Annotated in this window: 191 protein-coding genes, 14 tRNA genes and 3 pseudogenes (2 of these 208 running past the window's edge); 89 read left to right on the forward strand and 119 right to left on the reverse strand. The window is 71.2% G+C overall.

Going from position 1 to position 230,686, the window contains the following annotated elements:
• Window positions 1-192 carry the beginning of a hypothetical protein gene (locus POL72_RS08435; protein ID WP_272094521.1) on the reverse strand. The gene continues 504 nt to the left of window position 1, outside the view, so only the first 192 of its 696 coding nucleotides appear in the window; it begins with the start codon at window positions 190-192; its stop codon lies beyond the left edge, outside the window.
• A gap of 105 nt (window positions 193-297) precedes the next feature.
• A complete protein-coding gene (locus POL72_RS08440) occupies window positions 298-621 on the reverse strand; it encodes a 4Fe-4S dicluster domain-containing protein (RefSeq protein WP_272094522.1) in 324 nt (107 codons plus the stop codon).
• Window positions 622-800: 179 nt separating this feature from the next.
• On the opposite strand from POL72_RS08440, the gene POL72_RS08445 reads away from it, so the two are divergent.
• The 3 genes from POL72_RS08445 to POL72_RS08455 all read left to right on the forward strand — a co-directional run bounded on the left by POL72_RS08445 (window position 801) and on the right by POL72_RS08455 (window position 5,595).
• Window positions 801-2,168 (forward strand): sigma-54 interaction domain-containing protein, encoded by a 1,368-nt coding sequence (locus POL72_RS08445; RefSeq protein ID WP_272094523.1) that lies wholly within the window; start codon window positions 801-803, stop codon window positions 2,166-2,168.
• An 834-nt stretch (window positions 2,169-3,002) separates the two neighbouring features.
• Window positions 3,003-4,199 carry a glycoside hydrolase family 11 protein gene (locus POL72_RS08450; RefSeq protein WP_272094524.1) on the forward strand — a complete coding sequence of 399 codons (1,197 nt, stop codon included), beginning with the start codon at window positions 3,003-3,005 and terminating at the stop codon, window positions 4,197-4,199.
• Between the two features lie 643 nt (window positions 4,200-4,842).
• Window positions 4,843-5,595, forward strand: a complete 753-nt coding sequence (locus POL72_RS08455) for a hypothetical protein (protein WP_272094525.1) — start codon at window positions 4,843-4,845, stop codon at window positions 5,593-5,595.
• A gap of 561 nt (window positions 5,596-6,156) precedes the next feature.
• Here POL72_RS08455 and POL72_RS08460 read toward each other — a convergent pair.
• Complete coding sequence (locus POL72_RS08460; protein WP_272094526.1) at window positions 6,157-6,660, reverse strand: hypothetical protein; 504 nt, start codon at window positions 6,658-6,660, stop codon at window positions 6,157-6,159.
• Between POL72_RS08460 and POL72_RS08465 the strand changes: the two genes are divergently transcribed.
• The 4 genes from POL72_RS08465 (at window position 6,659) to lysA (ending at window position 10,762) form a co-directional block, all read left to right on the forward strand.
• Window positions 6,659-7,201: a hypothetical protein gene (locus tag POL72_RS08465; protein ID WP_272094527.1), complete on the forward strand. Its 543-nt coding sequence runs from the start codon at window positions 6,659-6,661 to the stop codon at window positions 7,199-7,201. The genes POL72_RS08460 and POL72_RS08465 overlap by 2 nt on opposite strands.
• Before the next feature lie 281 nt (window positions 7,202-7,482).
• Complete coding sequence (locus tag POL72_RS08470) at window positions 7,483-7,704, forward strand: hypothetical protein (RefSeq protein ID WP_272094528.1); 222 nt, start codon at window positions 7,483-7,485, stop codon at window positions 7,702-7,704.
• A 7-nt stretch (window positions 7,705-7,711) separates the two neighbouring features.
• On the forward strand, window positions 7,712-9,268 hold the full coding sequence (locus POL72_RS08475; protein ID WP_272094529.1) for a phospholipase D-like domain-containing protein: 1,557 nt from the start codon (window positions 7,712-7,714) through the stop codon (window positions 9,266-9,268).
• Window positions 9,269-9,454: 186 nt separating this feature from the next.
• Complete coding sequence (gene lysA / locus POL72_RS08480) at window positions 9,455-10,762, forward strand: diaminopimelate decarboxylase (protein WP_272094530.1); 1,308 nt, start codon at window positions 9,455-9,457, stop codon at window positions 10,760-10,762.
• Window positions 10,763-10,771: 9 nt separating this feature from the next.
• On the opposite strand, the gene POL72_RS08485 is transcribed toward lysA, so the two are convergent.
• The 6 genes from POL72_RS08485 to POL72_RS08510 form a co-directional block, all read right to left on the reverse strand.
• Window positions 10,772-12,130 (reverse strand): LLM class flavin-dependent oxidoreductase, encoded by a 1,359-nt coding sequence (locus POL72_RS08485; RefSeq protein WP_272094531.1) that lies wholly within the window; start codon window positions 12,128-12,130, stop codon window positions 10,772-10,774.
• A 276-nt stretch (window positions 12,131-12,406) separates the two neighbouring features.
• A complete protein-coding gene (locus POL72_RS08490) occupies window positions 12,407-15,160 on the reverse strand; it encodes a beta-propeller fold lactonase family protein (protein ID WP_272094532.1) in 2,754 nt (917 codons plus the stop codon).
• A gap of 236 nt (window positions 15,161-15,396) precedes the next feature.
• Complete coding sequence (locus POL72_RS08495; RefSeq protein WP_272094533.1) at window positions 15,397-16,968, reverse strand: response regulator; 1,572 nt, start codon at window positions 16,966-16,968, stop codon at window positions 15,397-15,399.
• A gap of 88 nt (window positions 16,969-17,056) precedes the next feature.
• Window positions 17,057-19,924, reverse strand: a complete 2,868-nt coding sequence (locus POL72_RS08500; RefSeq protein ID WP_272094534.1) for a hybrid sensor histidine kinase/response regulator — start codon at window positions 19,922-19,924, stop codon at window positions 17,057-17,059.
• A gap of 218 nt (window positions 19,925-20,142) precedes the next feature.
• Window positions 20,143-21,201: an ABC transporter permease gene (locus tag POL72_RS08505; RefSeq protein ID WP_272094535.1), complete on the reverse strand. Its 1,059-nt coding sequence runs from the start codon at window positions 21,199-21,201 to the stop codon at window positions 20,143-20,145.
• The gene (locus tag POL72_RS08510; RefSeq protein ID WP_272094536.1) at window positions 21,201-22,136 is read right to left on the reverse strand and encodes an ABC transporter ATP-binding protein; all 936 of its coding nucleotides are present in this window, start codon (window positions 22,134-22,136) and stop codon (window positions 21,201-21,203) included. The genes POL72_RS08505 and POL72_RS08510 overlap by 1 nt, the downstream gene beginning before the upstream one ends.
• 359 nt (window positions 22,137-22,495) lie before the next feature.
• Between POL72_RS08510 and POL72_RS08515 the strand changes: the two genes are divergently transcribed.
• From POL72_RS08515 to POL72_RS08525, 3 genes are read left to right on the forward strand one after another with little or no spacing between them, the layout of a single operon-like run.
• Window positions 22,496-24,136: a serine/threonine-protein kinase gene (locus tag POL72_RS08515; protein ID WP_272094537.1), complete on the forward strand. Its 1,641-nt coding sequence runs from the start codon at window positions 22,496-22,498 to the stop codon at window positions 24,134-24,136.
• 5 nt (window positions 24,137-24,141) lie between these two features.
• The gene (locus tag POL72_RS08520; protein ID WP_272094538.1) at window positions 24,142-25,266 is read left to right on the forward strand and encodes a tetratricopeptide repeat protein; all 1,125 of its coding nucleotides are present in this window, start codon (window positions 24,142-24,144) and stop codon (window positions 25,264-25,266) included.
• A 1-nt stretch (window position 25,267) separates the two neighbouring features.
• Complete coding sequence (locus POL72_RS08525; protein WP_272094539.1) at window positions 25,268-27,079, forward strand: NHL repeat-containing protein; 1,812 nt, start codon at window positions 25,268-25,270, stop codon at window positions 27,077-27,079.
• A 208-nt stretch (window positions 27,080-27,287) separates the two neighbouring features.
• Here the strand turns inward: POL72_RS08525 and POL72_RS08530 are convergent, their stop codons facing one another.
• Window positions 27,288-27,815, reverse strand: coding sequence for a hypothetical protein (locus tag POL72_RS08530; RefSeq protein WP_272094540.1), 528 nt, complete (start codon window positions 27,813-27,815; stop codon window positions 27,288-27,290).
• 491 nt (window positions 27,816-28,306) lie between these two features.
• Window positions 28,307-29,080 carry a hypothetical protein gene (locus POL72_RS08535; protein ID WP_272094541.1) on the reverse strand — a complete coding sequence of 258 codons (774 nt, stop codon included), beginning with the start codon at window positions 29,078-29,080 and terminating at the stop codon, window positions 28,307-28,309.
• Between the two features lie 724 nt (window positions 29,081-29,804).
• Between POL72_RS08535 and urtA the strand changes: the two genes are divergently transcribed.
• The 5 genes from urtA (at window position 29,805) to urtE (ending at window position 34,878) form a co-directional block, all read left to right on the forward strand.
• Window positions 29,805-31,106, forward strand: a complete 1,302-nt coding sequence (gene urtA, locus POL72_RS08540) for an urea ABC transporter substrate-binding protein (protein ID WP_272095925.1) — start codon at window positions 29,805-29,807, stop codon at window positions 31,104-31,106.
• 134 nt (window positions 31,107-31,240) lie between these two features.
• The gene (urtB, locus tag POL72_RS08545) at window positions 31,241-32,137 is read left to right on the forward strand and encodes an urea ABC transporter permease subunit UrtB (RefSeq protein WP_272094542.1); all 897 of its coding nucleotides are present in this window, start codon (window positions 31,241-31,243) and stop codon (window positions 32,135-32,137) included.
• 14 nt (window positions 32,138-32,151) lie between these two features.
• The gene (gene urtC / locus POL72_RS08550) at window positions 32,152-33,285 is read left to right on the forward strand and encodes an urea ABC transporter permease subunit UrtC (protein ID WP_272094543.1); all 1,134 of its coding nucleotides are present in this window, start codon (window positions 32,152-32,154) and stop codon (window positions 33,283-33,285) included.
• A gap of 16 nt (window positions 33,286-33,301) precedes the next feature.
• Window positions 33,302-34,171 carry an urea ABC transporter ATP-binding protein UrtD gene (urtD, locus tag POL72_RS08555; protein WP_272094544.1) on the forward strand — a complete coding sequence of 290 codons (870 nt, stop codon included), beginning with the start codon at window positions 33,302-33,304 and terminating at the stop codon, window positions 34,169-34,171.
• A 5-nt stretch (window positions 34,172-34,176) separates the two neighbouring features.
• Window positions 34,177-34,878, forward strand: coding sequence for an urea ABC transporter ATP-binding subunit UrtE (urtE, locus tag POL72_RS08560; RefSeq protein ID WP_272094545.1), 702 nt, complete (start codon window positions 34,177-34,179; stop codon window positions 34,876-34,878).
• A gap of 457 nt (window positions 34,879-35,335) precedes the next feature.
• On the opposite strand, the gene POL72_RS08565 is transcribed toward urtE, so the two are convergent.
• Entirely contained in the window at window positions 35,336-35,503 is a 168-nt protein-coding gene (locus tag POL72_RS08565; RefSeq protein ID WP_272094546.1) for a hypothetical protein, read from the reverse strand.
• Window positions 35,504-35,614: 111 nt separating this feature from the next.
• Between POL72_RS08565 and POL72_RS08570 the strand changes: the two genes are divergently transcribed.
• Window positions 35,615-36,928: a formylglycine-generating enzyme family protein gene (locus POL72_RS08570; RefSeq protein WP_272094547.1), complete on the forward strand. Its 1,314-nt coding sequence runs from the start codon at window positions 35,615-35,617 to the stop codon at window positions 36,926-36,928.
• Window positions 36,929-37,166: 238 nt separating this feature from the next.
• Here POL72_RS08570 and POL72_RS08575 read toward each other — a convergent pair whose 3' ends face one another.
• Window positions 37,167-37,319 carry a DUF4351 domain-containing protein gene (locus POL72_RS08575; RefSeq protein ID WP_272094548.1) on the reverse strand — a complete coding sequence of 51 codons (153 nt, stop codon included), beginning with the start codon at window positions 37,317-37,319 and terminating at the stop codon, window positions 37,167-37,169.
• A gap of 854 nt (window positions 37,320-38,173) precedes the next feature.
• On the opposite strand from POL72_RS08575, the gene POL72_RS52135 reads away from it, so the two are divergent.
• The 4 genes from POL72_RS52135 (at window position 38,174) to POL72_RS08590 (ending at window position 43,467) form a co-directional block, all read left to right on the forward strand.
• The gene (locus tag POL72_RS52135) at window positions 38,174-39,034 is read left to right on the forward strand and encodes a hypothetical protein (RefSeq protein WP_444547638.1); all 861 of its coding nucleotides are present in this window, start codon (window positions 38,174-38,176) and stop codon (window positions 39,032-39,034) included.
• The gene (locus POL72_RS08580) at window positions 38,938-40,533 is read left to right on the forward strand and encodes a serine/threonine-protein kinase (RefSeq protein WP_272094549.1); all 1,596 of its coding nucleotides are present in this window, start codon (window positions 38,938-38,940) and stop codon (window positions 40,531-40,533) included. Before POL72_RS52135 ends, POL72_RS08580 begins: the two co-directional genes overlap by 97 nt.
• Window positions 40,534-40,853: 320 nt before the next feature.
• Window positions 40,854-41,870 (forward strand): hypothetical protein, encoded by a 1,017-nt coding sequence (locus POL72_RS08585; protein WP_272094550.1) that lies wholly within the window; start codon window positions 40,854-40,856, stop codon window positions 41,868-41,870.
• Window positions 41,871-42,252: 382 nt separating this feature from the next.
• The gene (locus POL72_RS08590) at window positions 42,253-43,467 is read left to right on the forward strand and encodes a formylglycine-generating enzyme family protein (protein WP_272094551.1); all 1,215 of its coding nucleotides are present in this window, start codon (window positions 42,253-42,255) and stop codon (window positions 43,465-43,467) included.
• A gap of 9 nt (window positions 43,468-43,476) precedes the next feature.
• Here POL72_RS08590 and POL72_RS08595 read toward each other — a convergent pair whose 3' ends face one another.
• The gene (locus POL72_RS08595) at window positions 43,477-43,875 is read right to left on the reverse strand and encodes a hypothetical protein (protein ID WP_276596611.1); all 399 of its coding nucleotides are present in this window, start codon (window positions 43,873-43,875) and stop codon (window positions 43,477-43,479) included.
• A gap of 229 nt (window positions 43,876-44,104) precedes the next feature.
• Here POL72_RS08595 and POL72_RS08600 point away from each other — a divergent pair, with 229 nt between their 5' ends.
• The 3 genes from POL72_RS08600 to POL72_RS08610 all read left to right on the forward strand — a co-directional run bounded on the left by POL72_RS08600 (window position 44,105) and on the right by POL72_RS08610 (window position 48,152).
• On the forward strand, window positions 44,105-45,715 hold the full coding sequence (locus POL72_RS08600; protein WP_272094552.1) for a DUF4215 domain-containing protein: 1,611 nt from the start codon (window positions 44,105-44,107) through the stop codon (window positions 45,713-45,715).
• A 114-nt stretch (window positions 45,716-45,829) separates the two neighbouring features.
• Window positions 45,830-46,825 carry a PQQ-binding-like beta-propeller repeat protein gene (locus tag POL72_RS08605; RefSeq protein ID WP_272094553.1) on the forward strand — a complete coding sequence of 332 codons (996 nt, stop codon included), beginning with the start codon at window positions 45,830-45,832 and terminating at the stop codon, window positions 46,823-46,825.
• A 751-nt stretch (window positions 46,826-47,576) separates the two neighbouring features.
• Complete coding sequence (locus POL72_RS08610; RefSeq protein WP_272094554.1) at window positions 47,577-48,152, forward strand: HPF/RaiA family ribosome-associated protein; 576 nt, start codon at window positions 47,577-47,579, stop codon at window positions 48,150-48,152.
• Between the two features lie 74 nt (window positions 48,153-48,226).
• Here POL72_RS08610 and POL72_RS08615 read toward each other — a convergent pair whose 3' ends face one another.
• From POL72_RS08615 to POL72_RS08710, 20 genes are all read right to left on the reverse strand, one after another.
• Window positions 48,227-50,443 (reverse strand): serine/threonine-protein kinase, encoded by a 2,217-nt coding sequence (locus POL72_RS08615; protein WP_272094555.1) that lies wholly within the window; start codon window positions 50,441-50,443, stop codon window positions 48,227-48,229.
• A 113-nt stretch (window positions 50,444-50,556) separates the two neighbouring features.
• A complete protein-coding gene (locus POL72_RS08620; protein WP_272094556.1) occupies window positions 50,557-51,075 on the reverse strand; it encodes an HNH endonuclease in 519 nt (172 codons plus the stop codon).
• Window positions 51,076-51,135: 60 nt separating this feature from the next.
• A tRNA-Leu gene (locus tag POL72_RS08625) sits at window positions 51,136-51,208 on the reverse strand.
• A 4-nt stretch (window positions 51,209-51,212) separates the two neighbouring features.
• Window positions 51,213-51,294: transfer RNA gene (locus tag POL72_RS08630), tRNA-Leu, on the reverse strand.
• Window positions 51,295-51,309: 15 nt separating this feature from the next.
• Window positions 51,310-51,383 (reverse strand) — tRNA-Pro (locus POL72_RS08635).
• Window positions 51,384-51,428: 45 nt separating this feature from the next.
• A tRNA-Pro gene (locus tag POL72_RS08640) sits at window positions 51,429-51,502 on the reverse strand.
• An 86-nt stretch (window positions 51,503-51,588) separates the two neighbouring features.
• A tRNA-Glu gene (locus tag POL72_RS08645) sits at window positions 51,589-51,662 on the reverse strand.
• Between the two features lie 98 nt (window positions 51,663-51,760).
• Window positions 51,761-51,831, reverse strand: a tRNA-Gly gene (locus POL72_RS08650).
• Window positions 51,832-52,009: 178 nt separating this feature from the next.
• A tRNA-Ala gene (locus POL72_RS08655) sits at window positions 52,010-52,081 on the reverse strand.
• 207 nt (window positions 52,082-52,288) lie between these two features.
• A tRNA-Asp gene (locus POL72_RS08660) sits at window positions 52,289-52,360 on the reverse strand.
• Window positions 52,361-52,367: 7 nt separating this feature from the next.
• Window positions 52,368-52,492: transfer RNA gene (locus POL72_RS08665), tRNA-OTHER, on the reverse strand.
• A 75-nt stretch (window positions 52,493-52,567) separates the two neighbouring features.
• Window positions 52,568-52,639: transfer RNA gene (locus POL72_RS08670), tRNA-Arg, on the reverse strand.
• A 183-nt stretch (window positions 52,640-52,822) separates the two neighbouring features.
• A complete protein-coding gene (locus tag POL72_RS08675) occupies window positions 52,823-54,502 on the reverse strand; it encodes a TROVE domain-containing protein (RefSeq protein WP_272094557.1) in 1,680 nt (559 codons plus the stop codon).
• A 99-nt stretch (window positions 54,503-54,601) separates the two neighbouring features.
• Window positions 54,602-54,676: transfer RNA gene (locus POL72_RS08680), tRNA-His, on the reverse strand.
• Between the two features lie 12 nt (window positions 54,677-54,688).
• Window positions 54,689-54,761: transfer RNA gene (locus POL72_RS08685), tRNA-Pro, on the reverse strand.
• Window positions 54,762-54,860: 99 nt separating this feature from the next.
• Window positions 54,861-54,932 (reverse strand) — tRNA-Asn (locus POL72_RS08690).
• 95 nt (window positions 54,933-55,027) lie between these two features.
• Window positions 55,028-55,101, reverse strand: a tRNA-Lys gene (locus POL72_RS08695).
• Window positions 55,102-55,542: 441 nt separating this feature from the next.
• Window positions 55,543-55,725: a hypothetical protein gene (locus POL72_RS08700; RefSeq protein ID WP_272094558.1), complete on the reverse strand. Its 183-nt coding sequence runs from the start codon at window positions 55,723-55,725 to the stop codon at window positions 55,543-55,545.
• Window positions 55,726-56,038: 313 nt separating this feature from the next.
• Window positions 56,039-57,277, reverse strand: coding sequence for a tetratricopeptide repeat protein (locus POL72_RS08705; protein ID WP_272094559.1), 1,239 nt, complete (start codon window positions 57,275-57,277; stop codon window positions 56,039-56,041).
• A gap of 92 nt (window positions 57,278-57,369) precedes the next feature.
• Window positions 57,370-58,437, reverse strand: coding sequence for a protoporphyrinogen/coproporphyrinogen oxidase (locus POL72_RS08710; protein WP_272094560.1), 1,068 nt, complete (start codon window positions 58,435-58,437; stop codon window positions 57,370-57,372).
• Window positions 58,438-58,639: 202 nt separating this feature from the next.
• On the opposite strand from POL72_RS08710, the gene POL72_RS08715 reads away from it, so the two are divergent.
• Window positions 58,640-60,361 carry an NAD-dependent malic enzyme gene (locus POL72_RS08715; protein ID WP_272094561.1) on the forward strand — a complete coding sequence of 574 codons (1,722 nt, stop codon included), beginning with the start codon at window positions 58,640-58,642 and terminating at the stop codon, window positions 60,359-60,361.
• Between the two features lie 55 nt (window positions 60,362-60,416).
• On the opposite strand, the gene POL72_RS08720 is transcribed toward POL72_RS08715, so the two are convergent.
• The 4 genes and pseudogenes from POL72_RS08720 to POL72_RS08735 all read right to left on the reverse strand — a co-directional run.
• Window positions 60,417-60,830: a hypothetical protein gene (locus tag POL72_RS08720; RefSeq protein WP_272094562.1), complete on the reverse strand. Its 414-nt coding sequence runs from the start codon at window positions 60,828-60,830 to the stop codon at window positions 60,417-60,419.
• A 153-nt stretch (window positions 60,831-60,983) separates the two neighbouring features.
• Window positions 60,984-62,462 (reverse strand): hypothetical protein, encoded by a 1,479-nt coding sequence (locus POL72_RS08725; protein WP_272094563.1) that lies wholly within the window; start codon window positions 62,460-62,462, stop codon window positions 60,984-60,986.
• Between the two features lie 214 nt (window positions 62,463-62,676).
• Window positions 62,677-63,351: an HD domain-containing protein gene (locus POL72_RS08730; RefSeq protein ID WP_272095926.1), complete on the reverse strand. Its 675-nt coding sequence runs from the start codon at window positions 63,349-63,351 to the stop codon at window positions 62,677-62,679.
• Window positions 63,352-63,384: 33 nt separating this feature from the next.
• Window positions 63,385-64,337: pseudogene (locus POL72_RS08735) on the reverse strand (Ppx/GppA phosphatase family protein); the annotation flags it as partial.
• Between the two features lie 41 nt (window positions 64,338-64,378).
• On the opposite strand from POL72_RS08735, the gene POL72_RS08740 reads away from it, so the two are divergent.
• The 8 genes from POL72_RS08740 (at window position 64,379) to POL72_RS08775 (ending at window position 73,357) form a co-directional block, all read left to right on the forward strand.
• On the forward strand, window positions 64,379-65,008 hold the full coding sequence (locus POL72_RS08740; protein ID WP_272094564.1) for a hypothetical protein: 630 nt from the start codon (window positions 64,379-64,381) through the stop codon (window positions 65,006-65,008).
• Window positions 65,005-65,271, forward strand: coding sequence for a hypothetical protein (locus POL72_RS08745; RefSeq protein WP_272094565.1), 267 nt, complete (start codon window positions 65,005-65,007; stop codon window positions 65,269-65,271). Before POL72_RS08740 ends, POL72_RS08745 begins: the two co-directional genes overlap by 4 nt.
• Before the next feature lie 40 nt (window positions 65,272-65,311).
• Complete coding sequence (locus POL72_RS08750; RefSeq protein WP_272094566.1) at window positions 65,312-65,488, forward strand: hypothetical protein; 177 nt, start codon at window positions 65,312-65,314, stop codon at window positions 65,486-65,488.
• A 445-nt stretch (window positions 65,489-65,933) separates the two neighbouring features.
• Window positions 65,934-68,303, forward strand: a complete 2,370-nt coding sequence (locus POL72_RS08755) for a hypothetical protein (protein ID WP_272094567.1) — start codon at window positions 65,934-65,936, stop codon at window positions 68,301-68,303.
• A 181-nt stretch (window positions 68,304-68,484) separates the two neighbouring features.
• Entirely contained in the window at window positions 68,485-70,551 is a 2,067-nt protein-coding gene (locus tag POL72_RS08760; protein WP_272094568.1) for a toxin-antitoxin system YwqK family antitoxin, read from the forward strand.
• A 336-nt stretch (window positions 70,552-70,887) separates the two neighbouring features.
• On the forward strand, window positions 70,888-72,297 hold the full coding sequence (locus POL72_RS08765) for an MBL fold metallo-hydrolase (protein ID WP_272094569.1): 1,410 nt from the start codon (window positions 70,888-70,890) through the stop codon (window positions 72,295-72,297).
• Window positions 72,294-72,818, forward strand: a complete 525-nt coding sequence (locus POL72_RS08770; protein WP_272094570.1) for a YeeE/YedE thiosulfate transporter family protein — start codon at window positions 72,294-72,296, stop codon at window positions 72,816-72,818. Before POL72_RS08765 ends, POL72_RS08770 begins: the two co-directional genes overlap by 4 nt.
• The gene (locus tag POL72_RS08775) at window positions 72,815-73,357 is read left to right on the forward strand and encodes a DUF6691 family protein (protein WP_272094571.1); all 543 of its coding nucleotides are present in this window, start codon (window positions 72,815-72,817) and stop codon (window positions 73,355-73,357) included. The genes POL72_RS08770 and POL72_RS08775 overlap by 4 nt, the downstream gene beginning before the upstream one ends.
• 60 nt (window positions 73,358-73,417) lie before the next feature.
• On the opposite strand, the gene POL72_RS08780 is transcribed toward POL72_RS08775, so the two are convergent.
• On the reverse strand, window positions 73,418-74,362 hold the full coding sequence (locus POL72_RS08780) for a receptor L domain-containing protein (RefSeq protein WP_272094572.1): 945 nt from the start codon (window positions 74,360-74,362) through the stop codon (window positions 73,418-73,420).
• Window positions 74,363-74,706: 344 nt separating this feature from the next.
• Entirely contained in the window at window positions 74,707-75,726 is a 1,020-nt protein-coding gene (locus POL72_RS08785) for a class I SAM-dependent methyltransferase (RefSeq protein ID WP_272094573.1), read from the reverse strand.
• A gap of 154 nt (window positions 75,727-75,880) precedes the next feature.
• Between POL72_RS08785 and POL72_RS08790 the strand changes: the two genes are divergently transcribed.
• From POL72_RS08790 to POL72_RS08805, 4 genes are all read left to right on the forward strand, one after another.
• On the forward strand, window positions 75,881-76,924 hold the full coding sequence (locus POL72_RS08790) for a hypothetical protein (protein ID WP_272094574.1): 1,044 nt from the start codon (window positions 75,881-75,883) through the stop codon (window positions 76,922-76,924).
• A 272-nt stretch (window positions 76,925-77,196) separates the two neighbouring features.
• Window positions 77,197-77,721 carry an Lrp/AsnC family transcriptional regulator gene (locus POL72_RS08795; protein WP_272094575.1) on the forward strand — a complete coding sequence of 175 codons (525 nt, stop codon included), beginning with the start codon at window positions 77,197-77,199 and terminating at the stop codon, window positions 77,719-77,721.
• Window positions 77,718-78,725, forward strand: coding sequence for a GNAT family N-acetyltransferase (locus POL72_RS08800; RefSeq protein WP_272094576.1), 1,008 nt, complete (start codon window positions 77,718-77,720; stop codon window positions 78,723-78,725). Before POL72_RS08795 ends, POL72_RS08800 begins: the two co-directional genes overlap by 4 nt.
• 202 nt (window positions 78,726-78,927) lie before the next feature.
• The gene (locus POL72_RS08805; RefSeq protein ID WP_272094577.1) at window positions 78,928-80,004 is read left to right on the forward strand and encodes a lipase family protein; all 1,077 of its coding nucleotides are present in this window, start codon (window positions 78,928-78,930) and stop codon (window positions 80,002-80,004) included.
• A 129-nt stretch (window positions 80,005-80,133) separates the two neighbouring features.
• Here the strand turns inward: POL72_RS08805 and POL72_RS08810 are convergent, their stop codons facing one another.
• The gene (locus POL72_RS08810) at window positions 80,134-81,753 is read right to left on the reverse strand and encodes an ABC-F family ATP-binding cassette domain-containing protein (RefSeq protein ID WP_272094578.1); all 1,620 of its coding nucleotides are present in this window, start codon (window positions 81,751-81,753) and stop codon (window positions 80,134-80,136) included.
• 466 nt (window positions 81,754-82,219) lie between these two features.
• On the opposite strand from POL72_RS08810, the gene POL72_RS08815 reads away from it, so the two are divergent.
• The 9 genes from POL72_RS08815 (at window position 82,220) to POL72_RS08855 (ending at window position 95,383) form a co-directional block, all read left to right on the forward strand.
• On the forward strand, window positions 82,220-83,806 hold the full coding sequence (locus tag POL72_RS08815) for a serine/threonine-protein kinase (protein WP_272094579.1): 1,587 nt from the start codon (window positions 82,220-82,222) through the stop codon (window positions 83,804-83,806).
• Between the two features lie 58 nt (window positions 83,807-83,864).
• Window positions 83,865-84,800, forward strand: coding sequence for a tetratricopeptide repeat protein (locus tag POL72_RS08820; protein ID WP_272094580.1), 936 nt, complete (start codon window positions 83,865-83,867; stop codon window positions 84,798-84,800).
• 71 nt (window positions 84,801-84,871) lie between these two features.
• Entirely contained in the window at window positions 84,872-86,446 is a 1,575-nt protein-coding gene (locus POL72_RS08825; RefSeq protein ID WP_272094581.1) for a hypothetical protein, read from the forward strand.
• Window positions 86,447-86,692: 246 nt separating this feature from the next.
• A complete protein-coding gene (locus tag POL72_RS08830) occupies window positions 86,693-88,342 on the forward strand; it encodes a hypothetical protein (RefSeq protein ID WP_272094582.1) in 1,650 nt (549 codons plus the stop codon).
• Between the two features lie 140 nt (window positions 88,343-88,482).
• Entirely contained in the window at window positions 88,483-89,259 is a 777-nt protein-coding gene (locus tag POL72_RS08835; protein WP_272094583.1) for a hypothetical protein, read from the forward strand.
• 55 nt (window positions 89,260-89,314) lie between these two features.
• Window positions 89,315-90,982 carry a hypothetical protein gene (locus POL72_RS08840; protein ID WP_272094584.1) on the forward strand — a complete coding sequence of 556 codons (1,668 nt, stop codon included), beginning with the start codon at window positions 89,315-89,317 and terminating at the stop codon, window positions 90,980-90,982.
• A gap of 71 nt (window positions 90,983-91,053) precedes the next feature.
• Window positions 91,054-91,668, forward strand: a complete 615-nt coding sequence (locus tag POL72_RS08845; RefSeq protein ID WP_272094585.1) for a TetR/AcrR family transcriptional regulator — start codon at window positions 91,054-91,056, stop codon at window positions 91,666-91,668.
• Entirely contained in the window at window positions 91,662-93,395 is a 1,734-nt protein-coding gene (locus POL72_RS08850) for an ABC transporter ATP-binding protein (RefSeq protein WP_272094586.1), read from the forward strand. The genes POL72_RS08845 and POL72_RS08850 overlap by 7 nt, the downstream gene beginning before the upstream one ends.
• Window positions 93,392-95,383 (forward strand): ABC transporter ATP-binding protein, encoded by a 1,992-nt coding sequence (locus POL72_RS08855; RefSeq protein ID WP_272094587.1) that lies wholly within the window; start codon window positions 93,392-93,394, stop codon window positions 95,381-95,383. The genes POL72_RS08850 and POL72_RS08855 overlap by 4 nt, the downstream gene beginning before the upstream one ends.
• Window positions 95,384-95,445: 62 nt before the next feature.
• On the opposite strand, the gene POL72_RS08860 is transcribed toward POL72_RS08855, so the two are convergent.
• Window positions 95,446-95,637, reverse strand: coding sequence for a hypothetical protein (locus POL72_RS08860; RefSeq protein WP_272094588.1), 192 nt, complete (start codon window positions 95,635-95,637; stop codon window positions 95,446-95,448).
• A 73-nt stretch (window positions 95,638-95,710) separates the two neighbouring features.
• Window positions 95,711-96,118: a RidA family protein gene (locus POL72_RS08865; RefSeq protein WP_272094589.1), complete on the reverse strand. Its 408-nt coding sequence runs from the start codon at window positions 96,116-96,118 to the stop codon at window positions 95,711-95,713.
• Window positions 96,119-96,252: 134 nt separating this feature from the next.
• Between POL72_RS08865 and POL72_RS08870 the strand changes: the two genes are divergently transcribed.
• Window positions 96,253-97,194 carry a LysR family transcriptional regulator gene (locus POL72_RS08870; protein WP_272094590.1) on the forward strand — a complete coding sequence of 314 codons (942 nt, stop codon included), beginning with the start codon at window positions 96,253-96,255 and terminating at the stop codon, window positions 97,192-97,194.
• A gap of 33 nt (window positions 97,195-97,227) precedes the next feature.
• Here the strand turns inward: POL72_RS08870 and POL72_RS08875 are convergent, their stop codons facing one another.
• The 4 genes from POL72_RS08875 to POL72_RS08890 form a co-directional block, all read right to left on the reverse strand.
• Window positions 97,228-98,397: a pyridoxal phosphate-dependent aminotransferase gene (locus POL72_RS08875; protein WP_272094591.1), complete on the reverse strand. Its 1,170-nt coding sequence runs from the start codon at window positions 98,395-98,397 to the stop codon at window positions 97,228-97,230.
• A 194-nt stretch (window positions 98,398-98,591) separates the two neighbouring features.
• Complete coding sequence (locus POL72_RS08880; RefSeq protein ID WP_272094592.1) at window positions 98,592-100,646, reverse strand: sodium-translocating pyrophosphatase; 2,055 nt, start codon at window positions 100,644-100,646, stop codon at window positions 98,592-98,594.
• A 301-nt stretch (window positions 100,647-100,947) separates the two neighbouring features.
• On the reverse strand, window positions 100,948-101,370 hold the full coding sequence (locus POL72_RS08885; protein WP_272094593.1) for a DUF1810 domain-containing protein: 423 nt from the start codon (window positions 101,368-101,370) through the stop codon (window positions 100,948-100,950).
• A 67-nt stretch (window positions 101,371-101,437) separates the two neighbouring features.
• Window positions 101,438-102,118: a hypothetical protein gene (locus POL72_RS08890; protein ID WP_272094594.1), complete on the reverse strand. Its 681-nt coding sequence runs from the start codon at window positions 102,116-102,118 to the stop codon at window positions 101,438-101,440.
• Between the two features lie 877 nt (window positions 102,119-102,995).
• Here POL72_RS08890 and POL72_RS08895 point away from each other — a divergent pair.
• Entirely contained in the window at window positions 102,996-104,306 is a 1,311-nt protein-coding gene (locus tag POL72_RS08895) for a hypothetical protein (RefSeq protein ID WP_272094595.1), read from the forward strand.
• Between the two features lie 151 nt (window positions 104,307-104,457).
• Here the strand turns inward: POL72_RS08895 and POL72_RS08900 are convergent, their stop codons facing one another.
• Entirely contained in the window at window positions 104,458-105,945 is a 1,488-nt protein-coding gene (locus tag POL72_RS08900; RefSeq protein ID WP_272094596.1) for a DUF5050 domain-containing protein, read from the reverse strand.
• Between the two features lie 525 nt (window positions 105,946-106,470).
• Between POL72_RS08900 and POL72_RS08905 the strand changes: the two genes are divergently transcribed.
• Both POL72_RS08905 and POL72_RS08910 read left to right on the forward strand, forming a co-directional pair.
• Window positions 106,471-107,262 carry a hypothetical protein gene (locus POL72_RS08905; RefSeq protein WP_272094597.1) on the forward strand — a complete coding sequence of 264 codons (792 nt, stop codon included), beginning with the start codon at window positions 106,471-106,473 and terminating at the stop codon, window positions 107,260-107,262.
• Between the two features lie 46 nt (window positions 107,263-107,308).
• Complete coding sequence (locus tag POL72_RS08910) at window positions 107,309-108,055, forward strand: hypothetical protein (protein WP_272094598.1); 747 nt, start codon at window positions 107,309-107,311, stop codon at window positions 108,053-108,055.
• 160 nt (window positions 108,056-108,215) lie between these two features.
• On the opposite strand, the gene POL72_RS51605 is transcribed toward POL72_RS08910, so the two are convergent.
• The gene (locus POL72_RS51605) at window positions 108,216-108,572 is read right to left on the reverse strand and encodes a four helix bundle protein (protein WP_373372163.1); all 357 of its coding nucleotides are present in this window, start codon (window positions 108,570-108,572) and stop codon (window positions 108,216-108,218) included.
• Window positions 108,573-108,674: 102 nt separating this feature from the next.
• Between POL72_RS51605 and POL72_RS08915 the strand changes: the two genes are divergently transcribed.
• Window positions 108,675-108,968: a hypothetical protein gene (locus POL72_RS08915; protein WP_272094599.1), complete on the forward strand. Its 294-nt coding sequence runs from the start codon at window positions 108,675-108,677 to the stop codon at window positions 108,966-108,968.
• Between the two features lie 51 nt (window positions 108,969-109,019).
• Here the strand turns inward: POL72_RS08915 and POL72_RS08920 are convergent, their stop codons facing one another.
• The 8 genes from POL72_RS08920 to POL72_RS08955 all read right to left on the reverse strand — a co-directional run bounded on the left by POL72_RS08920 (window position 109,020) and on the right by POL72_RS08955 (window position 119,513).
• Window positions 109,020-109,469, reverse strand: coding sequence for a hypothetical protein (locus POL72_RS08920; RefSeq protein ID WP_272094600.1), 450 nt, complete (start codon window positions 109,467-109,469; stop codon window positions 109,020-109,022).
• Entirely contained in the window at window positions 109,466-109,858 is a 393-nt protein-coding gene (locus POL72_RS08925; RefSeq protein ID WP_012238290.1) for a DUF4150 domain-containing protein, read from the reverse strand. Before POL72_RS08925 ends, POL72_RS08920 begins: the two co-directional genes overlap by 4 nt.
• A gap of 9 nt (window positions 109,859-109,867) precedes the next feature.
• A complete protein-coding gene (locus tag POL72_RS08930; RefSeq protein WP_272094601.1) occupies window positions 109,868-110,512 on the reverse strand; it encodes a DUF3540 domain-containing protein in 645 nt (214 codons plus the stop codon).
• A gap of 19 nt (window positions 110,513-110,531) precedes the next feature.
• Window positions 110,532-111,581: a pentapeptide repeat-containing protein gene (locus tag POL72_RS08935; protein WP_272094602.1), complete on the reverse strand. Its 1,050-nt coding sequence runs from the start codon at window positions 111,579-111,581 to the stop codon at window positions 110,532-110,534.
• Complete coding sequence (locus POL72_RS08940) at window positions 111,578-114,220, reverse strand: DUF2169 family type VI secretion system accessory protein (protein WP_272094603.1); 2,643 nt, start codon at window positions 114,218-114,220, stop codon at window positions 111,578-111,580. The genes POL72_RS08935 and POL72_RS08940 overlap by 4 nt, the downstream gene beginning before the upstream one ends.
• A 34-nt stretch (window positions 114,221-114,254) precedes the next feature.
• Window positions 114,255-114,719 carry a hypothetical protein gene (locus POL72_RS08945; protein ID WP_272094604.1) on the reverse strand — a complete coding sequence of 155 codons (465 nt, stop codon included), beginning with the start codon at window positions 114,717-114,719 and terminating at the stop codon, window positions 114,255-114,257.
• A 108-nt stretch (window positions 114,720-114,827) separates the two neighbouring features.
• Entirely contained in the window at window positions 114,828-117,221 is a 2,394-nt protein-coding gene (locus tag POL72_RS08950) for a type VI secretion system Vgr family protein (RefSeq protein ID WP_272094605.1), read from the reverse strand.
• 108 nt (window positions 117,222-117,329) lie between these two features.
• On the reverse strand, window positions 117,330-119,513 hold the full coding sequence (locus POL72_RS08955) for a DUF2169 family type VI secretion system accessory protein (protein ID WP_272094606.1): 2,184 nt from the start codon (window positions 119,511-119,513) through the stop codon (window positions 117,330-117,332).
• A 454-nt stretch (window positions 119,514-119,967) separates the two neighbouring features.
• On the opposite strand from POL72_RS08955, the gene POL72_RS08960 reads away from it, so the two are divergent.
• Entirely contained in the window at window positions 119,968-120,093 is a 126-nt protein-coding gene (locus POL72_RS08960; RefSeq protein ID WP_272094607.1) for a hypothetical protein, read from the forward strand.
• Between the two features lie 124 nt (window positions 120,094-120,217).
• Here POL72_RS08960 and POL72_RS08965 read toward each other — a convergent pair whose 3' ends face one another.
• Window positions 120,218-121,855: a glucose-6-phosphate isomerase gene (locus POL72_RS08965; RefSeq protein WP_272094608.1), complete on the reverse strand. Its 1,638-nt coding sequence runs from the start codon at window positions 121,853-121,855 to the stop codon at window positions 120,218-120,220.
• 144 nt (window positions 121,856-121,999) lie between these two features.
• Between POL72_RS08965 and POL72_RS52140 the strand changes: the two are divergent.
• Window positions 122,000-122,065, forward strand: a pseudogene (locus POL72_RS52140) (hypothetical protein); the annotation flags it as partial.
• Between the two features lie 305 nt (window positions 122,066-122,370).
• Here the strand turns inward: POL72_RS52140 and POL72_RS52145 are convergent.
• Window positions 122,371-122,730 carry a hypothetical protein gene (locus POL72_RS52145; protein ID WP_276596402.1) on the reverse strand — a complete coding sequence of 120 codons (360 nt, stop codon included), beginning with the start codon at window positions 122,728-122,730 and terminating at the stop codon, window positions 122,371-122,373.
• A 419-nt stretch (window positions 122,731-123,149) separates the two neighbouring features.
• On the opposite strand from POL72_RS52145, the gene POL72_RS52150 reads away from it, so the two are divergent.
• From POL72_RS52150 to POL72_RS08985, 4 genes are all read left to right on the forward strand, one after another.
• Window positions 123,150-124,940: a 2-oxoglutarate dehydrogenase E1 component gene (locus tag POL72_RS52150; protein ID WP_276596620.1), complete on the forward strand. Its 1,791-nt coding sequence runs from the start codon at window positions 123,150-123,152 to the stop codon at window positions 124,938-124,940.
• Complete coding sequence (locus tag POL72_RS08975; RefSeq protein ID WP_012238299.1) at window positions 124,937-125,407, forward strand: PaaI family thioesterase; 471 nt, start codon at window positions 124,937-124,939, stop codon at window positions 125,405-125,407. The genes POL72_RS52150 and POL72_RS08975 overlap by 4 nt, the downstream gene beginning before the upstream one ends.
• Before the next feature lie 225 nt (window positions 125,408-125,632).
• The gene (locus tag POL72_RS08980; RefSeq protein ID WP_272094609.1) at window positions 125,633-126,355 is read left to right on the forward strand and encodes a hypothetical protein; all 723 of its coding nucleotides are present in this window, start codon (window positions 125,633-125,635) and stop codon (window positions 126,353-126,355) included.
• Window positions 126,356-126,806: 451 nt separating this feature from the next.
• Window positions 126,807-127,166, forward strand: a complete 360-nt coding sequence (locus POL72_RS08985; RefSeq protein ID WP_272094610.1) for an S-adenosylmethionine decarboxylase family protein — start codon at window positions 126,807-126,809, stop codon at window positions 127,164-127,166.
• 55 nt (window positions 127,167-127,221) lie between these two features.
• On the opposite strand, the gene POL72_RS08990 is transcribed toward POL72_RS08985, so the two are convergent.
• Window positions 127,222-128,640: a peptide MFS transporter gene (locus POL72_RS08990; protein WP_272095927.1), complete on the reverse strand. Its 1,419-nt coding sequence runs from the start codon at window positions 128,638-128,640 to the stop codon at window positions 127,222-127,224.
• A gap of 494 nt (window positions 128,641-129,134) precedes the next feature.
• Between POL72_RS08990 and POL72_RS08995 the strand changes: the two genes are divergently transcribed.
• Together POL72_RS08995 and POL72_RS09000 are read left to right on the forward strand one after the other, a co-directional pair.
• A complete protein-coding gene (locus tag POL72_RS08995; RefSeq protein WP_272094611.1) occupies window positions 129,135-130,268 on the forward strand; it encodes a hypothetical protein in 1,134 nt (377 codons plus the stop codon).
• Window positions 130,269-130,514: 246 nt separating this feature from the next.
• Entirely contained in the window at window positions 130,515-131,939 is a 1,425-nt protein-coding gene (locus tag POL72_RS09000; RefSeq protein ID WP_272094612.1) for a proteinase inhibitor, read from the forward strand.
• 295 nt (window positions 131,940-132,234) lie between these two features.
• On the opposite strand, the gene POL72_RS09005 is transcribed toward POL72_RS09000, so the two are convergent.
• Window positions 132,235-133,986 carry a CotH kinase family protein gene (locus tag POL72_RS09005; protein WP_272094614.1) on the reverse strand — a complete coding sequence of 584 codons (1,752 nt, stop codon included), beginning with the start codon at window positions 133,984-133,986 and terminating at the stop codon, window positions 132,235-132,237.
• A 331-nt stretch (window positions 133,987-134,317) separates the two neighbouring features.
• Window positions 134,318-134,494: a hypothetical protein gene (locus POL72_RS09010; protein WP_272094615.1), complete on the reverse strand. Its 177-nt coding sequence runs from the start codon at window positions 134,492-134,494 to the stop codon at window positions 134,318-134,320.
• 65 nt (window positions 134,495-134,559) lie between these two features.
• Here POL72_RS09010 and POL72_RS09015 point away from each other — a divergent pair, with 65 nt between their 5' ends.
• A complete protein-coding gene (locus POL72_RS09015; RefSeq protein WP_272094616.1) occupies window positions 134,560-135,147 on the forward strand; it encodes a DUF6368 family protein in 588 nt (195 codons plus the stop codon).
• Window positions 135,148-135,156: 9 nt separating this feature from the next.
• Here the strand turns inward: POL72_RS09015 and POL72_RS09020 are convergent, their stop codons facing one another.
• The 9 genes and pseudogenes from POL72_RS09020 to POL72_RS09050 form a co-directional block, all read right to left on the reverse strand.
• The gene (locus POL72_RS09020) at window positions 135,157-135,900 is read right to left on the reverse strand and encodes an HAD family hydrolase (RefSeq protein ID WP_272094617.1); all 744 of its coding nucleotides are present in this window, start codon (window positions 135,898-135,900) and stop codon (window positions 135,157-135,159) included.
• 57 nt (window positions 135,901-135,957) lie between these two features.
• Complete coding sequence (locus tag POL72_RS09025; protein ID WP_272094618.1) at window positions 135,958-136,815, reverse strand: class I SAM-dependent methyltransferase; 858 nt, start codon at window positions 136,813-136,815, stop codon at window positions 135,958-135,960.
• Between the two features lie 146 nt (window positions 136,816-136,961).
• Window positions 136,962-137,732: a hypothetical protein gene (locus tag POL72_RS09030; protein WP_272094619.1), complete on the reverse strand. Its 771-nt coding sequence runs from the start codon at window positions 137,730-137,732 to the stop codon at window positions 136,962-136,964.
• 160 nt (window positions 137,733-137,892) lie between these two features.
• A complete protein-coding gene (locus tag POL72_RS09035; protein WP_272094620.1) occupies window positions 137,893-138,534 on the reverse strand; it encodes a hypothetical protein in 642 nt (213 codons plus the stop codon).
• A 95-nt stretch (window positions 138,535-138,629) separates the two neighbouring features.
• Window positions 138,630-139,154: an alpha-ketoglutarate-dependent dioxygenase AlkB gene (locus POL72_RS09040; RefSeq protein WP_272094621.1), complete on the reverse strand. Its 525-nt coding sequence runs from the start codon at window positions 139,152-139,154 to the stop codon at window positions 138,630-138,632.
• Window positions 139,155-139,249: 95 nt separating this feature from the next.
• A pseudogene (locus POL72_RS51615) lies at window positions 139,250-140,317 on the reverse strand (pentapeptide repeat-containing protein); the annotation flags it as partial.
• A gap of 133 nt (window positions 140,318-140,450) precedes the next feature.
• Window positions 140,451-140,717: an HNH endonuclease gene (locus POL72_RS51620; protein WP_373372164.1), complete on the reverse strand. Its 267-nt coding sequence runs from the start codon at window positions 140,715-140,717 to the stop codon at window positions 140,451-140,453.
• 317 nt (window positions 140,718-141,034) lie between these two features.
• Window positions 141,035-141,535, reverse strand: coding sequence for a hypothetical protein (locus POL72_RS09045; RefSeq protein WP_272094622.1), 501 nt, complete (start codon window positions 141,533-141,535; stop codon window positions 141,035-141,037).
• A 91-nt stretch (window positions 141,536-141,626) separates the two neighbouring features.
• The gene (locus tag POL72_RS09050; protein WP_272094623.1) at window positions 141,627-142,088 is read right to left on the reverse strand and encodes a hypothetical protein; all 462 of its coding nucleotides are present in this window, start codon (window positions 142,086-142,088) and stop codon (window positions 141,627-141,629) included.
• Window positions 142,089-142,651: 563 nt separating this feature from the next.
• Between POL72_RS09050 and POL72_RS09055 the strand changes: the two genes are divergently transcribed.
• Complete coding sequence (locus tag POL72_RS09055; RefSeq protein WP_272094624.1) at window positions 142,652-142,972, forward strand: ArsR/SmtB family transcription factor; 321 nt, start codon at window positions 142,652-142,654, stop codon at window positions 142,970-142,972.
• Window positions 142,969-143,742, forward strand: a complete 774-nt coding sequence (locus POL72_RS09060; protein WP_272094626.1) for an SRPBCC domain-containing protein — start codon at window positions 142,969-142,971, stop codon at window positions 143,740-143,742. Before POL72_RS09055 ends, POL72_RS09060 begins: the two co-directional genes overlap by 4 nt.
• A 218-nt stretch (window positions 143,743-143,960) precedes the next feature.
• Here POL72_RS09060 and POL72_RS09065 read toward each other — a convergent pair whose 3' ends face one another.
• The 5 genes from POL72_RS09065 to POL72_RS09085 all read right to left on the reverse strand — a co-directional run bounded on the left by POL72_RS09065 (window position 143,961) and on the right by POL72_RS09085 (window position 146,490).
• Entirely contained in the window at window positions 143,961-144,446 is a 486-nt protein-coding gene (locus POL72_RS09065; protein ID WP_272094627.1) for a hypothetical protein, read from the reverse strand.
• An 8-nt stretch (window positions 144,447-144,454) separates the two neighbouring features.
• Complete coding sequence (locus POL72_RS09070; RefSeq protein WP_272094628.1) at window positions 144,455-144,832, reverse strand: hypothetical protein; 378 nt, start codon at window positions 144,830-144,832, stop codon at window positions 144,455-144,457.
• 123 nt (window positions 144,833-144,955) lie between these two features.
• Window positions 144,956-145,345: a hypothetical protein gene (locus tag POL72_RS09075; RefSeq protein ID WP_272094629.1), complete on the reverse strand. Its 390-nt coding sequence runs from the start codon at window positions 145,343-145,345 to the stop codon at window positions 144,956-144,958.
• 27 nt (window positions 145,346-145,372) lie between these two features.
• Window positions 145,373-145,924: a hypothetical protein gene (locus POL72_RS09080; protein WP_272094630.1), complete on the reverse strand. Its 552-nt coding sequence runs from the start codon at window positions 145,922-145,924 to the stop codon at window positions 145,373-145,375.
• Between the two features lie 77 nt (window positions 145,925-146,001).
• A complete protein-coding gene (locus POL72_RS09085; RefSeq protein ID WP_272094631.1) occupies window positions 146,002-146,490 on the reverse strand; it encodes a hypothetical protein in 489 nt (162 codons plus the stop codon).
• A 348-nt stretch (window positions 146,491-146,838) separates the two neighbouring features.
• On the opposite strand from POL72_RS09085, the gene POL72_RS09090 reads away from it, so the two are divergent.
• The 6 genes from POL72_RS09090 (at window position 146,839) to tpx (ending at window position 153,297) form a co-directional block, all read left to right on the forward strand.
• Entirely contained in the window at window positions 146,839-147,378 is a 540-nt protein-coding gene (locus tag POL72_RS09090; RefSeq protein WP_272094632.1) for a hypothetical protein, read from the forward strand.
• A 156-nt stretch (window positions 147,379-147,534) separates the two neighbouring features.
• On the forward strand, window positions 147,535-148,905 hold the full coding sequence (locus tag POL72_RS09095) for a glycoside hydrolase 5 family protein (protein ID WP_272094633.1): 1,371 nt from the start codon (window positions 147,535-147,537) through the stop codon (window positions 148,903-148,905).
• A 358-nt stretch (window positions 148,906-149,263) separates the two neighbouring features.
• Window positions 149,264-150,574: a hypothetical protein gene (locus POL72_RS09100; protein ID WP_272094634.1), complete on the forward strand. Its 1,311-nt coding sequence runs from the start codon at window positions 149,264-149,266 to the stop codon at window positions 150,572-150,574.
• Window positions 150,575-150,680: 106 nt separating this feature from the next.
• Window positions 150,681-151,976 carry an SGNH/GDSL hydrolase family protein gene (locus POL72_RS09105; RefSeq protein ID WP_272094635.1) on the forward strand — a complete coding sequence of 432 codons (1,296 nt, stop codon included), beginning with the start codon at window positions 150,681-150,683 and terminating at the stop codon, window positions 151,974-151,976.
• A 252-nt stretch (window positions 151,977-152,228) separates the two neighbouring features.
• A complete protein-coding gene (locus tag POL72_RS09110) occupies window positions 152,229-152,600 on the forward strand; it encodes a hypothetical protein (protein WP_272094637.1) in 372 nt (123 codons plus the stop codon).
• A gap of 202 nt (window positions 152,601-152,802) precedes the next feature.
• Window positions 152,803-153,297: a thiol peroxidase gene (gene tpx, locus POL72_RS09115; RefSeq protein ID WP_272094638.1), complete on the forward strand. Its 495-nt coding sequence runs from the start codon at window positions 152,803-152,805 to the stop codon at window positions 153,295-153,297.
• Between the two features lie 48 nt (window positions 153,298-153,345).
• Here the strand turns inward: tpx and POL72_RS09120 are convergent, their stop codons facing one another.
• Window positions 153,346-154,815: a cytochrome P450 gene (locus tag POL72_RS09120; RefSeq protein WP_272094639.1), complete on the reverse strand. Its 1,470-nt coding sequence runs from the start codon at window positions 154,813-154,815 to the stop codon at window positions 153,346-153,348.
• Between the two features lie 172 nt (window positions 154,816-154,987).
• Between POL72_RS09120 and POL72_RS09125 the strand changes: the two genes are divergently transcribed.
• Entirely contained in the window at window positions 154,988-155,866 is an 879-nt protein-coding gene (locus tag POL72_RS09125) for a 1-acyl-sn-glycerol-3-phosphate acyltransferase (protein WP_272094640.1), read from the forward strand.
• A gap of 64 nt (window positions 155,867-155,930) precedes the next feature.
• Here POL72_RS09125 and POL72_RS09130 read toward each other — a convergent pair whose 3' ends face one another.
• The 11 genes from POL72_RS09130 to POL72_RS09180 all read right to left on the reverse strand — a co-directional run bounded on the left by POL72_RS09130 (window position 155,931) and on the right by POL72_RS09180 (window position 167,733).
• Window positions 155,931-157,004: a glycosyltransferase family 4 protein gene (locus POL72_RS09130; RefSeq protein WP_272094641.1), complete on the reverse strand. Its 1,074-nt coding sequence runs from the start codon at window positions 157,002-157,004 to the stop codon at window positions 155,931-155,933.
• Window positions 157,005-157,086: 82 nt separating this feature from the next.
• Entirely contained in the window at window positions 157,087-157,332 is a 246-nt protein-coding gene (locus POL72_RS09135; protein WP_272094642.1) for a DUF6755 family protein, read from the reverse strand.
• A gap of 8 nt (window positions 157,333-157,340) precedes the next feature.
• Window positions 157,341-157,856 carry a QcrA and Rieske domain-containing protein gene (locus tag POL72_RS09140; RefSeq protein ID WP_272094643.1) on the reverse strand — a complete coding sequence of 172 codons (516 nt, stop codon included), beginning with the start codon at window positions 157,854-157,856 and terminating at the stop codon, window positions 157,341-157,343.
• The gene (locus tag POL72_RS09145; RefSeq protein WP_272094645.1) at window positions 157,856-158,524 is read right to left on the reverse strand and encodes a 4Fe-4S dicluster domain-containing protein; all 669 of its coding nucleotides are present in this window, start codon (window positions 158,522-158,524) and stop codon (window positions 157,856-157,858) included. The genes POL72_RS09140 and POL72_RS09145 overlap by 1 nt, the downstream gene beginning before the upstream one ends.
• Window positions 158,521-160,746, reverse strand: a complete 2,226-nt coding sequence (locus tag POL72_RS09150) for a molybdopterin oxidoreductase family protein (RefSeq protein ID WP_272094646.1) — start codon at window positions 160,744-160,746, stop codon at window positions 158,521-158,523. The genes POL72_RS09145 and POL72_RS09150 overlap by 4 nt, the downstream gene beginning before the upstream one ends.
• A 24-nt stretch (window positions 160,747-160,770) precedes the next feature.
• A complete protein-coding gene (locus POL72_RS09155; RefSeq protein ID WP_272094647.1) occupies window positions 160,771-161,856 on the reverse strand; it encodes a hypothetical protein in 1,086 nt (361 codons plus the stop codon).
• The gene (locus tag POL72_RS09160; RefSeq protein WP_272094648.1) at window positions 161,853-162,275 is read right to left on the reverse strand and encodes a Rieske (2Fe-2S) protein; all 423 of its coding nucleotides are present in this window, start codon (window positions 162,273-162,275) and stop codon (window positions 161,853-161,855) included. The genes POL72_RS09155 and POL72_RS09160 overlap by 4 nt, the downstream gene beginning before the upstream one ends.
• A gap of 104 nt (window positions 162,276-162,379) precedes the next feature.
• On the reverse strand, window positions 162,380-164,917 hold the full coding sequence (gene nirB, locus POL72_RS09165; RefSeq protein ID WP_272094649.1) for a nitrite reductase large subunit NirB: 2,538 nt from the start codon (window positions 164,915-164,917) through the stop codon (window positions 162,380-162,382).
• Window positions 164,918-165,561: 644 nt separating this feature from the next.
• On the reverse strand, window positions 165,562-165,960 hold the full coding sequence (locus POL72_RS09170) for a 6-pyruvoyl trahydropterin synthase family protein (RefSeq protein WP_272094650.1): 399 nt from the start codon (window positions 165,958-165,960) through the stop codon (window positions 165,562-165,564).
• A gap of 23 nt (window positions 165,961-165,983) precedes the next feature.
• On the reverse strand, window positions 165,984-166,907 hold the full coding sequence (locus tag POL72_RS09175; protein WP_272094651.1) for a zinc-dependent alcohol dehydrogenase: 924 nt from the start codon (window positions 166,905-166,907) through the stop codon (window positions 165,984-165,986).
• 136 nt (window positions 166,908-167,043) lie between these two features.
• A complete protein-coding gene (locus tag POL72_RS09180) occupies window positions 167,044-167,733 on the reverse strand; it encodes a RibD family protein (protein ID WP_272094652.1) in 690 nt (229 codons plus the stop codon).
• Between the two features lie 520 nt (window positions 167,734-168,253).
• On the opposite strand from POL72_RS09180, the gene POL72_RS09185 reads away from it, so the two are divergent.
• The 6 genes from POL72_RS09185 (at window position 168,254) to POL72_RS09210 (ending at window position 174,696) form a co-directional block, all read left to right on the forward strand.
• Window positions 168,254-169,333, forward strand: a complete 1,080-nt coding sequence (locus tag POL72_RS09185; protein ID WP_272094654.1) for a GH12 family glycosyl hydrolase domain-containing protein — start codon at window positions 168,254-168,256, stop codon at window positions 169,331-169,333.
• A gap of 51 nt (window positions 169,334-169,384) precedes the next feature.
• Window positions 169,385-170,074, forward strand: coding sequence for a hypothetical protein (locus POL72_RS09190; RefSeq protein ID WP_272094655.1), 690 nt, complete (start codon window positions 169,385-169,387; stop codon window positions 170,072-170,074).
• A gap of 111 nt (window positions 170,075-170,185) precedes the next feature.
• Entirely contained in the window at window positions 170,186-171,832 is a 1,647-nt protein-coding gene (locus tag POL72_RS09195; RefSeq protein WP_272094656.1) for a long-chain fatty acid--CoA ligase, read from the forward strand.
• A gap of 47 nt (window positions 171,833-171,879) precedes the next feature.
• Complete coding sequence (locus tag POL72_RS09200) at window positions 171,880-172,359, forward strand: PaaI family thioesterase (protein ID WP_272094657.1); 480 nt, start codon at window positions 171,880-171,882, stop codon at window positions 172,357-172,359.
• A 140-nt stretch (window positions 172,360-172,499) separates the two neighbouring features.
• Window positions 172,500-173,564, forward strand: a complete 1,065-nt coding sequence (locus POL72_RS09205; protein ID WP_272094658.1) for a 1-aminocyclopropane-1-carboxylate deaminase/D-cysteine desulfhydrase — start codon at window positions 172,500-172,502, stop codon at window positions 173,562-173,564.
• A gap of 268 nt (window positions 173,565-173,832) precedes the next feature.
• On the forward strand, window positions 173,833-174,696 hold the full coding sequence (locus tag POL72_RS09210) for a fibro-slime domain-containing protein (protein ID WP_272094659.1): 864 nt from the start codon (window positions 173,833-173,835) through the stop codon (window positions 174,694-174,696).
• A gap of 99 nt (window positions 174,697-174,795) precedes the next feature.
• Here POL72_RS09210 and POL72_RS09215 read toward each other — a convergent pair whose 3' ends face one another.
• Window positions 174,796-177,087 (reverse strand): M20/M25/M40 family metallo-hydrolase, encoded by a 2,292-nt coding sequence (locus POL72_RS09215; RefSeq protein WP_272094660.1) that lies wholly within the window; start codon window positions 177,085-177,087, stop codon window positions 174,796-174,798.
• A 15-nt stretch (window positions 177,088-177,102) separates the two neighbouring features.
• The gene (locus tag POL72_RS09220) at window positions 177,103-179,328 is read right to left on the reverse strand and encodes a hypothetical protein (RefSeq protein ID WP_272094662.1); all 2,226 of its coding nucleotides are present in this window, start codon (window positions 179,326-179,328) and stop codon (window positions 177,103-177,105) included.
• Window positions 179,329-179,711: 383 nt separating this feature from the next.
• Between POL72_RS09220 and POL72_RS09225 the strand changes: the two genes are divergently transcribed.
• Window positions 179,712-179,996, forward strand: a complete 285-nt coding sequence (locus POL72_RS09225) for a hypothetical protein (protein WP_272094663.1) — start codon at window positions 179,712-179,714, stop codon at window positions 179,994-179,996.
• A 34-nt stretch (window positions 179,997-180,030) separates the two neighbouring features.
• Here the strand turns inward: POL72_RS09225 and POL72_RS09230 are convergent, their stop codons facing one another.
• A complete protein-coding gene (locus POL72_RS09230) occupies window positions 180,031-181,122 on the reverse strand; it encodes an SMP-30/gluconolactonase/LRE family protein (protein ID WP_272094664.1) in 1,092 nt (363 codons plus the stop codon).
• 138 nt (window positions 181,123-181,260) lie between these two features.
• Window positions 181,261-182,445, reverse strand: coding sequence for a drug/metabolite exporter YedA (yedA, locus tag POL72_RS09235; RefSeq protein ID WP_272094665.1), 1,185 nt, complete (start codon window positions 182,443-182,445; stop codon window positions 181,261-181,263).
• A 154-nt stretch (window positions 182,446-182,599) separates the two neighbouring features.
• Between yedA and POL72_RS09240 the strand changes: the two genes are divergently transcribed.
• The 5 genes from POL72_RS09240 (at window position 182,600) to POL72_RS09260 (ending at window position 189,375) form a co-directional block, all read left to right on the forward strand.
• Entirely contained in the window at window positions 182,600-184,060 is a 1,461-nt protein-coding gene (locus POL72_RS09240) for an aminotransferase-like domain-containing protein (RefSeq protein WP_272094666.1), read from the forward strand.
• 106 nt (window positions 184,061-184,166) lie between these two features.
• Window positions 184,167-185,888: a hypothetical protein gene (locus tag POL72_RS09245; protein WP_272094667.1), complete on the forward strand. Its 1,722-nt coding sequence runs from the start codon at window positions 184,167-184,169 to the stop codon at window positions 185,886-185,888.
• Window positions 185,889-185,998: 110 nt separating this feature from the next.
• On the forward strand, window positions 185,999-186,439 hold the full coding sequence (locus tag POL72_RS09250) for an Rrf2 family transcriptional regulator (RefSeq protein ID WP_272094668.1): 441 nt from the start codon (window positions 185,999-186,001) through the stop codon (window positions 186,437-186,439).
• A gap of 224 nt (window positions 186,440-186,663) precedes the next feature.
• Window positions 186,664-186,990 carry a thioredoxin gene (trxA, locus tag POL72_RS09255; RefSeq protein ID WP_272094669.1) on the forward strand — a complete coding sequence of 109 codons (327 nt, stop codon included), beginning with the start codon at window positions 186,664-186,666 and terminating at the stop codon, window positions 186,988-186,990.
• A gap of 411 nt (window positions 186,991-187,401) precedes the next feature.
• The gene (locus POL72_RS09260) at window positions 187,402-189,375 is read left to right on the forward strand and encodes a serine/threonine protein kinase (RefSeq protein WP_272094670.1); all 1,974 of its coding nucleotides are present in this window, start codon (window positions 187,402-187,404) and stop codon (window positions 189,373-189,375) included.
• Window positions 189,376-189,382: 7 nt separating this feature from the next.
• Here POL72_RS09260 and POL72_RS09265 read toward each other — a convergent pair whose 3' ends face one another.
• The 9 genes from POL72_RS09265 to POL72_RS09305 all read right to left on the reverse strand — a co-directional run bounded on the left by POL72_RS09265 (window position 189,383) and on the right by POL72_RS09305 (window position 197,353).
• Window positions 189,383-190,705, reverse strand: coding sequence for a hypothetical protein (locus POL72_RS09265; RefSeq protein WP_272094671.1), 1,323 nt, complete (start codon window positions 190,703-190,705; stop codon window positions 189,383-189,385).
• A gap of 82 nt (window positions 190,706-190,787) precedes the next feature.
• Window positions 190,788-192,533, reverse strand: coding sequence for a sulfate adenylyltransferase (gene sat / locus POL72_RS09270; protein ID WP_272094672.1), 1,746 nt, complete (start codon window positions 192,531-192,533; stop codon window positions 190,788-190,790).
• A gap of 129 nt (window positions 192,534-192,662) precedes the next feature.
• Entirely contained in the window at window positions 192,663-193,235 is a 573-nt protein-coding gene (locus tag POL72_RS09275; protein ID WP_272094673.1) for a M67 family metallopeptidase, read from the reverse strand.
• Window positions 193,229-194,179 carry a PLP-dependent cysteine synthase family protein gene (locus tag POL72_RS09280; protein ID WP_272094674.1) on the reverse strand — a complete coding sequence of 317 codons (951 nt, stop codon included), beginning with the start codon at window positions 194,177-194,179 and terminating at the stop codon, window positions 193,229-193,231. The genes POL72_RS09275 and POL72_RS09280 overlap by 7 nt, the downstream gene beginning before the upstream one ends.
• Window positions 194,176-194,526 carry a ubiquitin-activating E1 family protein gene (locus POL72_RS09285; RefSeq protein WP_272094675.1) on the reverse strand — a complete coding sequence of 117 codons (351 nt, stop codon included), beginning with the start codon at window positions 194,524-194,526 and terminating at the stop codon, window positions 194,176-194,178. The genes POL72_RS09280 and POL72_RS09285 overlap by 4 nt, the downstream gene beginning before the upstream one ends.
• A gap of 1 nt (window position 194,527) precedes the next feature.
• Window positions 194,528-194,806 carry a MoaD/ThiS family protein gene (locus tag POL72_RS09290; protein ID WP_012238383.1) on the reverse strand — a complete coding sequence of 93 codons (279 nt, stop codon included), beginning with the start codon at window positions 194,804-194,806 and terminating at the stop codon, window positions 194,528-194,530.
• Complete coding sequence (locus tag POL72_RS09295) at window positions 194,799-195,797, reverse strand: HesA/MoeB/ThiF family protein (protein WP_272094676.1); 999 nt, start codon at window positions 195,795-195,797, stop codon at window positions 194,799-194,801. Before POL72_RS09295 ends, POL72_RS09290 begins: the two co-directional genes overlap by 8 nt.
• Window positions 195,794-196,864 carry a cysteine synthase A gene (gene cysK, locus POL72_RS09300; RefSeq protein ID WP_272094677.1) on the reverse strand — a complete coding sequence of 357 codons (1,071 nt, stop codon included), beginning with the start codon at window positions 196,862-196,864 and terminating at the stop codon, window positions 195,794-195,796. The genes POL72_RS09295 and cysK overlap by 4 nt, the downstream gene beginning before the upstream one ends.
• 9 nt (window positions 196,865-196,873) lie before the next feature.
• Window positions 196,874-197,353 carry an RrF2 family transcriptional regulator gene (locus POL72_RS09305; RefSeq protein ID WP_272094678.1) on the reverse strand — a complete coding sequence of 160 codons (480 nt, stop codon included), beginning with the start codon at window positions 197,351-197,353 and terminating at the stop codon, window positions 196,874-196,876.
• Window positions 197,354-197,649: 296 nt separating this feature from the next.
• Here POL72_RS09305 and POL72_RS09310 point away from each other — a divergent pair, with 296 nt between their 5' ends.
• Together POL72_RS09310 and POL72_RS09315 are read left to right on the forward strand one after the other, a co-directional pair.
• Window positions 197,650-199,338 carry an acyl-CoA dehydrogenase family protein gene (locus tag POL72_RS09310; RefSeq protein WP_272094679.1) on the forward strand — a complete coding sequence of 563 codons (1,689 nt, stop codon included), beginning with the start codon at window positions 197,650-197,652 and terminating at the stop codon, window positions 199,336-199,338.
• 498 nt (window positions 199,339-199,836) lie between these two features.
• Entirely contained in the window at window positions 199,837-200,643 is an 807-nt protein-coding gene (locus tag POL72_RS09315) for a helix-turn-helix domain-containing protein (RefSeq protein WP_272094680.1), read from the forward strand.
• A 91-nt stretch (window positions 200,644-200,734) separates the two neighbouring features.
• Here the strand turns inward: POL72_RS09315 and POL72_RS09320 are convergent, their stop codons facing one another.
• From POL72_RS09320 to POL72_RS09365, 10 genes are all read right to left on the reverse strand, one after another.
• On the reverse strand, window positions 200,735-202,549 hold the full coding sequence (locus tag POL72_RS09320) for a hypothetical protein (protein WP_272094682.1): 1,815 nt from the start codon (window positions 202,547-202,549) through the stop codon (window positions 200,735-200,737).
• Between the two features lie 73 nt (window positions 202,550-202,622).
• Window positions 202,623-204,068, reverse strand: coding sequence for a single stranded DNA-binding domain-containing protein (locus POL72_RS09325; protein ID WP_272094683.1), 1,446 nt, complete (start codon window positions 204,066-204,068; stop codon window positions 202,623-202,625).
• Window positions 204,065-206,275 carry a bifunctional metallophosphatase/5'-nucleotidase gene (locus POL72_RS09330; protein ID WP_272094685.1) on the reverse strand — a complete coding sequence of 737 codons (2,211 nt, stop codon included), beginning with the start codon at window positions 206,273-206,275 and terminating at the stop codon, window positions 204,065-204,067. The genes POL72_RS09325 and POL72_RS09330 overlap by 4 nt, the downstream gene beginning before the upstream one ends.
• A 5-nt stretch (window positions 206,276-206,280) precedes the next feature.
• Window positions 206,281-208,251, reverse strand: a complete 1,971-nt coding sequence (gene ptsP / locus POL72_RS09335) for a phosphoenolpyruvate--protein phosphotransferase (protein ID WP_272094686.1) — start codon at window positions 208,249-208,251, stop codon at window positions 206,281-206,283.
• On the reverse strand, window positions 208,248-208,532 hold the full coding sequence (locus tag POL72_RS09340) for an HPr family phosphocarrier protein (RefSeq protein WP_272094687.1): 285 nt from the start codon (window positions 208,530-208,532) through the stop codon (window positions 208,248-208,250). The genes ptsP and POL72_RS09340 overlap by 4 nt, the downstream gene beginning before the upstream one ends.
• Complete coding sequence (gene rapZ, locus POL72_RS09345; RefSeq protein ID WP_272094688.1) at window positions 208,529-209,590, reverse strand: RNase adapter RapZ; 1,062 nt, start codon at window positions 209,588-209,590, stop codon at window positions 208,529-208,531. Before rapZ ends, POL72_RS09340 begins: the two co-directional genes overlap by 4 nt.
• Complete coding sequence (gene hprK / locus POL72_RS09350; RefSeq protein ID WP_272094689.1) at window positions 209,587-210,834, reverse strand: HPr(Ser) kinase/phosphatase; 1,248 nt, start codon at window positions 210,832-210,834, stop codon at window positions 209,587-209,589. Before hprK ends, rapZ begins: the two co-directional genes overlap by 4 nt.
• A 44-nt stretch (window positions 210,835-210,878) precedes the next feature.
• Window positions 210,879-211,358, reverse strand: coding sequence for a PTS sugar transporter subunit IIA (locus tag POL72_RS09355; RefSeq protein WP_272094690.1), 480 nt, complete (start codon window positions 211,356-211,358; stop codon window positions 210,879-210,881).
• Window positions 211,359-211,767: 409 nt separating this feature from the next.
• Window positions 211,768-212,136, reverse strand: coding sequence for a ribosome hibernation-promoting factor, HPF/YfiA family (gene hpf / locus POL72_RS09360; RefSeq protein ID WP_272094691.1), 369 nt, complete (start codon window positions 212,134-212,136; stop codon window positions 211,768-211,770).
• 290 nt (window positions 212,137-212,426) lie between these two features.
• On the reverse strand, window positions 212,427-212,771 hold the full coding sequence (locus tag POL72_RS09365) for a sigma-70 domain-containing protein (RefSeq protein ID WP_272094692.1): 345 nt from the start codon (window positions 212,769-212,771) through the stop codon (window positions 212,427-212,429).
• A 348-nt stretch (window positions 212,772-213,119) separates the two neighbouring features.
• Here POL72_RS09365 and POL72_RS09370 point away from each other — a divergent pair, with 348 nt between their 5' ends.
• On the forward strand, window positions 213,120-213,986 hold the full coding sequence (locus tag POL72_RS09370) for an oxygenase MpaB family protein (RefSeq protein WP_272094693.1): 867 nt from the start codon (window positions 213,120-213,122) through the stop codon (window positions 213,984-213,986).
• Between the two features lie 63 nt (window positions 213,987-214,049).
• On the opposite strand, the gene POL72_RS09375 is transcribed toward POL72_RS09370, so the two are convergent.
• The gene (locus tag POL72_RS09375; RefSeq protein ID WP_272094694.1) at window positions 214,050-215,105 is read right to left on the reverse strand and encodes a serine/threonine-protein kinase; all 1,056 of its coding nucleotides are present in this window, start codon (window positions 215,103-215,105) and stop codon (window positions 214,050-214,052) included.
• A 164-nt stretch (window positions 215,106-215,269) separates the two neighbouring features.
• Here POL72_RS09375 and POL72_RS09380 point away from each other — a divergent pair, with 164 nt between their 5' ends.
• Window positions 215,270-216,301 carry an isocitrate/isopropylmalate dehydrogenase family protein gene (locus POL72_RS09380; protein ID WP_272094695.1) on the forward strand — a complete coding sequence of 344 codons (1,032 nt, stop codon included), beginning with the start codon at window positions 215,270-215,272 and terminating at the stop codon, window positions 216,299-216,301.
• A 66-nt stretch (window positions 216,302-216,367) separates the two neighbouring features.
• Here POL72_RS09380 and POL72_RS09385 read toward each other — a convergent pair whose 3' ends face one another.
• The 3 genes from POL72_RS09385 to POL72_RS09395 all read right to left on the reverse strand — a co-directional run bounded on the left by POL72_RS09385 (window position 216,368) and on the right by POL72_RS09395 (window position 220,143).
• Window positions 216,368-218,107, reverse strand: coding sequence for a sensor histidine kinase (locus tag POL72_RS09385; RefSeq protein ID WP_272094696.1), 1,740 nt, complete (start codon window positions 218,105-218,107; stop codon window positions 216,368-216,370).
• 180 nt (window positions 218,108-218,287) lie between these two features.
• A complete protein-coding gene (locus POL72_RS09390) occupies window positions 218,288-218,731 on the reverse strand; it encodes a gamma-glutamylcyclotransferase family protein (RefSeq protein ID WP_272094697.1) in 444 nt (147 codons plus the stop codon).
• An 827-nt stretch (window positions 218,732-219,558) separates the two neighbouring features.
• Window positions 219,559-220,143, reverse strand: a complete 585-nt coding sequence (locus tag POL72_RS09395; RefSeq protein ID WP_272094698.1) for a DUF2378 family protein — start codon at window positions 220,141-220,143, stop codon at window positions 219,559-219,561.
• A gap of 1,002 nt (window positions 220,144-221,145) precedes the next feature.
• Here POL72_RS09395 and POL72_RS09400 point away from each other — a divergent pair.
• Both POL72_RS09400 and POL72_RS09405 read left to right on the forward strand, forming a co-directional pair.
• Window positions 221,146-221,541 (forward strand): VOC family protein, encoded by a 396-nt coding sequence (locus POL72_RS09400; protein ID WP_272094699.1) that lies wholly within the window; start codon window positions 221,146-221,148, stop codon window positions 221,539-221,541.
• A gap of 195 nt (window positions 221,542-221,736) precedes the next feature.
• Window positions 221,737-222,474, forward strand: a complete 738-nt coding sequence (locus tag POL72_RS09405; protein ID WP_272094700.1) for a M15 family metallopeptidase — start codon at window positions 221,737-221,739, stop codon at window positions 222,472-222,474.
• 10 nt (window positions 222,475-222,484) lie between these two features.
• On the opposite strand, the gene POL72_RS09410 is transcribed toward POL72_RS09405, so the two are convergent.
• The gene (locus POL72_RS09410) at window positions 222,485-222,973 is read right to left on the reverse strand and encodes an acyl-CoA thioesterase (RefSeq protein WP_272094701.1); all 489 of its coding nucleotides are present in this window, start codon (window positions 222,971-222,973) and stop codon (window positions 222,485-222,487) included.
• 65 nt (window positions 222,974-223,038) lie between these two features.
• On the reverse strand, window positions 223,039-225,900 hold the full coding sequence (locus POL72_RS09415; protein WP_272094702.1) for an ATP-binding protein: 2,862 nt from the start codon (window positions 225,898-225,900) through the stop codon (window positions 223,039-223,041).
• Window positions 225,901-225,942: 42 nt separating this feature from the next.
• Here POL72_RS09415 and POL72_RS09420 point away from each other — a divergent pair, with 42 nt between their 5' ends.
• Complete coding sequence (locus tag POL72_RS09420) at window positions 225,943-227,118, forward strand: hypothetical protein (protein WP_272094703.1); 1,176 nt, start codon at window positions 225,943-225,945, stop codon at window positions 227,116-227,118.
• A gap of 15 nt (window positions 227,119-227,133) precedes the next feature.
• Here the strand turns inward: POL72_RS09420 and POL72_RS09425 are convergent, their stop codons facing one another.
• Complete coding sequence (locus tag POL72_RS09425) at window positions 227,134-227,760, reverse strand: hypothetical protein (protein ID WP_272094704.1); 627 nt, start codon at window positions 227,758-227,760, stop codon at window positions 227,134-227,136.
• 150 nt (window positions 227,761-227,910) lie between these two features.
• On the reverse strand, window positions 227,911-229,236 hold the full coding sequence (locus tag POL72_RS09430; RefSeq protein ID WP_272094706.1) for a penicillin-insensitive murein endopeptidase: 1,326 nt from the start codon (window positions 229,234-229,236) through the stop codon (window positions 227,911-227,913).
• Window positions 229,237-229,587: 351 nt separating this feature from the next.
• Here POL72_RS09430 and POL72_RS09435 point away from each other — a divergent pair, with 351 nt between their 5' ends.
• Entirely contained in the window at window positions 229,588-230,346 is a 759-nt protein-coding gene (locus tag POL72_RS09435) for a CoA transferase subunit A (RefSeq protein ID WP_272094707.1), read from the forward strand.
• Between the two features lie 20 nt (window positions 230,347-230,366).
• Window positions 230,367-230,686, forward strand: partial view of a CoA transferase subunit B gene (locus POL72_RS09440; protein ID WP_272094708.1) — the 5' end (the start) only. It continues 346 nt past the right edge of the window; only the first 320 of its 666 coding nucleotides appear in the window; the start codon lies at window positions 230,367-230,369; the stop codon falls past the right edge of the window.

Genomic DNA, 230,686 nt, shown 5'->3' on the forward strand with positions numbered 1-230,686 from the left:
CCGGATCCTGCCGAGCTCCTCGATCGACGTCCCCAGCGCCATGAGCGCCAGCGCGGCGACGCCCAGCCCCGCCGGAGACGCGAGGAAGGGAAGCACGCCCTTCGGGCCGGGCGGCGCCATGCACGCGAGCGCCGCACAGCAGAGCCCGATGCACATCGCGCGCGCCTGGAAGCTGACCGGTGGGCGGAGCACGTGAGAGAATCATGACATCGCGGCGACTCCGGGCTGTCAATGCCCCGCAGCCACCTCCGCCTCTCCTCGTGTCGCTCGCCGATATCGGCCGCTCCCGAGCCGCGCTCAGGTCCTCTCCGGAGCGCGCTCCGTCGCGCGGTCGTCGAAGAAGCGGGCGTTGATCTCCCGGTAACGCTGCCACTCGGCCGGCAGCTCGTCTTCATCGAAGATGGCGCCCACCGGGCACTCGTTCTCGCAGGCGCCGCAGCAGATGCACGACTCGGGATCGATGTAGAGCTGGAGGCCGGCGAGGCGTGTCTTCCGCTCTGCCTCGGGAATGCGCGAGATCTCGTCCGCCGCGAGCGGGCCGTGGATGCAGTCCACGGGGCAGACGGGGACACAGGCGGTATCACACGTGGCGACGCAGGGCTCGGCGATGACGTAGGCCATGAGGGTTCCTTTCCGCGGCGCGGTCCTCCGCGCGCTCTCCTCTCCCCCCTTCGGCAGGGAGCAGGGAGCGTGCCCGCGGCCCGAGCGGCTTTTCCCGGGCTTTCGCCGGCCTTGTGCGGTCCAGACAACGCTCCTACGGTGCCGCACGACGCCATTTCGTCGGCCTCGCTCCGCGCACGATGACCGCCTCCGCCGATCACGCCCTCCTCCTGCTCGCCGACCTCGGCGAGGCCTCGGCCCGCGCGCACACCGAGGCGACGCTCGTCCCGGCGGTGAGCGCCGCGCTCTCGCGCCATCTCCCGCTGCGGCGGCTCGATCTGCGCCGCGGCGCGGCCGCCCCAGGCGCGCCGGAGGTCCGGCGCGGCGCGGGCGGCGAGACGATGGCCGTCTTCGCGCTCCGCGACGCGGAGGGCGCCGTCGGCTGCGCCACGATGGCGCTCGGCGACGGCGCGGCGCTCGACGTCTCGCCCGCGCTGCTCGAGGCGATCGGTCGCCTGCTCGCCGTGGCGCTGCGGCAGGTGCAGGTCCTCGGGCGCGTCGCGGCCATCGCGCGCCGCGCGCAGGGGGAGAAGCGGACGCTGAAGGAGGAGCTCGATCGCGTCGCGCTGCCGAGGGAGGTGGTCGCGGTGGGCCCGGCGATGCGGGCGATCTTCCAGCAGATGGTGCCGCTCGTCGCGCGGCAGGACACGACCGTGCTTGTCCGCGGCGAGACGGGCACGGGCAAGGAGGTGATCGCGCGCCGCATCCACGCGCTCTCGCGCCGCGCAGAGCGGCCGTTCCTCGCGGTCAACTGCGGAGCGCTGCCCGAGGGGCTCGTCGAGAGCGCCCTGTTCGGCCACGAGCGCGGCGCGTTCACGGGCGCTGCGGCGCGGCACCTCGGGCTGTTCGAGCGCGCGAGCGGCGGGACGCTGCTGCTCGACGAGGTCGGCGAGCTGCCCAGGGCGGCGCAGGCGAAGCTCCTGCGCGTGCTCCAGGAGGGCGAGATCGAGCGCGTCGGCGGCGAGGGCGCGGTGCGCGTCTCGGTGCGGGTGATCGCCGCGACGCACCGGCCGCTCGAGGCCATGGTGGCGAGCGGAGCGTTCCGCGACGACCTCTATTATCGGCTGCAGGTATTCCCGATCATCGTCCCCCCGCTGCGGGAGCGGCCAGAGGACCTGGAGCCGCTCACGCGCGTCATCGTCGAGAAGGTGGCGGCGACCTTCGGCCGGACGCCGCCGCGGGTGAGCGCGGAGTCGATGGCGCGGCTGCGGGCGCACGGCTGGCCGGGCAACGTGCGGGAGCTCGAGAACGTGATCGAGCGGTCGATGGTGATGTCGACAGGAGACGAGCTCATCTTGTCAGCGCCGCTCTCTGCTGCGCCCGGCGCGACAGGGCGCGTGACGACGTACCGAGAGGCCGCTCAGCGCTGCATCGAGGAGGCGCTGCGGGCCGCGGGCGGGAAGATCTACGGAGAGGACGGGGCCGCGGCGGCGCTGGGGCTCAAGCCGACGACGCTGCAAAGCAAGATGCGGAAGCTCGGGATCCGGAAGGGCGGAGAGAAGGGCTGACGACCGAGAGGCCCGTCAAACCATGCCACCCTACCCGGTGTGGGGGCGTGATCCACATGACCTCCAGGCGGCTCCGCCGTCGCACCGACGGGCCCGGCGGTCGAGAGATTCCCCTGGATCCGGAGCGCCCCAGGATCGTCGTATCAGAGCTGCTGCATCAGTTCGACCCTGACGGTCAGGCCCTGTTCCTCGTGGAGTTTCACCGCAATACCGGATGACGCCGATCGTCGCAAAACCGGTTTTCTTCGAGAGTTCGTCGCTTTTCGAGGAGAGTGAACGAATCTGGATTCTATCGTCGGACGTACGCGCGCAACGTGGCTGGATCTTGCGCTCTACGAGACAACCAACAGCAGCACGCCAAGGACGCAGCTGGGCGGGCCGGGGAAAAGCGGACGCGACTTAGAAAAGAGTCTTGACTTTCACCTCCTGTCTGTATGAATATTCTAATCCCCTTTGACGATCCGGACCGTACTCGGCCGGGGGCCGCAGACGGTTGCAGGATCGTACAGAGGTCGACTCCGGGTGACACTGCCGGGGCTACTTGCTTCTTGCGGCTTCGCGTTCGAGTTGTTCTTGCTTTTTCCGAGTTGATGCCCGGCCCCGTCACACGGGGTGTTCGCATGTGAGCATCTGTCCGACAAACATCGTGATTGCCAGGCATGTGGTCGGCGCAGGCCCGCGGGCGCATCCGTGATCACCGGATCACGAGCACGCTGGCCGGGAATTTTGAACTTTAACCAAGGACTCGGAGGGCTCGCGTCTTCCTCGATGGTTCACAAATCCATTTCGAGCAGAGGCCGTGACTCCGCCGATCCGATCATGGAGAAATCTTAAATGCGCATCGTTCCCTTACTTGGCTATCTATCCGCTTCGATCGCGTGTGGCCTGCTGGCGTGCAGCGTCGAGAACATCGTGGACGAGGACATCGAGGCACAGGAGGGCGCGCTGGACAGCGCGGACCGCTCGATGTCGGCGAACGTCGCCGTCACCTCGGACTGGGGAAGCGGCTACTGCGCGAACGTGACGGTCAAGAACAACTCCCGCAGCCCGGCGACCACGGGCTGGAACGTCGTCGTCGGGCTCAACGGCTCGACGAGGAGCAACTCGTGGAACGTGAACGCCACGGATTCGGGCGGCCAGTTCACCGCCACGAACGTGAGCCATAACGGCGCGATCGCCAAGGGCTCCTCGACGGAGTGGGGGTTCTGCGCGAACGGCAGCGGGCGGCCCACGATCGCCTCGGTCACCGGCTCCGGCGGCAACATCGACGGCTCGAGCGCGTCCTCGTCGTCGAGCAGCAGCGCGAGCTCGAGCAGCAGCGCGAGCTCCTCGAGCAGCAGCGCGAGCTCGAGCAGCAGCTCGGGCGCGGGAGGCGCCGGCGGCGGCGGCGGGGCGGGCGGCTCCGGCGGGTCGGGCGGCTCCGGCGGCGGCAGCACGTGCAATTCACCCAACCAGCAGGTCTGCGGTAATCAGACGGGCACCCACTGCGGCTACACCTTCGAATACTGGAAGGACACCGGGAGCGGATGCCAGACCAACACGGCGAACGGCTTCAACGTCGAATGGAGCAACATCAACAACCTGCTGGGCCGTAAGGGTCTGAGGCCCGGGTCGAAGAACCAGATCGTGACCTACCAGGCCGACTACCGGCCGAACGGCAACTCGTACCTGGCCGTCTACGGGTGGACGAAGAGCCCGCTCGTGGAGTACTACATCGTCGACAGCTGGGGCACCTGGCGTCCGCCGGGCGGCCAGGGATTCATGGGCACCGTCACCAGCGACGGAGGCACCTATGACATCTATCGGACCCAGCGAGTCAACCAGCCGTCGATCGAAGGCAACTCGACCACCTTCTATCAGTTCTGGAGCGTCCGGCAGCAGAAGCGCACGAGCGGAACCATCACCGTCGCCAACCACTTCAACGCGTGGGATCGCCTGGGGATGAAGATGGGGAACCTGTACGAGGTCTCGATGGTCGTGGAGGGCTATCAGAGCAGCGGTAGCGCCAACGTGAGCGTGTCGATGAAGTGAGCGCTCGGCCTTGAGCGTCGCATGATGAACGCGCGCGGGATGTCCATCCCGCGCGCCACGTGCCCGGACTTCTTCAGCCCCGGGCACGACTCCCCCCACCCATCTGGCAGACACGCGGAGCAGGCTCGAGCGGCTGGCGGCCGCCGTCGCCGATCGCTCTCGCTCGCACCGCATCGGGCGCGCTCAGCTCGCCTGCCTCGCAGGAGCCCCTTCGCCGCTCCCCGCGACGTCGCAGCTCCGCCATGGCGTCGCCAACCATCGGCGGCGCGAGGGGCGTCGCCCGCGCACGCCCGGGTGTTTGCCTCCCCGCGAGGGCCTGCCGCTGGCCGGCGACGCTTTCCCGAGCGCCTCCGGGGCGAGGTTCGGGTTCCTTCCGGCCATTCTCGCGGGTATGGTCACGCCAGGCGCCCTGGCTGCCCTCGTCGTTGACCACCCGGCACGACGACCGCACCCTCCGGGTCAGCCAGGCCTCGGAACAGCAGACCATCGCCCGCGCCGAGACCTCGATCCCCGAACGGGGAGCCCTCATGCCGCCGACCCGACCCCCCCAGGTTGACCCCACCCTGCACCTCGGCCCCTCGGCTTCGTCAGCCCTCCAGGCGAGCCTCGGGCCCGGCAAGATCACCCGCCACGGGAGCTTCTGATGAGAGAACACGCAGCAGTCCGGACGACGAAGCCTCTCGCGACGGTCATGGCCGCGGCGCTCGCCGTCGTCTGCTGGAGCGCGGCATGCAACGCGATCTCGGGGGTCGACGATCTCGATTTCTCGGGCACCGCGGGCGCGACGGGCGGCGGCGCTGGCGGCAGCGGCGGTGGTACGGCCGGCGGTGACGCGGGCGGCGGCGGCATGGGCGGCGCCGGTGGCACGGGGGGCACGGGGGGCACGGGCGGCGCCGGCGACACGGGCGGCGCCGGCGGCACGGGCGGCGCCGGCGGCACGGGCGGCGCCGGCGGCACGGGCGACGACAACTCTTACGTAATCCCCTGTGGTAGCGGCAACGTGGCAGTCGGTGTCCACGGCCGGAGCGGCGGCTCGATCGATCAAATCGGCCTGATCTGCGCGCCGCTCGCCGGCGACGGCACCCTGGGCACCGCCTTCCAGACCGTGACCGCCGGCGGCAACGGCGGCGGACCGGGCAGCGTGATCTGCCCTGCGAACCAGGTCCTGGTCGGGATCAACATCTGGGTCGACACCCAGGTTTACCGGGTCGAGCTGCTGTGCCAGACGGTCGAAGCATGGAAGATGAGCGATAGCGTCAATGTCGGCCCCGGCATCGGCAACATGCACAGCACAGGTTACGGGGTCAAATGCCCGATGGGGAGCGCCATCGTTCAGATCATCGGCGAGGCCGACGACTATGTGCACTCCATCAATCCAGGTTGTCGCGCGCTGTGACGGACCGCTCTCATTCCGGGGCCGCGGCTCTCGTGAGAACGCCTCGCAGAATCGGAGCGAGCCAGCGACGGCAGACGCGAGCCGGCCAAGGCGGGCGGCGCCGAGGTGCGCGCCGCCGTGGTCGACGCCTTCGCGGCGGGCGAGGAGGTGCCAGCCGGCTTCGTCAGCGGCGCCGCGGCGAGCTCCGAGCTAGCGGCCCACGGGCGGCTCGGCGGTGCGGAGGTCGCCGCCGCCCTCCGCCGCGCGCTCGACGAGGTCGTGCGCCCCGCCGCCGCGGCCTTGCTCGGCGCATCCGCCTTGCCGGGGAGCGCCGCCGTGAGCTCGCCCTCCGCTGCTTGGCCGTCTAGCCCGCCCAGGCGCCGCGCCATCCGCGCTCGCCGCTCCGCTGAGAAGTTTACTGCCCATCTGGACCCGGAAGAACACCTCCCGAGGTGCGGCGAATTCTGCTAGAGCTGTGAGCCGCGTCGGGCGCTGGTAGCGCCTCGGCGCAGCGGCAGCTTCTTAGGATCACCGGCAGACGTGCCGCGCTGCGGCAGCGCGCAGCTCCGGCGAACGGGCCTATCACCTTTCGGGCATCAACATGACTTTCCATCGCGAAATCACACGCTTCACTTGGGTTGGGATCTCCTGTCTGGCCCTGTCCGCTGCGGCGGCGGGCTGCTCGGACGGCGCTGGCGACTCCTCGGAAACGGGGGGCGCGGGCGGCAGCGGCGCGGGAACCGGCGGCGCCTCGAGCGTGAGCTCGGGCGCGGGCAGCCCCGTCGCCGGCAGCAGCAGCAGCAGCGGCACCACCAGCAGCGGCAGCAGCGGCACCACCAGCAACGGCAGCACCACCAGCAACGGCAGCAGCAGCAGCAGCAGCGGGGGCGGCGGTGACCCCAGCAGCACCAGCACCACGAGCACCGGGACACCCGAGACGAGCGCCACGTCGAGCACCGGCAGCGGGACGCCGACCGGCGGGTGCCCGGCGAGCGCGACGTTCTGCTCCGACTTCGAGGGCGACGGGCTGCCCGAGGGCGCGACGTACCGTCCCTCGTACCAGGCGGCCGATGCGCTGAAGAACATGGCGATCGACTCCTCGATCTTCCACGCCGGCACGCGCGCGCTGCGCGTGAACCCCGGTGCCGCCGGCTACGACTGGAGGATGCTCTCCGTCCCGTCGCCCAGCTCGACGTTCTGGGTCCGGCTCTACGTGCGCAGCAGCGTCGATCTCGGCCAGTCCGACCACAACGCCTACTTCCAGGCCATGACGGGCGACGGCGAGCCGAACACGGGCGACAACATGGAGGTCGCCGAGCAGTACTGCCAGATCGTGCTGAACCTGCACGACGATGTCACCCTGTCCACGGGCGGCGAGACCCGGTGCGGGAGCAACGGTGTGAAGCTCCCCAAGGACCAGTGGCACTGCATGGAGGCCTACTTCGACGGCGCCAAGGGCGGCGTCCAGGTCTACGCCAACGGCACCAAGATCATCGACAAGACCGGCGTGAAGACGCTCAACTACAAGACGTTCAGCTTCGGCTACCTCGGCTTCCACGGCCCGGCGCGGACGATGTGGTATGACGACGTGGCGGTCGCGCCGGAGCGGATCGGCTGCGCCCCCTGACACGGCCGAGCGACGGCGCGTGGGTGATGCCAGCGCGATGGCCTGATCGCCGTCGCGCGCGCCACGCGGCCTCCTTCCTGCTTCTCCCCTGAACGCGCACCGCCCCCCGCTCGGGGCACGGCCCGTCGGCGGAGGGCCCCGGCGGCCCCGGGCACGCTTGCTCCCTCGCTCCGCCGGCCCCATAGCCTATGTGGCCAGCGCTCCGCGGGCGCGCGCAAGCGCGAGCCGTGGTGGCAACACGGTGGCGACGCGACCGCGATCCCGGCACGAAGGTAGATGCGATGCCGTACCTGGTTTTCCGGAATTTCCCCGACAATACACCCATCCCCGATGACTGCTATAGCTGCGACGGCGCGCCGGACTGGGCAGCGTTGCTGGAGTGGATATGCCCCGATCTCTCGCGCGACGAGGCGGAGCGGCTCGCCGCGATCGGCGAAGCGAGCGGAAGCCGGCCCGACGTGGCGGGCCTGAAGCGGCTCGTCGAGGAGCACCTGAAGCCATAGGCGCGCGATGAAGGGCGCACGGACGATCATCGACCCTCGACGCCACACGTGGTGCGACACCCCGGTGGACGACATCGGCCTGCTGGTCGACGCCGACGAGTATTACCCCGAGTTCTACCGGGTCGCGTCCAGCGCGCGGCGGTATCTGCTCCTCGCCGGCTGGCAGTTCGACAGCGACGTCGCCCTGCTCCGGGGCGGTAGGGAGGAGCAGGTGTCGAGCCCGATCACGCTGCTCAAATTCCTGAACCACCTCTGCGAGCAGAGCCCTGATCTCCAGATCTTCATCCTCGCGTGGGACTTCCACCTCGTGTTCGCGCTCGAGCGCGAGTGGCTCCAGCAGCTCGTCTTCGAGTGGACCAACCATCGCCTGCGCTTCCTCTTCGACGCCACCCACGTCGAGCGCGCCTCGCACCACCAGAAGTTCGTGGTGGTGGACGGCGAGCTCTCGTTCCTCGGCGGCCTCGACCTCTGCGACCACCGCTGGGACGACCGCAGCCACACGAACAAGAACCCGCTCCGCGTCAGCCGCGGAGAGCCGCACAAGCCGTTTCACGACGTGCAGGCCTACCTGCGCAGCCGCGCGGTCGCGCGGGCGCTGACAGAGATCTTCACGGACCGCTGGCGGCGCGCGGGCGGCGTGGACATCACGCTGCCGGACCTCGACGGGGCCGATCCGACGTTCCCCGACTACCGGCCCGAGGGCGGCGTCCCCCTCGCGGCGGCGCACGTGACGCTGAGCCGCACCGATCCGCACGGCGCGCCCACCGGCGCCCCGCACCGCACGGAGATACGCGACCTCTACCTCGACGCCATCGACGCCGCGGAGCGCTTCATCTACATCGAGACGCAGTACTTCAGCTCTCACGTCATCGCCGAGGGGCTCGCGCGGCGGATGCGCGCGGAGGGCCGGCCCCTCCTCGACGTGGTGCTCGTGCTCAACATGGAGGCCGAGACGATGAAGGAGCAGATCGCCGTCGGCCTCTCCCAGGCCAAGGTGCTCGGCGGGCTGCGCGACGTGGCGGCCGAGACCGGCCATCACCTCGGCGTCTACTACACCCTGCCGGCGTGCGCCGAGGACGAGACCGCCGAACGCGCCACGTACATCCACTCGAAGCTGATGATCGTCGACGACCGCTTCCTCACCGTGGGCTCGGCCAACCTGACGAACCGCAGCCTCTCGATCGACACGGAGATCAACGCCTCGGTCGAGACCGGCGACCCCGACGACGCGCTGGGCCGCTCGATCCGCGCGGCGCGCGCGTCGCTCATCGGCGAGCACCTGGGGGACACGGACTTCGATCGGGTGGACGACCTCGTCGCCTGCCTCGACGGGCTGGCGAGCCCGGCGACCGGGCCGCGCACGCCTGGGAGCTCGTGCCGGCTGAGGCTCCACCCCTCACCCACGGCGGACGAGCGCGCCCTGCTCGAGGTGATCGACCCGCAGCAGCTGCCGTTCGACCCCGCCGCGGTCGAGGACATCGACCAGCGCCAGGGCTCGCTGTTCGTCGGCGGGCTCGGCGCGCTCTGGCGGCACCTCTTCGTCAGCCGGGACCCCGCGAAATAGGCGCGCGCGAGGCGCTCCGGGCGAGCGCCTGGAAGGCGGGGGCGCGGGCCCCCGCGGTCTTCCCGGACCCCGAGGCAGGGCGCGCCCCTTCCGGCCGCCAGGGGCACATGGTAGGCTGTGCCGCGGAATTGCGAACGGTTTCTTCGGGTTGTCTCTCAAAGTTGAAGCGTTGACGCGACGAGGAGTATGCAAGAGGCAGAGATCAAGATCGGGGGCATTTCGGTCCGCGACCTCGCGGAGCAATACGGAACACCGCTCTATGCCTACGATGCCGAGCGCATCCGGGAGAACTTCCGTCGACTCACGCGGGCGCTGCGCGGCAATTACCCGGAGGTGTCCGTCTTCTATGCCATCAAGGCGTGCAACAACCTGGAGGTAGCGAAGCTCCTGGTCGACGAGGGCTCCGGCGTGGACGCCGCGAGCCCGAACGAGATCCGCCTGGCGCAGGCGCTCGGGCTGTCGGGCGAGCAGATCATCTACACGGGCAACAGCCTGTCGGACGAGGACCTGGCCGCGGGGCTGCGCGCCGGGGTGGTCTTCAACGTGGATGATCACGGCATCTTGAAGCGCCTGTTCTCGCTCGGGAAGCCGCGCGGTCTGTCGTTCCGGATCAACCCGAGCGGCGAGGACATCGCGACCCCCGATCTGAAGCCGTTCGCGGGCCCGTCGGCGAAGTTCGGGATCCACCCGCGCTACGTGGAGGAGGCCTATCGCACCGCGCTCGAGAACGGGGTCGAGCGGCTCGGGGTGCACATGATGCCCCACTCGCAGGCGCACAAGCCGGAGAACTTCGCGCACGTCACAGGCAAGCTGCTCGACCTGATCGGCCCGGTGGCCCGGAAGCTCGGCTTCGACCTCGCGTTCATGGACATCGGCGGCGGGCTCGGCATCCCTTACCGGAGGGAGCAGCCGCCGCTCGACGTGGAGGCCGTCGCCCGCGGGATCGCCGCGGTGGTCCGGAAGAAGTGCGCGGAGCACGGCCTGAAGGAGCCGCGCCTCGTCATGGAGCCGGGGCGCTACTTCGTCGGGGACGCGGGCTACGTGCTCGGGCGGGTGATCTCGATCAAGCAGGGATACAAGACGATCATCGGCACGGACATCTCGATGAACACGATGGCGCGCCCGGTGATGTACGGCGCGTACCACGAGGTGCGGATCAACGGCCGCCTCGGCCCGACGGCGCCGATGGCGATGACGGGCCAGGTCTGTGAGAACACGGACATGTGGATCGCGGAGCGCGAGTTCCCCGCGGACGTCGCCGCGGGGGACGTGGTCGTCCTGATGGACGCGGGCGCGTATGGCCACGTGATGAGCTACGACTACAACGGCCGGCTGCGGCCGGCCGAGGTGCTCATCGACGGCGGGAAGAGCCGGCTCATCCGGCGGCGCGACACGTTCGAGGACATGGTCTCGCGGATGTGCCTGTCCGACGACATCAAGGAGCGCCTGCGCACGGCGGCAGGAGAGGCGGCAGGCGCGACCGGCTGCGGCTGAGCGCGAGCTTCAGGCCGCCGACGCCCGCGGCTTCGCGCTGGCCGCGTGGCGGTTTGCCGGCCGGGCCAGCCCGAGGTTCTCCCGCAGCGTGCGGCCCTCGTACTCCGTTCGGAACAACCCGCGCCGCCGCAGCTCCGGGATCACCAGCTCGATGAAGTCGTCGAGCCCGCCCGGGAGCCACGGCGGCATCACGTTGAACCCGTCGGCGCCGCCCTGCGTGAACCACGCCTCCAGCTGATCCGCGATCTGCTCCACCGAGCCCACGATCGTCCAGTGCCCGCGCGCTCCAGCCACCCAGAGGTAGAGCTCCCGGATGGAGAGGTTGCGCTTGCGCGCGATGTCGAACATCAGCGCTTGCCGGCTCTTGTTGTTGTTGGTCTCGGGCAGCTCGGGGAGCGGCCCGTCCACCGGATACGCGGACAGATCGATCCCGCCCGACAGGCCCGAGAGCAGCGACAGCCCGACCTCCGGCAAGATGAGGTCCTGCAGCTCCTGGTACTTCGCCCTGGCCTCCGACTCCGTCCTGGCGACCACGGGGAACACCCCCGGCATGATCTTCAGCTGGTCGGGGTGCCGCCCGTACTTGGCCATCCGGCCTTTGACGTCGGCGTAAAAGGCCTGCGCGTCTTCCAGCGTCTGCTGCGCGGTGAAGATCACCTCGGCGGTCTCGGCCGCGAGCTCCCTGCCCGCCTCCGACGACCCCGCCTGCACGATCACCGGGTGTCCCTGCGGCGGACGCGGGATGTTGAGCGGCCCTCGAACGGAGAAGAACTTCCCCTTGTGATCGAGCGTATGGAGCTTTGCCGGATCGTAGTAAGCCCCCGACGCCTTGTCGCGGAGGAAGGCGTCGTCCTCCCAGCTGTCCCACAGGCCGGTCACCACATCGACGAACTCGCGCGCCCGGACATAGCGCTGCGCGTGATCGGGGTGAGCGTCGAGCCCGAAGTTCCCCGCCGCCTCGCCCCCGCCGGTGGTGACCACGTTCCAGCCTGCCCGCCCCTGGCTGATATGGTCCAGCGACGCGAACTTGCGGGCCAGCAAATAAGGCTCCTCGTACGTGGTGGACGCGGTGGCGATGAAGCCGATGCGCTCGGTGACGACCGCGAGCGCAGAGAACAAGGTGACCGGCTCGAAGCTGGCCCCATAAGCGGTGCGGCCCTGCGCTCCGGGCCGGTTCTGCAAGGCGAGCCCGTCCGCCAGGAACACGGCGTCGAACTTGGCCCGCTCCGCCGCCTGCGCAATGCGCTTGTAATGCGCGAAGTTGATGCCGCCGTCCGCCTGCGCCTGCGGGTGCCGCCAGGCCGCCACGTGGTGTCCTGCGCCAGGCAAAAAGGCGCCCAAACGGATCTTCCGCTGATTGTCGCTCATGGATGTCCTCTGTCTCGGTCCTTCACGTGCGCGGGAGGGCGCATCGCCGCGCGACCGCCGCACGCGATCACCACGCCCAGAGCGCAAGCGCCGTGCCCGGCGCCTGAGCCACGGGCGCAGCGGCGGAGATCGAAGCGCCGCCCCTCCCCTGCCCCCCCGACGTGCTGCGAGGGCAGCAACGGACCACCACCGCTGCGGAAGCATTGCTGTCAGGGAAGCACCCGTCCGCGGCAGCTCACCGGCCGATGGGCGGGTGAGCGCGTGCGATCGTTCCGCTCAGCGATGCGGCCACGGGGGCGGCCCGTGCGGTCCCCGCCGCGGAATGCTCTGCGGGTCGGCCGGGTCGCTGCCGGCGTCCCGCTCGTCGCCGTCGCGGAAGCCGTCGCCGTCGCGATCGACGCCGATGCGCCCGCCCGACCCGGGCGGCACGCAGGTATACGTCAGCTCGCCGCCGCCCCTCGTGCCCAGCCAGCGGAGCTCGCCGTCCGATCGCCGCGGCGCGCGCGCGCGGTCGGCCTCGAAACGGCCATTGCCGATGTACAGAAAGCCCACCTCGTCCCCCTGTGACCAGCCCTTGACCACGAGATCGCAGTCGCCGGCGTCGGCGCGCGCCACGAGCAGATCGACGCGCGGGCCGGCCACCGCCGCGTTCGACGACGTGAGCGTGATCTGCTGGCCCACGATGGGCTTCAGGTTCGACTCCAGCGCCAGCATGTACTCCGCCACCTGCCGCTTCAGGAGCTCCCCCTCGGGGTCGACGGAGAAGCCACCGGGGTTCTCCGGCGTCTGGACGAAATCGGAGAACGCGTTGAACCGAACGAGCGTATCGACCGCGCCGTCGTGGAGGAAGCCAAAGCCCCGGACCTGGTCGCCCATGTGCGCGTTGGAGCCGCCGAACGGGAACACGAACGACTCCGCCATGCCGAACATCCCGACCTTCTGGTACTGATTGCGCAGGTGCGGGACCTTGAAGAGCTGGGTCTCGTTGGCGTTGGCCGAGCCACCGTCGCTGCCGAAGAAGCCCGGCGCGAAGTCGTCGGGGTTGGCGTCAGGGTCGACGACGTGACACCCGATGCACGAGGTGCCGAGGATGCTCGACACGGGCCCCCCGAAGAAGTCGCGCCCCGCGCTCTCATCGGGCGTGAGCGAGTCGTCGAGCGCGCGGATGGGGTTGGGTGGATACGTGACCTGGAGGATGAAGTCCGTGAAATCGTCCATCTCCTCCTCCGAGATCGTCTCGTCTCGCCCGAGCAGATCGACGAACGATACGCTGAATTTCTTGAACGCCGCCCGCTCGTCGAACACCCCGCTGTCCGGCTGGGACGTGGGCGCATCCTGGCCGCCCGTGCGATCGCCGCGCCAGTGCATCGGACCGTGGTTCGCCATGCCGCGCAGGCTCTGGGTCGTCATCGGCCCCTTCATCGGATGCAAGCTCGTATCCTGGCCGAAGAGATCGGTGCAGAACGGTCCCGGGTTCTCCACCGCAGAGCCGTCCGGGTTCCCGAGGTCCCACGCGAGGCTGTCGAAGTCGCCGAAGATATGGCAGCTCGCGCAGGACGAGTCGCCGTGGCTCGAGCTCCGCGATGCGTCATAGAGGACGCGGCGCCCCCGGACGACGCTCGGAGGCTCCGGGTTGTGCATCGGCACGTGCGCGACCTCGCGGCGGGTCCGGGTATCGATGACCGAGATCGCGTTATCGAAGCGCGCGAGCACGTAGAGCCGCTGCCTGTCTTCATCGAGGACGAGGCCGGTCGGCCCGCCGCCAGGGACGCGGATCTGGTTCGCGACGCTGGGCACGAACGTATCGTTCTCGAGCTTCGCTGTGTCGAAGACGCCGATCTTGTCCGAGCCGAGCGCCGCGACATACAGGGTCGCGCCGTTGCGCGTCACCGCCATCTGCGTCGGTTGCGCCAGGCTCTTCTTGCTCTCGTCGTTCGGTACCGGCGCGCAGCAGCTGCTGTAATCGATGTGCTTGTTGAGGTGCCTCGGGGCGACGCCGCCCGGACCGAGGACGGTGATCCTGCTCTCGTGCAGGTGGCCGCGCACGCTGTGGCCAGCGAAGATCCCGGGCCCCTCGAAGCGCTCCTCGTTCCGGGCGTCGGTGTTGGACACATAGACCTTCCCGTTCACAGGGTTCACGACCATGTTGAACAGGATGGTCCCCACGCCCGTGAAGAAGCCGCCTGGCCCGTCCACCTGGCGCGGCGGATTGGCGAGCGCGTCGATGACGAAGACGTCCTTGTCGGGCAGCGAGAGGCGCACCGCGTCGTCGAAGGGGCGGCCCAGCTCGTCGACCCAGTGGGCTCCATTGAATTTAAGGATGAGCCCGACCTCCGGCCGGGGGACTCCCTCGAAGTTGGTGTCGGGCCCGGGCAGCCCGCCCGCGGCCTCCCCGCCGTCCGGCACGAGGCTCTCGTCGATGACGGTCGTGCGGTTCCCCGAGTGGAAAGCGGCGGCGTAGACCCGGCTGCCGTCCGGCGTCACAGCGAGCGCGCGCGGCGTATCGCTGAAGAGCGTCACGATGGAGAGCGGCGTGCCGCCGAGCGACGTCCCGAGCCGCCTCGCGTCGAACACCCAGACGTCCGCGCGCCCTATGCCGGGCGTCAAGAGCTGCGGATCGAAGGGGGCGTTCTGCCCGCGGTGGGCCGTGGTGATGAAGGCCCGCGAGCGCTGCGGACCGGCGAACACGATGTCGCGCGGCTCATCGCCCACGAGCAGCGTGCGGACGACGCGCGCCCTTTCGAGGTCTCGAACGTCGACCACGCTCACGCTGTCGGACAGGTGGTTCACCACCCAGACTTCATCGTCGCCCCGGGCAGCCACGGCGACCGGCTCGAGCCCCACGGGCACAGACGCCTTGAGCTGCAGACGATTGGCTTCGACGCGGAAGATCTCCAGCCGGTTGTCGGGCGTGTTCACCGCGAAGAGCAGCTTGCCGTTCGCCGACAGGGCCAGGGGGCGGACCTGACCCGATTCAAATGTCGTGAACGGCGTGGCGGCCGCCGCGGGGAGAGCGGCGGCGAGGAGCATGGCTGTAGCACCTGCGCTCACAGCCAGGGAACGGCGCAGACAGCGTGATGGCAGCATTCTTTCAAGCTAGGAAAAATAAATACAATTAACAACAAAAAAGCGTTCGAGCGGTCGCGCCGTCATGGCCATCTCGCTGGCGGTGAGCTGGCTACGTGGTCGCACAGCGTGACTGTCATGATATCGAGTTACCGTGTGCCGCCTCACCGCGATCCCGCAGGCGCGCCGGCAAGACGACGTCAGCGGACCTGTCGCAGCGCATAGTCGATGCCGCTCCGGAGCGTCCCCCGGGTGACCACGGTGCTGAGATCGATCTCGAGCGAGACGAGCGTTTGCGCCAGCTCGGGGCGCAGGCCGGTGATCACCGTCGTCGCGCCGAGCAGCCGGAGCGCCGCCGCCGTGGCCATCAGCGTGGTCGCGACAGCGGAGTCGATGATCGTCACGCCCGTGACGTCGATGATCACGACGTCCGTCCGGTTCCCGTGCACGGCGTTCAGCGCCGCTTCGAGCGCCTGCTGCGCGCGGCTCGCGTCGATCGTCCCGATCAGCGGCATGACCATGATCCGCTCGGTGATCGGGATGAGCGGCGTGGAGAGCTCCGCCAGCCGCTCTTTCTGCACCCGGATGATCTCCTCCTGCAGCGCCGCGCGCGCCAGCTCCGCGCGCTCGCGCTCGGTGAGCTCCAGCGTCAGCCGCTCGTTCGTCCTGCGGAGCTCCTCGGTCTGGCGCGCGACCTCCGTCTCCAGCTGCTCGTTCGACCTGCGGAGGGCGGCGTAGAGGAGAGCGACCTTCACGGCCACGGCCGCCTGGGAGGCGAGGAGCCTCAGCGTCTCCAGCTGCGTCGGTGTGTAGGGGTGAGGGACCGCCTCGCGCTCGACGTACAGGACGCCCGTCAGCTCGCCCTGATGCATCATCGCCATGCACAGGATCGACCTCGGTCCGCGCGCGCCGAGGTAGCGGTCCCCGGCGAGGCCAGGCTCGCCGCGCGTATCCTGGATGAAGACGGACTCCTTGGTCCTGGCCACTCCCTGGACGACCGTCACGGCGAGCTGCGCGTCCGCCTCGACGGGCGTCGCGAGCCCCAGCCGGACCGCGTCCGGTCGATCCCTCGTGATCGAAGCCTCCACGAAGAGCCCGCCCTCGCGCGCGAGGACGAGGACGCACCTCTCGGCGCCGGCGTGCTCGAGCGTGATCCGCAGCAGCCGATCGAGCACCCTGTCGAGGACGACCTCGCCGGCGACCGTCTGCGCTGCCCCGATGACCGTCGCCATCTGGGCTTGAGCCTGCGTGAGCTCCTCCAGGGCCCGCTCGAGCTCCGCCGTCCGCGCCGCCACGCGCCGCTCCAGCTCGTGCGTGAGCTTCTGCAGCGCCGCCTCGGCGGCGACGCGCTCCTCGACCTGCGCCGCGAGGCTCTTCATCAGCTGCCTGAGCTTCGTTTGCACCCGGACGCGCGCGAGCAGCTCCTCGCTCTGGAACGGCTTGAGGAGGAACTCCACGGCGCCGAGGTTCAGCCCCTTCACCTTGTCCGCGTTCATCTCCGTGCTCGCCGTCATGAAGATGACAGGGATGTCGCTCGTGACCGGATCCGCCTTGAGCCGCCGGCACGTCTCGAAGCCGTCGATCCCTTCCATCTTCACGTCCAGCAAGATGAGATCCGGCGCCACTTCCTTCGCGAGCTGGATGGCCCGCAGGCCGTTCGTCGCGGCCGCGATCTCGAACCCCCAGCCCGAGAGGTTGTCGCGGAGCAGCCTCAGGTTGCGTGGCTCATCGTCGACGATCAGGACCGTGCCCGTATCACTCACGTTCGTCACACTGCCCTCTCCAGCGGCTAACCTCACTCTTCGCGTCAGCGACGCTGTATGAGGATGACTACACTCACAATGAATCCCAAACCGGCGCTCATCGGGCGCTACCGTCGATGCGCCCGCCGACGAACTCTTCTATCGACTCCAGCCGGAAGTCCTCGGAGAGCTCGCGCAGGTGCTTGGCGAAAGGCCCGAGCCGCGGGTCGCCCAGCTCGAGCTTGTCCGCGTATTTCTGGATGTGGTTGACGAGCCCCTTGCGCGCGAGCTCGCGCAAGGCCTTGAGGTCCTCGTCCGGGGGCAGGGCGACATCGGGGGGGCTGGCCACACCCGAGCTCGGGCTCGGCTCCGTCTCCTCGCTGGCGCCGTCCTGCCGCTCGTAGATCCACTCCAGCTTGAGGTGCCGCTGCAGCTTCTCGAGCAGCTCATCCATCTGCAGCGGCTTGGCCAGGAAATCGTCCGCGCCGGCTTCCAGGCTCTTGTCCTGGTCGGTGATGAACGCGCTGGCGGAGGACGCGATGATGACCGTCCCTCCGAGCTCTGGCACCTTGCGCATGCGGCGCATCATTTCCCAGCCGTCGAGCACGGGCATCGCGAGATCGGTGATGATCAGATCGAACCTCTCGCTCGCCGTCCTGGCCAGGCCCTCCTGGCCGTCGTTCGCCTCCGCCAGCTCGAACCCGAGGGTCGCGAGCATGCTGATGACCACGGCGCGGTTCTCCGGCTTGTCGTCCACCACGAGGAGCCTCCGTCGCGGGCCCCTGTAGCCCACGATCTGCCCCTGCTCCGTGCGCCTCACGGTGTCCGTCCAGTTGGGCGCCTCGGCGAGCGTCAGGTCCACCCAGAAGACGCTGCCTTTCCCGAGCTCGCTCCTGACCTGGATGGAGCTGCCCATCAGCGTGACGATGCGCTGGCTGATCGCCAGCCCGAGCCCGGTGCCCTCGCGGTGACGACTCTTGTCTCCGACCTGCTTGAAGGGCAGGAATATCTCGCCCAGGTGTTCGGCGCTGATGCCGGTCCCCGTGTCCTCGATCTCGAAGCGTATCCTGTGCATCTGGGTTCGCGACTCGGGGCTCGCGCCGCCCTCCGGGAGATCCTTGCGCGCGCCTTGGGGCCCGCCTGGCACCTCCACGACCGTGAAGGTGACGCTGCCGTTCTCGGTGAACTTGATGGCGTTGCCGAGCAAATTGAGCAAGATCTGGCGCAGGCGCCGCTGGTCGACGCGCACCCCCGCGGGCAGCGTGGGGCCGGGCTTGAACACGAACGCGATCCCCTTCTGCTCCGCGCGGATCCGGCAGATCTCGGCCGTCGCGTGCAAGAACGACGGGAAATGGAAATCGTTGGGGTGAATCTCCATCGTCCGCGACTCGATCTTCGCCAGATCGAGGACGTCGTTGATGAGGGTCAGCAGATGAGAGCCGGACTCGGCGATGACCTCGACGCCGCGCAGATCCTGCTGGCCCAGGCTCTTGGAGCGCCGCAGGATCTGGGCATACCCGAGGATGCCGTTGAGCGGTGTCCGCAGCTCGTGGCTCATGTTGGCGAGGAAGTCGCTCTTCGCCCTGTTGGCCGCGTCCGCGGCGACCGTCGCCTCCTTGAGCTCGGCGGTGCGCTGCTCGACGCGCTGCTCGAGCTCCTCGTTCGTCTTCGCCAGGGCGGCGAACGTCTCACGGAGCTGCTGGGCCATGCCGTTCAGCGCGTCGCCGATGTGCACGAACTCCCGGGTGCCTGACGCCTCGAAGCGCTGATCGAGGTCACCGCCCCGGATCCGCTCGGCCGCTGTGACGAGCTGCCGCACGGACGGCAAGGTCACGCGCATGATCACGAGCACGGGCAGCGCGACGAGCGCCAGGATCGAGAACGCCGCGATCAGCCAGTAGTCCCAGTACAGCCCCTTCACCGACGAGAGCAGCGCCGCGCGAGGTACGTCGGTGAGCAGGTACCAGTCCGGCGCGGCGATGCGCGCCGCCACGATCACCCGCTCATCCGTGCGGCCGACCACGTGCGCCGCCATGGCGTTGTCGCGCTTCGCCGCCTCGAACGCGCGCTTGAGATCGTCGTCGCCGATGGAGTCGACCGTCAGCGTCCCTTTGCTCCCGTGGATCTTGTCCTGGTGCACGCTCGAGACGAGCACCGTCCCGTCGCCCCTCACGAGGGCGTGCTCCGTCCCCGGATACAGCGAGAGCTCCCGGAAGCTGTCCATCACCGCGTTGACCGTGACATCGTGCCCGGCGCTGCCCGCAAACACCCCGTCGTGGAAGAACGGCACCACGACGCTCACCATCCACTCGCGCGCCCCTGGGTCGTAGCTCGTCGGCGTCCAGCGCGGCTTTCCTTCAGGGTTGTTCGCCGGCAGCACGAGCGTCGTCCACTCCGAGTTGACGAAATCGACGGTCGTGTCGACCTGGTCGATGTAGCTCGTGTAGCTGGGCCAGTACATCACGAGCCCGTTCCGCCTGGGGATGAGCCATGTGTTGATGGGCTCCCCCGGCGCTCCCGCCGAGTACAGCTCGGTCATGCGCTTCAACTGCAGGAGAAAGACCTTCTCTTGGTCGTCGAGCGGGTACCCCGCGGGCAGCCAGATGATGGCGTCTCGCTTGGGCTCGAAGCCCGCGTTGCGCGACACCATGCCGCCGTCGCGCGACGACCCGACGAGGGCGTCGAACTTCTGCGGGGATTCTCCCTCGACCTCATGCAATGCCGAGGTGAGCAGGCGGCCGTACCGGACGACGCTCGCCTCTGCCTGGATGAGGCGGTCGTTCATGCGGCGGGTCCACTCGTCATGCGTCCGCGCGAGAACGCCCAGCTCGTTCTTCAGGATCGCGCCCTCGATGGCCCACGCCGCGATCCACAGCCCCGGCCCCACGAACACGAGCAGCGCGACGGCCAGCGGCCCCGCGACCCAGAAGGACAGACTCGGTGCGGTGCGAGGGCGTTGGCTGCTCCGCTCCCCCCGTTCATTCATGCGGTCATCGTACACGAATACAGGACCGTGCCACTTTGGAAGGTCAATGTCCCGAACAGAAAATATGGACACACGGTAGGATCATGCGAGGGTCAAGAGGACTGCTCCGCCACCTCGACGCAGGTTGACTGACATGCTGGCTCAGCGAGAGATCGATTGGCGCACAGCGTGCGCCGGTGAGCTCGCGCACCGTGGCCCGGTGGCGCTGGCCGCGGGGGCTACTCCCAGCGGAAGAGCTTGAGGGCGAGCGCGAAGGTCGCGGCGCCCCAGACGACGAGGAGCGCGAGCTCTGGCGCGATCGCGGCGAGCGGCGCGCCCTCGAGCATCACGCCGCGGAGCGCGTCGTTCAGCGCGGTGAGGGGCAAGGCCTGGACGAAAGGCTGGATCGCGTCCGGGAAGCGATCGGCCGAGAAGAAGACGCCGGAGCAGATCCACATCGGGAACGTGACGAGGTTGCCCAGGCCCGAGATGCCCTCGAGGGTCCGCGGCCGCGCCGCGATGAGCAGGCCGACCCCCGCGAACGACAGCGCGCCGACCACGGCGACCAGCGCGAGCGCCGCGAGCGAGCCGGCGATCGGCACGCCGAGCACGAGGACCGCGAACAGGAGCAGGGCCACGACCTCGAGCGCCAGGAACACGAGCCGCGCCCCGAGGTGCGACGCGAGGAGCTGCCACCGCGGCATGGGCGACGCGACGAACAGCTTCAGGAGCTTGCCGATGCGCTGCTGCACGATCGCGACCCCGATCCCCCAGATCCCGGTCAGCATCACGTTCATGCCGAGCAGCCCGGGCACCAGGAAATCGACGTAGCGAGAGCCCCTCTCGGCCTCCGTCACCTCGAGCGCGGCGGGGCGGAAGGCGTCGGCGCGGCCCGCCGCGCGCTGGAGCGCCTGGTCCACCTCGAGCCGGGCGAGGCGGCTCTCCGGCCGCGCCGGATCGAACCAGTACGTGGGCGGATCGGTGGCGAGCACGACCAGCGCGGCCTTGCCCGTCCGGAGCTCCTGCTGCGCCTGCGCCCGCGGGACCACCCGCGGGACGACCTGCCCCGACGCCTCGAGCGCCGCGCGCCGCGGCTCGGCCCCGGCGCCCTCCTCGACGCTCACCCGCACGGGCTCCGCGGGCTGGTCCCTGAACGCGACGGCCAGCGCCGACGAGAGCAGGATCGGGAACACGAACATCCAGAAGATCGCCTCGGGCTCGCGCAGGAACTCCGCGACCCGCGCCCGGATGAGCAGCGCGAGCGACGAGGCGCGCAGGGAGCGGAGCCACCGCGCCATCACGCCGCCCCGTCGTCCGCGAGCGTCCGCCCGGCGAGCGCCATGAACACGTCCTCCAGGCTCGCGTGGTGCGTCGCGAGCCGCTTCGGCGTGGCCCCGCGCGCCGCGCAGAGCGCGAGCAGCGGCGGGATCACGCGCGCGACGTCGCGCACCGTCAGCCGGAGCGCCCCCTGCGCGGAGCGCACGGCCTCCACGCCCGGCAGCCCCATGAGCTCCTCCTCGGCGATCTCCGCGTCCACCTCGACCTCCACGACGTGCTCGGCGCCGAGCGAGGCGACGAGCGCCGCCGGCGTGCCGAGCGCGAGCAGCCGCCCGCGATCGACGATCCCCACGCGGTCGCAGAGGCGCGCGGCCTCCTCCATGTAGTGCGTGGTCAGGAGGATCGTGCGGCCGCGGGCCTTCAGATCCTCGACGATGGCCCATATCTGACGGCGCGACGCGGGGTCGAGGCCGGTGCTCGGCTCGTCGAGGAACAGCACCTCTGGATCGCCCGCGAGCGCGCAGGCGAGCGACAGCCGCTGCTTCTGTCCGCCCGACAGCGTGCGCACGAACGCGCTCGATTTCTCCTGCAAGGCCACGGAGCGCAGCGCCTGCTCCGGCTCGATGCCGCGCGGGTAGAAGCTGCGGAACAGCGCGATCACCTCGCCGACCCGGAGCTTGTCCGGAAAGCGCGTCTCCTGGAGCTGGATGCCGAGCCGGGCGCGCAGCGCGATGCCGTCCCCCACCCAGCGCTCGCCCAGCACCTCGACCTCGCCGGCGTCGGGGCGGCTCAGCCCCTCGAGGATCTCCACCGTGGTCGTCTTGCCCGCGCCGTTCGGGCCGAGCAGGCCGAAACACTCGCCGCGCTGCACCTCGAGGTCGAGCCCGTTCACGGCCACGACGTCCCCATAACGCTTGACCAGGCCGCGGCAGACCAGGGCGGGAGAGGCAGACACGGCACGTCTGTATCGCAGAGGACGGCAGAAAGGAACCGGGACACTTCAATCCATCCCGGCCTTCGGCGCGGCCCATCACGGCCTCCGGCGCGACGACGCGTGCAGGGCGGAGGCGCACTCGGATCGCCCTCAGCAGACGAAGCGCACCTCCACGCGCCCACAGGAGCGCCGGAAAATTCGACAGACGACGCGACGTATCGCCTCTCCGGAGAATCGAATCTCACCAGACACCTGCGGCGAGCGCGTCGAGCGCGGCCCTGCAAGGAACCATCCGGTCCGAGATCGCGGCTGGCCGGTCTGCAAGCTCAGAGCGACGGAGTGGGGGGCGCGTGGTGAGCGATGAAGAAGGAGTGGTGCCCGTGCACTGCGGCGAGGTCATCGCAGACCGCTACCGGGTCGAGCGACCGCTCGGCATCGGCGGGATGGGGGCCGTCGTCGCGGCGCGGCACCTGTCGCTGGGCGAGCTCGTGGCCGTCAAATTCATGCGGCCGGAGCACTGCGGCAACGCGGCGCTGCTGAGGCGGTTCCAGCGCGAGGCGCGCGGGATGTTCCGGATGAAGACGGAGCACGTGCCGCGGATCTACGACCTGGGCGCGCTCGCCCCGAGGCCGGGGATCGCGCTGCCGGTGCCGTACATCGTGATGGAGCACCTCTCGGGCAACGATCTCCGCTCGATCCTGGAGCGCCGCGGACGGCTGCCGGTCGACGAGGCGGCGGAGTACGTCCGTCAGGCGTGCGTTGCCCTGACGGAGGCGCACGCGCTCGGGATGGTGCACCGGGACCTCAAGCCCGCGAACCTGTTCCTGACGTACCGGACCGACGGCACGCCGCTCCTCAAGGTGCTCGACTTCGGCGTCGCGAAGTTCATGAGCACGAAGCCGGAGCACGACGGGCTCGAGATGACGACGGCGCGGTCGGTCATGGGCTCCCGCCGCTACATGGCGCCGGAGCAGATGCTGACGCCCAAGGACATCGATCTGCGCGCGGATCTGTGGGCGCTCGGGGTCGTGCTCTACCAGCTCGTGAGCGGCACGCTGCCGTTCGGCGCGGAGACGCTGGAGCAGTTCGTGCTGGTCGTGTCGGAGAAGGCGCCCCGGCCGCTCGGGAACGCGTGCGCCGATCTGCCCCAGGGGTTCGAGGAGATCGTGATGCGCTGCCTCGAGAAGGACCGGACGCGCCGCCCGGCCTCGGCCCGCGAGCTCGCCGCCGCGCTCGCGCCGTTCGCGCTGCGCGGAGCGCCCGACGCGACGCTGCCCACGGGGGTGCACCGGAGCCAGCCGACGTTCACGTGGCTTGACGATGGGCCGCCCACGACCGCCGCGCGGCCGCCCATGACCTCCGCTCGGCCGGCCATGACGTCCGCTCGGCCGGCCGCGATCTCCGCGAGGCCGCCCACGACGTCCTCCGGGCCGGCCGAGACGAGGCGCGAAGGCCGCCGCCCCAGGCGAACCTGGCTGGCGGCCACGGCCGGCGCCGTCTCCGCGAGCGCCACGCTCGCCGCGATCCTCCTGTCGCCCGGGTGGCCACGGGCAGCGGGATTGACCTGGGCCGACGGCACCGGCGCGCAGCACCTCGCGGCGGTGTCGCAGGGGCTCGCCGCGGTGCCGAAGGGGAACGCGGTGGCAGCCAGGTCGTTCCAGGAGCCCGATGACATGGCCGAAGGTGCACCGCACGACGGCGCTGCCAGCGCGTGCGACGCTCCCCAGGCCGACGCCAGAGGCGCGCGCCCCGCCGCGCGCAGCGGAGCCGGCGCCGTCCTGTCCACGAGGACCGCGCCGCCCGCACGGGCGGCTGCGGGGAGTACGCAGCGCGCGCCAGCGCGCGGGGGGCGCGCGTCTGAGACCTCGCCGGCGCCCGCAGCTGGCGCCGCGGTGCGGACGGCGGCGGATGCGCCGGCGCCCGCCCGGGGCGCGGCTGCAGGCGCGCCGTCCCTCGTGGCAACGCCCGGTAGCGGCGCTGAAGCCGCGGCGCCGGCGGGCGCGCCGGACAGCCCGTGGTGATCGCCATGCGCCGAGGAGCCCTGCCGAAGGTCCCCTGTTGCTCGCGCCCGCGCGGGCTCGCTTCCGCCCTCGCAGCCCTGTCGCTGTCGATCGCGCCGGCGAGCGGCCACGCTGGCGGGCCCGGTCTGGCGCAGTCCGACCTGGAGCAGCCAAAACCCGACCCGGGACAGCCGGGCGGGCACAAGGAGCAGGTGCTCGCGCTCTATCAGGCCGCGACGCGCCTTCTCGAGGCGGGCCGCATCGCCGAGGCGTGTGCCATGCTCGAGCAGGGCCGGACGCTCGATCCAACCGCCCTCAACCTCCTCCTGCGGCTCGGCGAGTGCCTCGCGCGCGCAGGCAGGACCGCGGGCGCCTGGAACGTCTTCAACGAGACCGCGGCCATCGCGAAGAGCGCGGGAGATCCCCGCGCCGCGCGCGCGGCCGCGCTCGCGGCGGCGCTCGAGCCGCGGCTCTCGCGGATGGCGGTCGCCGTGCCCCCCGGGAGCGCCGCGCCGGGGCTGGAGATCCGCCGCAACGGCGTGCTGCTCCTGCCCTCCCAGTGGGGACAAGCCCTCCCGGTCGACCCGGGGACACACACGATCGAGGCGCAGGCGCCCGGCAGGAAGCGCTGGTCGGTCGTACGCCTCGTCCCGCCCGACGGCGCGGGCATCGTCATCGAGCTGCCCCTCCTGGCGCAGGAGCCGCCTCCTCGCCCGCTCGCCGACGCGCCGAGAGGCCCCAGGACGCATGCGCCTCCCGTCCTGCCGATCGACGACCGCGGAGGCGACGCCGGCGCAGGGCGCGTGCAGCGCGTGATCGCGCTCGCGACCGGCGGCGCCGGCCTGGTCGGGCTCGGCCTTGGCGCCGTCTTCGGCGCGGAGGCGATCGCCCGCAGGGACGCCTCGAACCGGGGCCACTGCGACGCGCGGAGCCGCTGCGACGCCGTCGGGGTCGCGCTGCGCGAGGACGCGCAGAAGGCCGGCACCGCCTCGACGATCGCGTTCTCGACCGGCACCGCCGCGCTGCTCGCGGCCGGCCTGCTCCTCTGGACCGCCCCGCCCAGCGCCGCCGGCCCGCCCTCGCGCCGCGCCACGGCGACGGCCGCCGCCGGCCCCGGCGCTTTCTCCCTCGTCGTGGGTGGGAGTTATTGACGTGGGCGCGCGCGGCACGACCGGGCTCGGCCTGCGGTTCACCCTCGTGGCGCTCGGCTGCGCGGGCTGCAACGCGCTGCTCGGGCTCGAGGACGGCATCCTCGTGGAGGACGGCTGCGCGCCGCTCTCGACCATCGCCTGCTACAGCGGGCCGCCGGCGACCGAGGGGGTCGGCGCCTGCCAGACCGGCCTCATGCGGTGCAACGCCGCCGGCGACGGCTACGGCCCCTGCGAGGGCGAGGTGACGCCTGCGCCGGAGCGCTGCGGCAACGCGGCCGACGACGACTGCGACGGCGAGATCGACGAGGCGGACGGCGACGGCGGCCGCCCCGAGGATCCCGCGGCCGACGGCGGCAGCGCCGTCTGCGCCTGCACCCCCGGGACCGTCGAGCCGTGCCCGTACGGAGGACCGCCGGGCACCGTGGGCGTCGGCGCGTGCAGCGCCGGCCAGCGGGCATGCGGCCTCGACGGCCGGTGGGGCGCCTGCGCCGGCGAGGTCACGCCGCGGATCGAGGACTGCACGACGCCGGCCGACGAGGACTGCAACGGCGGATGGGACTGCGGCGCGGTGCTCCCCGGCGGACCGCTCGGCGCGCTCCTCGGCGGCGCAGGCCAGGAGAGGGCGCGCGCGCTCGCGGCGGGCCCCGGGGGCTTCGCGATCCTGGGCGGCGAGTTCGAGGGCTCCCTCGATCTCGGCGCAGGGCAGGTCGCGACCGGCGCGGAGCAGGACGTCTTCGTGGCGCGGCTCGATCCGGACGGCGCCGTGGCGTGGACGCGCCGGCTCGTCGACGAGGGGCGAGGCTCGCTGCAGGCGCTCGCGGTGGATCTCGAGGGAGAGGTCGCGATCACGGGCGAGCTCGTGGGGGTGATGAGCGCCGTGGGGCTCACCGCCGACGCGCCGCAGGGCTTCGTGATCAAGCTGGACGCCGGGGGCGGGCTGCGCTGGGGGGCGAGGCTCCCTGGCAGGCCGCAGGACGTCGCGGTCTCGGCGGCAGGCGAGGTCGTCGTCGTGTCGACGCTGATGGAGCCCAGCGGGACCGACGTGGCGGTGACCAAGCTCAGCGCCGCGGGCCTGCAGCTCTGGACGCACCAGTTCGGCGGCGCGGGGAACCAGGAGCCGACCGGTGTGGCGATGGACCCGCGCGGCGATGTGGTCATGACAGGGACCTTCGAAGGCGAGCTCCAGCTCGGCGAGGAGGCGCCCCGGCTCTCGTCCGCGGGGATGAGCGACGTGTTCCTGGCCAAGCTCGACGAGCGCGGCGAGCACGTCGCGTCGCTGGCCTTCGGCGACGGCCGCCGGCAGCACGGGGGCGACATCGAGATCGGGCCGGGCGGCGAGATCGCGCTGAGCGGGACGTTCGAGGGCCTGCTCGATCTGGGCGGCAGCGCGCTGTTCTCGGAGGGGATGTCGGCGTTCGTGGCCGAGCTCGGGCCTGCGCGAGAGCACCGCTTCAGCCGGGCTTACCCCGCGGAGCGGCCGCCGCGCCTCGCGCTCGAGGCGGACGGCGGGCTCGTCCTGGCGGGCGACGTCGATGGCCCGACCAACCTCGGAGGCGGGCCGCTCGACGGCGCCGGAGGCGGCAGCGACATCGTCGTGGCGCGGCTCGACGCCGGGGGGCGCCACGTGTGGAGCAAGCGGCTCAGCGCGGCCGCCGGGACCCGCGGCGGGAGCCGATCCGCGGCGGGGGTCGCGTCGTTCGTTGACCGCGGCCACATCCTGCTGGCCGGAACCCTGGAGGGCAGCGTGGACCTCGACGGCGTCACGGCGGAGTCGACCTGGTCCGACATCCTGGTGGCGCGGCTCTCGCCGTAGGGCGCCGACGATCGCCGGCAGGGTCGCATCCGCCAGGACGGCTCATCGCAGGGGGCTCCTCGGCGCGCTCGACCCTCGATGGTCGCCGGCAGGACGGTACGCGACAAAACAGGACAGGCGATCTCGTCGAGATCGCCTGTCCTGTCCGGCCGGCTCGGATCACCTCAGGATCGATGACGCACGACGCCGGCTCGGCGCCTGAGGGCCATCACTGGCAGGTGCCCAGGCACTCGAGGTACGGGCTGCACGCCGCGTCGTCTTCGCAGGCGGCCGCGGCGGCCTCGATGCAGGCATCGTCCTCGGCGAGGTCATTCAGGCACGCCACGCAGTCGGCGTTGTTCGCATCCAGGTTGATTGTGCCGTCATCATTGCAGACGTCGCTCGTGGCATCGGTGGTATCGCACACGCTGGCGCACGCGGAGTCAGCCGCGCAACCGCACTGCTCGAACCCGTGAATCCCGAGGGCCTCCACCCCTTCCGCGTACGTCTCATCACAGCAGTCCGAGCAATCGTCCGCGGTCTCGGCGTCGGCGCACACTTCGCCCCCGCCCCCCGCGCCGCCCTCGCCTCCGCCCGTCCCGCCTGATCCGCCCTCGCCCGTGGTGGCCGACGACGTGGTCGAGCCCGAGGCGCCCGAGCCGCCGTCGCCGCTCGTGTCGCCGTCACCGCTCGTGACCGTACAGGCCGCCATCATACCCACGCTGATCAGGATCGCTGCGAAACCGAAAGCTTTCATGAATCCACCTCCAGACGAGTAGGGTCGCGCCGCGCGGCTCGTAACTCGGCATTACACGTCGAGCGACGTAGCCGGGCCACGCTCCCTGTGCACTTCAACGCCACCGTCGGCGCCGGGCGCTGTTCCTACACCAGAATTTTACGTGATGGTATCTGCTTCGTGCCTACAGCTGCGCCTCCGCGCCGCAAGCGGCCGCGCCAGGAGCACGCATGTCTCTGCACAATGTGCGCACAATCCACCGGGACAGATCGGTTGTCAGCCGTTTTATGCAACAGGAGCAGACCCTAGCACAGGGCAGGTGCGGGAGATCAAGCGGCTCTGCGTGGATAACCTGCTCCAGGGGAACGCGCTGGGCACGCGGGCGACCTCGACGGCAAAGGTGAGGCAGAAAGCGCCAACCAGAGCTCGCTGGTGGCCTGTCGCGCTCCGAACGATCGAGATCTCGATGGAACGGCGGGGAGCTCTCGGCCCTTCTGCTTCCGCGCGCGGCGTTACGAGCCGCCCGCGGCGCGCCGCATGGCGCAGTCGAGGTCGCCTTTGCAGGGGTCGCCCGCTGTACGCGCGCCGCCTGGGCTCGCCGGCGGCGCGGCGGCCGCCGGTCCACTGCTCTCCGCGGCGCGCCTCGCCGACACCTTGCCCCCGGCTGCGGGGGCGGCGGGTCGGGCCTTCGCCCCGCCCTCGCGCGCCTTGTCGCCCTTCTTCTTCTTGGCCGGAGGCGCCTCGGCGGGCGCGGCCGCGGCCTTCGCCTCCACCTTCGGCAGCTGCGTCACCGCCGCGCTCGCCGCGTGCCGCACGCCGAGTTGCGCAGCGGCCTGGAGCGTCTCGCGCGGGGCGCCGAACCACACCGCGCTGGCAACGGCGGCCGCCGCGAGGACGCCCACGATTCCGTAGCGCACGCCCGCCGCCCGTCGCGCGCGTGGCGGGCGCAGGTCGATCGGGACCTCGGAGGGCACGGGCGTGAGATCGGGTGGCCTGAACGCCGGCAGCTCGGAAGGCACGCCGAACGGAAAGATCTCCAGGTAGCTGCTGCGCTCTCCGTCGCCTGCGGCGGACCCGTGGAGTTCCGCCGTCCCGGAGCTCCTCGCGCCGTGCTCGGCCCGCGCGCCGTTCGTCGTGGTGGCTGCCTTCTCCACCGCGAGCAACGCGCTCAGGGAGATCACCACCGAGTTCTCGTCCCGCGGCCCGGCCGCAACGCCGTCCGGCGCCGCTCCGCCGCTCGTGGATCGGCCATCCGTCTCGCCGGGCAAGTGATTGGTGCTTCTCATACGCTCCACCCCGCCTGCCCTCCGTGTCGACCGAGCACAGGGCGCAGACAGCATCTACCAGTGTACTCGCCATTTACCGCTCTTGATACAAGTTTTTTATTGCACTGGAGAGCGCACCTCGTCGCAACCGCTCGCAACCGCTCGCAACCGCTCGCAACAGCGCCGGAGCGCTCGGCGCTCGTGCGCGCAGCGGCCAGAGCGCCCCACACCGTGTCGGCTCAAGCGACATCGGGCGTGACGACCCGGGGCGAGGTCGCGCGTGCGCGTCCAATGGCCTCGCGCCTCGCGCCTCGCGCCTCGCGCCCCGCTCCCCCGTCGCCCCGCGCCCCGCGCCCCGCGTGCGGTGCATCACACCGGAGTCGGAGCCGGAACGATTCTCGAGCGGAACGGGAACAACGATGGATCACTCGATGCGCTTTGTGGTCGGAAATCCAAACGGCCCGCGGAAAACGCACCGCGCCTCCCGGCCGGGCGACATTTCACGTCGACGAAACCTCGACGAAACATGCCACTCGGCATAAGGCCTTTCACCACGACGTCGTGTGGCTGGCCCTTGTCCGGGGACCGCGCTCTGCTGCGCAGGGCGGCCCTCCGGTGTGTCCAGCCGGGAGTCTCCACTGGCCGGCTCCCGAACTCCCAACGGCTCTTGTGCAGTCGAATCGCCGCGCCGCGTCGATGCAGGGCATTGGACGCGCCCCCGGCACCCAAGGAGGATGCGTTGAATATGTACACGTCTGGGTTGGACGTTGAGGATCGGCCGGCGGCGGGCACCTCTCGGCGGCGGGCGCTCTGCGTCGCGATGGCGGCGCTCGCCGGCGCGGCCCTGCTCTCTGCGTGCGGCAAGGCGAACGAGGAGGCTCCTGCGCCCGGGACGACGCCCGCGGCGCCCGCCTCGGACAGCGCCTCCATCAAGGTCGGCGTTCTCCACTCGCTGAGCGGCACCATGTCGATCAGCGAGGTGGCCGTGAAGGACGCGACGCTGCTCGCCATCGAGGAGATCAATAAGGCGGGCGGCGTGCTCGGCAAGCAGCTCGTGCCCGTGGTCGAGGACGGCGCCAGCGACTGGCCCACGTTCAACGAGAAGGCCAGGAAGCTCGTGCAGCAGGACGCGGTGGCGGTCGTGTTCGGCGGCTGGACCAGCGCCAGCCGCAAGGCGATGCTGCCCTCGTTCGAGGAGCTGAACGGCCTGCTCTTCTACCCGGTCCAGTACGAGGGCCTGGAGCAGTCGCCCAACATCTTCTACACGGGCGCCGAGCCGAGCCAGCAGATCGTCCCCGCGGTCGACTACCTGCTCGAGAAGGGCAAGAAGCGCATTTACCTGCTCGGCTCCGACTACGTCTTTCCGCGCACGGCCAACAAGATCATCAAGGCTCAGCTCGCGTCGAAGGGCGGCGAGCTCGCCGGCGAGGAGTACCTGCCGCTCGGCGGGACCGAGGTCAGCACGATCATCAGCAAGATCAGCGCGGCCAAGCCGGACGCGATCTTCAACACGCTGAACGGCGACAGCAACGTGGCGTTCTTCAAGCAGTTCAAGGACGCCGGTTACACCGCCGACAAGCTGCCGGTCCTCTCGGTGAGCGTCGCCGAGGAGGAGGTGCGCGGCATCGGCGCCGACAACATCGCCGGACACCTCGTCTCGTGGAACTACTACCAGACGACGGACACCCCCGAGAACAAGAAGTTCGTCGACGCGTACAAGGCCAAATACGGCGCCACGCGCGTCACGGACGATCCCATCGAGGCGGGCTACTTCGGTGTCTATCTGTGGAAGATGGCCGTCGAGAAGGCCAAGTCGACCGAGGTCGCCAAGGTGAAGGAGGCCGTGAAGGCCGGGGGCATCGAGTACAATGCGCCCGAGGGCCTGGTCCGGCTCGACGGGAAGAACCAGCACACCTGGAAGACGGTCCGCATCGGCGCGGTCCGGAAGGACGGACTCATCGACGAGGTGTGGAGCTCGGGCAAGCCGGTCCAGCCGGATCCGTACCTGAGCGCGTATCCCTGGGCGAAGGAGCTGGCCGCGAAGTAGCGGGGCGCGGGCGCGGAGCCTGAAGGCCGGACCACGGAGCCGCGGAGGGCGCGGGGCCTCGTCATGACGCCCTCCGCGCCTCCGCAGCTCGAACCTCTCTGTGCGCGGCGTCTCGATCGGTTGGGTGCTCTAGAATGAACGAAGTTCTCCTCCACGCCTTCAACGGCCTGAGCCTGGGCTCGATCCTCCTGCTCATCTCGATGGGCCTCGCGTTCTCCTTCGGGCTCATGAACGTGATCAACATGGCCCACGGCGAGTTCATCATGGCGGGGGCGTACACGACGTACGTCGTCGGGCAGCACGTCGCGCCGCTCGTCGGGGGGACCGAGGCCGGGCTCTGGTTCCTGCTCGCGCTGCCGGCCTCGTTCCTCGTGGCCGGCGTGCTCGGGCTCCTGCTCGAGCTCTCGATGATTCGCTTCCTCTACGGCAGGCCGCTCGACACGCTGCTCGCCACGTGGGGCGTCGGCCTCGTGCTGCAGCAGGCCGCGCGGAGCCTGTTCGGCGCGTCCAACGTGCAGGTCTCGAGCCCGTCGTGGCTGAGCGGCGGCGTGGCGCTCTCGGGCGGCGTGCAGCTGCCTTACAAGCGGGTCTTCCTCATCGCGCTCGTGATCGCGTGCATCGTCGCCGTCTACACGTACCTGCACCGCTCCGCGGGGGGCAGGCGGCTGCGGGCCGTCATGCAGAACCGCGAGATGGCCTCGTGCCTCGGCGTCCGCGCGCGCCGGGTCGACGCCGCGACGTTCGCGCTCGGCGCCGGGCTCGCCGGGATCGCCGGGTGCGCGCTGACGCAGCTCGGCTCGATCGGCCCGTCGCTCGGGACGAACTACATCGTCGACGCCTTCATGGTGGTCATCCTCGGGGGCCTCGGGCGGCTGCCTGGCACGGTGGTGGCCGCGCTCGTGATCGGCGTCGCGAACACGCTGCTCGAGCTCTCGACGACGGCGTCGCTCGGCAAGGCGCTCGTGTTCGCGCTGGTGATCGCCTTCTTGCAGTGGCGTCCGACAGGCCTGCTCGCCCTGCGCACACGATAGGAGAGGACACGGACATGGCCCCTCGAGACTCTGCCCTTCGCACCTTCGTCTGGACCTGGGGAGCGCCGCTCGCCGTCGCGTTGCCGCTCCTCGTCGCGCCGCTCGTGCTCTCCGACTTCCGCCTGAACCTGCTCGGCAAGTTCCTCACGTACGCCATCGTCGCCCTGGGGCTCGATCTCATCTGGGGCTATGGCGGGATGCTGAGCCTCGGGCAGGGGCTCTTCTTCGGCCTCGGCGGCTACGCGATGGCGATGTACCTGAAGCTGGAGACCTCCGGCTCGCGGCTGCCCGATTTCATGAGCTGGAGCGGCCTCGAGGCGCTGCCGATCTTCTGGGAGCCGTTCCGCTCGCCGGTCGTGGCCCTCTGCGCCGTCGTCCTCCTGCCGATGGCGATCGCGTCCGCGGTGGGTTATCTCGTCTTCCGGAGCCGCGTCCAGGGGGTGTATTTCTCGCTGATCACCCAGGGGCTCACGCTGATCGCGTCGATCCTCTTCATCGGCCAGCAGGCGGTGACGGGCGGCACGAACGGGATCACGAACCTGAAGACGATCTTCGGCTTCACGCGGGGGGCAGCCGGGACGCAGACGGTGCTCTATTTCGTGACGCTCTTCTGCCTCGGGGCGCTCTATCTCCTGTGCCGGAAGCTCACCCAGTCGCGCTTCGGGCGCCTGCTCGTGGCGATGCGGGACGACGAGAACCGGGTGCGCTTCCTCGGCTACAACCCGGTCACGCTCAAGACGCTGGTGTTCGCGCTGTCGGCGGGCATGGCGGGCGTCGCGGGCGCGCTGTTCGTCTGCCAGGTCGGCCTCATCTCGCCCTCCTCGATGGGCGTGATCCCGTCCGTCGAGATGGTGACCTGGGTGGCTGTCGGCGGGCGCGGCACGCTGATCGGCGCCGTCGTCGGGGCGATCCTGGTCAGCCTGGGCAAGAGCGCGCTCAGCGAGTCGTACCCCGAGGTGTGGCAGCTCGGCTTCGGCGCGCTCTTCGCGGCGTCGGTCATGCTGCTCCCGAAGGGCGTCTCGGGCTTCCTGCAGCGGCACGTCGCGAAGCTCTCGCGCCGCCGTACGGACGGTGTGGCGGGGCCGGCGGGCGGGGACGAGGTCGACCCGGCGGCGGGCCCGGAGGCGCCGGCGACGACCGGTCGCTGAGGGAGGAGGCGCGGAGATGAGCAGAAACGAGCGCGGAGACGATGAGAGGAGCAGCGCGATGAGCCGCGGCAACATCGTCGAGGTCCAGCGGGTAACGGTGAGCTTCGACGGCTTCAAGGTGCTGGACGAGCTCGACTTTTCCATCCAGCGCGGGGAGCTCCGGTTCCTGATCGGGCCGAACGGCGCGGGGAAGACGACGCTGCTCGACATCCTGACCGGCAAGACGAAGCCGTCGAGCGGACGAGTGGTGTTCCACGGAGGTGGGGAGTCCGGACAGGAGTCCGTGGAGGTGAATCGCCTCCCGGAGCACGCCCTTGTGCGGCTCGGGATCGGGCGGAAGTTCCAGACGCCGGCGGTGTTCGGGAGCCTCACGGTGCTCGAGAACCTGGAGGCGGCGATGGGCTTCCGGGAGAGCGCGCCGGGGCTGCTCCGCGGGCTGTCGGCGCAGCAAGAGAGGGAGATCTCCGAGACGCTCGATCGCGTCGGGCTCAGACGGCGCGCGGACGTGCGGGCCGCGGTGCTCGCGCACGGGGAGCGGCAGTGGCTGGAGATAGGCATGCTCCTCGTGCAGCAACCGAAGCTGCTCCTGCTCGACGAGCCGGTGGCGGGGATGACCCGGCGCGAGCGCGACCGCACGGGGGAGCTCGTCCAGGAGATCGCGAAGCAGCGGTCGGTGCTGGTGGTGGAGCACGACATGGAGTTCGTGCGGCGCTACGCGAGCACGGTGACGGTGCTGCACGCAGGCAGGCGGCTGTGCGAGGGGCCGGTCGAGGAGGTCCAGCGCGATTCGAAGGTGATCGAGGTCTATCTCGGGCGGGCGCACGACGCGGGGCACGCGCGGGGCGGGGCCAAAGCGCCGGTCGAGGCTCAGGCGGAGGAGCGGTAGCGAGCATGCTGGTTGTCGAGGATCTCGCGGTCTATTACGAGGAGAGCTGCATCCTGTCGCAGGTCAGCCTGGACGTCGCGCCAGGGCGGGTGTCGTGCCTGCTGGGCCGCAACGGGGTCGGCAAGACGACGTTGCTCAAGGCGATCATGGGCGTGCTGAAGCCGCGGCGCGGCAAGGTGACGCTCGACGGGGCGGACCTCACGGCGAGGTCGCCGAGCGACAGGGCCCGCGCGGGGATAGGCTATGTGCCGCAGGGGCGAGGGATCTTCCCCTACCTGACGGTGCGAGAGAACCTGCTGATGGGCTTCGAGGCGAAGAGCGATGCGACGCCTAGCCCCGCTGCGCTGGAAGAGATGATGGAGATGTTCCCCATCCTCAAGAAGTTTCACGCGCGGGCGGCGGGGACGCTGAGCGGCGGACAGCAACAGCAGCTCTCGCTCGCGCGGGTGCTGCTGAGGAAGCCGAAGCTGCTCTTGCTCGACGAGCCGACGGAGGGGATCCAGCCGTCGATCATGCAGGAGATAGGCGAAGTGATAAAGGGGCTCGGGAAGAAGGGGGATATGGCGATCCTGCTCGTGGAGCAGTTTTTGGATTTCGCGCTCTCGACGGCGAGCGAGTACTTCATCATGGACAACGGGGGGATCGTGCGGCGGGGGAGCGTGGCGGAGTTCGACGACGAGATCGCCAGGGAGTTTTTGGCGGTGTGAGGAGCCCCTCGAGGGCGGCCCGGCCCCGGGAGAGGGAGTTCGTGGCGTGGCGGTGCGCGGGGCCCCGCCGAACTCGCCTGGGACGTCCTCTGTCCGGCGCGCTGCGCACGCCGGACAGAGGACGTCAAATGGGCTCGGACATCGGCCCTTCCCCGCGCACCGCCACGCCACGAACTCCCTCTCCCGGGGCCTACGGTTGATCGGCTCGGACATCGGCCCTTCCCCGCGCACCGCCACGCCACGAACTCCCTCTCCCGGGGCCGACGGTTGATCGGCTCAGACATCGGCCCTCCCCCGCGCACCGCCACGCCACGAACTCCCTCTCCCGGGGCCGACGGTTGTTGTGTTTTGTTCTTGGCGTCCTTGGCGCCTTGGCGGCTCACTTCTCGCTCGATCAACGTCATCGGTGTCCTGGAAGCGAACGCAGGTGCTGCCCTGGGGGACCCCAACCATCGGTTTAACCCGAGATCGCCGTGGACCTGGCCGTCTCCTCGAGGTCGCGGAGGTTGGGCACGACGACGGCGGCGAGGTTCCCGCCCAGCTCGCCAGCGCCATGCGTGAGGGCGGAGAGGATGGCGCGCTCGGGGCGACGGGCCGCCTCGACCGTGTCTGTCGCGCTCGGCACCGCCTGCTGCTCGGCACGGGCGGGCGCATGTCGAGCGTGCGGCGCAGCAGGGAACGCGTGGGAGGACGCGCGTCGGTGGACAGCGGGCGCCGAGCGGCAGTAGGACAGGGCATGGAGAAGCGGAAGGGCGCTAGATGGCTGTGGGCGGCGTGGGCGGTGACGGCAGGCGGATGTGCGCTGGCGGCGGGGCTGGAGGACGGTTATTACGTGCAGAAAGAAGGCAGTGGCGGAACCGGAGCCGAAGCCGGCGCCGGGGGAGCTGGCAGCGGGAGGGGAGGCGCCGGGGGAGCTGGCAGCGGGAGGGGAGGCGCCGGGGGAGCTGGCAGCGGTATGGAAGGCGCCGGGGGAGCTGGCGGCGAGGACGAGTGCACGCTGGCCGGACAGCGGTGCGTCGGTCAGACGTGCGTCGATGGGCAGTGCACCGGGGAGTGCGGTCCGGAGGACGTGCGCTGCTCGGAGGACAATCGCCCGCAGCGGTGCGGAGAGCGCGGGTCGTGGGAGGACGCGGAACCGTGCGGTGCGGCGACGCCCGCATGCGACGCAGGGGAGTGCGTGCCACGGAGCTGTGTCGGACTGGCCGAGACGTGCGGCCCTGACAGCAACGAGAGCTGCTGCGCGACGGGGGAGGCGGTGTCCGGGGGCACGTTCAACCGGGGCAACGACGCAGCGTATCCAGCGACGGTGAGCGGGTTCTTGCTGGATCGGTTCGAGGTGACGGTGGGTCGCTTCCGGAAGTTCGTGGAGGCGTATCCCGGGAGCAAGCCGGCGGCGGGAGCAGGTGCGCACCCGAAGATCGCGGGTAGCGGGTGGAATGCGGATTGGGCGAGCAAGCTGCCTGTGGACACAGCGGAGCTGAAGGCGGCGGTGAAGTGCGAGTCAGACTTCCAGACGTGGACGGATGCAGCGGGTGATCACGAGCGCCTGCCGATGAGCTGCCTGAGCTGGTACGTGGCGTTCGCGTTCTGCGCGTGGGATGGGGGCCGTCTGGCGACGGAGGCGGAGTGGAACTACGCGGCGGCGGGAGGAGGAGGCGCGGACGGGCAGCGCGTGTATCCATGGTCGAGACCGGCAGACTCGACGGCGATCGATGCCGATCACGCGGTGTATGGCTGCGGGCCTGACGGCAAGTGCACCCCCCCCGGCGACATGCAGGCCGTCGGGTCGAGGTCGCCGGGAGATGGGAGGTGGGGACAGGCGGACCTGGCCGGGAACCTGCGGGAGTGGGTTCTGGACTGGTACGCGGAGCCGTACCCATCAGGCGACTGCAAAGATTGCGCCAATATGGCCATGGCCTCGTATCGGGTGATCCGGGGCGGGGGCTGGAACGACGTTGCGTCGACCCTGCTCTCTTCCGGACGCAACTACGACGACCCGTCGGCCCGCAAAATCGACGTCGGGGCCCGGTGCGCGAGGACACCGCGGTAACATGGCATCAACTTCGCTCAACGCATCGCTCCCCTTGAAGCTTGATCCTTGAACTCTTGATCAAGCAAGGCTCATCGCCGATGTCGGGCGATAGCAGCCGCAACGCAGGGAGCCGGCGATCCGGGGCTCCGTCCCCGGCCCGGTTGCAGCGCCGGAGATCGCGGTCCGCAGGCTCCCCTGGGCCCGAGCCGGCGCGCCGGCAGGATCGCGTGTCGGGCGGAATCCCCAGCAGGGGTCCTCAGCTCGGCTCGTCGAGCACTTCGGCGAGGGTCTTGGCGCTGAGCACCCGCTCGGCCCACTGCTCGAGCGCTGCGATCTCGGCCCCCTCGACTCGGGCGATGGCGGCTTCCGGGAGCTCGCCGAAACGAGCGCGGAGCTGCCGCAGGAGCACGGCACGCTCTCCTTCGAGGCGCCTTTCTCTGCGGCCCTGGTCGCGCCGAATCGCGATGGAGCCTGCCCCTCTCCTCATCGAGGTCGCGGAGGGCGGGCAGCGCTGCGACAGCAATCTGCGTGCCCCGCTCGCCGCCGCCGTGAGCCAGGGCAGAGAGGACGGACCGCTCGTACTGCCTCGGCGGTGTCCGTCACGCTCGAAACCGCCTGCCGCCCCAGCACGGGTGTGCGCGGGTCGAGCGTGCGGCGACGCAGCAGGGCAAGAGGTGGAGGACGGGCGTGGGTGGACAGCGGAAGCGTGTCGGCAGTGGGACAAGGCATGGAGAAGCGGACGGGCGCGAGATGGCTGTGGGCGGGATGGGCGCTGACGGCGGGCGGATGCGGGTGGGTGGCGGGGCTGGAGCCCAGCTACCAGGTGGTGGAAGCGGGCAGCGGTGGCAGTGGAGGGGCAGCGAGCGCCGGCGGGGAGGCAGGCAGCGCGGGAGGGGGCGGGAGCGGAGGCGAGGGCGGGAGCGTGGAGTGCACGCCCGAGGGAAGGGAATGCGAGGAGCAGACGTGCGTGGTTGGGAAGTGCACGGGGGAGTGCGGGCCGGAGCAGGTGCGGTGTACGGACAACCGGCCGCAGCACTGCGATGAGGTTGGGCGATGGAGGGACGCGGCGCCGTGTGGAGCTGCAGCGCCGGTGTGCCGCGGAGGGACGTGCGTGACGCCGCCGAGCTGTGTCGGACTGGCCGAGACGTGCGGCCCTGACAGCAACGATGGCAGTCGGAACGCGGGAAGCCGGGGGTCCGGGGGCGGAGCCCGCGGCCCGGCTGCAGCGCCGGTGATCGCCGTCCGGATGGAATCGCTGCTCGCCTGGGTGGCCGAGCGGGTCGCCAAGTTCCCTCGCGACATCGCTTCACCGTCAGCGACCGCCTTCTCCATGCCTGCCTCGACGTCACCGAGCACCTCGTCGAGGCCTCCTCCCTTCGCGACAAGCGCGCCGACCTCACCGCCGCCTCGCGCGGCCTGGTCCGCGCCCGCGTGCTCATGCGGCTCGCCCACACCCTCCGCTGCGTCTCCGAGGCCCAGCGCCTCCACTTCGCCCAGGAGAGCGACGAGGTCGGCAGGATGCTCGGCGGCTGGCTCTGCACGGCCCACCCGCGCGAAGCTCCCCCCGTCCGGCGCCCGTACGGGCCGGACGGCGTCGCGAGGGACGCCTCGGACCGGGTGATCCGCGGCGGGAGCTTCAACAACGATGCGTCTTCCCTGCTCTCCTCCACGCGCAACGACGACGACCCGTCGGACCGCGACAATGACGTCGGGGCCCGGTGCGCGAAGACGATGACCTTCCCCCTCGCGAGGACACCCGGAGCCGGTGCGATCACGGTCGCGCCGGGCGTGGTGCTCCACGCGTGGTGCTCCACAGTCCACCCTCGCGGCGCCGCGCCCCTCGGGGCGCGAAGAGCGCCCGCGGCGCCCGCCGCGGGCTCCCCCGGGCCGAGCCGGCGCGGGTGCAGGCGCAACCGCACCGCCTCCCCCCGCGCCCCACGCGGCGCGCTGCCTCCCGGGTTCGTCACCGGCGGACAGCGGCCCTCCGTCCCCTTGACGCCGCCCACCCGGCGCGTGAGCCTCGGCTCGTGTCGGTCATCCTTGCGGAGGGGACGGTCTTCGCGCGCCGCTACCGCGTCGTGCGCCTCATCGCCGCCGGCGCGATGGGGGCCGTGCACGAGGTGATTCACCTCGAGACCGAGCGCCGCCGCGCGCTCAAGGTCATGCACGCTCACCTCTTCCAGAGCGAGGAGATGCGCGAGCGCTTCAAGCGAGAGGCGCGCATCGGGGCCAGGGTCGAGAGCGAGCACATCGTCGACGTCTTCGACGCGGGCGTCGACGAGGCGACCGGAATGCCGTTCCTGGTCATGGAGCTCCTGCGCGGCGAGGAGCTCGGCGAGCGGGTCGAGCGCGCCGGCCGCCTGCCGCCCGCCGAGGCCGTCACCTACCTCTACCAGACCGCGCTGGCCCTCGACCGGACCCACGCGGCGAGCATCGTGCACCGCGACCTCAAGCCCGCGAACATCTTCCTGTCGCAGCGCGAGGACGGCTCGGTCCGCGTGAAGATCCTCGACTTCGGCATCGCCAAGCTCGTCGCCGAGGGCTCCACCGCCGCGGGCGCCACGAGCAGCCTCGGCACGCCGATCTACATGCCCCCCGAGCAGTTCCACGGCCGCACGAGGCTCACCGGCGCCGCGGACATCTTCGCGCTCGGCATGATGGCCTATACGCTGCTCGTGGGCGCCTCGTACTGGGATCCCGAGGCGAGCACCGTCGACGGCGTGTTCGCGTTCGCGATGATCGCCGTCGGCGGCCCGCAGGAGCCGCCGGTGCAGCGGGCGCGCTCGATGGGCGTGACGCTGCCGCCGGCCTTCGACGCGTGGTTCGCCCGGGCCACGGCGGTCGATCCCGCGGCGCGGTTCCAGCGGGCCACGGACGCGGTGCGGGCCCTCGGCGAGGTGCTCGGCGTCCCCGTCGCCGGCGGCCAGGCGACGTTCCCGAGCCCGCCGTCCTGGCCCGGAACGGCCCCCACCGCGGCGAAGGTGGCCCCCGCCGCGGCGGCGTTGTCCCCCGCCCTCGTCACGACCGAGCCGGCCCCGGCGGCGGCGATGAGCGCGGGCGCGGAGCGCGACGCGCGCTCGTCCGGTCCGGCGCTCGTGGGGAGCTCGACCGGCGTCGCGGTGTCCGGCATGCTGTCCAGCCCGTCGAGACCGAGCCGCGCCCCGCTCGCCGCGGGGCTTTCGGCGCTCGGGCTCCTCGTGCTGCTGGGCGGCGGCTGGCTCGCGCTGCGCGCCAGCCGCGGCGGTGAGCCGGCGGCGGCTGACGTCACGACGGCGGCAGCGACGCCGGAGTCGACGGCGGCAGCGCCCGAGCCGACCCTCGCACCGGCGCCCGCGTCGACGCCCGAACCAACCCTCGTGCCGGCGCCCGCGTCGGCTCCCGCGGCAGCGGAACCGTCCGCCACAGCGCCGCCTCCTCCCGCCTCGACGACGGCGCCGCGCGCGCCGTCCATAGCGGCAGTGCGAGTCTCCGCGGCACCCACGTCGACAACGCTCCGCCCGGGTGCGCCGTCGCGGGCCCCCGCGGCCAAGCCATCGCTATCGGGCCCCAGGCCGCCCTCGAGCAACAAGAAGCCGCCCGCGCTGCAGCCAACGACATCGACCTCCCCGTACGGCCGGTATTGAGCTGCACCTCCGCGGCAGCGCCGGCTCGCGTCCTGCGCGCCGAGCTCCGCGTCCACGGCAACACCGTGCGCGCCCTGGGCGCCCAGCGCCACCTCCTCTTGCCCCCGAGCGGTTCGAGCGCCGTCGTGAAGAGCACGGCACGGCGCCCCGTTCCCCTCTCCTTCCTCCCCTTCCCCGCCTTCCCACCTCGCCGCCTTCGTGCTCCAATCCGCCCGCCCACCGCGCCAGTGCCCGCGTTTCCCGCTCTCTCCTCACCTGCCGAGTGCCAGCGCATGACCCCTTGTCTCCGCCGCTCCGCCCCTCTCCTAGCCGCCCTCGGCGTGCTCTCCCTCTCGGCTCCTGCGGCGGCGCAGGACATCGCTGCCGCCGAGGCGCTCTTCGAACGGGGGCTCGCCGACATGCAGGCAGGCCGTTACGAGACGGGCTGCAAGGCCCTCGCCGAGAGCGAGCGCATCGACCCTCAGCCCGGCACGCTCTTCACGCTGGCGTCCTGCGAGGCCCAGTGGGGCCGCATCGCCACGGCGGTCGCGCGCTTCAAGGACTACCTGGCGCGTTTCGATCGGATGACGCCGGCCGAGCAGGCCCGCCAGGGCGAGCGGCCGAAGCTCGCGATGAAGGAGCGCGATCGGCTCTCGCCCCGGATCCCGAGGCTCGCGCTCTCCTTGCCGCCGGGGGCGCCGGCGGGCACCGTGGTCCAGCGCGACGGCTCCGTGCTGGGCGAGGCCGCGCTGGGCGTCGCGCTGCCGGTCGACCCGGGAGATCACCGGGTGTCGATCCAGGCGCCGGGAGAGCCCGTGCGGGAACAACACGTCACGATCGCGGCGGGCGAGACGAAAGAGCTCACGCTGGCGCTGAAGGACGCGCCGGCCGCCCGAGCCCCCGCGCCGCATCCGGCGTCCCCGACGCCCGCCATCGTGCCGGCGCCTGCACCGGCCCCGCCGGATGCGCCGGAGGCGCCCGCAGGCCGTCGAACGGCCCTCTACCTGGCGGGCGGGCTCGGCGCGGCGGGCTTCGTGCTGGGCGGCATCACCGGCGGGCTCGTGCTCGACAAGAAAGGCACCATCGACGAGCACTGCGGCAGCGGCATCCAGGCCACGGACCCGAAGGCCTGCGACACGACAGGGCGCGACGCCGGGGACAGCGCGAACACGCTGGCCACGGTGAGCACCATCGGGTTCGCGGTGGGCCTGGCCGGGGCCGGGACGGCGCTCGTCCTTTATCTCACCGAGCCGAAGACCGCGGCGCGGGCGGCCAGCGCGAGCCCGAGGTGGATCAGCGCGGGCGTGCTGGAGGCAAGGCCAGAGGGGGCCGTGTTCGGCGCGCGAGGGCGCTTCTGACGCCGGCGATAGCGCCTGCGTAAGAGCAGCTCCTGGGGACGGGACGGCCTCGTCGTCCACAGGCCAGCCGGACGGGCGCACGCGGTGGAATGGCGCCGTCTACCGCGGCCCCACGCGGCGTCCAGCGAGCGATCCCGCGATGCCCCCGCGAGCCAGCCGTCGCTCCTCCGCCCATCTCACGATGCCCCCGCAAGCCAACCGTCGCTCTCCCGCCCATCCCGGAGTGCCCTCACGAGCCAGCCGTCGCTCCTCCGTTCCCGAAGAGTGAAGCGCGTCGAGCGCAGCCATACCGCTGGAGGCGGCGCAGCCGCGCGCATCGCCGGATATGATCGCGGGCGCGCGCCGCGGTGGACAGCGCGGGGAGAGCGGCCCAAGAGGAGATATGAAGAGCAAGCGCACGCGTCGGTGGTGGTGGGCGGCATCGGCCTTCATGGCGAGCGGTTGCACGGCGATACTGGGGCTGGACAAGGACTATCACCCGTTCGAAGGCGCAGGCGGCGACGCCGTCTCCGGCGGAGGCGACGCAAGCTCGGGCCGCGGCGGCGCCGGCAATGGCAGCGGCGCCGGCAACGGCAGCGGCGGCGGCGCCGGCGAGTGCACGCGCGGCGACGCGCGGTGCTCGGACAACTGGCTAGAGCGGTGCAACGACCGCGATCAGTGGGACGCCCCGGAGCCGTGTCCTGCGGAGGCGCCCGTGTGCAGCGGAGGGGCGTGCACGACGCCTCCGAGCTGCGAAGGGCTGCCATCGACGTGCGGGCCGGGTGAAAGCGAGAGCTGCTGCGCGAGCGCGGTGGTGCCCGGGGGGACCTTCGACCGCGGCAACGATGCTGCATATCCAGCGACGGTGAGCGACTTCCGGCTGGATCGCTTCGAGGTGACGGTGGGGAGGTTCCGGAAGTTCTTGGAGGCGTACCCCGGCAGCCAGCCCGCGGCCGACGCGGGAGCGCACCCGGGCATCCAGGGGAGCGGGTGGAACCCGGCCTGGAACAGCGAGCTGCCCCCGGACGCGGCGGCGCTGAGAGCAGCGGTGATGTGCAATCCGGACAACGCGGACATGCGGACGTGGACGGAGGAGGCGGGCGCCCATGAGCACCTGCCGATGAACTGCGTGAGCTGGTATGTCGCCTTCGCGTTCTGCGCGTGGGACGGGGGCCGGTTCCCGACAGAAGCGGAGTGGAACTACGCGGCGGCCGGCGGGGACGAGCAGCGGCAGTATCCGTGGTCGAATCCGCCGGAGTCGACGACCATCGACGCGAGCTACGCCTCCTACGATTGCAGGGAGAGCACGGCGCCCGGCTGCACATTCCAGAGCGACTTCAGCGACATCGTGCACGTCGGGTCCCGCTCGCCGAAGGGCGACGGGCGGTGGACGCAGGCGGATCTCGGCGGGAGCATGCGGGAGTGGATGCTGGATGGGTACGGGACCTATCCGGCGGAATGCGTCGACTGCGCCAACCTGACGGACACCTCGAACCGGGTGGTCCGCGGCGGGAGCAGCTTCGGCACAGCGAGCTATCTGCTGACGTCCGAGCGGGTCAGCGTCGCGCCGTCGGCGCCCTATTACAGCCTCGGCGTGCGGTGCGCGAGGACGCCGTAGCGGCCGCGCTCAGCCGAAGAAGTCGAACGCCGTCCCGGCGCCCCGTTCGCGCGCGGCGGCGTAGATGACGCGCGCGAGCGCGACGTCCTGGATCGCGAGCCCTGTCGAGTCGAACACGGTGATGACCGCTTCACCGCGCCCGCTCGACTTGCCCGCGACGACCTCGCCGAGCGTCCCATGGATGTGCTCGCGGCGCAGGGCGCCCGCGTGCAGCGGCACGTTGACCTCACCGCTCTCCGTCGCCTGGTGCCAGTCGTCGATGATCACGCGCGCGTCCCGGAGGATGCCGGGATCGAGCTCCTGCTTGCCGGGCGCGTCGGCGCCCATCGCGTTGATGTGCGCCCCCGGACGGACCCACCCGCGCTGCACGACCGGCGCGCTGGCGGGCGTGGGCCAGTGGGCTCGCATGCTACGCACGCCGCCTCCGTGCGCTCTCTTTCCGCGAAACGGCCCGCTGTCCTGCGCGGATCGCGCATGACGAGCGCGGCGCGCGGCAAACGCGGCGCGCCAACGAACACGGATGCCGTGAACCGGGGGTTGGCAGGCGAAGCCGTTGCACTGAAGATGGTCCGGCGCTGCGCCGTGGGGTGAAGTGCACCTCGCGTCTCGACAATCTCTCGTCTGGTGGAGCGGGTGGATGAACGTACGACTCGTTGCAGGTCTCTTTGTGCTCGCGCTCTCGACGACCGCTGGGTGCGGCGGCGATGACGGCGAACGTGGCGAAGGCGGCGCCGGCGGCTCCGGCGGCGCCGAGCCCACGGGCAGCGGCGCCGGTGCGTCGGACGCGACCGGCACGGGCGGCAGCGGTGGCGCCGAGCCTACGGGCACCGGCGGCAGCGGTGGCGCCCAGCCCACAGGCACCGGCGGCGCCGAGCCCACGGGCACCGGCGGCGCGGGTGGCGCCGAGCCCACGGGCACCGGCGGCTCCGGCGGCGCCGAGCCCACGGGCACCGGCGGCTCCGGCGGAGGGAGCCCCGCGCCCTATGGAGCGGCGTGCACTCGCGATGCGGCCTGTCCCGAGGACTACTGCATCACCGAGCGCGAGTGGGGATGGCCGTCGGGAGCCTGTGCGGGCCAATGCGATCCCGCCGTGGGGGACTGTCCCAACGGCGGCCTCTGTGAAGATTTCGGCGAGGGCCTGGGGTTGTGCCTCCTTCGGTGCAGCGGGCCGGACGATTGCCGCGACGGCTACCGGTGCGGCGAGATCAGCGGCGAGCGCACCGCGTGCATCCCTGGGTGTACCGAGAACTCGCAGTGCGCGGCGCTCGGCGTGTGCGACACGCTCGACGGCCTCTGCAAGCTCGGCGAGACGGACTGCTCCGACGGCAAGGACGACGAGGGCGACGAGCGCGTCGACTGCGCGGACAGCGACTGCGCCGCGACCTGCCGCCCGCTCGTCGACGCCGCCTGCGCGGACGCGCCGCCGGCGACGACGACGACGATCGAGGGCGATACGTCGCTGGGCACGCGCGTGTTCGAAGGCACCTGCGGGGGCGTGGGGCCCGAGGAGGTCCACCTGTTCACGCCTCCCGCCGGGCAATCGGGCACGCTCCGCGTCGTGCTCCAGTCGGGGAGGGATCACGTCCTCTACGCCCGCACGGCATGCGCGGACGGGTCCACCGAGCTCGCTTGCCAGGACAAGACCGCCCCCTCGGGTGCAGGGCCTGAAGAAGAGGTGATCGAGATCGTCGTGCGCAAGGACCAGGAGGTGCCGATCTTCGTCGACGCCGTCACGTCCGATGGCGCGGGGACGTACACGCTGGATCTCTCGTTCTCGCGGGCCATGTGCGGGGACGGCATCGTCAGCCCGCCCGAGGAGTGCGACGACGGCAACACCGTCAACGGCGACGGCTGCTCCGCCGAGTGTATCCTGGAGCTCGACGACATCTGCGCGGACGCGCCCGTGGCCGTCCTCGGCGAGAACCGGGGCGACACGGCGAGCGGGACGATGGTGTTCGAGGGCACCTGCACCAGGACCGGGATGCGGGAGGGGATCCACGCGTTCACGCCGGCGAGCGCCGGCAGGCTCAGGCTGGTGCTTTCCTCCGCGACCGACCAGGGCTTCTACGTGCGGACCGGCTGCACGGGCCGCCAGCTGACGTGCATCGAGGAGCAGATCGAAGGCCGCGACGAGAGGACCGATATCGCTGTCGACGGCGGCGTGCCGCTGTTCATCTTTGTCGAGCCGTACCGCTCGCGAGACGCCGGCCCCTACACGCTCAACCTCTCCTTCACGCCCGCCCGCTGAGCTCCCGCGCCTCGGAGCGCCCTCTCGCCGGGGCGGATGCGGTACGCTGCGCGCGTGCTCGCCGCCCCGCCTCCGCCTCTGCCACCTCGCCCCGCACGCTGGCTCGCCGCTGCGTTGCTCGCCGTATGCGCGTGTCAGCCGCCCTCGGCGCCGCCGGCCCGCGCCTCCCAGGACGCCGCCGCGCCGCCCCCTGGCGCTGCCGGCGCCGCGACGCCGGCGCCTCACGACGGCGCTCCGCCGCCGCAGCCCGCGCCGCCCCGCCGCGGCGGCAACGGGAAGCCGGCGCTGGTGGCCGCGGACGACGGTGCGGCGCTCGATAGCCGGTCTCCGGTGAGGCTCCCGCCGCCGCCGTTCGGCGCGGCGCTCTTCCGGCGCGCGCCTGCCGGAAGCTCCGCTGCGCCGCGCCTCGTGAAGGTCGCCGAGAAGAAGAACCAGATCACGGACGAGGCGGCATGGTTCACCACGAACGGCCTCGCGCTGCCCATGATCACGGCGGCGCCGAACGCGGACGCCGGCGGGGCGAGCGACACCTTCCCCTCCTTCGCTCCCGAGCGCTACCGCGATCACGTGCTCGTCAAGGCGATCGGCCACGGGGACCACCTCGCGCTGTTCTACGGCCCGAACTTCGCCGAGGCGCGCTTCGTCGCGATCCTCGACGCGGCGCACACGATCGTCGCCTTCTTCGACCTCGAGAGCTTCCTCATGCCACCTGAGTTCGATCCCAAGGAAGCCGGCTTCGTGAAGGGCAGCATCGGCTGGGCCATGGTCGAGGACGGCGTCCTCTACATCTCGTCGGGGCACAGGACGTATGCAGCCTCGTCGAAGGGCAAAAACGCCTACCTGTCGGCCATCGAGCTCGCCTCGGGACAGCTCCTCTGGCAGAGCGCGCCGCTGGTCTGCAACGCCGAGAACTTCGCCTTGCATGGAGATCACCTCCTCTGCGGATACGGCTTCACGGCCGAGCCGGATTTCCTCTATGTCCTCGAGCGCGCCACCGGCAAGGTGGTCTCGAAGCTGCCGCTGAAGAGCGGCCCCGAGTTCCTTGTCGAGAAGGACGGCAAGCTCTTCGTCCGCACCTACGACACGGATTACGTCTTCGAGATCCGCTGAAGCGGCGCCCCGAGGCGCCGAGGAGCGAGCTCGAGACAAGGCCACGGCGAGCACGAGGGCGAGCTCGGGCGCACGGCGCACGGCGCAGGGCGAGCCGAGCGGAGGAGCGCGCGCCGGCGGCGCGGCGACGTTCGCGGCGCGAGCGCTCGCCCTCGTGCTCGCCGTCCTGTCGCTGCTCCTGCGCCGCACGACGACACAACGACGCACCGCGCGCACGTGCTCCCGATCGGCACGGCGGGCGGGCCTTCGCGTCGCTCCGCGCTCCGAGGGGCCGTCGTGGTCGCGGCGCCTCGCGGCGACCCCTGATGGCAGAGCTCGTCAGGAGCGGACGGCATCGCTCCCGGCCCCGACACGCATGGAGCGCGGACGAGACGCGATGGAATGACATGAACCACGCCGCACGTCGCAAATTGCCCCAGGAGAGGACGCCCCGTCGCTTCGTGCCACACCACCGCGCCAGCCTGGAGATCCACGAGGGACGCAAGAACTGGCGCCCTCCGCGCAGAGCCTGCGCCTCCGCGCGCGCGCCTGGCGCGCTCGACCGCGGAGGAGCGCGCTGCGCGGCTGGTGCGCGGCTGAGCGGCCATGGCAGCGAACTTGCTACCTGAGCACGCAGAGCACACGCGAGGTGTTCACGGTCGCAGGCCAATCCCTCGGAGCCTGCGCCTCCGGCGAAGCGGGCGCATACCGACGATGCTCCCACAGCGACTGCAGTGAGGCGTCCCAGCGACGCAGGATGAAAGGAGAGAGCATGCAAGTGGAGCTCACCTTCCGACACATCGGCAAAAGCCCCTCGCTCGAGGAGCTGATCCGGGAGCAAGCGAACAAGATCGAGCGCTTCAACGACCACATCAACAGCTGCGCGGTGGTGGTCGAGCGCGACCACGCGAGCATGGGCACGGGCGGAGAATACCGCGTGCGCGTCGACCTCCACGTGGCCGGAAAGCACGAGATCGTGAGCGAGGAGCGGGCCGCGAGGAACCTGCTGCCGGCGGCGGTGCGCGACGTGTTCCAGCGCGCCGGTCGCCAGCTCAAGAAGCTCTCGCACGAGCAGCGCAGCGAGGTGAAGGCACACCCGGCGCAGGACACGGCCGGCGTCATCGCGAAGCTGTTCAACGACTACGGGTTCATCACGACGATCGATGGTCGGGAGATCTATTTCCACGAGCGAAGCATCGTGTCGGCTCCGTTCTCCGATCTGAGGGTCGGCATGGGCGTCGCCTACACCGAGGAGGACGGCGACGAGGGGCCCCAGGCGAGCAGCGTGCGCGTCGTGGACGCGCGCGGCGGCAACCGTGGCCGCGAGGAGATCCCTACGCTCAGCTAACTGGAATGCACAGGCGCGCGGGGCTCGGACGCGCGGCGCGAGCCCCGCTTCCCCGCTGTCCGCCGAGGTCGCGGCTATATCGTCGTATCTCGTCGCCACCGCCATCGGGGCGCCGGCCGAGGCCTCGAGTCCACCGGGGGCTCGGCCGGCGGCGTCGCGATCTCCTCTCTCTCTTCCTTCGAAGGGGCCATGTCCCCGTCCGGGGGAGGCTCCGGCTGCGGCTGCGCCCTGGGCTGCCGCATGGCGCACTCCTCGTTCTGCCTCTCCAGCGCGTCGATCTGCGCGGAGGCCTCGTCGAGCCTGCGCTCGAGCAAGCCCACGCGCCCGGACTCGCGCCTCAGCTCCGACAGGGCCGCCCTGAGCTCTTGCTCTCTCGAGCGGAGGGCGGCCCTCACCCTCTCGCGCTCGTCCTCGGCCTGTCCGAGCCGCGCCGACAGGCGCTCGCGGTCGCCCTCGAGCCCGGCGATCTCGCGCTCCATGGCGCTCCTCGACTGCTCGTAGCGCTCGTCGGCCTCCGCCTTCGCGGCGGCCGCGGCCTGGGCCGCGCGCCTCGCGCGGAGCTCGGCGCCCTCGGCCAGGCGCTTCGCCTCGGTCATCGACTCCCTGGCGGAGTTGGCGCTCTTCGCGTCGTCGCTCGCCTTCATCGCGAGCGCGAGCGCCTCCTCGGTGGCGCGCTGCGCCTCGGTCATCTTCGCGAGGGCCTCCTGCGCGGAGGCGTTCGCGGCCGCCTCGAGGCGGCTGTGCTCCCGCGCGGCGCGCTCGGCGGCCTCGGCCGTCGCCCGCGCCCGCGTCGCATGCACCCAGAACACCGAGGTCGTCGCGACCATGCCCATCAGGAAGACCACGCCGAGCGCAAGGAGCACCCTCGTGAGCCGCTCGCGTCGCGCCTCCGCGCCCAGGGCCGCGTCGAGGAAGCCGCGCTCCAGGCCCGAGAGGTCGTCGATGTCCCGGGCCCACGCGGACAGCTCGTGCAGCACCTTGCCGCGCGGCAGGAGCCTCGGGGCCCTGCCGCTCGCGACCCACCTCGAGAGCGCCTCGTCGAGCTCCTTCTTCGCCCGGCCGAGCCGGTGCAGCGCCGTCGCCACCTCCGCCATGCGCGGCCGCGCATCGGGGTCGAACGACAGCACTCGGTGGACGAGGGCGACGAGATCGGGCGGCGTGGCGGCGCTCATCGGGGGCGGCCACGCTCCGCGCGGCGCGTCGGGCGTCTGCCCCTCGAGCAGCTCGTAGAGGATGACGCCAAGGGAGTAGACGTCCGCCTTGACGTCGACGCTCCCGGAGTGGCGCTCCTGCTCCGGCGCCATGTAGCTCCTCGTCCCGAGGCCCCACGCGCCTTCCTGCGTGAACGGCATCGTGGGCTGTCCCGCGCCCCCGCCGCTCGACGCGGGCCCGGCAGGCTCGACGGACACGCGCCCCGCTGCTGAGGAGACCACCCCGGGCGGGATCTCGACCGGCGCGGGGAGGACCTGGATCGCAGGCCTCTCGAGGCTCACGCGAGGAAGGCTCCGGAGCGCGTCGTCCTCGCGCGGGTCGCTCTCCTCTGGCGAGCCCCCTTCGCTCTCCGCTGTCGAGCGCGCGTCGCGCGCGGGACCGCTCGCGATCCTCGCCCAGCCGACGGCGCTCTCGGGGTCGGGTGCCATCCCCACCGTCGGCGCCGTCGGCGCCGAGAGCTCGGTGCGGAGCGTGGGCACGGACGCGGGCGCGAAGGGGCCGCTGGCCTCCAGCTCCAGCACCTCGGGGAGGCCGCCCCAGAGGACCTTCGCGATGCCGAAATCGAGGATCTTGACGCGGCTGCCCCCGGGGGCGAGCTCGTCGTCGATCACCATGATGTTCTCCGGCTTCAGATCGCGGTGGACCACCTTGGACGCGTGGGCCGCGGCCATGGCCGACGCGATCTGGTAGCCGAGCCGCACGACCTGCCGCGGCCGATCCGCGGCCGGCACGGCCTGCACCCAGTCACGCAGCCCCCGCCCGTCCAGGTACTCCATCACGATGTAGGGCGAGCCGTCCTCGAGCTCGCCGGAGTCGAAGACACGGACGATGCCGGGGTGGTTGATGATGTTGACGGCGATCGCCTCCTGCCGGAAGCGAGCCACGACGTCCGGCCGGCGGGCGTAGTCGCCGAGCAGCACCTTGATCGCCGCCCGCGCCCGCGTCTTCGGGTGCCGCGCCCGGAAGACGCGCCCCATCCCGCCGCGGCCGAGCTCCCCCTCGATGAGCCAGCCCCGCAGGATCGCGGGGAACGGCGCGTCCTCGTCCTCCGCGCGGCCTTCGGCCTGACGCGTCTCCATGCCTGCCCATCCTGCACCCGCGCGGCCGCCGGCGGAAGCCCCGACGCGCGCCGGCGCGCCCGACCCGCCGTCTGCATGACGGGCCGCGGGCGCGCCGGCGCGAGGGGCTCAGCTCACCCCGAGCTCGCGCAGTAGCCTGCCCACACCTCCGGGATGCGCCGCTCGCTCAGGCCCATGACGGGCGCAGGCGGCAGCCACTTCGGCTTCACCGGGGCGCGGAGCAGCTTCATGCCGGCCTGCTCCGGCGTACGCCCCCGCTTCGCCGAGTTGCACGCGTAGCAGGAAGCGACGATGTTGTCCCAGACGGTCTTGCCACCCTGCACACGCGGGATGACGTGATCGTAGTTGAGCTCACGGGCCACCTTCTTTTCGCCGCAGTACTGGCAGCGGAAGCCGTCGCGCAGGAGGACGTTGAGCCTCGAGAACTTCACGCCGCGCTTCATCCCCAGCGTCGGCCGCTTCAGCCGCACCACCGCAGGCGCCTTGATGGAGAGCGACGGCGACCGGATGACGTCGTCGTACACCTCGATGACCTCCACCTTGCCCAGGAAGCTCATCGTGACGGCGGTCTGCCAGGGGATGACCTTATGGGGCACCATCCATGGCGTCAAAAGCAGCGTCTGCGCGATCATGGCCCACCTCTCTATCGTCTCTTTCTCTTCATGACGTCACTCCAGGTTAGACGCAATCGGTGCCCGGGGAGGGAGTCGAACCCCCAGATGGCTGGGTCTAAGCCAGCAGCGTTTGCCGTTTCGCCACCCGGGCAGGGTGTCACCGGTGGGACTCGAACCCACATACCCCGAAGGGCGCAGGATCTCAGCCTGCCACGTATGCCGTTCCGTCACGGTGACGTCTGCGCGACGCGGTCTGAGTGGGAGGATTCGAACCTCCAGCCCCCGGCTCCCCGAGCCGGTGCTCTACCAGGTTGAGCCACACCCAGAGGGTCTTCGTCGCGCGTCGCGGCGGAGCTGTCGCTCCTCCGCGGTCTGGGTGGGGGGATTCGAACCCCCAGTCCCCGGCTCCCGAAGCCGGTGCTCTACCAGGTTGAGCCACACCCAGAAATCTATCCTCAAGATGGAATTGGCAGGCTCGCCCGCTCGGGCGCGGGCGCCCAAAGGTGCACGCTGGCGAGCGGAGCGGCCCAGTGTCCCCAGCGGGATTCGAACCCGCGCCTCCGGAGCGAAAACCCGGCCGCCTGAGCCTCTAGCGAGATGGGGACAAGGACACATGATAAGCACATGATCAGGAGAGCCGACCTGCGGCCCGGCGCCGCGACGTCGCTGGCGCAGAGCGCCGCGAGGCGCGGCCCCTGAAGGGAGCGGTGGAGGAGAATCGAACTCCCGTCGCGAGCCTGGCACGCTCGCACTCTACCGTTGAGCTACCACCGCGGGTTCATCGAAAAAAAGAGGCGGGCCGCCGGGCGCCGCGCGCCGCACATCGTGTGCGGCCGCCGGACGGCGGCCCGCCTCGGCAACGAGACGAACGAACGGGCAAAGGGCGCCGTGGGGAGGCCCCAAGGGGGAACTGCCAAGCGGCATGGTAACCCACGAGCATTGGCCCGTCCGGTGGAGCGACGAGGGGTCGAACCTCGATCCCTGCCGTGCGAAGGCAGTGTTCTCCCGGTTGAACTATCACCCCGAGCCAGCGGTCCTGGCGTCAGATCTTCATCATCGAACATTCATCTCCTTGTCTCCCCACATCCTTTACCTCCTTGTCCGTTGGACGATCATCCATCGTTCCCATTGGGTCCATCACGCTCCTTTTTTTGCGGCAGGGTGTGAAGGAATCGAACCTTCTCGCAGGAGTTTTGGAGGCTCCGCCGTCTCCATAACGCACACCCCGAGGCGCCCCCGAGGAGGATCGAACTCCCCTCACCTGATCGACAATCAGGCTGCCTCACCAGATGCATACGAGGGCAAACCAGCGCCGCCGACGGGATTCGAACCCGCGTCATCCAGATTAACGGATAACCGTCCTCCTTCGGCCCGGATCGGGCAAACGGGTGGAGAGCGGAATGTCAGGTGCTCTACCAGGCTGAGCTACGGCGGCAAGGTCGGGATCCGAGAACCGTCGTCCTTCGGCCCGGATCGGGCGAGAGAGCGGGCGACGGAGAGGGGATCCCGGCGCCCCCGGCGGGACTCGAACCCGCATCGACCGGCTTCGTAGGCCGGCCCCTATCCATTCGGGCTCGGGGGCTTTTGCTGAGAGCGGGACGCTGGAGTCGAACCACGAGAACTGTCCCTCCGCGGCCCGGGAAATCCGAGGCAAAGGGTGAAGGACAGGTGCCATCCACCATGGCGGCGTCCCGCAAAAAGAGGGTGCTTGTGAGCGCCCTCGTCGGACGGACGGGCCGGCGGAGCCCGTCCGTCACGCTGCCTGTCACGAGACACCCCGGGTGAAATCCGCCATCACCTGGGGGGCCGCCCCGTCGAACCCCACGACATCGAGCATGCCGGGGTCCGTCGGATCGGCGATGGAGAAGCCGGTCGACGTCATTCCGACGACGATCAGCCGGGCCGGTCGGCCCATTGCCTGCCGGTATTCCCTGAGCGCCTGGAACGGGTGAACGCCGCCCGCCCAGGTCTCGTTGTCCGTGTAGATGACGAACGAGTCGACCTCTACCCGGTTCCGCTTCGCCCAGACCATCGGCAACGCGCAGTCGGTGCCGCCGAAGGGCAGGCCATTCACCGCGCGCAGCACGTCGTCAAGGCGCTGCTCCGGCGATATCGACAGCGGCATGAGGCCGGAGACGCCCCCGCCCCACTTGCCGCCGTACCCGCCCGACGCCGCCGAGAAGCCGAGCACGCCGTACTCACGCTCGATCCTCGCCGTCGCCATGGCCATGGCCGCGCTCGCCACACGCGGCGTCAAGCCAGGGACGCCGGCGATGGAGCCGCTGGTCATGGATCCGGAGATGTCGAGCGCCAGGAGGAGCTTCTTCCCCGTCGGCTCGACCGCCCGGAACGCAAGGTAAAACGCCTCGTTCAGCGCGTCGACGACCTCGCGGACCGGGGTCCATGAGAGCGCGTTGGCGCGCCGGCGAGCGCGCTCACCGTGGCCCTGCTCATAGACCTTGAGGGCCGAGAGCACGGCGATGGGGTGGACCCGGGCCGCGCGCAGCCGCCCGGCGTCGGTGAGCTGTTGCGCCACCCTGCGGGACGCGTCGCTCATCGGCGAGAGCAGGCCTATCGCGGTCATCTTCCCCAGGTTCCGGAGCAGCGCTGTCTGAGGCATGTGTTCGAGCAGCGCCTCCCAGACCGCGGGGTCGTTCTTCCACTCGGTCAGGAGCATCTCGTGCGTGAAGCGATGCTGCCTGATCAGCGCGGTGATCTGCTTGCGGTTCGTCGCCGCGCGGAGCGATTCGAACGCGCGCACCGCGTCCGGCAGATCGGTCATGGGCAGCGCCTTGCCGCGCGCCGACTCCTTGCCGAGCGCCTCGATGCCGCCGACGATCCAGCGGTAAAGGGCGTCGTGCTGCGGGGTCGGCGCCACCGGGTGCGCCAGCCGCAGGAGATCGCGGTGGCTGAAGCCGTCGCGCTGCTGGTACTTCATCGCCTGGTACGCGAGCCTGTCGACGGGCTTGCCATTGTACCAGGCGGCGACGGCGGACCGGAGCCCGCGCCCCCACTTGCGGAACCCCTGCACATCGCGGGCGAAGTGGAAGAGATCCGTCCCCGTGCGGCACACCTCGGACAAGGCCGCGAGGGCGGCCTGCCGGGTCTCGAGCTCCGCATCGGCGGCGGCGATCGCGAGCGCGAAGATCGCGGGCGCGTTCTTCGGCGCTCGCCCCGAGCCGCTGATGTCGACGATGCGCTGCACGGCGCGGGGACCGTCCGCGGCGAGGCACGCCTCGACGGCGCGGGCGTTCTCCACCGTGAGCTTCCGCTCGGTCGCGTAGTAGGTCCCCCCCTCGGCGCCGAGGATCAGCCAGCGGTCGAGCCTCGCCCACTCGTCGAGGGCGAAGGCAAAGCCGCCGGCGCTGTTCTTCACCTGATCGGCGCGGGCCTTCTGCCGCTGCGGGGTGACCAGCGCGGCGAAGTGCTTCAGATAATCGGCCATCACACCACCTCCGGCCCGGGCCTCCGGGCAAAAGAGGACGGATAAAAGAGCACGCTCGGGTTGATCTCCCAAAGATAACCGAGCACGTTCGACCCGTCCTGGGTGGGCGTACGGGGATCGAACCCGCCTCCGCAGGGTCACAACCTGCCCTCTTCACCAGAAGAGAAACACCCACGCAAATCATCGTCGGGATGGCCGGAATCGAACCGGCGGATCTCCTCACCCCAGATGAGGCGCCTTTCCACTAGGCTACATCCCGCAGCGCCTGCTCGAACGAGGCGCCGACGCGCCCCCGGCCGGCGGCGAGCCGGCGCCTCGCGTGAGCGAAACGGGCCTGCCTCCCGCGATGGGGGCGCGGCTCCGGCGGGAGGAATCGAACCTCCAACCACCCGCTTAACAGGCGGGCGCTCTACCATTGAGCTACACCGGAACATGGAGGCGCAGCGCGCCTCCATCTACATCATCCTGGATTGTCACAGATCAGGTGTCCCCCACCGCCGGCGCGGCTGCGCCGGCGAGGACAGGTGGACCCGAGAGGAATCGAACCTCCAACCGTCCGCTTAAGAGGCGGCTGCTCTATCCAGCTGAGCTACGGGTCCGCGCGGAGGGCACACCTCCGCATGGCCTGCTGTGTCAGCAAGCCAATACACGTCGACCATTCCGCGAACGCATTACCCGGCGCCGTGAACGCGCGCCGCGGCGCTCATTCGCGAATCGAATGCTCCCAACGCACTCTCTGCCGCGCCTCCTTTCTCCGGGCGCAACTCCCCCACCACGGCACGCGACGACGTCGCGCGCTGCGCGCAAGACAACGCATCTCCTCGACTCGCCAGCAGCCGGCGATCCACAGCAGGCCGACAGCCCACAGCAGATCTCCAACCCACCGGCAGGCCGACAGCCCACGGCAAATCTCCAGCCCACAAGCGGGCCGATAGCCGCAACGAGCCGACAGCCTACAAGCCCCCAGAACGCCGAAGGCCGCCTGGGTTTCCCGAGGCGGCCTTCGCGAACGTCGTCGATCGACGCGTGCTTAGCTGCCTCTAGGCGCTATTCTCCGGGTTACCGAGCTTCCGCGACGGACGGAGGCTGCAAGGGTAACCTGGATTATGCGCCAAATGTTCATCGCCACCGCCCAGCAGGCGATCCCATGCCATGGCCGCATCGGGCGTTCCCGATTTGGACAGGATGGTGACGAGCTGCAGGTTGTCGTGGCGGCTAAACATGGCGAATCCTCGTGTTCGGATTAAGTACTCCCCTTGGACGGGCTGCGCAACAGAAAAGTTCCTCGAGTCGATTCTTTTTTTTCGTCGCCTTCAACGCCTTCAATACTGGCGCTCCCTCGGCGATCGCCGGTCCGAGCGCGTCGGTGCAGTCGGTGCAATGGGTGCAATCGAAGTGCCACGCCATTGTCTATTTCCAGGCGCCCGCCCTGGACCTGGGTATGCCGAGGGCGTCACGCACGTCCCACGACGGCGCTCAGGCCCCCTGAGCCGGGAGCGCCAGCAACAGGCGACCGCGCGCAGCGCACCTCGTGGCCTATTTCGTGCTGGCGTTGGTGTTGGCGCCGAGCCGAACTCGCTCGTCGCAGCCGCCGCCAGAGACGACCAGCTCACCGCCCTGCACCTTCACGTCGGCCTCGCTCCCAGCCGGCCAGCGCAGCGCCACGATCGCCCGGCCGGTGCGCGCGTCATAGAACGTCCGCTCGCGGTAGCTCGCGCCGTCCCGACAGCGCATCTCGCCATCGACCTCTCCGTCGTAGACCGCGCCCGCGCCGTGAAAGGTGCTCTCGACCACGAGCAGCCCCCCCTCGACCGAGCCGCTCACGCTGCGGATCCCATGGCAGTGCGCGGGCCAGCCCCCCGAATGACCGCCGTTCACGACCAGGAACCCGTTCGGCTTGCGGGGAAAGACCACATGGTTGCTGTGGTGCACGTACATCATGTAGTCGCGAGGGAAGACCCACGGCGGATCGCCGGCGCACGGGCTGTCCGCCCACCTCGAGTCGGGCCTGCACAGGCGCTCTCGCGCCGCGGCCTCGCTCGTCGCCTCGCCGGGCGCCTCCTCGGCGGTGCCGATCCGCGCGAGGAGATCGGTCCACGCCTTCACGGGCTCGGCGCCCTCGAGGTCGGCCTTGCGGACCTCCACGGTGCACGTCGATCTGCCGGCGAGCTTGCCGCGCGTCGCCGCCGAGGGCTTGAGCAGGTGCGCGTTGGCATAAGCGACCCGGGCCGCCTCGGCGTCGCCCGCCCTGTCGCGCAGGAGCCCGAGGTTGAACCAGATCTGGGAGCGCAGCTCGGGATCGCCCGCCCCCGCGAGCGCCGCGTCGAAATCGTCATCCGCCGCGTCGCTGTCGCCCGCGGTCAGGTGCGCGAAGCCTCGCTCCGCAAGCGCCCGCGCGTCGCTCGGGTCCGCGGCGATCGCCTCGGAGAACGCCTGGATGGCCGCCTTGAAGTCCTGCTTCTTGGTCGCGAGCCGGCCTCTCGCCAGCGCGGCCTTGTACGTGGCGAGGGCCTGCTTCTCCTTGTCGGTGAGCGGGCGCGCGCTCGGCGTGGGCGGGGCCGGTGACGCGGGCAACGCCGACGGCGCCGGCGGCGCAGCGCTGCTCGTCGAAGCGACGGCGGCAGGTGAGCTCGCCGCGACGGGCGGCGCGCTCTCGGCGGTCGGCCGCGGCGGCTGGTCACGGCAGCCCGCGGCCACGCACGCCGCGATGAAGCCGAGCGCAAGACGCCCCTCGACGTCGCGCGCGCGGCGACGGCCGGTGATTTCCGTGGTCATGGTGCGCATCCTCGCCCGTCCGGGTCGACACTGTCACCGCAGATCGATGCCGGCAGGCCGCGCTGCTCGCAGCGCCAGAGCGCGACGGCGCGCTACAGGGCCCCGACGCGCTCCGCGGCCGCCTCGGCGGAGCGCACGGCGGCGTCGATCCCGGAGCCGTGGAACGCCGAACCGGCGAGGAGCACGCCGCTGCCGGCGAGCGCCTGCTCGACCTCCCGGACCCGCGCCGCGTGAGCGGGGGTGGAGACCGGGAGCGCGCTCGACCAGCGCGAGACCCACGCGCGCTCGGAGGGCCCGTGCACGCGCAGCACGCGGGCGAGCGAGGCCTCGGCGCGCGCGGTCCAGGCGTCGTCGCCCATCTGCTCGAGGTCCGACGGATCGGGGCGGAAGAAGAGGCGAAGCGTGACGTGGCCAGCGGGGGCGCGCTCGGCGAACTTCGAGGTCGTGAACGTGCACGCGCGGAAGCCGTGCGCCTGGTGCCCCGCGGCGACGACGAAGCCGGTGCCGTCGAGCGGGTGATCGATCGCGGCGCGCGGGTACGCCAGCGATACGGTCACGCTGGAGAGCGTCTCTGCGTCGCGGAGCGCCCGCCCCGCCTCGCCGAGCAGCGCGGCCGCGCCGGCGGCGTGGGTGGCGAGGACGACCGCGTCGGCGTCGATCTCGGCCCCTCCGGCGAGCGCGACGCGGAAGCCGCCGGCCACCGGCGCGAGCGAGGCGACCGCCGCGGAGGTGCGCACGTCGACGCGCCCGGCGATCGCGAGCGCGAGCGTCTCGGTCACCTGCGCCATCCCGAGGCGGAAGGTCCGGATCCCCTTGCCGAGCTCGTCGCGCGGCACCTGGAAGCCGAGGAACTCCGCCGCCTCGCCCGGCGCGAGCTCCCGCAGCGCGACGCCGTCGAAGCCAAACGACCTGTGCGTCTCCTGGCCGACGAGATCGCCGGCGATGCCGAGCGCGCTCGCCAGCCGAGGGACGGCCTCGCTCCGCGCGATGAACCCCTCGGCGCCGAGCTCGATGACGAAGCCAGAGGCCCGCTCCGTCCAGAGCTGCCCGCCGATCCGCGGAGCCGCCTCGACGAGCGTCACCTGGTCGCCCGCCATAGCTCGCCGGAACGCAACGATGCACCCGGCCAGACCGCCTCCAATGACGGCAATGCGTCGCATCGCGCCTCTATACCACGAGGCGATAGCAATGTGAGAAACACTGCATCCGGCGAGCAGGATCCGCCCGGGCTCGCCCGCCGGCGATAACACTGTCAGAAACACTCCATTCACCGAGCGGGAACCACCCGAGTTCGCCCGCTTGCGCGCTCGAGCGCTCAAGGAAGGCTCGCCGGCGCGCGCCCATCGGTCTAGGATGCCTCCCATGGTGAGGATCTCAAAGTATTTCGACGTCAAGAAAGACGCCTATGGCCGCGAGTACATGGAGGTATACTTCGATGGAATCGCCCTCCTCAGGCTCGTCATGACCAACAAGGGGACGGCCTTCACGCCGGAAGAGCGCGTGAACCTCGGGCTCGACGGGCTGCTCCCGCCGCAGGTCAACACCATGGATCAGCAGCTCGCCCGCGTCTATGGCGGGTTTCGCCGCGAGCCGACGCCGATCGCCAAGTATCAGTATCTGCGGGCGCTCCAGGAGCGCAACGAGATCCTCTACTATGCGCTGCTCAATCGCCACCTCGGCGAGATGCTGCCCATCGTCTACACGCCGACCGTGGGCGAGGCCGTGCAGCAGTTCAACTTCCTCTATCAGAGCGCGCGCGGCGTCTCGTTCTCTCCCGCGAACATCGAGCGCGCCCAGCGCGTGCTCGCGAGCTTCCCGTGGGAGGACGTGCGCATGATCGTGGCGACCGACTCCTCCGCGATCCTCGGCATCGGCGACCAGGGTTATGGCGGGCTCGCCATCCCGATCGGCAAGCTCGCGCTCTACACCGCGGGCGGCGGCGTGAGCCCGTTCCACACGATGCCCGTGGTCCTCGACGTGGGGACCGACCGGGCCGATCTCATCGAGGACCCGTTCTACCTCGGTGTCCGCCAGCGGCGCCTGCGCGGCGACGCGTACTTCGACTTCTTCGACAGGTTCGTCGACGCCGTGAAGAGCAGCTGCCCCCGCGCCGTCATCCAGTGGGAGGACCTCTCCAAGGAGGCCGCCTTCTCCGTGCTGGATCGGTACCGGAAGGTGATCCCCTCCTTCAACGACGATATCCAGGGGACAGGGGCGGTCACGCTCGCGGGCGTGGTCGCCGCGTGCAGGCTTCGCGGCGAGCGGCTCAGGGATCAATCGGTGGTGATCCACGGCGCGGGCGCTGGCGGCGTCGGCGTCGCCTGGGCCATCTGTCAGGGGATGCTCCGCGAGGGGCTCACCGAGGACGAGGCGCTCGCCCGCATCTTCGTCCTCGACTCCAAGGGCCTCCTCGCGAAGGACCGCCCGATGGAGGAGTACAAGCGCAAGTTCGCGCAGGATCCGGGGAAGATCGCAGCGTGGAAGAAGGCCGGGGCCGTGCCGACGCTGCTCGAGACCCTCGAGAACACGCGCGCGACCGTGCTCCTCGGGCTGTCCGGGCAGCCGCGCTCATTCAGCGAGCCGGTGATCAAGGCGATGGCCGCCAACACCCCGCGGCCGGTCATCTTCGCCCTCTCCAACCCGACGAGCGCCTGCGAGGCGCTCCCCGAGGAGCTCCTCGCCCTGACCGAGGGCCGCGCGCTCGTCGCGACCGGCAGCCCTTTCCCGCCCGTGGAGCTCGACGGAAAGACCATCCCCATCGGCCAGGGCAACAACGCCTTCATCTTCCCGGGGCTCGGGTTCGGATCCATCCTGTCCGACGCGCGCGAGATCACGGACGGCATGGTGCTCGCGGCGGCCTACGCGCTCGTCGACTACACGGCGGAGAAGCACCTCGATAAGGGGCTCATCTACCCGCCCGTGGAGGAGCTCCAGGAGGTCTCCACGCGCGTCGCCGTCGCGGTCATCCGGGCGGCGTTCGAGGACGGCGTCGCGAGGAGCAAGAAGGTCGACCCCGGGAACGTCGAGGCCTATGTGAAGGCGCGGTTCTGGCAGCCGAAGTACCTGCCGTTCGTCCGCGGCTAGGGCCTGCCCCGGAGCGCGCCCGCGCCGCCGCACGGCGCGGGCGGTGCGCTCCGCTTCAGCCGAGCTGCGACAGGAACTTCCGGAGCTGCTGCGCCTCCACCATCGTCATCACCGGGACGAGCCAGGCCTCGAGCGAGGTCGTGTCGCGAAACGCCTTTCGGCTCGAGTTGTGCGCGTCCCGGATGAGCCGCTCGACCTGGAGCCCCAGGATCGCGTTCGACACCGGCAGCAGGTAGGCCGTCCGGTGCACCGTGGCGTTCTGGACCCGCATCATCTCCAGGAACTTCTCCGCGCTCTCGGGCGCGAGCACGTCGACCTGGAGCAGCTCGATGCAGACGACAGCGCCGTGCCGGTTCTGGGTCACGATGCCCTGGATCCGGGCGATGCACGCGTCGACCTCGCCAGTCGGGAGCGGTGATGCGAGCCTCACCTCGATGAGACGACCGGCCCTGTTGTCAACGGAGTACATGAGCGAAATTCACCCTACCGTAGACGTCCAGACCAGAGCGCGTCAATGAACGGCGGTTCTGCGCGGTGCGGCGCCGTACGCGCGCACACGCCACCGACGGTTTTTGTCAGCGCCCTCATCAAGCACCGCAGAAAAAACCGTCTGCGACGGCGCTCACGCGTCGGACGAGAAGATCACCTTCCCGGCATGCGCCTCTTCCTCGGAGGCCGCCTCCCGCTCGGCTTCGAGGGCCTTGGCCTCGGTCTCCAGATCGGGAAAGCGGTACCGGATCCCCTCGCCTGCCTCGAGATCGACATCGCCCCCGAGGGCGACCACCTCGCGGGTGATCTCCTCCGACCGCGGCGGCTCCCCCGCCGCCTCCTGCCACGCCCGCTGGAGCACCGCCTCCGTGATCGGCTCCCGGCCGTGCTGCGCGCCGACGCGGGTGAGGATCGCACGTAGCATGGCCCGCCGGCCGTTCCGCTGGGCGAGCCTCCGCTGCTTCAGCGGGCGCAGGACCGCCCGGCCGAGCGGCAGCGCGAAGAGCGCGAGCGAGAAGACGAGCGGCACCACCCCGAGCGCGACCGCCGTCCCCGTGGCGGGCAGCTCCGCCATCGGGACGCCCCGCGCCAGGAGCCCGAGGTTGTCCAGAGTAAGGTGGGCCCCGAGCGCGTAGAGGCTCATCAGCAGGTTGAACCCGTTGAGCGCCACGATGAGCGCGTTCATCCCCGGCCCGTTCCCGGTCAGCGGAGGCAGCTCCTCGCGCTTCGCCCAGACCGGCGCGGGCGCCCTCACGGGCGCCTCCGCCGCCGTCCGCCGGATCGCCTCGAACCGGTAGACGATGCCCCCCTCCTCCGACACATCGACCGCGCCGTCGTAGTCGAGCATCAGCCGCGCCATCAGCGGATCCGCCTCGTCGCGCGAGAGCCCCGTCACGCGCATCACGTCGGCGAGCCCGATCCGGCCCCGCTGCGCGCGGATCTCGGCCAGGATGAGCTTCTCGGCCTCGAGCGGATCGCGCGGCGCCGGCGTCGGGCCGAAGAAGAACCGGTTCACCTTCTCGTAGAAGGGCGTCTCGTCGCGCCGCTGCCCGAACGCCCCGCGGCGTCCATACGACGAGGACCACGCCGGCTCGGCCGTCCACACGAACGGCGAGAACGGGTGAAACGTCCAGAAGATCGCGTCGAGGACCAGACGAAAGAGGAAGTAGCCCGCGAACGATCCGGAGAAGTCGTCGTGGTCGCGCGAGTCGCTGTTCGAGCGGGCGAACAGCCGGGCGATCAGGATCCCGACGAAGATCACGACGTAGGCGATCAGCACGATCGCGATCCACGCCCGCACGACGAAGCGGGCCACGCCGGCGGCGGCCCGGAGGACGGCCTGGAGCGCGCGCGTGAGGCGCGTGCGTGTCTCCCACGGCTTGGTGAAGCCGTACGGGAAGCGGAAGAGCAGCTCCCCTTCGGACGTCGCCTTGAGGTGCCCGCGGTGCTCGCTGACGAGCAGGTGCAGGCCGCTCTCCGCGTCGCGCAGGGGCAGGCCGCTCTTCGCCGACGCGTCGGCGAGCGTCAGATCGCCCGTGTGCCCGCGCAGGGCGGACCTCAGGATGCCAGCGGCGCGGCGGGCCTCCATCAGCTTCGGAGATTTCAGCGTCAACGGTCGCTCGCCCTTGTTCTACGGCGGCGCAGCCGCGCCCGTCGGTACGGCATCGCCGCGCTCGTCCACGGGGGCAGAACCTCCCCCGTGCCGAGGTTCATGGTGGCCGGCAGGGCTCCACGCAAAGGCCACGGCGACTTTTTCGGGCGTCGACCCCGCCCGCGCTCGCAGCAGCACCTCGCGTCAGCCGCCGCGAGCGCGGCGGTGCCTCGCATTAGCCTCCCGCGTTCGCGGCCGAAGGCGGGCGCGATCTCGGCGTGGCGTCGACCATCCGCACCTCCAGGCCGAGCGCGTCGCGCAGCATCCCCGCCTTCGCGACGACCGTCCACTCCTCGAGCGCCCGATCCTCCGCGCCCTGCACCTCGATCACCAGCGTGTCGCCCTCGATCCGGCCGGTCACCTCCGCGACCTTGGCCCGGTGCTCGCGATCGAGCGCGTCGGCGATGCGGAGGATCGACGCCATCGACTTCACCTTGGCGCGCGCGTCCCGCGAGAGCGCGCGGAAGTTGTCGTGATCCATGCTGGGCGGCGACTTCCTGTGGTAGCGCGCGATGTTCGCGACGATCGCGCGCTCCTCCGGGGTCAGGCCCATGAGGTCGCTGTGGACGATGACGTAATAGCTGTGCTTGTGGTGCCCCTCGTAGCGGACGAAGTCGCCGATGTCGTGGAGCAGGGCCGCCGCGCGCAGGAGGATCCGGTCGCGCTGGCCGAGGCGGTGGCGCGGCGCGAGGTCGTCGAACAGCCGCTCGGCGAAGCGGGCCACGAGCGCGCCGTGCTTCTCGTCGAAGTGGTAGCGGCGGCCGAGCCGGACGCAGGCGTCGCTGACCGCGGCGGCCTCGCCGCGGAAGTCGGGCCCGAGGAAGTGGGCGTGGGCGAGATCGACGAGCACGCCCTCCTTGAGCCCGACCCCGGGAGCGACGATGACCCGCTGCGCGAACGCCCGGGCGATTCGACCCAGGATCGTCGCCGCGGGGACGATGGTGTCGGCGCGGTCCGGGCGCAGGCCGTAGATCTGCGCGCGTTCCTCGGGCGTCTTGGGCGCCATCTCGTCGAGCAGGCGGGACATCGCGGGCACGTCGATCGCCCGCCCCTCGGGGGGCGCGCCCGGCGCGGGGCAGAGATCCGCGAGCGTCTCGATGTTGCCGCCCGTGCCGACGAGCAGATCGATCCCCGAGCCCGACCCCTCGCCGAGCAGCTCCACGATCTCGCGCGTGGCCTCGACCATGACGCGATCGACGTACTCCTCGACGAGCCGCCGGTGCCCCGCGTCGACCGGGCGGCGATCCTCGAGGAAGGCCTCGACCATCCGCACCGTCCCCACGGGGAGCGAGCGCGAGAAGACGGCACCGCGGCCGCGGAGCAGCGTGAGCTCGGTGAGCCGCCGCCGATGTCGACGAGGAGCGCGGTCCGCTCGCCGAGCGCGACGCGCTCGCGGACGGCGAGCTGGACCAGGCGCGCCTCCTCGACCCCCTCGATGACCTCGATGTGGACGCCGGCCTCGCGCGCGGCGCGCTCGACGAAGAGGTCGCCGTTCTGGGCCTCGCGCGCGGCGCTCGTCGCCACCGCGCGGTAGCGGTCGACCTTGGCCGCATCCATCGCCGTGCGGAAGCGCCGGAGCGCCTCGCAGGCGGCGCCGATGACCCCCGACTCGAGCCGCCCCTTCGTGAACACGTCGTGCCCGAGACGCACCGACGCCCGATCCGCATGGACATCGCGGAACGGGTGGAAGCGCGGCGCGTCGGGCGCGCCGGTCGCGGACCCGGCGAGCGCCGGATCCCAGCCGGCCCCGAACGCCCCGAGCGCCGGAGGATCGACGTCGACGATGCGAAGTCGGATGGCGTTGGATCCGATGTCGATCGCAGCGAGCCGCGCCATGTCGGGAGAAGTAGCGAAGCTCCGGGCGGTTGGCTACTCTCATGCCGCTCATGTCGAGGAAGCTTCATCAAGGCTCGGGGGCTCGCCATCTCGGCCCCCTTCAGCATCGGCCTTCAGCGCGCGAGCTCGCGCCCGGGCAGGCTCGGGACGCGCGCCGTCTCCTCGGCGGCGCGCGAGGGGCGGCGCGCCTCGCGCTGGGGATCGCGACCGCGGCGCTCGCGCTGGGGGCGTGCAGCGGCGGCGAGGCGCGCGCGCCGAACCCGATGCGCGCCCTCGACGAGCGCAGAGCGATCGAGGTGATCCGCCGGGCGATGGCGCACGAGGGCACGCAGCCGGCGCGCGGGCGCGAGGTCGAGCTGACCAGCGGGAAGAAGGTGCGCGTCGATGTCGGCGTGCAGAGCCGCTCGTACGGCGTCGTCTACGTGACCGAGGAGGACGCCCAGGCGCTCGGCGCCGCGATCCCGCCGCCGAACGGCCGGGACGAGAAGCTGCGCATCGTCCGCGGCGGGGCGGACGGGGCCATCCGGCTCGTGCTCCTCTATCAGCAGAACTACCTCTACGACGACCTCGTCGGCGAGTCGCACGAGCGCACGACGATCACCGCCGAGCGCGAGCTGACGCGCGACGTGCAGGACTTCATCACCTACGCGCGGACGCAGAAGTTCCAGTGAGCGAGCTCGAGGAGGGCGGCGCGGCGCGGAGTCGGGGGCGCCGGAGAGAGCGAGACGCCGAGGAGCGCGCGCGACGCGCGCTCGGCGGCGGGGGGTTGCTCCTCGTGGCCGGGCTCGCGCTGGTCGGCGTCGGGCCGTCGGACGCGGGCATGGCGCTCACGGTGCTCGCGCTCGTGGTGCTCATCTACGGGATCCACAGCTTCGGCCGGCTGGGGACGGAGCGGGACGGGCAGAGCGAGCAGGCGCGGGCTCCGTCGCGTTGAGGCTTGCAGAGCGCGGCGCGTTCGAGCAGCATCCGCCGCCATGCATCGCCCTACGCGCCAGCACCAGCACCTCACCCTCAAGGTCACCCAGAAGCAAGAGAGGAGCGCCCAGAGCTCCCGGAAGCCCGGCCGCAAGCACAAGCGCTGGGGCAAGTTCCTCACCCAGTACGCGCCGCTCGTCGCTGGCGCCGAGACGGCCGCCTCCGCCGAGAGCTGAGCTCCCGCCGCCGGCCGAGGACGCCCTGGCGCCCGGTCTTCACAATTCCTTCCTACACGTAATTTTGCGATAACATCGCACATCAGAGCACGCCGCCTCCGCATCCGACGAGGCGGCGGCGCCTCCGCCCGCGATGGAGGCTGCGCTGCCCGTGTCGTGACGGCCGCGCCTCCGCCCTCGATGGCCGGTGTGCCGCCCATGCCGCGACGGCGGCTGTGCCGCCACTGTGTGACGCCCCCGCAGCGCCGCGCTCTCTCCATGGTTCGTGGATTTTCGTGATGGTGTCGCGCTCATCTCGCCACGTAGCCAAGAGAACGCCCCCTCTCGGCGTCTGATACGCGATCGCCAGGCAGCCTGTCATCCACTCCGCGCGAGACGGGCTCGCCGGCTCCGCGCGCATGGCGCGCGAAAGGGCCCACTCCATCTCTCGCGCAAGGAAGGATCCATGCCCGCTCGTCCTCCGTCCCGTGCTGCCCGCGCGGCAGCGTCGCTTTTGTGCTCCCTCGTCGTCGGCGGCACATCGCTCCTCCCGGGGTGCCTGAGCCGCCCGATAGCCCATCAGGACACGCGCACGACTGGCACCGTCGTCGAGCGGCTCCCGCGGCGCGTCGACAAGATCGATCTCCTCCTGACCATCGACAACTCGTCGTCGATGAAGGACAAGCAGGACATCCTCGCGCTGGCCGTTCCCGACCTCGTGAGACGCCTGGTCGACCCCCGGTGCATCGATCCGCTGAACCCCCTGGATTCGTCCCCGCCGCGGGAGGACGGCAGCTGCCCGAGCGGCAAGGAGCGCGAGTTCGAGCCCGTCGTCGACATTCACATCGGCATCCTCAGCACGAGCCTCGGCAGCCATGGCGCGGACTCGTGCCCCGACGGGCCGCTCGTCTTCAACAACGACAAGGGACACCTCATCGCCCGGAGCGACAGGGACGACCACAATGACGCAGACAACGACCCGCCGACCTACCAGAACATGGGATTCCTCGCCTGGGATCCAGAGCAGAAGCTCAGCCCCGCGGGCGAGTCGATCCTCGACGACAGCGCGGGGCGCGGCCTCGTACCGACGCTGACGAACATGGTCCGAGGGGTGGCCGACAACGGCTGCGGCTTCGAGTCGCAGCTGGAGAGCTGGTACCGCTTCCTCGTGGACCCCGCGCCCTACGAGACCCTCGAGGTGGTGAACGGCAAGGCGGAGCGGCGCGGCCTGGACAAGAAGCTCCTGGATCAGCGCAAGGCGTTCCTGCGGCCGGACTCGCTCCTCGCGATCGTCATGCTGTCGGACGAGAACGACTGTTCCATCAAGGAGGGAGGGAACGCCTTCTGGGTCGCGAGGCAGAAGGACGAGAACGACAACCTTTTTCGGATGTTCGCGCCGCGCAGGGAGTGCGCGGAGAAGGGCCTGGACGACCCGTGCTGCAAGTCCTGCGGGGCGCCCAGGGGCGAGTGCCCGCTGGACGAGGAGACCTGCGGCCCGGATGGACAGCCCAAGACGCTCCTCCCGAACGAGGACCCGCACAATCTGCGCTGCTTCGACCAGAAGCGCCGGTTCGGCATCGATCTGCTCTACCCGATCGACCGCTACACGGACGCGCTCACGCAGGCGCGGATCCAGGATCACCAGGGCAACGTCGTCGACAACCCGATCTTCTCGGATCTCGACCCGGACGACGAGAACAGCGCGGTCCGTCCGCCGGAGTACGTGTTCTTCGCGGGCCTCGTGGGCGTCCCGTGGCAGGACATCGCGCGCCAGGACGACGCGGGTCAGCCCGATCTCCGGGAAGGCAGGGACCAGGACGGCAACCTCGTCGGCGGCTTCAAGAGCGCCAAGGAGCTGAGCGCTCCGAACGCGGGATTCGCGAGCACCTGGGACATCATCCTCGGAGATCCGAAGTCGCGCCGGAGCCCCGGCGATCCCCACATGATCGAGTCGCCGATCCCCCGCGAGGGCGAGAACCCGATCACCGGGACGCGCATCGCCAGCCCGGACTCGCCGGACGGCGCCAACACCATCAACGGCCATGAATGGAACCCCAACCCGGGTTTCGGCGACCTCCAGTACGCTTGCACGTTCCCGTTGCTCGAGCCCGTGATGGGCGATGACTGCAAGGGCAATGAAGACCGAGACAGCCCCCTGTGCAAGGACAACCCCGACGGCACCGACAGCAACCTCCAGGTCAGCGCGAAGGCCTATCCGGGCCTGCGGCAGCTCGAGCTCATCCGGAACCTGGGGGAGCAGGGCATCGTCGGCTCCGTGTGCCCGGCGCAGCTCGAGTCCCCGGAAGAGGGCCGGCTCGACTTCGGCTATCGGCCGGCGATCGGCGCGATCGTCGATCGCCTGAAGACGAAGCTCGGCGGGCAGTGCCTGCCCCGCGCGCTCCAGCCGAACGAGAGCGGACAGGTCAGCTGCCTCGTCCTCGAGGCGCGGAGCACGGCCGAGGGGAAGTGCGGCTGCGACGGGCTCACGGCGCGGCGGGAGGTGCTCCACGAGAACCTCGCCGCGAAGCGGAGGGTGCTCGCGGATCCGGTGGCGGCGGTGAACGGCTGGAACTGCGTCTGCGAGGTCGAGCAGCTGAAAACGCCGGACGAGCTCGCGGCTTGCCAGAACACGGTGCCTCCGGCGCCGGTCGAGGTCGGCGGCGAGAAGGTGCACGGGTGGTGTTATGTCGACCCGCGGCTCGGCCTCGGCCAAGAAGAGGTCGTCGCCAAGTGCCCGTCCACGGAGCGCCGCCAGATCCGGTTCACCGGCGACGGCGAAGCCCTGGATGGCGCGACGCAGTTCGTCATCTGCTCCGGCGACACCGCCAACCAGTAGCGCGGCGCACGCTCTAGCGCTCCGCTCCGCTGCGCTGGACGCGGCATTTGAGGTGGTCGAGCTTCGGTCCTTCGGAGCGGCGCAGGGGCAGGCGCCGCTCGTCCCCACCTGCGCTTCGTGGATCTTTGCAATCAGCGTGAAGGGCCGCCTTCTCGGCGCGAAAGCCGATAGACTGCGATGCGTGGACTCCACGGCACACCACGGCGCGGAGCGGCCTCCGTCGGTCCCGCCTTCAGCCAGGTACGACCCCGAGCACGGCACGTTCGAGCTCGTGGTGACCGACGCCGACGGCCGTCGTTCGGGCGAGTGCCACGTGTACCGCGCGAGCGACGGCTCGTTGCTCTCGCGCTGCTGCTACGCGGGCGGGGTGAAGGAGGGACCGTTCACCTTGTTCCACCCGAACGGTCAACCCGCGCAGCGCGGGCGCTACCGGGGCGGCGAGCTCGACGGCGAGGTGGTCGTGTACGGCAGCGACGCTCCGACGGAGCTCAGGCTACGACCGTGCTGTGTGCCGCCCGGCGCCTGGGAGCTGCGAACGCGCTACCGGCAAGGGAGCATCGTACGCCAGGTCTTTCACGACCGCGACGGGCACCCGATCTCCGCGGACGGCTCCCGCTGGCCCGACAGACCCGCCGGCGTCGCCGGAGAGGCCGACTACGACCACGGCTCGCAACGATGGCTGGTCCGCGAGGAAGACGAAGCCTCGGCGTCGCTCATCGACCGCTACTTCACGTGCGAGGGCAAGCCCTCTCAGGAGATCGAGATCCGCGCGGGCGCGCGTTATCGCGAGCTCCGGTACGACGCGCTGGGCCGCCCTTCCGAGGAGCGGCACCTCGATCCGCAGGGACGCTTCCACGGCCCGTCCGTCCGCTGGTTTCCCGATCCGGACACGAGCCCTTACCTCGACCGGCGCGTGCGCGAGGAGCGCGGCCAGTACACGCACGGTCACCCGGTCGGTGCGTTCACCGCGCTCGACGCGGACGGGGCGCTGGTGGTGCGACGCGAGCTCGGCGCGGCGCTCGACGAGGCGAGCCTCGGCGCGTCGCCCGCGCTCGCCGAAGACCTCGCGGCGTGGGACGCCGAGCGCGTCTGGGCCCTCGCGCGAGAGCTCTTGCAGGATGGCCGCGCGCGCGAAGCCTGCTGCGCCGCGGCCCGCGCGGCGGCCTGCGGGGGCGAGCGAGAGAGGCTCGTCGAGTTCCTGCGCGCCGCGACGCTGCAGCCGAAACCCGAGGTCGTGGAGCAACGCGGGCGAGCGCTGCTCGAGGCGTCCGACGCGACCGCGCTCGGCGTCCTGGACGAGCTCTTGCTCGGCGCCGAGCCGAGCGCGGCTTACCGCACGCTCGCCGCCGTCTTCCGGGGCTCGCGCCGCGTGGCGCTCTCGCTCGTCGAGGCGGCGCTGCTGCTCGTGCCCGACCGCCGCTCGACCTGCATCACGCGCGCGCTGCTGCGGCTCGAGCTCGGCGACACGCGCGGGGTGCTCGAGGACGCCGCCCGCGTCGAGGCCGAGGCCCCCGCGGTGGCCGAGCACCTCAGGACCTTCGTGCGGCTGCTGTACCCGGAGTTTGCTTTCTGGCCGGCGCGCCAGGCCATCGATCCGGTGCCCGGCGACGCGTCGGTCACGGTCGAGCTCGACCAGCCGATCGAGCAGGTTCGGCAGAAGATCCAGCTCTACGCCACCCGCTTGCTCCGCCTGCGCGAGGCCGTGCAGCGCAGCCTGCCGGGCACGGAGCCCTGTCCGTGGCTCCCGCCCGACCTGTCGCACCTCTTGCCGGACGGGCCGGTGGAGCTCGCGCGGACGGAGGCGACCTTGACCGAGGAGACCGAGAACGGCGTCGAGACCGTCGAGCTCACCGTGGACGAGACGCTCGACCCAGGAGCCCTGCCGGTCTCTCTCCTGATGCGGAGGGCCCGAGCCGAGTGGGCCGCCCTCTGCTGGCTTTGCTGGTCGACCGGCCTCGACCACGTCGCATTGCCGGATCGCATCGCGCACCGGCCCGACTTCACCGCGGCGGTCAACATGTCGCTCACCCGCTGGTTCCGCGCGCGCGACCAGCTGCAGAGCGGCGGGCTCGTCAGCCGGGCGCGCGGCGTGCCGGGCTTCGCCTGGGAAGGGCACGACATCGGCGAGCTCGATCCCACGCTCGCGGCCATCGCGGCCGACGAGTACTTCGAGATGCGCTGTCTCTTCGTGTGGCTCATGTTTCCGGAGAACATCTCCCCGTTCCAGAGCGACATCCGCGCTGCGTGAGCGCCGATTCAGGGCGGTCGATGCCCCGGCTCGCAAGGCGATCTGCCTGATGGCTTTGCGCTCCGCGCGGGACCACGAGCCAAAGTCGATGATCACGGCGACGCCCGCTCCGAGCAGATCCTCTGCACGACGAAGCATGGGCCCCTGGAGGCGGAAACGGGACTGGTAGTCGACCAAGCTCCTCGTGGCGCACCATCTCGCCACAGGGGACACGTCGAGGTGAGGCGGTCCTGCGCGCGACGGGTGACCCCTTGAGCTCGCGCGTCCAGCCGATCGGCCGCAGCCGTCGGTCTGGCGCCTCGCTTGCATCCGCTTCCGCGCATGCATCTGCACCGGATGAAGACTCCAGGTCTCGCTCACATCGCCTACCTGCTCGGCAACAAGGGCGAGGCGATCGTGGTGGACCCGCGGAGGGACATCGACGAGGTGCTCGCGGCGGCGAGAGAGAGGGACCTCGTGATCAAGTTCATCCTCGAGACGCACCGCCACGAGGACTTCATCATCGGGTCTGGCGCCCTCGCGAAGGCGACGGGCGCGAAGATCGTGAGCGGAGATCAACCGCTCTTCGGACAGAGCGACATCCGGATGCGGGATGGCGAGGAGCTCGACCTGATCGGGCTGCGCATCCGAGCGCTTCATACGCCGGGGCACACGCCGGAGAGCACCTGTTACGCCGTGTTCCTCCCGGACGCGCCTGGGCGCGCCTTTGGCGTCTTCACCGGCGATACCCTGTTCATCGGGGAGACTGGCCGGACCGACCTGCCCGACCGCGAGAAGACCAGCGACAACGCGCGCCTCCTCTTCGCGTCGGTGCACGAGAAGCTCCTCCCGCTCGGCGATCAGGCCCTCCTCTGGCCCGCCCACGGCTCCGGCTCGGCCTGCGGGGGGAACATCGCGGAGCGCGATGACTCCACGCTCGGCCTCGAGCAGGCCTACAATCCCGTCTTCGTGAGGTCGGTCGACGACTTCGTCCGTGCCAAGGTCGCGGAGCGCATCCCGCGCCCACCCTATTTCAGCTTGATGGAGAAGCTGAACCTCGAAGGGGGCAAGCCGCTCGCCGCGAAGCCCGGCGACGTCCCTTCCCTGCCGCCGAAGAAGTTCGCGGCGGACTCGAAGCAGGGGCTGGTGCTCGACGCGCGCGACCCCGAGGCGTTCGCGTCGGGGCACCTGCCCGGCTCGTTCAACCTCTGGCTCGCCGGGCTCCCGGTGTTCGGCGGGTGGATCGCGGACGAGACGACGCGGGTCTACCTCGTCCTCCCGCGCGCCACGGACGTGGAGGCGGCGTTCCTGCACCTCGCGCGCGTCGGCGTCGATCGCGTCTCCGGCGTGCTCGCCGGAGGGTTCGACGCATGGCGAGACGCGGGCATGCCCATCGAGAAGACGGGCACGATGACCCCGCGCGAGCTCCACGACGCGAGCGACGCCTTCGCCGTGCTCGACGTCCGCGATGATCAGGAGTTCGAGACGGAGGGGCACATCGAAGGCGCGCGGCACATGTACGTGGGATATCTCGATGAGCACTTCGAGAAGATCCAGCCCGCGCTGCCGCGTCATGGCCGCATCGCGCTCGTCTGCAGCGTCGGGCACCGCGCTGGCCTCGCGACGAGCATCCTCCGCCGCCGCGGCTTCACCGAGGTGACCAACGTCCTCGGCGGGATGACGGCGTGGGAGAAGCTCGGGTTGCCGAGGAGGCAGGGCCCCGAACGCACGGTGACCACCGTGGATATCGAAGGAGCGCGACGATGAGCTCGCAGGGAGGCGCGCGCTGGGCACCGGAGATCGCAGGACTCGCGATCGGAGCGCTGGAGACGTTCGCGATGGGGACCGCGAAGCGGCCTCTCGGCGTGACGTCCGCGTTCGAGACGGCGGCGAGCACGCTGGCGCGCCGGCTCGCGCCGCAGGCCAGCCGAGTGAACGAGTTCGTGGCCAAGCGTGAGGCGACGCCGAAGATCGACTGGGAGGTGCTGCTCGCCCCGGGCATCGTTCTTGGCGCGTTCCTCGCCTCGCGCGCCTCGGGCACGCGAGGATCCACGCTGCCGGACGCGTGGCGGGCGCGGTTCGGGGAGAGCCGCGGAAAGCGCTACGCTGCGGCGTTTTGCGGTGGCGCCCTGATGATGTTCGGCGCGCGGCTCGGCAAAGGATGCACCAGCGGGCACGGCATCAGCGGGACGATGCAGCTCGCCGCGGCGAGCCTCGCGTTCGACGTCGCGATGGGCGTGAGCGCCGTCTTGACGGCGAAGCTCCTGTTTCGAGGAGGTGTGCGATGAAGCGGGATCCGCTCGGAAAACTGGCGCTCGGCCTCGCGACCGGGACCGCGTTCGGCGCCTTTCTCCAGCGAGGAGGGGCCTCGGACGCCGACCTCATCATGAGCCAGCTCCTGCTGCGCGACGGCGCCGTCGCGCGGATCATGTCGACGGCGGCGGCTGCCGGCTCGATCGGGACGCACACCTTGCGCGCAGCCGGCGCGACCGAGCTCGACGTGAAGCCGTTCCAGGTTCGTTCGGTGATCCTGGGCGGTGTGGCGTTCGGCGCCGGGATGGCGGTCCTCGGTTATTGCCCCGGCACGACCCTCGCCGCTGTCGGCGAAGGCCGACGCGACGCGATGTTCGGGCTGCTCGGGATGGTCGCGGGAGCGCTCGCCTTCATCCGCGTGTACCCGCACATCAAGGAGGTGGTCGAAGCGACGGACCTGGGCAAGGTCACCGTCCCTTCGGCGACGAAGACGTCCCCTTGGCCCTGGGTGGCTGGCCTCGCCGGGCTCGCCGCCGCAGCGGCGCTCGTCAGCCGCGTGCGGGCGGCGCGATGAGCCAGTCGAGGCGCACACCCGCCAGCCGAGACTCTCGGATTTGAACGCGCCGAGGACGCTTTACTCGAGGGCCATCACCGCGGTCTCGCCCCCGATGTCCAGGCGCGAGAGAAGCGATTCTACGGCCTCCATGGACAGGGGGGACCCCCTCACCATCAACGCGGATTCACGCACCCTGGTGAGCGCTGGGAGCCAGTCGAAGCCCGTGAGCTCACCCGAGCTCACGACACGGAGCTCACCTACCTCCGCGAGGGCGTCGAACCCGTCGAGGCCCGGGCCTTCCAGCAGATGCATCTGAAAACTCGCGCCGACGCGGCGCAGGTTGCGCAGCGCGGTGAAGTCGTCCGTGTGGTTGCGGAAGAGGGTCAGAGAACCGTCGATGTGGACGAGGGAGGAGAGCGGCTCCAACACGCCCGGCGTCGTATCGCTCAGGTGGATCGAGCCCCGGAAGCGGGTGCATCCGGCCACGCTCGTGTAGGGCCCGATCACCAGATCGTCCGGCTGGCCGCACACGACCGCCTCGGCATCGGGGTCCGGCGGCTCCTTGGGAACGGCGTTCGTGAGGGACACCGGCGCGCCGCCGCGCACGTGCGACGTCGCGAAGGACTCCAACGCTTCAGCGGTCAGCTGCGCGTTGCGCCGAGCGATCATGGAGGCGCCGATCTCCGCGAGAGCAGGAAGCCACGAGAAGTCGGCAAAGCCGCTCTGGTAGAGCCACAGCCCGGAGACGTACTGGATCGACTCCAGGCCGCGCAGGGCCTCCGGCGCTGCGACGACCAGCAACCGTCCCTCGATCCGCGTCAGGTTGGAGAGAGGTCCGAGATCCTCAGGAGGCGAATAGAGCAGCAAGGATCCCGCTATTTCCCTGAGATCCGTGAGCGCGTCGATCGCCTCGGGTCCGTCCAGGCCCAGCAGATGAAGCGTGCCGAGAAAGCGCGTACAGCCACGCAAGCGCTCCAGCTCGGGCGCGGGCCCGGTCGTGTCTTGAAGGAGGTTCGCGCCCACCGCGATCACCTCTCCCGCTGTCCCGCAGTCACGCCCCTCGGGAGCTCCCGCTTGCCCGCCCCCGGATGGCTCGGCGGCCCCGGAGCCGCCGCTGCCAGCTGTCGCGCCTCCTCCGCCGCCCGCGCCGGCGCTCGAAGCTCCCGTGGGAGCGCCGCCTGCCGCTCCGCTCGGGCCGTCGGGGGTGGTGCCACAGGCCGCAGCACCGATGAGCAGCAACCCCGCCGCGCCGCTCAGCCCGCGCCGCAGTATGTGCCTTTCCCCCTCTTCCCCTCGCATGGTCGCTCGACTCTAACAGAGCTCTCACGCGCGAGGCACGACGGACTGAAGCGGCGCCCGCGGGCGGGCTAGTTGCCTGCCGTGTGGGCGATCGCGAAGATGAGGTTGCGCTCGAGCCGGATGCCCTGCGGCGTGCGGAGCGCCTCGAGCTCCTTCGCGAGCCGCTCGCGCACCTCGCGCTTCTCCTCGGGGGTCAGGTGCGAGAGGTGGTTGCCGAACGAGCTCGAGCCGCTGTGCTTCAAGATCTCGTCGACGTCGGCGGCGTGGTCGACGAAGGTGAGGATCTCCACCGTGTCGGCGATGAAGCCGGCGCGCTCGAGCAACGCCCGGACCTCGTCGACCGTCAGCTTGTACGGGCGATTGCCCTGCGCGTCTCTCCCGAGGTCGGCCAGCACCTTGCGCTGGATCGGCTCGAGCTGGTGCGGCTTCTCCCGCGATCCCGTGCTGAATCCGAGCTTGCCGCCCGGCTTCAACACGCGCGCCGCCTCGGCGATGGCGCGCTGCTTCTGAGCGTCGTTCAGCCAGTGAAGGACGCTGTTCAGGTACACGACGTCAAAGCTCTTCGTGGCGAAGGCGGAGAGGTCCTCTGCGCGGCCGACCGCTGTCGCGAGGTTCACGCGGGCCTTCTGCCGGGCGATGTCGACGCGGAGCGGCAGGGGATCGATGGCGGTCACGCTGCCCTCGGGGCCGACGATCTCTGCCACGTGAGCGGCGAGCCGGCCGGTGCCCGCGCCCACGTCGAGCACACGCTGGCCGCGCCGCACGCCCAGCGTTTCGATGAGGAGCTTGCCGTGGTTGAACTGCCGGTCGCTGCCGTGCTCGTAGGCCTGGGCGAGCTCAGGGGTGTCGAGAGAAAGGCTGATGGTGGTCATCCTGGCCGCCCGAGCAGGGCCCGTGCCGGCGCCCGGCGGCGCGCCGGCACGGCCCGCGCGCCGGGACGCCGCGCGGGCGGCGAGGACCCGCGCGCGGCAGATCGCGATCGCCGCTGCTCGCGGGACAGCAGCGATGCTGCTCTGGTGCTGCGCCGCGAGCAGCGTGGCCGCACGGGGAAGGCGGCGGGCAGGGACGGCGCTCGCCAGGACGCTCACCCCTCGTCGATGCGCCGCCGAAATCACCAGCTCCCATGTGCAAGGCCAGAGCGGCTTGCAGGGCTCAATCCTACAGCGAGGAGGCGGGCTCGATGTCGAGCGCCGCTCGATGCGGCGCAGCGCAAGAGCGGGGCTTCAGGCTAGGATGCGCGTCATGGGTACGGCGCTGACGGTGGAGCGCTACGCGGAGATGCGCGCGCAGATGGAAGCCGGGAGGCTCCGCGACGAGGTGCTCGCGCGCGCCGGGCTCACGGCGGACGAGTGGACGGCCGCGCAGCGCGAATGGCTGGAGCGGATGGGCGCGGAGCTCGAGCGCGGCTGCTCCGAGCTGACCAACCGCTACACACGAGCCTTCCTCGAGCACCTGCGGGCGTTCGTCGCGGCCTCGCCGCCGGTGAGGGCGCCGTCCGGTCGAGCGCCGGCCGCACCGCGGCTCGCCGCGCCAGCGCCGCGCCCGACGGCGCCGGCCGCACCCGCGGCGCCGGCCGCGCCCGCGGCGCTGACCGCGCCTGGGGCGCCGGCCGCGCCCGCCGGCACAGCCCCTCTCCCAGACATGCCGGCGCTCGTCGCCGCCCTGCCCTTCGTGCCGAACGCGCCGCCCGGTCGAGCGCCGGCCCCACCGCGGCTCGCCGCGCCAGCGCCGCGCCCCTCGGCGCCGGCCACCCCCTCGGCGCCGGCCACACCCACGGCGCTGGCCGCGCCCGCCGGCACAGCCCCTCTCCCGGACATGCCCGCGCTCGTCGCCGCCCTGCCCTTCGTGCCGAACGCGCCGCCCGGTCGAGCGTCGGCCCCACCGCGGCTCGCCGCGCCAGCGCCGCGCCCCGCGGCGCCCGCCGCCACCCCCGCGGCGTCGGCCGCACCCGCCGGCACAGCCCCTCTCCCAGACATGCCCGCGCTCGTCGCCGCCTTGCCCTTCGTCCCGGCACCGGAAAAGCGGGGCGGCCCCGCGCCCCCGCCGAGCGCCGCGGCCCACACGGCGCCCGCCCTCTCGCTGGAGCAGTACGCCGCGCTCTGCGCGGAGCTCTCGCTGCACCCGCGGAGCGCGGCGGCGATCTACCCGCGCTACGGCCTCCGCGACGCGGCCGCGTGGCATGCAACGGACGCCGCGTGGCAGGCCCGGATGCGCGGCGACTCCGCCCTCGAGGCGCGCTGGCAGCAGCTCATCGCCCATTACCGAGCCCACTACAGGGCTCGCTGAGCCGACCCGCTCACCGAGCCCACGCGCGGCGACCCCGCAGCTCCCCCTGCTCCGCTGCTGACCTGCCGCGCCGTCCCCCACCGTCGAGACCGGCTCCGCCACCCGACCGAAGAGACCGAAGACGCGAAGACCAGCGAGGCGTGCCTCACGGCCCAGGGCGGCAGCGTCCCACGGGCCGTCGCCCCGCCTCGGCGGCGCGACGCTTCGTTGCGCCTGACTTGCAAATCGAAAAATTTCATTCGATCCTGCATTCACTTCGAATGACAACGACCATGGATGCCATCGATCTGAAAGCGATCCACCTCCTCGCCCGCGACGCCCGCCGGTCGTGGGCGGACCTCGGCGAGGCGGTCGGCCTCTCGGCGCCCGCCGCGGCCGAGCGGGTGCGGCGGCTCGAGGAGCGCGGCGTCATCACGGGGTGGGAGGCGCGCCTGGACGCCCGGGCCGTGGGCGCCGGGCTCACGGCCTTCATCTCCGTCTCGATCGCGAACCGCCGCGGCCGGGGCGAGTTCCTGCGCGCCGTCGAGCGCGCGCCCGAGATCCAGGAGTGCCACCACGTCGCCGGCGACGAGGACTACCTGCTCAAGGTGCGCTGCCGCGACACCGAGGCGCTCGAGCGCCTGCTCACCCAGGAGCTCAAGGCCCACGACGGCGTGGTGCGCACGCGCACGACGGTCGTCCTGTCCACCGCCAAGGAGACCGCGCTCCCGCCCCTGCCGTCCGGAGAGGCGCGCGACGGCGAAGCGCGCCCCCGCAAGGCGCCCGGCCGCGGGGCCTCCCGGAAGGAGGCGCCGTGAGCGGCGGCGACGGACTGCCGCCCTTCGCGGATCGAAGCGATCCCGGCGAGCGCCGCGATCGCACGCTCGACGAGCGCGACCTCGCGGCGCTCGCGGCCGCCATCGAGGACGCCGCGATCCCGCAGCGCGACTTCTCGCACGCGCGCCACCTGCTCCTCGCCCTGCACTACGTGCGCGCCCACGGGCCCGAGGGGGCGCTCGCGCGCATGCGCTCCGCGCTGCAGGCCTTCAACGCCCGGCACCCGCCGACCAACGGTTACCACGAGACGATCACGGCCGCCTGGCTCACGCTCGTCGCCCGCCACGCCGCCGAGCACCGAGGGGCCGCCGTCCACGACCTCGCGGAGGGCCTCCTCGACCGCTACCGCAGCAGCAAGGCGCTCTTCGCCCATTACTCTCGCGCGCGGCTGCTCTCGGACGACGCCCGCGCCGCGTTCGTCGCGCCCGACCTCGCGCCGCTCCCGGCGCCAGGCGACGGCGTGCGCATCCGCCTGGCGACCGAAGCCGATCTCGCGGCGATCGAGGAGATCTACGCGTTCTACGTCGAGCGCTCGACCTGCACCTTCGCCACCACCGTCCCGACCCCGGCGGAGCGGCGCGCCTGGCTCGCGGCGCACGGCCCCCTGCACCCCGCCACCGTGGCCGTCGAGGGCGACGGGGCCGGAGCCGTGGTCGGCTGGGGCTCGCTCTCCCAGTGGAACCCGCGCGAGGCCTACGCCCGCTCCGTCGAGAACTCGGTCTACGTGCGCGACGGCCTCCAGCGGCGGGGGCTCGGGCGCCGCATCCTCGCCGATCTCGTGAGCCGCGCGATCTCGCTCGGCCACCGCACGATCATCGCGCAGATCGCCGGCGACCAGGCGGCGAGCGTCGCGCTGCACCGCGCGCTCGGGTTCGAGGACGCCGGGTTGCTCCGCGACGTCGGGCACAAGTTCGACCGCTGGCTCGACGTGATCCTGATGCAGCGTGCGATTCCTTACTCTGCAAGCGATGGCCAGCAGCCGTGATGTACCTCACGCGCCCGCAATCATCGCCAACGAATCCGAATTGCGTCGCCTGAACGCGCACAGAAACGCACCCACCGTCATCGAACGGATCGCCTCGGGATTCAACGCATCGAAGGCTCGCGCGGCGACGCCGGCTCGGGTCGTCCGGAGCAAATGGCACCGTGGCGCCACACCCACCGAGCGCAGAAAGCGACGGCACAGCATGTTCGTCACCAACGTTGAGCGCCAAGAGGAGCGCAAAGGGGCCCCTGTCAACGGGAGGGCCATCGGCCTGCTAGGCAAGATGGAGCGGAACGAGCGGGAGTACGACGAGGCGATCGCGTATGCCCTCTCGCTCGCGTCGGCGTGGTCCTACGCGGACCCGCAGGCGCTCCACGACGTCATGAACAGCCTCGGGTTCGAGAACCGGTGCTACGCCATCACGCTGAACAACGATGCCCGCTTCGCGGGGACGAGCGCATCGCTCCTCCAGCACGTCGATGGCTCGGCGGCGATCCTGTGTTTCCGCGGCACAGAGCCGGCGAACACCAAAGGCCGGCTGGCCGACGCCAGCGTCGAGCCGGATCGGCTCCACGCGTGGGACGCCGTGCGGAGCGGCGTTTACCGCAGCCGCAAGCCGATGGCGCGCTACATCGCCTGCCGTCTGAGGAGAGCGATGAACGCGCGATCGGTCGTCGACCAGAAGGGCGAGCTCGTATCGGTGGACGCCCCCGCATGCTCCGACGCGACCGGCGAGCCCCTCAAGCACCGCCTGAAGGCGCTCTACATCACAGGACACGGCCTGGGGGGCGCGCTGGCGGTCCTCGCTGCAGCCATGATCTTCCAGGACAAGGAGCACGAGGACATCAGGAACGTGGTGCGCGGCATCTACACGTACGGGCAGCCGCGCATCGGAAACGAGCTCTCTGCCCGGAGATGTCAGAATACTTACGGGCACCTGCTCTACCGCCATGTCCTCCGCTGTATCCGCCATATCCATGCCAACGACAGCGCGCCGATGTTCCCTCCGCCGTCGATCGGGAGGGTCGAGCACTTCGGTCACGAGCTCCGATCGAGCGCGGCGGGCTGGGTGTTCTCGGAGCAGCCCGCGCGGCGGGCGGACGCGGCGCTCTTCGGCTCCACGGTGGACGTCCTGGCCTGGGTCGAGCAGCGGCTCCCCCTGGTCCGCCGACTGCAGCTGCCGTTCTCGTCGGACGACCACGCCCCGCACAGGTACGTGAGCGTCTCCCAGCGTTCGTTGCGTCTGCGCCGGCCGGAGCTCGGTGGAGAGAGCAGTTGAGAGGGAGGTCGCGCCACGGTGATAGCCACCGTGGCCGTGCCCCGAGCGGACGAACGGCTCCGCGCGGGCCCTGGAGCGCGCTTTCGAGCACGCCCCGGGGCTGGCGCGCCCAGGGCGCAGGCGGGTGCGCTACGAGGCCTTGGCGTTCTTCAGCGCTTCCGGGTTCCCCGGCCCCTCGAGGTACTCGTCGTACGTGCCGTTGAAGACGCGCGGCTCCTTCGCCGACAGATCGAGCACGCGGGTGCCGAGCTTGCCCACGAAGTGCCGGTCGTGGCTCGTCACGACGACCGTCCCCTTGTACTCGACGAGCGCCTGGAGGAGCGCGTCGATGCTCTCGACGTCGAGGTGGTTCGTCGGCTCGTCGAGCACGACGATGTTGTTCTTCACCAGGATGAGCTTCGCGAGGAACAGGCGCGCCGCCTCGCCGCCGGAGAGGTTCTCCGTCTTCTTGAGCCCGGCCTCGCCGCTGAAGAGCAGCTTCCCGAGCACCGAGCGCACGTGCTCCTTCGGGGCGGTCGGGTCGAAGCGGTACAGCCAGTCGTAGGCCGTGAACCCCGCCTCGATCGCCTCGTGGTGATCCTGCGCGAAGTAGCCGACGTTCGTGTCGTGGCCCCACGTGACGGCCCCGGCGTCCGGCGTGTACTCGCCGACGAGGAGCTTGAGCAGCGTCGACTTGCCGATGCCGCTCGGCCCGATGACCGCGAGCTTGTCGCCGCGGTTCAGGTTGAAATCGAGCTTCTGGATCACGCGCCGATCGCCGAAGCTCTTGGAGAGGCCCTCGACGCGCAGCACGTCGCGGCCGGAGGGCTTCTCGATCTCGAACTTGATGTACGGGCGCACGACGCTCGAGCGCCGCACCTGGATGCCCGCCTCGAGCTTCTCGATCTCCTTCACGCGCGACTGCGCCTGGCTCGACCGGCTCGCGCTCGCGCCGAAGCGGGCCACGAAGTCCTTGAGCTCGGCGATCTTCTTCTTCTTCTGCGCGGCGTCGGCCTCCGACTGGCGCTTGCCGGTCGTCTTCTGCTCGATGAAGTCGTCGTAGTCGCCCGTGTAGAGCGTGACCGTCTGGTAGTCGACGTCGGCGACGTGCGTCGCGATCGCGTTCATGAAGTGCCGGTCGTGGCTGACGACGAGGAGCGTGCCGCGGAAGGTGTCGGTCAGGTACGACTCGAGCCAGCGGATCGAGTCGAGGTCGAGGTGGTTCGTCGGCTCGTCGAGGAGCAGGACGTCCGCGCCCCCGAAGAGCGTCTGGGCGATGAGGACGCGGAGCTTGTACCCGCCCGCGAGCGTGCTCACCGCGCTCGTGTGCCGGGCGGTCGCGATCCCGAGCCCCTCGAGGATCTCGGCGGCGCGCGACTCGGCGGTGTAGCCGTCCTCCTCGCCGATCGTGCCCTCGAGCTCGGCCAGCCGCATGCCGACCTCGTCGGTCATCTCGACCTCGTACAGCCGATCGCGCTCCTGCATCGCGTCCCAGAGCGCCCGGTTGCCCATCAGGACCGTGTCGATGATCCGGCAGGACTCGTAGGCGAAATGGTCCTGCTTGAGCACCCCGACGCGGAGCTGCTTCGGGATCTCGACCGAGCCCTGATCCGACTCCTCCTCGCCGGAGATGACCTTGAGGAGCGTCGATTTCCCCGCTCCGTTCGCGCCGACGAGCACGTAGCGCTTGCCGGGGTCGAAGCGCATCGTGACGTTCTCGAAGAGAATTTTGGGACCGTACCGCTTGGTGAGCTTTTCGAGCGTGATCATCTCAGCGGCGCCGGGCGTAGCACGTGTGCGCCTGCGGTTCCGGTGAATTCCGGAGGCAGCGCGCCCCCCCGGGCGCCGGCGCGTCGCCTCGGCGCGCCGGGCGGCGGGCCGGCGACGCGCCGGCGCTTCCTGGTCGTGTTGCGCATGCTCGCTCGATCCCCCGTGAGGCCCCTGTGAGGCCGGCGAAGCGCCCCCGTTCGCGCGCGACGTCAAGGTCGTCGGGCGCGAACGGGGACGCTTCGCCGCTGCCCGCGAGGCCCGGGATCCGCCCGTTCCGGCGAGCGCGCGGGCGTACCTTGGACGGTTTCACGCACCGCGGCGTCAGACCGGGGTAACATGCGCCGGTCATGCCTCGCGCGCCCGTCAGCCGTCCCCGTCGCCAAAGCCGCGCCGGCCTCGCTGGCTCCGCTGGCCTCACGGGCGAGGCGACGACCCACGTCGCCCGGGCCGGGGGTGATCCTCGCCGATGACCCGGGTCAACCCTGAAGGCTTCCGGCCCGAGGCGCTCGTAGGACAGGTCCTGCGCGGCAAGTGGCGGCTGGAGCGCCTGCTGGGCTTCGGCGGGATGGCCATGGTCTACGCCGCCACGCACCGCAACGGGATGCGCGGCGCGGTGAAGATCCTCCGCCGCGAGCTGTCCGAGGACGAGGAGGCGCGCTCGCGCTTCCTGCGCGAGGGCTACGTCGCCAACCGCGTCGAGCACCCGGGCATCGTCCGGGTGCTCGACGACGACGTCACCGAGGACGGGTCCGTGTTCCTGGTGATGGAGCTGCTCGAGGGCGAGACCGTGGAGGCGCGCCGCGCGCGGGAGCCGGGCGGCGTGCTCGCCGTGAGCGACGTGCTCGGCATCGCCGACGACCTGCTCGACGTGCTCGCCGTCGCGCACGAGCGCGGGATCGTGCACCGCGACCTCAAGCCGGACAACCTGTTCCTCACGCGCCAGGGCCAGCTGAAGGTGCTCGACTTCGGCATCGCGCGGCTGCGCGAGCTCTCCTCGCCGGCGAACGCCTCCACGCGCGCCGGCACCCTGATGGGGACGCCGCAGTTCATGCCGCCGGAGCAGGCGAGAGGGCAGTGGGACAGGGTCGACCCGCGCAGTGATCTGTGGGCCGTCGGGAGCACGATGTACCAGCTCCTCTCGGGGCGGTACGTGCACGAGGCCGAGACGCTCCCGCTGCTGCTCCTCGCGGCGATGACGCAGCCGGCGCCGCCCGTGGGCAGCGTCCTGCCGGCCCTGCCCCCGCCGATCGCCGGCGTGATGGACGTGGCGCTCGCGTTCGACCCCGACCGCCGCTGGCCGAACGCCCGCGCGATGCAGCGCGCGCTCCGCCAGGCGCGGGGCGGCGCGGCGCTCGATCCGGCCCCGGGCGCGCCCCCTCCCGGACGCGCGCCCCTGCACTCGGAGCACGGGCGCGCGCTCCTGCACTCGGATCCTCCAGGGCGCCCGTCGGCGCAGGCGCGAGGTCCCGGGAGCGGGCCGCGCGGCACGGAGTTCGCCGCGGCGGGCACGGCCAGCGGCGTCGCGGCCGGCGGCGGCGCGGCCAGCACCGGCACGGTCTCGCCGGTCGTGGAGCGCTCGGCCAGCGGGGAGCGCTCCGCGCCGCGCGCGGCGGCCGCGGGCGTGCTCCTCGCCGGCGCCGGCGCGCTGGCCGTGGGCGCCCTTGTCGCGCTCGTGTGGTGGCAGCGCGCTGGCGCCAGGGGCGCGGAGGATCCGTCGCACGGCTCCACGGTGGAGGCCGAGCCGCGCCTCACCGCGGGCGCCGGGGCCACGACGGCGCCGCCCGACAGCGCAGGCTCGCTCGGGGCCGGCGTGCAGCCGGCGCCGTCCGGCGATGCGGTCCCCGCGATCGCGCCGTCCGCGCCCGCGACGACGCCGGAGCCCGAGGCCGCGCCCACGCCGGCCGCGGCGCCGGCGAGCGCGAGCGCGGCCGCGCCGAGGCCCGCCGCCGGGGGCAGGGCGCGATCCCCCGCGACCGCGACGAAGGCGCCCGCAACGCCGACGCCGGCCCCCGCGCCGACGCCGGCGGAGGACCCGTACAACCGGAGACGTTGAGGCCGCACGGATGCGTAGATCGAGCTCGCGTAGACGATTCCCGGCGGAGGTGCTCGCCGTGGGAGGAGCCGTGCTCCTCGCCTGCCCCGACGCCTCCGCGCAGGGGCGCGATCCTGCGGCCGCGGAGGCGCTGTTCGACGCCGGCAGGGCGGCGCTGCAGGCGAAGGACTACGACGCCGCGTGCCCGAAATTCCGGGAGAGCTACGAGCTCGATCCGGCGCCCGGGGCCCTGCTGAACCTCGGCGATTGCGAGGAGAAGCGCGGCAGGGTCGCGACCGCGTGGTCGATCTTCCGGCAGCTCGCGCGCGATCTGCCCGCGAACGACGACCGCCGCCCCATCGCCCAGTCGCGCGCGGCGGCGCTCGAGGCCCGCGTCCCGAGGCTCACGATCCGGCTCGCGCCGGGGGCGCCCGCGGACACGGCGGTGCAGCGCGCGGGGGTCCCGGTCGGCGCGGGCTCGCTGGGCTCGCCGTTGCCGGTGGATCCGGGCGAGGTCCACGTGACGGCGGCGGCGCCGGGCCGGAAGCAGAAGACCTTCACGGTGCAGCTCGCCGAGGGCGCGCAGATCGAGCTGCTCGTGGCGCCGGAGGGGCCCGCGGCCGCCGCGAGCGCGGGGCCTGCGCTCCCGCCGAGGACAGCGCCGCAGGAGGCGGGAGGCTCGCCCCGGCGGACGGCCGGCTGGATCAGCGCCGGCGTCGGCGCGGTCGGGATCGGCGTCGGCGCCGTGTTCGGCGCGCGCGCGATCGGAAAGAAGGCCGACGCAGAGGCGTACTGCGACGAGGACAACGTCTGCCTGGATCAGGGGATCAAGCTGCAGAAGCAGGGCGTGACCGCGGGGACGATCTCGACGGCCGCATTCCTGGTCGGGGCGGCGGCGCTGGGCACGGGCGCGGTGCTCGTCTTCACGGCGCCCTCCTCGAGGCAAGGGTCTGCCGCGCCCCGGGCCACGATCGGCGTGGTGCCGGGAGGCGCCATGGCGACGGTCGTCTTTTGACGGGAGCTGCGCGGCGCCGCCGCGAGGGAGGGGCCCGGGTGGTGAAGCGGGATCAGAGGAGCGTCCGAGCCGTGTTCTCCGCCGTCCTGCTCGTCGCGGCGGGCGTGGGAGGCTGCAACGCGATCATCGGCCTCGAGGTCGGCCAGCTGGACGCATCAACGGGCGGCACGGGCGGCGCGGGCGCGGGCGGAGGGGCCGAGGGCGGCAGCGATAGCGGCGGCGCTGGCGCTGGCGCGGGCGGCGACGGCGGCGGCGCGGGCGCGGGCGGCAGCGCCGGGGGCGGCGGCGAGGCGCCGTTCTGCAGCGGGGATCGCGAGGGCGCGATCCGCGGGCCGCAGGCGCGCTGGGGCACGACCCTCGGGCTCGACGTCGCCGACGTCGCGGCGCACGGCGACGGGGTGACGGCCATCGTCAACGAGAAGGGCACGATCTCCGTCGCGCGGTGGGCGCGCGGCGGCACCCGCGATGCCGGGTATGGGCTGACGGCGACCGATCTGCTGGAAGGCGACATCAAGGCCACGCACCTCTCCATCGGCCAGGGGCTCGCCTATGTGGCCGGGTGGTCGGGCAGCGGCCCCCAGCTGCCCAGCGCGTCGTCCACGGGATGCGTCACCACCGCGCGCGCTCTCTCTCACCCGAGCTTCCTCGCTGCGCTCGACGCGAAGGGCCAGTGCCGGTGGGCGTGGTCGCCGAACGGCGGCGCCACCTCCACCCCGCTCGGCCTCGCGGCGGCGCCCGGCGCGGTGGTGATCGCCGCCTCGGTGAAGGGGCCGAGCGTGAACGACGGCACGTGCACCCTCGCGATGGGCGGCGCGGAGACGTCCGTGGGGCTGGCCGCGATCGATCCGGCGGCGGGCGGTTGCCTGTGGGGGATGCCCATCGGCCCGTCGCCGGCCGTGACCGTCGGAGGGCTCCTCGTCGACGAGGCGCGCGGCGAGGTGCTGGCGGTCGGCCGCTACGAGGGGGAGGAGGGCTACGTCGTCGGGGGAGCGCTGCTCCCTCCCTCGCAGGATCGCGATGTGTTCGTTGCGCGCTTCGCGCTGACCGAGGGGTCGCTCAAGGGCATCGACGCGTTCCCCCTCCCCGGGCGTCAGGAGGTGGACCAGCGCGGGGCCGCGCTGCTCCCGGGCGGCGACGTCGTGATCGTCGGTTCCTACGCCGGCTCGCTCGACTTCGGCGAGGGCTGCCCGCCGGCGCCCGACGAGGACGCGCCGAACATGGAGAACTTCTTCGTCATGCGCGTCTCCGGCCCGTCCGTGGTCTGGGGCCGCGGGTTCGGCGACGCGGGGCATCGGCAGTGGGTCACCAGCGTGGCGGCGGCCCCCGATGGCCTGATCTACGTGACGGGGAACTACCAGGGCGAGATCGACCTCGGGAACGGCGGGAAGCTCGTCGCTCCGGCGACGGACGCCGATCCGATGGTCGGGTTTCTGATCGTGCTCGACGCCCGCGGCAACGTCGTCTCCGCCTCCGAGCTGAAGGGGACGGGCGACGCTTACGTGTGGGCGGCCGCGCCCGGCCCGGCCCCCGGCGACGCCCTCTATCTCGGCGGGGAGCTGGGCAGCACCCTCGATATCGGGCGCGACCCGCCGCTCACCGACGCGATGGGGCACGGGTTCGTCGCCGAGCTCCCGGGCGCGCGGTGATCCCCGCTGTCCGGCGCGCCGGGCCGTGAGCGCTCGACGCCCCGCCCCCCGCGTCGGCCGCCACCACCGGATCGCCGCGGCGCGCGCTCCGGCCGATGGCGGACGGCGGAGAGCGCGCCTTTCGGTGGGATGCGCCGGAACCCTCTCGACTCCTGAAGCGACGCTCGCCATGAAGTCGATGGTGGCGAGCGAGGCGAGAGCTGCCGCTGACGGCCGCGGCGACGCCGCGCCACCAGGAGACGGGAGATGAAGCGCGATCTCAGGAGCACTCGACCCATGTTCTGCGCCGGGCTGCTCATCACCGCGGCCGCGGGGGGCTGCAACGCGATCATCGGGCTCGAGGTCGGCGAGCTCGACTCCTCGACGGGCGGCGCGGGCGCGACCGCTTCGAGCGTGTCGGCCGGCGGCGCAGGAGGCGAAGGCGGTCGCGGCGAGGGCGGCTCAGGCGAGGGCGGCTCCGGTGAGGGCGGCGCCGGCGAGGGCGGCGCCGGCGAGGGCGGCTCGGGCGGCGGGAACGAGGCGTTGTGCAGCTATACCCGCGAGGGAGCCGTCCGGGCACCCGCGGGAGAGTGGGGCAAGCTGTCCGGCCTGTCGGTCGTCGGCCTCGCGGCGCGAGACGGCGAGGTGACGGCCCTGATCAAGGAGAGCCGGGAGCTCGCCAGCGAGCCCACCAAGATCAGGACGGGGTTCTCGGTCGCGAGGTGGAGCGCGTCCGGGGTCCGCGATAGCGCGTACGGGACGACGACCGGCGACATGCTCGGCAGCGTCTCGGCCGAGCACCTGGCCGTCGTCTCGGACCTCGCCTATGTGGCCGGCTGGTCGGAAGCTCCCCTCACCTTGCTCGCGTCCGGCGGCAGGTGCACCGCCAGCGCGGGCGCGGACACCGGCCGCAAGCCGAGCTTCCTGCTGGCGCTCGACGCGCAGGGCAAGTGCAGGTGGGCCTGGAGCGTGGAGGCCGAGTCCAACGCCCACCCGCTCGGGCTCGCGGCGACGACCGACCGGGTCGCCCTCGCCGTCTCGCGATCACGGGCGACGAGCGCGACCACCGACGATTGCGTCCTCGGGGCCGCCGACCAGCGCGGGGTCACGGATCTCGTGACCTTCAACGCAGGCGGCAGGTGCCGGTGGAGCCGCGCGCTCGGATCCTCCGCGGCCGTGCACGTCGCGGAGGTCATCGCCGCGCCGGAGACCGGCGAGGTGCTCGTCGTCGGCGACTACGATGCGCCGGACGGGCCGCTCGACATCCAGGGGAGAACGCTCCCCCGCGCGCCGGATCGCGACCTGTTCGTCGCGCGCTTCCGGCTCGATGACGGCGCCCTGACCGGCCTCATCCCGCTCACGGCCGCCGGGAGCCAGGCGGCGGCGCGGCACGGGTCCGCGCTGCTCCCGGGCGGCGACGTCGTGGTCGCCGGGACCTACACCGGGCCGTCCTTCAGCTTCGAGGACGACTGCCCGCTCCTGCCTCCCACGGGAGACACGGAGAACTCGTTCGTCGCGCGCGTCTCGAAGGGGGGAGTGGTCTGGAGCCGCGGGTTCGGCGACGAGAAGCGAGATCAGATGGTCGTCAGTCTGGCGGTGGACGGAGCAGGCGCGATCTACATCGCCGGGACGCTCGAGGGCGAGATCGCCCTGGGGAACGGCGAGAGCCTCACGGCCGGGGCGGACGAACTGCAGAGCTTTCTGATCGTGCTCAATCCCGGCGGCAACGTCCTCTCCGCGACCGCGTTCGCGGGGGCAGGCACCGTGGGCGTGTGGGCGGTCGCGCCGGGCGCGACGATCCGCGATCCCTTCACCATCGGCGGTGAGCTGACGGAGACGTTCTCTCTCGTCCCCAGCGACCATTCCAGCCCTGCGTCGGGCGAAGGGTTCATCGCCCGGGTGAAGGGGTTGCCGTGAGCGGCATGCGCGGACGCCAGCGCACCCCACGAGCAGTCCACGACATTTCCGCACGACGACACGGAGCCTGCGACCGGACCGCAGCGGCGCGCATTCCGGCCCGGGTTGACGAAGGGGGGACTGGCAGCTTCCATGAGAGGATGCGCTCGCTTCACCGCCTCGTCTGTTTTTGCCTGGCCCTCCCTGCCGGACTCAGCTGTGGATTCCCCGACGCCACCTTCACGGAACGCTCCAGCACCGGCACGGGCGACGCGAGCGGCGCCACGGAATCGGCGAGCACCGCCGCCACATCCTCGGGCGCGGCGGGCCCCGGCGGCGGCTCGGCGACCTCCAGCGCCGGCGGGAACGGCGACGGCTCGACGGGCGCCGGCGGCGACGCGCCGGGCGCCGGCGGCAGCTCCGCGGGCTCGGGCGGCGGCTCGGCGACCTCCAGCGCGAGCGCTGGCCCGGCGACCTCCGGCTCGGGCGGCGGCTCGGCGACCTCCAGCACGAGCGCCGGCCCGGCGACCTCCGGCGCCGGCGGCGGCTCGGCGACCTCCAGCACGAGCGCCGGCCCGGCGACCTCCAGCGCCAGCGGCGGCACCGTCGACTGCGACGCCGACGGGGACGGCTATCTGTCGCTGGCGTGCGAGGGCGGCGACGATTGCAACGACGACAACCCCTCGGTCCACCCGAACCAGCCGAGCACCTTCTATGACACGCCGATCCCTCCGGGACGCAGCTTCGATTACGACTGCAGCGGCGGGGAGGAGACGGAGTTCGACTCCGTCAAATGCACTGGCCTGCTCGTCTGCACCGCGAAGAGCAGCGTGTTTCTGAGCGACGTCCCGTGTGGAAGCCGGGGCCCGTTCGGCTCCTGCGACCTCACCTGCAAGTCGACCATCACCTTTCCCAATTACGTCAGGGAATGTCATTGAGCCTGCGCTGCCTCGGCGGCGGCTCGAGGATGTCACGCAACGGAGAGCCGATCCGATGAGACCCGAACCGCGCGCCATCCGATCCGTCGTGTCGTGCGCCTGCCTGCTCGCCGCGGTCGCGGGAGGCTGCAACGCGCTCATCGGGCTGGAGGTCGGCGAGCTGGCTCCGTCGGAGTCCAGCGCGGACGCCGCCTCGGCCTCCTCCTCGGGGGGCCCCGGCACCGGAGGCTCGGGTGCCGGTGGTGAGGGCGCCGGTGGTGCGGGCGCCGGGGGAGCAGGCGGCGACAGCGGAGGGGGTGGCAGCGGCGGCGGAGGCAGCAGCGGCGATGGCGGGGGCGGCGGCGGGGGCAGCGGCGGCGGGGGTCCGCTGTGCAGCGACGCCGAGGGGACCCTCGTCGAGCCGTCGGCCAGCTGGGGAGCGACGCTCGGCTTCGACGTCGGCGATCTCGCGACGTCGGACGGGGCGTTGACGGCGGTCATCACGGAGGTCCTCGCCAGCGGGGCGTTTCGCTTCTCGGTCGCGAAGTGGACCTCCGGCGGGACGAACGATTCCCGGTACGGGCTGTCGGCGAACGATGTCTGGGGCTTGCACCTGGCCGCAAGCGGCGGCGCCACCTACGTGGCGGGGGAGGCCGCGGGGGCCACCAATCTCCCGGGTGGGCTCCTCGACGCGTGCCGCGTCGGCCCTCCGCTGGTCGCCACCAGCTACACGACGAGCTTCGTCGCGGCGCTCGACGCGAACGGCCGTTGCGGGTGGGCGTGGAGCCTCGACGCGCAGCACAACACCACGGCGCGCGCCATGGCGGCGAGCTCCGAGGCGGTCGTCTTCGCCGTCGACGTGTCGGACGCCGGCCGGAGCTTCGGCCCGTGCGAGCTGAAGAGCGTCCCGGCGGAGTCGGCGCTGCTCGCCGCGCTCTACCCGGCGGACGGCGCGTGCAAGTGGCAACACCGCCTCGGGCCGCGGGCAGCCGTGACCGTCAAGGCGCTCCCCGTCAACCCGAAGGCGGCCGGCAACCTCGTGACGGTCGTTGGCGACTACGAGTCGCTCGAAGGAGCGGTCACGTTCGGCGGGGACACCCCCTTCGCCGCGGAGCAGCGCGACGTCTTCGTCGCGCGCTACGCGGCGATCAGCGGCGCTCTCGTCGACGTGACGACGCTGAGCCTCGAGGGGGATCAGCAGGTGGCGCAGCACGGCGCCGCGCTGCTCCCGGGCGGCGACGTCGTGATCGTCGGCTCGTACCGGGGGGTCGTCGACTTCGGCGGCGGCTGCCCGGCGTTGCCCGACGCCGGGGACACGGAGAACTTCTTCGTCGCGCGCGTCTCGAGGAAGGGCGTCGTGTGGAGCCGCGGGTTCGGCGACGGCAAGGAGAGCCAGGTCGCGGCCGGCGTGGCCGTGGACGGCGCCGGCGCGATCTACGTCACGGGGGAGTTCACGGGCGCCATCCCGCTGGGGAGCGCCGGGAGCCTCACGACGTCCCAGAAGCGGGCGGGGTTTTTGATGCGGCTCGACGCGCAGGGCAACCTGATCTCCGCGGCCAAGGTCGAAGGAGCCGGCACCGTCGCCCTCCGCGTCGTCGCGGTGGACGGGGCGCTCGGCGGGCCCGTCTACGTCGCCGGCACCGTGACGGGCGCGCTCCACCTCGACGGGCTCGACACGCCGCTCGGGAGCGAGAGCGATAACGAGTCCCGCGGCTTCATCGCGAGGCTCTCCGGCGCGCGCTGATCCGGGCCTACGGCCGAATGAGTGAGCGCTCACTCTTGACGAGTGAGCGCTCACTCCGGTACAGGGGACGCATGGCACCACCAAGCCGACGAGCTCCTCCCCTGCGTCCGGAGGAGCGTCGCGCGAGCATCATCGCGGCGACGATCCCGCTGCTGCGCTTGTACGGCCGCAACGTGACGACGGCGCAGATCGCGATGGCCGCCGGTACCGCGGAGGGAACGCTGTTCCGCGTGTTCCCCGACAAGGAGTCGCTGATCCAGGCCGCGATCGCGACCCTTTTCGATCCGGCGCCGACGCTGCGAGAGCTGGAGCGCATCGATCTCGCGGCGCCGCTGCGCGATCGCTCGATCCAGGCGGTCGAGATCCTGCAGCGCCGCGTCGAGGGCATCTGGCAGCTCATCTCGATGCTCGGCATGACGATGCCGCCCCCCATGCGCCCCGAGTCCGGGTGCGCTCAGACGCCGCGCCAGGATGAGCAGGTTCACGTGCAGCTCGAGCGCCTGTTCGAGGCGTCGCGCGACGAGCTGCGCTGCGATCCGGCGTATGCAGCGCGGCTACTGCGCATGATGACGTTCGCGGGCACCCACCCGCGGATCACCGACGGCATGCCCCTGACCGCCGCGGAGGTCGTGGCGGTCCTGCTCGATGGCATCCGCCGCCGCCCCGAAGAGGAGGAGTCTTGCTGAGGCAGCTATTGGGCCGCTTCCTGCGCCCGCAGGCGCGCTTGCTCGCGCTCGTCGTCGCGCTCCAGCTCGTGGCGACGCTCGCCTCGCTGTACCTGCCGAGCCTGAACGCCGACATCATCGATCAGGGCATCGCGCTCGGTGATACGTCGCGGATCCTGGAGCTCGGCGCGATCATGCTCGCGATCACCGGCGTCCAGATCGTCTGCTCGGTCGCCGCGAACTACGCCGGCGCGCGCGCCGCGATGAGCTTCGGTCGCGACCTGCGCGCGGCGGTGTTCCACCGCGTCGGCGAGTTCTCCGCGCGCGAGCTGTCGCGGTTCGGAGCGCCGTCGCTCATCACGCGCACAACCAACGACGTCCAGCAGGTGCAGATGGTGGTGATGATGGGCTGTACGATGCTCGTCCTCTCGCCGATCATGTGCGTCGGCGGCATCGTGATGGCGCTGCGCGAGGACGAGTCGCTCGCCTGGCTGCTCGCGATCGCGGTGCCGCTGCTCGCCGGCGCCGTCGTCGCGATCATGTCGCGGATGATGCCGCAGTTCCGGCGGATGCAGCCCCTCATCGACACGGTGAACCGCGTGCTGCGCGAGCAGATTACCGGCGTGCGCGTGATCCGCGCCTTCGTGCGCGAGCGCGCCGAGGCGGCGCGCTTCGAGCACGCGAACGGCGACCTCACCGAGACCGCGCTGCGCATCGGGCGCCTGCAAGCGCTGATGTTCCCGACCGTGATGTTCGTATTCAACGCTTCGAGCGTCGCCGTCCTGTGGTTCGGCGCGCACCGGATCGCGGACGGCACGCTGGCGATCGGCTCGATGACCGCTTTTCTCGCCTACCTGGTGCAGATCCTGATGGCCGTGATGATGGTGACGTTCATGGCCGTCATGCTGCCGCGCGCGGCCGCTTGCTCGGAGCGCATCGTCGAGGTGCTGGACACCGAGCCGTCCGTGCGCGCCCCCGACCAGCCCGTCACGCTCGTCGAGCCGGCCGGCCTCGTCGAGCTGCGAGACGTCGAGTACCGCTATCCGGGCGCCGAGCTGCCCGTCCTTCGCGGCATCTCGTTCGTGGCGCGCCCCGGGCAGGTCACCGCGATCATCGGCAGCACCGGCTCGGGCAAGACCACGCTGCTCGACCTGATCGCGCGGCTCATCGATCCGACGAGGGGCGAGGTCCGGCTCGACGGTGTCGACGCGCGCATGCTCGCCCTCGACGCGGTGTGGTCGTGCATCGGGCTCGTGCCGCAGCGACCCTTCCTGTTCTCCGGCACGGTGGCCTCGAACCTGCGCTACGGCGACCCCGCGGCGAACGACGAGCAGCTCTGGGCGGCGCTCGCCGCCGCGCAGGCGCGCGACTTCGTCGAGGCGATGCCGCGGAAGCTCGACTCGCCGATCGGGCAGGGCGGCACGAACGTCTCCGGCGGCCAGCGCCAGCGGCTGTCGATCGCCCGCGCCCTGCTGCGCCGACCGCGCGTGTATCTGTTCGACGACGCCTTCTCCGCGCTCGACGTCGCCACCGAGGCCCGGCTGCGGGCCGCGCTCGCCGAGCGCACGCGCGCCGCCACGGTGTTCATCGTCGCGCAGCGCGTGTCGAGCATCGTCGACGCGGACCAGATCCTCGTGCTCGACAACGGCGAGATCGTCGGCAAGGGCAAGCACGGCGAGCTGCTCGCGACGTGCCCGACGTACGCCGAGATCGTGGCCTCGCAGCGCGACACGGCGGTGGCCGCATGAGCGCGCATCGCGCTGGCTCCCCGCCCGCCGCCCCCGAGGGGGCGCGCTCCCCGGTGATGCACCGCGGCCCCTTTGGCATGGGGGCCGCGCCGCCGCAGAAGGCGAAGCAGTTCGCGCCTTCCGCGCGGCGCCTCCTCGGCCGCCTCGCCCCCGAGCGCGTGCGCCTCACGGTCGTGCTCGCTTGCTCGCTGCTCAGCGTGGGGCTCGGCCTGACCGGCCCGAAGCTGCTCGGCCACGCGACGGACATCATCTTCTCCGGCGTGATCGGCGCTCGCCTCCCGGCGGCCGCCACGAAGGCCGAGGCCATCGCCGAGCTCCAGCGCTCCGGCCAGGCGCGGCTCGCCGAGCTCGTGGGCCACATGGACGTCGTTCCCGGCCGCGGCATCCAGCTCCGTGAGCTCGCCGAGCTGCTCCTGCTCGTGATGGCGCTCTACGCCGGCGCGTCGCTGTTCGCCTGGCTGCAGGGCTACCTGCTCAACAAGGTCGTCCAGAGCACCGTGCGACAGCTCCGCGCCGAGGCGCAGGACAAGCTCGCCATCTTGCCGCTCGCCTACTTCGACGGCCGCCCGCACGGCGAGCTGTTGAGCCGCGTCACGAACGACATCGACAACATCGCGCAGGGCCTCCAGCAGACGCTGACGCAGATCATGAACGGCGCGCTGACGCTCATCGGCATCGTCGTCATGCTCGTCGTGATCTCGCCGGTGCTCGCGGTGATCACGCTCTTCACGGTGCCGCTCTCGGTGCTCACCACCGCGGCGGTCGCGAAGCGCGCGCAGGCGAAATTCGTCGCGCAGTGGGCGCAGGTCGGCGTGCTCAACGGCCAGATCGAGGAGGCGTTCACCGGCCACTCGCTCGTCAACGTGCTCGGGCGACGCCGCGACGTCGAGGCGCGCTTCCAGTCCACGAACCAGGAGCTGTTCGAGACCAGCTTCCGCGCGCAGTTCATGTCCAGCATCATCATGCCGGCGGTCAATTTCGTCGGGAACCTGACCTACGTCGCGATCGCCGTCGTCGGCGGCCTGCGCGTCGCGTCGGGCGCGATGCTGCTCGGCAGCGTGCAAGCGTTCATCCAGTACTCGCGCCAGTTCTCTCAGCAGCTCGGCCAGCTCGCGTCCGTCACGAACGTCCTGCAATCGGGCGTTGCCTCCGCAGAGCGGGTGTTCGAGCTGCTCGACGAACAGGGACAGTCCCCCGACGCCACCCCGCCCGCGGCCCTGCCGAAGGTCAGCGGCGAGGTCCGGTTCGAGCACGTCACGTTCCGCTACAAGCCCGACGAGCCCCTGATCGAGGACCTCGATCTCACCATCATGCCAGGCCAGACGGTCGCGATCGTCGGCCCGACCGGCGCCGGCAAGACCACGCTCGTGAACCTCTTGATGCGGTTTTACGAGCTCGACGGCGGTCGGATCCTGATCGACGGCGTCGACATCGCGCGCCTGCCTCGCCGCGAGCTGCGCGCGAAGCTCGGTATCGTGCTGCAGGACACATGGCTGTTCTCGGGCACGATCCGCGACAATATCGCGTTCGGCAACGCGGCCGCGACCGAGGCCGACATCCAGGAGGCGGCGCGCGCGGCGCACGTCGACCGCTTCGTGCGCGCCCTGCCCGCCGGTTACGATACGGTCATCAACGAGGATTCGGGCAACCTGAGCGCCGGCGAGAAGCAGCTCATCACGATCGCCCGCGCGTTCCTCGCGAACCCGGCGATCCTGATCCTCGACGAGGCGACCTCCTCGGTCGACACCCGGACCGAGGTGCTCGTCCAGCGCGCGATGGCCGCCTTGCGCGCCCAGCGCACGAGCTTCGTCATCGCGCATCGCCTTTCGACGATCCGCGACGCCGACATGCTCCTCGTGATGAACGCAGGGCGCATCGTCGAGCGCGGCACGCATGCGGAGCTCCTCGCCGCAGGGGGCCACTACCACGCGTTGTACCAGACCCAGCTCGCCGGCAACGGCGGAAGCGGCGCGCAGCTCGCGGGCTAGAGCGCCGCCGGCCCGACGTCACTTGACCAAGCGTCGCGCCGCACTCTCCTACATCCGAACGTTTACGTAGTCGTAGTCGTAGTCGTAGTCGTAGTCGTGGTCGTGGTCGTAGTCGTGGTCGTGGTCGTGGTCGTAGTCGTGGTCGTGGTCGTGGTCGTGGTCGTGGTCGTGGTCGTCAACGATAGGCCGTGAACGACCACGACCACGACCACGACCACGTAAACGACCACGTAAACGTTTACGTTAACGACCACGTAAACGTTCACGTTGGGGACCGAGGGTGGGGTGGAGCGGGCCGGGGCTCCGCTCCTCGCCGGGCTGCTGCGCTCAGTCGATGACCGCGGTGGCCTCGACCTCGACCAGGTGCTCGGGATCGGAGAGCGCGCTGACACCCAGCAGCGTGCCTGGCGGGACCGGAGTGACTCCCAGCTTCGCGGCCGCCCGAGCGATCCCCTCCAACAGCAGGGGCATCTTGTCGGGAGTCCAGCCGACGGCATAGATGGTCAGCTTCGCCACGTCGTTGAAGGAGCCGCCGACCCCGGCCAGGGCGGTGGCGACGTTGAGATAACACTGCTCGACCTGAGCGGCGAAGTCGCCCCTGCCGATCGTCCTCGCGTCGGCATCCCAGGCGACCTGGCCTGCGATGAACACGAGCTTCGACCCGGTGGCGACCGACACCTGTCGATACGCCTCGATCTTCGGTAACCCGCTGGGGTTCACCAGGGTGATGGCCATGCTGCCTCCTTCGTCCTCTCCCTGCGCGCAGGGCGGCATGCCCCGCCGCGCGCTGGTTAGATGTACCCGCCCCGCCGCGACCGGTAGACCCACGGCGCCAAACGAGCCGATAAGCGCTGCTATACAATCGCGCCATGAACCGCGCGACGGACCGCTTCGAGGGTCTGACCGTCTTCCTCACCGTGGCGAGGCACCTGAGCTTCCGCGCCGCCGCCGCGGAGCTCGGCGTGACCACGGGCGCCGTGAGCCAGGCGATCCGCGCGCTCGAACGCCGCGTCGGCCTCCCGCTCTTCTCGCGCACGACGCGCCGCGTGGGGCTCACCGAGGCCGGCGAGCGGCTGCACGAGCGCCTCGCGCCCGCGGCCGGGGAGATCAGCGCCGCGCTCGAGGCGCTCGACGAGCTCCGCGGCCAGCCCGCGGGGCTGCTCCGCCTCACCGTCCCTCGGACGGCCGTACCGTTCGTGATCGAGCCGGTGCTCCCGCGCTTCCGCCGCGCTTACCCCGACGTGGCCGTCGAGATCTCGGTGGACGACGCCTTGGTCGATCTCGCCGAGAGCGGCTTCGACGCCGGTGTGCGGCTCGGCGAGGACCTCGCCCAGGACATGACCGCCGTGCGCCTCACGCCCGATCTCCGCTGGCTCGTCGTCGGCGCACCGTCGTACTTCGCCGCCCACGGCCGCCCGGAGGAACCCGAAGATCTGCTCGCCCACACGTGCATCCGGTATCGATTCCAGAGCTCCGCGCTCTATCGCTGGGAGTTCGTGCGCGATCACCGCGAGATCACCGTGCACGCTCCTGGCACGCTCACGGTGAACGACGCCAATCTGGCGGTGTCCCTTGCGCGCGACGGGCTCGGGCTCGCTTACATGTTCGATCTGGCCGTCGCCGAGGATCTGGCGAGCGGGGCGCTCGCGACGGCGCTCGAGCGCCACGCGCCGACGGGGCCCGGATTCTTCCTCTACTTCCCCGCCCGCGCGCAGACGCAGGCGAAGCTGCGCGCGTTCATCGACACGGCCCTCGCCGTGCTCATGCCGGAGGGCCGGCGGAAGGTGGATGAGACGCGCGCCGCCTCGTGAGCTCCTCGGGCGCCTCCAGCGACCCCCCGCCGCTCACCGCGCGCGCTGACGCTGCCAGGCGACGATCCGCGTCACCGCCTCGTCGACCTGCTCGACCGGGGCCGCGAAGGACAGCCGGACGTACCGCGCGCCCCCGATGCCGTCGAAGTCCGTGCCCGGCGTGAGCGCCACGCCCGTGTCGGCGAGCAGCCGCTCGCACCACGCCACCGAGTCGTCCGTGCCGACATCGGCATAGAGGTAGAAGGCGCCATCGGGCGGCGCGACCTTCCAGCCGAGCTCGGGCAGCCGCCGCAGCAGCAGGTCGCGCGCCGCCGCGTAGCCCTCCACCAGCCGGTCCGCCTCGGCGTATGCCTCCGGGGTCAGGGCCGCGAGCGCCGCGTGCTGCGCCAGGGCGGGCGGGCACAGCGCGAGGTTCCCCGCGAGCGCGTCGACCGTCGGGACGAGCTCGGGCGGGAGCACGAGCCACCCCAGGCGCCAGCCCGTCATGGCCCAGTACTTCGAGAAGCTCGAGACGACGACGGCGCCCGCGTCGACGTGGCGCGCCGCCGTCGCCTGGCGCCCGGCCCACGGGCCGTACGTGAGGCCGTGGTAAATCTCGTCGCTCACAAGCCGGACGCCGTGCTCCGCGCACCAGCGCGCCATCGCGTCGAGCTCCGCGGCGTCGACCATCGTGCCCGTCGGGTTCGCCGGGCTCGCCAGGATCACGCCGTCGAGCTTTCCACCGTCGCGCGCGGCCATGAGGTGCGACGTCGTCAGCTGGAACCGGCTCTCCGGGCCGCACGGCAGCTCGACCACCTCCACCCCGAGGGAGCGAAGGATGTTCCGGTACGCCGGGTAGCCCGGGCGAGCGAGCGCCACGCGGTCGCCCGCCTCGAACGCCGCGAGGAACGCGAGCAGGAACCCGCCCGACGACCCGGTGGTGAGCGCGACGCGCGACGGGTCGAGCTCCACGCCGTACCAGCGGCCGTAGTGCTCCGCGAGCGCGCGGCGCAGCGCCGGGATGCCGAGCGCCTCGGTGTACCCGAGGTCGCCCTCCGCCAGGAGCGCGGCCGCCCGCGCGCGCACGGCCGCGGGCGCCCCGGAGCCCGGCTGGCCCGCGCACAGGCTGATGACCGGCTCACCCGCCGCGCGCCGCGCGTTGGCGGCGGCGAGCACCTCCATGACAGCGAACGGCGGCACCTGCGAGCGGCGGCTGATCCTCACCCGACCATCCTTCTCCCCCGCCGAAGACAGGCCATTTACAGCACGGAAGCTCCGCTGTCAGCAGAGGAACTTCGATGGCTGAGGCAGGACATCCGCTTCAGTCGCTCGCGAGCGCGCGCGAGGCCACAAAAGCGAGAACGCGGCCGGTAGGGGGCCGCGTTCTCCATCGTCGCTCGCCGCGACGGCGCGTCCGCTCAGGCGATGAGCGGGGCGATGAGGAGCGACACGACGCCCATCACCTTGATGAGGATCGAGATGCCGGGGCCCGACGTGTCCTTGAAGGGATCGCCGACGGTGTCGCCGACGACGGCGGCCTTGTGGGCGTCGGAGCCCTTCGCGTGACCGTCGAGGCCGCCCTTCTCGATGTGCTTCTTGGCGTTGTCCCAGGCGCCGCCGCCGTTCGCCATCATCAGCGAGAGCACCGCGCCGACGACGAGGGCGCCGGCCAGCGTGCCCGCGAGGACCTCGGGGCCGGCCACGAAGCCGACGACGACCGGCGCGAGCACCGCGATGGCGCCGGGCGCGATCATCTCGCGGATGGCGGCCGACGTGGCGATGTCGACGATGACCTTCGGCTGCGGGTCGACGCCCGGCTTGCCCTCGAGCAGGCCGGGGATCTCGCGGAACTGACGGCGGATCTCCTCGACGATCGCGCCGGCCGCGCGGCCGACGGCGGTCATCGTGAGCGCGCCGACGAGGCACGGGAGGAGCGCGCCGAAGAGGAGCCCCATGAGGACCTTCGCGTCCGTCAGATAAAGCACGAGCTCCGGCAGGCCCTTCGCGCGGCGGACCGCGTCGACCTCCATGTTGAAGGCGGCGAACAGCGCGACGACGGTGAGCACCGCCGAGCCGATCGCGAAGCCCTTGCCGACGGCCGCGGTGGTGTTGCCGACCGCGTCGAGCTCGTCGGTGATCGCGCGGACCTCCTTGCCGAGGCCGGCCATCTCGGAGATGCCGCCCCCGTTGTCGGCGATCGGGCCGTACGCGTCGACGGTCATGACGATCGCGGTCCCCGCGAGCATGCCGACCGCGGCGAGCGCGATGCCGTAGAGGCCGAGGTAGTGGTTCGAGATCCAGCCCACGGCGACGAGGGTCATGAGGGGGATCGCGACGCTCTCGAGGCCGACCGCGATGCCGCGGATGACGTTGGTGCCAGGGCCGGTGAGCGAGCTCTGGGCCACCTTGTGGATGGGGCCCATCGACGTGTAGTAATCGGTCACGAGGCCGACGATGGCCCCGCCCGCCGCGCCGGCCGCGAGGGTGATGACGGTGCCGGAGCTGAAGCCGAGCCCCGGGAGGATGCCGGCCGCCGCGAGCACGACGAGGAACGGCGGGACGATGAGCGCGAGGCGCAGCACGCGGGCCGGCGGCAGGTTCTTGAGCGCGCGCGTGATGAAGATGCCGACGACCGAGACCGCGAGGCCGATCGTCGCGAGGAGCAGCGGCAGCGACACGGCCATCGCGCGGAGCTCCTGCTCGCTCACCGACGGGGCGAGCTGCTGCAGCTTGGCGATCGGCAGCGTGAGGCCGAGCGCGATCGCGGCGACGACCGCGGCCACGTAGCTCTCGTAGATGTCGGCGCCCATGCCCGCGATGTCGCCGACGTTATCGCCCACGTTGTCGGCGATGACGCCCGGGTTGCGGGGGTCGTCCTCGGGGATGTTCGCCTCGACCTTGCCGACGATGTCGGCGCCGACGTCGGCGGCCTTCGTGTAGATGCCGCCGCCGATGCGGGCGAAGAGCGCGATCGAGCTCGCGCCGACGGCGAACGAGTGGACGATCGTCGCGAGGTGCTCGTGGTTGCGGAACAGGGCATAGATGCCGCCCAGGCCGATGAGGCCGAGCCCCGCCACGCAGAGGCCCATGACGGCGCCGCCGTCGAGCGCGGTGACGAGCGCGGTGGGCTTGCCGTGCGCGCGGGCGGCCTCGGCCGTGCGAACGTTGGCGTACGTCGCGGCCTTCATGCCGAAGAAGCCGGCGATGAGCGACAGGAACGCGCCGGCGGCGAAGGCGCCCGCGGACAGGAGCCCGAGCGTCGCGGCCAGGAGCGCGAAGACGGCGGCGGCGTAGACGGCGAGCACCTTGTACTCGCGCGCGAGGAAGGCCATCGCCCCCTCGCGGACGTAGCGCGCGATGCGCGCCATCGTCTCGTTGCCTTCAGGGGCCTTCTTGACACGCACGTAAAAGGAGCGTGCGACCATGAGCGCGACGGCGCCCGTTACGAGCGACTGGTACGACAATGCATCCACGGGTGATGGTCCTCTCGGTCGCCCCCGGCCGGAGCGAGCGCCGGCTCACTCGTCCGTCCACGACGGCGGATCAAGTAGGAAATTGCGCTGCCTCGGTTCCAGACGGCCGCCCGGGGCGAAATCTTGAGCTGGCCTCCGGGAACCTGGCGTGCGCGACGTCGGTCTTGCTGGCTCCCGCGCGAGCCATCGGAGACCGTGACATCGGAATATTACAGATAGAAACGACGCGCGCGACGCGAGAGCGCGCGTCGACGCGCGGAGCACGGGGGCGATCCAGCGGCGCGTCCGACGACGACCAGCGCTACTCGAGCAGCGCGAGCGTCTGCGGATCGGGCTCGCCGCCGCAGTACTTGTCGAGCGCCGCGAGGAACGTCCCCTCGCCGGGGGCCGCGCGGGAGAACAGGGTCATCGACGAGCAAAACTTCATGTCATCGGGGCTATCGAAGATGTCGTAGAGCGAGCGCCCCTCGATCTGGTTCACGAGGCGAGCGCACTCGAGCAACCTCGGACCGAGCGTCGGGTGCTGCAGATACGCCTCGGCTTCGGCCTTCGAAGCGATGCCGTACCTCTGGGCCATGGCGCTGTGACCCAGGCCCTTCAGCTGCGGAAAGATGAACCACATCCAGTGGCTGGTCTTCTCTCCTCGGCGCAGCTCGGCCAGGACGCGGGCATAGACCGGAGCCTGCGCGTCCACGAATCGTTGCAGGTCGTACGGATCGGACATGGGCGCTCCTCGACCCCAGAGTAGCGTTCGGTCGGGCCGCTCGACACCGCGGATCGTCGCGCGCGGATCACAGGCCCGTGTGCGTCCCCGTGATCCAGACGGTCGCGTGGGAGCCGTCGGGCTGCGTGGCCCAGGTGCGGACCCGGTACTTGCTCGTGGCGACCTGCTGCGCGGTGCCGTAGTTCTCGTGGAAGTAGACGAACGCCGGCGTCGAGCAATGCCCGCGGCCGGTCAGCGGGTTGTCCCAGATCCAGGCGCCCGCCTGCTCCTTGTACGTGAGCTGCACGAACTGGCTCGTGGCCGCGTCCCAGCGCTGCACGCGCGTGGCCATCTTGGTGTTCGCGCAGTCGCTCATCGCCTGCGACGCGTCGCTCCACGAGGTGGAAGAGGCCCCCCAGAAGGACGGCTGCACGTCGAAGCGGTAGGTCTCCGGGGTCTGGTGCTGGTAATAGCCCGGCACGGGGAAATCCACGATCGTCGTCGCTCGATCCTGCCCGATATCAGGACAGATGCCGTCGATCCACTGGTAGGCGCGGACGTAGTTCTCGGTTGCTCCGACCGCGGTGAGCTGCGCGCTCGTGAAGTTCGGGTCGGTCCCCATCGCGCAGGGGTCAGGGTTTCCTCCGAGCGCCTCGGCGCTCTCCACGGTGTCTTCCTCATCGATGCTGCCGTCGTCGGCCGCGACGCAGCCCGTGATCATCGAGAAGGTGATGAGACCGAGACCGAGATGATACGCAGCAATCTTCATGGTTCGACTCCCCGTGGTATGCCGGCCTCTCGGCCGCGCCCGCACTCGCACTCCAACAGAGAGCAGGGAGCGTGCCTGCGACCATCCCCTGAGCGCTCCCGTGCCTTCGATGATCTCGCAGCGCAGGATCGCGATGCGGGCTGTGGGGCAGACCGCCGCTCGCCCCCGGCGATGGAGGCGGCAGCCTCCTCCATCGGCAGGGCGGTGAAGGCTTGCGCCTCCACCTCGGCCGCGATGATCGATTGCCCATGCGGAGCACGGAGCACCTCGGTGCCCTTTGTGTCATGGCGCTTGAGTAGAGGGCGGCGCGGGTCGTGGCACCAGGCGCCGCGATGCTCGGCTGCAACCGCTCAGGAGCCGTGGCGCCTTTCCCCTGGACCACCGTGCGTTCGGGTCGATGGCGTACACGAGATGCCAGGCCATCATCGATTTGAAATCATCGAGATGATGTCAAAATCGGTCCCCACACGGGAGACCATGGCCTGCGCGCCCCATGGCTCGCAGGTCGTCATGGTCGAGCAGAGAGCGCGCGTTTCGAGGCGCGCTGGAGGAGCTCATGCCTCAAGTCTCGACGATTCTCAGGAACAGCAGGATGCATGCCGCCGTGGTGATGACATCCGCCATGGTCGGTTGCGCCGCGCCCCCTGAAAGCAAACAGGGGAGCCCCGAACCCGACGGGGCAGCGGCGTCCGCGAGCGCGCTCCGGGCGAATGACAGGCACTCACGGCATGGTCACGGCCACGGTCACGGCGCAGCGAGCTGCAATGATCACAACCCATGCACCCTGGACGCACGCGTCAGGCGGGCATGCGTCCATGCGCCCGCGCCGTATGGCCCGCCGCCGTCGCGAGGGCGAGATCGCTGCGGCGAGGGCGAGGTGTGCGACGGACACGGCGCCTGCGTGGAGCCGGGCGCGCCGCTCTGGAGCGTGAGCTTTCCCGGCGAAGCGTCGTTCGAGAGCATCAACGCAGACAGGGCCAGCAATGTCCTCCTCACTGGCCAGCTCAGCGGTACGGCCGACCTCGGCGGAGGCCCGCTCACGAGCGCGGGGCAGCGCGATGTGCTGATCGCGAAGCTCGATCCGGACGGCGAGCTCGTCTGGGCGAGGCGCTACGGCGGCCCTGGGGACGAGTTCGGCTCGAAGATCGCCGCGCTCGCCGACGGGGGCCGGGTGAACGCGGGAGGCTACGTCGACTCGCTGGATGTCGGCGCCGGGCCGATCCCCAGCGCCGGGCTGAGCGACATCTACGTCATGAGGACGGACCCGGCAGGGAACCCCGCGTGGGTCCGCCATTTCGGCGATCCCGCCTATCAAGACGTCTATGGCCTGGCGGTCGACGGCGAAAACAACGTGGTCGTCCTCGGCTCGTTCGAGGGGACTGTCGACTTCGGCGCGGGGCCGGTGAGCAGCGCTGGCGCGCAGGACATCTTCCTGTTCAAGCTGGACCCAGCGGGCAACACCCTCTGGAGCAAGGGCGTCGGGAGCGACTCCAGCGACGGGTCGGTCGCCCTCACGACGGACCCGATCGGCAACGTGATCTTCGGAGGATCCGTGGGGACCGGCGCGGATCTGGGCGATGGGCCGCACCCGGGCCCTCGGCTCTTCGTCGCGAAGCTGGATCCCGCGGGCAACCACCTCTGGAGCAGGGCGTTCGGAGACACGTCGGGCTTCATCCAGGACGTCGAGGCGGACCCGGCGGGCAACGTGGTCGTGGCCGGGCAGACGGGCATTCCCATCGACCTCGGCGCAGGGCCGATCATCAACGAGGGCTATCAGGCCGCGTTCCTCGCGAAGCTCGACGCGGCCGGGAACACCCTCTGGAGCAGGGGTTTCAGCGCGCCGGAGAGCCTTGTCGTCATCACCTCGATCGACGTCGACAGCCAGGCGAACGTGGTGGCTTCCGGGGTGCTCGTCGCCGACGTCTCGGCGACGCTCGACTTCGATGGGATCCCCTTCCCTTCAGGGCACAACCCGTCGAGCTACAGCGCGCGCACCTTCCTGGTGAAGCTCGGCGCCGACGGGCACGTGCTGTGGGTCGAGGGGTTCGACACGGAGCGCCCCTTCGGCATCGTCGTCGATCCGCGCGATCGCGTGCTGGCCACGGGGACCTTCACCGGCACCCTCGACCTCGGCTCCGGCCCGCTGACGGGAAACGAGGACACCTTCGTCGCGGCGTTCGGCCCCTGACCCACGGCGACCACGAGGGCGAGCCACGCGGGGGGGCCCGCCCGCGTGGGCTCACATCCCGACGGCGGAGGGCGGCGAGCGCGAACAGGCACCGTTCGTCGGCTTCGCCCCTGCCCTCGCGCGCTCGCGGTCGCCGCCGGGACACGGACGCTCAAGGAGCGTGGTAGGACGCGACCTGCCCCTGGTAGCGGTAGTCGCCGGCGTTGGACCAGAACACGCCCTGCCCCTCCGGGGCGAGGACGCGCCAGGGGACGGGCTGTCCGAACGCCAGCAGGACGGTCCTGTTGCTCTCGAGATCGTGCGCGTTGACGCTGCGGTTCCCGCGCGTATCCGTCGAGAACAGCGTCGAGCCCCGAAGGGCCAGCCCCGACATCGAGATCCCCTGATGGACCAAGGTCTTCTGCCCTCCGGCGATGGGCGCCTTGAAGACGCCGCCGTCGCCGGCGTTGGCCCAGTAAACGAACTCCGCGTCCACCGCGATCCCGGCCGGCTCGGCCTCGTCGTCGGCGATGACGGTGACCTCCCCGCCCGACTTCGCCACCTTGTAGACCTTGTTGGTCGCGGCTCCGCCGGTCCAGTAGAGGTTCTCTGCGTCCTGCGCGAGGTACGCGGGCCTCCCGGCGTCCGACGCGAGGACGACCGGCTCGCCGCCGTCGAGCGGCATCGTGTAGATGTTCTCGCCGTCGCCGTCGCCGAAGTAGAGGGCCGACGCGTCGCCGATGACGCTCACGACATAGCCGACCTGGGCCAGCGTCTCCACCTCCAGGCTCGCCTTGTCGACGCGCCGGAGCGCCGAGGGGATCACGGGATCATCGTCGCCGCCGCTCGCCCAGTACACGTGGGAGCCGTCGACCCACAGCGCCTTGGGATCGGGATCGGCGGGGATCATCGCCTCTGGCTCGGCGGTGCCCAGCCTCACGCGGTAGATGAACCCGTCGTTGTTGTCCCCGGTCGCGACGTCCTCGGTGCCGCCGCTCGCGAAGTAGAGGAAGGACTCGTCGGCTGCCAGCGCGCTCGGGTAGCGGTGCCGGCTCGCCATCGGGGTCGGCAGGATCATCCCGGGATAGATCCTGGAGACGCGGTTCGTCTCCGTGATGACGCGGTCCCTGGAGACGTCGTGTCGCGCGAGCGGCGCGAAATCGTCCGAGCCCTCCTGCGCGGTGAAGGCATAGGCGCCGAGGACCGTGTTTTCGCCAAGCTCCGCCTTGAGCTCCACGGTGATCGGCAGCGTGAGCGTGATCGGCCTGGCGAACGTCAGGCCCTCCGGGCCGAGCACGTACATGGGCCCCACCGCGCCCTCGGGCGCCTCATCGATGCGCTCGATGGTGATCACCGTGTCCTCGCTCACCGCGCCTGGCGGCACGTCGATCGTGAAGCCGTCCTCCGCGGTGAAGGTCGCGCCCTGCGCATCGACGGAGAACTGCTGCCCGGGCCCCGGCTGCGCGCCGGTCCCCGACGTGGCGTCGCCGCTCGCGTCGCTGCCGTTGGCGTCGCCGCCGCCCGCATCGCCGCTGCCCGTATCGCCGCCGCTCGCATCGCCGCCGCCCGTGGCCCGATTGCCCTTGTCCGTCCCTCCGCACGACGCGCAGCTCAGCGCGGCTGCCGCGCACGCCAACATCATGAATAAGGTCCTTGTCATCGTTTCGCTCCTCCGCGGGCGGTCGTCGCCGCCATGTCATGGAAGGCCATGGTTCTGCCGAGCTCGCCATGGGGGCGGCTGCGACATCACCCTTGATCAGACAACAGCGTAGCGCCCGATGTGGCGGTGGCGAGCTGAGCCAGAGCAGGTGAGAGACATACAGTCTTTACCTGTCAGGGTTATCCCAGGCGTCCACTCGCCATGCCCCTTACGCATCGTGGTTGTCCCACGTGTCCACTCGCTACGGTCCTTGCCCGTCAGGGTTGTCCCAGGTGCATGGTTGGACCGCGCGTCGCCGGCGACTCATGACTCGCCGCGGCGGGGCGGCGGCGCCGCGCGGGCGCTCAGGCCGCGCTCGACGACGGAGCGGGCGAGCGGCTCGCCAGCGTCGGGGCTTCCAGCGCCGCGCCCGTCGACGGTGTGCGGGCGGATTGAGTTCGTGAACGGTCCGCGTATCCTGGCCTCGCTGCACCGAAGCCCCCCGCAGTTCCTCGGAGTCGTCGCGCGAGCGTGACGGGAGCCAGCATGCCGATCGGGCAAACGAAAGGGAGTATCGTACCGCATCGCCGCATCGCCGCGCCGCGCGCCCGCGGCACGCGGGCCGCCGCGGTGCTCGCGGCGCTGCTCGGGCTCGCCGCGCCGGCGGCCGCGCAGGCGCAGGGCGCGCCGAAGCCGGCCCGCGGCGACGCAGCGAGGCCCGGCGCGCCAGGCACGGCGCCCGCGACAGCGGGTGCCCCGATCGCTCCAGCGCCCGTCCCGATCGCTCCGGTGCCCGCCCCGATCGCCCCGGCGCCGGTCCCCATCGCTCCGGCGGGCGGCGCGCTGCTGCCCATCGCGCAGGGCTACTACCTGCCGACGCCGCCGCTCCCGCCGTGGGCCAACCCACGGACCATCGAGTACGAAGAGGGGGACCCGATCCCGCGCGGCTACGCGCTCCGGACCAGGGCGGACCGCAAGCTCGTCACGGCGGGGCTGCTGACGTTCGGCATCCCGTACGCGCTCACGTTCACGGTCGCAGGCATCGCGTCGCTCGACAACGACGATTTCGGCGAGTTCGGGCCGCTGTTCATCCCGTTCGCCGGCCCGATGCTCGCGGCCGGGACCCTGGAAGCGGAGGGCGCGGGCATCTTCTGGCTCACGATGGACGCCGTGACCCAGGTGGGCGGGCTCCTCCTGTACGCCGCCGGTCTCGCGAACGAGGACGTCTACCTCGAGCGCCAGTTCACGGTGAGCTCACGCGACCCCGGGCCCGCGGTGACCCGCTGGCCTGCGGTCTCGATCGGCGCGTCCTCCGCTGGGCTCCGATGGCGATTCTGAACCGACGCCCCCGCGCCGACAGCCCTCACCCCGAAGGGAGACGCACGTGACCGCGATCCGCACCGTCCTCTCGCTGGCCGCGCTGGTTGGCGCGCTTGCGCTCGCAGCGCCGGCTACGGCGGAGGGCGAGGCCCCCCCGTCCGCGCAGAGCGCGCCACCGCCTGGCTACGCACCGCCTGGATACGCGCTGCCGCCTGGATACGCGCCGCCGCCAGGCTACGCGCCGCCTGGATACGCACCGCCTGGATACGCGCCGCCCGGCTACGCGCTGCCGCCTGGATACGCGCCGGCGCCAGACCACGTGCCGCCCGGCTACGTGCCGTATTCGCCGTCCGTCATCCTCGGCATGCCGCGAAAGCTGACCTACACGGAAGGCGGGATCCGGCCCGCGGGCTATCGCGTCGAGACGCAGATGAACCGCGGGCTGGTGGTCGCGGGGTCGATCGTCCTCGGCAGCGCGTGGGCGCTCGCGGCGCTGACGGCGGGGACCATCCTCAGCTCGGGAGACAGGGATGCCGTCAGCTACTCGCCGATGCTCGTGCCCGTGGGCGGCCCGTTCATCACGCTCGGCACGGGCGAGGAGGTCGACGTCGACGATGACGACGGCCAGCTCGCCGCCGCCCTCCTCCTCCTCGACGGCGCCACGCAGGTGACCGGCTGCGTGCTGCTCATCGCCGGCCTCGCCTCCAACCAGCGGGTCTGGGTGCGCGACGATATCCCTCACAAGGTGGCAGACCAAGCCCCCGAGCTCACCGTCGGCCCCACGGGCGCGACCCTGCGCGTGCGCTTTTGAGGATCGAGCTCGCGTGAGCGAGCGAAACAGGTGAAACCCGCTCCCCCCCTCGGTCACGAACGTGGTCGTAGTCGTAGTCGTAGTCGTAGTCGTGGTCGTGGTCGTGGTCGTGGTCGTCAACGACCGTTCGTGAACGTGAACGTCCCCCAGAAGTCCTCTCTCATTTCCCACGATTCACCTCGCTCAGCGCCATCTTCGTGAGCATCGAGACCGTCCTCTCCAGCAGTTCGCGAGGCTCCACGAGCTCCTGTGCGGTGACGAGCCCCAGGGCTTCGAACACATCGAGGATCGCAGCGCACTCCAGCGCCGAGCCCCTCGCTATCGCATAGAACCGGCGCGCATCTCGCTCCGGCTTGCCGCTGCCCTCCGCGATGTTGAGCGGAACGGAGAGCGCCGCTCGACGCAGCTGATCAGCCAGCTCACCATGCCCGCGAGGGGATCGAGCTGCCAACGGAGCGCTGAGAGCGAGGAACGAGATGGCGCAGCGATAGACGTCAAGTCGTTGGAATCCGAACATGGCAGGGATTTCGACGCGACGTAAAACTCGGTTGCGCGGAATCGAACGGAGGTGGAGACAGTCGTCGGCCGAGGTTTCGGAAGAACGTTTACGTCTACGATCGTGTCGTCGACGACCACGACCACGACCACGACCACGACCACGACTACGACCACGACCACGACCACGACCACGACCACGACTACGACCACGACCACGACTACGACCACGACTACGACCACGACCACGACCACGACCACGACCACGACCACGACTACGACACGACGCGACTACGACCGCGTTTCCACCGGGAGAAGCGTCGCCATGTCGTTCGCGAACACGGACGGAGGCGGCTCGAGCGGGAACTCGGAGAAGAACCGCGGGGTTTCGTGGCTCAACAGCCAGGGCTGTAACTAGACCCTGCGTCGACCGCGCCGCGGCGGGGCCGACCGTGCGTGGCCGTGCGCATCACACGGAGCGGCACGCGAAGATGTGCTCGATCGCGTCGATCACGAGCTGCTCCACCTGGTATGCGGTGATCTCGGCGGGGCTCGCGAAACGCAGGAGATCCATCGGCGGCGGCCTCACGATGAGATAGGCGAGGACCTCCGGCGCCTCGCGCCGCTGGATGACCGCGAAGGCGATGCGGTCCACCCCCGGTGGGGCGCTCGCTCCCCGGATCCCGAGCTCGAGCGCGATGCTCGGCGCCTCGGGCTCCTCATCGAGCGCGATGCGCGGAACGTGCCCGGCGGAGCGGAGCTCGGAGGCGACCTCCTCGAGGACGGGCTTTATCACCTCGCCGCTCACCGCCCGGAAGGCGTCGTCGAAGGCCCGGCGATCGCTCGCGAGCTTCTCTTGCTGCCGCGCCGCATAGCGGCTCGTGATGAGCGCCAGGCGGTGCCTGCTATGGTCCCTCACGGCGCGAGGAGGAGCACTTTGACCTGGCTCGGGACGATCGATACGGCCGGGCAGTTCGTCGAGTTCGTGATCGTCATGCTGGTCAGTCGCGTGGCCGGGATGCCGCCGGCGAGCACGGTGAACGACGCCGTGACATGCCGCGACGGGCCCATCACCATGCCCGAGGCGACCCCGAGGGCGACGCCGGGATTGTCGCCGTTCGTGAGCGGCACGGTGGTCGCCAGGTTGTGCGCCGGCGTGCACATGAACAGCACGTTGTACGCGGCCGGGATGCCCATCGGCTGCATCGCGATGTTCGGGTACGGGACCGGGGTCGGGGCCGGCATCGGCGTGAGACACACGTCGGGTGCGCCGAGAGACATGCCCATCATCTGCGTGTTCGCGAACATCTCGCCCCCTCAACCAAGGTGGATCTGGGAACCGTCGATCTTGGTCAGCCCGCCGCTGTTCACGAGCGTCGTCTCCGCCTTCACGTGGAACGCGGCCCGCGCCTCGAGCTCCAGGTACTCGGCGCGCACCGTCTCGGAGCGCGCGATGAAGCGATAGGCCCGGTCGAGCCGCTGGACGAGGCGCTCGGCCACCGTCTCCACCGACTGCGCCACGGTCTTGATGCGGTCGACCTTCGCCGTGAGGCTGTCGCCGAGGAGGCTCAGGACCCCGACCACCGCGTCGGCGCGCGCCGCCGAGAGGCGCGCAGATCCCGCGGCGATCGTGGCCTCGGCGGGCGTGATCAGCTCGACCCCATCGCGCCCGCTCACCGAGACCCTGCCCGACGCGGCGGCGATCTCCAGGTCGCCCTCGGCCGAGAGCCGCGCCGGCGCCGCGTCGTCGCGCTCGAGCACCGCGAGCACGTGCGAGCCGCGCTCGTGGTGCGCGACGAGCACCTCGTCGCCGAGGGCGGGATCGAGCAGACAGCTGGCGGCCCGCCGCGCCTCCAGCTCGCCCGAGCTCGACCTGACACGCAGGCTGCGACCCGAGACGCCCACCACGATCGCGACCTCCTGCGCAGGCCACGCCAGCTTCCTTGCCAGATTGTCTCTCATCGGTACCTCCGTGCCGAGCTCATCGGCCCTCCGCGCGCCGCTCCGCGTTGCTGAGCTCCTCGTCGTCGCCGAGCGCCGCGGATCGGTTCGTGAATCGTGTGTCCTGCTCGCGCGTCCGGTGGAACCGCGCGCGGAACAGCGTGCAGTGCGAGAAGTCGGCGCCCGCGAGGTCCGCGTACGAGAAATCGGCGTACGTCAGGTCGGCGCCGGCGAACGTCGCGCGGGCGCAGCTCGCGTGCTTGAAGATGGCCTGCTGCGCGCTCGCGCCCGCGAGGCTCGCGCCCTCGAGCCGCGCCTTCACGAAGAGCGCCTGGTCGAGCTTCGCCTTCCTGAGCGTCGCGTCCGACAGGCAGGCCTCCGCGAAGAGGGCCCGCTCGAGGCTCGCCTCGTCGAGGCGCGCGCCCGCGAGGGAAGCCCCCTTGAAATTCGTCTGCACCATCCGCGCGCCCCGGAGGTCGCAGCCGCTGAGATCGACCTCCATGAGCTGCGCGAGCGTGAGATCCATCCCCGAGAGATCCTGGCCGGCGAGCTTGCCCCCGATCAGCATCGCCTTCTCGAGGCGCGCGCCGCGCAGGCGCGCCGTCGACAGGTCCGCCTTGAGGAGCACGGTCTGCACGAGGTTCGCGCCCTCGAAGCTCACCCGCGGGGCGTCGGCGTCGACGAGCGCGGCGCGGTCGAGGTTCGCCGCCTTCAGGCTCGCCTCCTCCAGACGCGGCTTGATCAGGCTCGCGATGGTCAGGTCGGCGCCGTCGAGCGTAGACCGCGACAGATCGCACTCGACGAGGCTGGCGGCGACCAGATCGGCCTCACGCAGGTCGGCCGCGAGGAACGTGCACCGGTCCCACGTGCCGTGGCGGAGGCGCGCCCCCGCGAGCTGCGCCCCCTCGAACCGGCAATCCGAGAAGATGGCCTCGTGGAGCTGCGCGCCCGTGAGGTCGGCGCCCCGGAACGACACGCGCTCGAAGACGGCTCCGGAGAGATCCGCGCCGCGGAGGTCCATGCCCGCGAGATCCTCGTCGACTACCGGATCCGCGCTCGCGACGCGGGCGAGGAGATCGTCCTTGGTCATCGCTTTCGCCTCGGGAACAAGGTCCGGACGACGTGGGCGTCCTTGAAGCTCGTGCGCGCGTCGCCCTCGGTGCCCATCAGGTTCGCGCGGAACAGGTTCGCCCGGAGGAACGACGCGCCGTGGACCTTCGCGCCTTGCAGCATCGCCTCCATCAGGTTCGCGTCCGACAGCTCGGCGTCGCCGAGATCCGCGCGCATCAGCCGCGCCCCTTGCAGGCTCGCGCCCGCAAGGCGGGCCTCCTGCAAGTCCGACTCGCTGAGGTCGCAGCCGTCGGCCCGCACGCGCGCGAGCCCGGCGCCCTTCAGCGAGGCGCCGCGCATCGTCGCGAGGGCGAGCTCCGCGCCCGAGAAATCGGCCCCGCCGAGCTGGCACGCGAGCACGAGGCGCAGGTTGTTCGCGCGGGCGGCTCGGAAGCAAGCGCCCTCGGCGGCCGTCTCGACGAGCGCCGCGCCCTCGATCACGGCCTCCGCGAGGCTCGCGCCGGCCATGCGGCACCGGAAAAACGTGGCTTTCCGAAGACTTGCGCGATCCAGCCGCGCCCCCTCGAGGTCGCACTCGTAGAAGAGGACCTCGTCCGCGAGCGCGCCCGCGAGGTCGCAGCGCGCGAGGCGCGCCTCGAACAGGTCGGCGCCGCGGAGGTCGGCGCCGGCGAAGCGCGCGCCCTCGAGCTCGCCGCGCTGCAGGATCGCCTTGGCGAGGCGCGCGCCGCCGAGGTCGGCCCCGCGCGCCTCGACCTCGCCGAGGTTCGCGCCCTCGAGGCGGACGCCCTCGAGGCGGGCGCCCTCGAGGCGAGCCCGCACCAGCACGGCGCCCGACAGATCCGCGCCGGCGAGCGCGCAGTCGCGCAGGTCCGCGCGCTCGAGGAGCGCCTCCCGCAGGACGGCCCCGGACAGGTCGAGCCCGCGGAGGTCGGCGCCGGTGAGGTCCCAGCCGGTCATCGGGCTCCCCGACGCGACCGCCGCCTCCACGCGCCCGCGGAGATCGCGCTGGGCGGCGTCGTCCAGGATCGCCGCGGGCGCCATGTGGTGCGCGGCCTGCCTGTAGGCGAGGATCTGCGCCTCCTCGAGCTTGCGCAGCCTCGCGAGGAACGCCGGATCCTCGAGCTGGGCATCGAGCTCGTCCATCGGGGCGCCGAGGTCGCGGCCGATCTGGGCGGTCTCTCGCATGCGGGCGAGGTGCTCGTCCGCGCGAAACCTGGGCGGCCCGCCTGCCTCGCGCTTCGATTTCTCGATCACCTCGTCGATGTCGATGCCGTGCTCGGCAAGGTTCTGGCGCGCCTGATCGAGGGCCTCGGCCTGCTTGACCTTGGCCTCGGCCTCGAGGCGGGCGGCCTCCGCCTCGACCCGCTCCATGTACTCGGGCAGCTCGTCGAGCTTCGGCGGCGCCTCCGGCGGCGGCAGCTCGCGCGGGATGCCCTTCTCGTCCGGATCGAGCCCGAGCACCCGCACGGACATGCGGGCGTTGTCGAGCTCCCGCTGCGCCCGCTCGCGCGACCGCCGCTCCAGCACGCCCTCGCGGCGCAGGAGCTCGTCCATGTCGCTGATCTTCTCGTCCGGCAGCGCGGGGGCGTCGGGGTCGGGGTCCGGGAGCAGATCGCGATCGCGCAGGGCGACGAGGTGCCCCTTCTTCTTGTCGAGGCGCTGCGCCAGGACGGCGTCGTAGTGCTCCTTCGGCCGGGGGGCGCCGCGGCGCTCGAGCGCGGCGAGCAGGCACTTCACGTCGCGGGCGTCGTCCTCCTCGACGCGCGCGACGCCCCGGAAGATCGCGATCATGCGGCGGATGTTGGGCAGGAGCACGAGCGTCTCGAGCCTCGTCCCGATCTCCTCGAGCGCGTCCTCGCGCGAGGTCCGGGTCACGAAGCAACGCGCGACGAGCTCGGTCACGCGGCCCGTCAGCGTGGCCTGCTCGGGGTGGAGCTGCTCGAGCGCGATCGGCTCGCCGCCCTGGAAGAAGCCGGGCAGGCGTTGATCGGGCGGCGCCACCATGAAGTACTCCGGGTCGAGATCGCGGGCGAAGCCCGGGAAGTCGTTCTCGAGCCACGCCGCGTCGTACGTCCCGAGCTTCGCGTGGCGCTCGGGCCAGGTGGGGTCGAGGGGCCCGAACGCCATGGGAGGCGGCCGATCGCCCGGCGAGGTGATGAGGTGCTTCGGGTGCTCGAGCTGCGGGAGCGGGTGGTAGCTCTTCCCGTCCTCCTCGGCCGGGGCAAACCCCGTCCCGATCGGGTTCGGGGCGAAGCCTGGCCCGCCGAAGGCCCTGTCCCAGCCGAGGGCGAGCTCGGTCAGGGGCTCGGGCTCGCTCGGCACGCCGCGCTCCCAGCGGCGCTTGCCGACGACGTACACGGCCTTGTCGATCGGGCCGACCTGGACGCGGGCCCGGAACGCCGGGCGCGGGGTGCCGCCCGCCGCGAAGGCCTTGCCGAAGGCGAGGACCTCGCCCCGCGGCTTCGGCAGCCCCTCGTCGAGCGCGACGTCCTTGCCGAGCTGCTTCGGGATCTCCTGCCACATCGCGATCTCCGGGAGCGGGAGCTCCGGAGCGTCGAGCGGGAGGTACGCCGTGAGGCCGAGCGCGAGGAAGCGCTGCTGCTGCAGCTCGAACACGCGCTGCAGGACGGAGACACGTTGGGGTTTGATGACGCGCATAGGGGATGGGGGGTCGCTTAAGCCGGACGGGCGCTCAGTTGGCGCGAGTAGCGCTATTGGCGCTATTGACGCGATTGTCCCTCGCCCCGCGCGCGATGTACGAGCGAGACAGATTGGCCCAGCTCACGTCAGGATAAACGAGCTCGGGGTCGTCACCATCGATCTTGACGGCGACGCGCTTTCCCGGCTCCGCCATCGACAGCGAGCTGATGTTCAGCTCCCACTCCGTCCTCGCGAGGTACACGGCCCCGCCGGGCGGCTGCACCTCCAGCCGGAGCTCGACGAAGGCCATGGCGCCGTCTTCGAAGGTTCCGAGGGTCCGGCTCGACACCACCGTGGCCTGAGCGAGGCTCGCGCGAGCCGCTCTCGCGGCGAACTGGGTCATCCGCTCTTGCCCTGCGCGGATGCCGGCTTCTTCCCTGCGGAAGACGAAGAAGAGGATAGCCGCGAGGACGAGGAGCGGCACGAGGATGGCAGAGAGGACGATGATCGTACCCATGTCGCTGCGCGATCTCCCCTTCGGGCTCACGGGCGCCGAGCCGCGGCCTGGCCGCGGGCGCCGGCGGTCGAGGCCGAGCTCCTGGACGAGATGACCTTGCTCGCTCTCTCAGCTGAGCACATGGACGCCGGAGAGGTGATAACGCAGCGCTGTCATCGCGAGCCGCGTCGGCAGCTGAGAGATCTTCGCCGCGCCCGACTGGATGGAGACAGGCTTCACCGTGACCTCGACGGCGCTGTTGATCGCGAGCGAGGCGCCCCATTTGAACGCCAGCGCCACGCCGCCCGTGATGTCGAGCTTGGCCGCGTAGGTCGCGGTGAGCGCGGCCGAGAGCTCCAGCGTCGCCTTCGCGCCGATGAAGGTGGAGACGCTGGCGCCGACGGCGTTGGTGTTCGAGAGGCCGAGGAACGTGTCGGACTTGATACCGGCCGTCACGTTGACGTTGTTCGAGACGAAGAGCTTCTTGAACGGACCGTAGGTCTTGAGCTCTTCGGCCCCCTTGATCTGCCCCATCAGGTTGCCGTCGACCGTCTGGATCATGTTGGTCTTGACGCTGACCTCGCACTGGTCCTGCGTCTCGAGCGTCATCTTGCCCTTGCTCTTGACGGTCGTGGTCCCGGCCTTCGTGTCGACGAGGGTGTCCCCGGCCTCGACGTTGACCGTGTAATTGCCGGTCTTCACCGTCGTGGTGGTGTCTCCCTTCACCGTGGTGGTCATCACGCCCGCGTCGACGTCGGTGAAGAGGTTGCCGCTCAGGACGTGGAGCGCCGTGTCGCCCTTGACCTCGGTGTACGAGGTGTTGGCGTCGACGAAGAGCTCGTGGATCCCGGACTGCACGTGGGTGATCCAGTTGTCCTTGATGGTGGCGACCCAGGAGCCTCCGCCGTTCAGGCCCACGGTCTGGTCGAAGTTCTTGCCCGCGTCGAGCAGCGTGTTGTCGTCCGTCTTCACGATGAGCTCGTGCTCGTCGTTCGGCGCGCCCATGCGAAGGTACGTGTTCGAGTAAGGCGTCGAGAGGGTGACGCGCTGCTGCCCTGTCTTGTCCTCGAGCTCGAGCCGGTTCCGCCCGCCGGTCTGGAGGACGTTCTTCGTGTGGTTGCCGCTCGTGACCGGGCTCGGCGTGAGCGCGTTCGGCACCACGCCCGCGATCACCGGCCGGTCGGGGTCGCCGCCGAGGAAGCTGAGCACCACCTCCGTGCCCCTGCGGAGCGGGAAATGAAAGCCCTCGATACCGCCGCCGTGCGGCTGCATCATGCGCACGAACGTCGAGGCCTTCCCGCTCTTCAGGTTGCTCTCGTCGAACTTGAACTTCACGTTGTAGCGGCCGAGATCGTCGATCTGGGCGTACTCGCTCTCGGCCGGGCCGTCGACGGTGCCGTTCTCGTATCCGTAGATGCGGGGCCAGGGCGTGCGGGACTCCGCGCGGAGCTGCGTCTTCGCGGGGATGGCGGTGATCTCGACGAAATAGGCCTCCTCGTGCGGCAGATCGAGCAGCTCGCGGTACCCGGTGGCCCCGGCCAGCTGGTTGCCGTGATGGTGCGCCTCGATGGTGAGGTGCTTCGCGTTGAACGCCGCGCGCGGGTGCTCTTCGAGCTCGAACGTGTAGCCGGGCCGGAGGTGCAGCCGCGTGCCCGTCCCCTGGTAAAGCACCTGCCGCGCGAGCAGCTCCTCGGCCCGGATCTTCGCGAGCCGCTCGCCCGCGGACGGCGTGAAGAAGCGCTCGCCGTACAGGCTCACCTCGCCCGCGCCGTTCGGCGATACGCGCGCCGACCCGGCGACGCTCAGGTTGGGCCGCGCATAGTCGTAATCCTTGAGCTTGATCACCGCCGGCAAGGTCGTGTGCTGGCTGGTGAACGTGCGGAGCGACATCCCCGCGCTCACGTCGTAACCCAGTTGCGGGTGGTACCGGACAGGCTCGCCGATCGGGTCCTCCTCGTACGACTTCGTGTCGCAGAAGACGACCTTGTCGCCGTCGGGCGTGTGCTCGAAGAAGTAGAAGATGCCTTCGCGCTCCATCCACCGCGCCAGGAAGTCGAGATCGCTCTCCCGGTATTGGCAGATGTGCTCCTCGACCTCGTAGCTGCCGAGGCGCATCTCGTACTCATCGGGTCCGATGCCGTTCTCCTCGAGGACGGCCTTCATGACGTCGGGCAGCGACAGCCTGGTGAAGATGCGGCTGCGCTTGGAGAGGCCGAGCAGCCAGAGCTTCGGGACCAGCACCGCCCGGAGGAGCGAGCGCCCGTCCAGCTCGTGGAGCAGGCCCACGGTCGCGAGGACGCCGGCGAAGACGAAGGGCGGGACGTTGTCTCTGGGCCAGTCGAGCACGAGCGACGCCTTGGCGCCGACGGCATCGGGCAGGTCCAAGGACTCGGCGTCCTCGCCCTGGAGCAGGAGGAAGATCTCGATCTGATACGGGCGCGAGATGGCCTCGACGCCTCGAAAGCCGACGACGCGCGTGGAGCTGGGGAGCACGCCCGATGAGATCTTGATGAGGTCGTCCATGGCCTTCCCTGCGTTGTTCGAGGGCACACGCCCGATGCCACCAGGTGAGTCGTCCGCCAGTCGTCCCGAGGAGCTCGCTGATAGAACTAGGCAGAATCCGTCAGGCGGTCAACCTGCCGAAGAACCGTCGATGCCGGCGTCCGCCGGTGGGATCTCGACGAGCGCGCGCAGGATGGCGCCGCTCGATTTCGCGCTCGCGAGCTTGACCCCATAGACGTTGGCGCCCGCGAGGTCCGCGTCGCGCAGATCGGCGCCCTCGACGTTGGCGCACGGCAGGCTCGCCTCCTTCAGCTTCGCCGCGCGCAGGACGGCGCCCGCGAGGTTGGCGCCCGCGAGGCTCGCTCGCGAGATATCGGCCTTCGTCGCGTTGATGTCCGCGAGGCACGCCCGATCGAAGACGGCCTCGACGAGGCGCGCTTGCCGCAGGTCGGCGCCCTCGAGCGACGCGTCCTCGAAGCGCGCGCGCGACCCCTTCGCGAAGGCGAGGTCGGCGTTCTTGAGGAGCGCGGAGGAGAGCTGCGCGCGGTCCAGCGTGGCGCGGGAGAGATCGGCGCGCGTCAGATCGGCCGCGTGGAGGCTCGCGTCCGTCAGATCCGTACCGCTCATATTCGCCCCGGAGAGGCGCGCCGACGCGAAGTTGCATCGGGTGAGCGTCGAGCCGGCGAGGTTCAGGCGCTCGAGCGAGGCGCCGCTGAAGTCGATGCCGTCGAGCTCGGCGCCCGCGAGCTCCAGGTCGTGGAGCGGCTGGCCGCTCCTGAGGCGGGCGAGCAACGTTGCGCGGAGGCCCCGGATCTCCGGCTCGGGCGACGTGGCGGCGGGTGAGGTCGCGGCGGGCGACGCCACAGCGGGCGCGGCGGGCGTGCCGAGCGAAGCCACAGCGGGCGCGGTGGGCGAAGCCACAGCGGGCGCGGCGCGCGTGGCAAACGAGGCTGCAGCGGGCGCGGCCGGGGCGTGCGGTGGTGCGACAGGCCCGGCAGTGTTCTCGGTGATCGCCGTCACCGTGAGGTCGAGGGGCGCAACACCAAGCGGTGGTGCATCGAGGTTTGTCGGGCCGCTCGCCATGGCGACGGGCAGCGGAGGCAGCGGCGCCAGGTGCGGACGGGCGCTCCAGGGCGCCCCCGGGATCGCTGTCACCGGGGAAGCACGCCCGCTGCCGGGCGCGGCGAGCGCGAACGGCGACTTCATCTTCCTGTCCACGACGAGGCCGCTGTCGCGGGCATCGACCGTGTTGTCGTCGACCACCAGCGTCCTGGCGATCGGCCGCTCGCCCGCGACGGGGCCGAGCGCTCCATGCCGGCGATGGGGCGGCGAAGGCGCGGCCGCTGCAGAAGGCCACGCCAGGGGCTGCCCCGGCATCTCGACGCCCGCGACCACGCGCATGCGGGCCGGCGTGTCGCCCGCCAGCAGGGCGACGTTCCCTCGCCAGAGCACGGAGCAGAGCAGCCGGTCGGCGTCGATGGTCAGCGTGTCGGCGACGAGCTCGACCGGCTGCCCGTGGTCCTCCCCTTCCGGCCCGGCCCGGTAGAGCCGCGCGAGCCCGCGGGCCGAAGGCAGGCTGGACCGGAGCCACGGCCAATGCGGGTGCAGGCCCTCGAGGAAGATCCACTCGTCGCCGCGGAGGAGGTCGATCTGCTGATCCGCAGGCGCGGCGTGGAAGTACCGGAAGTCGAAGCTGCCATCGAGATCCAGCGCCGGAGGGTCGGCCGCCTGATCCCGCGCAAGGAGATGCCGCCGCGGGGCCCAGTGCCTCGCGATCGGGCCGAAGCCCGCCGGCCGCATCGGATCGCCCGGATCGACGATGCTCGGCAGCGCAGCGTCGGAGCCCACGCCCACCGGGTTCACATCGAGACGTGGGCCGCCGAACGCGCGCTCGTACACGAGCGGCATCCTGCTGAACGGACGGGGGCTCGGCGCCTCTCGCGTGCGGTCGCCGAAGACATGAAGCGTCTTGTTGAGGATCCAGCGGCCATCGCGGAAGAGCGCGAGCCGCACCGGGAGAGCCGTGGCGGTCGTTCCCGCGGGCGCGCAGGCGTGCCCGCGCACAATGACCCCGGCGCCCGGCAGGTAGGGTGCTGTCTCACTGGCCTCTTCGAGGCTGCCCCACCCCTCCCGAAGCTGGTCGGTGCGGACCAGATCGGCCGCTGCGGCGAGCTCTGCGCTCCTGTCGTGCACGAGGGCAAAGGTGGCCTTGACGACGACGGTGAGCCGCTCTGCGCCCCGCATGCGCCACAGGACGGCGCCGCAGGCGGATGGCGACAGGGCGACGACGGAGAGGGGCCAGGGCGATTGCACGACGCGTGGTCACGGGGCCCACGCACCTCGACGGCAGCGAAGGGCTCTGAGCCGCTCAACATAACCTCGCTCGCCTATCGGGCGCAAGCGCGGGACCTCACCGGAGGCCGCTCGCGGTCGGGTTCTCTCGCGGGAGCATGGCGCGGTGAAGAGGCTCCGGTGATCGCCGTGTGTGGGGTTGTCGGGGGCCAAGATCCAACCTCGATTCGAAAGCCAAGCTCCTCGTGGCGGCCGCCTTCGTCACCGGGACCACCTGCCCGGCTCTCGCATGGCCCAGCGCATCGACGAGGGACGCCGAGAAGAGAACCACGGGAAGGCCAATCCCCATCAACTCGAGGCAGAGAGCCACGACCATCGGATTCGAACTCCCCCCGCGCCATGGGAGGAGCGCGGCAGTGGCGACGGCGCTGGCCATGATGCCAGCCAGACGCGAGGCGGTCGCAATCGAATCGAGATGTGCGTTTACGTGGACGTTTACGTGAACGTGGTCGTGGACGTTTACGTGAACGTGGTCGTGGTCGTGGTCGTTCACGGCCTACCGTTGACGACCACGACCACGACCACGACCACGACCACGTAAACGTCCACGACCACGTTCACGTTCGGATGTTAGGAGAACGCGGCGCGACGCTTGGCTAACGCCTATGCTCCCCTACCGAGCGGCCCTCGACGGCATCGCCTAACAGCACCGCGCCGGCGCCCCCTCAGCGCGCCAGACGGTACGTCGCGTCGAACGGCGAGCCGCCCTGCGGCACCTCCCGCGCGACGCCGCGCTCCGGGTTCGCCGCGAGGTGGCGCAGGACCCAGAAGACCGTCTCGACGTCGTCCGTGCCCGCCGCCTTCGCGACCTCCGCGAGCGACAGCGCGCGGCCCGCGCTCGCGCCGAGCGCCGCGAGCACCTTGGCCTGCAGGTCGAGCACCTCCTGCGCCGCCTTCTTGCCGGCCTCGACGCCGGGCTGGTGGTACGCGTTGATGCCCACGAGCGACGCGTACAGGCCCACCGCGCGCTCGTAGAGCGCGATCAGCATGCCGACGGCGCGCGCGTCGACCGTGTCGATCGTGATCGTGATCGACTCGCGCCCGCTCTCGGTCAGCGCCTTGCGCGTCCCCTGGAGGAAGCCGTCGAGGTAGTCGCCCGTCGTGACGCCGGGGTCGACCTCGAGCACGCCGCGCGACGGCGCGCGATCCCGCAGCACCTCGATGAACGTGACGAAGAAGTTGTCGAGCCCGTCACGGAGCTGCTGCACGTACGCGTGCTGATCCGTCGAGCCCTTGTTGCCGTACACGGCGATGCCCTGGAAGACCTCCTTGCCCTGCCGATCGAGCCGCTTGCCGAGCGACTCCATCACGAGCTGCTGGAGGTAGCGCGAGAAGAGCTCGAGCCGGTCCTTGTAGGGCAGCAGCACCATGTCCTTCCGGCCCACGCCGCCCGTCGCCGAGTACCAGGCGAGCGCGAGCAGCGCCGCCGGGTTCCGGGGCACCTCCTTCGAGCGCGTGGCCTCGTCCGTCTCGCGCGCCCCCTGCAGCATCTCGACGATCGACAGCCCCTGGAGCGCCGCCGGCAGCAGGCCGACCGCAGAGAGCTCGCTCGTGCGACCGCCGACCCAGTCCCACATCGGGAAGCGGGCGAGGAAGCCGTGCTTCGTCGCGTACCGGTCGAGCTCGCTGCCGTCCCCCGTCACCGCGACCGCGTGCGCGCCGAGCGAGAGGCCGAGCCGACGGTACGCCGCCTCGAGCTCGAGCATTCCGTTGCGCGTCTCCTTCGTCCCGCCCGACTTCGAGATGATCACCGCGAGCGTCGCGCCGAGATCGTCCCCGATGGCGTCCAGCGTGCGATCGATCCCGTCGGGATCCGTGTTGTCGAAGAAATGGATCTGCATCCGGTCGGCCGGCGTCCCCAGCGCCGAGGCGACGAACTGAGGCCCGAGCGCCGAGCCGCCGATCCCGACGACGAGCACCCTGCTGAAGCGGGCCGACCGCTCCGGCCGGACCCGCGCCGCGTGAACGTCCGCGGCGAAGCTCAGGATCCGCGCGTTCGTCTCCTCGATCGCCGCGCGGAGCGCCGCCTCGGGCGCGAGCTCCGGCGCGCGCAGCCAGTAGTGGCCGACCCGGCGGCCCTCGTCAGGATTCGCGATGCTCCCGCCCTCGAGCGCCGCCATCTCGGCCAGCGCCGCCTGAATCCGCGGTTCCATCGTGGTAAAAAAGTCGCTCCCGAAGCGGATCCGGCTCACGTCCAGCCAGAGACCGAGGCTGGGATCGTGGAAGAGGTGGTCCCGGAAGCGATCGAAGGGGAGGACGGCGGGCGCCGGTCCTCGACCCGGGGTTCTGCGGTCTTGATCCATGGCCCCCCTTCTACCGCTTCTCCCTACCGTTTCTCCAGGCGGTCGAACCCCTTGCCCGGACGATGTTCCGGCCCACGAGGCGGAGTCATCGGAAAACGACTCTAGCGTGCCGGCCCGACACGCGTTATTTGCAGCCCGACCACGATGCAGCTTGATTTCGGAATCAATGCAGGGCTCGTCGAGGAGCTCTATGCCCAGTACCTCGAGAACCCGGAGTCGGTAGACCCCGGCTGGCGCTCGTTTTTCGAGGGAAAGAACGGCGGAGCGACGCCGAGCAGGCTGCCCGCTCCGGCGCCGCCGCCGACCATCCAGCATCAGGTGCTGCGGCCCGGAAACGGGAACGGGCACGGGTACGGGAATGGCAAGACGAACACGAACGGCGAGGCCGCGAAGACGCTGGAGGCCGCGTTCGCACGGACGCTGAGCGAGCACCCGAGCTCGCCCGAGTCCTCGCGCGATCTCAAGGTGCTCGCGGAGGCCGCGATCAAGGCGCGCGTCTACGCCCTCGTGAACGCCTACCGCGTGCGCGGCCACCTCTTCGCGCACGTCGACCCGCTCGGCCTGCCGCCCGCCACGCCGCCCGAGCTCGACCTGACGAACTTCGGGCTCCGGGTCGAGGATCTCGAGCTGCCCTTCCCGACGACCGACCTCGCCGGCGTGCCGCCCGTCCTCACGCTGCGCGAGATCATCCGCCGGCTCGAGGAGACGTACTGTCGCTCGATCGGCGTCGAGTTCACGTTCATCGAGGAGCCCGAGGCGCGCCAGTGGCTCCAGCAGCAGATGGAGTCGACGCGCAACCGGCTCACGCTCGACCGCCAGAAGCAGCTCCGGATCCTCACGAAGCTCTCCGACGCCGAGATCTTCGAGCAGTTCATCCACAAGTCCTACGAGGCGGGCACGAAGCGCTTCTCGCTCGAGGGCGCCGAGAGCCTCATCCCGCTGCTCGACCTCATCATCGAGCGCGCGGGGGCGCACGAGGTCGACGAGATCGTGGTCGGCATGGCGCACCGCGGCCGGCTGAACGTCCTCGCGAACATCATGGACAAGAGCCTGCGCGAGATCTTCGCGGCCTTCGAGGACAAGAACGCGGAGCGCCACCTCGGCAGCGGCGACGTCAAGTACCACCTCGGCTACTCGACCGATCGCACGCTCGAGAACGGGCGCAACGTCCACCTCACGCTCACGTTCAACCCGAGCCACCTCGAGTTCGTGAACCCCGTCGTGCAGGGGCGCGTCCGCGCGAAGCAGGACCGGCGGCTCGCCGACGGCGCCGCCGACGCGCGCCGCGCGCGTGATGCCGCTGCTCATCCACGGCGACGCGGCGTTCATCGGGCAGGGCGTCGTCGCCGAGACGCTCAACATGATGAACCTGCCGGGCTACACGACGAGCGGCACGGTCCACGTCATCGTGAACAACCAGGTCGGGTTCACGACCGATCCGATGGAAGGGCGCTCGACCCGCTATGCGTCCGACATCACGCGGATGCTCAAGGTCCCGGTGTTCCACGTGAACGGCGAGGACCCGGAGGCGGTCGCCCACGTCGCGCAGCTCGCGATCGACTACCGCACGCGCTTCGGCTCCGACGTGATCATCGACATGTACTGCTACCGGCGGTACGGCCACAACGAGGGCGACGAGCCGCGCTACACGCAGCCGCGGATGTACGCCGCGATCGACAAGAAGCCCACCGTCCGGCAGGTGTACGTCCGGCGCCTCATGGAGCTCGGGCAGGTCACCGAGGAGAAGGCCGACGAGATCGTCGTGCGGCGCCGCGAGGCGCTCGCCGCCGCGCTCGACGAGGTGAAGCAGAAGGGCTTCGCGCCGGTGCTGTACTCGATGGGCGGCGTGTGGTCGCACTACCGCGGCGGCGCCGACCACGCGACGCCGGAGGTGCCGACGAGCGTGCCGGCCGAGAAGCTCATCGCGCTGTCGGAGAAGCTCCTCGAGCTGCCCGAGGGCTTCAAGGCGCACCCGAAGGTGCTGCCGACGCTCCAGCAGCGGCACGACAAGCTCGTCGCCGGCGAGCCGTTCGACTGGGGCACGGGCGAGATGCTCGCCTACGCCTCGCTGCTCGCCGAGAAGACGCCGGTGCGGCTCTCCGGTCAGGACGTGCAGCGCGGCACCTTCAGCCACCGGCACGCGGTGCTGCGCGACGTCGACACGAGCGCGCGCTTCGCGCCGCTGTCGCGCGTGGCCGAGGGGCCGGCGCGCTTCGAGGCATACAACAGCCCGCTCAGCGAGGCGGGCGTGCTCGGCTTCGACTTCGGCTACAGCCTCGACTACCCGGACGGGCTCGTCATCTGGGAGGCGCAGTTCGGCGACTTCCTGAACGGCGCGCAGGTCATCGTCGATCAGTTCCTCACGTCGAGCGAGGACAAGTGGCACCGGCTGAGCGGCATCGTGCTCTTGCTGCCGCACGGCTACGAGGGCCAGGGGCCGGAGCACTCGAGCGCGCGCATCGAGCGCTGCCTGCAGAACAGCGCCGAGGACAACATCCAGGTGTGCAACCTGACGACGCCGGCGCAGCTGTTCCACGTGCTGCGGCGGCAGGTGCACAGGCCCTGGCGCAAGCCGCTCATCATCGCGACGCCGAAGAGCCTGCTGCGCGTCCCGGCGACGTCGAAGGGCCCGCACCGGCCCGTGTCGACGATCAAGGATCTCTCCGAGGGCCAGTTCCACCGCGTGCTGCCCGACACGAGCGGGGTCGATCCGGCGGACGTGAAGCGGGTGCTGCTCTGCTCGGGCAAGGTCTACTACGACCTCGCGCTCGCGCGGGAGACGCGCGGGCTCAAGGACGTGGCGATCCTGCGGCTGGAGCAGCTGTTCCCGCTGAACGACGAGATCGTGAACGCGCTCGCGCCCTACAAGGACGGCACGCCGCTCGTGTGGGTGCAGGAGGAGCCGCGCAACTACGGCGCCTGGTACTACATCCTCGCGGTGCTCCGGCAGCGCATCGGCGACCGGCTGCCGCTCTCGTGCGTGAGCCGCGCGCCGAGCGCGAGCCCGGCCACGGGCTCGCGCGCGAGCCACCTCCTCGAGCAGAAGATGCTGATGGACGAGGCGTTCGTCGGGGGCACCCGGTGAGCGGCGACGCGGCGAGCCTGCAGGACAGGTACTCGCCGCAAGGCCGCTGCTTCGGCTGCGGGCCGGCGAACGACAGGGGGCTCCGGCTGAAGAGCCGCGTCGAGGGCGACGCGGTGGTCTGCGACTTCACGCCGGAGCCGCACCACGAGGCGTTCCCGGGGATGCTCAACGGCGGCATCATCGGGGCGCTGCTCGACTGCCACTCGAACTGGACCGCGGCCTACCACCTGATGAAGGCGCGGGGGGCCGACGCGCCGCCGTGCACGGTGACGGCGGACTTCCACGTGAAGCTGAAGAAGCCGACGCCGCTCGGCGGCCCGGTGCACCTGCGGGCGCAGGTCGCCGAGGCGGAGGGCGACCGCGTCGTGGTCGAGGCGACCCTGGAGGCGGGCGGGCGGGTCACGGCGACGTGCCGCGGGACGTTCGTGGCGGTGAAGGAAGGGCACCCGGCCTTCCACCGCTGGTAGGCGCCGGCTGACGCGCGGCGCGGGCGGCTGCCGCCGCTCGTTGACACTCGCACACGCACACGCCGGCTGACGCGCGGCGCGGTCGGCCCGTCCGCGACCGGGAAGGCGTTGCTCGCCGCCTCCGTGGCACACGCGATGCTCGCGCCCCGGCGCGCGGCGTTCCCGGCGTGGCGCGTGGATCGGATCCGCCGTCCTCGCGGCGCCGCGCAGCGAGGAGGATCCGCAATGAAGGCAAACACCGGGGTCGCGATCGCCGCGGGAGCGGTCGCCGTGCTCTGCGGGAGCGTCGCCGCTGCGCAGGACTTCGAGGGCGAGGTCCCGCCGAGCTACCTGCGCTCTCCGCTGGGGGCGCCTGCCAACGCGCTCGAGCTCGGCCTCAACCTCGGGTACGCGCAGGGGTTCGGCGACATCGGGAGCGAGCGGCGCGTGCGCGACGTGGCGGGGCCGGGGGCGGGCGTGGGCGTGAAGCTCCTCTACCGCGCGGTGCCGAAGGTCGGCCTCGGGCTGACGTCGCGCTACGAGCAGTACACGGCGCAGGGCGCGGAGCAGGGCGGGGCCGACGTGCGCGGCGTGACGCTGGGCGCGGAGGCGAGCTTTCACCTGGCGCCGTTCGAGCGCGTCGATCCGGTGATCTCGCTGGGCAGCGGCTACCGGGCGCTGTGGACCGCGGCGCCGCCGGGGGTGAGGGGCGGCACGGTGACCCACGGGATCGAGCTCGGGCGACTCCAGGCGGTGATCGACGTCCGCATGTCCGAGAGCGTCGCGCTGGGGCCCACGATCGGCGGCGGGCTCAACCTGTTCCTCTGGGAGAACGCCGAGGGGTCGAGCCTCGGCTGGGAGGTCCCGGGCGGGCGCGTGAACAGCTTCGTGTTCGCAGGCCTCGAGGGCCGCTTCGACCTGGGTGGGCAGCGCGTGCGGGAGGTCGTCCAGGTCGCGCGGCGGCGGTGAGAGCGGCGCGGGGATGTCATCGTGGAGGCCGCACGCCGCGCACCTTCCGGACGACGCAAGCGCCGGCGGGTGGCTCCGCGTGGCGCGGGCGGGCGGGCGCGGCGAGCACCGACCGAGGTGCCATAAGGTCTCAGGTGGCTCGAGGTCTCAGGCGCGCCTTATGTGGCGCGCGACGAGACGTCCCAGGTGGCAAGGCCCGAAGGGAGACATGCCGGGCGGTGTTCTCAGCGCAAGCTCCTCGGCCCCTGTCTTGGCGGATGGCCGAGCGCCCGCCCGCCCGCGCCGCGCGGAGCCACCCGCCGGCGCGCTCGGCTCGGAATCACCTCGAACCGCCACCGCCGCACGAGGACGACGCCGCCCCGGCCCTCCCGATTCCGTCTCCGCAGCGCCCGGCCTCGGCTACGCTACGCGGCCTGCGCGGCGCGGACCGACGCGCGCGCCTGCCCGATCGATGCAGCTGTTCATCGCGCTCGCCCTCTTCGAGGGCTGCCCCTTCGATTTCCTGAACAGCCCGGCCGCGCTGCGCGGCGCGCTGGAGGCGGCCGTCGCCGCGGGATCGTTCACGCTGCTCGAGATGGCGGTCGTCCCGTTCTCTCCGCAAGGGATCACCGCGTGCGCCGTCGTCGGCGAGTCGCACGTAGCGCTGCACTCCTGGCCCGAGTCGGGGCGGCTCTTCGTCGACGTCGCCTCGTGCAGCACGCTGGAGAGCGTCCGCCGCGCCGTCGCCGCCATCGGGAGCGCGCTGCCCGAGGGGCGGCTCGCGATCCTCGACGAGCGGGTCGTCGACCCCGCCGGCGCGCGGGCGCCCTGACGCGGCGCCGCGCCCTCGCGAAGAGGGCGCGCGGCCACGCCGGGCGCGGTGTGGATCAGTGGTGGCCGAGCACGCGGCGGAGCGGCTTGTTGAACGCGAACATCGCGGCGCCCGCGCCCACGCCGAGCACGGTGAGCATCAGGAAGAACATGTCCTTCGACCAGCGCGTGTAGAAGATGCCGATGTAGCCGCTCAGCGTGTTGCCGAGGAAGCTCGAGACGAACCACATGCCCATCATCATCGACACGATCCGCACCGGCGAGACCTTGGTCACGAGCGACAGGCCGATGGGCGACAGGTAGAGCTCGCCGATCGTGAGCAGCAGCGTGCAGAAGACCGGCCAGAACAGGCTGCCCTTGCCGTCGCCGACGGCCTGCGCGCCGAGGATCATCACGATGAACGACAGCCCGAGGATGGTGCAGCCGATCGCCATCTTCGAGACGCTCGTCGGCTCGGAGCCCCGCTTCGCCTGCCAGCGCCAGAAGACGTCGAGGAGCGGCGCGAACAGGATGATGCAGAGCGGGTTCACCGACTGGAACCACGTCGACGGGATCTGGAAGCCGAGGACGCTCGGCCACACCGTCTTCTCGTCGGCCCAGGTCTGCATCGTGTTGCCCTGCTGCTCGTAGACCGCCCAGAAGACGATGTTGAGGGCGCAGAGCGCCACGAGCGCGCCGACGCGCTTCCACTCGTCGCTGGAGAGCGGCTGCTTCTGCTCGCCGGCGCCCTCCGCCGTCTTCATCAGGTTGTCCTTGGCGAGGTACTTCTGCCCCGCCAGGTAGACGACGAGCCCAAGGCACATCCCGACGCCCGCGGCGGCGAAGCCGTAGTGCCACCCGTAGACGGCGGCCAGGGTGCCGCACACGAAGTTGCAGATGAAGGCGCCGAGATTGATGCCCATGTAGAAGATGGTGAAGGCGCCGTCGCGGCGCGGATCACCCGCCGGGTACAGGCTTCCGACCTGGGTCGAGATGTTGGGCTTGAACGCGCCGTTGCCGAGGATGAGCAGGAGCAGCGCGATGAAGAACGAGTTCTCGAGCGCCATCACGAAGTGCCCGGCGGCCATCAAGACGCCGCCGATCACCACCGTCCTGCGCTGCCCCCACACCTTGTCGGCGAGGATGCCGCCGAAGAACGGCGTGAGGTACACGAGGCCCGTGTACAGCCCGTAGAGCATGGACGCCTGCTCGTTGGGCGCGCTCGGGAGGAGGCCCTTGATGAACTGCCAGGCAAACACCGTCGTCGGATCGCCAGCGACGAGATCGCATGGCTGCGCGTGCTGCCGGCACCCCTGGTAGGCCTCTCGCGCGGTGACGAACAGGTAGTTCGCCATATACAGCTTGAGGAGGCCGCGCATGCCGTAATAGGAAAAGCGCTCCCACATCTCCGCGAAGAAGAGGATCACGAGCCCCGGCGGGTGCTTGAAGCGCCTCTCGAAAGCGGTGACGGGCAGGGCCGGCTCGATTGCTTGCACGCTCAATGCTGTCTCTCCACGAGCTGGGACCACGCTGCGTGGTGGTCGGGCGATGCGGGGGATCGTGGGGCGCGCTGCCCCTCGGCACGCGGATCCTAGACGATCCGCGGCGCCCACGTCACGCGCTTGTTGCGCACAGCGTCGAGCCGGGTGAACAGGGTGTCCACGTGGGCGGCCCTTCTACCCCCGCCGGCGGACAGGTGTGCGGGACGCTCCGGTCGGCTCTGCGCTGGACGAAGCGGCCGTGGGCCGACGAGCGGCCGCTGCTGCTGGCGGAGCGAGCGCTGCTGCTGGCGCACCAGCCGCCGCGCGGGCGCTGCCGGCGACGACGGCCTCCGCGGATGGACCGCGTCAGCCCACGCCGTCCTCGGTTGTGCCGGGAGCGTCCCCTTCGCCGCGGGCTCCGCCCTGGCCGCGAGAGGGCCCCTCCCTCCGCAGGGGAGATCCACAGTCGAGGCTTCCGGTGAGAAGCTGTCGGCTGCAGATGCTTTGTGATGCAACATCCCAAAACTCGCTATGTCCCGAGGGACAGAGCATGTTCGACGGGTCTCCTTTGGATTCTCCTTCTCCCTGCCTGCGCGGGCGTCGAGCCGTCGCCGCCGGAGGCGTGCTCTCCTGGCGAGGAGCGCTTTCGCGGGCGGTGCGTCCAGCCCGCCGCCCGCTACGAGCCTGAGGAGCGCATCGACCGGGACAACGTCGTCGCCTTCGGCGCCGAGCTCACCCGGCTCGCGCTGCCGGAGCCGCCGCGCAGCGGCTTCAGGATCATCGCGCCGCCGCGGCTCATGGCGCCCGGCGAGGAGGTGACCTTCTGCGTGTCATGGCCTTTCCCTGCGATCGAGAACACGGCCGTCCACGCGGCGCGCGTCTACGCGACGGGCGGGTTGCATCACAGCAACGTGATCGCCAAGCCGGTCAATCCATCGTTCGGGCCGAACCCTTACCCGGGCTGCCATCCTGGCGCCGAGGATCCCTTCGGGACGCTGCCGGCGGCCATCCCGGACGTCCTCTTCGCGAGCTCCACGCAGATCGTCGGCGAGGAGACGCTCGTGTTCCCGGAGGGGATGGGCTTCACCCTCGATACGTCCCGCGAGATCGCCGCGAGCGTGCACCTGCTCAACACGTCGCCCGAGCCCGCGGTCGTCGAGCTCGCCTACGACTTCTTCACGATGCCTCTCTCGGAGCGAAAGGAAGAGCTCGCGCCGTTCGTCTTGAGCGTCAACGACTTCCTCGTCCCGCCGCGCGCCACCCGGACCGTCGGCACGACGTGCTCGACGTTCGGCGGGAACATCGTGTCTCTGATGCCGCACACGCACCGGTACGCCGATGCCTTCGACGTCGACGTCGTCCACGCGGACGGCGGCGAGGCGCGCGTCTACGAGGGAGGGGCGTTCGATCTGGAGAGCGACATCGAGGTCTACCGGCCGGCGCTCGCGCTCGGCGAAGGCGACTCCCTCCGGTACGCGTGCAGGTTCCGGAACACGTCGGACCACGATCTCACGTTCGGCTACGGGGACAACGAGATGTGCATGCTGTTCGGGTACATGTACCCGCCGGAGAAGCAGGTGGCGGGGATCTCGCTGCACGACGGGGAGCCCTGCATCTCGCTCGGCCTCGGCGCGCTCCGGTGAGGAGCTCCGTCGCCGCCTGATCCTCACGCAGGGCGCGGGCCAACGCCCCTGGACACGCCTCCGCCTCCTCCAAGCGAATGGCGCCATGAGCAAGAATGTGTTCTTGCATACATATTTTCGGAGAAAAGATTGGACGACGATTGAACAACCATGAACAAACGGTATATCGACGAACGCTCACAGGGCATTCATGTGAGTCAAATTACAAATTACTTCGTCCGAAGACGACGTTCAGGAGATTCGACCGTGAAGCAAGAGCTCCTCCGTTCACCGCACGTGATGCTGGGCGCAGCGCTCCTCGTCTCGGCCCTGGGAGGGCTGGGCGCCTGTCAACGGACCGAGGAAGACGCCGCATCGGGGGCTCCAGGGGCCTCCGTGACGCCCGATCGTTGCGTCTATACGAGCGCCTTCAGCCAGGCCGAGGAGTGCCGCGAGTACACAGGCGCAGGCTGGACCGCAGAGGCCGCGGAGGCCGACTGCAAGGCGCTCCAGGGCTCCGCCTTCACCAGGGCCGAGCGCTGCGCGTATCCGGAGACGCTCGGCCGATGCGTGCTCGGCGGCGGGACCGACGACGAGGTCAGCCTCGTCCTCCCCGGCGGCGACACGAGCCAGTGCGCCTCGACCCAGCGCGGCTGCGAGATGTTCGGCGGCGGCCGGTTCGAGCCCGACGCCTGCGAGGGCGCGGCCGAGGAGCCGGGCGGCGGCGTCGGCACGGGCGGCGCCGTCTTCCAGTGGCCCGCGCAGGTCTGCGTCGACCCGCAGGCCGGCGAGCCGGCAGGGCAGAGCGACGGGAAGGTCTGCACGTTCGGCGCGATCTCGGGCTGCACCGAGCCCGGCCGCCTGTTCACCGACTATGCGTCGTGCGAGCCGGTCCTCACGCAGCGCCCGTACTGGCCCGCGCCTCCCTCCGATTACAGGACCTCGAGCGACGATCCACGCCTCTCGGATCCGCAATGGCTCGGCGAGCTCGCCTGGGTCACGGAGCAGACCGAGGCGTGCGGGTGCGTGTGCTGTCACTCGGAGAAGGCCGCGCCGGCCACCGGGCCGTCGAACTGGTACATCGAGGCCGGACCGGTCTGGACCGACAGCTTCTATCCGACGGGCCTCGCGCTGGCCGCCGGCTGGGTCTCCTCGGCGGCGCTCGGCGCGTATCCGCCGGACCAGAACAACGGCTTCTCCCGTGACGTCAGCGGCCTGCCCTCCACGGACCCGGCGCGCATGGTCGCGTTCTTCGAGGGCGAGCTCCTGCGCCGCGGATACACGAAGGAGGATTTCGCGGACGAGCCCCCGTTCGGCGGGCCGCTCCATGAACAGAGCCTCTACGTGGCCGGCGACTGCGCGGCGGGGGAAGGCGTGGACGCCGCAGGCAAGATCACCTGGACCGGCGGCGACGCCCGCTACGTTTACGTCCTGTCGGCGGACGCCGAGAACCCGGGCGCTCCGCCGAACCTCGACCTGCCCGAGGGGACGATCTGGCGGCTCGACGTGCCCTCGAGCGCCGAGCCCGTCAAGAGCGGTATCATCTACGGCGAGGTCCCGCCGAGCACGAAGCAGGGCTATCCGGCCGCGGGGAGCCCCGAGGAGCTCGTCCCGGGCACGAAATACTACCTGTACGTCTGGGAAGACGTCGGTATCCCGATCACGCGGTGTCTGTTCGAGGTTTCGCCCTGAGAGGGAGCTCCACGGCGGAGCTCCCTCCACCCCACCATCGGTCATCAACGTGAACGTGAACGTTTACGTGGTCGTGGTCGTGGTCGTGGTCGTGGTCGTTCACGGCCTAACGTTGACGACCACGACCACGACCACGACCACGACCACGACCACGTAAACGGTTACGTAGTCGTGGTCGTTCACGGCCTAACGTTGACGACCACGACCACGACCACGTAAACGTTCGGATGTAGGAGAATGCGACGCGAAGCCTGATGAACGCTTATGGGCCCCTCCCTCGGGCGTTTAGCCGGCGTCAGTCCGCTGCTTTACCGCCAGCGCCGCCAGCACCCCCGTCGCCGCCACCCGCTCCGACAGGCGCTTCGCCGCCGCCCGCTCCGCCGCCCGCTCCGACGGGCGTTTCGCCGCCGCCCGCTCCGACGCCCGCTCCGACGCCGCCGCCGCACTCCTTGGGATAGGCGCAGTAGCCGCCGCAATCGACCAGGGGAGGAACGCAGATGCCGCAGTCCTGGGGAAAGCCGCAGTAGCCGCCGCAATCGATCTGGGGAGGCATGCAGAGCTGCGGCTGCTCGCGGTTCCTCTCCAGCTCCACCGGCAGGACCTCGATCTGCTGGGTGAGCCAGGCGTCCAGCTCCTTGTATCGCTGCTCGTCGCCCGGCCGGAGCATGCCCTCGTCCGACAGCTGCTCGTAGATACCCTTCAGCACCGCGTTCGGGTCCAGCGCGGTGAACTCCTCGATCACCTGCTCGCACGCCGCGATCGTGTCGGCCCAGCAGCCCGGCTCGCTCTGGCACCCGCGCGCCAGCGTGTTCATGCCGGCCAGCGGGACCACCGGATACCAGCTCTGCCCCAGGCTGATGTCGACCGAGTACGGCAGGTACTGGAACAGACCATCGGCCCGCTCGACCAGCACGACGTTGTTGCTGTTGTGGAGCGCGTCGTCGCCGGTGGCGAGCACCCACGACAGGCACTGGAACCGATGGAACGCCGGCCAGTCGATCCAGCCCGCGAGCGCGGCCTTGAAGCCCTCGCCAGGCGGCGTCTCGGCGATCGCCTCTTCGAGCTCCTTCGCGCGGGTGTTGTCACACTCCTTGAGCTGACAGTTCTCCGGCTCGTCGAAGGCGCTCCCGCCGAACGGCACCACGTCGACCGGGAGCGGGATCCCGCCGCCTCCCGGAATGTTGCCGGCGAAGTCTCCGGCGAACTCCCAGATGTTGGCGCAGCCGCCGCCGAACTTGCCCTCGAGGCGGGTGCAGAACGCCTTCTTGTAGCGCTCGACCACGATGTAGGGGATGGACACCTCCTCGCCCCAGACGTTGCTCGACAGCCAGGCGTAGTTGGTCAGGGGGGCCGGATAATCGAGGCGAGCATAGAGATCGAGCGTGAGGCGCTCGCGGAAGATGCTGCCGACCTGGCCGTTGTTGAAGCGCACGTGCTCGAAGCCGCCGAGCCGTTGCTTCTCGACGAACTCGTCGGCGTCGACGTTGAGGTTGGGGATGGTTCGCTTCGTCCAGGGCCGCTGCGTCGACTGGCCGGCGATCCCCACCTGGACCTTGCCGTAGTCGGCCGTCTTGCCCTTGGCGCCGGCCGTCGTCACCCACAGGTGATCCACGAAGGTCGCGTCCTCCCCTGTCGGGGAGTAGATATCTCCGAACATATCCCTCTTGATGGGGCCCCCGATGCCGCCGAGCCCTTCGTTCATGAGCTCGAGCTGCTCCTCCGAGACGGCGAACCAGTAGCGGTTGCCGATGGTGCCGAAGAGGTCGAGCTCATGCTCGGCCACCTCGGTGTCCACGACAGGCGCTCCCGGGTACTCCTGGGGTGCGCCGCCGGCGCCGCCGGCGCCCCCGACACCTACGGCACCTCCGGCGCCCCCCGCGCCGCCCTCCCCGTTCGTGTAGTAGTAGTTGTAGATGTTGTCCGGCTTGTCAGCGCACCCCGCCGCGACGACGACAGACGGGAGGGCAAGCAGGGCGAGCAGCGAGATGGCTCGCGTGCGAGACGACCATGATCGAGCAGAGGAAGACGACGGCAGCTGATTGGACATGAAGCGCAACCTTTCCGCTTCACGCCCAGTGCAAATAACGTACCGTTTATGGCGGAATTCTGACGCGTCGGTGTCGGTGCCCTGGAGACAGGTCGAGCCTGCGGATCCGGCGAGTTTGTTGAGGAGCTCGAGCCGTCCGTCCCGCGGGGCGTGGGTGCGCCGCCGGAGCCCCCTCATGACACGAGGGTCAGAGCCTGGCACACCTGTCGAGGAGCTTCGTCCTTGTGTGCCAACGCCGCGACGCGGCGTCGATCCATCGGGTCGCGGATCGCCCCGGGCTCCCGGCGTGCGCCGTCGATCGCTCCGCGGAGGTTTGCGAAGGGCTCGTAGCTCACCGGCTCCGGATCTCCCACCAGACCCACTCCTCGTCCGCCAGCGCTGGCGGGCGTAGCGCTTCCGCCGCCCGCGCGAAGAGCCGGAAGCTGTCGATGGGGGCCGACGACGCTGGCGGCAACGCCGAGGTTGGCAGCGTGGCGTCGATGGTGAGCCTCCCCTCGCCGCCTTTCACCGCTGCCTTCGCGCCTTCGACAAGGCGTCCCTTCCCGCCCTCGCCGATCACCCCGAGAGGCGGCCGTGATCCAGCCGGAAGAAGCTTCGAAGCTCGGCGGCTGCGAGGCCTTGGTGGACTGCCATGATTCGAAAGCGTACGCTCCCGGAATGGCGGGGCCAGTGGCGTCCGTTTTGCTGCCCGCGAAGATGAGCGTTGAGCGAGTCGCCGCGCTTCGAAGTGGAATCTCGCGCATTGCCAACGACGTCCGTGGGGATGACTTCTGGCTCGACCAACGCCCGTTCATTCTGACCGTTGGGCCCGAATACCCTGAGGCGATATCCGAGATCCTCGAGGCGTGCCTCCCGGAGGTGCTCGGATGGTCGCCAGAAGACGTCGTTTCATTCGCTGCGATGTGCAACGACGACGAAGATCATCGGTTGCTCGCCAGGCTGTGCATCGACCTGGCCGAGGCGGAAGGTGGAGTCATCGACTTCTGCGGGCAGCTGGCGATCGGTCCACCGCTGGACGGCCTTCGAGACGACAAGCCCGTCAGGGTCGAGAATCCAGGTGGGGTCACGGGCGTGCTGTTCGCAACGATGCGCTCCCACTACGGAGACGTGGCGTTCGCGCGCTCCTGGCTAGGGCACGCGAGCTTCCGCATGGTGAAGTAGATGGAAGCGTCAAGCATGACTCTGGATGAACGCGGCGATCTCGGGGAGGCTCTCGGTGCAGAGCCATACGCGCGGCGAGGGTGATGCTGCCTTCAGGATGGCCCGCATGCCGAGCTGAAGGGACGGCTCGATGTCCGCCTGGAGGTCGTCGCCCACGAACACCGCCTGACGCGGCGGGACTCCAAGTTGCGACAGGCAGGCAAGGAAGATCTTCGGATCAGGCTTCTTGCTCCCGAACGCGCCCGAGGTCACGACCGCGTCGAGATACGGCGACAACCCCATCCCCTCGATCTTGCTACGCTGGAAGGCGTCCCGCCCGTTGGTGACAACCCCGACCTTGAGCCCCTTGCCCCTGCACACCCCCAACAGGTCGACAGCTCCGGGGAACGCCACCGCCAGCTTTCCGAGGTTCTCGTCGAAGTCTTCGAGCAACGACGCTTGGAAGCTCCGCGGAAGACCGAACAACTGCGCCAGCCGCGAGAAGACCTCCGTCTTCTCGATCCGGAGATTGTTGAGCTCCACGAACGACGACTGCCACGTCTCGTAGGCGATGTGGCGGGAGGCAAGATCGGCGCTCGAGTACTGGCGGGCCGCAACGGCGCGAAGAGTCGCCGTCTTGTCGTGCAGCGTACCGTCGAGGTCGAAGAGGATGGCTCGAAGGGTCATGCGATGCCTGACATACCGGGCTTCTGCTGCGGCGCCCGGACCATAGCGAAGGGGCAGACCTGACCAATGACCGGCGTCGAGCCGCATGGCCCCAGGCGCAGCGAGGGCCAGGTCAGCTTCACGAGTCGAGCTGGACCGCTTGATTCAGGTCGTCGCCACCAGCAGCTCCTCTGAGTTGTTCGGCGGACGAAGGCCATCCGTCCTGCCCGCGAAGTAGCGTTCGGCGAGCGCAGCGGCCGATACATGCTGGACCTCCCTGAAGCCGGCATCTCGGGCCAGCGCCAGCATCTCCGACGGCGTGAAGAAGCTGATGAAGGGCGTGCCGTTGGCCCTGGCCCCCGCTGCCGCTCGCTCGATCCCGGGGCGCACCTCCGGGTCCGCCAGCTCGATCGGGAGCATGAACGACATGGCGAGCGTGGAGCCCGGAGCGAGCGCCGCGACCTGGCGCAGCGTCGCCGCGATCGCGTCCCTGGTCAGGTACATGCTGACACCGGTGGACGCCACCACAGCCGGCCGCCCCGAGTCGAAGCCGGACGCGGCCAGCCGCTCCCACCACGCATCGCCCGCCTCGAAGTCGACCGGCACGAGCCGCAGGAACGATGGAACGCCGAGGCCGAGGTCGATGAGGCGCTGGCGCTTCCATGCCTGGGGGCTGGGCCGATCGATCTCGAACACGACCAGGCGGGCGGCGAGCTCCGGCCGACGCTGGGCGAAGGTGTCCAGGCCCGCTCCGAGGATGACGTACTGCCCGACGCCACGGGCAGCCTGCTCCGCGACGAGATCCTCGACGAAGCGGGCGCGGGCCAGGATAGATGCGCGGAAGGGCCGCGTGAACGGGCTCATGTCCGGACGGCTGCGCCATCCGTCGTCGGGAGCCGCCAGCTTCAAGCCAACGTCGTCTTCGAACACGTGCGGCGGCGCATCGGCTTCCACGTGCAGCGCACGCCACAAGGCGACCCGAACCGCCGTGTCGTCCGCCGCGGCAACTTGTCTATCTTGCATGACGTTCTCTCCTATGCTCCTCCTTCGCTCACGGTACGCAGATCCTTGCCGCCGCGCAACGCCCCCCGCCCGGCCCGCCCAGCGTGCGGGCCTGACGCGGACGGGCGGAGCTCGACCATCGGCAGCAGCCGTGAGTCAGGCTCAGCCTATTCCTTCCCGAGCAGCAGATCGATCACCCAGCAGCCGCGGACGTGCGGCCCGCGGCCGCGGCAGTGGGCCAGCACGTCGGCGTCGTCGCACCTGGCCTCCAGCAGGGCGTTCGCCAGGATCGACATCGACCCGAACACTCGGCTTTCGTACATCTGCCGGGCCAACCCGACGGCCGTCGAGGTCCGCCAACCCGGGTCGAATGCCACCACGCGGAACGGGTTGCCAAAGATGTCGCGGAGTACGTCGGCCTGCGCGTGCTCTTCAGCGGCACTGCTGGCGAGGAATGAAGCATCCCCAGGCGCGGCGCCTGGATTGGCCATGGCAGCAGCTGCCAGATGAGCGTTGGACGAGGCGTAATACGCGCCCTTCGGAGCCTGTGGCTGAACCACCTGGAAGCTCAGGGCCAGCGCGTCGTGCGTCGGCTGGAGCGAGATACGCTCGGCCCCACCGGACGCCCGCCACCTACCCTCCAGGGAGTCGAGCGCCTGCCGGACCAGCGCCTCGGCCGCCTGAAGTTCTTCCAGCGTGGCCAGGCCATCGGCGTGACGGCTCGCTGCTTCCACCGCCGCTTCCGCGAGCTCATCGGGGAGCAGGGCGCGCACGCGGTAATAACATTCACAGGCGAACAGCCGCAGCTTGCGGTCACTCCCCCTGCACGCCAAAAACGTCTTGATGTCCGTAACCCGCACCTCATTCGGCCCGAGTCCGAGCAGGAAGCGGAGCATGGGTTTGGTCCGATCACACACCAGCCATTCCGTCTCGTTCATCTGGCGACCTCCGGCCGGCATCTTTTCCGATGCGACGACGAGTATTTTTCGCGCTCCGCGGGCCTGACGGCTCGGCGTTCACTGGCGCCGGGCCGCAGTTCAGCGGCGGCTCAACAAGGTGTCGTGTGAATATCGTATTACCGCCCGCTGCAACTGCATGTTATCCGATGGTTGACCGCGGCGCTGGATGCCCTGTGGCCGCGAGCGCCGCAGCTGCCGCGAGCTTGTGGATGGCCTGCCAAGGTGGCCCGATCGATCGGCCCATCGCGTGCAGAAGATCGTTCAGGTCGTCGCGGGCGAGGGCCGTTGCAGCGTCGCGAAACACGCGCTCGCGGTCGTACCACTGCACGGACCAGCCGCGCGCCTCGGCCGCGGCCGCGAGCGCCTCGCGATACATCACGGAGTCGGCGAAGGTCTGCGCGCGATTGTCGGCGATGCGCTCCTCGGTCGTCGGCGGGAGCTCGGGGCACACGCGGATCGCGATGCTCGCGATCGGCAGGGCCACCGCCGCGGCCAGCGCCTCGAGGCCCTCGCGCGCGCCGCGCGCGGCGGACGCTCGCACGCGCTCGACGAGCGCCACGGCGTCGGCGAGCGAGAGCGCTCGCGCTCCCGGCGTGTTGAGGTAACGGCCCACCGCCCACGACCCTTCGTGGTGATGCGGGTGCGTCGGCAAGCCATCGGTGAGGTCGACGCGCCGGCGATCGAGGAGCTCGCCGCCGGGCGCGACGGTGACGAGCACCGCCGAGTTGCCGTGCTCGGCGACGCCGACGGTCGCGGTTCGCTGCGTTCGTCCTCTCGCCACGTCTTCCTCCTCCGGGGGCGCGCCCCCGCGGCTGACGCCGTCGCTCCCTCTCGTCCGGGTAACGGCCGGGAGCTTACCAGCGAAGCGCGCCACGTTCACCGAGATAGGAATCGGAATGTGAGGCTGATGCGCGGGCCCGCGGCTTCGACGGCGAGGACCGCATGCTGCCACCCCTCCTGAACGCTGGCGCGCATGATCAGGAGCGAGCCGGGCGCCAGGGCGATGTCGTGCCTCTCGTCCCGGCGAAGGTTCCGGCGGAAGGTGAGGACGCGAGGCGCGCCGAGCGACAGGATCGAGGTCGTCGTTGCAGCGACGACACCGGCGCTGGAATCCGAGTGAAAGCCCATCTTCGCCGTCCCGTCGGCATAGAAGTTGGCGAGGCAGTTGTTGATCCGGTGCCCCACCACGCCGGCGAGGCGAGCCGCGAGCTCCTGCACGAAGGGCGGCATCTCGCAGTCCGGGTAGGTGATGCCTGAGTAGTTGTACGCCACCCCGCACGAGGCGGTTCGACGTGAATGCATCCGGTCGTCCCACGAGAGATGCCGCTCCGCCATGTCGAACATGGCCGTTGGATTCGCGACGAATCCCTCCAGGTACTGAACGTCCAGGTCTTCCGGCATGAGTCGCTGCGATCGCTAGCATAGGGGAGTGGCTCCCCCCCGTCCAACGGCTGCGGCTCGCGACGCGCGGCGTCCATGTACGCGTCCGTCAGATCCGCTTGCCGCAGATCCGCTTGGTCGAAGATCGCATGGTCGATCATCGCGTGCACGAGCACGGCGCCTCGGAGGTTCGCCTGGGTGAAGTTCACGCCTCTCATCTTGGCGCCCGTCAAGTTGGCGCAGGCCAGCCCCGCGCTGGTCCAGTCGGACGAGCCGAGGAAGGCGTCGATGAGGCTCGCAGCCGCGAACCGCGCCGCGAGCCCGGGCCCGCGCCCCCACAGCCCGATCCACGGATACCGGAGCAAGCGCCGCGTCTCCGCGGAGTGCTCGGCAGGCGAACGCTGCGCGCGGAGCGCCTCCAAGGCGCGCCACAGCCTGACGAGGAGGTGGTGATAGAACAGGTAATACACCTGTGCGGCGAGGACCAAGATCGGCAGCGCGACGAGGAAGATGCTCGTCCGCACCGACACGTTCACCACAGGGAGCTTGATCGCCGCCGCCGAGCCAAGGAACTCGTGGTCTCTGACGGCCGCGATGGGGAGCACCCCATCGATGGCAGCCGTGAGCCGCGCGGCGAACAGCGCACCGGCGTGCCTCGACGCCTCCTGCGCGTTCCCGAGCGTCATGCCCGCGTCCTCCGGCTGCATCGGCGCCGGCGAAGGCTGCTCCAACGAAATCCAGCCCTGCGTGCGGCGGCTCACGGCCCCGCTCAGGGTCGCGCCCGCGATCTTGCTGCCCCACACCCGAGCGCGGGAGAGATCGCCGCCGGCCATCCCCGCGTGCCGCAGATCGGCGCCGCGCAGGTCGGCGCCGGACAGCTTCGTGCGCCGCAGGTCCGAGCCGCCGAGCTTCGAACGACGGAGCGACGCACCGGTCAGATCGGCGCCTGCGAACCTGCATCCCCTCAGGTCGGCCCCGTCGAGCTTCGCGCCGACGAGCGACGCGCTCTCCAGGTCGACGCCGCGGAGCGACGCCCGGGAGAGGTCGGCTCCGTCCAGGTTCGCGTGGGGCAGTCGCGCGTCGTCGAGCACGACCCCGGCGAGCTCGGCGCCTTCGAGGCTCGCCCGGTCGGAGTCACGCCGGCCGAGCTGGTATTCGCCGAGCCGGTTCGATCGCTCTTTCATGCTTCACCGACGGCCGCGGTGCCCGCAGGGGTGCGCCCGCCCAACGGCCCAGCCAGCTTGTCGCGGCGCGAAACGCCGTCGGCAGCATTGGCCTGTTGGGCGCCTCTCGTTGCCGCGGCGTCAAGCTGTCCAGCTACTTTGCCCACTTGTTCCAAAGCCACTCGAGTGCATCCTTATGCGGGACTCGACCGAGATCAGCAAGCGACATTGTTTCTACGGAAAGTGTTCGCAGATCCCCTCCCGGCTTCGCGTGAACCGTCATGTCTTCGGGTGAAATTCGGATGATCCCGCGATCCAGCGCCCGGTGATGATTCAGGCAAAGAACGATCCCATTCCGCGGGTCGTCACATCCTTCGTCGGCCACGGGGCAAAGATGGGCCGCTTCAAGCAGGTCATTCACGGCGACTGAACAAAGGGGTGTGCCGCAGTCCTACCGCCACTCCGGCCCCGCCTCCGGAAAGGCCACGGGTGAGCTCCTGATCGCGGAAGACACCTTGTTGACCACGAACAATACGGAGATCGTACACCAGAGACGGTGGAACACGACGCGGACCGCCTCGGCGTTCCAAGTCGTGCCAGATGGTCATGCGACGGAGAAGCTCATTCTTGGCTGCCGCTTGCATCGGATTCTCCACGGTGATCGGAGGCGTCGGGAGCGTCTCGCGAAACCTGGGGTGGCGCAAGCTGAGATCGCGGGTTCAGCCCCAACGACGAGGTTCATTGACGCACATGCCCGACCTGCTCGCATGGTTCAAGGACATCGAACTCGAACCACCCCTGATTCAAGGACTCACGGAAAGATGGAATGGATAACCAGAGGCGCTCTGGACCGAACTCGCACGGCAACGCTCGAAGTCGGTCCGCAAGCCAGGCGCGCTTCGGGTTCGGGTTCGGCTGGCGCGGCGGCCCAGCCGTCACGAGGTAGAGCAGGAACTCGATGGTGCGGCCCTCATCGTGGACTTTCTTAATGCGCAAGCGCACGAGATCAGGCGAGAAACCATGCTCGTGCCCCCAGAAGCAATCGTCGAGCGACAATGCCGAGCCCATGACGCTGAGACGACCGTCGGCCTTGTCCACGATTACCCCGCAAGAACCGACATACCCGACCCTAAAAAACCAATACCCACCACGATCGAGGACCGTGCGATCAAACCAAGCTGCCTCGCGCTGCTCCACATAGACCTGGACGACTCGGCGGGCTTGCTCCAGTGTTATCATGGGCCTCTACTCGAACGGTGACGCGGTCACCTGAGCGGCGTCGATGCGGAAGTACAAGGTCGCTGCGGTGGGTGGCGCGCCTGGTGACCCCTCATGGCGCCGCGTCCGGTCGGCCGTAGTCGAGCTGCCGATCCGTGTAGAGATCCGCCTGAATCAACCGCACGTATTCCGTGGGGAAGAGTCCTACGATCTGCCCCCGCACATCGGCAGGGTAGCCGTACACGACGAACATGTCACCATCATGGATCTGCTCGGAGACGGACTCGAACGCTTCAAGGGGCATGGACCATGCTGCCCTGATGGCCCCCTCCCCTCTTGGGGAGAGGAAGTAGCGAGCCCGCTGAAGGCCAGAGTCTTCGATCCAGTCAAAGTACCGATGCTCGATGTCGAACCGCAGCACCGTGGCGTCGTTCTCCTTCGACACCTTGTACGATCGCAAGACGCCCGCCCAGGCAACCAGCGTCTTGTCGTATCGGCCAGGATTGCCGCGGACATCGTCCGGATGAATATCCCTCGCTGCTCGCGCGAAGACCGCGGCCTCTTGCTCCGACACCGGGTGGTACGTGCCCGAGCCAGGCGCGAGTGAGGGCAGGCGGCCCGAAAGGGCCAGGAAGGCCAGTCCGGCAAAGCAGACGCCTCCAACCGCGAGAGATACCGCGAGTACTCGTCGGCCAGTCAAATGTCTCTCACCTCCGCAGAGCGATTCCGGTTCAAGGGGGCACGCGTGGCCATGCGATCCGCTCCTCCTGGTCGTCGCGCCTCTGTCCGCCGAACTGTCAGTCGATTGCTCAACCAGAGCCGCCGGACCAGGTCTGTCGCGACCGTCGCCTTCCGTGCCCTCCCCTACAAAAAGTCTCACGGATCGGCTCTGCGCTGCAAGGCCCAATTGCTGTCCAGCGCTACGGGGTGGGTAGCTTCGGTTCGGAGGGGATATGCAAGCTCCGTCGAACGACGGCGCCAGCCGCGGCCATTTCTGGAAGCCCCAGGCGAACGGGTGCGGAAGCATGGGGTCAGCTCTGCCGACGTTGCGCAGCGCACGACCGGCGTGCGCGCACCGCTTCGACGCGCTTGACAAGCTCAGGCCACCGCTATACTGGTAACCCAACGGTTACCGATATGTCACCCGCGAAAGCCGACATCGATGTGTTTTTTGTCATCGCCGATCCGACCCGTCGCGCGATCCTCGATCGTTTGCGCGCGGGTCCTGCCCCTGTGAACGAGATCGCGGCCGACTTCTCTCAGAGCCGCCCCGCGATCTCGAAGCACCTCCGCGTGCTCAAGGCGTCACGGCTGGTAACCGAGGAGAAGGTCGGGCGCGAGCGGCTGTACACGCTGCGACCCGCGCCGCTGCAGAAGGCGATGGCATGGCTCGAGGGCTACCGCGCGTTCTGGGGTCGCAATCTCGAGTCGCTGAAGCGTTACCTGGAGGATACATGACAGCCAAGAGCATCCACGCCCGTTCGATCGCCGACGTCGCGCAAGGGACGATCCTCGCCCGCATCGAGATCGCCGCGCCACCCGAGCGCGTCTTCCGCGCGCTGACGACCGACGAGCTGACGAAGTGGTGGGGTTCTGCGGAGATGTATCGCACGACCGCCTTCACGATCGACCTTCGCGCCGGAGGGGCCTGGCGGACCGACGGCGTGGGGGCAGACGGGAAGGCATTCCATGTCGGCGGCAAAGTCATCGAGCTCGATCCGCCTCGAAGGCTCGTCCAGACGTGGGAACCGTCATGGGATGCGGACGCGCCCCCGACGACGGTCTCCTATCTCCTCGACCCGATCGAGGCGGGCACGCGCCTCACGGTCCGACACGCTGGATTTGGCGCTCGTGCGGCGTCGTGCGAGAGCCATGCGGCAGGTTGGGAGCGTGTCCTGGGTTGGCTCACGAACCACGTCGCGCCGCAGCCGGAGCGGAGCTTCTTTCTCTGTCGGCTGTTGCCGTCGCGCGCGACCTTCATGCAGGACATGACGGCTGATGAGCTCGCGGTCATGCAGGCGCACGGCAAATACTGGCGCGGCAAGCTCGCCGAGGGCCACGTGATCGCCTTCGGACCCGTCGCCGACCCGGCGGGCGGATGGGGCGTCGGCATCGTTGCCGTCCGCGACGAGGCCGAGCTCCGTACATTCCAGAGCGAGGATCCTGCGATCAAGTCGAACATCGGGCTGCGGTACGAGGCGCTGCCCATGCTCACGGCCGTGTACTGACGGCTCACGCGATGGCGGGCTCCGGCCGCGCGCTTCGTCATCCGAGCCGCTCGCAGAGGAACGGGCCAATCACAAAGACCACGAGAGCCCGCGGTTCGATCGGAGCACACCGCAGAGGACAGACGCCGGCAGATCGATGTGCCGTACGCGCACCGGTCGAGACGACCTCACCACGGCCCCGGTGTCAGGTTCAGCGGCTCGTTGGGCTGCACGACATGTCACTCCTGCGAGCGCCGGGTCATGCGCGCAGCGTCCGCCGGTGCTTCGAACCAAACGTTCCTCAAGTCTCGCACATAGACATGCTCGGGATCGTCCTCGTCCACGAACACGCGCCCCCGATCGGCCAGAATCCCGGCCAGAATCAGGTCCGAGATCGTCCGGTCCGTCGCGTCCGGAAAGGATGCGAGATCTGCCTTCGAGCCCGGAAAGGGCCAGTCATCGTAGGTGTCCGAAACAAACGCAATTTGGTCGCCGAGGTGGTGAAGCAGGTACCAGGTGGTGATCGCGGCGGCAGCCGGAGACCCCGCGAGCTCGCGCAGGGAGCTCGCGTCCACGTGCACAAAACTGACCATTTCGCGGACGGAAAAGTTGACCAGAATATAACCGACACTCATAGGTGCTCCGAGCGATTCGTCTGCCTGACGCTCGGCTTCGGCGGCGGCGCAAAGCGATGTCCGCCGCAAGCCGAGCGTCAGGCGCTCCACACGTCACGTCAGGTCTGTGGCTTTCGGCATCGCGGATCCCATCTTCGATCCTCTCTCCCGTCAAGGTCGGTCCTGACCTCCCCGGACTCGTCGAATTGCCAGGCAGAATAGCCATAGAAGAACCACTTCTTGATCGGGATCGCTCGCATCCCGTGGAGCTCGTCCGGCGTATGATGCCAGTGAGGTGGAATCACCAAAAAGAAGAGGTCGTTCGCGACTCGCCTCGCTCGAAGGGACATCGACGAGAAACAGTGCTTCAACGTCCCTCGCGCCGCGACCTCATCACAGTCCGGATGAGAATAGAAGTATCGGACGCCTTGCATCACTTGCCCCAGGTTGAGCGCCGTGTGCTTCGCGTACTCCTCCAGAAAGATCGTCCATTTCATTTCTCTGTCCTCGAACGAGCCGGCGCAAAGGTCAGCAGATCTGCGTTGAAAGGTGCGGACATCAGGACCCGTACTGGCTTCGCGATGCGCATCGAGACACTCCGTTCATGGCCACTGGCACGACTACGTGACGCCCGGGGTCGTCGTTCCTGTGAAGGCATCCCAGGCTCGAATGTACGCTCGCGCATCGGCTCCCAGACGTGAGACGACGCGCGCGACGGCGGAAGGGGCACGAACACTCTGGGCGCAGATCGCCTCCAGGAGCCCCGTGGCCACCGCATCCGCCTCCGGGCCGCTTCCTGACAGCGAATGCTCCACGAGTCGCGAGACCTGATCGAGCGTGGCGTCATCGAGATCGGATTCAAGCTGCACGAGAGCACGACCGATGCTGCCGAAGCCGACCGTGATAGGGACCGCATCGGGCTCCCAGTAGGCGACGACCTCAGACACCGCTTCCCGCAACTTCGGGTGACAAGCGGCAAAATCCTGGTACGGGTGGAGCGAGTCTGCCATCGACGTTCTCCTTCTTGGCGAAGGCAATCAGCCGCGACGCGGGACATCGTAGCTTCGCACGGTGACAGTCCTGTCTGGTGGGCCCAAGTCGGGCCTCTTCTGGTTGTGGCAGTCCGACCAGCAGAGGGGTTCTCCAGTGTCCGACAACACATACCTCTGGTGACAAAAGTCCTCTCGCACCCATTCGTGACGTTCGATGGGCCGCAGGATCTCCCGTTCCATCCAGTCGGCGGCCGCGGTCGCGAGAGCCAAGGGCGATCCGTCTTTGACCACGAGCACGCGTGCATTCTCCTCGTCCAGGTCTGTGGCGGCTTGCATCGTCTCATCCTCTCCAACCACAACGCGTGATTCGTGAAAATCGACCCGGAGCGTTCGGAGGACTTTTCCGTCCGCGGAGACGTCGAGTAGCAGCATGACGAACGGTTCGACCGTGCCGAGGAGATGGTCGCTGGGAACGCCCAAGCTGCGCCACGCCAAGGCGCGACGCGACATCTCCGTGATGAAGGCGCGCTCCGCATCGGTGCGACGCTCGTCCAAAGCGAGCCAGAGATCTTCTTCGCGGAGCTCCGTCTGGTTCATTTGCCGGGTGCCTCGCAGCGGCTGCCAAACGACTCAGCGGCCAGCTGGGCGGGAGCCATCCAAGCTCGGATACGAGGTCATGACCTGGGCGTTCCAAGCAATGTTTCCATGGCGCACCAGAATCGCCCCTTGAGCTCAGGAGAATGTGCCTTCATCGCGAGATCGTGAGCACATCCAACGAGCCAGTACCCACAGTCATGATCAAACGGCGCGAGCTCTTCAGATGCGTTGTAGATGACCTTTGCGGCATTTTCAGCAACGAGCAGAACGGCTTCCCGAACCTTGTCATCTGGAGTATCGCGCAGAAGCTCAATCGTGAGACGGCGTACATTTTGAAAAGCATCGTGAGCCTCACGCCATCGCCGCGGGTCCTTGGTCAGCTCGATGACTGACGAGATCTCACCCGGAACGCCAGGAAGCAGCTCGCAGCTCAAAATCAGAAGCTCGGCAGCTAAGCGGGGGCGAGCCGCGTTCGGTAGAGCTTCATAGATCACCCATCCGACCCTCATCGCGTCGCCTGAGTCCCATTGGGTGCGAAGGGCTGAAAGTTCGCGGGCATCGATCATGTCTATACCGGAAGAATCTTGGAGATTTCGGCTCCGCCAGCCATCCGTCAAATGGTCGACCGAAGCCTCCAGACCAGGTCTGTCCAGCTCGTCGTTTTTGTGCCTTCCCTCACAAAAAAATCTCACGTATCGGCTCTGCGCTGCAAGGCCTAAATGCCGTCAAGCGCCGCGCCATACGGTAGACCTGCCTAACACCGTCGGCAGCACCGCCGCGAGGCGCGCGGGGCGGCCGGCCCGAGATCGCGCGGATGGCGGCGGCCATCGCCCCTGTGCGGCTCGCCCCCTCCTGCGCGGTCCGCTCGCTCCGTCCGCTACCGCCGGCCGCTGCTCCGCGCTACGTTCGCCGCCGTGGACGCCCCCCGACCGTCCGGCGCTCGTCGCGCGCTGCTCATCGGCCTCCCCGTCGCCGCGCTCGCCGCGGCGGCCTTCCTCTTCGTGGCTCGCGACGAGCGCCCGGCACCGGACGCGCGCCCGCCGAGCGCCGAGTCCAGCGCAGCCCCCCGGCCGCAGCGACGCGAGGAGGCGCCCGTCGTCCCCCCGGCTGCCCCGCCGGCCGCTGCCACCGTGAGCGCCGCAGCACAGGAGTCGGAGCCGGCGCCGGACACCGACCCCGAGGGCAGCATCATCGACCGCATGCGCGCCGCCTTGACGAGCAACCCCGAGGAGGTGCTCCGGCTCGACGACGAGGCGTCGCGCGACCTCGGCGACAGCCCCCGCGCCGCCGAGCGCGGCATGCTCCGCGTGCGGGCGCTCGTTCGCCTGGACCGGATCGGCCAGGCCCGCAGCCTCGCGGAAGACCTCATCGAGCGCTACCCGGACGATCCCTCCGCGAAGAGCGCGGCCGCGTACATGGGGATCCACCCGAGGCCGCGCGGGCCGTCCAGGTAAGCGGCGATACCGCGGGTGCCCCGCGGAGTTCACTTGATCTTCATCAGGGCCGCTGCGACCACGATCTTGTAGCAAGAGCAGAACGTTGCGCAGTGAGTCACTGAACCGATTAAGAGTTCGGGCTGGTCCGGCGCGCATTTCTGGTGATAATCGGGCATGCGCAACTGGCTTCTTCTTGTCGGGGTTCTCCAGCTCTCCGTGGCTGGATTCGGCTGTGGCGACGGATCGGATGGCGGCGGCGACGGCGGCGCCGGCGGCGAAGCGGGGGACACCGGCCTCACCGGGAGCAGCTCCTCGGGCGCCGGCACGCCCGCGGGCTCCGGCGCGGGCGCTGGCACATCCGCGAGCTCCGGCGCGGGCGCAGGCACACCCACGGGCTCCGGCGCGGGCGCTGGCGAGCCCACGGGCGGACCCGCGAGCACGGGCAGCGGCGACCCCGTGGCCGGCAGCAGCACCAGCAGCGGAGGAGAGCCCAGCGCCTGCGCCGGCGCCGAAGAGGACGAATGTCCGTTCGAGGCAGGGGTCGAGATCGCCTGCCGTCTCCGCTTCATGTACGGCGTGAACTACGCCTGGCGCGACTTCGGCGCCGATTTCGGCGGTCAGTCCAAGTGGAGCCAGGCGGGCATTTCGGGCAAGAAGAGCCAGGTGCTCGCCGACCTGCAGGACATGCGCGCCAACGGCGTGGACGTGGTCCGCTGGTGGATCTACCCCCGCTTCTACGGCGACGAGATCAACTTCGATGGACAGGGCAACCCGACCGGGCTCGGCGGCACCTCGACGCAGGACATCCTGGCCGCGCTCGAGCTCGCGGACCAGGCGCAGGTGAACGTGATGTTCACGCTGTTCTCCTTCGATGGCTTCTACAAGACCTCTTACAATCCGCCGAGCGGCCTGTCGGCCACGAGCATGGGGCCCATCGTCGCGGACGCGGGCCGGCGCGCCAAGCTCATCGAGAACGTCGTCCGCCCCATCGCTCGGACGGTGGCGTCGAGCCCGCACAGCGACCGGATGCTGGCCTGGGATGTCATCAACGAGCCCGAGTGGGCGATGACCGGGCCGAGCCTCTACGGCGGCGACCCGGCGTTCGAGGGGGACTCCAGCAAGTTCGATCTCGTCACACACCAGCAGATGGAGGCGCTCGCCAAGGAATCGGCCGCCGTGCTGAGGGGAGAGACCGGCGCGCCCGTGAGCGTCGGCAGCGCCGCCATCAAGTGGGGTCAGGCGTGGACGCGCTCGGACGTCGACTTCTACCAGGTCCACATGTACGGCTGGGTCAACGACAACTTCCCTTACAGCAAGCCCCTCTCCGAGTACGGCCTCACGGACAAGCCGGTCGTCATGGGCGAGTTCCCCATCAACATGGCCGAGATGGACGTGCGCTACGACAAGTTCGTGGGCGACCTCTACAACATGGGGTATGCGGGAGCGCTCTCGTGGTCGATCACCGATCGGAACTTCCCGTGGTCGTCCAACAAGACCGCCGTGAAGGCGTTCGCCGATCAGCACCCCTGCGAGACGCGCTACTGAGGGCCGGGTGAGCGCCGCTGCACGCGGCGCTCTTCCTCCTTGTTTCCCTGTTTCCCCGCCCCGGATCCGAACCGGGCCGCCGTACAGGCCCGGCGAGCTCGTCCTCGATGATACGAGCCGCGCCTGCGTGACAGCTTGCCCCAGCGTGTGGCGCATTGTCGCGCGGGGGCGCGATCCGGCCTGCGAGGCCGTCTGTCGGAGCGCCGGCGCTCTTCTCCTCTCGACCGGGTTTCAATTGGGTTTCAACTGGGCACGTCGGTTGCTGACCGTCGGTGACCGGGGTGAGCCCGCTGCTCACGGAGGTGACCACCTGCGTGAGCCTCGACAGTTGTTCACCAGCACCCAGAGGGAGAGCGAGATGGCACGAGATCGCTACGAGGGCCGGGACTTCCGTGACGAGGGGCCGCGCGACGACTGGCGTCACCAGGACGATCGGTGGCGCGCGCCACGGGACGACGATCAGCGCGGATTCCGCGGTCACGAGGGGGAGCGCGACGCGTTCGAGCGAGGGTCGTACAGCCGCGGCAACTACGCGAACCAGAGCGGCGGCAGCCGGCAGGGCGAGCTGGGACAGATGCCGCAGCCGTACGGCCAGCAAGGGCGCGGAGACGGCAGGGGCGCGTGGAGGGCGGGCGGCCAGCACGCACAGGACGATCGCGGCGGATCCGAGCGGCGCTGGCAGGAGCAGGGCGGGGCCGGCGCGCGCGGCTACCGCGAGCCCGAGGAGCGCCGCGCCTACGGACAGGACAGCCCCTCGTGGGAGCGGATCGGCGGGCGCGACGACCACTTCAGCGGGCGGGGCGCCGAGGACGAGCGAAGAGGGTTCGGCTCGGCGCAGCGAGGGCGGGAGGAGAACCGCGGCTACTACGGGCGCGAGGCGTACTACGGCCGCGACGCGGCCCGCGGCTTCTCCGGGCCGGACGAGGATCATGGCCGCGGGGCCTACGGGCGCCGCGAGCACGGCCGCGACGAGGGGGGCCAGAGCCGGCGCTACCAGGGCTACGGCGACGGGCGAGACGACTACCAGGGCCGCGGCACCACGCGAAACGACTACCAGGGCCGCAGCGACACGCGAGACGACTACCAGAACCGCGAGCGCTACCAGGGCCGCGACTCCACGCGAGGCGACTACCAGGGCCGCGACTCCACGCGAGACGACTACCAGAACCGCGAGCGCTACCAGGGCCGCGACTCCACAAGAGACGACTACCAGGGCCGCGACTCCACGCGAGACGACTACCAGGGCCGCGAGCGCTACCAGGGCCGCGACTCCACGCGAGACGACTACCAGGGCCGCGAGGATCGGTATCGCAGCGACGGCTACGGGCGCGGCGATGACCAGGATCGATATCGAGGCGGCGACGAGCGAAACGCCCCTGGCCACCACGACGGCCGAGGCGACCACGGTGGCGGATACCAGGGCCGCGGCGAGGAGCGCGGAGGCCGCGGCCGCAGCCAGGAGCTCCGCGGATATGGCGACACGTACAATCGCCCGGAGCGCCGGCCCGGGTTCGGCCGCTTCATGGGCGACGAGATCCCGCAGGGGTACTCGACCCGCGTCCACGAGCGCGACGACGTGCGCGCCTCGCAAGGCCGCGACCGCGAGCGCTCCCCCGCCGAGGACGGCGGCCGCTCCAGAGTCCAGAGCCAGGACCGGACCTGGAACTGAGATCAACCGATCTCCGCAGCTCGACGCCCGCGCCGCGGTGTCTGCGCCGGCGCGCAGGAGGAGATTGGAGTTGTCCGCGCCACGGAGCTAGAGCATCCTCGCGCGCATGAAACGACAAGCTTACTCCACCCTCCCGAAGCTCGCTTCCGTCTGCTGCATCGCCTGGTCGGCGCTGGCCGGCTGCGGTGACGACGACTCCAATGGAACGACTGGAACGACGGGCTCCGGCGGCAGCTCATCCACCTCGAGCAGCGCCGCCAGCACGGGCGGCGGCGGCACGGACGAAGGCGGCGGAGGCGGCGGCGGCGGCGGCGCGGATCCCGGCACGACCTCGTCGAGCGCGGGCGGCGCCGGCGGCGGAGACCCCTCCAGCGATACCATCCGCTTCATCGGGCGCTTCGATACGACGAACGCCGAGGGCCCCCGCTTCTCCTGGGCAGGCAGCGCGATCGTCACGCGGTTCTCGGGGACGTCGCTCGGCGTCCGCTTCAACGACGAGTCGACCGCGGCTCAATCCAACTTCTTCCAGGTGGTGATCGACGGCGAGGCGAAGGGCGTCCTCAAGGTCAACAGCGAGGAGGAGCTCTACACGGTCGCAGATGGGCTACCCGACGGCGAGCACGACCTCGTGCTCCACCGCCGCACCGAGCCGCTGGTCGGCGTGTCGCAGTTCCTCGAGTTCGTCCCGGAGCAGGGCGAGGCGCTCCTGCCGGTCCCGGCGGCGCCCGCGCGCCGGATCGAGGTGATCGGCGACTCGATCTCCGCCGGCTACGGCGTCGATGGGGCCAACGAGACTTGCCCGTTCACGAGCGATACGGAGAACAACTACCTCGCCTACAGCGCGCTGACAGGGCGGCTCGTCGGGGCCGACACCACGATCGTCGCGTGGTCCGGCAGAGGCGTGTACCGGAACTACGACGGTGAAGTCGCGCCCACCATGCCCGAGATCTATGGCCGGACGATCGCCGACGAGGAGCAGCCCGCATGGAACTTCTCGTCCTGGGTGCCGCAGGTCGTGGTGATCAACCTGGGCACGAACGACTTCAGCATCAACGTCCCGGGCGACGCCCAGTTCCGTGGACCGTTCACCGAGGCCTACGCGGGCCTCGTCGAGACGGTCAGAACGAACTATCCGGACGCGTTCATCTTCTGCACCATCGGGCCCATGCTGAGCGACTCGTACCCGGAAGGCGCCGAGGCGCTCACCAGGGCGCGCGCCTACATCGGCCAGGTGGTGGAGGACCGGAACGACGACGGCGACGACAAGGTGCGCGTCCTCGAGTTCCCCGCGCAGGACGGCGCGGCGAACGGGCTCGGCTGCGACTACCACCCGAGCGTCAAGACGAACGCGCTCATGGCCCAGCAGCTCGCGGAGGCCATCCGCGAAGAGCTCGACTGGTAAGGGCCGCGCGGGGCCGGGGCATCGTGCCACCGGCCCGCCGCGACCGCTGTGGCACGACGCACCACCGATCCCACGCCAGCGCAGCGCGCGTCTCGCAAAGAGCGAGCGCCGGTCCCATCTGCTCGCCGTGGCGCGCGCGGATCGGCCATCCAGCGTCATGGTACACGCAGTGCATCTCTCGCCATCAGAACAGCGGAAGGGCGGCGGCTCCGAGAGCGCGTGAGAGCCCGCCGCCGAGCGAGGAGATCATCCATGCAGACCAAGCGAGACAGCACCCTGCGGGCCACGAGCAGGAGCCACAGCCATGAGTTCGTGGAGGCGGCGCGCAGGAGCGCCGGTCGCGCGGAGAGCCGCGATGCGTTCATCCCCGACCCCGGCGACGGCCCCCCCGAGGTGCTCGACGAGCTCGCCGAGCAGATCGCCGAGCAGTACGTCGCCTCGGCGACCTCGGGCCGGGGCGACACCACCGAAGACTACGAAGACAGGGTGGAGCCGGAGGAGATCGGGGGCCCCTTCGTCATCACGACGGCCGAGCAGGAGATCGGGTACAGCAGGGACTCGACCAACCCCGATGACGGCGAGGTCGAGCCGTTTCCGCTGGTCCATCGCTCGCCCCTCCGCTGATCGCGCGCGCGGACGATCGACGTTCGCGCACGTTCGCGCACGCCCGCGCTGGCAAGACCGCCCGGCCAGCGCAGCGCCCGCGCGCCGGACGAGCGGAGCTCCAGCCGCGGCGGTCTGGCTGGTTCTGCTTGGCGTCCGCCCCCGGCGCGCCTACGAGAGGCGCTGCCGCACAGCTGCACAGAGCACAGAGGAGGATGCGACCATGGCTCAGACCAAGTTCAAGGGAAGCCCCATCCACACCGCCGGCGAGCTGCCGTCCGTCGGCGCGACCGCCCCCGATTTCACGCTCGTGAAGACCGACCTCTCCGAGCGCAAGCTCTCGTCATACTCCGGCAAGAAGATCCTCAACATCTTCCCGAGCGTCGACACCCCGGTCTGCGCGAGATCCGTGCGCACGTTCCACGAGCGCGCCGAGAAGCTCCCGGGCGTGACGGTGCTCAACATCTCGGCGGACCTGCCGTTCGCGCACACCCGCTTCTGCGCGTCCGAGGGCATCTCGAACGCGGAAGGCCTCTCGACGTTCCGGGGAGATTTCGGCCAGAAGTACGGGGTCACGCTCGTCGACGGGCCGCTCGCCGGCCTGCTCGCGCGCTCGGTCCTCGTGCTCGACGAGCAGAACAAGGTGCTCCACGTCGAGCTCGTCCCGGAGATCGCGCAGGAGCCCAATTACGACGCGGCCCTCGCCAAGGTGCAGTGAGCCGGAGCGCCGGCGCTTCCCCGCCACGCGCGCGAGCGCCTCGTGATCTCACGCGCTCGCGCGCCTCGTGAACCGGATGCGCAGCCCCTCCGGCTGCATCGCGAACGCCATCCGCTCCCGCACCGGCGCTGTGTGATCCGCGAGGTGCACCGTGAAGCTCCGGAGCACCATGCCGACCGTCACCGCGCACTCCAGCAGCGCCATCGCGCGCCCCGGGCAGACGCGCGGCCCGCCGCCGAACGCGAGCGCCATCCTCGGCTCGTGGGGCAGCGTCACGGGCGCGCCCCCGAGCCAGCGCTCGGGGCGGAACGACTCCGGATCGCCGAAATACTCGGGTTTCCGCCCCGTCGCGCGCGTGAGCGCGACGACGCCGGCGCCAGCGGGCACGGCCACGTCACCCACCGCGGTGTCGTGGTTCGCCTCGAGGAAGAGCAGCGGGGCGGCGGAGCGCAGGCGCAGCGTCTCCTGCGTGACGGCGCCCGTGTACTCGAGGCGCTTGCACTGCTCCAGCGTCGGGATCAGCCCGCCGCCGAGCACGCGATCGGCCTCCTCGCGGGCGCGCGCCTGCACGTCGGGGCGCGAGCCCAGGTAATAGAGGATCCACGCGAGGGTGTTCGCGGTGGTGTCCTCGCCCGCGAGCAGCATCGTGAGCACGTTCGCGTAGACCTCGGCGTCCGAGAGGCGCGCCCTCGGGTCCTCGCCGTCCCGCGCGGCGATCATGAGCTCCAGCAGCGTCCGCGGGCGCGCGTGCCGGTCCGCGCCGCCCTCGAGCTCGCGCCGCGCGGCGGTCACGAGCTCGAGGATGAGCCGCTTCACCGCGACCAGGGCGCGGTCGTAGGCGCGGTCGGCGGGGAGGCCCAGGTAGCGCCAGTAGGGCAGCGGCGCGAGCATCCGCCGGTTGAGCCCGAGGAACACGCGCTGGAGGTGCTCCTGGAGCGCGTCCGCGCCGCGCTCGAGCGTGTTGAGATCGCGGCCGAAGGCGACGGACGAGGTGACGTCGACCGAGTAGCGCATGAGATCGCCGAGCACGTCGCGGGCGGCGCGCTCGTCGGCCGCCCGCGCCCAGAGCTCGCGCAGCCGGCCCGTGATGTCGCGGATGCTCGGGAAGAAGCCCTCGACGTGCCTCGGGTGGAACGTCGGGTGGATGAGCTGCCGCTGCTTCCGCCACGCGTCGCCGTCCGCCGAGAACAGCCCGACCATGTCCGCCTCGCGCGACACGGCCTCGATGGCGCGCACCCGCCGGAACACCGCGGGGCGGCGCTGGAGCACGTCGCGCACGAGCTCGCCGTCGACGACGACGAGGACCGGCTGTCGGCCCATCCGCACGACGAACAGGTCGCCGTGGGCGCGCCACCACCGCTCGAACTCGAGGTGCCAGCGGTCGGGGTGGAGCGCGAGCAGATTGCCGATCACAGGCAAGCCCGGCGGTCCCGGGAGATCCGCGAGCGTCCGCCGAGGACGCGCAGCCGCGTCGCCGCGGCCGATCGCGTCATCCATGGCAGGGGGCGTGGCGTTCATGGCCCCCTTCATACAGAGGCGGCGCGCCCCGACGCAAACCCGACAGGCGACACAGGTCGCGTCCCATCGCGCTGGACAGGCGACACAGGTCGCGTCCCATTGCGCTGGGCGATATCAGCGGGCGGAGCGCCGGCGCTGGCGAGGCGGCGTCGACACGGAGTAAGACGCCGACATGACGGAGCCGCTGGAGAGAGAGCTCGCGAACCTGTCCGGCGCGGAGATGGTGGCGGCGCTCGGCCTCGGCGGGGCGCCGGCGTGGGTGCGCCGCGCCGGGCGTGCCGCCTTCGCCGTCCCTTCGTGGCCGCTCGGGCGCGTGCTCGCGCGCTTCGATCGGCGCACCGGCGAGGCCGGGCTCCACGTCGCGGCGCGGGAGGCGCTCGCCGGCTTCGGGGCGCGCTGGAGGGCCGACGCGGCGCCGCCGTCGCGCGGGGCGCTGCTCGTCGTGTCCAACCACCCCGGCGCCTACGACGCGCTCGCGCTGATGGCGGCGCTCGGCCGGGAAGACCTCATGATCGTCGCGGCCGAGCGGCGGTTCCTGCGGGCGCTGCCCCACGTGAGCCGGCGGCTGCTCTTCGTGCCCATCGACGAGGATGGCGCGCCCGCGCTCGCCGCGCGGTCGGCCGGCGTGCGCCGCGCGCTGCGGCACCTGCGCCGCGGGGGCGCGCTGCTGCACTTCCCCGCGGGGCGCATCGAGGCGGATCCGGCGTTCGCGGGCAAGGGCGACGCGCTGCTCGCGGAGTGGCAGCCGAGCGCCGGCGCGCTGCTGCGCGCGGCCGCGGCGGCAGGAGGGCGCGCCGCCGTGGCGATCGTCTCGGGGGTGCACTCGCCGCGGGCGAAGCGGCTGGCCATCACGCGGTGGGCCGAGCGCCGCGGGATCACCACGCTGGCGCCGCTCCTGCAGGCGGCGCTGCCGGGCTTCGACGACGTCGACGTGCGGGTGCGCCTGGGCGAGGCGCGGGACGCGGCGGAGGTGGCGCGCGAGGCCCGCGACGACGCGGCGCTCACGCGACGGCTGAAGGACGAGGCGGCGGCGCTGCTCGCGGGGGCGTGACGGCCCGGCGCCCCGGCGCGCGCTCCTGCCCGTTCTTCGCCGCGCCGGTCATCGGCTCATCCGCTCATCCGCTCATCCGCTCATCTGCGCGCCGCGCGCCGCGCGCCGCGCGCGCGAGCGCCGCGCGCACCGCGGCCGCGGTGCCGTCCCAGGTGGGCAGCGAGGCGGCCCGGACGGCCGCCGCGCGGCTCATGCTCGCCCGGAGGGCGCCGTCCTCGAGGAAGCGGGCGAGCGCCGGCGCGGGGCCCTCGACGTCGTCCCAGAGCAGCGCCTCCGCGCCGTCCTGGACCGCCTCCGCGATCGCGCCGGCGCGGGCGGCGAGCACCGGGACGCCGGCCCGGACCGCCTCCGTGAGCACCATGCCGTAGCCCTCCAGCGACGAGGGCAGGACGAGCGCGTCCGCCGCCGCGAGCTCGGCCGCGAGCGCCTCGTCCCCGAGCACGCCGGGCGCCGAGACGCGCGCCTGCAGGAACGCGGAGCCGGCGATCGCGCGGCCCACCCGCCCGGCGTAGGCCGGGTCGCGCGCCGCGTCCCCGATGAGCACGAGCGTGGCATGCGCGCTCCCGACCCGCTCGAACGCCGCGAGGAGCTCCAGCAGCCGCTTGCGCGGGATGAAGCTCCCCACGAACAGGAGCCGCAGCGGGCCGCCGTCCCGCCGGGCGCGGGCGAGCAAGGGGAGCCGGTCCGCGCCCGGCGTCGCCACGTCGACCCGCGCGAGCCCGAGCTCGCGCCGGAGCCGCGCCGCGGTCGTCGCGCTCGTCGCGAGGTGCGCGTCGCACAGGCGGATCACCGCCGCCTCCGCGAGCGAGAGCGCCGCGCGCCGCGGGCCGGGCGGGAGCTCCCACGCGCTCAGGTGGTGGACGAGGAGCGCGCGCGCGATCCGCCGCGGCAGCACCGCGAACGCCGGCCCGAGCTCCGGGAAGCAGAGCTCGTCGCCGACCACCACGGCGGGGTCGAGCCGGGCGAGGCGCCGCGCGAGCGCGAGGCCGGCGAGCGCCCGCGACCGCGGCGCCGGATCGAGGGACACGACCTCCACGGCGTCGCCCCGGGCGCGCAGCCGCTCGACGACGAGCCGATCGTAGATGTAGCCGCCCGTGGTCTGGTCGAGGGCGCCGTAGACGATCCAGGCGATGCGCATCCGTCAACCCAGTACCACGGGACCTGGCCAGCCCGCGCGGACGGCCAGGCGCCGCGCCCGGGCGTCACGCGTCGCGCGGCGGCTACCGGCGCGCCCTCCGCGCCGACAGCTCCCCCGCCGCGACAAGGCCGGCGCCCAGCGCGAAGCACACCAGCGAGGTCGCGAGCGCGGGCAGCGGGATGTCGCGATCGCCGCCGTTGTACGCCTCGACCGTGGACGTCAGGAGCCAGTACTGGAACGCGCAGAGCATCGCCACGGCGAGCAGCCTCGCGCCCATCGCGCCCTTCGCCCCAGGGCGCAGATCGTGTTTCGGTCCAGGGATCGGCATCGCTCACCTCACGTCGCACGCCCCCGCGAGAGGCCTACCGCGAACACCTTGCCGCCCTCGACCTCCAGCGCGATGCGCCCGAGCGGCCGCAGGTCGCGCGGCGGACCGGACGTGCCCTCGCCCGAGGCCACGTCGAAGCGACCGTTGTGGCAGTAGCACCGGAGGCACTCTTCCCCGCCCTCCCGCGCATAGGAGACCGGACATCCGAGGTGGGAGCACTTCTGCTCGAACGCCAGGAGCTCGCCGCTCTCGCGGCGGATCAGCAGCGCCGGCGTCGTCTCGTCCGGGTAGCGAAAGACCACGGCGCTCCCGGGCGCGAGATCGCCGACCCGCGCGATCTCCATGCGGCCGGACGGCTCCGCGGGCGGGCGGCGCGAGCGGAGGTACACCACGGCGTTGCCGGTCGCGAGCCCGCCGCTCAGCAGCACGAGGAAGCGCGCGAAGTCGCGGCGGGTCACGTGGTCGTCGCCCTCGGACTCGTAGGGGAAGTCCTCTCGCCACTTGGGCAGATCCTCCGCGCCCATCACAGAAACTCCGCCTCCGGCCCCGCCTCCTCCGGCGCTCGCCCGTCGCGCGCGCCCGCCGCCAGCGCGGTCGCTAGCGCCGCTGGGCCGCCGCCCTCGTCGAAGGCGGGCAGCTCGACCGCCATCTCGTCCACGTCGTGCGGCACCATCACGTGCACGCGCGTCGCGATCCGCTGCTTGCCGAAGCGCCAGCGGTTGATCGGCTTGCTCGCCGGCCGCTGCTGCGCGATCTCCTCGCGCGTCCCGTAGAACAGCGCGCCCGTGGGGCAGACCGTCGCGCACATCGGCTTCTTCCCTGCGCTCGTCCGGTCGAAGCACATGTCGCACTTCTGCATTTGCTGGATCTCCATCTTGATGATCGGGACCCCGAACGGACACGCGAGCTCGCAGTTGCCGCACGAGATGCACCGGGGCTTGAGGCTCGAGTGCACGATCCCGTGCTCGTCGACCTTGATGGCGTCGGCGGGGCAGACCGACGCGCAGGTCGGATCGGCGCAATGCATGCAGACCATCGGCGCGGTCTGGAGCGACACGCCCGGCGCGACCAGGTCCACGTGCACCATCGGCAACCCGCGGTGCGTGTGGCACTCCGAGCACGCCGCGGCGCACGCCTGGCAGCCGATGCACCGCTGAAAATCGATGAAGAAATCACGCACCACAGCGCTCATGAGGCCTCCAGCTTGAGCTCGGCGAACAGCGATCGCGCCCGATCGGCTTCGCCGCGCGTGGCGGCGCGCACCCTGCACGCCGCGACCTTGAACTCCGGCATCTTGCTCACGGGATCCAGCGCGCGGACCGTGAGCTGGTTGGCGGCAAGCTCCTCGGGCCAGTGGTACGGGAGGAACACCGTATCCGGGCGGATCGTCTCGACGATCCGGAGCGGGACCGTTATCGCGCCGCGCCGGGTCTCGACCGTGACCAGCTGCCGATCGACGAGGCCGAGCCGCGTCGCGAGCGCGGGGTGCATCTCGCAGATCGGCCCGGGGCTCTTCTCGACAAGGAACTTGATCCGCCGCGTCTGCGTCCCGCTGAGGTAATGAAACACGCTCCGGCCCGAGGTCATGTACAGCGGAAACTCCGCGTCGGGCACCTCCGCGCTCGGGCGGTAAGGCGTGGGGAGCAGCTTGAACTTGCCGTCGGGGTGGTAGCTCCTCCCGTCCTCGAAGAGCCTCGGGGTGCCCGGGTGCCCTTCCGACGGGCAGGGCCAAAACACCCCCATCTCCCGCTCCACGCGCTCGTACGTGATGCCCGCGTAATCGGCGGTCCCTCCCGCGCTCGCGCGGCGCAGCTCGTTGAAGATGTCCTCGCTGCTCGAGAAGCGGAAGTGCTCCTCCTTCCCGAGCCGCCTCGCGAGCTCGAGGAGGATCCACGTGTCCCGCCGCGCGTTGCCGGGCGGCTCCACGGCGGCGCGGATGCGCACCACGCGGGCCTCCGCCGTCGTCGAGGTGCCCTCTTCCTCCTCGTGCAGCGAGCCCGGCAGCACGACATCGGCGTAGCGGGCCGTCTCGCTCATGAAGAAGTCGATGACGCAGAAGAACTCGAGCCTCTCGAGCGCCTCGCGGGTGAAGCCCGTGTCGGGGTGGCTGACCATCGGGTTGAAGCAGATGTTGAGGAGCCCGTGGATCCCGCCCGCGTGGATCGCCTCGACGATCTCCACGGTCGTCTTGCCCTTGCGCGGCAGCTCGGCGTCGGAGATCCGCCAGACATCGCAGATGTGCTTGCGGTGCTCCGGGTTCTCGATGTCGCGGTTGCCGGGGAGCTGATCGCACTTGTGCCCGTGCTCGCGCCCGCCCTGCCCGTTGCCCTGCCCCGTGATGGTCCCGTAGCCGCAGCCCCTGCGGCCGATCCTGCCGGTGGCGAGCACGAGGTTGATCAGGCCGAGGACGTTCTCGACACCCTTCGTGTGCTGCTCCACGCCGCGCGCGTGCAGGAGGAAGCTCGTCTTCGCCTGCCCCCACGCCGCGGCGACCTCGCGGATGAGCGCCGCCGGGACGCCGCAGATCTCGCCGGCCCACTCGGGCGTGCAGCGCTCCACCGAGGCGCGGAGCTCGGCCCAGCCCGTGCAGCGCTGCTCGACGAACTCCCGGTCGAACCAGCCGTTGGCGACGAGCTCATGGAGCAGCGCCTGGTTGAGCGCGCTGTCGGTCCCCGGGCGAAGCGCGACGTGGTGGTCGGCGGTGCGGGCGATGGGCGTCTCGCGCGGATCGACCACGATGAGCTTCGCTCCCCGGTCGCGCGCCTTCCAGATGTAGTGCGTCAGCGTCGGGAAGCACTCGCTCACGTTGGTGCCCGCGAGCAGCACGACGCCGGCCTCGGGGATGTCGTCCCACGGGTTCGCGACGCGGTCGATCCCGAACGCCTTCTTGTTGCCCGCGCCCGCGGAGACCATGCAGAACCGGCCGTTATAGTCCAGGTTGGCGGTGCCGAGCGCGAGGCGCGCGAACTTGCCCACGAGATAGCTCTTCTCGTTGCTCAGCGAGACCCCGCTCAGCATCGCGAACGCGTCCTTGCCCCGCTTCGCCTGGATCGCGCGCGCCTTCGACGCGACGAGATCGAGCGCCTCGTCCCAGCCCGCCTTCCTGAACCCGGCCCCCTCGCGGATCAGCGGGTCGGTCAGGCGGTCGGGGTGGTGCGTCTGCATGTACCGCTTGACCCCCTTCGGACAGAGCCGCCCCTCGTTGAACGGGAACTCCTCCCAAGGCTCGATGCCGATGACACGGCCGCTCTTGACCTGCAGCTTCACACCGCACTGCATCCCGCAGAAGCAGCAGTGCGTCTCGACCAGCCTGTCGGGCTCGGGCTTCGGCCCCCACCCGGTCACGGGCGAGTCCGAGACGTGCGGTCCGTACTCACGAATGTAGTCGGAAATAGGCAATCTCAGGTGAGCCATATGTCGTCTCCTCCGCTCCGTTACTCACGAGAAGCGGCCGCCGCGCGCGCGGTGGTGCGCGCGGCCGATGAGCATCCGCCGGCCCCGCGGGGAGATCTCGCTCCACGCAGGTCCGGTCCCCGTCCGCGCCGCGTAGTCGAACCCCACCTCCTCGAGCACCCCTTTGAGATCGTCGGTCTGGAGCTTCGCCGCGAACGCCTCGCGCGTGACCGGACAGACCGCCTTCTCGCCCCGGTCGCCCGCCTCCTTGTAGAACGTGACGCCCACCGACGCGGGGCGCTGGAACACGTGGAAGAGCTTGCCGAACGGCAGGTAAACGAGCGTCACGATCACGGTCAGCGCGTGGAGCTGGGCGAGCGCGCCGTAGAAATACCCGTGCAGCCACTCGTAGCTCACCCAGAGCAAGAGCCCGCTCGCGCTCACGGCGAAGAGCAGGAGGAGCGGCAGGAGGTCGCGCTCGAAGCGCTGCGCCGCCACCGCGCCGCCCTCCCGCATGCGGCGGAGCATGGCGAGCATCACCCCCGGCATGACCATGAGACCGCTGACGACGAGCGCGTGAAAGACCGCCCACCCCACGACGCCGTGGACCGGGATCTCCGAAACGGGGTATCCGAAGAGCACCACGCGATAGACCGCGCCCGCGCCGGACTCGAAGTGAAGCCAGCCGAACACGAGCGGGAACGTCACGGCCGCGGCGAGCGCGCAACCCCACGCGATGAGCATGTGCGCGATCCACCGGGTCAGGCCGCGGCGCAGGATGAAATCCTGCGCGATGATCTTCGACCACAGCGCCTTGACGATGAGCGTCGGGCGGCGGAGGCGCGGCCAGCGGCGCGGCGAGAAGAGCACCTCTACGCCGCGGACCCAGAACTTGCGGGTCGGCGGCTTGCTGAGCCAGACGGAGTACCGGTAAACGACCCCGAAGGTCATGAAGAGGCACGCGAAGGTGTAGCCCACGAGCGCGGAGTCGAAGTCCGCGAGATCGCGGCTGCCGAGGACGATGAGCGCCGCGAGCGCGGCGGCGGCGACGGTCCCGTTGCGGACCGCGCCCCAGTGCGCGAGCGGAGCGCGCTGCGGCGCGAGGATGGCTTGCACCGTGCCGTCCATCATGCGCCGCAAGCTCCGCGCTCGCTCCGCAGCGGCGTCAGCGCGGGTCGCTCCTCGCGCGGAAAGGGGGAGCTGCCCGCCTCGGGACGCGAGAGGCGGACGAGGATCTCCCCCGACGCGCTCAGCTCCACCTCGAAGCACGCGAGCGCGCTGCACTCGGCGCCGATCGGGTGACCGGTCGACAGGTCGAAGGCGAGCCCGTGAAGAGGGCACTGGACGACGTTGCCCCCGAGGAGCCCGTCCGCGAGCTGCCCTCCCCGGTGAGGGCAGCGCGCCTGCACGGCGAACAGCTCCCCTGCTCGCGTCCGGAACACGGCCACCTCGTAGCCGTCGACATGAAACGCCTTCCCTTCTCCTTCGGGTATCTGGCCCAGGGGGCCAAGGTTGAAGACAGCCATCTCCTTCAGCGCGACCTCGCTCATCACCCGAACTCCTCCCCGGCCGGCGCGTGTGCCGGCCGGATGACACCCCTCGCCTCCGCGGGCGCCGGGCGCTGGCCCGGCGCTCCTCTCCGCCGATCCACGGCCTACTCCGCCTGCGCGGGCGCGCCGCTCGGCGGCGGGAGCAGGGTCGTGAACTGGGACGGATGGATCGGGCTGTCGGCCTCGCTCCAGGGGTCCGCATAGGCGTCGACCGAAGCCTGGACCTCCGCGTCGAGGCGCGCCGCAACCCCTTCGGCGTCGTCCACGATCACCCGCCGCACTCTCTCGATCCCGACCCGCTCGACGAAATCGTACGAGCGCTCCATGTACCTGGCCTGCTCTCGGTAATACTGCATGAAGCGGCCCGCGTACCTGATGACCTCCTCCTGCGTGTCAACCACGCAAAGCAGATCTCCCTTCCTGACGCGCGAGCCGGCCCCGCCTCCCACGTAGATCTCCCACCGGCCTCCCTCGATGGCGACGGCGCCCACGTCCTTGGTCGTCGCCTCCGAGCAGTTGCGAGGGCAGCCGGCGATGGCGAGCTTCAACTTATGGGGCGCCTCGAACCCCTGGAATCGGCGCTCGATCGCGATGCCGAGCGCCGTGCTGTCTCCGACCCCGTAACGGCAGAACTCGCTGCCGACGCACGTCTTGCAGGTGCGGAATCCCTTGGTGTAAGCGTGACCGGACGGCATGCCCAGGTCGCGCCACACGTCCGGCAGCCGCTCCTTCTCGATGCCGAGGAGGTCGATCCGCTGGCCGCCCGTGATCTTCACCATCCTCGCCTCGTAGCGCTCAGCCACGTCGGCGATCTTCCGGAGCTGGGCGGGCGTCGTGACGCCTCCATAGATGCGCGGGATGACGCTGAACGTCCCGTCGCGCTGGATGTTCGCGTGCACCCGATCGTTGATGAAGCGCGCGTCGCGCTCGTCCTCGTACTCTCTCCCCCAGATGCTCTTGAGCAGCGAGGCGAGCCCCGGCTTGCTCGCCAGGTCCTCCTGCCCGCCCGCGAGCTCGCGGAACACGGACGAGACGCTGCGCAGCCCGCGCTCCTTGATGAGCCGGACGAGCTCCGGCTTCGCGTAGGGCACGCCGGGCACGTAGTAATGGGCCGAGGGGTCCTCCGCCGCGTCGCTCCCGAGGACCAGCTCGAGGACGGCCTGCACCTGCGGCTTGCACGCCCCGCAGCCCGACCCGGCGCGCGTCGCGGCGCACGCCTGCCGGAGGGTGCGGCACCCGCCCCGCGCCGCCGCGGCGATCTGGCCCTTCGAGACGCCGTTGCAGTTGCATACCTGCGCCTCGTCCGGCATGTCCCCCACGCTGGGCTCGCCCGCGCCGGCGTGGGCCCCTGCGGAGAGGAGAGCCGCGCGGTCCTCGGGGATCTTGAGGCCACGCTCGAACGCCTGGAGCAGCCTCCCGCCCGGCGCCCCGCCGCCGAGCAGGATGGCGCCCGCGAGGGTCCCGTCCCGGATCACGAGCTTCCGGTAAATCCCGCGCGACGGCTCGGCGTAGGCGACCTCTTCCTCCGCGTCGCTCGCGGCGCGCTGCTCCCCCATCACCAGGAGATCGACGCCCATCACCTTGAGCTTGGTGGAGATCTTCGAGCCCGCATACGCCGCGTCGGGCCGGCGCTCCGTGAGCCGATCGGCCAGGATCTGCGCCTGTTCCCACAGGGGAGCCACGAGCCCGTAGGTGCGCCCGCGGTGCTGGACGCACTCGCCGAGCGCATGGATGTCCGGATCGTCGGGCGAGCAGAGGTCGTCTCCCACGACGATCCCCCGCTCGACGGTGAGCCCCGCGTCGCGCGCGAGCTCTGCGTTCGGGCGGATGCCGGCGGAGATCACCACGAGATCGCACGCGAGCTCGCTCCCGTCCTCGAAGCGGAGCCCCTCGACCCGCTCGTCTCCGAGGATCTCCCGGGTGGATTTCTCGAGGTGGACGGCGAGCCCCATGTCCTCCAGCGCGCGCCGGAGCACGGCTCCGCCGGCCGCGTCGAGCTGGACCTCCATGAGGTGCTTCATCAGGTGCACCACGTGCACCTCCAGGCCGAGCCCGAGCAGGCCCCGCGCGGCCTCGAGGCCGAGGAGCCCGCCGCCGATCACGGCGGCCCGCCGCGACCGCTTCGCGTGCTCGAGGATGCCGCTGCAGTCATCGAGCGTCCTGAACACGAAGACCCCGCTCTTGTACCCTCCCCCCTCCCGCTCCAGCCCCTCGATCCTCGGCACGAAGGCGCGGCTCCCCGTGGCGATGACGAGCTTGTCGTAGGCCTCGGCGACGCCCGAGGCGCCGCGGACAATCTTGCTCCTGCGGTCGATCGAGGCGACCCGGACCCCGGCGTGGAGGCGGACGCCGTTGTCCTCGTACCAGGACAGAGGGTTGATGAAGATGTCCTTCGGGTCCTGGATTCCCGCGAGAACGTTCGACAGCAGGATACGGTTGTAATTGCCGTACGGCTCATCGCCGAACATCACGATTTCGAAGCGGTTTCTGCCCCCCCGCGCGACGAGCTCCTCCACGAACCGCGCGCCGGCCATCCCATTGCCGATCACCACGAGGCGCTCCCTCTCCCGTTTTGGGACCGCCTGCCCGCTCCTGCCGGTTGTGCCTCCCTCGACGACGGCAGATCCAGGTTCATCGCTCATGAGATCCAGTCCTCCTTGCCCAGGCAACCGTCCGACGCGCGCTGCGCGCGTCCCCGAGCGCTATCGCCCGCGGTCCTACGCGAGCGCTCGTCGGGTCATCCAGTACAGCGGCCCTCGACGTCACGAGGACGCGGCGGAGCAGGCTCGGTCGCGTTCTCGCATCGAGTTGCTGATGCAACAGGAATACAAAAATCGATCCAGCCCCGCGCGGGTCGCCTTGATGTGTTCCGCCTTTGTGGCCCAGAAGACGGAACGGGGGGGTACCGGGTTCCGGGCGTCGTGACGAATTATGAGGTTCCGATCGCATACAGCGAGACACCACGGGTCTCCTCCGGGCGCCCCCGGCCGGGCTACGTGGCGTCTCTGTGAAGATCGCTTCGTCAGAGGAATAAGGGTGTCTCCGCCTTGTTATGCGGCGGAGTCGACTGCCCTAGTCCCGCGCGAGCGCCGGAGCAGGCGCCGAGCAGCTGGCCGCTCGGCCTCGGACGGACAGGCGCGCGCCTCGCCGGGCTCAGGGGCGCTCGGCTCTGCCGGACGAGCGTCGCGAGCGGCCTGAGGCCGGGGAGAGCACGCGAGAAAGCCAGCAGGTCCTGGAGCGGGCTCGGCCGACCGTTCGGACGACGCAGCAGCTCGTCAGACGGAGCCTAGAGGTCGCGTTCGAAGCCCGCGTAGGCCGTGGGCGACTCGCGGACGAGCACCCGCAGCGTCGCGCCCGAGCAAGGCGCCTCGTCTGCGGGTAGCCTCGCGATCTCCTCGGCGAGGAGCCCGGCCACGTGCTCGGCCACGCGCTCGGTCGTGGAGGTGCGCCCGGGGAAGGCCGGGTGCTCGTCGAGGTTCGTGTAGTCGATCGTGTCGAGCACCCGGCGCAGCGACGCGTGCAGCGCGCCGATGTCCATGACGACGTGGTGCGGGCCGAGCGCCTTCGCGCGGATCTCGATCTCGACGGAGTACGTCGCGCCGTGCATCCGGGTCGCAGGGCCGAAGAACGGATCGGAGAAGCTGTGCGCGATCATCACGTGATCGCTGACGCCGAGGAGGAACATGGCGGTGGCTGGGCCTCTACCCTCTAGGTTGCCTCTCGCGTAGCCGATCGTGCGCCGTACCGGAAGACCGTCTGCAGCCGCGCCCCGGGCTCGGCCGCGAGCTCTGCGTACACCGACGGCGCCGCGTCGAGCGGGACGGGCGGGTCCAGCAGCGCGTCGAGCGCCGGGTCTTCGAGGACGGCGCGGACGAGCGCGAAGCGGCGCGCGTGGTCCCAGCGGGGCGCGCGCTCCGGCGGGAGGGTCGAGACCTGGCTCGCCCGCAGGCGCAGGCGCCGGCGGTGGAACTCCGCGCCGAGCGCGACCGGGCTCGTCCGCGCCCCGTAGAACGACGCGACCGTCACCGTCGCCTCGCGCGCCGCGTGCGCGATCGCGCGGTCGAGCTCCTCCGGATGGCCGGTCGCGGCGATGACGGCGTCCGCATCGCCGCATGGCCGGTCGTCCTCCGGCCGGAGCGCCACAGCGGCGCCGAGCGCGAGGCCGACCTGGCGCCGCCGCTCGCTCGGCTCGACGAGCCGGACCACGGCCCCGGCGCGCCGCGCGAGCGCCACGATGAGGAGCCCGACGATCCCGCCGCCGAGCACCACCACGGCGTCCCCGAGCCCCAGCCCCGCGTCCCACACGCACGTGATCGCCGTCTCGAGGTTCGCGGCCAGCACCGCGCGCTCGGCCGGGATCGAGCGTGGAAGGCCGCGCGCCGCGCCCGGCCCGAGCAGGTGGAGATCGCCGTGGGGCGCGAGCGCGAAGACGCGGTCGCCCGGCCCGAGCGCCGCGCCCTCGCCGCGGGCGACGACCTCGCCGACCCACGCGTAGCCGTAGCGGCGCGGGTACGTCGGCGCGCATTCAGCGTCGGGCGCGTCGAGCGACGGGTCGAACGGCGTCGGCCCCTCGCCGCGGAAGAGCAGCAGCTCCGTCCCCTGGCTCACGCCCGACGCGAGCGCGCGCGCCACGACCTCGCCAGGCCCGGGTGCGCGCGGCGGGGCCCCCGGACGCACCTCGACGAGCCCCGGCCGGACAAACCAGAGCTCGCGGGCGAGGGGCGGGGCGGCGTCGCTCGGCGCGACGGCCCCGGGCGGCGCGGGCGCGTCAGTCGGGATAACGCACCTCCCCTCGCAAGAGCACGTTGCCCCCGAGCAGCTCGACCGCCGGCTCGCGCAGGTCGATCGCCGACGCGAGCGGCGCCTCTCCCAGCGCGCCGACCGCGGGGATCGCCGTGTCGCCGAGGAAGCGCGGCGCGATCTCCACCTCCGCGCGGTCAGCGAGGCGCGCGCGCAGGAACGAGGTGAGCACGGCGCCGCCCCCCTCGACGAGCAGCCGCCGCACGCCGCGCGCGTGGAGCTCGGCCAGCGCGTGCGGAAGCGAGACGAGGCCCTGGTCGTCCGCGGGCACGACGACCACCTCTGCGCCGCGCTCCTCGAGCCGCGCCCGCGCCGCGTGCGGCGCGCGCCCCGCCGCGCCGAAGACGACAACGCGCCCGCCGGACGGCTGCCCGCTGCCGGACGGCTGCAGCAGGCGCGCCCCTTCCGGCACGCCGAGGGCGCTCGCCAGCACCACGCGCGTCGGCTGGCGCCCCTCGCACCCGCGCAGGGTCAGCAGCGGATCGTCGATCACGACGGTGCGGATCCCCACGAGCACCGCGTCGTGCTCCGCGCGCGCCCGGTGGGCGCACACCATCCCTGCGGGCGTGCTGAGCATGACGCGCTGGTCCTGGGCCGCGATGCGGCCGTCGAGCGTCTGGGCGAAGTGGAGCGTGACCCGCGGGCGCGGCAGGCTCATGGCGCGCTCGCTGGTGCGCGTCCGGCGCGAGCCAACGCGCGGGTGAGAGGGGACTTTGCCTCCGTCCCGAGCCGGCAGTGGAGCCTCGATGGCACGACGGCACTCTAGACCAGAACGTGGGAACCGGGGAGGAGCGCAAGCACCCGGTCCCCAGTTTCACGCTTTCTGGGAACGCGTTCATCTCCGCAACCAACGGCCTCATCCGTCATCGAGCGACTCGGAGCATCGATGAAGATCAGCGAGGCACGGTTCGAGCGTCCCTCTGGCGACTCCAACCCTCGATGGGGGCAAGAGCGATGTCGACCGGCGCTCCCACGCGAACACGCAAAGCGTCGAGGTCGCCGGAGCGACGACGTCAAGTCCGTGAAGCGCGTGACGCGGGGCACGCCGCATTTTTCGAGTCGAGCGGTGATGCCATCGCTGTTGCTACAATTGTTCAAGTCGCGGGTTGCTTTTTTGCGCACGGCCGTGCCGTGCGCCTGTGTGCAGGTGTATGTTGCGCGCCATGCACGCGCATTCCTTGGCCGAATCTCTTGCGCTTCTCACGCTGACGGCGACTCTCGCCGCCGGTTGCTCTGGATCTTCTGACGCTGACGACGGAGACACCGGCGCTGCGGCGAGCTCTGGCGGGCTACCGAGCGCGAGCGCCTCGACGGGCGACGCTGCGAGCGGCAGCGGCGGCTCGATCTCGAGCAGCAACGGCGTCACCAGCGGCGCCGGCGTCACCAGCGGCGCCGGCGTCACCAGCGGCGCCGGCGGCGCGGGCAGCACCGGCGGCAGCACCACGGCGGGAACGGGCGGCGCGGCGGCAGGTACCGGAGGCAGCGGCGACGCGAGCAGCACCACGGCAGGGACGGGCGGCGCCGCGAACCCGGGCTCCGAGCTCGGCAACGGCGCCATGGAGGGCTCCGGCAGATCGAGCGAGCGGTACGAAACGGGCCTCGTCTCGCGCGACGGCACGCCGTACGTGCTCATCACCAACGGCTGGGGCCCCGGCTTCGGCAACCACACCGTCTCGTGGGAAGGCACGTCGTTCACGGTGGAGAGCATGAGCGGCTCGGCCGGCTCGATGGGGCAACCCGCCTCGTATCCGACCGTCTTTTGCGGCCGATACTCGGTGAAGGAGGTGCCGGATTGCGGCTTGCCGGCGCCGAGCAGCTCCATCAAGAGCCTGCGCACGGGCTGGCGCTGGGCGAAAAATGGCAACGAGGGCCAGTACAACGCCGCGTACGACATCTGGATGGGCAACGGCACGCAGCTCCGCGGCTACCTCATGGTGTGGCTGCGCGATCCGACGCGCTATCAGCCCGCCGGGCAGCCGAACGCCGCGCACCAGGGCGTGACGGTCGCGAACGTCCCCGGCAAGTGGAACATCTGGAACGGCATGGTGAACGGCCTGCCGATCGTGAACTGGGTGCGCGCCGAGGGGCAAGACAGCTCGGAGATCGAGTTCGACGTGATGGACTTCGTGCGCGACGCGGAGACGCGCGGCCTCAGCGTCCCCGGCGACACGGTCAACGCGGTCGCCGTCGGGTTCGAGATCTGGGAAGGCCCGATCACGAACCTGAAGAGCCTCGACTTCTACGTCGACGTGAACTGAGCGCCGCCGCTCGCTTGCCGCGCAGGCCCAGGCGCCCTATCGCGGGGCGCGATGCCCATCAGCTGGCCGGATCTCTCCTCGCGTTGCGAGCGCGCTGGCCTCCCGCTCCGCGGCGGCTTCCACCCGCGCGAGGGCGACGGCGTGCCTGCGGCAGGCGACCTCCCCGCGGGGACGCTCGTCCTTCTCGGCAACGCCGGCCCGTCGATGTGGCGCGCGTTCTCGTGCGCCCGCAAGGACGCCCCCGATCTCGCGCTCGACGACTGGACCGTCGCGGTCGTCTCCCCGCTCGCGGCGGAGCTCGGCGCGACTGCCCTGTTTCCCTTCACCGGCCCTCCCTACTGGCCGTTCCAGCGCTGGGCGCAGCAGGCCGAGGCGCTGTCCCCGTCGCCCCTCGCCATCCTCATCCACCCGCGATTCGGCCTCTGGCACGGGTACCGCGCCGCCCTCGTCTTCGCGGAGCGGCTGTCGCTCCCGCCGCGCGAGGACCTGGCGAGCCCCTGCGCCTCGTGCGCCGGCCAGCCCTGTTTGAGCGCCTGCCCCGTTTCCGCGTTCTCCCCTGGCAGCTACGATGTCGCCGCGTGCGTCGGCCACCTCCACGCCGGGCCAGGCGCGACGTGCATGACGGGAGGGTGCCTGTCGCGCCGCGCCTGCCCGATCGGGCAGGAGCACATTTATCCCGACGAGCAGCGCGAGTTCCACATGCGCGCGTTCCGGCGCGCGATGTCGAGCACGGGCGGCTAGACAGAGGTAGTCTCGGTTTCGGGGGGCGGGGCCGCTGTCTCGCGGCGCCTCGAACAGCCCTCCTGACTCGACGGATCCCCGCGCCTCGCGCGGGACGAGGAGGCACCGCCCATGCTCGCCGGCCGCATGATGGATTACCCGCTCACGCTGACCCACTTCCTCGACCGGGCGCGGACGTACCACGCGCGCTGCGAGATCGTGACCCAGAACCCGGACAGGACGGTCTCCCGCTCCACGTACGCCGATCTCCACCGCCGCGCGTCGAAGCTCGCGCACGCGCTCACGCGGCTCGGCGTCCGCGCGGGCGACCGCGTCGCGACGCTCTGCTGGAACCACGCCCGGCACCTGGAGCTCTACCTCGGCGTCCCGGCCATGGGCGCGGTCCTCCACACCCTGAACCTGCGCCTCCACCCGAGCGAGCTCGGGTACATCGCCTCGCACGCCGAGGACAAGGTCGTCGTCGTCGACCGCTCGCTCCTCCCGCTCTTCCGCAAGTTCGCGCCGGAGGTCCGCAGCATCCAGCGCGTGCTGGTCCTCGACGACGACGGGCCCGTGGATCCGGCGGCGGGCGACGGGCTCGACTACGAGGCGCTGCTCGCGCCCGAGCCGGATCACTTCGACTTCCCGAGCCTGGATGAGCGCTCCGCCGCCATGCTCTGCTACACGTCGGGGACGACCGGCAACCCCAAGGGCGTGGCCTACAGCCACCGCTCGATCGTGCTCCACACGCTGGTCTCCTGCATGCACGACGCGCTCGGCTTCCGCGACCGCGACATCGTCCTTCCGGTGGTGCCCATGTTCCACGCGATGGCCTGGGGGCTGCCGTACGCGGCGATCGCGACCGGCGCGAGCCTCGTGCTCCCCGGCCCGCACCTCGACGCCTCGTCGCTGCTCGACCTCATGGCCAGGGAGCGCGTCACGTTCGCCGCGGGCGTCCCCACGATCTGGCTCGGCATCCTCGCGCTCCTCGACGAGCACCCGAAGCGCTGGGATCTCTCGTCGATGCGCGCCATGGTGATCGGCGGCTCGGCGGCGCCGCCCGCGCTCATCGACGGCTTCCGCGCGCGGCACGGGCTCGTGGTCCTCCACGCCTGGGGGATGACCGAGACCAACCCGCTCGGCACCGTCGCCCACGTCCGGAGCAGCCTTGGCCGCCTCCGCGAGGACCCGGCCGCGTCGCTGCAGACGCGCGCGTCGCAGGGCTACCCGGTCCCGTTCATCGATCAGCGCCACGTCGACGCGGGCGACCGGCCGCTGCCCTGGGACGGCAGGACGATGGGCGAGCTCGAGGTGCGGGGCCCCTGGGTCGCCTCATCGTACTTCGGCGGCGAGGGCGAGGACCGCTTCACGAAGGACGGCTGGTTCAAGACCGGCGACGTCGTGACGATCGACGGCGAGGGCTACATGCGCATCGCGGATCGCACGAAGGACGTGATCAAGTCGGGCGGCGAGTGGATCAGCTCGGTCGCGCTCGAGAACGCGCTCATGAGCCACCCGGCCGTCCTGGAGGCCGCGGTGTTCGCGGCGCGGCACCCCCTCTGGGGCGAGCGCCCGCTCGCCGCGATCGTCCTGCGGCAGGGCCAGAGCGCCTCGAAAGAGCAGCTCCACGCCCTCCTCGAGCCGCGCTTCGCGAAGTTCTGGCTCCCGGACGAGTACCTCTTCCTCGAGCGGATCCCGCGCACCTCGACCGGCAAGTTCCTCAAATCGAAGCTGCGCGAGGAGTTCGCCGATCTCCTGGAGAGGAAGGGTTCCGGATGACGCGCTGACGCGCCCGGGGAGAAATCGCCGGAAGCTCCCGGCAAGGCGTGTACTACGCTGCCGCCATAGCCGAAGGGGAACCCGAGGATTTCGCCGCCGCGCTGAACACCGCGGCCATCGACGGCTGGATCAGCGCCATGGGTCTCCGGCTGATCCGCGCCACGCGCGACGAGGTGGAGGCCGAGCTCGACATCGGGCCGCAGCACCGGCAGGCCTATGGCATCGTCCACGGCGGCGTCCACGCGGGCATCGTGGAGACGCTGGCGTCGATCGGGGCCGCGCTCCACGCCCTGCCGGACGGCCGCTCGGTCGTCGGGCTCGAGAACCACACGAGCTTCCTGCGCGCGGTCCGGTCGGGGCGGCTGCGCGCCACCGCGCGCCCGCTCGACCGCGGGCGGCGCACCCAGGTCTGGGAAGGCTCGGTCTACGACGAGGAGGGCCGGCTCTGCGCCTCGGGGCGCGTGCGCCTCCTCGTCCTGGAGCCGGACGCGACGCTCGCCGGGCAGCGCGCCGGCACGCCCGGGTGATCGCCGACCGCGCGTGCGCCTGACCGCCACCTCGCCCGACCCCTGATGGCCCGATCGCCGGCTCGCCTGACCTCCGGATTGCCCGCTCGCCCGATTGCCCGCTCGCCCGATCGCCTTACACCCTTCACGAGGCCCCCTCGTTGCGCGACGCAGCCGCCCTCCGGATGATCGACGACATTCCCCGGCTCGGCTGGGTCGGCGCGCCCTCGCCGGTCACGGCGCTGCCGCGGCTCGCCTCCGCGCTGGGCATCGAGTTCCTCGGCGTCAAGCGCGACGACCTCTGCGAGCCCCTCCACGGCGGGATGAAGATGCGGAAGCTCGACTACGTGCTCGCCGCGCCCCCCTTCTCGACCGCGACGGCGTGGTCCGCGGCCGGCGGCATCGGCTCGGGCAACGTGGCTGCGCTCGTCGCCGCGGCCCAGCGGCTCGGCCGGAGGGTGCACGCGCACCTCTTCTGGACCGACCTCTCCAGGGGCGTGCTCGACAACCTCGCGTTCACCGCCTCGGGCCCGGCCTCGATCCGCTTCTACCCGTCGCGCGCCGCGCTCGCGCTCGCGCGCCCTTCGCTCTTCCTGCCGCTCCGCGCGAGGGACGACGACGGCGCGGCGATCGTGCCGCTCGGCGCCACGTCGGCGCTCGGCATGGTGGGCGCCGCGCGCGCGGCGCTCGAGCTCGGCGCGCAGATCCGGGCCGGCGAGCTCCCCGAGCCCGCGCGCGTCTACGTGCCGCTCGGCTCCGGCGGCACCGCCGCCGGGCTCGCCGTCGGGCTCGCGCTCGGCGGCCTGCGGTCGCGGGTCGTCGCCGTCGCCGTGGTCGAGCGCCTCCTCGCCTCGCGCTTCCGCCTCCGCGCCCTCACCGCCGAGCTCCGCGCCGCGCTCGCGCAGCGGGGCGTCGCGCCCGTGCCCCCCGCGGCGCCGATCGACGTCGTGCACGGCTACCTGGGCCGCGGGTATGGCTCGCCCACGCCCGCGTCGCTCGCCGCCTGCGACGCCCTCGCCGCCGAGGGGATCTCGCTGGAGCCGGTCTACACCGGCAAGGCCATGGCCGCGCTCATGGCGCACGCGCGCGAGCGCCGGCTCGGCCCGGTGCTGTTCTGGCAAACCGCGCGGCGCGAGCCCCTGCCCCGGAGCGACGGTTTCTGCGAGCGGCTCCCGGCCGCGCTGTCGCGGCGCCTCGGCGCCCACTGCGGCGGCGGATCTCGATAAACGACCTACATCTCGGCGCCTCCCCGGCGCTCGGGCGCTGTCGCTCAGCTGCACTTTTCTCCGCTTCGGCCTCGCGCTGCCAGCGTACGGCGGCAATTTTCTGGATCGCACCGCCATTGCGACGAGATAGAATTGCTGTCTCACTTGCGTCCTCGGCGACCGCCGGAAGCGCCGCGCGCCGCGCACGAACGACGCGCAAAACATGCGCAGACCACGCACAACGGACGCGCAGACCACGCGCGATGTCCCCCACAGAAGGAGTCTTCACATGCTTAGGCCGCTACAGTCGAACTGGTGTGCTCCGCTCGCGACAATGCTGGTGCTGGCCGGGGTCGCGTGCGGGGGAAGCTCCGAGGGCTCGGGCGACTCCAGCAACACCTCCGGCGCCGGCGCTGGCGCTGGCGCGGGCACGAGCAGCGGCGACTTCGGGTCCGGCGTGTCGGCGGGCGCGGGCAACGGGAACGGCAGCAGCGGCAGCGGCGACGGGTGCAACGCGAGCCTCACGGGCATCGTGCGCGACTTCCGCGCCTACGACGGCGGCAAGGGGCACCCCGACTTCGAGACGTTCACGGGCCAGGGCCTGAAAGGCATCGTCGAGCGCGAGCTGGGCCCGGATCAGAAGCCCGTCTATGCGCACCCGGGGGGCACCGAGCACACGACCGGGCCAGACGAGTTCAAGCAGTGGTACCGCGACGTCGACGGCGTGAACATGCCGATCCAGTTCACGATCACGCCCGTGGTCGGCGCCGACGGCATTGCCACCTACGAGAACCGGGCCTTCTTCCCGATCGACGAGCAGGGCTTCGGGAACGAAGGGAGGCAGCACAACTACCACTTCACGTTCGAGCTCCACATGACGTTCGTGTACAACGGCGGCGAGGAGTTCAGGTTCTCCGGCGACGACGATCTCTGGGTGTTCATCAACAACCGGCTCGCCATCGATCTGGGCGGCCTCCACGGCCCGCAGGACGACAGGCTCGACCTCGACGCGATGGCGAACGAGCTGGGGATCACGCCCGGGCAGGAGTACGCACTCGACTTCTTCCACGCCGAGCGGCACACGAGCGAGTCGAACTTCACCATCCAGTCGACGCTCGCGTTCACGAACTGCGAGCCCATCTTTGTCGACTGAGCGGCTCCACTGAGCGGCTCCACTGAGCGGCTCGACGGATCCGCTCGACCTATCCTGCGCAGCGAGGGCGGCGGGCCCGCTTCAGCGAGCCCGCCGGTGCTAAGGCCGGAACGACCCGCTGACGAACGTCGAATCGGCGAGGCGGTACGGCACGCCCATGAGCTCGCTGGGCCTCTGCCCGCGAACGAGCTCGCCCGGGAGCTCGTAGGTCTGGTCCATCAGCCGGATCTCGATCGGCCCGGAGTCCTCGACCTCCAGCGACCACTCGATACCTCCCGACGGCAAACCCATGTAGGTGAACCCCCAGCGGACATCCGGCTTCGCGTCGGCCCCGCGCACCGGCTCCTCCACGCCCTGCCCGTCCACCTCGGCGCGGATCACCCGGTTCGGGGACGCCACCTCGGCGAACAGCCAGGGGGCTCCCCGGGATGAGGCGACGCGGAGCCGGAGCGCCCGCACGCCGTCGCGCCGCACATCACCGAGCACCGTGAGCGACGGCGCCGGGAGGGCGAGGGCCGGCGCCTCGGCCTGGCGCGTCACGCGCACGAACGGCACCGCGAACGAGGGCGCCTGCCCGCGATCGTCCGGGAAGTACGCGGCGGTCCACGGGTCGAGGTCGCGGTCGGCCGAGAGCCAGTGGGCCTTCCCGGCGGCGGCGTCGACCGCGTAGGCGAGGCTCGCCGGCCGGGGCCGCGCCTCGGTGAAGCCCGTGGTGGCGCAGGCGACGAGGAGCGCCGCGAGGCCCGGGAGGGCGAACGCGAGCGAGAGCCGCGTCGAGCGGCCGCCGCCGAGCAGCTCGGCGTGCGGCAGGAAGAGCCCGAAGACGAGCGCGACGGCGAGGGCCGGGACCGCCGCCTTCGGCAGGCCCAGCGCGACGAAGAACAGGTACGGGCCGGGCACGGCGAGCGCGACCGCCGGCACCGCGGCCGCGACGAGGATCGCGGCGTCCGCGAGCGTGGGCGGGGCGTCGCCGCGCCGGATCGTCACCGCCGCGAGCCCGAGCAGGGCGAACGCGAGCGGCCAGGCGAAGTAGAAGCTCGCGCCCGGCATGAAGAGGCTCGCCGCGGCGAGGAGCAACAGCCACAGGAGCAGCGCGCCGAGGGCGAGCTCACAGGCGCCGAGGCGCCGCCGGAAGAACCGGTAGCCCGCCGCGCAGGCCGCGAGCGCGGCGAGCGCGAGCGCGAGCCGGTACGCGGGCGCGTTGTACGGCTCGAACGGCATCACCCGGAGGGCCGGGTGCGCGCTGCGGAGGATCCACGCGAGCCCGCCCACGGCCGCGGCGACGCCGAGGAGCAGCGCCAGGAAGGCGAGCAGCCCCGCGGCGATCCGGCCCGGCGAAGCGGCCCGCCGCCGCGCCGCGTGGAGCACCACGCCCGCGAACAGGCAGGTGACCAGCGCGGCGATCGGGAGCGTCCAGCCGATCGGGTGCGAGACGAGGTGGGCGCCCCACGTGTTGAAGTACACAGCATCCCCGCGCCCGGGATCCCGCAGGTCGAGCGCGCCGAAGCGCCGCGCGAGCGAGAGCGCGTAGTCGCCGGCGTGCTGCACGCTCCGGAGGTCGAGGTTGCCCACGGTGTCGGACGGGGCGTGGTAGTGCGCGGCGGCGTCGCTGAAGGCGAAGTTCAGCCCGGGGATCCCGGCCCGCTTGAAGACGCTGAGATCGGTGCTGTGGCCCATGCGCCGCGCGACCTCGGGGAAGAGCGACGACGCCACCGGGTAGGCCGCGGCGCTGGCGAGCTCGCGGACGGGGAAGGCGTCGCCGGGCCCGGTGTCGAACATCGCGACCACGCCGCCGGCCCCGCGGGCGTCGAAGTTGAGCGCGATCCCCACCTCGCCGCGCAGCGGGTGCTCGTCCATGAACGCCTTGCCGCCGAGGACGCCTCCCTCCTCCGCGTCGGTGAACAGGAGCAGCACGTCGTTGCGCAGCGGGGGGACGCTCTTCAGGGCGCGCAGCGCCTCCAGGAGCGCCGCCACCCCGCTGCCGTCGTCGGCGGCGCCCGGGCTGCCGGGCACCGAGTCGTAGTGCGCGACGAGCGCGACCGCCCGGGTGCTGTCCGCGCCCGGCAGCCGCGCCACGATGTTCTCGACGTGCGCCGCGTCGTACGGCAGGCCCCACTGCCGGCTGAGGACCGAGGCGCGCTGGACCTGGGGCTGCACGCCGAGCTTCGAGAGCTCCCCGAGCAAGTAGTCGCGCGCCCGCCGGTGGCCCGCCGAGCCGGTGGGGCGCGGCTCGGCGGCGATCTGCGCGAGGTGCGCCCTGGCCCGCTCGGCCGAGAACACCTCGGGCGGCGCGCTCGCCGGGACGACGTCGGGGGGGCTCAGCTGTGCGATGCGGAGCGCGACCAGGGCGACCAGCGCGAGGGCCGCGGCGAGGCGAGGAGACCACGCCATGGCGATCGGTCGACCTCAGCGCACCGGCGCCGGGGGCTCTCCCTGGGCGAGGTCGTCCTCGGGCCTGCGCGCGAGGCGCGCGGCCGCGCGCCGGTAGAGCGCCATGAGCGGCGCGCGGTGCGCGGCGAGGAGCACCGTCACCCCGGCCAGCCACAGGAGCACGAGCGGCACGAGCGCCGACGAGGTCGTGTAGACGAGCACGGGGCGGAAGGCGCGCTCGCGCGTGACGAGCTCACGGCGCGCTTGAACGGACCGCTCGTAGTCCGGGAGCGACAGCGCGACCGGCGTCACCCCCTCCAGCACCGCGCCGCCAGGGGCGAGCGCGCCTCCGCCCTTGACCAGATCGTCGTCCTTCGCCCTGCGCATGGCGGCGGGCGCCGGCGCCGCCGACTCGCTGTACGCGGAGTTCCAGCGCTCCGCCCTGTAGCTCCTCGCCGAGACGGCGAAGAGCCCGACCAGGAGCGCCAGACCGCCCATGCCCAGCAGCACCACCATCGCGGCGGCGCGGCCACGGCCTCCGAGGAGCCGCCCCGCGAGCCACGCCGCCATGGCCGTCGCGATGCCGACCACGAGCGCCACGAACGTGGCGGGCGCCAGGAACCACAGGCCCGCCATGAGCAGCCCGCCCAGCGCGCGCAGCGCGCGAACGCGCCCGCGGCTCGTCGCCCCGCCGGGGCGCACGGCGATCCACGCGGCCACGAAGCCGATCGCCACCGCGAAGGCGTCGCCCGCGTCCGCGAACCACACGGGGCGGTCGCCGCCGAGCAGCGCGAGCGGCACCACGCGATCGGGCAGCCCGACCGTCAGCGCCACCTCGCTCGCGGTGAGCGGGTAGCTCGGCATCGGCAGCTCCAGGGTCCCTCCGAGCGCGTGCACCGCCGCCTGCGCCAGCGACTGCACCTGGATCGTGTGGCTCCCCGTCTGCAGCGGCACGAGGACCTCCTCCGCGGCCTTGCCCTGGTGCATGATCCGCTGGGCCTTCCCGTCGGTGGCGAGGTAGATCGGCCGCCCGCCCGGCGCGTAGGTCAGGTAATCGATGCCGTTGTTCTCGTAGGTGAGCGCGTCGTCGGCCACGAGGTCTCCGCGCTCGGTCAGGACCAGGGTGCGGCGGTGGTCGCGCACCACCGCGGCGAGGACCTCGACGCCCGAGAGCGGCTCGACCGCGACCTCGACGCGCTGCCCTCGCTGCACGAGCAGGAGCCGCGACGTCGCCTGGGTCCGCGGGATCGGCGACTCGGCGGCGTCGACCTGGCGCGCGTCGCCCTTCACGGTGAGGCGGTGCTCCGCGTCGGACTCGAACAGCCACCACTCGTAGGCGGAGCGCGGATCGGGCGAGAAGGCGCCGACCGTCGGGAGCGTGCCCGAGATCTTCATCTCCGCGGCGCGGCCCGAGGTGGGCAGCACGAGCTCCCCGCCCTCGACCCGGAAGCCGCTCGCGCCCACGACGTCGAGCACCTTCTCCCCGAACGCGAGCGGAAGGCGCACGACGCCCAGGTCGCTGCCCGACCGCATGACGAGCCGGTACTCGAAGCCGATCTCCCGACCGACCCGCACCGCGCGCGACAGCTGAAAGACCGTGGGGCCCGCGCTCTGCGACCCCGCGCCCCCGTCGGGCGTGAAGTGGAGCGTCGCCCCGCGGAGCCCCGAGAGCTGCGCGCCCTCGGCGACGGACCCGCCGGTGATGTCGGCCTCGAACGTGTTGAGCGGACCGGCGACCAGGAGCGTGAGGTCGCCCTCGAGCCACAGGGTGCCCCGGAGCACGAAGCGGCGCGCGGCCGTCCAGAGGTAGTAGTGGTCGTCCTCGAAGCTGATCGGCGCGGCCTCGCGGCGCGACGCGGGGCGTCCATCGTCGAGCGTGGCCTCGATGCGGAGGTGCGCCGGCGGCCCGAAGAGCGGCACGGCCACGGGGCGGTCCGTGAGCACCCCGCCCGAGAGCTCGAACTGGAGCGGCCCCTCGCCCACCGCGCCGGTGATGCGCAGCCGATCGAGCGCGTAACATCGCTCCTCGCATCCCCCCGAGCCGTCGCGCTGATCGACCCAGCGAGAGAGCATCTCCAGCTGTCCAGCCCACGAATCGGGCGGAGGCCCGTGCGCCTGCGCCTGCGCCGCGGCGCCCTTCGCCGCGGGCGCTGATGGCGCCGCGCCCGCGGCAGGCGCCGCCGTCGGCGCGTCAGGCGCCTGCCCCATCGAGAGCGACGGAACGGCGAGCAGCGACAGCACCACGAGAAGCCACAACAGCATGGGTGGCGTGGCCTTGTTCCAGCGCGCGAGCGACATAGGGTGACTCCCTTCCTAGACCTGCCGAGCGAACGCGATGGCCGCCGCAGCGTCCTCATCAAACAACCTAGGGAAAAACGACGGCAACAAAATCGACATGAGGCCTTGACAGTTAACGCGTCGCGTCGCAGTGTCGTGGCGTCGCGATTGTGCCTCCGACAAAGCCACAAGGTGGCTCTGTTCGCGGGCACGGCCGTGCGGCGGGGCTCCCCTCGCTCCAGTGCACATCGCGTCTTGCGAGCCCGCGAGAGCGGGCGACGCGCGGGGCACGGGGGTCAACGCTTGATTCATCATTTCTGTGCGCCCGCGGTCGTCGCGGGGGGACATACCGAAGTGGGAGGCAGACCATGAGTGAGACCCAGAGCATCACGGAGCCGAAGGCCGAGAACAGCGTGAACGGGAGCGCCGGGCACGCGCAGGCGTTGGACGCCAGCGCCGGGGCGCCGGCGGTCAAGCCGCCGTTCGTCGAGACGCTGCGCGAGCTGGGCACCTCCTGGGCAGGGGTGGCCATCGGTTACGGGCGGATCGCGCTCGAGGGCGCCGCGCGCGCCCTCGAGCGGTCGGCGGGGAAGCTCGGCGAGCTTCAAGAGAAGCTCAAGAAGGGCGAAGTGGCCGCGGAAGGCGCCCGCTGAGCCTCCCCTCCAGCGCGCTGCCGAGGAGCGTCCATCACGGCGCTTCTGGCGGCGCGGGGACCGGCGCGCCGGCGATGCCGACGGCAACAGCATAGATCGAGCCGGCTGCGCCTCCGACGTAAAGGGTCCTCGCATCGAACCCCGGGCCCGCTCCGAACTGCGCATTGGCCACCCCGGTCGGGAAGCGCGCCAGGAGCTCGGCCTCCCCCAGGGCGGCGCCGCCCGCGTCGAGCCTCACCCGATAGAGCGTCCGGTTCTCGGTATCGACCGTGTAGAGGTGACCACACGTATCGAGAACGAGCCCGTCGAGCACGGACGAGGCGACCGTCGCCACGAGCGACGGAGGTTCGCCAGGGTTGTTCAGGTCGATCCTGCGGATCTCGCCGGCAGAGGAGTTGGTGTAGAAAACCGCCCGTCGCGCCGGGTCGAAGGCGATTCCGTTCGGCTCGCTCACCTCGGGGGCGCCGCTCGCGATCTCGTCGATCGTGGCATCGGGGTTGAGGCGGATCACCCGATCGCCCGCGAGGTCGGTCGCCCAGACGTTGCCCTGCGCGTCCGGAGCGAGGCCGTTCGGGTCCGTGAGGCCTGTCACGTAGTCGTCGACCCTTCCGGTCGCCGAGATCTGGACGACGGCGCCCCGGGCCGGCAGCGCCGCCACGAGGGTCCCGTCGGGCCGGTATCGGAGCCCGGGCACGGGGCCCTGGGGGCCCGGCAGTGACGCGAAGTTCGAGGTCCTGCCCGTGGCGTCGAAGCGAACGAGGTTCGACCCCTGCTTGGCGACGAGGTAGCCCCGGCCGTCGAACGCGAAGTCCTCGCTGCCGCTGAACACGGCCGTGACCAGCGCCGGCTCGAAGGGGCCGGGCGCGAGCGCCGCGCACTCGCCGCTCGGCCCCGCGCCCGCGCCCGCGCCGACCGCCGCCCCGCCGCCTTCGCCGGCGCCCACCGCCGCGCCGCCGCCCTCCCCGGTGCTCGTGGCCGCGCCGCCGCCTTCGCCGCCGCCTGCGCTCGCGCCCGACGTCGCGCTCGCCCCGTTGCTCGACGCAGCGCCGACGTGGCCGCCGCTGCACGCCGACGGCGCCCCGGACAGGAGCAGCGCCCAGCCGAGCAGCCGGTACCCTCGCTTCATCTACCTCGCCTCCTCGCTGCGCACACTACACGCCGCCCCCCGCATTGCCTACGGTCGACGGCGCGCGCGCAAGGCGCGAAGGCGGCCGGCGCGACGCGCCGTCGGAGCGGGGCGGGGTGGTCCGCGAGCGCAGCGCGCCTAGCGCCGCGAGACGATGACGACGCCGGCGCCGACGATGGCCGCGGCGGCCCAGGTCGTCGCGGAGGCCCGCTCGCCGCCGAGCAGGACGCCGAGCGCGATGGCGACGATCGGGTTCACGTACGCGTAGCTCGTCGCGATCGCCGGGCGCGTGCTCCGGAGCAGGTACGTGTACGCGCTGAGGGCCACGATCGATCCGAACACCGCCAGATAGGCGAGCGCGAGGAGCGACCGCGACGAGGGCGCCGCCGCGAGGTGCTCACCCGAGAGCGCGCTCACCCCGAGCATCACCGCGCCGCCCGCGAGCATCTCCGCCGCGACAGCCATCGGCCCTTCCGGGAGCGGCAGCGAGCGGCTGTACAGCGAGCCGAGCGCCCACGACACGGGGGCCAGCAAGATGAGCAGGGCCCCGGCGTGCGCCGCGCGCAGATCGCCGCCGAGGTGGAGCAGCGCCGCGCCCGCGAACCCGACGAGGAGCCCGATCCACTCGCGCCGGGAGACCTCCGGGGCGCCGGCGGCCGCGCCGCCGGCGGCGCCCCGGCCTCGCGCGGTGGCGAAGAGCGCCAGCCAGAGCGGCATCGTGGACACCACGACCGCGGCGACGCCCGAGCTCACCCACTGCTGCGAGACGACGACGAGCCCGTTGCCGAAGACGAGCAGCAGCACCCCGACCCGCGCCGCCGCGCCCCACTGCCGCAGCGTCGGGCGAGGGGCGCCGCGCAGCCGGAGCACGCCGTACAGCAGCGCGCCCGCCGTCATGAAGCGCGTCCCGGCCAGCAAGAACGGCGGCAGCGTCTCGAGCGCGACCGAGACCGCCAGGTACGTCGAGCCCCAGATCACGTACAGCGCGAGGAGCGAGAGCAGCACCAGCCAGCTCCCCCGCGCCCTCGCCAGCGCCGCGCGCGCCGTCTTCGCTGCTTCGCCCCTCGCCACCGCGATCTGCGCCGGCTCGAGCGCCTCCACCACGAGGAGCCCGCGCCCCTCGCCTCCATAGCTGGCGCCGGCCTCCAGCACCACGTCCTCCGGCTCCCCCTCGCGGGTGATCCAGACCGCGCCGGCTGTACAGCTCAGGCGCAGCGGGCCGCCCCGCAGGCGGTGCGTCCACAGGCCCCCCTTCCCCAGATCGATCCGCGACGCCTCCAGGAGGCGCGATGGCGGCTCCGAAACAAGTGAGGTCAATTTCATGGCCTGAAGGGTGGGGTCAAGCGAGCGACCGGTACAGAGGCAGTCGGTCGGTAATTGAGGCCGGTACAGTTTTCGGAACAGGCGACTGTGCTGGTCCTCACGCCTGGCAGCTGTACCGGTACCGCAGCGCCCGCCCGGCTGTACACTTCGTCTTGTGCAGGTGCAGGCGCCCATCGAAGCGGAAGCGGATGACGAGGCCCACCTCTACGACCGCGTGGCCGCGCACATCGCGGATCTGATCGCGCGCGGCACGCTGCGGCCGGGCGACCGGATCCCGTCGGTGCGGCGGCTCAGCCGGCAGCAGGGGGTCAGCGTCGCGACGGTGCTGCAGGCGTACATGCAGCTCGAGAACCGCGGGCTCATCGAGGCGCGCCCGCAGTCGGGGCACTACGTCCGCGCCCGCCGGGGCACGGCGCTGCCCGAGCCCCGGGCCGCGCGCGCCTGCACGACCGCCACGCGGGTCAGCGTGAAGAGCCTCGTCTCCAAGGTCTACCGGGCGTGTCGGGACCCGCACATCGTCCCGTTCGGCGCGGCGTGCCCGAGCCCGGAGCTCCTGCCGACCGACAAGCTGAACCGGATCCTCAGCGCGATCGCGCGGAGCGCGGGCGGCGCCGGCGTCTCGTACGATCCGCCGCCCGGCTTGCCGGCGCTGCGGCGGCAGATCGCCCGGCGCTCGGTCGAGTGGGGCGTCGTGCTCTCCCCCGACGACATCGTGACGACGGTCGGCGCCATGGAGGCGCTCCACCTCTGCCTGCGCGCGGTCGCCCGCCGGGGCGACACGGTCGCGCTGGAGTCGCCGGCGTACTACGGGCTCCTCCAGCTCATCGAGAGCCTCGGCATCAAGGCGCTCGAGGTCCCCTCGCACCCCCGCACCGGCATGGACCTCGACGTCCTCGAGGAGATGCTGGCCCGCCACCGCATCAAGGCGTGCCTCGCGATCCCGAACTTCAACAACCCCCTCGGCAGCGCCATGCCCGACGAGGCGAAGGAGCGCCTCGTCGCGATGCTCGCGCGCCGCGAGGTGCCGCTCATCGAGGACGACATCTACGGCGACCTGCACTTCGGCGACGTCCGCCCCCGCCCCGCCAAGGCGTTCGACAAGAAGGGGCTCGTGATGCTCTGCTCGTCGTTCACGAAGACGGTGGCGCCGGGCTACCGGGTCGGCTGGACGGCGCCCGGCCGCTTCCTCGACGAGGTCGAGCAGCTCAAGTTCGCGCAGAGCGTGGCGACCGCGACGCTGCCGCAGATGGCCATCGCCGAGTTCCTCGAGATCGGCGGGTACGATCACCACCTGCGGACGCTCCGGCGCCGCCTGGCCGCCCAGGTCGCGCGCATGAGCGAGGCGATCGCCGAGCACTTCCCGCCCGGCACCCGCATCTCGCGCCCCGCCGGCGGCTTCGTGCTCTGGGTCGAGCTGCCCCCCGGCACGAGCGCGCTCGACGTGAACGAGCGCGCGCTCGAGCACGGCATCAGCGTCGCGCCGGGGCCGATCTTCTCGGCCAAGCACCGTTTCTCGAACTACATCCGGGTGAACTGCGGCTATCCGTTCACGGAGCTCAGCGAGCACGCGGTCCGGACGCTCGGACGGATCTGCGCCGAGGCCGCCGAGGGATGACGCGGTGGACGGCCGCGGCCGCGGCCGGCGCGCCCTGGATGCCGTACCCGCGCTGAAGTAGAACCTTCTCTCTCGATCGAGCGCCCGCCCCGACGAGCCCACGCCCTTGCGCCCCCGACATCCCGCGTCCCTTCCTTCGCCCGCGCCCCCGCCGACGCCCGCCCGCGCCGCCTGGGCGCTCGCGGCCTCGCTCGCTGTCCTGCCCGCGTGCCGCGCCGGGGCGAGCGCCTCCCACGGCGCGCCGGCGCCGGAGACGCTCCGCGCGCTGCCCGATCGAATCGACGGCAGCACCCTCCTCGGCGCGGACGCGCAGCGCGCAGCGCAGGCGGGCGCGAGCGCGCTCCGGGTGATCGGCGCGGACATGGCGTCCGACGGCGATCGGCTCGGCGCCTTCGTCGAGGTGCCCGCCGGCGAGTGCATGCTCGCGATGGCGCGGGTCTCGCCCACGATCAGCGACGTCGACCTGTTCGCCTTCGAGGACGACGGCAGCGCCTTCTCCACCGACGAGGCCGCCGACGCGCGCGCCTCCATCCTCGTCTGCCCGCCGCACCCGCGGAGGCTCTACATCATGGCGCGCGTGATGTCGGGCGCCGGGGCGGTGAGCGTCGGCGTGCAGAGCGTCCCGGTCAAGGCGGCCGACGCGGTCGCCCGCGCCGTGGGCGCGCGCGGCAGGTCCGGCGACGAGAGCGGGCGCCTCGAGTCGTGGCCCGGCCTGGAGGCGAAGATCAGGGCGCGCCGCGCCGCCGTCGGCGCGCGCTGGGACGACGTCCGGCGCGTCGCGCTGCCCGTCGGCTCCAGGACCGCGAGCCGGATCGGGGCCACCCTCGACGGCGGCCGCTGCCTCGACGTGCTCGTCTCCCCGAGCGACGAGGTCGCCTCGCTCGAGGTGGTCGCGGAGGACGAGACCGGCAGGGTCGTCGCGCGCGCGCGCGAGCGGGGCCAGGATCGCTCGCTGCTCCTCTGCTCTGCGGTCTCCGTCGAGCTCTCGATCGCGATCCGCTCGCGCGGCACGCAGGGCCTCGTGGCCGTGGTCGTGGGCCGCTCGCAGCCGGGCGCCGAGGCGGAGATCTCCGGCGCCACGCCGATCGAGCGCGTGACCGAGGGCCGCGACCTCGCCGAGGCGCGGGCGGACCACGGCCGCGCGCTCGCCGGCCGGGGCTACGGCGCGCCGCGCGTGTCGACCGGGGCCGCGCGGCTCGGCAGCCGGACGACGCTGCCGATCGAGCTGCCGGCCGGCTGCGCCCGGATCGACGTGCTGGCCGGCAAGCCGCTCGCCGACGTGCTCGCGGAGCTCTGGAGCGAGGGCCACGCCCTCCTCGGCCGCGCCCGGGGCGGCGCCCGGGCAACGCTCTTCACCTGCGGGCGCGGCGGCCCCGCCCGCGTCGACGTCGAGTCGATGGCGCAGCCCGGCCCGTTCGCCGTGGAGGTCCGCAAGGAGCCCGAGGCCCCGCCGGCGCTCGTCGCCCATCCGCTCGCCGCCGCGAGGCTGCTCGGGCGCATGAGCGCCGCCGGCCCCGCCGACGCCGCGGGGGCGGCCGGCGCGCAGGCGGTGGCGCTCGACGCCGCGCGCCTCAAGATCCTCCCGCTCGCGATCCCGGCCAACACGTGCGCCGAGGTGATCGCGGCGCTCGACGCCGACGGCGCGGGCGTCGATCTGCGGCTCGTCGACACCTCGACGGGGGAGAGCTCGCTCGCCAGGGCGCGGCACGTCGTGTCCGACAGCCGCTGCGCCGGCCCGGCGGCCATCCCCGCGTCGATCGAGCTGCGCCTCGCGGACGGCAAGGGAGACGCCCTCGTGCTGATCCGCACCTCGCCCAGGTCGCGCTGAACGAGCCGGCGCCGAGGCGCGAGCGCGCGAACGCGCGAACGCTCGACCGCCCGCCGCGCCTTGACAGCGGAGCCCCCGGAGCCCTCAGATAGCGGCCGAGGGGCCGTTCGATGTCCTCGGGTCGCTTCGCCATCGCCACGCACGCCCTCGCGCTGCTCGCCCAGTCCGACGAGAGCTGCGCGAGCGACGCGCTGTCGGCGAGCATCAACACGAACCCGGCCTTCCTGCGACGCATCCTCGCGCGGCTGTCGCAGGCCGGGCTCATCGAGGCGCGGGAGGGCCGCTCGGGCGGCTATCGCCTGGCGAGGCCGGCGAAGAAGATCCGGCTGAGCGAGGTGTACGCCGCCGTCGAGCCGGAAGGCGCCATCGCGCCGAGCCCGTGCGAGCCGAACGCGAGGTGCCCGATCGGGTCGGGGATCCAGCGGGCGTTCGATGAGGTCGCGGAGGCGGCCAACGCAGGGCTGCTGCGCGGCCTCGCGCAGAAGACCGTCGCGGACATCGCGCTCCGGGCGCAGCACCTCGGCCGCCCAGCGTCGGTCAAGGCCGGCTGATCTCTCGGGCGCCTGGCCGCGCGGCGACGCCGCGCCCGACCCCCTGCCGCGGACGCACGCGACGGCGCCACGCCTGCGGGCGGCCAAGCCTCGCCCCTGGCAGAAACTGAAACCGTGCATATAACAGTTGGAGCGAGCGTGGCTGTCGAGGATCGGGCCGGCATCGCGCCGGCGCATCGCAGCCAGGTCCCGCTCAATCCAGAGAAGACCGAAAGGACAGCGCCATGGGCAGCAGCAGCAATGTCATCGAAGTCAACGACCAGAATTTCGCTCAGGAGGTCCTGCAGACGGACACGCCGGTGCTCGTGGACTTCTCGGCATCGTGGTGCGCCCCCTGCAAGCGGCTCGCGCCGATCGTCGACGAGATCGCTGCCGAGACGGCGGGCCAGGTCAAGGTGGTCAAGCTCGACGTCGACCAGTCGCCCGCGGCCGCGCAGCGCTTCGGCATCCGCGGTCTGCCGACGGTCGTCGCCTTCCAGAAGGGCGAGCCCGTCGGGCGCCACATCGGCCTCACGAACAAGAAGACGCTGCTCGCGCTCCTCGGACGTTGAGCACGCTGAGCGCGCCGAGCACATCGAGCGCATGAGCCTCGACCGGCGATCGCCCGCGCGGTGACGCGCCCCACATCGCGCCCCCCGCGCGACGGAGACGCCACCACAACTCGCGCCAGGACCGCCGAACGCCCGACATCGACCTTCATTTCGCGAGCGGCCCCCGCCTTCACCCCGGCCGCACGGGATGTGCGCGGCGCGCGGCCGTCGCATTGCGCGTCGGCCGTCTTCTACGGACGCAGCATCCCGTTGACACGACCACCCGATACGAGATTTTCTCGTCCGAGGAAGCCCAGCACTCCGCAACGCCGCTCGCTGCCGCCTGTCGAGGCGGTCGAGGGTCGCCACGCGGATCCCTGCCGGTGTGGGTTTTTCTGGCACGGCGCGACCGAGCCTGGCTTCCCGGACGCCATGGCCCTGTTCGACGACGATTTCGAGACGCTCGAGCAGCTCCCCGAGATGCGAAAATCTCGCGGGAAGGGCGGAGATTCGCACGGCCAGAGCCCCACCCCCGTGAGCCTCGGGCGCGCCCGCGCGGAGCTCACGGATCTGTCCAGCGACGGTCCCCGCTACGAGATGCGGTCGCTGCTCGGCGTCGGGGGGATGGGCGAGGTCCACTTCTGCAGGGACCGCCGCATCGGCCGCGACGTGGCCATGAAGGTCATCCGCGCCGAGCACCAGGGCGACACGACACTGCGCCACCGGTTCCTCCGCGAGGCCCGGGTGCAGGGCCAGCTCGAGCACCCGTCGATCGTGCCCGTCTACGACCTCGGCGTGGACAGCAAGGGCTCGGCGTACTTCACGATGAAGCGCCTCCGGGGCCTCACGCTGGCGAGGATCCTGAACGAGCTCCGCGAGGGCGACGCGACGGCGCTCCAGAGCTTCTCGCGCCGCAGGCTGCTCACCGCCTTCTCGTCGGTCTGCATCGCCGTCGACTTCGCGCACTCGCGCGGCGTGCTCCACCGCGACCTCAAGCCCGCCAACATCATGCTCGGCGACTTCGGCGAGGTGTACCTGCTCGACTGGGGCGTCGCGAAGCTCATCGACACGCCGCTCCAGACCATCGACATGGGCGAAGATCCCATGAGCACGCGGACCATCCCGGGCGACGTGCTCGGGACCCTGGGGTACATGTCGCCGGAGCAGGCGCAGGGGTGCGTCGACACGCTCGACGTGCGCAGCGACGTCTACTCGCTCGGCGCGATCCTCTTCGAGCTCCTCACGCTCAAGCCGCTGCACCCGAAGAAGGACCGCACCGAGATGCTCGACTCGCTCATCCACGGCGCCGACGCGCGGGCGTCGGTGCGCGCGCCCGAGCGCGAGGTGCCGCCCGAGCTCGACGCGATCTGCGTGACGGCGACGCGGCGCGAGCCCTCCGAGCGCTACCCGTCCGCCCGCGCGCTCTACGAGGCGGTCGAGCGGTTCCTCGACGGCGACAAGGACGTGGAGCTCCGCCGCGACCTCGCGGCGCGGCACGCGGGGCTGGCCGAGGAGCGCGTGACGGAGGCGCTCGCCGGCGGCAAGGAGGCCGAGGGCGCCCGGAAGGCGCTGCTCAGCGAGGTCGGCCAGGCGCTCGCCTTCGATCCGTCCAACGAGCGCGCCCTGGAGACGCTCCGGCGCGTCCTGACCGAGCCGCCGCGCGAGATGCCGGCGGAGGTGCTCGCCGAGCTGGACGCGGCCGCGGCGGCGCGGCACCGGCTGCAGCTGCGCGCGGGCATGCGCGCCGAGCTGCTCGCGACGGCGATCGCGACGCTGGTCGCCGCCGTGTGGCTGGGCATCCGGGAGTGGCAGGTCTTCGCCTTCATCCTGGGCTTCACCGCCCTCGCGGCGCTGATGAAGTTCCTCGCCGCGCGCGTCGTCCACCGCCCGGCCGCGGAGTGGTACGCCTACGCCGGCTTCGTCTTCAACGTGCTCAGCTTCCTGTGCATCGGCCGCGGCTTCGGCCCGCTGCTCTTCATGCCGATGCTGCTCGTCATCCTCACGTACGGCAACTCGTTCACGTACCGGACGGCCTACCGCTTTGCCGTCGTCGTGACCAGCTGCGTCGCTGTGCTGGCCGCCGCGTGGATCGAGTACTCGGGCGTCCTGCCCCGCTCGTACGAGTTCGCGGGCGGCGCGATGGTCATCCTGCCCCAGGCCGTCGAGCACTCGAAGATCGCGACGATGACGGCGCTGACGCTGACGACCCTGTTCATGCTGGTCGTGCCGGCGTTCATGATGGGCCAGCACCAGCACGCGCTGCGCGCCGCGGAGCGACGCGCGTTCCTGCAGGCCTGGCAGCTCCGCCAGCTGCTGCCGGAGCGGGCCCAGCCCGGCGCCGTGACCAACCCAGGCCCGGAGCAGACCCCGCGCCGCCGCCCGAGGCGCCCCGGCGCCCCGGCGTGAGCGGGGGTCAGTCCATCGGCCAGACCGCGACGACCCAGACCGGCGAGCCGCCGCGCGCGGACACGCGGAGGGCGGCGCTCTCCTCGATCTCGGAGCAGAACGCGACGCCGGCGCTCTCGCCGTTCTCGCCGGCGTCGTCGCGCCCGGCGCGGTCGCCGAGCTCGACGGAGATCCGGAGCGCGCGCAGCTCGCCCCGGGCCAGCGCCGCCCCCGCGAAGTAGCAGCGGCCCGGCTCGACCTGGACCGGGACGAGCGTGTCGCCCTGCGCGCCGATCGCCTCGGCGATCGCCTGCGCGCGCGGCGCGGGCGCGTGGCGGCGGCGCAGCGCGGCGGCCAGGTTGCCGCGGGCGCGCGCGCCGAAGTGCCCCGGCACGAACGCGGACATCGGCCACTGCGCGTCGGACAGCACGACCTTCACCGGCCCCGCGGCCCCGAGGAAAGGCACCTCGACGACCCCCTGCTCGCCCAGACAGAAATCGAGCCGCGCGTCGGGCGCGTCGGACCTGTCGCGATCGAGCACCCTGCCCGTGGTCTCCTCGCGCGCCTCGGCGTCGAGATCGGTCGCGCGGCGCAACGTGGCGCTCGGCACCTCGGCCATCAGGTCGAGGCGGTGGCAACCCTCGGGGAGCCTGACCGAGAACTGCCCCGTCCCGATCGACGAGGCGCGCATGTCGGTCGGAGCGACGCGCGGCGCCCCTTCCGCCTGCGCGCGCCGCGCGGCCCGCGCGACCCGGGCGTCGAGCGGCCCCGGCTCGGAGGGCCGCCCAGGGTCGCCGCGCGGCGCGACGGGCCCGGACGCGCGCTCCGGCAGGATGGCCTCGACGCGCTCCAGCGGCCCGCTCGACGCAGCGACGACGACATCGAACGCGCTGCGCGTCGACAGCACCTCGACCGCCAAGCGGCGCAGCCCCTCGCGCTCGGCCCCGCACAGCGTGATCGCCGCGACCCCGGTGACGCTGGGGACGCGGCGGTCGTCCTCGGGCTCCACGCCGCGCAGCCTGTGGATGAGGCCCTCGAGCGCGGGGACGCCGCCCGACGGCCCCTCCGGCGAGAGCGTGAACTCCGCCGTGCGAGGCGCGAGGAACGCAGCGGTGAGGCACTCGTCCGCCGCCGCGCCGGCCGCGCCTGCGACGCGGGCCGGGCCGGCAGGCGGATCGAGCGCCACGACTCGGGCGCGGCCGTGCTCGAGGAAGATGGGGGGGAGGCGCGCGACGCGCGCGCCCGAGAGCGACCACATCCGCGCGACGCGCGCGGCGTCGTCGCTGAGATCCGCGCGCGCCGGCGTCCCCGCGGAGACGCCGGCGAGCGCGGCGAGGAGCGAGAGGACCACGGCGCGCGCCACGCGTGCCACGTGAGGGGCGGCGCGGCCCCGCTCGACGGCGCCGCCCGCCGCGGCCCTCAGGCGCCCGGGGCTACGACGAGCTGCGCATCGACTCGATGAGGATGCGCGCGACCTCCGGACGGGAGAACTCCGGCGGCGGCAGCTCGCCGCGCTGGAGCAGCTCGCGCACCTTCGTCCCGGACAGGTTGACCTGCGTCGACGCGTCGCCAGGCGCCGTCTTCGCCGTGGCCATCGCGCCGACCACCGTCGAGTAGAACGCGTTCTCGAAGTTGAGCGTGGTGATGCCGAGCTCTCCGGGGCTGAAGGCATTGAAGATCTCCTGCGCGTCGTACGTGCCGTAGTAGCTGCCGACGCCGGCGTGATCGCGCCCCACGATGAAGTGGGAGCAGCCGTAGTTCTTCCGCGCCAGCGCGTGGAAGATCGCCTCGCGCGGCCCCGCGTAGCGCATCGCCGCCGGGTAGATCGAGAGCAGCACGCGGTCCTTCACATAGTACTTCGCGATGAGCTCCTCGTAGCAACGCATCCGCACGTCCGCCGGGATGTCGTCCGACTTGGTCGCGCCGACGAGCGGGTGGATCATCAGGCCGTCGCAGATCTCCAGCGCCGTCTTGGTGATGAACTCGTGCGCCCGGTGGATCGGGTTCCGCGTCTGGAACCCGACGATCCGGCGCCAGCCCTTCTCGGCGAAGTACGCCCGCGTCGTCGCCGGGCTCCGGTCGTACGCCGGGAACGCCGAGTCGACGGGCCGCTCCAGCACGCGGATCTCGCCGCCGACGTACACGGGGCCCGTGCTCATCAGGTAGGCGACGCCCGGGTGCTTCGTCTCGGTCGTCCGGAACACCTCCTGCGCCTCGAGCTCCTTGTTCGGCCGCCACTTGTCGCTCAGCTCGATGACCGCGACGATGCGCCCGTCGCGCGCCCGGAGCGCCGCCTCGGAGCCCACGCGGAGCCCCTCGGCCGCCTGCTCGGAGACGGCGAGCGTGATCGGCATCGACCACGGAAGGCCGCTCTCGAGCCGCATCTCGCGCACGACGCGCAGGTAGTCCTTCGAGTTCATGAAGCCGCGCAGCGGGGAGAACGCCCCGACCGCGATCATCTCGACGTCGCTCTCGGTCCGCTCGTCGAGCTCGATGACCGGCAGCCCCTTCGCCCGCTCCGCGAGCGACGCCTTCGCCGCGCCCTCGACCCACCGGTTCACGAGCTCGCCGCCGTGCGGCGCGATGAGCCCGCGCGCGCCGCCCGCGGCCGCCCCCGCGGCGGCCGCGCCGGACACGGCGACCGCGGCGCCGCGGCGCGGGACGTAGCCGAGCTCCTCGAGCTTGGCGAGGATCTTGGCGAGGCTCTCCTCCTTCGTCTCCTTGCCGGTGTCGACGACCACCTCGGGGCTCTCGGGCGCCTCGTACGGATCGTCGATGCCCGTGAAGTTCTTGATCTCGCCCGCGAGCGCCTTCTTGTAGAGCCCCTTCGCGTCGCGCTCGGCGAGCACGGGGATCGCGCAGGAGCAGAACACCTCGACGAAGTGGGGGATCTGGGCCCGCTGCTCGTCACGGATCGCCTTGTAAGGGCTGATGGCGGCCGTCATCGCGCACGCGCCCGACCGGGCGATGAGCTTCGCCACGTATCCGATTCGCCGGATGTTCGTATCGCGGTCCTCCTTCGAGAACCCGAGGCCCTTCGAGAGGTTGGTGCGCACCTCGTCGCCGTCGAGCACCTCCACGTGGACGGAGCGGGCGCGGAGCTCGGCCGAGAGCATCGCCGCGAGCGTGCTCTTGCCAGCGCCGCTCAAACCGGTGAACCAGACAACAAAACCTGACATTTAGGCAACTCCTTCGATGATCAAGTGACGACTACGGACTCGGCCGCTCCGGGCCTCGGGTGCGGACCCCTCGACGAGCGGAGGAGGGCTGCGCGAGAGCGCGCGGACGCGCGCCCCGGCGCGATGAGCTCAATCGACGACGGAGAACGTCGACGCGACGAACGCGGCGCCGTCCCACACGAAGAGGCGGTGCTCGGCGATGCGGGGCGCCTCCTCCGGACGCCCTTCGCCGGAGCCGCCGCGCACGCTGGTGACGAGGAACGCGAGCGGGAACGCCGGTCCGGGCCCCATCACGATCGGGGCCCCTTCCTCGGCCGGCGGCTCGCCGCCGCTCATCATGGCAGCGTCCGTCGGGCTGAAGTAGGCGCCGGCGTCGAGGTGAGAGTGATAGAGCACCTTCACCGGGCGCCCCGCCGAGGCGCCCTTCTCGACGGCGTCGGAGAAGCGCTTGCCGTTGAAATCGAAGAACGTCCGCGCCGTCCGGAAGTACCGCTCCGGATCGACGGCGTGGAGCTTGTTCGCGATGTTGTCCATCCGGACGTGCTCGTCACAGAGCAGCGGCTCGTCCGCGGGCCCCTTCAGGTACCCGCAGGCCTCCTCGTCGCGCGCGTAGCCCGCGAGCGCCTCGTCCTCGACCGCCTTGAGCACGCTCGCCTTGAGGACCACCCCACCGGCGGTCCACGGCTGTGGAGACATCACCATAAGTAACGCTTCTCCCATTTCATGGGCGCAAAATAGCGGTCGCCCCGGTCGGGGACAATCGCCACGACGCACCCTCCTTGCTGTTCGCGGTGCAGGCGCTTCGCGATCTCGAAGGCCGCGAAGATCGCCGCGCCGCCCGAGTGCCCCACGTGCAGCGCCTCCTCGCGCGCGAGGCGATCGGACATGTCCCAGCCGTCCTCCGTCGTGATGCGCATCGTCTCGTGGTACGCGCCCTCGTCGTGGATGGCGGGCACGAGCGAGCTCGGCAGGTGCTTGAGCCCCTCCAGCCCATGGAGCGCCTCCGTGGGCTCCACGGCGATGCAGCGGATCGGGCGGTGGTGCTCGCGCAGCCGCCGGCTCGTCCCGACGATGGTGCCGCTCGTGCCGACGCCGGCCACGAAGTGCGTGATCCTGTCGCCGACCGCCTCCAGGATCTCGCGCGCCGTACCGTGGTAGTGGGCGAGCGGGTTGTCCTCGTTCGAGTACTGATCCGGGTAGAAGTACCGCTCCGGATCCTTCTCGACCAGCGAGCGCACGAGGCGGATGGCGCCGTCGGAGCCCTCCATCGGGTCGCTGAAGATGAGCTCCGTGCCGAACGCGCGCGCGATGTCCTTGCGCGCCTTCGACACGTTCGACGGCATGACGAGCGCCACCTTGAAGCCCATCGCCGCGCCGAAGAGCGAGTAGGCGACCCCGGTGTTGCCGCTCGTCGAGTCGATGAGCGTCTTCTGGCTGGTGAGGCGGCCGTCCGCGGCGGCGCGGGTCATCATCCGCAGCGCGGCGCGATCCTTCACCGAGCCGCCGGGGTTCGCGAACTCGAGCTTGGCGTAGACCTCGACCGACGGCGTCTCGCGGCCCACGCGCGAGAGGCGCAACAGCGGCGTGTCGCCCACGGCGTCGACGACCGACCCCAGGCGCCGGGAGCGGGCGAGCGAGTGCCTCATGACGGGTCGACCTCCCCCGCGCTCCCCTGCCCCGCGCTCCCCGCGGCGCTGCCCTGAGCCAGCGCGGCGCGCATCGCGGCGAGCGCCGCGCGCGCGCCCGCGAGCACGGCGCGCGCGGCGGGCGAGGCGACGAGCTCCGCGGGCGCGAGCGCGGCGAGGTCGATCGCGCCCTCCGCGAGCGCGCCGAAGCCGGCGCCGCGCGCGTAGCGCTCCGCCACCTCGTGCGCGAGCGGCGGCGCGTCGCTGCCGCCGCCGAGCACGCGCGCCGTCGCCGCCTTGAGCCTCGCCTGTCCCTCTGGACCGATCTCCGCGAGCAACACCTGGCGGAGATAGCGCGGGTCGTCCACCTCAGCCCCCGGCGATCGCGGGGACGATTGCCACCTGGTCGCCGCCCTTCACGGGCGTCTTCAGCCCGTCGAGGAAGCGGATGTCCTCGTCGCCCACGAAGATGTTCACGAAGCGCCGCACGCCCTTCTCGTCGAGGAGTCGGTCGCGGATGCCAGGGTAGCTCTTCTCGAGGTTCTCGATCAGCTCGCCGACGGTGCCGCCGGCGGCTTTGACCTCGTCCTGCCCCCCGGTGAGCGTGCGGAGGGGGGTCGGGATGCGGACGGTCGCGGTGTCAGCCATGGTCTTGCTCTCCAGTCTTGAGGTGGGTCGAGGATCCGCTCTCGCGGTCCTTTACAGCAGCGGTCGGGGATTCGCCTTCGCGGTCCCCTTCAACGTGGGTCGGGGATCCGCCTTCGCGGTCCCCTTCAACGTGGGTCGGGGATCCGCCTTCGCGGTCCCCTTCAACGTGGGTCGGGGATCCGCCTTCGCGGTCCCCTTCAACGTGGGTCGGGGATCCGCCTTCGCGGTCCCCTTCAACGTGGGTCGGGGATCCGCTCTCCGCCGCGCATGCGACGACGTAGCGGGATGCGTCGATCGTCGCGATCGCGGCGCGCGCCCCGCAGAGGTCGCAGGCGGGCCGCGCGGAGACAGGGACGCTGCGCAGCGTGTCCGTGAGGCCGTCGTACGTCGCGATCCGGCCGAAGATCGACGCGTCGCCCGCGAGGATCGCCAGCGCGCGATCCGCCGCGATCGCGCCGGCCACGCCGCACACCGGGCCAGCCACGCCGGCCGTGGCGCAATCCGGCGCGTCCCCGGTCGGCAGGTCCTCGAACAGGCAGCGGTAGCAGGGCGCCCCCTCCCCCGCGACCGCCATCACCGTCGCGCGCCAGCGGATCGCGGCGGCATGGACCACCGGCGTCCTCGTCAGGCGGCACACGTCGGCGATCAGGAACCGCGACGCGAAGTTGTCGGTCGCGTCGACCACCACGGAGACGCCCGGCATCAGCCCCGCCGCCGCGCTCGGCGCGAAGCGGCCGTAACGGCGATCGACGCGGAGCCCGGGGAAGCGACGGCGCAGCGCCTCCGCGAACGCGTCGAGCTTCGGCCGCCCGACGTCGTCGTCGTCGAACAGGATCTGACGATGCAAGTTCGTCAGCTCGACCTGGTCGTCGTCCGCGACCCGCAGCTCCCGCACCCCGGCAGCGGCGAGCGCGAGCGCGGCGGGCGCGGCGATCCCCCCCGCCCCGACGAGGAGGACGCACCCGCGGATCGCCTCGCCGCCGCCGCTCATCGGAAATACTCGTCCAGGCTGAAGTAGCGCTCGCCTGTGTCGCAGAGGACGGTCACCACGTTGGCGTCGGGGCCGAGCTCGCGGGCGACGTCGAGCGCGACGCGCACCGCGGCGCCAGCGCTGATGCCGACGAGCAGCCCCTCCTGACGGGCCAGCGCCGCCTTCGTGTCGTACGCGGCGCGATCGCTGACCGTCCGCACCTCGTCCACCACGCTCGGATCGTAGTTCTCGGGGACGAACCCGGCGGCGAGCCCCTGGATCTTGGTGGGCCCGCGCTCGCCGCGCGAGATCGTCGCGCACGACTCGGGCTCGACCGCGATGACGCGCGTCGCCCGGCGGAGCCGCTTGAGCACGCGCCCGACACCGCTCACCGACCCGCCCGTCCCCACGCCGGCGACGAACGCGTCGATCGTCAGCGACTGCCGGGGACCGGGCCGCCCCGGCGCGTCGAGGCCGGCCATCGCGTGCAGGATCTCCCGCGCGGTCGTCTCCGCGTGGACGCGCGGGTTGTCGGGGTTGTCGAACTGGCTGAGGATGAGCGCCCCCGGGATGTCCGCCGCGAGCTCGCGCGCCCGGGCGATGGCCCCCTCCATCTGCAGCTCGGGCTCGGTCAGGACGACCTCCGCCCCGTAGGCCTCGAGCAGCTGGCGCCGCTCCAGGCTCATGCTCGCCGGCATCGTCAGGATGCAGCGGTACCCCTTCGCCGCGCACACGATCGCGAGCCCGATCCCGGTGTTCCCCGACGTCGGCTCGATGACCACGCCGCCCGCGCCGAGCAGCCCGCGCGCCTCGGCGCCCTCGATCATCGCGAGGCAGATCCGGTCCTTCAGCGAGCCGCCCGGGTTCTGCTGCTCGGCCTTCCCGAAGACGCGCCCCCGGGGCGTCGCCGCGTCGACGCGGCGGATCTCGTAGAGCGGGGTGTCGCCGACGAGGTCGAGGAGGCTGTCGACGACGCGCGGGTGCGACGGCAGCGGCGGGAGCTGCGCTGCGCGCTCCGCGGGTGCGCCCGGTGCGCCCGGTGCGCCCGGTGCGCCGGTGGATTGTGCGGATCGTTCGGGGCTGCTCATGGTGTCGGTTCAGATCACGTAGGTCGAGCGCTCGGGCCGCCCCTTGCGGCGCACGCCGAGCTCGACGCCGCGCTCGCAGACGTCGGCGATCGAGACCGAGTCGAAGCAGCGCTCGATCGCGAGCGCCAGATCGTGGAACACGGCCGTGGGCGGGTCGAGCGGCGAGCCCTCCGGCCTGCCGTCGTCATCCGGCGCGATCACGGCGACCGGCCCCTCCAGGGCGCGGACGACGTCCCCCAGGCTGATCTCGCTCGCGGGCCGCGCGAGGTGATAACCGCCGCGCGGCCCCCGCTTCGAGCTGATGAGCCCGGCCTTCTTCAGGTCCTGGAAGATCTGCTCCAGGAAGCGCGCAGGGATGACCTCACGCTCCGAGATCTCGCGGATCTGCGTCGGCCGCCCGTCGTTGTGGAATGCGATATCGAACAATGCGCGCACACCGTAGCGACCCTTGTTCGAGAGCTTCACCGCCAGCCATATGCATTGGTGCATCGGAGAAGTCAAGAACGGCACATTCAGCGACTTACCCTTCTTTCCGTGCGACACAGCACCCGAACAGCGCACAAAAACCGGCGGTCGCGGCGAAATTACCAGCAGAGGTTCACCGTTCGCCGCGTCGCCGCGACGCGGCCTCGGCTTCCTGTTGAACCGGATGGGACGGGTTCAGTAGCTTCGAGCTCTATCGAGGCTGCGAGTCGCCGCGCGTGCACGGAGGGGCGCGCGGAACGTGATCGGCGCGCGGGCGTCGCACGGTTCGGGTTGCGGCGCACCAACCTAGGAGTCGGCCGGTGGCTTTCTATCAAGACCCCCCCACACTCGGGAACCAGTACGACGACGACCGCGTGCTGCGGTCCTATCTCGCGCGGGCCCTGCCGCGCGAGGTGGCCGCGTCGATAACGCCTTCGCTGCGGGAGATGGGCGAGCTCGCCGGCGGCCGCCTGTACCAGCTGCAGCTCGCCGATCGCGCGAACGAGCCGAAGCTCACGTCGTGGGACGCCTGGGGAAGGCGCGTCGACCAGGTCGAGGTGACCCAGCTCTGGAAGGAGGCGGCCCGGATCGCGTGCGAGCGGGGGGTCGTCGCGACGGCCTACGAGCGGGCGCACGGCGCGTTCTCGCGCGTCCATCAGTTCGCACTGGCGTACCTCTTCGACGCGTCGAGCGACGTGTACACGTGCCCGCTCGCGATGACCGACGGCGCCGCGCGGACGCTCCTCGCGAGCGGCAACCACGCGCTCATCGACCGCGCCGTGCCCCGGCTGACGAGCCGCGACCCTGCCGCCGCGTGGACCTCGGGCCAGTGGATGACCGAGCGCACCGGCGGCTCGGACGTGGGGCGGAGCGAGACCGCGGCGCGCCTCGGCCCCGACGGGGCCTACCGGCTCCACGGGACGAAGTGGTTCGCCTCGTCCACCACGTCGGAGATGGCGCTCACGCTCGCGCGCCCCGAGGGCAACCCCGAGGGCAGCCGCGGCCTCGCGCTCTTCTACGTGGAGCTCGCGGGCGAGGCGGGCCGCCGCGAGGGCGTGCTGATCAACCGGCTGAAGGACAAGCTCGGGACGCGCAAGGTGCCGACCGCCGAGCTCACGCTCGACGGGGTCCTCGCCACGCCGGTGGCGGGCCTCTCGAACGGCGTCCGAGCGATCGCGCCGATGCTCAACGTGACGCGCACATGGAACGCGATCGGCGCCATCGCCGGGATGCGCCGGGGGCTCGCGCTGGCGCGCTCGTACGCCCAGAGCCGAGTCCAGTTCGGCACGACGCTGGCGGAGAAGCCGCTGCACATGGACACGCTCGCCGAGCTCCAGGCCGAGTTCGAGGGCGCCTTCCACCTGACCTTCCGCGCGATCGAGCTGCTCGGGCGCGAGGAGACGGGCTCGCTCACCGACTCGGAGGCCAAGCTGCTGCGGCTGATCATCCCGCTCGCGAAGCTCACGACCGCCAAGCAGGCGGTGTCGGTGCTGAGCGAGGTGCTCGAGGCGTTCGGCGGGGCCGGCTACGTCGAGGACACGGGCCTGCCGCGCCTGCTCCGGGACGCGCAGGTCCTCACGATCTGGGAGGGCACGACGAACGTGCTCGCCCTCGACGCGCTGCGGGTGATCCTGAAGGACGGCTCGCTCGACATCCTCGCGGCCGAGGTGGCGCGCCTCCTGACCGGCGTGGTCGAGCCGAAGCTCGCCGAGGCGGAGACGTCCGCGTCGCGCGCGGTGTCGCACGCCCGCGCGTGGATCAAGGAGATGGCCTCCGCCGACCGCCCCGGCCTCGAGGCGGGCGCCCGCCGGGTCGCGATCACGCTGGGCCGGGCGCTGCAGCTCGCCCTGCTCGTGCGACACGCCGCGTGGGCCATCGACCGCGAGCGCAGCCGGACCGCGCTGGCCGCCGCCGTCCAATTCGAGCGCAACGGCGTCGACTGCATCCGGGACCACGATCGCGACACGATCGAGGCCCTCGCCGAGACGCGACAGCGACCCGACACCTGAACAAATGGTGGGGTCCGCCCACTGAACAAATCCCTCCGGTAACCCGGGCACGGCGACGGCGCGAGGCGGGCGTGGCGTCGTGATCCGCGCCCCATCCGCGCGCCTCGACGATTTTTCCGGGGTCGCGCTGCATTCTGATCATACGGAATTAACGTTTGGTTTCGGACGGTTGCGAATGCCTGTTCGTCCTGGAAGCGGACGGCATTTGTCCTAGCGGCTTGCGAAGGCACTAGACGGGACAACCTGAACGGGCTTACAGTAATGCGTAGCTGCGGCGCTGAACGCGTGCCCGACGCGGGCGACGTGCGGGCGGGCCCGTCCATCGAGGCGGGCTCCGCCGGCGCGGCGCCCCCGGTGGGGTGAGATCCGCCTGCGCGTGCCTCCGGCGCGTGCGTGGGACTTCGTCCGCCTCCTGGACGGATCGGGCTCGCGTGGCCCCGGGCACGCGTGCGGCGCGCGGTGTGGGCGAGCGCACACGACGAGCTGCGAAGAGGCGAGATGAAGACGCAATACACGCTGCTGTCCGGCGAGACGGTCGAGTTCCCGACGCCGGCGGGCGAGCTCGGCGCCTTTCTGTCCCGGGTCCTGGTGGCGGCCAGGGATCCGTCGGTGTCCGACGTCGAGCTGCTGGATCTCGTGCTCGGCCAGGAGAACCCGTTGCTGGACAGGACCGCCGTCGCGGGCCGGAGCGTCGCGACCGCGGACGTGTACCGCGACCCGACCTTCCACGTGATGCTCGACTGCGTCGCGCGGAAGCGCCTGCCGCCCGATTCGGCGGTCCTCACGCCGCGGACGCGCTTCACGATGACGGTGCCGGACGCCGCGCAGCAGCTCGGCATCTCGGAGAGCGCTGTGCGCCAGGCGATCTACGCGGGGCGGCTGCGCGCGAGCAAGGAAGGGGGCACCTACTACCTCGATCCGCAGTCGGTGGCGGGCTACCGGGTGAGCAAGCGGGGACCGCGGCGCCAGGACCAGATGGCGAAGGGACCGCCCGGGGCCGCGCTCGACGCGCGCATCGGCTCGGGGCCGGACGCGAGCTTCCGGGTGAAGCACAGCCGCGACGACTTCGAGCTGACGGAGAAGCGCGGCCCCGAGTGGACGGGCATGATCCCGGCGGGGTGGCGGCGGATCGCGGTGCTGGGCACGTCGAAGGACCGCTCGCGCTACTGGGAGATCGAGCCCGCCGACGGCGAGAGCGTGCTGCACTTCGAGGGGTTCTACCTGCGCGGCGGCTTCCGCATCGTCGAGACCGTGAGCACGTCGCAGCGGGCCGTGGCGGCGTTCAAGGATTTCGAGCCGCGATGAGCGGCGGCGGCGGCGGCGGAGGCGCGGTGAGCGGGGGAAACGCGGGCGCGGCGAGCGGGCGACGCGGTCAGCGCGCATCGCGGGCGTCGGGTCAGAAGCGGGCCTGGAAGCTCGTGCCGAGGCCGAAGAAGTCGGGGTTCACGAAGGTGCGCAGGGCCACGGTTCCCTCGGAGGGATCGCGCTCCATGAACGTGCCGTTGTTGTCACGCACAACCTGAGCCCACGCCACCGCGGAGAGGATCTTGCTGATATCCCACTTGAGGCTCACGCGGGCCTGGAAGATGGGCACAGCCGAGGCGTTGAAGGGGAGGATCGACACATTGCCCTGGTCTCGGACGACGGACGTGCGCGCGATCACCGCGCTCATGGTGTCGACGGACATCGTCCTGAACGCGGCGGGGAACTGCAAGCCCACGCCAAGGCCAGGGGTAAGCCGCACGGACGCGAGGTAATAGTCGGCGGCGAGCGCGAAGAACAGCTCGTCGGCCGTCGAGGTCTGGGCGGTCTTCGGGATCGTCTGGAATGGGATGAAGCTCGGCTGGTTGCGCAGCACGAACGGCAGATCCCGGTAGACGCCCGTGACGCTCGCGCGCGCGTATCCGGACTTGACGACCGCCTGGAGGGCGCCGGCGCGTGCCGGCTGATGGGTGGTGACACCGGCAGACTCGAAGTCCTTGAGGTTCTGGAAGAGGTTCGTCGCTTCGAGGCTCACCGCCCATGTCGTCTTGCCCGGCGTGTAGAACTCGGGCTTGAAGAGGATCTGCGGCTTGTTTGGATCGTTGCGATAGAGGAGGAAGTCGACCGACTGCGGGATGGGCTCGTTCTTCGCGTGCGCGACGACCCGGGCCGAGCCGCCGTAGGTGTAGACCGGGTCGCCGACGACGTCGGACAAGTCGAAGCGGCCCTGCTGGAAGTAGCCGGCGCCGAGGTCGACGTGGACGTAGGGGTGGAGGTCGGCGCCCCCGCCAAGGAGAAAGCCCCAGTTGGTCTGAGCGATGCGGATCTCTTCGATCTCGCTCGTGCCGGGGGTGAGCACCTCCTGGACCTGGTTGAGGCTCGCGACCTTGAACCCCGCATACACGCTGAACCGGTCGGAATCGAGCTGGACCTTCGCGCCGGGCGCGGTTCCGATGATGCGCGGGAAGATGGACTGGTTGGCGGAGGCGTTCGTCCCGCCCCACGAGATGTCGTAGAGGTAGCCCAGTCGAAACCGGTCCGTGTCGATGGGCCAGAGCGTGACGCCGATACCGGTCTTCCCCTCTGCCTTGCCATCGGCGTGATAGAAGGCGCGAATGAACGATCCGGCGTCGTAAAACGCCTGGTTGACGTTGTTGTTGTTCCTGGAAAGCGCGGCGAGGTCGATCCGCAGGACGAGCGAAGCCTCGGTGTCGAGCCGCTCGATGAACCCCGGCATCCTCTTGTAGAGCGCGAGGTGCGTCAGGTTCTCGCGCCCGGTGAAGCGGGAGTTGAGGTTGTCGAAGAAGAGCCGGTATTGCTTCCGATCGCCGACGCTGAGGTTCGGCGAGAGCGGCTGGGCCTGGCCGGTGTCGTGGAGCAGATCGTCGTCCCCGAGCGTCCACGTGAGGCGCGTGTCCATCGCGTCTCCCAGGCGGACGGGCGGCTCCTCGGCCGCCGGCGGCAGGTAGGGCTCGCGCCGTGGGAGGGTGGGGACGACGGGCGCGGGTGCGGACTGCGAGGTCGGAGACGGCGCGGCGGCCGCTGGGGCCGGCGCGGCGGGCGCCGGTGCCGGCGCGACCTGGTCCGGGCTCGGCGCCCCCGGCGCTGGCGCCGGTACCGAAGGCGCAGCAGGACCGGGCGGCGGCTGCGCCTGCGCTAGCGCCGGCGGCGCGAGCGTGAACAGCAAGGCCCCGGAGACAGCAGGGGCGAGGAGCGCGCTTCGGAGCATGGCGGGCGGTGGCTTTCCTGGGCCTGGGGGATCCGGCGGGCGCAGCGCGACCGCGGCGAAGGTGAGGAGGTGGCTAGTTGGTCTCGGCGTCGTTGTCGTCGAGGCTGCGCGTCCGGACACAGGCCTCCTTCGAGGGCTTCGTTGCGGGCGCGCAGCCGGGCGCCGCGCAGACGAGGTCGTCCGGGCAGCGGGCTTCGATCGTCCAGTGCAGCGAGCCGCCCGAGAAGTTCCGGAGCGTGCCAGTCACCGCGTCGATCACCTCGCCCCGGCGGGACGTCGGATCGAAGGCGCTCACCGTGCCCGTCTGGATCTGGATCATGCTCGATCCGTCCGTGATCTTGTAGTTGCCGCGCGCGGCGTAGCTCGTCCACTCGCTGCACTCGGGGTCGTCCGAGCACGCGTTCGCGCAGCTCCGCTCGGCCTGGCTGTCGAAATCGACCCGCCCGTCGCCGTTCAGATCGCAGTTCGATTGCTCCGCGGCGAAGACGTTGTCCCTCGCGGGCCTCGGACCGAAGCGCTCGCTCACGTGGAACCCCTCGACGCGCACGAGCCCGCTCTCGAGGCGCTCCATGGCCGAGGCGCCGGCGAGCGTCGGCCCGTCGAGCACCGTCGGCTCCGGGACCAGGCACTCCGCTCCTCCCTGCACGCGCGCGATCTCGTACGAAGGGAACGAGAGCTCGGTGAAGCCGAAGAACTCGTCGACGGTGCCGGCGAGGTACTCGAGCCGATCGCAGATACGCATGTTGGCAGGTGTGTTGAAATTGTACGCGAAGAGGTGGTTGAAGCCGCTCCCCTCGCCCGTCAGATCGGTGACGTAGAAGCCGTCGCTCGAGACGCGCGTGACGACGACCTGCTGAGGAGCCGCGGTGTTGATCTGCATCGCTTCGGTCGGGTAGGGCGTCGCCGGGCCGCCGCCCTGCACGTCGGCGATGCGCGGCACGGCGTAAGCGACCGGCTTCGAGACACCGGCGCTGAAGGAGCCGCCCTCCTCGGTGTCGTCGTCCGCGAAGGCGCACCCGGGATCGGCAGGGAAATCGACGAGCACGTCGCCCGGCGCGTCATCGTTGACACCGTTGGCGCACGCCGGGCGGTTGCCCCGGGACGCGGGCCGGTAGCCGACGTCCTCGACCCACAGCCGGGTGGGTCCGTAGACGGCCGTCACGTGGGCGATCCCCTTGGCGACGCCGCCCCGCAGGCGGATGTTGCGGCCGACCGCGATGCCCTCGTCCTCGGCCTCGACGTCGAGCACCGCCCCGGGCTCGATGCTGAGCCTGACCATGCCGTCGAAGGGCGCCCGGCGGCCGGCAGCGTCGCGCGCCTCGATCCTGAACGACCAGGCGTCCACGGTGTCGCCGCGGTTGGCCGGCAACGGCGCCTCGGCGGAGGGCGGCGCTTCCCCGTTCACCTGCTCGACCTGGACCCAGAAGCTCGAGACGCCCCGGGGCGGCTCGAAGTCGCTGCTGCACCCGGCGAGCGCGGCGGCCGCGAGCGCCGCTCGATGCCGCGCCCGCGGCGTCACTGGCCCACCATCCGCAAGCGGCCGTCGGAGAAGCTGCCGAGCCGCCGGTCGACGCACGCCAGGTACTTGCACTGCTCGCCCGCGGCGCTGCACGGGGCGAGCGCGCTCTCGCACCGCTCCCGCACCCAGTCGGTCGGGGCCTCGGCGCAGACGTCCCGCTGGTAGGCGGCGACGTCGTCGCGGCAACGCGCGAGCACACACGCGCCCCGGGAGCACGGCGCGGCGCCTGTCTTGCACGCCTGCCCCTCGACCACCGACTCGGGGCACGCGCAGACGAAGCCCTCGCCCACGCCAGCGCAGTCGGCGTCCCGCCGGCACGACGCGAGCTCGCCGCGATCGTCCGCGCCGCACGGGCTGCCCGCGCGGAGGTGGTCGATCAGCGCGTCGCGCTGCTGCACCTGCGTGTCGAGCTGCGTCGTGTTGCGCTGGAGCACGCGGAACCCGCTGCCGCCCTGGGCGAGGTAGCTCGACGTCGCGAGCTCGTAGGTCGCGATCGGATCGATCGGCTGCCAGCACCGCCTCGCCTCGACGTCGCAGCTGCCCACCTCGCCGCCCGGACAGTCGGCGTCGCCGTTCGGGCACGCGATCGTCGGCTGGCGCGCGCCGATGTACACGTGGGTCGCGACGCCCGGCGCGGCGCCGCCTCCGGAGCGCGCGGCGCAGTCGATGACGACCCGCGCGCCCGCGATCTGCGCCTGCGAGACGCACCCGCGGCCGCTCGATCGGCGCGCCACGAAGTCGAAGAGCTCCTGCACCTCGAGGCCGGAGAGCTGCATCTTCGAGATCGAGTTGTCGAAGGGGAAGACATTGAACATCTGCTCGACCGTCACCGGGCCGGGCGCGAGGTCGGCGCGGATGCCTGTCGTGTTCGTGAGCGCGAAGTCGGTCTGGATGCCGAGGCGCAGCCACATCGCCCCGGCGATGAGGTTGCCGAGGGGCGAGTCGCCGCCGCTCGTCGAGGCGCCGCGGGAGCCGCCCGGCGCGTAGCCGACCAGGAGATCGAGGTTCGCGAGCGCGTCGAGCCCCTGCGCGTACGGCTCGAGCGCCGAGGCGACGATCGGATCGGCGGGCACGTCCTCGGTCACCGGGAAGAGCTCGTACCGATCCGACAGCACCTCGAAGCCGTTCAGCGGGTCGTAGCCGCCCCCGAGCTCGGAGGCGTCCCTGGACAGCACGAGGTCGAGCCGGCCGACGAACTTCGCGAACGCGCCGGAGTGCGCGAGCACCACGTCGCGTGGCGTACAGTAGCGCCGGCGCTTCGCGCCCTCCCCGGGGGAGCGCTCGTCGTTCAGGAGGATGTAATGGCTCTGCCGCTCCTCGTCGTAGTACCGCGAGCAGTCGCGCACGCGCTTCGGCGGCTGGAGGACGATGTGGTTGTGCCCGCCGAGCACGACGTCGATGCCCGTCGTGGTCTCGATCATCCGCTCGTCGCCGTCGAGGCCGAGGTGGGTGACGAAGACGATGACGTCCACCGTGGGGCGGAGCAGATCGACGTAGAACTGGGCGACCTCGGTCGTGTTCAGCGGGGTGACGCCGAGCCGGTTCGGCGCCTCGAAGATCGATGGCAGGCTGGAGAGATTGCCCATCCCGACGACGCCGACCTTGAGGCCCTCGAGGTCGAAGACCGTGAACGGCTGCAGGATGGCGCCGAGCGGAGAGGCGCCGGGCTGCGCGGGGTCCTCGAGCTGGTAGTTCGCCGCGAGGACGGGGAAGCCGGCGTTCTGCTGGAGCTGGATGCCGAGGTTCAGCGCGCCGCGGTCGAACTCGTGGTTGGCGACGATCATGGCGTCGACGCCCATCGCGCCGAGGGCGCGGATCTCGGCCTCTCCGGAGTAGAAATTGAAGATCGGCGCCCCCTGGAAGCAGTCTCCTCCGTCGAGGTGCAGCGCGCGCGACGACCGGGCGCGCTCGCGGCCGAGGAGATGGGACATGCGCGCGGCGCCGCCGACGTTGGCGACCGAGGCGGCCGCGCCGAGGCCGAGCCCCGCGTCCACCTGGCCGAGCTGCAGGTTGTACGGGAAGAGCCGCGAGTGGATGTCCGACGTGTGGAGCAGCGTCAGGTGCACCTGGCCGACGAGCCGCGTCGGCGGCGCCTCCTCCTCGCAGCCCGCCGCGCACAGGCCGAGCGCCACCGCGCAGGCGGCCAGCGCGCGCGCCACGCCGGACGCGACCGGCGCCGCAGGCGTCGGCTCCACCGCACCGAGCACGCCGCTCACCGCGTGGCGCGCTCTCCCGTGAGCAGGTCGTAGAGGTCCGGCGCGAACGCGGCGGCGACGCAGCACTCGACCTCCTCCGCCGTCGCGCAGGCGAGCGCCTCCGCCGCGACCGCCTCGGCCTCGGCGACCGTGATGCGCCGGAGCGTCTCCTTGATCTCCGGGATCGCCGCCGCCTCCATCGAGAAGTCGCGGAGGCCGAGGCCGAGCAGCAGCAGGGCGGCGAGCGGATCGCTCGCCATCGCGCCGCAGAGGGAGACCGGCCTGCCGAAGTCCTGGCCTGCCTGGATCACCTTCGTGATCAGCCGAAGGATCGACGGATCGAAGGGCGAGGCCAGGTAGGCGAGCGAGCGGCTGGTCCGGTCGACCGCGAGCGCGTACTGGATCAGATCGTTCGTCCCGAGGCTCAGGAACGCGGCCTCGCGCGCGAAATGGTCGACCATGATCGCCGCCGAGGGCACCTCGATCATCACGCCGAGCGGGATCTCGTCGGCGCACGCCTGGCCTCGGGCGCGCACCTGCTCCTGCGCGCGGTGCAGCAGCGCGCGCACCTGCCGGAGCTCGCCGAGGCCCGCGACCATGGGGATCATGATCCGCACGTCGCCGTAGGCGGAGGCGCGCACCATGGCGCGGAGGTGCTCGAGGAAGACGTCGGGGCGCGAGAGCGCGAGCCGGACCGCGCGGAGGCCGAGCATCGGGTTCATCTCGGGCGGCACCTGGAACGTGGAGACGAACTTGTCGCCGCCGATGTCGAAGGTGCGCAGCGTGACCGGCTTCGGGCGGAGCGCCTCGACGACGGCGCGGAAGATCTCGAACTGCTGGTCCTCCGAGGGCGGGGACGAGCGGTCGATGTAGAGGAACTCGGTCCGGTAGAGGCCGATGCCGTCGGCGCCCTGGTCGCGCGCGAGGATCGCCTCGGCAGGGAGCTCGACGTTCGCCCGGAGCGACACCTTGACGCCGTCCTTCGACTGGGCGGCCCGGTGCCTGGACTCCGAGAGCTCCTTGCCGAGCGCGACGTAGCGTTCGGCGCGGGCGCGCGCGTCCGCGAGCTCGGCGGGGCCGGGGCGAACGACGACCGTGCCGCGCAGCCCGTCGATCACCACGACGTCGCCCGTGATCACGCGCTGCAGCACGTCGCTGACGCCGACAACGGCCGGGATCTCCAGCGCGCGCGCCATGATCGAGGTGTGGCTCGTGCGGGTGCCGACCTCGGTGACGAAGCCGACGACCGGCTCGTCGACCATCGCCGCGGTGTCGGCCGGCGACAGGTCGTGCGCGATCAGGATCGTCGGCCCGGAGAAGCGCGGGAGCGCCGCGCCGAACGTCGCCGGCATGGCGATCGAGTTCTGCAGCTCGATCAGGCTGCGCGTGGAGAGCGGCGAGGTGTCGCGCGAGGACGGCGGCTCCTGGGGCGGGAGGCTGAAGGCGCGCAGGAGGCGCTCGCCGACGAACATGACGTCGTGGCTGCGCTCGCGCAGGTACGGGTCGTCGAGCGCGGCGAAGCGGCCCGCGATCGCCTCGCACGCGGCCGCCACCGCCCACTCGGCGCAGCGGCGCTCCTCGGTGACCTGGCGCTTCACGGCGTCGGCGAGCGCCTCGTCGCCGAGCATCAGCAGGTAGGCTTCGAGGATCGACGCCTCGGCGCGGTGATCGCCGACGCGCTTCGCCATGTCGCGCAGCTCGTCCTGCGCGCGCTCGACCGCGGCCTCGAAGCGCTCGAGCTCCGCCGTGATCTCGCTGGAGCCGACGCGGCGGCGCGGGTGGTTCGTCCGGTGCCCGCCCATCACGACGGCCGCGCCGATGGCGACGCCGGGCGACCCGGCGATGCCCCGCAGCGTCTCCGTCCGGGCGCCGGGCGGCATCGAGTCGACCCGGGCGCCGGGCGCCGCCGAGTCGCTCCGGACGGCGTCCGCCGGGGCGGGGTGCTCGTCCGGGGCGTCCGACGAGAGCGCGCTCGGGCCGCGCGTCACTCGTGCTCTCCGAAGCGCGCGGCGATCAGCTCGCCGATGGCGGAGACGGCGTCGGCGGCCTGATCGCCCGTCGCGCTCACCTCGATCTGCGTGCCCATCGAGCCGCAGAGCAGCAGCACGCCCATCACGCTCTTCGCGTTGGCCGACTGCCCGTCCGGCCCGGTCAGCGAGATCTCGCAGTCGTAACGCCCCGCGAGCTGCACGAGCTTCGTCGCGGCGCGCGCGTGGAGCCCGCGCACATTGATGATGGTGAACCGCCTCGTTACCGCCTCCGTCGTCACCGCTCGCCCCCCGTCACGCTCGTGTCCGACGCCGGGCGAGGCTCCGACGGGGTCGCTCCCGGCTGCGCCAGCCGGAGATCCACGCCGGGCGCCCCGGCCATGCCCTCTCCCACCCCCGAGGGTACACCACTCGCGCTCACCCGGGCGACGTCCCGGTGCACGACCGTGATGGGCAGCCCCGTCTTCCGCCGCAGGCTGTCGCTGAGCGCGTTGGTGAGCACGACGGAGCGGTGCCGACCGCCGGTGCACCCGATGCCGACGGTGAGGTAGCTCTTTCCTTCGCTGGCGTAGCGCGGCATGCAGAACGAGAGGAGCTGCTCTGTCCTGCAGATGAACTCGAGGGCATCCGCGTTCTTCAGGATGTACTCCCGCACCGGCTCGTCGTTCCCCGTGAGCTCGCGGAGGCCGTGGACGAAATACGGGTTGTCGAGGAAGCGGACGTCGAAGAGCAGATCGGCGTCGAGCGGGATGCCGTACTTGTAACCGAACGAGACGAACCGGGTGGACATCCGGGGCACCTCGACCTTCGAGGGGCGCAGCCGCTCGATGACGACGCGGCGCAGGTCGTGCGTCGACAGCCGGGTCGTGTCGAGCTCGATGGTCGCCCTGGCCCGCAACGACGCGAGCCGCTCGCGCTCGAGGAGGACGCCGTCGAGCATCGCGATGGCGCCGCTGCCGCCGGTCGTCAGCGGGTGCGGGCGCCGCGTCTCGCTGAAGCGCCGGAGCAGCGTCTCGTCCGAGGCGTCGAGGAAGAGGATCACCACGTCCCGTCCGTTCCGGATGGAGTCGAGCGCCGCCGTGGCGCCCGCCAGGAAGGAGCCCACCCGGACGTCGATGCCGAGCCCGATCCGGGTGATCCCGCCCGACTCGCACGCCTCGACCGCCGGCTGCACGAGCGACGTGGGCAGGTTGTCGACGCAGAAGAACCCGAGGTCCTCCAGGGCGTGGAGCGCCGTCGACTTGCCCGCGCCGGAGAGGCCCGTGACGACGACGACGCGCCCCGGCGCGCCGTCGGGCCCGTGCAGGCCGTGCTGCTGCTGATCGCCTGCGTTGCTCACCCTCGCCTCCTCGGCCGCGGCAGGCTCACGGACGACTCCGTGGGGCTGAACCCGGAGCTCGGGCGATCGGGGGGCGGCCTGCCCCGATCCGCGGGCGGCCGGAAGGCGCTGCTCGGGGGGTTCGGCGCGTCCACGCCGCGGCCGGGCGGCGGAGGCCGGGGCGGGCCGGGCGGCGCGGCGCTCCGCGAGGCGCCTTCCTCGGCGAGCCTCGCCGGCGGCGGGATCGACGACTCCTCCGGCGAGCGCTCGCGGAGCAGCTCGCCCTCGACGTTGCCGAAGAACTCGCGGGCCGCGTGGAACCCGGCGTTCTTCAGGAGCTCGTTGCGGGCGGCGACCTCGAGGATCGACGCCATGTCGCGGCCCGGGCGCACGGGGATGACGAGCTCCCGGATCTTCACGCCGAGGATGGTGTGGTACCGCTCGTCCAGCCCGAGCCGATCGTACTCGGTGTCCTTCGACCACTCGACCAGCTTCACCACGACGTCGATCCGCTTGCGCTCGCGGATCGACGTGACGCCGAAGAGGTCCTTCACGTTGAGGATGCCGAGGCCACGCACCTCGAGGTGGTACCGGAGGAGCTCCGCCGGGGCCCCGAAGACCATGCCGGGAGGACGGTAATCGCACTCCACGGCGTCGTCGGCCACGAGCCGGTGGCCGCGCATCACGAGATCGAGCGCGCACTCGCTCTTGCCGATCGCGCTCGACCCCATGAGAAGGAGGCCCACGCCGAAGACGTCGACGAGCACGCCGTGCAGGCGCAGTCGCGGCGCCAGGCGATCGTCGAGCAGCGCGTGCAGCGCGGTGATCGTGGCGCTCGATCGCACGGCCGAGACGAGGAGCGGCGTCCCGGTCTCCTCGGCGCACTGCGCGAGCTCAGGCACAGGGACGAACCCGATGCCGGAGCCGTTCGCCTCGAACGGCTGATCGCCCTGCGTGACGATGACGCAGCACAGGCCGAGCTCGAAGAAGCCGCGCAGCGACAGGAGCCGGTCTTCGCGGGAGAGCTTGTGGAGGAACGAGAGCTCTGTCTGCCCGAGGATCTGCACCCGCGTCGGCACGATGCCGTGGAAGTGGCCGACGAGCGCGAGCCCGGACTTCTGGATGCGGGTGTTCATGATGGGCCGATCGAGGCCCGCGGCGCCGGCGATGAGCGTGAGATCGATGCCGAGCCCCTCGTCGGCCATCAGGCTCCGCACCGCGATGACGGGGCGGTCCGCGCGCCCTCCGCCGGTCGAGGGGGGCATCCGGCCGCCTCCTTCCCCTTCCTGTCCGCTGCTGCGCGGGCCGCTCATGACACCGACCTCCCTTCCTCGGCGGCGATGAGCTCGAACGCCGCGCGCCCGGTCGAGGCGCCGAGCAGGCGCCGCCTGAAGCTTTCGTCCCGCAGCAGACGGGAGATGCGCGCCAGCGTCTTCAGGTGCTCGCCCGTAGCGCGCTTCGGCCCGATCACGGCCACGAGGATCGACACCGGCGCCCCGTCGATCGCGTCGAAGTCGATCGGCTTCGGGCAGATCAGGACCGCGCCGATCAGCCGATCGACGCCCTCCATCGCGCCGTGGGGGATGGCCACGCCGCTGCCGACGCCGGTGGACTGCAGGCGCTCGCGCTCGCCGAGCACCCGCTCGATGTCGTCGGCCTTGACCCCCGGCTGTCCTGTCGCGAGCAGGGCGGCGAGCCGGCGGAGCGCGTCCGCCTTCGAGCGGACGACCCCCTCCTGCTCGCTGGCGACGGATACCTGGTGCGCGGTCAAGATGTCGCGGACTTGCATGCTGATTTCGGCGCTCGGGCGAGGTGAGAGGGCTCTGGAACGGCGCACGTGGCACGGTCGGCGCGGCGCTCGGCCAGGGCCAAGCGAGCCGATGTGGCCATCGTACCCTGGGGACCTCGGGTACGCGACTCAAGGACGCTATCGCGGCGAGCGTCCCGGAGGGAGCGATCTTCGCGCCGCGGTCGCTGGGCGACCGCCGCGGCGCTCCGGGCAGGTCGTGCGTGCGCTGGGGGCGAGCCGATAGAGACGAGCGCCCTTCGCCGCCGCGGCGAGAGCTGCGGCTCACGCGGAGGGAGCGCGCCGCCTCGCCCGCGAGCGGCGGCTCACGGGGCGGGAGCGCGCCGCGCCAGCGGGCGCGGCGGCCCTCGCTCCGGTTCGCGCGCCGCGCCTCGGCGGAGCGCCCGGTGGTTTACGATCGGGTGCGCCCCGCCGAGGCCACCGCTTCGCGCTCCACCTCCACGGCGTACTCGCCGGCGCTCGTCGCGCCGCGCTTCCGCGCCATGGTGTGTCCCTTTCCATCGCGGATCTGCCGCTCGAGCTTGTCGTGGACCGTGTCGATCGACGCGTACATGTCCTCACCCCGTTCGGTCGCATGGAAGGCTAGACTGCCGGAGGAGATGCGAACGTCGGCGACATGCGTCAGACCCTCTACGGAGAGGGTGACCTGCGCCGTCATCGCCTGCCTAAGGAACTTCTGGAGCTTGGCCACCTTCTCGTGGGCGTACTTCTTCACGGCGTCGGTACCCACCATATGCCGGAACGTGATCGTGATGTTCATCGGGTCCAGCCTTCCTTCCCTGATGCGTAGATGAAACAATCGACTACGGCTACAGAGCACCCCTCCATCTCCATAGTAACACTGATGTAGAGCTCCAGTCTGCACTCAACGGCGCAGCGCTTTCGTTTTGTTTGGCGTCGTTCCGTTTCTGCGGGTCTTGCCGCGCCTTGCCCTGACTTGCCGGGAATTGTCGCGGCTTGGCGCCGCTCGCCACCTCTCGCGCACCTGGTCGTGCCCACGCGTCACCATGGCTTGCCGCGCTGCGTCCTGCGCGGCGAGCGCGCCTCCTCTCAACAAGCCTTGGCACGCCCCGCTTGTTCCAGCGCCCGGCGCACCGTGTGCGGGGCCTGGCCCGAGGCCAGCGCGATCTCGCCGATCGTGGGTGTGCGCCCGAGCTCGGCCGCGAGCCGCCTCGCGCTCGCGAGGACGGCCCGGAGCACCTCGACATCGCCCGGATCGAGCGGCTCGGCGACGCGGAGGCCCTCCGACTCCAGCCGGTCGATGATGTACTCCACCTCCTCGTACGAGACCGCCCGCCGGTCGACGACTTCGGCGATGTCGTTGAGGTCCACCCGACCGGTCGACCTATGGCGTGTAAGGAGCTCCTGGATCATGTCGTCGATGACAGGCGGCACGGCGCTAGCGTGCCACCTTCGCGCAGGCCGCGCACGCGCCTGGGCGCGCGAAAGCAGGCCCGAAAGCCGAGCGCGAGACCGAGCTGATCGAGCGTCTCGTCGCCGCGCTCCGCGGCCCTCCCCGCGGCCTCGCCGCGCGGAGCCTGGCCAGCCGGCTCGCCCGCCGCGGGCCCGCCGCCGCGTCACGGCTCATGATCACGGCGCTCCACGGTGAACCGCACCTCACCTCGTCTCGCCCCGCTCGCCACGACCGACGTCTTCATCTGTTCAGCGATGTTTCCGCCAGGATGCGTGAGGCATGATAGAAATGGACGCGTCATCGGGCGGATACACATCAGGAGATCTTCCATGCGCTGGGCCCCTCCCGAATCGCGATCGCGTTATGCGATCCGCGACCATATCGAAGCAAACCTGGATCCGGTCAAGGATCATCAGGAGATTGCATTTCTCTCGACGTGCTATGATTTCTCTTGGGACACGCAGCACGCCCTCGAGCTCGCGCTGTTCCGTGTGTTCGGGATCGCCAAGGGCACACCGCTCCTGGTGCAGACAGGGGAGCTCCTCCAGCGCACCCAGAAGCGCTACGACGACACGGTCCTCATCCTCTCCGAGATGCTGGAGAACGGATACGACAGCGACCGCGGCCGGGCGGCGCTGCGGCGCATGAACCGGCAGCACGGGCGTTACGCCATCCCGAACGACGAGTACCTGTACACGTTGTCGACGTTCATCTTCGAGCCCATCCGCTGGAACGAGCGCTTCGCCTGGCGCGCGCTGCTCGAAAAGGAGAAGCTCGCGGCGTACCACTACTGGAAGCAGGTCGGGGGGCTGATGAACATCAAGGATATCCCGCCGAGCTACGAGGCGTTCGAGCGGTTCAACCTCGATTACGAGGCGGAGCACCTGCGGTTCTCGGAGGACAACCGGAGGCTCGCCGTCGCGACGCGGGACCTCGTGCTGGGCTGGGCGCTGCCGAGAGCGCTATGGCCGCTCGGGGCGCCGGTCCTCCACGCGATGATCGACGATCGCATGCTCGACGCCGTCGGGCTGCCGCGGCCTCCGCCCGGGCTGCGCGGCCTCGTGCAGGCGGCGCTCCGCGCGCGCGGCCCGCTCTTGCGGGCCATGCCGCGCCGGCGCTCGCCGCGCCTGCTCACTCGGCTGAGGAACCGCACGTACCCGGACGGCTACCGTATCGAGGATCTCGGCGCGCGGTGACCAGCGAAGCTCCACGGGCCGGCGAGCCCGGCCGCCGCGCCGGGCGAGCGGGCGCCTGCCGGCTCAGGGCAGCTGGCGCCGCAGGAACTTGAGCGCCTCCCGGGCGGCGCGGTTCACCGGCTCGTAGACGTCCGGGGTCTTCCTGAGCGGCACACCGATCGGCTCGCCGGGGCGGACGCCGAGGATTCTCTCGACGTCCTCCAGGAGCGATTGCATCGAGTCGTAGCGGTTCTCGGGGGCCTTGCGGAGCGCGGTGGCGACCAGCGCCTCGATGCGCCGATCGATGCCGGGCCGGATCGTGCTGAGCCGGGGGGCCGGCGTGCAGGCGTGCTGGGCGACGACCACCACGTCGTCCGGCGAGGAGAACGGCAGCAGGCCGGCGAGCATGCGGAACATGGTGACGCCGAGGGCATAGACGTCGGTGCGGCCGTCGATGGGATCGGCGAGGGCCTGCTCCGGGGCCATGTAGGGGACGGTGCCCAGCACGAGACCGGCGGCGGTGGTGGGGCCCGTCTTCAGCTTCGCGAAGCCGAAATCCATCATCTTGAGCACGCGCGGGCCGCCCGGGGAGCGGACGAGGAACAGGTTGTCCGGCTTCACGTCGCGGTGGATGACGCCGGCCGCGTGCGCCAGGGCGAGCGCCGACGCCGCCTGCCGTATCAGCGGAAGCGCGACCGCCTCGCTCACGGCCACCTCGCGGCGGAGCAGGACGCCGAGCGACTCGCCGGTGAGCAGCTCGAGCACGATGAACGGGGACCCGTCCTTGCGCTCGCCCGCGTCGAGCACCCGGACGATGTTGGGGTGCCCGAGCTCGGCCGCCACCTCGAGCTCGCGGAGGAACCGCTCGCGCTGGGCCCGATCGGCGGCGAAGCTGCGGTTCAGGATCTTGATCGCGACCTGCTCCTTCGTGCGGCTGTCCGCCGCGAGGTACACGCGCGACATGCCGCCGGCGCCGATGAAGCCCTGGATCACATAGCGATCCTCGAGGATGGCGCCGAACTGCCGCGTCGGCTGCGCGGGCGGCGCGGCCGACAGCGACTGGACGAGGCGCGCGCCGTCGTCGGGGCAGAAGCCGTACGAGCGATCGGTGTACGCGCGGTGGCAGCGCGGGCAAATCATGGGACCCGCGTCATGATGGCGGCGGGGGCGGGGATCCTCAAGGGACTTGCGGGCGGGCGGCGCGCGGCGCAGCTCCGGCGAGGTGGATCGCGGCGCGCACCTCGGCTATGCGTGCGCCTTTCCTCGTCGACGCGACGACTCACCCCGAGATCGAGAGACAGCCCGTGACCTCACAGAAGCACCCTGCGACCCTCATCCCCGGCGACGGCATCGGCCCCGAGATCGTGGACGCGACGCTGCGCGCCCTCGACACGCTCGGCGCGCCTTTTGAATGGGAGACGTGCGTGGCCGGCATGGCCGGCGTCAAGGACGCCGGCGACCCGCTGCCGCGGGCCACGCTCGACAGCATTCACCGCACGAAGCTCGCGCTCAAGGGGCCGCTCGAGACGCCGATCGGCGGCGGGTACCGCTCGTCGAACGTGCGCCTGCGGCAGGAGTTCAAGCTCTTCGCCAACGTGCGCCCCGCGAAGACGCTCATCCCGGGCGGTCGCTACGAGAACATCGACATCGTGCTCGTTCGGGAGAACCTCGAGGGTCTCTACGTGGGCTTCGAGCACTACATCCCGATCGGCAGCGACGAGCAGGCGGTGGCGATCGGCTCCGGCGTGAACACCCGGGTCGGCTCGCGCCGCATCGCCGAGTTCGCCTACGACTACGCGGAGAAGCACGGCCGCAAGAAGGTCACCATCGTCCACAAGGCGAACATCATGAAGGCGCTCACGGGCATCTTCCTGGAGACGTCGCGCGAGGTGAGCAAGGGCTACGAGGGACGCGTGGCGACCGACGAGCGGATCGTGGACGCATGCGCGATGCAGCTCGTGCTGAACCCGTGGCAGTTCGATGTCATCGTCACGACGAACCTCTTCGGGGACATCCTCTCGGACGAGATCGCGGGCCTCGTCGGCGGCCTCGGCATGGCGCCGGGGGCGAACATCGGCCAGCACGCCGCGATCTTCGAGGCGGTGCACGGCTCGGCGCCGGACATCGCCGGCAAGGGCGTGGCGAACCCGATCGCGCTCATGCTCGCCGCCGCGATGATGCTTGACCACGTGGACCACCGGGAGCTCGCCGGCCGCCTGCGCGCGGGGATCGACGGGGCCCTGAACCTGGACGGGGTCCGCACCCGCGATCTCGGCGGCAAAGCGGACACGAAGACGCTCACCGACGCCATCGTGGCGCGTATCAAGAACGGCTGAGCGGGCGACGTCAGCACGGCGGATCTCGCCCCTTCGCCGCGGCGCAGGCCGCGGTGGCCCGCGGGGTCAGCCGCGGCCCGAGGGCGCTTCCGGGAGGGGGAGCGTGAAGTGGAAGGACGTCGTCTTGTCCAGCTCGCTCTGCGCCCAGATCCGGCCGCCGTGCGCCTCGACGATGCCCTTGCAGATGTAGAGCCCGAGGCCGGTGCCGGGCGGTCGGCCCCGGGACGGGGGTGACGAGAGCCGCTGGAAGCGCTGGAACAGCCTTGGCAGCTCGTCCGGGGGGATGCCCGGCCCGCGGTTCTCGATCGCGACCTCGACCTCGGCGTCGCGGAGAGAGAGCGTCACGCGGGTCGGCGCGTCGGGATCGCCGTACTTGGCGGCGTTGAGAAGGAGGTTCCCGAGCACCTGATCCATGCGCGCCGCGTCCACGAGGACGAGCGGCACGGCCTCGTCCGCTGTCAGCACGATCGCGCGATCGGGCCTTTCAGCGGCTGCGAGCTCGACGTTCGCGTGGAGCAGGGCGCGCACGTCCGTCGGCTGCCGCTCGAGGGAGAGGTGCCTCGCCTCGATCTTGGAGGCGTCGAGCAGGTCTTCGGCCATCCGATCGAGGCGGCGGACGTTCGACAGGATCTTCTGGGTCCACGCCGTTGCACCGGCGGACTCGGGCAGCCGCGACAGCATGCCCGCGTAGGCGGAGATCGCGGAGAGCGGTTGCTTGAGGTCGTGCGCCACGAGGGAGGTCCACTCCTCGCGGAGCCGCTGGATCTCCCTGAAGTTGGTGACGTCCTCGTAGCTCGCGATGGCCCCATGGATCGCGCCGCCCTCGCCCCGGATGGGCCCAGCGCTCACCACGACGGGGACGTAGCTCCCGTCCGTCCTTCGAAACCACAGTTCCTTACACATCGTCCCCTCGCCACGCGCCGCGCGAACGAGGGGCATTTCGGGCAGCAGGAGCGGCCGCCCCCCTGGTTCACACAAAAGCGCACCTCGCCCCATATGTAGCGCCTCGAGCGGGTGTGGCCCGCCGCAGAGCTCCTGGCAGCGGCGGCTCGCGAGGAGCGAGGGGCCGCCGCGCTCGTCCAGGATGGCGATGGCGACAGGGAAGTCTTCGATGACGCTGCGCAGCCATCGTCGCTCCTCCGCGAGGCGCCACTCGACCTCGTGCAAAGCGGCTTCGGTGGGCCCCGGCGCGTCCGCGCCCCGCACGTACTCGGCGCCCCCGGAGCGCGTTCGCGCGCTCGCGGCGGGCTCGGCGCCCGCGAGCGCGAGCGCGAACAGCGCGCAGAGGGCCTGCACGCGCGGGAGGATCTCCTGCAAAGGTGCGCTGCGGCTCCCGAACGCGCAGAAGAGGACGCCGAAGAGCCGGTCTGCGCTGAGCAGGGGCGCAGACAGGACCCAGTGGGGCCTCGTGCTGGCCGCGAGCGCGCCCAGGTCGGAGAAGCGCTCGCAGGCGGCCTGGTCGACCACGGCATGCTCGATTCGGCGGCTCTCCGCGGCGCGCAGCACGAGGGACGACGTGCCTGTGAGGTCCGCGAGCTGCGCGGCGACCGCGCTCGGCAGGTTGGAGGAGGCGACCAGCCGGATCGGCCGCGCGTGGTGCTCCACTGCGGCGCCGTACAGGAGCGAGAGGTCTGCGTTGAGCGACCGGGCGGCTTGCTCGGCGATGATCTCGCGGAGCGCTTGCGGCTGAAACTTCCCTGAAAGCGCGGCGGCCGCCTCGACGACGACCTTGGCGAGCTGGGCAGCGGCGGATTCAGGCTCGCCGTCGTTGTCGCCGAGTTGGTCGTGCGCTGAGATTCCCGCCACGCTTTCCCTCGCCGCCATGCCCATAGCACCTGCGCTGGCACGCGCCGTTCCACGAGCGACGCGCCCTGCCTGCTCCCAGGGTACAGTATGCGCAGTGCGTCGAGGGAAGGCTTGTGTGCCTGCGCAGCGACGACTCGCGCCGAGCGCCATGCGAAGGGGAGAGAGGAGCGCGCAGACTGGTCAGCGGGAGGGGTCGAAGCGGCGCTTCGCCCAGCTCACGAGCGGGCTGTTGTCCCGGGTCCGCACAGCGCCGGGCGCGCCGCGGCGTTTCCGCCAGTCGCCCTCGCGGACGCGTCGGCAGCCGGCGGCCTGCTCCATGGAGAGGAGATAGGCCTCGGCTTCGCGGCCATCGGCGAGGCGGATGGTTGCTCTCCGGTGCAAGACCGGGTGTCCGCGGTGCACGTCGAGCGCTGCCAGCGCAGCCGGAGCGATGGCATAGAGCTCGCCGGTCACGGCGATGAGCCCTCCCTGGACGAGGGCGCCGCTGGTGCCGAGGTCGACGAGCGCGTACTGCGGTGTCGTGGTCGCCACACCGAGCGGGCGAGCTGATGCGAGCCATTCGTGTTGGTCCTCGCCCGTCATGAGGTTGTCGTAGACGAAGAGGACGATCTCGTGGGTAGTCATTGGCGTGGTCCTCGGACGGGCTCTGCGGCCCCCCTCCGACGCTCGCAAAGGGAGGGCGCGAGCGCAAGGCTGGTCGGAGCGACGCTGGCGAGGCCGTGATGGTCATGTAGCTCCAGAGGAATGTTGCACCTGCGCACCTGCGGTTCCTGCGAGCGACTCGCCAGTCCCAAGGGGCATCCACCGGTTCCCACAGCGCCTCATGCTTGCTTGACGCTCGCGTTCGATAGGAGTTCGAGCGCAGCCTTGCGCACGGCCCCCGATTCTCCTGCTCAGCGCGAATGCGGCTCTCATTCGACCAAGCATTCACCCTCTGGGAAGGCGACCTCCACTTCTCGGAGGCGACCTCGATCCCTCCCCGCCATCGATTCAAGATCAACTCGCGCTGAACGAAGATATCGATGGTCGCCAGGTTCGATAAGGCGGCCGCAAGCGGACTCAAATCATCGCAATTCTATAGGTCTCGACTACCCCGCCCTGATCCGGCACCGCCCTCACCGCGAGCGCGCACGGCAAACGCTCATCGACGTCGCCCCCTCTCCACCACCGATCCCCCTGCCACCGTAGCGCCGGCGGGAGGGTCCACGCGGCGGGGGCGGGTGGGCGCGGCGAGCACCGACCGAGGTGCCATAAGGTCGCAGGGGGCTCTACGTCTCAGGCGCGCCTTGTGTGGCGCGCAACACAACGTCCCAGCGGGCATGGCCCGAAGGGAGACATGCCGGGTGGTTCTCAGCGCAAGCGCCTCGGTCCCCATCTTGGCGGATGGCCGAGCGCCCGCCCGCCCCCGCCGCGTGGACCCTCCCGCCGGCGCGGCCCACCAGCCCGCGGGTCTACCAGCTAACGAGGAATTGAAGCGTCTCCGACCCGCGCACCTCGACCGAGATGGTCGGCTTGGCGCCGTACCCCATGACGAGCGCCTCGAAGTTCCCCAGCGGGTACTCCAGCGTACCGCGGTGGCTGCTGATGTCGATCTGCACCTCCGACGGCCCCAGCTGCCGCGCCCTGGCCAACGGCCCCTTCACGAGCGCGCCCAGGCTCCCCGTGTAGCGCATCAGCGCGGCGCCCGGGTCGGTCGCGAGGTGCATCGTGATCCTGCCGAGCGCGCTTTCCCTGAACGCCCCGACCTGCTGCCGCGCGAGGCGGCGGTAGCCTTCCCGCGAGCTCCGGTTCGGGTGCGAGAGACGCGCGGCCGCGTCGTAGAGGCGCAGGAAGTCGCGCGTCGGATAGTCCGAGAACGGCAGGTAGAGCCCCCCCCTCGGCGGGCTCGACAACGTCGTCACCACCTGAGCGAAACGCTCCCCGAGCGTCGCCGCCAGCGCGTTGAAGAACATCCCCTTCATCGCGTAGGACTCGGGGACCCCCGCCACCACGGCGTCGATGTCGATGTTGCCGAGGAGCGGATCGGAAGGACGCACCTCGAACGAAGCTCCGTTCGGCCCGACAAGCAGCCCCTCTGTGGACGGTGCGCTCGGCGGCGCGACGCTTCGGGGCACGGCGCGCATGACACCGCTCTTGGGAATGGGCGTCTCGTTCGCTTGCCGGCGCTGGTCGCTGCGGACCTCTTTCATATGGAGCTCGCCGCAAAAAAAGACTCAACACAAAGGCCGCTTGCGGCAACCGCCGCAGCGAAGGGCACACGACCCATCTAGCAACGGCCATGCCGACCACTCACTGAACGAGTCACCGCGTGAACCCGGGGTTCATGCCAGATTTCCCTTGCATGGATGAAACGCTGGTTCAGCGGTGCAACCGCGTGAAGATGACCGGGACGGTGTTGTTCTCCGCTCCCGCCGGCGCACGCGTCTGCGGCGGCACACACCCGCCAGCGTGCCGAGCCGAAGGAACAGCGCGTCAACGCGCCGTGAGGCTCGCGTCAAGATGCCTCGAGGCTCGCCTCGACGTGCCTTGAAATTCGCATCGATACGCCCGGAGACTCGCCTCGACGCGCCGTGAGGCGTCGCGTTGACGCACCGGGAGTGCCGATCTCGCGGAGCTCCGCTCGCGCCGCGGAAGCTCCTCGGCCCTGAAGAACCGTCGAGCGGCGGCGGTTTCACGCGAGCACCGGCGAGCATCGCGTGCGCCTGCCCACGATGAATCTGGTGGACGACGAGGTGGACCCGCGCGCTCTCCACGCGCTCGACCTGGACGTGATCCGCGTGCAGAAGCCGCACCTCGGCCGCGCAGAAGCCGCACTTCGGCCGCGCAGAAGCTGCACCTCGGCGTCGAGCGTGTGGGGAGCCTCTGGTTCGACCAGGCGTCGTGCTCTGCCATCGATCGAAGCGTGGTGAGGGGGTTCATGCGCGAGCGTTTCGCGCCTCGCTCGCGCCCGTGCATCGAGCGAGGCTGCTGACCGGACGCTGTCAGCAGCGCCGCCCTAGGATGCCGGCGCGTGGGGCAGGACCCCCGAGGAGGACCTCATGAACACAGGACTGGGTGGCGTGATCGTCTATGTGCCCGATGCGGTGGAAGCTGCCGCGTTCTATGAGCGCGCGTTTGGCTTCGAGCGCAGCTTCGTCTCCAGCGGCAAAGAATACTGCGAGCTGAAGGGCAAGGTGCCGCTCGGGTTCGTGCAGGAGGACTTCGCTCAGAAGAGCCTCCCCGAGCTCGCGAAGAACCGGCCAGGGGAGCGCCCCGCCGGGCTCGAGATCATCGTCACGAGCGAGGACGTCGACGCGGCGTTCGCGCGCGCCGTGAAGGCCGGCGCAGCGCCTGTATCGGAGCCCCATGACAAGCCGTGGGGACAGCGCGTCTCCTACGTTCGCGACCTGAACGGCGTCCTCGTGGAGATCTGCTCGCCGTGGACCTCTCCATGAGCTCGCCGCAGCTCACCTCATGAGCGCGCCGCAGCTCACCTCATGAGCTCGCACGGACCGTGCGGCCGCGAGCGGCGCAGCGCGCCGTCTGCTGCCCGCCGCAAGAATGCGCTCGTCTCCCTGACGGTGGTTCTCCTGACAGGCTTTTACGGCAAGTCCTTGCCGCGCCTGACACGGCCTGCTTAACCTCCGGCCGTGAACGCGAACGGACGGACACGGGTGCACCTGCTCGTGGCAGCAGCGATCGCCCTGCTCGCGGCCGGCCCCTCGGGGCTCGGCGGCGGGCCCGTCGCGGAGGCCAAGGAGCCGGCCCGGGTAAAAAAGGCGAAGAGCTACGAGTGCCGCGTGCAGAGCCCGCAGAAGTTCCTGAAGCGGCGCACCTTCGTCCAGAAGGGGATGCTCAACCCGACGAAGCACGCCAAAGCGGTCCGCTACCTCGCCGAGCACTACGGCCACGTCGAGACCGACGAGACGCGGCGCCACAACTCCGAGAGCGCCCACTCCCAGGCGACGACCGTGCAGTTCATGGGCCTCCCGCTCTCCATCCACGAGAAGATCGCGCCCGCGCTCCACTGCGTCGAGAAGCGGATCCGCTCGACGTGCACCCGCAAGTCCCGCCGCTACACGCCGCGCGCGGTCGGCGGGTTCCGCACGGCGAACAGCTACCGCGGCGCCGAGATCTCGAACCACCTCTTCGGCATCGCCATCGACATCGATCCCGACCGGAACCCGTGCTGCGGCTGCGTCGACCCGTGGCCCACGAGCCCGCTGTGCCAGGAGAAGAAGCGCACTGCCTACGAGCGCACGGCGCTGTCCCGCTGCTGGATCAAGGCGTTCGAGCGCTACGGCTTCGACTGGCTGGGACACGACGACCTCGAGGACACGATGCACTTCGAGTTCCTCGGGGATCCCGACCGGATCAAGAAGAAGTAGCGCGCGGCCATCACGCGCCGCGGCCGCCCCCGCGCCGCGAGAGCCGCCGCGCGCGCCGCTCCGCCGCGGCCTCGGCGAGGCGGCGATCGTCGTCCGTCTCGAGGACGATCGGCGGCACCGCGGTCGGCCTGAGCGACGCGTCGACCGCCACGAACGTCACGAAGGCCGTGACCATGGGCCAGATGGCGCCCGTCATCGCCTCCTCTCCCTCGACCGACACCAGGATCTCGAGCGACGTGCGGAACGTCGCCGTCACCCGCGCGGCCAGGCGGACGACCTGACCGACCTTGATCCCATGATCGAACGAGAGGTCGTCGATGCCCGCGGTGACGACCGCGCTGCCGGTGTGCCGCTGCGCGCAGATGGCGGCGCACAGGTCGATCCACGCGAGCACCTGCCCGCCGAAGATCGAGCCGAGCGCGTTCGCGTGCGTCGGCAGGACGTACTCGGTCATCGTCGTGACCGACTCGGAGACGCGCTTCTCGTGCAGGGCCTTCACCCGGCATGCGTATCACGGGCGCCCCCCCGCGCCAGAGCACGCCGGCCCGCCCGGATCACCCGGCCTCAGCTGGAGGTCGAGGCCCTGCCCGGGCTCGGGAACGACGGCTCTTCGGAGGTGGGCGAGCGGCCAGGGCTCGCGTTGACCGACGACTTCGTGGGGGCCGACTGGCCCGGCGGGCCCGTCGGGAGCGTGGGCTCGTCCTCCAGGCGCACCGACGTGACCTTCAGCCGCCCGAAGATCGCCTCGGCCTTCTCGTTCATCGCCACCGCCTCGCGCCGCGCCGCCATGTTCGCAACGAAGCTGCGGTCGGTCGTCAGGAACCGCGCGTAGGCCTGGAACGTGCGCGCGAGCTCGAGTTCGTTCCCCGTCTCCTCGAAGATGCTCACCGAGCGCGCGAAATACGCGCGCGCGCTCTTCGTGTGCGCGCTGCCCCAGCCGCCCGCCGCCGTGATCTCGCCGAGCGTCCGGAGCGCGATGCCGAGGTGCACCTTGCTCCGGACCGACGCGAACAGGTCCACCGCCCGGCTGATCGAGTCGCGCGCCTTCTCCAGATCGCCCCGGAGCATGTAGGCCTTCCCGAGGGCGCGCCGCACCTCGGCCAGGCCGAGCCGGTCGCCGAGCCCGTCGCAGAGCTCCTCGGCCTGCTGCAGCACGCGCACCGCCTCGTCGGGATCGCCGCTCCGGTAGAGCGTCCCGCCGATGTTCGTCAGGATCAGCGCCGTGCGGTTGCGATCGCCGACCTGCCGCGCCACCTCCAGCGCCTCCTCGAAGAGCTCGAGGGCGTGGCGGTGATCGCGCTGGTCCTGCGCGATCATGCCGAGGTTGTTCAGGCTCATCATGACGCCGAGCAGGTCCGAGATCTCGCGCCGGATCGCGAGCGACCGCTCGAACGTGTTGAGCGCCTGCTTGAACTCGCCGGAGTCCTGCAGGGCGAGGCCGAGGTTGTTCAGCGACAGCGCGATCGAGCGGCGATCCCCCATCCGCTCGCGGCGGGCGAGCGCGTCGCGCAGCCATTTCAGCGCCTCCTGGTACTCGCCCCGGAGCCAGTGCAGCTTGCCGATGTCGTCGATCGTCGAGGCGATCCCCCGCTCGTCCCGCGCGCCCTCGAAGAGGCGGAGCGCGGTCGTGAGGTGCTTGCCGGCCTCGTCGAGCGAGCCGCTCTCGCGGTAGAGGCGCCCGATGCGGTTGTGCGCGGCCCCGCCCTTGCGCCGGTTGTCGAGCCGGTAGGCGAGCGTCAGCATCTCGCGGAACGCGGCGAGCGCGTCGTCGATGCGCCCGGCGAGCTGGAGGACGTCGCCGTAGTCGTGGAGCGCGTCGATGCGCCGCGCGACGTGCGCGTCGCCGAGCAGCGAGAGCCCGCGCGCGTAGTACTCCGCCGCCTTCGCGTTCGAGTAGCGCCCGCGCGCCACGTCCCCGGCGTCGAGCAGCGAGAGCCCCGCCCGCACCGCGTCGCCGATGCGCTCGCGGTGCGTCGCGAGCTCGGCGAGGAACTCCTCGCTCGCGCGCACCGCCACCTGCTGCTCCAGCCACTCGGCGATCGCGTGGTGGTACCGCCGCTGGGCCGCGGCGCTCATCCGCTTCTGGAGCGCCTCGCGCTCCTTGGCGTGCACGAACACATACTCGTCCGAGCCCGCGAAGCTCGACTCGCTCTGCTTGCGCAGGTAGCCGCGGTCGCACAGCGAGCGCAGCGCGGCGTTGATCCGGTCGAGATCCTTGTCGCTCTGCTCCTCCCCCCACAGCTCGGGGGCCTGACAGCCGGCCCTGCCGAGGACGAACAGCGCGCCGCTCCAGAACACCGGGCCGATCGTCGCGGCCTGCTCGAGCAGCTGCCGGCCGTCGTGATCGAGCGCGGCGAGGCGGACGTTCACGGCGTCCTCGACCGTCATCGGCAGGCGCGCCGTCGACAGCTTCCCGAGGTGCACGCGCCAGCGCGGCCCGCCCGCGGAGTCGGGCGAGAGCTCCTCGATCACGCCCTGTTCGTGGCAGATGCGGACCATCTGCTCGAGCAGCGCCGGGTTGCCGTTCGCGAAGGAGCAGGCCGCCTCGACGAGCTCCGACGGCACGCCCAGCTGGGGCTGCGAGTCGGGGCGCTTCGCGTCGACGACGTCGACGACGTCGACGACGTCGATGATGACGAGGTCGTCGCTCCCGCGCGGCGCGCAAGGCGCGAGCAGCGCCCTCGCCAGCTCCGCCGCGGCGGCCTCGCCGAGCGGCGTGAGCTCCAGGAGCGCGTGGCGCCGGTCGCCGACCTTGCCCCAGTCGTCCTGGCGGGTGAGCAGCTCGGGGCGGGCGGCGCAGACGATCAGGACCGGGCCCGTGAGGTACTCGATGAGGTAGCGCAGGAGCGCGAGGGAGTCGTCGTGGGCCGCGTGGAGGTCCTCGAAGACGAGGCACAGGGGGCCGTGGACGGCGTCCGCCTCGAGGAACGCCTTCAGGACGGCGCGGCGGATGAGGTCGGCCTGCGCGGGATCGTCCTGCACCGCGCGGGTGAGCGGGCTGTCGCCGAACGCGAGCCCGATGAACTGGCCGAGGAAGTAGATGACGTCGCCGACCTTGCGGTCGCCCATCACGTGCGCGACCTGCGAGCGGACCTCGGCGCGGGCCGCGTCCTTGTCCATGCCGTCGGAGAGGCCGAAGCGAGCGCGCAGGAGCCGGGTGAAGACGCCGTACGCGGACGCCATGTCGCCCGCGCTGCCCGAGGTGACGCGCAGCGCGGCGGAGCCCTGGCGCCGCCGCTCGAGGAGCTCGCGCACGAGCCTGCTCTTGCCGATGCCCGGCGGGCCGACGAGCGTCACGGTCCGCGTGGAGCGCTCCCTCTCCACCGCGTCGAGCGCGCGGGCCAGGGCCGACAGCTCCGCCTCGCGCCCGATCAGCGGCGCGAGGGCGGGCGGCGCCGCGCCAATTGCACTGTCCTCTCGGCTCATCTCCTGGCCTCCACGTCCCCGGGTGCCGCAGCGCCGGACACGATGTCCGGAGCCTATACCAGGTTCGGCTTCGGTGGCGTGTGCGGTAAGCTGCCGGGCGTGGACGGCGAGGGCACGGGGACGTCGGGGAGCACGGCGCGCAGCGCCGCGGAGATCCGCGGGCGTATCACGGCTTGCTTCAGCCTGGCCGAGCTGCGCCGCTTCGCGGAGGAGCTCGGCGTGCCGGACATCCCCTGGGAGCGGGGGATCCAGGGAGCGGCGTACGAGCTCGTCCGGCGCTTCGAGCAGCGGCGCGAGCTCGGGCCGCTCGTCGACAGGCTCCGCGCGGCGAGGCCGCTCGTGGAGTGGCCCGACACGCCGACGGTGCCGTCCGCTGCGTCGAGCGAACCGGCGCACACGGACATCCCCCGGCCGGCGCCGCTGCCGAACCTCTCGCCGATGGTGGCCCCATCGCCTCCCCTGGAGGTCGCGACGCTGGCGCCGCCGGCGATCGCGCCTACCCCGCGGACGCCGAACGTCACCGGGCCGCAGCCCGAAAAGGCGCCGCAGCCCGGCGTCGCGGGGCCGGCGCATCTCCCGGCCGGCCCCCCGCGCGCCGGGGCGCCGGCGCGCTGGCCGCGCCGCATCGATTCGCGGCTCGCGCTCGCCGCCCTGGGGCTCGTGGCGGTGAGCCTCATCGTGGCCTTCCTCATCGGCAGGGCGTCGAGCGCGACGGGGGACGACGCTGTGCGCGGGATCACCGCGTCCGCGAGCGCCACGCAGAGGGGCGCCCCACCGCCGGCGACGCGGCCGGACGGGGTCGCGTCGCGCGCGGCCGCCGCGATCGACCGCAGGATCGAGAGCCTCGCGCGGGCGTGCGAGATCCAGCCCGGCTCGGCGGAGGACGTGATGCGCCGCGCCTTCGAGCGCTGCGGTCCGGCGCCTGCCTCGGCGGGGTACCGGACCACCCCGGCGCAGCGGAGCGATCCGCCTGCCGCGCAGGCGCCGGGCGCGCCGCCGGCGTCTCCGGGGGCGGTGCCCCGTGCGGCGGCCGCGGCTGGCCTTCCGCCCGCCGGCGGCAATACCGGGTGCCTGGGTGCGTGCGAGCGGCGACACCAGGCGTGCAGGGCGACGCAGTGCGGTAGAGAGCCCACGCAGAGCACGCAGTACCAGCGTTATCAGGGCTGCCTGTCGGATTGCCTGGAGCAGGCGTCCAAGTGCCGCCTCGGCTGCCTCTGAGCCCAGGGCGACGCGTCAGAGCGATGGACGGCTGCGGCGCATCACGTTGACCGTGACGGTCGGCTCGTGCTCGGGGCAGCCGGTGCGACCGGACTGGCTCGGGTCGAAGTCGATGCGAAAGCAGGTCTTGCAGACGCAGAGATAGGCGTCGTGGAACTCGCGGAAGTTGAGGATGTCCGCGGCGAAGAGGCTCAGGACGATGTCGCTGAGCAGGTCTTCCTCGCACGGGCACGGCTCCCACGGCGCGAGGCCTCCGGCGCGGCGCACGCGCCCGCCGTCGATGGCCGCGGCGAGGAAGCGATCGTCTGCGACGGGCGGCATGAAGGCGCGAAGCGAGGCGAGCACCCGGAGCCGCGCCGCGTCGACGAGCTGCTCTATCTCGGATGCATCGGGGGCCGCCGGGACCTGAGGGCCGAGCGCTACCTGCTTGGAGAAGCCCTCGGTCACGTAGGCCGGCGGCTGCATCCTCCCGGCTGCCACGAGGTGCTTCTCGAACCAGATCGAGAGCGCCCCCGCGCTCCGGGGGGGCCTGCCGACGAACGTGAGCGCCGCGAGCAGCGCGCGGCGATCGTGATCGCTGGCGATGAGCGATGCCGCGGACGGCAGCGTGGGAATCGAGGTGTGGGAGTCCTCTTGCGGCATGAACACCCCCTTGATCCGCCCCAGTCTGCCCGAGGACTTCTCTCCGGGTCTAGGCGCGACGACGCCCAGGTCAGAGATTGCGGAACTTCCTGCAATGCATTGCGTTACGGGCTCTTTGCCGCTTTTGTAGTGAACGGCACCCGGCAGATCTCAGTCCGTGATCTTGAGCACCCCGCTGTCGTCGAGCGCGCCGCTCGCGTCCGCGCCGTCCGAATCGGCCTCGATCTCCACCTCGGACGCAGCAGGACGCAGGAACGACAGATCGAGGCCGCCCATCGGCTGCTGCGCCGCCGCGCGCGAGGCGGCGAGCGGCAGCGCCTCGGCGTCGGCAGCGGCGCGCGGGGCGGCGCGGCGCGCTTCCCGTTCAGGTCGCCTGTCGTCGCGGCGCGAGGGCTGCTCCGGGTCGCGCCGGCCGGCGCCGGCCTCGCGGGGCCGCTCCGGCGCGGGCGCCGCGGCGGCCTTCGGGGGGCGCGCGGCCTCCGCGCGCGCGGGCGGTGACGGCGTCCGAAGCGCCCTGTCCGTCTTCCTCGCCATGCGCGCGCGGGCGTGGGAGGGAGCGTTCTTCGCGAGCTCGATGCAGCTGCCGCGCATGGCCGCGGGGCAGGAGATGCGGACGTGCATGTGGTCGTCGTGCGCCTCGGCGCCCGTGGGCTGCATCATCGCGAGCTGCGCGCGGACGAGCAGCGCGCGGGAGACGCCGATCCGCTTGGCGTGGGCGATCAGCGCGGACCGGAGCGGATCGGAGATGAAGATGTGGCTCACGCGGGCGCGGGGATCGGTGAGCAGGTGCTGCACGAGCAGCCAGTTGCGCGGCAGGTCGAAGCGCGCCCCGGGCACGTTGGTCGAGACGAGCCGGGCGTCGAACCGCAGGAAGACCGGCGCGTGGACCTGCTTGCCGCGCGCGTCGAGCGCGTAGAAGCCGAGGTCGACGTCGCGGCCGCTCTCGTGGGAGTTGTGGCGGTGGACGTCGCCGCCGCGCTGGCGCGACAGATCGCCGACGCCGAGCACGGCGCCCGGGAAGCGCTTGGCCACGCCGCGCGCCGCGCGCTCGATCATGCCGACGAGCGCCGGCAGCCCCCAGCGGACGTCGGCGCCGGCGTAGGCGGGCACGACGCGGATGTCCTTGCGCGAGGTGTCGAGCCGCACGCCGCCCTCGAGGCGCCCTTCGTTGGGATGGCCGACCGACGAGGCGGGCGCCTGGGGCGCGGCCTTCTTCGTGGCCGGCTCGGGCGAGCGCGGGCCCGCGTCGCCGGCGCGGGGGCGGTGGCCCTTGACGTCGTCCTTCGCGAGCCGCGCGCGCGGCGCGCGCTTCGTCGCCCCGCGCGCCTTGGCGGCGGCGGCGGCGTCCCGCGGCTTTGCTTCCGCGGTGGGGCGCGCGTGCGAGCGCGCCGGCGCATCCGGCGCCGCGGCGGCCGCCCGGGAGCCGGAGAGGGAGAGCGCCAGGATCGTGAACAGCACGGAGAGCGGTCGAGGCACACCGGTGCGTTACGGGGTTTCGGTGGGCCGGGCCAAGAAGCCGGCGCCGCCTGGCCGCGCCCTCCGAGGGCCGCTCCTGAAACGTGCACCGAGCGTGCGCCGAATGTGCGCTGAACGAGCGCTGAACGAGCGCTGGCTGAATGAGCGCTGGCGGACGCGACGAGAGCCTCATGCACCCGGGACACACGCGAGCTTCCGTCGTTCGCCGGAAGCGCGGATCACCGCGCGGCGCCGCGTCGCGGCCGGCGCCGCCCGGCCCCTGTGCCGCGCTGCGGCGCCGGCGCCACGGCATACCGCGGCGGCAGCGGAGGCTTTTGCCTCGCGGCCAGTTGGGCTACCTCTCGGTCGGCCATGGACAAGGTCTACAAGAGCGCGCTGGATGCCGTGGGGGACATCCCGGGCGGCGCCACGATCCTCTCGGGCGGCTTCGGCCTCTGCGGCATCCCGGAGCACTGCATCGCAGCGCTCCGGGAGCTCGGCACGAAGGATCTCGTGGTCGTGTCCAACAACTGCGGAGTCGACGCCTTCGGCCTCGGGATCCTCCTTCAGAACCGGCAGATCCGGAAGATGATCTCGTCGTACGTCGGCGAGAACAAGGAGTTCGAGCGCCAGTACCTGAGCGGCGAGCTCGAGGTCGAGCTCACGCCGCAGGGCACGCTGGCCGAGCGCATCCGCGCCGGAGGCGCCGGGATCCCTGCGTTCTACACCCCGACCGGCGCGGGCACGGCCATCAGCGAGGGCGGGCTGCCCGTGCTCTATGGCCCGGGCGGCGCGGTGAAGAGGTACTCCGAGAAGAAGGAAGTGCGCCAGTTCGACGGCCGCGACTACGTGCTCGAGCCCGCCATCCGCGGCGACTACGCGCTCGTGAAGGCCTGGAAGGGCGACCGGTTCGGCAACCTCGTCTACCGCCACACGGCCATGAACTTCAACCCGATGATGGCGATGGCCGCGAAGGTGACGATCGCCGAGGTGGAGGAGCTCGTCGACGTCGGCTCGCTCGACCCGGACCACATCCACACGCCCGGGATCTTCGTGCACCGGATCTTCCAGGGCGAGCGCTACGAGAAGCGGATCGAGCGGCGGACGGTGCGCAAGGCGTCGGCCGCCTAGGCGCGGGGACAGGGGACACGATGGGACTCACGCGGGAACAGATCGCGCAGCGCGCCGCGCTGGAGCTCAGGGACGGCTACTACGTCAACCTCGGCATCGGGATGCCGACGCTCGTCGCCAACTACATCCCCGCGGGGATCGAGGTGGTGCTCCAGAGCGAGAACGGGCTGCTCGGCATCGGCCCCTACCCGATCGAGGGCGCGGAGGACCCGGATCTCATCAACGCCGGCAAGGAGACCGTGACGATGCTCGCCGGCTCCGCGATCTTCTCGAGCGCCGAGTCCTTCGCGCAGATCCGGGGCGGCCACATCGATCTCGCGATCCTCGGGGCCATGGAGGT

It is taken from the genome of Sorangium aterium, assembly GCF_028368935.1.
Classification (GTDB): domain Bacteria; phylum Myxococcota_A; class Polyangia; order Polyangiales; family Polyangiaceae; genus Sorangium; species Sorangium atrum.

Coding starts and splice junctions, on each gene's coding strand:
- POL72_RS09220 (WP_272094662.1), bottom strand. CDS start 179,328: ATGCTGTTGTGGCTTCTCGTGGTGCTGTCGCTGCTCGCCGTTCCGTCG.
- POL72_RS08600 (WP_272094552.1), top strand. CDS start 44,105: ATGAACGTACGACTCGTTGCAGGTCTCTTTGTGCTCGCGCTCTCGACG.
- POL72_RS52150 (WP_276596620.1), top strand. CDS start 123,150: ATGCCGCTGCTCATCCACGGCGACGCGGCGTTCATCGGGCAGGGCGTC.
- POL72_RS09390 (WP_272094697.1), bottom strand. CDS start 218,731: ATGACTACCCACGAGATCGTCCTCTTCGTCTACGACAACCTCATGACG.
- POL72_RS09095 (WP_272094633.1), top strand. CDS start 147,535: ATGCGCAACTGGCTTCTTCTTGTCGGGGTTCTCCAGCTCTCCGTGGCT.
- POL72_RS08890 (WP_272094594.1), bottom strand. CDS start 102,118: ATGAAGATTGCTGCGTATCATCTCGGTCTCGGTCTCATCACCTTCTCG.
- POL72_RS09140 (WP_272094643.1), bottom strand. CDS start 157,856: ATGGGCGCGGAGGATCTGCCCAAGTGGCGAGAGGACTTCCCCTACGAG.
- POL72_RS08620 (WP_272094556.1), bottom strand. CDS start 51,075: ATGATCGCGCAGACGCTGCTTTTGACGCCATGGATGGTGCCCCATAAG.
- cysK (WP_272094677.1), bottom strand. CDS start 196,864: ATGAGCAGCCCCGAACGATCCGCACAATCCACCGGCGCACCGGGCGCA.
- POL72_RS09100 (WP_272094634.1), top strand. CDS start 149,264: ATGGCACGAGATCGCTACGAGGGCCGGGACTTCCGTGACGAGGGGCCG.
- POL72_RS09210 (WP_272094659.1), top strand. CDS start 173,833: ATGCTTAGGCCGCTACAGTCGAACTGGTGTGCTCCGCTCGCGACAATG.
- POL72_RS09215 (WP_272094660.1), bottom strand. CDS start 177,087: ATGGCGTGGTCTCCTCGCCTCGCCGCGGCCCTCGCGCTGGTCGCCCTG.
- POL72_RS09170 (WP_272094650.1), bottom strand. CDS start 165,960: ATGTTCCTCCTCGGCGTCAGCGATCACGTGATGATCGCGCACAGCTTC.
- POL72_RS09295 (WP_272094676.1), bottom strand. CDS start 195,797: ATGAGCGGCGGCGGCGAGGCGATCCGCGGGTGCGTCCTCCTCGTCGGG.
- POL72_RS09315 (WP_272094680.1), top strand. CDS start 199,837: ATGAAGACGCAATACACGCTGCTGTCCGGCGAGACGGTCGAGTTCCCG.
- urtC (WP_272094543.1), top strand. CDS start 32,152: ATGGCCCCTCGAGACTCTGCCCTTCGCACCTTCGTCTGGACCTGGGGA.
- POL72_RS09125 (WP_272094640.1), top strand. CDS start 154,988: ATGACGGAGCCGCTGGAGAGAGAGCTCGCGAACCTGTCCGGCGCGGAG.
- POL72_RS52145 (WP_276596402.1), bottom strand. CDS start 122,730: ATGAACTGCTCGAAGATCTCGGCGTCGGAGAGCTTCGTGAGGATCCGG.
- POL72_RS09290 (WP_012238383.1), bottom strand. CDS start 194,806: ATGGCTGACACCGCGACCGTCCGCATCCCGACCCCCCTCCGCACGCTC.
- POL72_RS08590 (WP_272094551.1), top strand. CDS start 42,253: ATGAAGAGCAAGCGCACGCGTCGGTGGTGGTGGGCGGCATCGGCCTTC.
- POL72_RS09145 (WP_272094645.1), bottom strand. CDS start 158,524: ATGAGCGCTGTGGTGCGTGATTTCTTCATCGATTTTCAGCGGTGCATC.
- POL72_RS09055 (WP_272094624.1), top strand. CDS start 142,652: ATGTCACCCGCGAAAGCCGACATCGATGTGTTTTTTGTCATCGCCGAT.
- POL72_RS08570 (WP_272094547.1), top strand. CDS start 35,615: ATGGAGAAGCGGAAGGGCGCTAGATGGCTGTGGGCGGCGTGGGCGGTG.
- POL72_RS09420 (WP_272094703.1), top strand. CDS start 225,943: ATGTCCGGAGCCTATACCAGGTTCGGCTTCGGTGGCGTGTGCGGTAAG.
- POL72_RS08465 (WP_272094527.1), top strand. CDS start 6,659: ATGGCGATCGACTCCTCGATCTTCCACGCCGGCACGCGCGCGCTGCGC.
- POL72_RS09400 (WP_272094699.1), top strand. CDS start 221,146: ATGAACACAGGACTGGGTGGCGTGATCGTCTATGTGCCCGATGCGGTG.
- hpf (WP_272094691.1), bottom strand. CDS start 212,136: ATGAACATCACGATCACGTTCCGGCATATGGTGGGTACCGACGCCGTG.
- POL72_RS09085 (WP_272094631.1), bottom strand. CDS start 146,490: ATGATCGATGCCCGCGAACTTTCAGCCCTTCGCACCCAATGGGACTCA.
- POL72_RS08935 (WP_272094602.1), bottom strand. CDS start 111,581: ATGACCAAGGACGATCTCCTCGCCCGCGTCGCGAGCGCGGATCCGGTA.
- POL72_RS08595 (WP_276596611.1), bottom strand. CDS start 43,875: ATGCGAGCCCACTGGCCCACGCCCGCCAGCGCGCCGGTCGTGCAGCGC.
- POL72_RS09040 (WP_272094621.1), bottom strand. CDS start 139,154: ATGCCGGAAGACCTGGACGTTCAGTACCTGGAGGGATTCGTCGCGAAT.
- POL72_RS08980 (WP_272094609.1), top strand. CDS start 125,633: ATGAAGGCAAACACCGGGGTCGCGATCGCCGCGGGAGCGGTCGCCGTG.
- POL72_RS08985 (WP_272094610.1), top strand. CDS start 126,807: ATGCAGCTGTTCATCGCGCTCGCCCTCTTCGAGGGCTGCCCCTTCGAT.
- POL72_RS08865 (WP_272094589.1), bottom strand. CDS start 96,118: ATGGCCATCACCCTGGTGAACCCCAGCGGGTTACCGAAGATCGAGGCG.
- POL72_RS08460 (WP_272094526.1), bottom strand. CDS start 6,660: ATGTTCTTCAGCGCATCGGCCGCCTGGTACGAGGGACGGTACGTCGCG.
- POL72_RS09280 (WP_272094674.1), bottom strand. CDS start 194,179: ATGAGGCACTCGCTCGCCCGCTCCCGGCGCCTGGGGTCGGTCGTCGAC.
- POL72_RS09120 (WP_272094639.1), bottom strand. CDS start 154,815: ATGAACGCCACGCCCCCTGCCATGGATGACGCGATCGGCCGCGGCGAC.
- POL72_RS09135 (WP_272094642.1), bottom strand. CDS start 157,332: ATGCCGATCCCTGGACCGAAACACGATCTGCGCCCTGGGGCGAAGGGC.
- POL72_RS09355 (WP_272094690.1), bottom strand. CDS start 211,358: ATGCAAGTCCGCGACATCTTGACCGCGCACCAGGTATCCGTCGCCAGC.
- POL72_RS08830 (WP_272094582.1), top strand. CDS start 86,693: ATGAAGCGCGATCTCAGGAGCACTCGACCCATGTTCTGCGCCGGGCTG.
- nirB (WP_272094649.1), bottom strand. CDS start 164,917: ATGAGCGATGAACCTGGATCTGCCGTCGTCGAGGGAGGCACAACCGGC.
- POL72_RS08610 (WP_272094554.1), top strand. CDS start 47,577: ATGCAAGTGGAGCTCACCTTCCGACACATCGGCAAAAGCCCCTCGCTC.
- POL72_RS08815 (WP_272094579.1), top strand. CDS start 82,220: ATGACCCGGGTCAACCCTGAAGGCTTCCGGCCCGAGGCGCTCGTAGGA.
- POL72_RS08475 (WP_272094529.1), top strand. CDS start 7,712: ATGAAGGGCGCACGGACGATCATCGACCCTCGACGCCACACGTGGTGC.
- lysA (WP_272094530.1), top strand. CDS start 9,455: ATGCAAGAGGCAGAGATCAAGATCGGGGGCATTTCGGTCCGCGACCTC.
- POL72_RS08770 (WP_272094570.1), top strand. CDS start 72,294: ATGAGCTCGCAGGGAGGCGCGCGCTGGGCACCGGAGATCGCAGGACTC.
- POL72_RS09070 (WP_272094628.1), bottom strand. CDS start 144,832: ATGAAATGGACGATCTTTCTGGAGGAGTACGCGAAGCACACGGCGCTC.
- POL72_RS08905 (WP_272094597.1), top strand. CDS start 106,471: ATGCCGATCGGGCAAACGAAAGGGAGTATCGTACCGCATCGCCGCATC.
- POL72_RS09020 (WP_272094617.1), bottom strand. CDS start 135,900: ATGCGGCTCGACGCCGGTCATTGGTCAGGTCTGCCCCTTCGCTATGGT.
- POL72_RS08710 (WP_272094560.1), bottom strand. CDS start 58,437: ATGCGACGCATTGCCGTCATTGGAGGCGGTCTGGCCGGGTGCATCGTT.
- POL72_RS08720 (WP_272094562.1), bottom strand. CDS start 60,830: ATGTACTCCGTTGACAACAGGGCCGGTCGTCTCATCGAGGTGAGGCTC.
- POL72_RS51605 (WP_373372163.1), bottom strand. CDS start 108,572: ATGTTCGGATTCCAACGACTTGACGTCTATCGCTGCGCCATCTCGTTC.
- POL72_RS08520 (WP_272094538.1), top strand. CDS start 24,142: ATGCGCCGAGGAGCCCTGCCGAAGGTCCCCTGTTGCTCGCGCCCGCGC.
- POL72_RS08700 (WP_272094558.1), bottom strand. CDS start 55,725: ATGTTTAGCCGCCACGACAACCTGCAGCTCGTCACCATCCTGTCCAAA.
- POL72_RS08885 (WP_272094593.1), bottom strand. CDS start 101,370: ATGTCCGATCCGTACGACCTGCAACGATTCGTGGACGCGCAGGCTCCG.
- POL72_RS08455 (WP_272094525.1), top strand. CDS start 4,843: ATGAGAGAACACGCAGCAGTCCGGACGACGAAGCCTCTCGCGACGGTC.
- POL72_RS08490 (WP_272094532.1), bottom strand. CDS start 15,160: ATGCTCCTCGCCGCCGCTCTCCCCGCGGCGGCCGCCACGCCGTTCACG.
- POL72_RS08755 (WP_272094567.1), top strand. CDS start 65,934: ATGCCCGCTCGTCCTCCGTCCCGTGCTGCCCGCGCGGCAGCGTCGCTT.
- POL72_RS08855 (WP_272094587.1), top strand. CDS start 93,392: ATGAGCGCGCATCGCGCTGGCTCCCCGCCCGCCGCCCCCGAGGGGGCG.
- POL72_RS08470 (WP_272094528.1), top strand. CDS start 7,483: ATGCCGTACCTGGTTTTCCGGAATTTCCCCGACAATACACCCATCCCC.
- POL72_RS09160 (WP_272094648.1), bottom strand. CDS start 162,275: ATGAGCGAGGTCGCGCTGAAGGAGATGGCTGTCTTCAACCTTGGCCCC.
- POL72_RS09275 (WP_272094673.1), bottom strand. CDS start 193,235: ATGGTGATGTCTCCACAGCCGTGGACCGCCGGTGGGGTGGTCCTCAAG.
- POL72_RS09195 (WP_272094656.1), top strand. CDS start 170,186: ATGCTCGCCGGCCGCATGATGGATTACCCGCTCACGCTGACCCACTTC.
- POL72_RS09005 (WP_272094614.1), bottom strand. CDS start 133,986: ATGTCCAATCAGCTGCCGTCGTCTTCCTCTGCTCGATCATGGTCGTCT.
- POL72_RS09110 (WP_272094637.1), top strand. CDS start 152,229: ATGCAGACCAAGCGAGACAGCACCCTGCGGGCCACGAGCAGGAGCCAC.
- POL72_RS08965 (WP_272094608.1), bottom strand. CDS start 121,855: ATGGATCAAGACCGCAGAACCCCGGGTCGAGGACCGGCGCCCGCCGTC.
- POL72_RS09230 (WP_272094664.1), bottom strand. CDS start 181,122: ATGAAGCGAGGGTACCGGCTGCTCGGCTGGGCGCTGCTCCTGTCCGGG.
- POL72_RS08960 (WP_272094607.1), top strand. CDS start 119,968: ATGTGCGTTTACGTGGACGTTTACGTGAACGTGGTCGTGGACGTTTAC.
- POL72_RS09225 (WP_272094663.1), top strand. CDS start 179,712: ATGAGTGAGACCCAGAGCATCACGGAGCCGAAGGCCGAGAACAGCGTG.
- POL72_RS08835 (WP_272094583.1), top strand. CDS start 88,483: ATGCGCTCGCTTCACCGCCTCGTCTGTTTTTGCCTGGCCCTCCCTGCC.
- POL72_RS09375 (WP_272094694.1), bottom strand. CDS start 215,105: ATGATTTGCCCGCGCTGCCACCGCGCGTACACCGATCGCTCGTACGGC.
- POL72_RS08805 (WP_272094577.1), top strand. CDS start 78,928: ATGTTCGTCACCAACGTTGAGCGCCAAGAGGAGCGCAAAGGGGCCCCT.
- hprK (WP_272094689.1), bottom strand. CDS start 210,834: ATGCCCCCCTCGACCGGCGGAGGGCGCGCGGACCGCCCCGTCATCGCG.
- POL72_RS09260 (WP_272094670.1), top strand. CDS start 187,402: ATGGCCCTGTTCGACGACGATTTCGAGACGCTCGAGCAGCTCCCCGAG.
- POL72_RS08500 (WP_272094534.1), bottom strand. CDS start 19,924: ATGAATGAACGGGGGGAGCGGAGCAGCCAACGCCCTCGCACCGCACCG.
- POL72_RS08715 (WP_272094561.1), top strand. CDS start 58,640: ATGGTGAGGATCTCAAAGTATTTCGACGTCAAGAAAGACGCCTATGGC.
- POL72_RS09425 (WP_272094704.1), bottom strand. CDS start 227,760: ATGCCGCAAGAGGACTCCCACACCTCGATTCCCACGCTGCCGTCCGCG.
- POL72_RS09045 (WP_272094622.1), bottom strand. CDS start 141,535: ATGATAACACTGGAGCAAGCCCGCCGAGTCGTCCAGGTCTATGTGGAG.
- POL72_RS08945 (WP_272094604.1), bottom strand. CDS start 114,719: ATGGGTACGATCATCGTCCTCTCTGCCATCCTCGTGCCGCTCCTCGTC.
- trxA (WP_272094669.1), top strand. CDS start 186,664: ATGGGCAGCAGCAGCAATGTCATCGAAGTCAACGACCAGAATTTCGCT.
- POL72_RS09435 (WP_272094707.1), top strand. CDS start 229,588: ATGGACAAGGTCTACAAGAGCGCGCTGGATGCCGTGGGGGACATCCCG.
- urtE (WP_272094545.1), top strand. CDS start 34,177: ATGCTGGTTGTCGAGGATCTCGCGGTCTATTACGAGGAGAGCTGCATC.
- POL72_RS09105 (WP_272094635.1), top strand. CDS start 150,681: ATGAAACGACAAGCTTACTCCACCCTCCCGAAGCTCGCTTCCGTCTGC.
- POL72_RS08705 (WP_272094559.1), bottom strand. CDS start 57,277: ATGACCACGGAAATCACCGGCCGTCGCCGCGCGCGCGACGTCGAGGGG.
- urtB (WP_272094542.1), top strand. CDS start 31,241: ATGAACGAAGTTCTCCTCCACGCCTTCAACGGCCTGAGCCTGGGCTCG.
- POL72_RS09130 (WP_272094641.1), bottom strand. CDS start 157,004: ATGCGCATCGCCTGGATCGTCTACGGCGCCCTCGACCAGACCACGGGC.
- POL72_RS09150 (WP_272094646.1), bottom strand. CDS start 160,746: ATGGCTCACCTGAGATTGCCTATTTCCGACTACATTCGTGAGTACGGA.
- tpx (WP_272094638.1), top strand. CDS start 152,803: ATGGCTCAGACCAAGTTCAAGGGAAGCCCCATCCACACCGCCGGCGAG.
- POL72_RS08775 (WP_272094571.1), top strand. CDS start 72,815: ATGAAGCGGGATCCGCTCGGAAAACTGGCGCTCGGCCTCGCGACCGGG.
- POL72_RS09180 (WP_272094652.1), bottom strand. CDS start 167,733: ATGAGCCTGCCGCGCCCGCGGGTCACGCTCCACTTCGCCCAGACGCTC.
- POL72_RS09250 (WP_272094668.1), top strand. CDS start 185,999: ATGTCCTCGGGTCGCTTCGCCATCGCCACGCACGCCCTCGCGCTGCTC.
- POL72_RS08485 (WP_272094531.1), bottom strand. CDS start 12,130: ATGAGCGACAATCAGCGGAAGATCCGTTTGGGCGCCTTTTTGCCTGGC.
- urtD (WP_272094544.1), top strand. CDS start 33,302: ATGAGCAGAAACGAGCGCGGAGACGATGAGAGGAGCAGCGCGATGAGC.
- POL72_RS08440 (WP_272094522.1), bottom strand. CDS start 621: ATGGCCTACGTCATCGCCGAGCCCTGCGTCGCCACGTGTGATACCGCC.
- POL72_RS08870 (WP_272094590.1), top strand. CDS start 96,253: ATGAACCGCGCGACGGACCGCTTCGAGGGTCTGACCGTCTTCCTCACC.
- POL72_RS08795 (WP_272094575.1), top strand. CDS start 77,197: ATGGATGCCATCGATCTGAAAGCGATCCACCTCCTCGCCCGCGACGCC.
- POL72_RS08925 (WP_012238290.1), bottom strand. CDS start 109,858: ATGTTCGCGAACACGCAGATGATGGGCATGTCTCTCGGCGCACCCGAC.
- POL72_RS09320 (WP_272094682.1), bottom strand. CDS start 202,549: ATGCTCCGAAGCGCGCTCCTCGCCCCTGCTGTCTCCGGGGCCTTGCTG.
- POL72_RS08950 (WP_272094605.1), bottom strand. CDS start 117,221: ATGGACGACCTCATCAAGATCTCATCGGGCGTGCTCCCCAGCTCCACG.
- POL72_RS08505 (WP_272094535.1), bottom strand. CDS start 21,201: ATGGCGCGGTGGCTCCGCTCCCTGCGCGCCTCGTCGCTCGCGCTGCTC.
- POL72_RS09370 (WP_272094693.1), top strand. CDS start 213,120: ATGCGCTGGGCCCCTCCCGAATCGCGATCGCGTTATGCGATCCGCGAC.
- POL72_RS09080 (WP_272094630.1), bottom strand. CDS start 145,924: ATGAACCAGACGGAGCTCCGCGAAGAAGATCTCTGGCTCGCTTTGGAC.
- POL72_RS08530 (WP_272094540.1), bottom strand. CDS start 27,815: ATGAAAGCTTTCGGTTTCGCAGCGATCCTGATCAGCGTGGGTATGATG.
- POL72_RS08995 (WP_272094611.1), top strand. CDS start 129,135: ATGCAACATCCCAAAACTCGCTATGTCCCGAGGGACAGAGCATGTTCG.
- POL72_RS08535 (WP_272094541.1), bottom strand. CDS start 29,080: ATGAGAAGCACCAATCACTTGCCCGGCGAGACGGATGGCCGATCCACG.
- sat (WP_272094672.1), bottom strand. CDS start 192,533: ATGTCAGGTTTTGTTGTCTGGTTCACCGGTTTGAGCGGCGCTGGCAAG.
- POL72_RS08930 (WP_272094601.1), bottom strand. CDS start 110,512: ATGAGAGACAATCTGGCAAGGAAGCTGGCGTGGCCTGCGCAGGAGGTC.
- POL72_RS08445 (WP_272094523.1), top strand. CDS start 801: ATGACCGCCTCCGCCGATCACGCCCTCCTCCTGCTCGCCGACCTCGGC.
- POL72_RS08840 (WP_272094584.1), top strand. CDS start 89,315: ATGAGACCCGAACCGCGCGCCATCCGATCCGTCGTGTCGTGCGCCTGC.
- POL72_RS08740 (WP_272094564.1), top strand. CDS start 64,379: ATGCCGCTCATGTCGAGGAAGCTTCATCAAGGCTCGGGGGCTCGCCAT.
- POL72_RS08450 (WP_272094524.1), top strand. CDS start 3,003: ATGCGCATCGTTCCCTTACTTGGCTATCTATCCGCTTCGATCGCGTGT.
- POL72_RS09030 (WP_272094619.1), bottom strand. CDS start 137,732: ATGAACGAGACGGAATGGCTGGTGTGTGATCGGACCAAACCCATGCTC.
- POL72_RS09305 (WP_272094678.1), bottom strand. CDS start 197,353: ATGCACCAATGCATATGGCTGGCGGTGAAGCTCTCGAACAAGGGTCGC.
- POL72_RS08615 (WP_272094555.1), bottom strand. CDS start 50,443: ATGGAGACGCGTCAGGCCGAAGGCCGCGCGGAGGACGAGGACGCGCCG.
- POL72_RS08790 (WP_272094574.1), top strand. CDS start 75,881: ATGGGTACGGCGCTGACGGTGGAGCGCTACGCGGAGATGCGCGCGCAG.
- urtA (WP_272095925.1), top strand. CDS start 29,805: ATGTACACGTCTGGGTTGGACGTTGAGGATCGGCCGGCGGCGGGCACC.
- POL72_RS08675 (WP_272094557.1), bottom strand. CDS start 54,502: ATGGCCGATTATCTGAAGCACTTCGCCGCGCTGGTCACCCCGCAGCGG.
- POL72_RS08765 (WP_272094569.1), top strand. CDS start 70,888: ATGAAGACTCCAGGTCTCGCTCACATCGCCTACCTGCTCGGCAACAAG.
- POL72_RS08940 (WP_272094603.1), bottom strand. CDS start 114,220: ATGCGCGTCATCAAACCCCAACGTGTCTCCGTCCTGCAGCGCGTGTTC.
- POL72_RS08900 (WP_272094596.1), bottom strand. CDS start 105,945: ATGACAAGGACCTTATTCATGATGTTGGCGTGCGCGGCAGCCGCGCTG.
- POL72_RS09190 (WP_272094655.1), top strand. CDS start 169,385: ATGCCCATCAGCTGGCCGGATCTCTCCTCGCGTTGCGAGCGCGCTGGC.
- POL72_RS09415 (WP_272094702.1), bottom strand. CDS start 225,900: ATGAGCCGAGAGGACAGTGCAATTGGCGCGGCGCCGCCCGCCCTCGCG.
- POL72_RS08750 (WP_272094566.1), top strand. CDS start 65,312: ATGCATCGCCCTACGCGCCAGCACCAGCACCTCACCCTCAAGGTCACC.
- POL72_RS09060 (WP_272094626.1), top strand. CDS start 142,969: ATGACAGCCAAGAGCATCCACGCCCGTTCGATCGCCGACGTCGCGCAA.
- POL72_RS09155 (WP_272094647.1), bottom strand. CDS start 161,856: ATGATGGACGGCACGGTGCAAGCCATCCTCGCGCCGCAGCGCGCTCCG.
- POL72_RS08810 (WP_272094578.1), bottom strand. CDS start 81,753: ATGATCACGCTCGAAAAGCTCACCAAGCGGTACGGTCCCAAAATTCTC.
- POL72_RS09025 (WP_272094618.1), bottom strand. CDS start 136,815: ATGCAAGATAGACAAGTTGCCGCGGCGGACGACACGGCGGTTCGGGTC.
- POL72_RS09075 (WP_272094629.1), bottom strand. CDS start 145,345: ATGGCAGACTCGCTCCACCCGTACCAGGATTTTGCCGCTTGTCACCCG.
- POL72_RS08845 (WP_272094585.1), top strand. CDS start 91,054: ATGGCACCACCAAGCCGACGAGCTCCTCCCCTGCGTCCGGAGGAGCGT.
- yedA (WP_272094665.1), bottom strand. CDS start 182,445: ATGAAATTGACCTCACTTGTTTCGGAGCCGCCATCGCGCCTCCTGGAG.